This is a genomic window from Marinoscillum sp. HNIBRBA16962 (genome assembly GCF_057801515.1).
In genome coordinates this window covers 2271509-2502194 of sequence record NZ_CM173603.1, presented here as the reverse complement: position 1 = coordinate 2502194, position 230686 = coordinate 2271509, and the positions used below count along the sequence as shown (strand labels likewise).

At 43.3% G+C, this 230686-nt stretch carries 180 protein-coding genes and 3 pseudogenes (2 of these 183 cut by a window edge); 93 read left to right on the top strand and 90 right to left on the bottom strand.

All coding sequences use genetic code 11. The features are described from left to right. Nucleotides 1-659, top strand: the final stretch of a protein-coding gene (locus AC3E9V_RS10660) for a discoidin domain-containing protein (RefSeq protein WP_488753176.1). It extends 2857 nt beyond the left edge of the window; the window shows 659 of its 3516 coding nt (coding positions 2858-3516); the start codon falls outside the window, past its left edge; its stop codon occupies nt 657-659. 228 nt (nt 660-887) lie between these two features. Here AC3E9V_RS10660 and AC3E9V_RS10655 read toward each other — a convergent pair whose 3' ends face one another. After that, the gene (locus AC3E9V_RS10655; protein WP_488753175.1) at nt 888-1949 is read right to left on the bottom strand and encodes an alkaline phosphatase D family protein; all 1062 of its coding nucleotides are present in this window, start codon (nt 1947-1949) and stop codon (nt 888-890) included. Nucleotides 1950-2240: 291 nt separating this feature from the next. Beyond that, complete coding sequence (locus tag AC3E9V_RS10650) at nt 2241-2603, bottom strand: VOC family protein (protein ID WP_488753174.1); 363 nt, start codon at nt 2601-2603, stop codon at nt 2241-2243. A 505-nt stretch (nt 2604-3108) separates the two neighbouring features. Between AC3E9V_RS10650 and AC3E9V_RS10645 the strand changes: the two genes are divergently transcribed. After that, a complete protein-coding gene (locus AC3E9V_RS10645) occupies nt 3109-3480 on the top strand; it encodes a DUF6261 family protein (RefSeq protein ID WP_488753173.1) in 372 nt (123 codons plus the stop codon). 364 nt (nt 3481-3844) lie between these two features. Here AC3E9V_RS10645 and AC3E9V_RS10640 read toward each other — a convergent pair whose 3' ends face one another. The 3 genes from AC3E9V_RS10640 to AC3E9V_RS10630 all read right to left on the bottom strand — a co-directional run bounded on the left by AC3E9V_RS10640 (nt 3845) and on the right by AC3E9V_RS10630 (nt 6532). Continuing rightward, nucleotides 3845-4561 (bottom strand): DUF3800 domain-containing protein, encoded by a 717-nt coding sequence (locus tag AC3E9V_RS10640; RefSeq protein ID WP_488753172.1) that lies wholly within the window; start codon nt 4559-4561, stop codon nt 3845-3847. Between the two features lies 1 nt (nt 4562). After that, entirely contained in the window at nt 4563-5519 is a 957-nt protein-coding gene (locus tag AC3E9V_RS10635) for a pentapeptide repeat-containing protein (protein WP_488753171.1), read from the bottom strand. Nucleotides 5520-5650: 131 nt separating this feature from the next. Beyond that, nucleotides 5651-6532, bottom strand: coding sequence for a hypothetical protein (locus tag AC3E9V_RS10630; protein WP_488753170.1), 882 nt, complete (start codon nt 6530-6532; stop codon nt 5651-5653). Nucleotides 6533-7073: 541 nt separating this feature from the next. Here AC3E9V_RS10630 and AC3E9V_RS10625 point away from each other — a divergent pair. Both AC3E9V_RS10625 and AC3E9V_RS10620 read left to right on the top strand, forming a co-directional pair. After that, nucleotides 7074-7394: an MmcQ/YjbR family DNA-binding protein gene (locus AC3E9V_RS10625; RefSeq protein ID WP_488753169.1), complete on the top strand. Its 321-nt coding sequence runs from the start codon at nt 7074-7076 to the stop codon at nt 7392-7394. Nucleotides 7395-7529: 135 nt separating this feature from the next. Continuing rightward, nucleotides 7530-7718, top strand: a pseudogene (locus AC3E9V_RS10620) (DUF1801 domain-containing protein); the annotation flags it as partial. A 557-nt stretch (nt 7719-8275) separates the two neighbouring features. On the opposite strand, the gene AC3E9V_RS10615 reads toward AC3E9V_RS10620, so the two are convergent. Genes AC3E9V_RS10615 through AC3E9V_RS10605 form a run of 3 tightly spaced genes read right to left on the bottom strand, consistent with a single transcriptional unit; the run spans nt 8276 to nt 10923 of the window. Then, complete coding sequence (locus tag AC3E9V_RS10615) at nt 8276-9025, bottom strand: LytR/AlgR family response regulator transcription factor (protein WP_488753168.1); 750 nt, start codon at nt 9023-9025, stop codon at nt 8276-8278. Next, nucleotides 9022-10074, bottom strand: a complete 1053-nt coding sequence (locus AC3E9V_RS10610; protein ID WP_488753167.1) for a sensor histidine kinase — start codon at nt 10072-10074, stop codon at nt 9022-9024. Before AC3E9V_RS10610 ends, AC3E9V_RS10615 begins: the two co-directional genes overlap by 4 nt. Nucleotides 10075-10080: 6 nt before the next feature. Next, nucleotides 10081-10923: a hypothetical protein gene (locus tag AC3E9V_RS10605; protein WP_488753166.1), complete on the bottom strand. Its 843-nt coding sequence runs from the start codon at nt 10921-10923 to the stop codon at nt 10081-10083. A gap of 317 nt (nt 10924-11240) precedes the next feature. Between AC3E9V_RS10605 and AC3E9V_RS10600 the strand changes: the two genes are divergently transcribed. The 3 genes from AC3E9V_RS10600 to arfB all read left to right on the top strand — a co-directional run bounded on the left by AC3E9V_RS10600 (nt 11241) and on the right by arfB (nt 13605). Then, nucleotides 11241-11729 carry a hypothetical protein gene (locus AC3E9V_RS10600; protein ID WP_488753165.1) on the top strand — a complete coding sequence of 163 codons (489 nt, stop codon included), beginning with the start codon at nt 11241-11243 and terminating at the stop codon, nt 11727-11729. Nucleotides 11730-11907: 178 nt separating this feature from the next. Then, nucleotides 11908-13029 (top strand): PAS domain-containing sensor histidine kinase, encoded by a 1122-nt coding sequence (locus AC3E9V_RS10595; RefSeq protein ID WP_488753164.1) that lies wholly within the window; start codon nt 11908-11910, stop codon nt 13027-13029. Between the two features lie 168 nt (nt 13030-13197). Further along, entirely contained in the window at nt 13198-13605 is a 408-nt protein-coding gene (arfB, locus tag AC3E9V_RS10590) for an alternative ribosome rescue aminoacyl-tRNA hydrolase ArfB (RefSeq protein ID WP_488753163.1), read from the top strand. Nucleotides 13606-13645: 40 nt separating this feature from the next. Here arfB and AC3E9V_RS10585 read toward each other — a convergent pair whose 3' ends face one another. Then, nucleotides 13646-13831, bottom strand: coding sequence for a hypothetical protein (locus tag AC3E9V_RS10585; protein WP_488753162.1), 186 nt, complete (start codon nt 13829-13831; stop codon nt 13646-13648). A gap of 5 nt (nt 13832-13836) precedes the next feature. On the opposite strand from AC3E9V_RS10585, the gene AC3E9V_RS10580 reads away from it, so the two are divergent. Continuing rightward, nucleotides 13837-14022 (top strand): hypothetical protein, encoded by a 186-nt coding sequence (locus AC3E9V_RS10580; protein ID WP_488753161.1) that lies wholly within the window; start codon nt 13837-13839, stop codon nt 14020-14022. Between the two features lie 40 nt (nt 14023-14062). Here AC3E9V_RS10580 and AC3E9V_RS10575 read toward each other — a convergent pair whose 3' ends face one another. The 3 genes from AC3E9V_RS10575 to AC3E9V_RS10565 form a co-directional block, all read right to left on the bottom strand. Then, nucleotides 14063-14578 carry an SRPBCC family protein gene (locus AC3E9V_RS10575; RefSeq protein WP_488753160.1) on the bottom strand — a complete coding sequence of 172 codons (516 nt, stop codon included), beginning with the start codon at nt 14576-14578 and terminating at the stop codon, nt 14063-14065. Nucleotides 14579-14596: 18 nt separating this feature from the next. Next, the gene (locus AC3E9V_RS10570) at nt 14597-14911 is read right to left on the bottom strand and encodes an ArsR/SmtB family transcription factor (protein ID WP_488753159.1); all 315 of its coding nucleotides are present in this window, start codon (nt 14909-14911) and stop codon (nt 14597-14599) included. 100 nt (nt 14912-15011) lie between these two features. Continuing rightward, complete coding sequence (locus AC3E9V_RS10565; protein WP_488753158.1) at nt 15012-15488, bottom strand: CoA-binding protein; 477 nt, start codon at nt 15486-15488, stop codon at nt 15012-15014. A 539-nt stretch (nt 15489-16027) separates the two neighbouring features. On the opposite strand from AC3E9V_RS10565, the gene AC3E9V_RS10560 reads away from it, so the two are divergent. Beyond that, nucleotides 16028-16324 (top strand): DUF3817 domain-containing protein, encoded by a 297-nt coding sequence (locus AC3E9V_RS10560; RefSeq protein WP_488753157.1) that lies wholly within the window; start codon nt 16028-16030, stop codon nt 16322-16324. Nucleotides 16325-16458: 134 nt separating this feature from the next. After that, entirely contained in the window at nt 16459-18654 is a 2196-nt protein-coding gene (locus AC3E9V_RS10555) for a helix-turn-helix domain-containing protein (RefSeq protein WP_488753156.1), read from the top strand. 15 nt (nt 18655-18669) lie between these two features. On the opposite strand, the gene AC3E9V_RS10550 is transcribed toward AC3E9V_RS10555, so the two are convergent. Beyond that, nucleotides 18670-19386 (bottom strand): SDR family oxidoreductase, encoded by a 717-nt coding sequence (locus AC3E9V_RS10550; RefSeq protein ID WP_488753155.1) that lies wholly within the window; start codon nt 19384-19386, stop codon nt 18670-18672. Nucleotides 19387-19623: 237 nt separating this feature from the next. Further along, nucleotides 19624-20595 carry a GlxA family transcriptional regulator gene (locus tag AC3E9V_RS10545; protein WP_488753154.1) on the bottom strand — a complete coding sequence of 324 codons (972 nt, stop codon included), beginning with the start codon at nt 20593-20595 and terminating at the stop codon, nt 19624-19626. Between the two features lie 200 nt (nt 20596-20795). On the opposite strand from AC3E9V_RS10545, the gene AC3E9V_RS10540 reads away from it, so the two are divergent. From AC3E9V_RS10540 to AC3E9V_RS10520, 5 genes are all read left to right on the top strand, one after another. Continuing rightward, a complete protein-coding gene (locus tag AC3E9V_RS10540; RefSeq protein WP_488753153.1) occupies nt 20796-21230 on the top strand; it encodes an SRPBCC family protein in 435 nt (144 codons plus the stop codon). 115 nt (nt 21231-21345) lie between these two features. Next, on the top strand, nt 21346-21768 hold the full coding sequence (locus AC3E9V_RS10535) for a VOC family protein (RefSeq protein WP_488753152.1): 423 nt from the start codon (nt 21346-21348) through the stop codon (nt 21766-21768). Nucleotides 21769-21780: 12 nt separating this feature from the next. Then, nucleotides 21781-22680: a VOC family protein gene (locus tag AC3E9V_RS10530; protein WP_488753151.1), complete on the top strand. Its 900-nt coding sequence runs from the start codon at nt 21781-21783 to the stop codon at nt 22678-22680. Beyond that, nucleotides 22677-22898 (top strand): hypothetical protein, encoded by a 222-nt coding sequence (locus tag AC3E9V_RS10525; RefSeq protein ID WP_488753150.1) that lies wholly within the window; start codon nt 22677-22679, stop codon nt 22896-22898. The genes AC3E9V_RS10530 and AC3E9V_RS10525 overlap by 4 nt, the downstream gene beginning before the upstream one ends. 89 nt (nt 22899-22987) lie before the next feature. Continuing rightward, nucleotides 22988-24775: a M2 family metallopeptidase gene (locus AC3E9V_RS10520; protein ID WP_488753149.1), complete on the top strand. Its 1788-nt coding sequence runs from the start codon at nt 22988-22990 to the stop codon at nt 24773-24775. A 213-nt stretch (nt 24776-24988) separates the two neighbouring features. Here AC3E9V_RS10520 and AC3E9V_RS10515 read toward each other — a convergent pair whose 3' ends face one another. Then, nucleotides 24989-26533, bottom strand: a complete 1545-nt coding sequence (locus AC3E9V_RS10515) for a CHRD domain-containing protein (RefSeq protein ID WP_488753148.1) — start codon at nt 26531-26533, stop codon at nt 24989-24991. Nucleotides 26534-26693: 160 nt separating this feature from the next. On the opposite strand from AC3E9V_RS10515, the gene AC3E9V_RS10510 reads away from it, so the two are divergent. Further along, nucleotides 26694-27281 (top strand): EF-hand domain-containing protein, encoded by a 588-nt coding sequence (locus AC3E9V_RS10510; protein WP_488753147.1) that lies wholly within the window; start codon nt 26694-26696, stop codon nt 27279-27281. On the opposite strand, the gene AC3E9V_RS10505 is transcribed toward AC3E9V_RS10510, so the two are convergent. After that, complete coding sequence (locus AC3E9V_RS10505) at nt 27278-27859, bottom strand: EF-hand domain-containing protein (protein WP_488753146.1); 582 nt, start codon at nt 27857-27859, stop codon at nt 27278-27280. The genes AC3E9V_RS10510 and AC3E9V_RS10505 overlap by 4 nt on opposite strands. A 275-nt stretch (nt 27860-28134) precedes the next feature. Between AC3E9V_RS10505 and AC3E9V_RS10500 the strand changes: the two genes are divergently transcribed. The 4 genes from AC3E9V_RS10500 to AC3E9V_RS10485 all read left to right on the top strand — a co-directional run bounded on the left by AC3E9V_RS10500 (nt 28135) and on the right by AC3E9V_RS10485 (nt 30980). After that, nucleotides 28135-28440, top strand: a complete 306-nt coding sequence (locus tag AC3E9V_RS10500) for a hypothetical protein (RefSeq protein WP_488753145.1) — start codon at nt 28135-28137, stop codon at nt 28438-28440. Between the two features lie 283 nt (nt 28441-28723). After that, nucleotides 28724-29647, top strand: a complete 924-nt coding sequence (locus AC3E9V_RS10495) for an NAD(P)-dependent oxidoreductase (RefSeq protein WP_488753144.1) — start codon at nt 28724-28726, stop codon at nt 29645-29647. A gap of 2 nt (nt 29648-29649) precedes the next feature. Then, nucleotides 29650-30180 (top strand): YdeI/OmpD-associated family protein, encoded by a 531-nt coding sequence (locus tag AC3E9V_RS10490; protein ID WP_488753143.1) that lies wholly within the window; start codon nt 29650-29652, stop codon nt 30178-30180. 2 nt (nt 30181-30182) lie between these two features. Then, the gene (locus AC3E9V_RS10485) at nt 30183-30980 is read left to right on the top strand and encodes a PhzF family phenazine biosynthesis protein (protein WP_488753142.1); all 798 of its coding nucleotides are present in this window, start codon (nt 30183-30185) and stop codon (nt 30978-30980) included. Here the strand turns inward: AC3E9V_RS10485 and AC3E9V_RS10480 are convergent. Together AC3E9V_RS10480 and AC3E9V_RS10475 are read right to left on the bottom strand one after the other, a co-directional pair. After that, nucleotides 30970-31782: a DUF3108 domain-containing protein gene (locus AC3E9V_RS10480; protein ID WP_488753141.1), complete on the bottom strand. Its 813-nt coding sequence runs from the start codon at nt 31780-31782 to the stop codon at nt 30970-30972. The genes AC3E9V_RS10485 and AC3E9V_RS10480 overlap by 11 nt on opposite strands. Continuing rightward, on the bottom strand, nt 31779-32924 hold the full coding sequence (locus AC3E9V_RS10475) for a serine hydrolase domain-containing protein (RefSeq protein WP_488753140.1): 1146 nt from the start codon (nt 32922-32924) through the stop codon (nt 31779-31781). Before AC3E9V_RS10475 ends, AC3E9V_RS10480 begins: the two co-directional genes overlap by 4 nt. 312 nt (nt 32925-33236) lie before the next feature. On the opposite strand from AC3E9V_RS10475, the gene AC3E9V_RS10470 reads away from it, so the two are divergent. Together AC3E9V_RS10470 and AC3E9V_RS10465 are read left to right on the top strand one after the other, a co-directional pair. After that, nucleotides 33237-33464 carry a DUF3820 family protein gene (locus AC3E9V_RS10470; RefSeq protein WP_488753139.1) on the top strand — a complete coding sequence of 76 codons (228 nt, stop codon included), beginning with the start codon at nt 33237-33239 and terminating at the stop codon, nt 33462-33464. 131 nt (nt 33465-33595) lie between these two features. Beyond that, on the top strand, nt 33596-34135 hold the full coding sequence (locus tag AC3E9V_RS10465) for a hypothetical protein (protein ID WP_488753138.1): 540 nt from the start codon (nt 33596-33598) through the stop codon (nt 34133-34135). Between the two features lie 1528 nt (nt 34136-35663). On the opposite strand, the gene AC3E9V_RS10460 is transcribed toward AC3E9V_RS10465, so the two are convergent. The 8 genes and pseudogenes from AC3E9V_RS10460 to AC3E9V_RS10425 all read right to left on the bottom strand — a co-directional run bounded on the left by AC3E9V_RS10460 (nt 35664) and on the right by AC3E9V_RS10425 (nt 64578). After that, on the bottom strand, nt 35664-51719 hold the full coding sequence (locus AC3E9V_RS10460) for an Ig-like domain-containing protein (RefSeq protein WP_488753137.1): 16056 nt from the start codon (nt 51717-51719) through the stop codon (nt 35664-35666). A 64-nt stretch (nt 51720-51783) separates the two neighbouring features. Next, nucleotides 51784-53172 (bottom strand): hypothetical protein, encoded by a 1389-nt coding sequence (locus AC3E9V_RS10455; RefSeq protein WP_488753136.1) that lies wholly within the window; start codon nt 53170-53172, stop codon nt 51784-51786. 1 nt (nt 53173) lies between these two features. Next, nucleotides 53174-54277, bottom strand: coding sequence for a porin family protein (locus AC3E9V_RS10450; RefSeq protein WP_488753135.1), 1104 nt, complete (start codon nt 54275-54277; stop codon nt 53174-53176). 3 nt (nt 54278-54280) lie between these two features. Beyond that, nucleotides 54281-57502 carry an nSTAND1 domain-containing NTPase gene (locus tag AC3E9V_RS10445; protein ID WP_488753134.1) on the bottom strand — a complete coding sequence of 1074 codons (3222 nt, stop codon included), beginning with the start codon at nt 57500-57502 and terminating at the stop codon, nt 54281-54283. Then, nucleotides 57499-59007 (bottom strand): hypothetical protein, encoded by a 1509-nt coding sequence (locus tag AC3E9V_RS10440; protein WP_488753133.1) that lies wholly within the window; start codon nt 59005-59007, stop codon nt 57499-57501. The genes AC3E9V_RS10445 and AC3E9V_RS10440 overlap by 4 nt, the downstream gene beginning before the upstream one ends. Nucleotides 59008-59052: 45 nt before the next feature. Beyond that, nucleotides 59053-62328, bottom strand: coding sequence for a cyclic nucleotide-binding domain-containing protein (locus AC3E9V_RS10435; protein ID WP_488753132.1), 3276 nt, complete (start codon nt 62326-62328; stop codon nt 59053-59055). 286 nt (nt 62329-62614) lie between these two features. Further along, nucleotides 62615-63263: pseudogene (locus tag AC3E9V_RS10430) on the bottom strand (arginase family protein). A gap of 499 nt (nt 63264-63762) precedes the next feature. Next, nucleotides 63763-64578, bottom strand: coding sequence for a porin family protein (locus AC3E9V_RS10425; protein WP_488753131.1), 816 nt, complete (start codon nt 64576-64578; stop codon nt 63763-63765). Nucleotides 64579-64813: 235 nt separating this feature from the next. On the opposite strand from AC3E9V_RS10425, the gene AC3E9V_RS10420 reads away from it, so the two are divergent. The 5 genes from AC3E9V_RS10420 to AC3E9V_RS10400 all read left to right on the top strand — a co-directional run bounded on the left by AC3E9V_RS10420 (nt 64814) and on the right by AC3E9V_RS10400 (nt 95269). Then, complete coding sequence (locus tag AC3E9V_RS10420) at nt 64814-66769, top strand: PorP/SprF family type IX secretion system membrane protein (protein ID WP_488753130.1); 1956 nt, start codon at nt 64814-64816, stop codon at nt 66767-66769. Between the two features lie 74 nt (nt 66770-66843). Continuing rightward, nucleotides 66844-67281, top strand: a complete 438-nt coding sequence (locus AC3E9V_RS10415) for an endonuclease domain-containing protein (protein WP_488753129.1) — start codon at nt 66844-66846, stop codon at nt 67279-67281. A 115-nt stretch (nt 67282-67396) separates the two neighbouring features. Further along, nucleotides 67397-70714 carry an FG-GAP-like repeat-containing protein gene (locus AC3E9V_RS10410; protein ID WP_488753128.1) on the top strand — a complete coding sequence of 1106 codons (3318 nt, stop codon included), beginning with the start codon at nt 67397-67399 and terminating at the stop codon, nt 70712-70714. 221 nt (nt 70715-70935) lie between these two features. Next, on the top strand, nt 70936-94323 hold the full coding sequence (locus AC3E9V_RS10405) for a T9SS type B sorting domain-containing protein (protein WP_488753127.1): 23388 nt from the start codon (nt 70936-70938) through the stop codon (nt 94321-94323). 13 nt (nt 94324-94336) lie between these two features. Then, a complete protein-coding gene (locus AC3E9V_RS10400) occupies nt 94337-95269 on the top strand; it encodes a PorP/SprF family type IX secretion system membrane protein (RefSeq protein WP_488753126.1) in 933 nt (310 codons plus the stop codon). A 149-nt stretch (nt 95270-95418) separates the two neighbouring features. On the opposite strand, the gene AC3E9V_RS10395 is transcribed toward AC3E9V_RS10400, so the two are convergent. The 3 genes from AC3E9V_RS10395 to AC3E9V_RS10385 form a co-directional block, all read right to left on the bottom strand. Next, nucleotides 95419-95769, bottom strand: coding sequence for a phage holin family protein (locus tag AC3E9V_RS10395; RefSeq protein ID WP_488753125.1), 351 nt, complete (start codon nt 95767-95769; stop codon nt 95419-95421). Nucleotides 95770-95909: 140 nt separating this feature from the next. Beyond that, nucleotides 95910-96434 carry a DinB family protein gene (locus tag AC3E9V_RS10390; protein ID WP_488753124.1) on the bottom strand — a complete coding sequence of 175 codons (525 nt, stop codon included), beginning with the start codon at nt 96432-96434 and terminating at the stop codon, nt 95910-95912. Between the two features lie 1064 nt (nt 96435-97498). After that, nucleotides 97499-98014, bottom strand: a complete 516-nt coding sequence (locus AC3E9V_RS10385; protein WP_488753123.1) for a gamma carbonic anhydrase family protein — start codon at nt 98012-98014, stop codon at nt 97499-97501. 80 nt (nt 98015-98094) lie between these two features. Between AC3E9V_RS10385 and AC3E9V_RS10380 the strand changes: the two genes are divergently transcribed. The 6 genes from AC3E9V_RS10380 to secG all read left to right on the top strand — a co-directional run bounded on the left by AC3E9V_RS10380 (nt 98095) and on the right by secG (nt 104718). Continuing rightward, nucleotides 98095-98850 (top strand): YceI family protein, encoded by a 756-nt coding sequence (locus AC3E9V_RS10380; RefSeq protein WP_488753122.1) that lies wholly within the window; start codon nt 98095-98097, stop codon nt 98848-98850. Nucleotides 98851-99690: 840 nt separating this feature from the next. Continuing rightward, nucleotides 99691-101184, top strand: coding sequence for a tRNA (N6-isopentenyl adenosine(37)-C2)-methylthiotransferase MiaB (miaB, locus tag AC3E9V_RS10375; protein ID WP_488753121.1), 1494 nt, complete (start codon nt 99691-99693; stop codon nt 101182-101184). Beyond that, nucleotides 101174-102442 carry a sigma-54 interaction domain-containing protein gene (locus AC3E9V_RS10370; protein ID WP_488753120.1) on the top strand — a complete coding sequence of 423 codons (1269 nt, stop codon included), beginning with the start codon at nt 101174-101176 and terminating at the stop codon, nt 102440-102442. Before miaB ends, AC3E9V_RS10370 begins: the two co-directional genes overlap by 11 nt. Further along, nucleotides 102423-102947: an LPS assembly lipoprotein LptE gene (gene lptE, locus AC3E9V_RS10365; protein ID WP_488753119.1), complete on the top strand. Its 525-nt coding sequence runs from the start codon at nt 102423-102425 to the stop codon at nt 102945-102947. Before AC3E9V_RS10370 ends, lptE begins: the two co-directional genes overlap by 20 nt. Nucleotides 102948-102987: 40 nt before the next feature. Beyond that, entirely contained in the window at nt 102988-104307 is a 1320-nt protein-coding gene (locus AC3E9V_RS10360; RefSeq protein WP_488753118.1) for a DUF8458 domain-containing protein, read from the top strand. 3 nt (nt 104308-104310) lie between these two features. Further along, nucleotides 104311-104718 carry a preprotein translocase subunit SecG gene (gene secG / locus AC3E9V_RS10355; RefSeq protein WP_488753117.1) on the top strand — a complete coding sequence of 136 codons (408 nt, stop codon included), beginning with the start codon at nt 104311-104313 and terminating at the stop codon, nt 104716-104718. Here the strand turns inward: secG and AC3E9V_RS10350 are convergent, their stop codons facing one another. Further along, nucleotides 104719-105435, bottom strand: coding sequence for a hypothetical protein (locus tag AC3E9V_RS10350; RefSeq protein WP_488753116.1), 717 nt, complete (start codon nt 105433-105435; stop codon nt 104719-104721). A gap of 212 nt (nt 105436-105647) precedes the next feature. Here AC3E9V_RS10350 and AC3E9V_RS10345 point away from each other — a divergent pair, with 212 nt between their 5' ends. The 16 genes and pseudogenes from AC3E9V_RS10345 (at nt 105648) to AC3E9V_RS10270 (ending at nt 122991) form a co-directional block, all read left to right on the top strand. After that, nucleotides 105648-105926 (top strand): co-chaperone GroES, encoded by a 279-nt coding sequence (locus AC3E9V_RS10345; protein ID WP_488753115.1) that lies wholly within the window; start codon nt 105648-105650, stop codon nt 105924-105926. Between the two features lie 40 nt (nt 105927-105966). After that, nucleotides 105967-107607 carry a chaperonin GroEL gene (groL, locus tag AC3E9V_RS10340; protein WP_488753114.1) on the top strand — a complete coding sequence of 547 codons (1641 nt, stop codon included), beginning with the start codon at nt 105967-105969 and terminating at the stop codon, nt 107605-107607. Nucleotides 107608-107806: 199 nt separating this feature from the next. Next, nucleotides 107807-108718 (top strand): hypothetical protein, encoded by a 912-nt coding sequence (locus tag AC3E9V_RS10335; RefSeq protein ID WP_488753113.1) that lies wholly within the window; start codon nt 107807-107809, stop codon nt 108716-108718. Between the two features lie 328 nt (nt 108719-109046). Then, complete coding sequence (locus tag AC3E9V_RS10330; RefSeq protein WP_488753112.1) at nt 109047-109244, top strand: PLDc N-terminal domain-containing protein; 198 nt, start codon at nt 109047-109049, stop codon at nt 109242-109244. Nucleotides 109245-109246: 2 nt separating this feature from the next. Then, entirely contained in the window at nt 109247-109417 is a 171-nt protein-coding gene (locus tag AC3E9V_RS10325) for a hypothetical protein (protein WP_488753111.1), read from the top strand. Between the two features lie 187 nt (nt 109418-109604). Continuing rightward, a complete protein-coding gene (locus AC3E9V_RS10320; protein WP_488753110.1) occupies nt 109605-110948 on the top strand; it encodes an SPFH domain-containing protein in 1344 nt (447 codons plus the stop codon). A 204-nt stretch (nt 110949-111152) separates the two neighbouring features. Then, entirely contained in the window at nt 111153-111830 is a 678-nt protein-coding gene (locus AC3E9V_RS10315) for a DUF4956 domain-containing protein (RefSeq protein WP_488753109.1), read from the top strand. Nucleotides 111831-111835: 5 nt separating this feature from the next. Continuing rightward, on the top strand, nt 111836-112828 hold the full coding sequence (locus AC3E9V_RS10310) for an HlyD family secretion protein (protein ID WP_488753108.1): 993 nt from the start codon (nt 111836-111838) through the stop codon (nt 112826-112828). A 6-nt stretch (nt 112829-112834) separates the two neighbouring features. Then, nucleotides 112835-114046 carry a hypothetical protein gene (locus AC3E9V_RS10305; protein WP_488753107.1) on the top strand — a complete coding sequence of 404 codons (1212 nt, stop codon included), beginning with the start codon at nt 112835-112837 and terminating at the stop codon, nt 114044-114046. A 12-nt stretch (nt 114047-114058) separates the two neighbouring features. Then, nucleotides 114059-117580 carry a CotH family protein gene (locus AC3E9V_RS10300; RefSeq protein WP_488753106.1) on the top strand — a complete coding sequence of 1174 codons (3522 nt, stop codon included), beginning with the start codon at nt 114059-114061 and terminating at the stop codon, nt 117578-117580. A gap of 69 nt (nt 117581-117649) precedes the next feature. Further along, entirely contained in the window at nt 117650-118324 is a 675-nt protein-coding gene (locus AC3E9V_RS10295; protein WP_488753105.1) for a hypothetical protein, read from the top strand. Nucleotides 118325-118381: 57 nt separating this feature from the next. Next, nucleotides 118382-119872, top strand: coding sequence for a sodium:solute symporter family protein (locus AC3E9V_RS10290; RefSeq protein WP_488753104.1), 1491 nt, complete (start codon nt 118382-118384; stop codon nt 119870-119872). A 281-nt stretch (nt 119873-120153) separates the two neighbouring features. Next, a complete protein-coding gene (pckA, locus tag AC3E9V_RS10285; RefSeq protein ID WP_488753103.1) occupies nt 120154-121800 on the top strand; it encodes a phosphoenolpyruvate carboxykinase (ATP) in 1647 nt (548 codons plus the stop codon). Nucleotides 121801-121916: 116 nt separating this feature from the next. Continuing rightward, entirely contained in the window at nt 121917-122231 is a 315-nt protein-coding gene (locus AC3E9V_RS10280; RefSeq protein WP_488753102.1) for a nucleotidyltransferase domain-containing protein, read from the top strand. Continuing rightward, a pseudogene (locus tag AC3E9V_RS10275) lies at nt 122228-122622 on the top strand (HEPN domain-containing protein). Before AC3E9V_RS10280 ends, AC3E9V_RS10275 begins: the two are co-directional and overlap by 4 nt. Next, nucleotides 122623-122991, top strand: coding sequence for a methylglyoxal synthase (locus tag AC3E9V_RS10270; protein WP_488753101.1), 369 nt, complete (start codon nt 122623-122625; stop codon nt 122989-122991). 292 nt (nt 122992-123283) lie between these two features. On the opposite strand, the gene AC3E9V_RS10265 is transcribed toward AC3E9V_RS10270, so the two are convergent. From AC3E9V_RS10265 to AC3E9V_RS10250, 4 genes are all read right to left on the bottom strand, one after another. Continuing rightward, a complete protein-coding gene (locus AC3E9V_RS10265; RefSeq protein WP_488753661.1) occupies nt 123284-124573 on the bottom strand; it encodes a NupC/NupG family nucleoside CNT transporter in 1290 nt (429 codons plus the stop codon). Nucleotides 124574-124840: 267 nt separating this feature from the next. Next, entirely contained in the window at nt 124841-125437 is a 597-nt protein-coding gene (locus AC3E9V_RS10260) for a bifunctional nuclease family protein (protein WP_488753100.1), read from the bottom strand. Beyond that, a complete protein-coding gene (locus tag AC3E9V_RS10255; RefSeq protein WP_488753099.1) occupies nt 125437-126393 on the bottom strand; it encodes an electron transfer flavoprotein subunit alpha/FixB family protein in 957 nt (318 codons plus the stop codon). The genes AC3E9V_RS10260 and AC3E9V_RS10255 overlap by 1 nt, the downstream gene beginning before the upstream one ends. 1 nt (nt 126394) lies before the next feature. After that, nucleotides 126395-127132, bottom strand: coding sequence for an electron transfer flavoprotein subunit beta/FixA family protein (locus tag AC3E9V_RS10250; protein WP_488753098.1), 738 nt, complete (start codon nt 127130-127132; stop codon nt 126395-126397). 67 nt (nt 127133-127199) lie between these two features. Here AC3E9V_RS10250 and AC3E9V_RS10245 point away from each other — a divergent pair, with 67 nt between their 5' ends. Beyond that, nucleotides 127200-127520: a tetratricopeptide repeat protein gene (locus AC3E9V_RS10245; RefSeq protein WP_488753097.1), complete on the top strand. Its 321-nt coding sequence runs from the start codon at nt 127200-127202 to the stop codon at nt 127518-127520. A 108-nt stretch (nt 127521-127628) separates the two neighbouring features. Further along, a complete protein-coding gene (locus tag AC3E9V_RS10240; RefSeq protein WP_488753096.1) occupies nt 127629-129329 on the top strand; it encodes an ATP-binding protein in 1701 nt (566 codons plus the stop codon). Nucleotides 129330-129543: 214 nt separating this feature from the next. Here AC3E9V_RS10240 and AC3E9V_RS10235 read toward each other — a convergent pair whose 3' ends face one another. After that, entirely contained in the window at nt 129544-130533 is a 990-nt protein-coding gene (locus AC3E9V_RS10235) for a zinc-dependent alcohol dehydrogenase family protein (RefSeq protein WP_488753095.1), read from the bottom strand. Further along, nucleotides 130533-132068, bottom strand: coding sequence for a replicative DNA helicase (gene dnaB / locus AC3E9V_RS10230; protein ID WP_488753094.1), 1536 nt, complete (start codon nt 132066-132068; stop codon nt 130533-130535). The genes AC3E9V_RS10235 and dnaB overlap by 1 nt, the downstream gene beginning before the upstream one ends. Before the next feature lie 134 nt (nt 132069-132202). Here dnaB and AC3E9V_RS10225 point away from each other — a divergent pair, with 134 nt between their 5' ends. The 3 genes from AC3E9V_RS10225 (at nt 132203) to AC3E9V_RS10215 (ending at nt 135928) form a co-directional block, all read left to right on the top strand. Further along, complete coding sequence (locus AC3E9V_RS10225; RefSeq protein ID WP_488753093.1) at nt 132203-132823, top strand: hypothetical protein; 621 nt, start codon at nt 132203-132205, stop codon at nt 132821-132823. Next, nucleotides 132823-133623 (top strand): exonuclease domain-containing protein, encoded by an 801-nt coding sequence (locus tag AC3E9V_RS10220; protein ID WP_488753660.1) that lies wholly within the window; start codon nt 132823-132825, stop codon nt 133621-133623. The genes AC3E9V_RS10225 and AC3E9V_RS10220 overlap by 1 nt, the downstream gene beginning before the upstream one ends. A 133-nt stretch (nt 133624-133756) precedes the next feature. Continuing rightward, nucleotides 133757-135928 (top strand): bifunctional alpha,alpha-trehalose-phosphate synthase (UDP-forming)/trehalose-phosphatase, encoded by a 2172-nt coding sequence (locus AC3E9V_RS10215; protein WP_488753092.1) that lies wholly within the window; start codon nt 133757-133759, stop codon nt 135926-135928. A gap of 702 nt (nt 135929-136630) precedes the next feature. Here AC3E9V_RS10215 and AC3E9V_RS10210 read toward each other — a convergent pair. From AC3E9V_RS10210 to AC3E9V_RS10185, 6 genes are all read right to left on the bottom strand, one after another. Beyond that, nucleotides 136631-137805 (bottom strand): IS3 family transposase gene (locus AC3E9V_RS10210; RefSeq protein WP_488751913.1). Its coding sequence is split into 2 segments (ribosomal slippage): nt 136631-137550 and nt 137550-137805, totalling 1176 coding nucleotides; the frame shifts between segments, so codons are not numbered across the junction. 77 nt (nt 137806-137882) lie between these two features. Then, on the bottom strand, nt 137883-138203 hold the full coding sequence (locus tag AC3E9V_RS10205) for a DUF2442 domain-containing protein (RefSeq protein ID WP_488753091.1): 321 nt from the start codon (nt 138201-138203) through the stop codon (nt 137883-137885). Beyond that, entirely contained in the window at nt 138181-138423 is a 243-nt protein-coding gene (locus AC3E9V_RS10200) for a DUF4160 domain-containing protein (RefSeq protein WP_488753090.1), read from the bottom strand. The genes AC3E9V_RS10205 and AC3E9V_RS10200 overlap by 23 nt, the downstream gene beginning before the upstream one ends. A 73-nt stretch (nt 138424-138496) precedes the next feature. Beyond that, nucleotides 138497-138715, bottom strand: coding sequence for a hypothetical protein (locus AC3E9V_RS10195; protein WP_488753089.1), 219 nt, complete (start codon nt 138713-138715; stop codon nt 138497-138499). Nucleotides 138716-139034: 319 nt separating this feature from the next. After that, nucleotides 139035-139376: a type II toxin-antitoxin system HicB family antitoxin gene (locus AC3E9V_RS10190; RefSeq protein WP_488753088.1), complete on the bottom strand. Its 342-nt coding sequence runs from the start codon at nt 139374-139376 to the stop codon at nt 139035-139037. Beyond that, nucleotides 139373-139615, bottom strand: coding sequence for a type II toxin-antitoxin system HicA family toxin (locus tag AC3E9V_RS10185; protein WP_488753087.1), 243 nt, complete (start codon nt 139613-139615; stop codon nt 139373-139375). Before AC3E9V_RS10185 ends, AC3E9V_RS10190 begins: the two co-directional genes overlap by 4 nt. 133 nt (nt 139616-139748) lie before the next feature. On the opposite strand from AC3E9V_RS10185, the gene AC3E9V_RS10180 reads away from it, so the two are divergent. Further along, nucleotides 139749-140180 (top strand): hypothetical protein, encoded by a 432-nt coding sequence (locus AC3E9V_RS10180; protein WP_488753086.1) that lies wholly within the window; start codon nt 139749-139751, stop codon nt 140178-140180. Between the two features lie 70 nt (nt 140181-140250). After that, nucleotides 140251-140547 carry an integrase core domain-containing protein gene (locus AC3E9V_RS10175; RefSeq protein WP_488753085.1) on the top strand — a complete coding sequence of 99 codons (297 nt, stop codon included), beginning with the start codon at nt 140251-140253 and terminating at the stop codon, nt 140545-140547. 284 nt (nt 140548-140831) lie between these two features. Here the strand turns inward: AC3E9V_RS10175 and AC3E9V_RS10170 are convergent, their stop codons facing one another. From AC3E9V_RS10170 to AC3E9V_RS10160, 3 genes are all read right to left on the bottom strand, one after another. Then, on the bottom strand, nt 140832-141515 hold the full coding sequence (locus tag AC3E9V_RS10170) for a hypothetical protein (RefSeq protein ID WP_488753084.1): 684 nt from the start codon (nt 141513-141515) through the stop codon (nt 140832-140834). Nucleotides 141516-141546: 31 nt separating this feature from the next. Further along, a complete protein-coding gene (locus tag AC3E9V_RS10165) occupies nt 141547-142131 on the bottom strand; it encodes a hypothetical protein (RefSeq protein ID WP_488753083.1) in 585 nt (194 codons plus the stop codon). A 174-nt stretch (nt 142132-142305) separates the two neighbouring features. After that, entirely contained in the window at nt 142306-142713 is a 408-nt protein-coding gene (locus tag AC3E9V_RS10160; protein WP_488753082.1) for a hypothetical protein, read from the bottom strand. A 225-nt stretch (nt 142714-142938) separates the two neighbouring features. Between AC3E9V_RS10160 and AC3E9V_RS10155 the strand changes: the two genes are divergently transcribed. Then, a protein-coding gene (locus AC3E9V_RS10155; RefSeq protein ID WP_488753081.1) for an IS3 family transposase occupies nt 142939-144113 on the top strand; the annotation gives its coding sequence in 2 pieces (ribosomal slippage) (nt 142939-143194 and nt 143194-144113; 1176 coding nt in all). Between the two features lie 318 nt (nt 144114-144431). On the opposite strand, the gene AC3E9V_RS10150 is transcribed toward AC3E9V_RS10155, so the two are convergent. The 17 genes from AC3E9V_RS10150 to AC3E9V_RS10070 form a co-directional block, all read right to left on the bottom strand. Next, nucleotides 144432-145385, bottom strand: a complete 954-nt coding sequence (locus tag AC3E9V_RS10150) for a TolB family protein (RefSeq protein ID WP_488753080.1) — start codon at nt 145383-145385, stop codon at nt 144432-144434. Continuing rightward, nucleotides 145385-146326 (bottom strand): RHS repeat-associated core domain-containing protein, encoded by a 942-nt coding sequence (locus tag AC3E9V_RS10145; RefSeq protein WP_488753079.1) that lies wholly within the window; start codon nt 146324-146326, stop codon nt 145385-145387. The genes AC3E9V_RS10150 and AC3E9V_RS10145 overlap by 1 nt, the downstream gene beginning before the upstream one ends. 497 nt (nt 146327-146823) lie before the next feature. Then, a complete protein-coding gene (locus tag AC3E9V_RS10140) occupies nt 146824-147699 on the bottom strand; it encodes an RHS repeat-associated core domain-containing protein (RefSeq protein WP_488753078.1) in 876 nt (291 codons plus the stop codon). A gap of 97 nt (nt 147700-147796) precedes the next feature. Then, nucleotides 147797-148342 (bottom strand): hypothetical protein, encoded by a 546-nt coding sequence (locus tag AC3E9V_RS10135; RefSeq protein WP_488753077.1) that lies wholly within the window; start codon nt 148340-148342, stop codon nt 147797-147799. A 10-nt stretch (nt 148343-148352) separates the two neighbouring features. After that, nucleotides 148353-149624, bottom strand: coding sequence for an RHS repeat-associated core domain-containing protein (locus AC3E9V_RS10130; protein WP_488753076.1), 1272 nt, complete (start codon nt 149622-149624; stop codon nt 148353-148355). 520 nt (nt 149625-150144) lie between these two features. Beyond that, nucleotides 150145-150897: an RHS repeat domain-containing protein gene (locus AC3E9V_RS10125; RefSeq protein WP_488753075.1), complete on the bottom strand. Its 753-nt coding sequence runs from the start codon at nt 150895-150897 to the stop codon at nt 150145-150147. 19 nt (nt 150898-150916) lie between these two features. Then, on the bottom strand, nt 150917-152110 hold the full coding sequence (locus tag AC3E9V_RS10120; protein WP_488753074.1) for a hypothetical protein: 1194 nt from the start codon (nt 152108-152110) through the stop codon (nt 150917-150919). A gap of 17 nt (nt 152111-152127) precedes the next feature. Next, entirely contained in the window at nt 152128-152526 is a 399-nt protein-coding gene (locus AC3E9V_RS10115; protein ID WP_488753073.1) for a hypothetical protein, read from the bottom strand. Between the two features lie 201 nt (nt 152527-152727). Beyond that, the gene (locus AC3E9V_RS10110; RefSeq protein WP_488753072.1) at nt 152728-153540 is read right to left on the bottom strand and encodes a toxin-antitoxin system YwqK family antitoxin; all 813 of its coding nucleotides are present in this window, start codon (nt 153538-153540) and stop codon (nt 152728-152730) included. Beyond that, nucleotides 153488-154735: an RHS repeat-associated core domain-containing protein gene (locus AC3E9V_RS10105; RefSeq protein WP_488753071.1), complete on the bottom strand. Its 1248-nt coding sequence runs from the start codon at nt 154733-154735 to the stop codon at nt 153488-153490. Before AC3E9V_RS10105 ends, AC3E9V_RS10110 begins: the two co-directional genes overlap by 53 nt. A gap of 243 nt (nt 154736-154978) precedes the next feature. Next, a complete protein-coding gene (locus AC3E9V_RS10100) occupies nt 154979-155506 on the bottom strand; it encodes a hypothetical protein (protein WP_488753070.1) in 528 nt (175 codons plus the stop codon). Nucleotides 155507-155518: 12 nt separating this feature from the next. Continuing rightward, nucleotides 155519-156586, bottom strand: coding sequence for an RHS repeat domain-containing protein (locus AC3E9V_RS10095; protein WP_488753069.1), 1068 nt, complete (start codon nt 156584-156586; stop codon nt 155519-155521). 74 nt (nt 156587-156660) lie between these two features. Beyond that, nucleotides 156661-156843, bottom strand: coding sequence for a hypothetical protein (locus AC3E9V_RS10090; RefSeq protein ID WP_488753068.1), 183 nt, complete (start codon nt 156841-156843; stop codon nt 156661-156663). An 872-nt stretch (nt 156844-157715) separates the two neighbouring features. Then, nucleotides 157716-159317 (bottom strand): RHS repeat-associated core domain-containing protein, encoded by a 1602-nt coding sequence (locus tag AC3E9V_RS10085; protein ID WP_488753067.1) that lies wholly within the window; start codon nt 159315-159317, stop codon nt 157716-157718. A gap of 656 nt (nt 159318-159973) precedes the next feature. Then, complete coding sequence (locus AC3E9V_RS10080; RefSeq protein WP_488753066.1) at nt 159974-160309, bottom strand: hypothetical protein; 336 nt, start codon at nt 160307-160309, stop codon at nt 159974-159976. A 3-nt stretch (nt 160310-160312) separates the two neighbouring features. Beyond that, nucleotides 160313-161071, bottom strand: a complete 759-nt coding sequence (locus tag AC3E9V_RS10075) for an RHS repeat-associated core domain-containing protein (RefSeq protein ID WP_488753065.1) — start codon at nt 161069-161071, stop codon at nt 160313-160315. Nucleotides 161072-161090: 19 nt separating this feature from the next. Then, nucleotides 161091-161594 (bottom strand): hypothetical protein, encoded by a 504-nt coding sequence (locus AC3E9V_RS10070; protein WP_488753064.1) that lies wholly within the window; start codon nt 161592-161594, stop codon nt 161091-161093. Between the two features lie 157 nt (nt 161595-161751). On the opposite strand from AC3E9V_RS10070, the gene AC3E9V_RS10065 reads away from it, so the two are divergent. Beyond that, nucleotides 161752-162060, top strand: a complete 309-nt coding sequence (locus AC3E9V_RS10065; RefSeq protein ID WP_488753063.1) for an integrase core domain-containing protein — start codon at nt 161752-161754, stop codon at nt 162058-162060. Between the two features lie 216 nt (nt 162061-162276). On the opposite strand, the gene AC3E9V_RS10060 is transcribed toward AC3E9V_RS10065, so the two are convergent. From AC3E9V_RS10060 to AC3E9V_RS10035, 6 genes are all read right to left on the bottom strand, one after another. After that, nucleotides 162277-163476, bottom strand: coding sequence for a hypothetical protein (locus tag AC3E9V_RS10060; RefSeq protein WP_488753062.1), 1200 nt, complete (start codon nt 163474-163476; stop codon nt 162277-162279). Continuing rightward, nucleotides 163473-167075 carry a PKD domain-containing protein gene (locus AC3E9V_RS10055; RefSeq protein WP_488753061.1) on the bottom strand — a complete coding sequence of 1201 codons (3603 nt, stop codon included), beginning with the start codon at nt 167073-167075 and terminating at the stop codon, nt 163473-163475. The genes AC3E9V_RS10060 and AC3E9V_RS10055 overlap by 4 nt, the downstream gene beginning before the upstream one ends. Before the next feature lie 147 nt (nt 167076-167222). Further along, the gene (locus AC3E9V_RS10050) at nt 167223-167765 is read right to left on the bottom strand and encodes a hypothetical protein (RefSeq protein WP_488753060.1); all 543 of its coding nucleotides are present in this window, start codon (nt 167763-167765) and stop codon (nt 167223-167225) included. Continuing rightward, nucleotides 167755-172281 carry a DUF6443 domain-containing protein gene (locus AC3E9V_RS10045; protein ID WP_488753059.1) on the bottom strand — a complete coding sequence of 1509 codons (4527 nt, stop codon included), beginning with the start codon at nt 172279-172281 and terminating at the stop codon, nt 167755-167757. Before AC3E9V_RS10045 ends, AC3E9V_RS10050 begins: the two co-directional genes overlap by 11 nt. A gap of 70 nt (nt 172282-172351) precedes the next feature. Next, nucleotides 172352-175399, bottom strand: coding sequence for a beta strand repeat-containing protein (locus AC3E9V_RS10040; protein WP_488753058.1), 3048 nt, complete (start codon nt 175397-175399; stop codon nt 172352-172354). A gap of 522 nt (nt 175400-175921) precedes the next feature. Continuing rightward, on the bottom strand, nt 175922-177703 hold the full coding sequence (locus AC3E9V_RS10035; RefSeq protein WP_488753057.1) for a glycoside hydrolase family 15 protein: 1782 nt from the start codon (nt 177701-177703) through the stop codon (nt 175922-175924). A gap of 138 nt (nt 177704-177841) precedes the next feature. Here AC3E9V_RS10035 and AC3E9V_RS10030 point away from each other — a divergent pair, with 138 nt between their 5' ends. The 4 genes from AC3E9V_RS10030 (at nt 177842) to AC3E9V_RS10015 (ending at nt 181899) form a co-directional block, all read left to right on the top strand. Then, the gene (locus AC3E9V_RS10030) at nt 177842-178708 is read left to right on the top strand and encodes an ATP-binding cassette domain-containing protein (protein ID WP_488753056.1); all 867 of its coding nucleotides are present in this window, start codon (nt 177842-177844) and stop codon (nt 178706-178708) included. A gap of 80 nt (nt 178709-178788) precedes the next feature. Continuing rightward, on the top strand, nt 178789-180264 hold the full coding sequence (locus AC3E9V_RS10025) for an ABC transporter permease/substrate-binding protein (protein ID WP_488753055.1): 1476 nt from the start codon (nt 178789-178791) through the stop codon (nt 180262-180264). 72 nt (nt 180265-180336) lie between these two features. Continuing rightward, on the top strand, nt 180337-181425 hold the full coding sequence (locus AC3E9V_RS10020) for a potassium channel family protein (RefSeq protein ID WP_488753054.1): 1089 nt from the start codon (nt 180337-180339) through the stop codon (nt 181423-181425). A gap of 3 nt (nt 181426-181428) precedes the next feature. Beyond that, entirely contained in the window at nt 181429-181899 is a 471-nt protein-coding gene (locus tag AC3E9V_RS10015) for a hypothetical protein (protein WP_488753053.1), read from the top strand. Nucleotides 181900-181916: 17 nt separating this feature from the next. On the opposite strand, the gene AC3E9V_RS10010 is transcribed toward AC3E9V_RS10015, so the two are convergent. Next, a complete protein-coding gene (locus AC3E9V_RS10010; protein WP_488753052.1) occupies nt 181917-182549 on the bottom strand; it encodes a GOLPH3/VPS74 family protein in 633 nt (210 codons plus the stop codon). Between the two features lie 26 nt (nt 182550-182575). Continuing rightward, nucleotides 182576-183862: a cation:proton antiporter gene (locus AC3E9V_RS10005; RefSeq protein WP_488753051.1), complete on the bottom strand. Its 1287-nt coding sequence runs from the start codon at nt 183860-183862 to the stop codon at nt 182576-182578. Between the two features lie 155 nt (nt 183863-184017). On the opposite strand from AC3E9V_RS10005, the gene AC3E9V_RS10000 reads away from it, so the two are divergent. Continuing rightward, nucleotides 184018-185316, top strand: a complete 1299-nt coding sequence (locus tag AC3E9V_RS10000; RefSeq protein WP_488753050.1) for a D-alanyl-D-alanine carboxypeptidase/D-alanyl-D-alanine-endopeptidase — start codon at nt 184018-184020, stop codon at nt 185314-185316. Here AC3E9V_RS10000 and AC3E9V_RS09995 read toward each other — a convergent pair. The 3 genes from AC3E9V_RS09995 to AC3E9V_RS09985 are packed head-to-tail and all read right to left on the bottom strand — an operon-like array spanning nt 185313 to nt 191141. After that, on the bottom strand, nt 185313-186692 hold the full coding sequence (locus AC3E9V_RS09995; RefSeq protein WP_488753049.1) for a TolC family protein: 1380 nt from the start codon (nt 186690-186692) through the stop codon (nt 185313-185315). The two genes, AC3E9V_RS10000 and AC3E9V_RS09995, sit on opposite strands and share 4 nt — an antisense overlap. Before the next feature lie 30 nt (nt 186693-186722). Continuing rightward, the gene (locus AC3E9V_RS09990) at nt 186723-189932 is read right to left on the bottom strand and encodes an efflux RND transporter permease subunit (protein ID WP_488753048.1); all 3210 of its coding nucleotides are present in this window, start codon (nt 189930-189932) and stop codon (nt 186723-186725) included. A 12-nt stretch (nt 189933-189944) separates the two neighbouring features. Beyond that, the gene (locus AC3E9V_RS09985) at nt 189945-191141 is read right to left on the bottom strand and encodes an efflux RND transporter periplasmic adaptor subunit (protein WP_488753047.1); all 1197 of its coding nucleotides are present in this window, start codon (nt 191139-191141) and stop codon (nt 189945-189947) included. Between the two features lie 224 nt (nt 191142-191365). Here AC3E9V_RS09985 and msrB point away from each other — a divergent pair, with 224 nt between their 5' ends. From msrB to AC3E9V_RS09970, 3 genes are all read left to right on the top strand, one after another. Then, on the top strand, nt 191366-191758 hold the full coding sequence (gene msrB / locus AC3E9V_RS09980) for a peptide-methionine (R)-S-oxide reductase MsrB (protein ID WP_488753046.1): 393 nt from the start codon (nt 191366-191368) through the stop codon (nt 191756-191758). A gap of 146 nt (nt 191759-191904) precedes the next feature. Beyond that, nucleotides 191905-192504 carry a transcriptional regulator gene (locus AC3E9V_RS09975; RefSeq protein ID WP_488753045.1) on the top strand — a complete coding sequence of 200 codons (600 nt, stop codon included), beginning with the start codon at nt 191905-191907 and terminating at the stop codon, nt 192502-192504. Next, nucleotides 192501-193217 (top strand): DUF3307 domain-containing protein, encoded by a 717-nt coding sequence (locus AC3E9V_RS09970; protein ID WP_488753044.1) that lies wholly within the window; start codon nt 192501-192503, stop codon nt 193215-193217. The genes AC3E9V_RS09975 and AC3E9V_RS09970 overlap by 4 nt, the downstream gene beginning before the upstream one ends. Before the next feature lie 14 nt (nt 193218-193231). Here the strand turns inward: AC3E9V_RS09970 and AC3E9V_RS09965 are convergent, their stop codons facing one another. From AC3E9V_RS09965 to ccoS, 7 genes are read right to left on the bottom strand one after another with little or no spacing between them, the layout of a single operon-like run. Further along, the gene (locus AC3E9V_RS09965; RefSeq protein ID WP_488753043.1) at nt 193232-193915 is read right to left on the bottom strand and encodes a sulfite exporter TauE/SafE family protein; all 684 of its coding nucleotides are present in this window, start codon (nt 193913-193915) and stop codon (nt 193232-193234) included. Beyond that, nucleotides 193912-194388 carry a FixH family protein gene (locus AC3E9V_RS09960; RefSeq protein WP_488753042.1) on the bottom strand — a complete coding sequence of 159 codons (477 nt, stop codon included), beginning with the start codon at nt 194386-194388 and terminating at the stop codon, nt 193912-193914. Before AC3E9V_RS09960 ends, AC3E9V_RS09965 begins: the two co-directional genes overlap by 4 nt. A gap of 11 nt (nt 194389-194399) precedes the next feature. Continuing rightward, the gene (gene ccoG / locus AC3E9V_RS09955) at nt 194400-195830 is read right to left on the bottom strand and encodes a cytochrome c oxidase accessory protein CcoG (protein WP_488753041.1); all 1431 of its coding nucleotides are present in this window, start codon (nt 195828-195830) and stop codon (nt 194400-194402) included. Then, nucleotides 195831-196766, bottom strand: a complete 936-nt coding sequence (locus AC3E9V_RS09950) for a cbb3-type cytochrome c oxidase N-terminal domain-containing protein (RefSeq protein WP_488753040.1) — start codon at nt 196764-196766, stop codon at nt 195831-195833. It lies immediately after the preceding gene. A 1-nt stretch (nt 196767) separates the two neighbouring features. Further along, nucleotides 196768-196944: a CcoQ/FixQ family Cbb3-type cytochrome c oxidase assembly chaperone gene (locus tag AC3E9V_RS09945; RefSeq protein WP_488753039.1), complete on the bottom strand. Its 177-nt coding sequence runs from the start codon at nt 196942-196944 to the stop codon at nt 196768-196770. A gap of 5 nt (nt 196945-196949) precedes the next feature. Next, nucleotides 196950-199130 carry a cytochrome-c oxidase, cbb3-type subunit I gene (ccoN, locus tag AC3E9V_RS09940; RefSeq protein WP_488753038.1) on the bottom strand — a complete coding sequence of 727 codons (2181 nt, stop codon included), beginning with the start codon at nt 199128-199130 and terminating at the stop codon, nt 196950-196952. Then, nucleotides 199087-199284, bottom strand: a complete 198-nt coding sequence (gene ccoS / locus AC3E9V_RS09935) for a cbb3-type cytochrome oxidase assembly protein CcoS (protein WP_488753037.1) — start codon at nt 199282-199284, stop codon at nt 199087-199089. Before ccoS ends, ccoN begins: the two co-directional genes overlap by 44 nt. A 299-nt stretch (nt 199285-199583) precedes the next feature. On the opposite strand from ccoS, the gene AC3E9V_RS09930 reads away from it, so the two are divergent. The 12 genes from AC3E9V_RS09930 (at nt 199584) to AC3E9V_RS09875 (ending at nt 206892) form a co-directional block, all read left to right on the top strand. Beyond that, nucleotides 199584-199943 carry a hypothetical protein gene (locus AC3E9V_RS09930; RefSeq protein WP_488753036.1) on the top strand — a complete coding sequence of 120 codons (360 nt, stop codon included), beginning with the start codon at nt 199584-199586 and terminating at the stop codon, nt 199941-199943. A 465-nt stretch (nt 199944-200408) separates the two neighbouring features. Beyond that, the gene (locus tag AC3E9V_RS09925) at nt 200409-201794 is read left to right on the top strand and encodes a hypothetical protein (RefSeq protein WP_488753035.1); all 1386 of its coding nucleotides are present in this window, start codon (nt 200409-200411) and stop codon (nt 201792-201794) included. 291 nt (nt 201795-202085) lie between these two features. Continuing rightward, nucleotides 202086-202697 (top strand): FMN-binding negative transcriptional regulator, encoded by a 612-nt coding sequence (locus tag AC3E9V_RS09920; RefSeq protein ID WP_488753034.1) that lies wholly within the window; start codon nt 202086-202088, stop codon nt 202695-202697. Nucleotides 202698-202841: 144 nt separating this feature from the next. Beyond that, a complete protein-coding gene (locus AC3E9V_RS09915) occupies nt 202842-203333 on the top strand; it encodes a DinB family protein (RefSeq protein WP_488753033.1) in 492 nt (163 codons plus the stop codon). 65 nt (nt 203334-203398) lie between these two features. Beyond that, nucleotides 203399-203773 carry a VOC family protein gene (locus AC3E9V_RS09910; RefSeq protein ID WP_488753032.1) on the top strand — a complete coding sequence of 125 codons (375 nt, stop codon included), beginning with the start codon at nt 203399-203401 and terminating at the stop codon, nt 203771-203773. A 67-nt stretch (nt 203774-203840) separates the two neighbouring features. Beyond that, a complete protein-coding gene (locus tag AC3E9V_RS09905; RefSeq protein ID WP_488753031.1) occupies nt 203841-204221 on the top strand; it encodes a group III truncated hemoglobin in 381 nt (126 codons plus the stop codon). 90 nt (nt 204222-204311) lie between these two features. Next, the gene (locus AC3E9V_RS09900; protein ID WP_488753030.1) at nt 204312-204557 is read left to right on the top strand and encodes a hypothetical protein; all 246 of its coding nucleotides are present in this window, start codon (nt 204312-204314) and stop codon (nt 204555-204557) included. Continuing rightward, nucleotides 204554-204955 (top strand): type II toxin-antitoxin system VapC family toxin, encoded by a 402-nt coding sequence (locus AC3E9V_RS09895; protein WP_488753029.1) that lies wholly within the window; start codon nt 204554-204556, stop codon nt 204953-204955. Before AC3E9V_RS09900 ends, AC3E9V_RS09895 begins: the two co-directional genes overlap by 4 nt. 11 nt (nt 204956-204966) lie before the next feature. Next, nucleotides 204967-205287, top strand: a complete 321-nt coding sequence (locus tag AC3E9V_RS09890) for a hypothetical protein (RefSeq protein ID WP_488753028.1) — start codon at nt 204967-204969, stop codon at nt 205285-205287. 15 nt (nt 205288-205302) lie between these two features. Then, nucleotides 205303-205785, top strand: coding sequence for a GyrI-like domain-containing protein (locus tag AC3E9V_RS09885; RefSeq protein WP_488753027.1), 483 nt, complete (start codon nt 205303-205305; stop codon nt 205783-205785). Beyond that, the gene (locus AC3E9V_RS09880) at nt 205785-206249 is read left to right on the top strand and encodes a hypothetical protein (RefSeq protein ID WP_488753026.1); all 465 of its coding nucleotides are present in this window, start codon (nt 205785-205787) and stop codon (nt 206247-206249) included. Before AC3E9V_RS09885 ends, AC3E9V_RS09880 begins: the two co-directional genes overlap by 1 nt. A gap of 1 nt (nt 206250) precedes the next feature. Beyond that, nucleotides 206251-206892, top strand: coding sequence for a GNAT family N-acetyltransferase (locus AC3E9V_RS09875; protein ID WP_488753025.1), 642 nt, complete (start codon nt 206251-206253; stop codon nt 206890-206892). Here AC3E9V_RS09875 and AC3E9V_RS09870 read toward each other — a convergent pair whose 3' ends face one another. Beyond that, nucleotides 206893-208929, bottom strand: a complete 2037-nt coding sequence (locus AC3E9V_RS09870) for a helix-turn-helix domain-containing protein (protein ID WP_488753024.1) — start codon at nt 208927-208929, stop codon at nt 206893-206895. A gap of 228 nt (nt 208930-209157) precedes the next feature. Between AC3E9V_RS09870 and AC3E9V_RS09865 the strand changes: the two genes are divergently transcribed. From AC3E9V_RS09865 to AC3E9V_RS09855, 3 genes are all read left to right on the top strand, one after another. Further along, nucleotides 209158-209757, top strand: a complete 600-nt coding sequence (locus tag AC3E9V_RS09865) for an ankyrin repeat domain-containing protein (protein ID WP_488753023.1) — start codon at nt 209158-209160, stop codon at nt 209755-209757. A gap of 21 nt (nt 209758-209778) precedes the next feature. Continuing rightward, nucleotides 209779-210825 (top strand): acyltransferase family protein, encoded by a 1047-nt coding sequence (locus tag AC3E9V_RS09860; RefSeq protein ID WP_488753022.1) that lies wholly within the window; start codon nt 209779-209781, stop codon nt 210823-210825. Nucleotides 210826-211091: 266 nt separating this feature from the next. Beyond that, nucleotides 211092-212006: a hypothetical protein gene (locus AC3E9V_RS09855; RefSeq protein WP_488753021.1), complete on the top strand. Its 915-nt coding sequence runs from the start codon at nt 211092-211094 to the stop codon at nt 212004-212006. A gap of 37 nt (nt 212007-212043) precedes the next feature. Here AC3E9V_RS09855 and AC3E9V_RS09850 read toward each other — a convergent pair whose 3' ends face one another. Beyond that, on the bottom strand, nt 212044-213180 hold the full coding sequence (locus tag AC3E9V_RS09850) for a T9SS type A sorting domain-containing protein (RefSeq protein ID WP_488753020.1): 1137 nt from the start codon (nt 213178-213180) through the stop codon (nt 212044-212046). A 252-nt stretch (nt 213181-213432) separates the two neighbouring features. Here AC3E9V_RS09850 and AC3E9V_RS09845 point away from each other — a divergent pair, with 252 nt between their 5' ends. The 4 genes from AC3E9V_RS09845 to AC3E9V_RS09830 all read left to right on the top strand — a co-directional run bounded on the left by AC3E9V_RS09845 (nt 213433) and on the right by AC3E9V_RS09830 (nt 215791). Continuing rightward, the gene (locus AC3E9V_RS09845) at nt 213433-214353 is read left to right on the top strand and encodes a hypothetical protein (protein WP_488753019.1); all 921 of its coding nucleotides are present in this window, start codon (nt 213433-213435) and stop codon (nt 214351-214353) included. A gap of 137 nt (nt 214354-214490) precedes the next feature. Further along, nucleotides 214491-214829 (top strand): ArsR/SmtB family transcription factor, encoded by a 339-nt coding sequence (locus AC3E9V_RS09840; protein ID WP_488753018.1) that lies wholly within the window; start codon nt 214491-214493, stop codon nt 214827-214829. Further along, complete coding sequence (locus tag AC3E9V_RS09835) at nt 214822-215277, top strand: SRPBCC domain-containing protein (RefSeq protein WP_488753017.1); 456 nt, start codon at nt 214822-214824, stop codon at nt 215275-215277. The genes AC3E9V_RS09840 and AC3E9V_RS09835 overlap by 8 nt, the downstream gene beginning before the upstream one ends. Nucleotides 215278-215386: 109 nt before the next feature. Beyond that, nucleotides 215387-215791 (top strand): hypothetical protein, encoded by a 405-nt coding sequence (locus AC3E9V_RS09830; RefSeq protein WP_488753016.1) that lies wholly within the window; start codon nt 215387-215389, stop codon nt 215789-215791. A gap of 69 nt (nt 215792-215860) precedes the next feature. On the opposite strand, the gene AC3E9V_RS09825 is transcribed toward AC3E9V_RS09830, so the two are convergent. The 5 genes from AC3E9V_RS09825 to AC3E9V_RS09805 all read right to left on the bottom strand — a co-directional run bounded on the left by AC3E9V_RS09825 (nt 215861) and on the right by AC3E9V_RS09805 (nt 221413). Beyond that, nucleotides 215861-216952 carry an AI-2E family transporter gene (locus tag AC3E9V_RS09825; protein WP_488753015.1) on the bottom strand — a complete coding sequence of 364 codons (1092 nt, stop codon included), beginning with the start codon at nt 216950-216952 and terminating at the stop codon, nt 215861-215863. Between the two features lie 74 nt (nt 216953-217026). Then, nucleotides 217027-217656, bottom strand: coding sequence for a hypothetical protein (locus AC3E9V_RS09820; protein WP_488753014.1), 630 nt, complete (start codon nt 217654-217656; stop codon nt 217027-217029). 3 nt (nt 217657-217659) lie between these two features. After that, nucleotides 217660-218262 carry a hypothetical protein gene (locus AC3E9V_RS09815; protein WP_488753013.1) on the bottom strand — a complete coding sequence of 201 codons (603 nt, stop codon included), beginning with the start codon at nt 218260-218262 and terminating at the stop codon, nt 217660-217662. Nucleotides 218263-218522: 260 nt separating this feature from the next. Next, on the bottom strand, nt 218523-220910 hold the full coding sequence (locus AC3E9V_RS09810) for a heavy metal translocating P-type ATPase (protein ID WP_488753012.1): 2388 nt from the start codon (nt 220908-220910) through the stop codon (nt 218523-218525). After that, nucleotides 220910-221413 carry a universal stress protein gene (locus AC3E9V_RS09805; protein ID WP_488753011.1) on the bottom strand — a complete coding sequence of 168 codons (504 nt, stop codon included), beginning with the start codon at nt 221411-221413 and terminating at the stop codon, nt 220910-220912. Before AC3E9V_RS09805 ends, AC3E9V_RS09810 begins: the two co-directional genes overlap by 1 nt. Nucleotides 221414-221516: 103 nt before the next feature. Between AC3E9V_RS09805 and AC3E9V_RS09800 the strand changes: the two genes are divergently transcribed. The 4 genes from AC3E9V_RS09800 (at nt 221517) to AC3E9V_RS09785 (ending at nt 226132) form a co-directional block, all read left to right on the top strand. Next, complete coding sequence (locus AC3E9V_RS09800) at nt 221517-222824, top strand: PAS domain-containing sensor histidine kinase (protein ID WP_488753010.1); 1308 nt, start codon at nt 221517-221519, stop codon at nt 222822-222824. Nucleotides 222825-222841: 17 nt separating this feature from the next. After that, entirely contained in the window at nt 222842-223885 is a 1044-nt protein-coding gene (locus tag AC3E9V_RS09795; RefSeq protein WP_488753009.1) for a response regulator, read from the top strand. An 85-nt stretch (nt 223886-223970) separates the two neighbouring features. Continuing rightward, the gene (gene hemN, locus AC3E9V_RS09790) at nt 223971-225317 is read left to right on the top strand and encodes an oxygen-independent coproporphyrinogen III oxidase (protein WP_488753008.1); all 1347 of its coding nucleotides are present in this window, start codon (nt 223971-223973) and stop codon (nt 225315-225317) included. A gap of 212 nt (nt 225318-225529) precedes the next feature. Next, nucleotides 225530-226132: a hypothetical protein gene (locus AC3E9V_RS09785; RefSeq protein ID WP_488753007.1), complete on the top strand. Its 603-nt coding sequence runs from the start codon at nt 225530-225532 to the stop codon at nt 226130-226132. Between the two features lie 628 nt (nt 226133-226760). Here AC3E9V_RS09785 and AC3E9V_RS09780 read toward each other — a convergent pair. Together AC3E9V_RS09780 and AC3E9V_RS09775 are read right to left on the bottom strand one after the other, a co-directional pair. Continuing rightward, nucleotides 226761-228011, bottom strand: coding sequence for a hypothetical protein (locus tag AC3E9V_RS09780; RefSeq protein ID WP_488753006.1), 1251 nt, complete (start codon nt 228009-228011; stop codon nt 226761-226763). 147 nt (nt 228012-228158) lie between these two features. Then, nucleotides 228159-228695, bottom strand: coding sequence for a YceI family protein (locus tag AC3E9V_RS09775; protein ID WP_488753005.1), 537 nt, complete (start codon nt 228693-228695; stop codon nt 228159-228161). 232 nt (nt 228696-228927) lie between these two features. Between AC3E9V_RS09775 and AC3E9V_RS09770 the strand changes: the two genes are divergently transcribed. The 4 genes from AC3E9V_RS09770 to AC3E9V_RS09755 all read left to right on the top strand — a co-directional run bounded on the left by AC3E9V_RS09770 (nt 228928) and on the right by AC3E9V_RS09755 (nt 230195). Beyond that, a complete protein-coding gene (locus AC3E9V_RS09770) occupies nt 228928-229389 on the top strand; it encodes a VOC family protein (RefSeq protein ID WP_488753004.1) in 462 nt (153 codons plus the stop codon). A 209-nt stretch (nt 229390-229598) separates the two neighbouring features. Further along, nucleotides 229599-229829 (top strand): DUF433 domain-containing protein, encoded by a 231-nt coding sequence (locus AC3E9V_RS09765; protein ID WP_488753003.1) that lies wholly within the window; start codon nt 229599-229601, stop codon nt 229827-229829. After that, nucleotides 229826-229972 carry a DUF5615 family PIN-like protein gene (locus tag AC3E9V_RS09760; protein WP_488753002.1) on the top strand — a complete coding sequence of 49 codons (147 nt, stop codon included), beginning with the start codon at nt 229826-229828 and terminating at the stop codon, nt 229970-229972. Before AC3E9V_RS09765 ends, AC3E9V_RS09760 begins: the two co-directional genes overlap by 4 nt. Beyond that, nucleotides 229950-230195, top strand: coding sequence for a DUF5615 family PIN-like protein (locus AC3E9V_RS09755; RefSeq protein ID WP_488753659.1), 246 nt, complete (start codon nt 229950-229952; stop codon nt 230193-230195). Before AC3E9V_RS09760 ends, AC3E9V_RS09755 begins: the two co-directional genes overlap by 23 nt. A gap of 116 nt (nt 230196-230311) precedes the next feature. On the opposite strand, the gene AC3E9V_RS09750 is transcribed toward AC3E9V_RS09755, so the two are convergent. Beyond that, nucleotides 230312-230686, bottom strand: the end of a protein-coding gene (locus tag AC3E9V_RS09750; protein ID WP_488753001.1) for an acetyl-CoA hydrolase/transferase family protein. 900 nt of this gene lie beyond the right edge of the window; the window shows 375 of its 1275 coding nt (coding positions 901-1275); the start codon falls outside the window, past its right edge; it ends in the stop codon at nt 230312-230314.

Below are 230686 nucleotides of genomic sequence, written 5' to 3'. Positions count from 1 at the left end.
AAGAAGTGTTGCTTGAACAGCCAGCAATGGGCCGGTATGTGAAGGTAGTCGCTTTGTCTGAGGTAGACGGAATGGCCTATACCAGTGCTGCAGAGATCGATGTGCTTTACTATACCGAAGCTCCGGAAACACCGGCAGAGTTTACTGCTACGATTATTGATGAGGGTGATGTGCATCTCTGGTGGCGTGATAAAGCAGAATACGAACTGGGCTATATGATTGAGCAGTTGATAGATGGAGCGTTTGAGCAAATTGCTTCGATTGGCCCAAAGAATCCCTATTACACGCTATATGATCTTCCTCTTGACTCTACTTACCAGTTTCGTGTGAGGTCCTATAACAATGCGGGCCCTTCAGCTCCCAGTAATGTTGCCGAGGCAGATCTAAGGAGCAAAACTGTTTTGGCTGCCGAGCCGGAGCTGGGCATCAAAGTCTTTCCAAATCCAGGCTCAGCCTACATTACGGTGGAAATGCCCGACCATTTGCATGAGCCTACGCTGAGGGTCGTCAGCCTTCAGGGAAAGATACTTTTCACAAAGCATCTCCCGACGGGCAGCACTTCGATCAAAGTCTCACTCATGGACATTCCGAAAGGGATCTACCTTGTTGAGCTGTTTGATGGTCATCACCGGATCACCCAAAGGATAAGGAAAATTTGATGCAAGCTGGCTCTAGGGTTATTAATATTGAGATGAAAGGAGTCGCTTAACACGCTATTCGTAGAGTTTCTCTACGAATTTTAGCAGTTTCTCGGTTTTGTACAGCCAGGCCGAGTGACCGCTATGTAGTGGCTTGCAGCTTACGGTAAACAGCCAAAGGCTGTATGAATATAGATCACTCGGCTGGAGCCGAGCGATTGCTGAAGAAACCTGATAAATTTTACTTGCTTAATTCTCAGCAAGCTCACTCAATTTTACCTCCTCCTCTATCCTCACACTACCATCTGCAGCTATGGTCTGCATTTTAACTATGGGATCAGCTACACCCCAGTTTATATCAATAAAACCAAAATTTGGGCGGGCATAGGCCTCTCCTATACGATATGAATTCACGGCTTTTGACCATGACTCTACATAGTTTGTGATACCACTGGAAGTGAAGTCGTACAGCGGATAAGGGCCTTCATTTGTTTTGGATATCTCAGAAAAGTGGACATCACCGCTGACAAACAGGACACCACTGGCATTGGTTTTATCAATCAGGCGAAACAACCTTTTCCTTTCATGGGGGAAATTACCCCAGGACTCCATTCCTTTTTCATAGGGTACTACCTGTATACTGGATGCGATAATGCGCAGATCCGCCTCTTTTCCAAGCTGTTCCTCCAGCCATTTCCACTGGGCCTCTCCCAGAATAGTGGTTGTGGTATCATCAGTAGGTAGATACCACCCTACAATATTCTGCTGCTGCTTAATTTCGTTACTGGCTGTATTGGGTAGCTGCTCATCCTTAAAATAGCGTGTATCAAGTAATATCACCTGGACTTTCCTGCCCGTCTCACCAAATATTTGAGCGCCATAAATGCCGGGTCGGGTTCTTCTTGGATCATTTTTATCAACATTAAAAAAATCGAGAAATATAGCTTCGGATTCTTCCTTTTTAGGATAAGACGCTCCTCCGTCATTCACCCCGTAATCATGATCATCCCATATCGACAAAACCTTACAGGTGTCTATAAGCTTTTGATACCCGGGTTTAGCGGCCAGTTTAGCATACTTCTGTTTCATAACCGACATATCCTCCGTATCCGCATAAATATTATCCCCGATAAAAAGGAACAGGTCCGGCGCCTTGCTGACAACAACATCCCAAATGGGTTGGGGATTATTCTGTGAAGCACAAGACCCAAAGGCAATCCTTTGGATCACTTGCTCCTGCTCTTTGGGAGCTTTACAAGCTGACAAAATACCTGTTATGAATACGACCATGAATAAATTGACTGACTTCATACCTTTGGTTTGTGCTGAATGAATAATTTGGAGGCTACCCTAAATTAGGGATTAATACCTCGTTTCAGCTGAAAATAGGGCAAAAGATTAAGGGTTTTATAGCAGTTGCCCGGTTTTGTGCAGCCAGGCCGAGTGACCACATTATGTTGTGAGCTTGCAGCTTACGGTAAACAGTCAAAGGCTGTATGAATACAGATCACTCGGCTGGAGCCGAGCGATTGCTGAGAAAAGTCTAATTTCTCAAGTTGGTTTTTCTGAGCAAAAAGATTGTTGTTCGTCTCTTACTCATATTTATACGTCTTCAACTATAAAAATTGCATTATTATTCAAATCGTAGAATCCAAATTCATTGGTATTCCAAGGTGTGTTTAGTCTTAGTTTTTCCTTTTTAACTGTCCCTCTATCTACAAATTCATCAAGAATTGGTCTAATATTATTGACAAATATTTTAATAACTGAGCCTCCAAGAAGTGGGTCATCTTCTGTATCAGCATGCCATTGTAAATGGACGCAAAGATTCTCTCTTCTCAAAACTGCATACATATTGTCCTTATGCAAAAGTTTAAAGCCTACGTATTTTTCGTACCATTCAACATCTCTGTCGATATCTTGACTTGGTAATACAGGTGATATCTCTAATAATTCAGTTTTCATGTTTTTTAATGTGCTAGTAGAGTAGAGCCTGCCAGCTCCACTTTTTGCTATAAATATAACAAAACAGAACTGGCAGCGCCCCCTACATCAAACCGTGCATGAAGTTTTCCCTCACACGGCCGGGCAACGTTTGCTTACCGATAGAGTTCTTTGCTTGACATTCACAGAAATCTACCCTTTGTAGATCATAAGGTTATTGACGAGATATCCCTACTACAAAATCACTTCCTGCTTGATCAACCACATAGCAACATCTAGATTTAACTACTCTCTATTCAGCCGATAGGACAATGCCAGTACTGATAGTATCAAATCTATATTTGCTTCTCTAAAGTAGAGCCCCTTCCCTAGCCTGAGTTATGTTGTCTCAGATGTCATTGGTATTATGGGCTCCCCCGTTCGAGCGCGTTTGTAACGCGTTCGTATCTATCTTTTCCATGCAGAGCGCAGCACGTTTTCCGCTCACCGGAAACTCATCGATGGGGACAGTGAGCTGATAACCATTATGGACGAGCTGTATCTCACGGACTATTACATGGCCATGAAAACCTCCAACCAGGAGTTTGATGCCACATACCTGGAGCGCAACAGTGAGTATGCCAGCATGCCGGATGAGTCGCTGACGAGCCTGCGGGACAAGGCAGAGGAGTCGTTCAGAGAGCTGGTGAAGCACCTGAATGCACACCTGGTGCTGGCCGAAGATCCGGCGCCTTTCCGGGAGCTGGCCGCAGAGATAAACACCCTGCTGGAGTCTTACTATGAGGTGGTAGAGCGCCGAAAATCCGGAGGTGGAGCGCCTGCCGGGGATACCGATGAGGAAGCCCTGGATGCTGACTTTGAAGAAGCCGCCACAGAAGAAAATTTAGCCGAAAAATAATGAAAAACAGTACAGGCCGGGAAACCGGCCTTTTTTCTGCTTTGTATTAAAATGTTCACCAGTCTTATTTCTGGCACGGAAGTAACTTTCACGCCAGTTGGAGTACCACCAAAGTATTTTGACTGATAAAACCCCATTAATTCATAGGCCCATTGGATTTGTACCACTTCGTGGCACACCAACGATCAGATAAGCTCAGTGAGCATATCCTCTCAATTTGATTCTAAATTTACTATTCCCACCGAAAATTATTGACGGCTCAGTTTGCTTATTGAGCTTATCATTTGTTATAATTCTTCTTATCTTTATGATGGTCGTCAGTTGGTTTTGCTGTTGTAGGGCCTTTAAGCTGACGACTTTTTTCTCAAATCTTGATCTGCGTTATTGAAAATTTTCCCTCATCTGAAATATCTAGTAAACTAGAAGTACCTAAACTTCCGTTCAACTTTTTCAGTATCTCAGTTTTTATGGAGTTTTTAACTGAGGCTGCCTGCCCATAAATACTCCCTGTCAGTAAATCAGTTAATTGGAGAATGTCATTTTCTTTTTGTTTAATCCAATTAATGGAAGCGGAGGTTTGAAAAAAGGGCATTTCAGTTTCCTCGATGTTTCTCCGTTCGACATTCAAAATGTCTGACTTACTAACCATCAAATCATCATGGAGTTTTTGATAATTTGATTTATAGATATGGTTAAGGTATTCAAAATAGTCATCTCTTTCAGCACTAAGGTTTCCTAAGATCAATCTTGAATGGAACGATAGGGAAGGTTCGTTAAAAAAAAAATCAATTAAATCCAGTGCATAGGAAAGTTTATACTTATCACGACTTCTATACTTTAATTCACATCGATAGTCATGTTTTTGGCGTAACAAATTTATTACTGACAAACATTTGTTTTGATCTACACATTTCACAGAACCAATAACAAAAATACCGTCACCGGGTAGAGTACCGCTCTCATCGAAAAATATGTTACTAGGTTCTTCTATAACTGGATTCATTTGTCCATAACCTATGTAAGGAATACTTATGGTGATAGCTCCTAGTACCTTTGTGAATTTACGTCTTGTTAATTTCATTCTAAAACGGCAGTTTGGTTTTTGAATCTGTGATGGATTTATTTAACTGATCTTTTTCCAAGCCAATAACTGAAGTTAAATCTGCACCAGAGAGGTTGGTGCTATCCAGCGTTACATTTGTGAGGTTTACACCAACAAGATTCGCCTCTGTTAAGTTAGAATATGAAAGGTCAGCACCAGTCAAATTGGCTTCTTTCAAAAGGATGAGATGTCCATTTATATTTCTAAGGTTCGCATCCGTAAGGACTGAACCCGAAAGGTTCGCATAATTCAAGTTTGCTCCAGATAAATCTGATGAATTCATATTGCATCGCTGGCAATTCGTTCCATAAAGTTGTACCTGATTAAGTTTTGCATTGGAGAAATTTGAATGACTGAAATCAGCGTTGAAGAGCAGTGAATTCATGAAGGTTGATTTACTGAAATCCAATCCACGAAGCGTCAGTTCTTGAAGTTTGATATTTTTTAAATATTCTTCCTTCAGAAACGGGTTTTTGGCTATAGCATTTATACAGGCCTGTATTTCTTCCTTTCTGATCTCCTTACTTCCTTTTGTGTATAATCGTAAATGCGCTGAAAGTAGTTGAATTACTGCTACAGAATAAGATTCCGACTCTTGAACTATATCACTTAAAACGTATATACTTCCTAATCTTATCTGAGGGTCATCACTTCCAAGTTTTTGGATAGCGTCTGCATATGATTCACGAATGAACCTTCGTTCCGATAGAATTAGTGAGCTTTTAGTAGATGTGATTTGATTCCATGTAAACCCCAACCCTATGAGAACATATACCCCACCAATAATTTGGGCGATCGTCTTCCTATATTCATTAACGAGATTTAAAAAATCTTCAAGCTTTAGATGACTTTCATTTGCTTTTAGTACCCAGATTGGCACTTTCCAGACGGCTAAAACTGATAAAAATAAAGTTAATATGATGATCGCATATAGCATTGCAATAAATTATAACGACCAACTAAAATGAGTATGCGCCCCAGTTGCTCGAAGCACTGAGATTACATGCTTGCATTTTTCTAGCAAATAGCTCAGTTCGCATATTCATTTTTAGTGTCTGTTATATTCTTTTAGTTTTTGTTGAGTAGCTCAATTTTCTTTTCAAGTTCATCGATTCTGGCGTTCTCGTTCTCGAGCTTCTCTAGTCGTTCCAGCAGTTCAATCTGATAGAGTGTCAGTTCCTCAATCTTCTTCAAAAGCCGCATGTTCATATCTCCAAGATCGATTCCATTCTCGCCAATTTCAGCAGCCGACGGAATCTCAGGTAGATGTTTGTTTTCATTTATGTATTCTTTTGTTTCCTGAAGAGTTCGAAGTTCATAATCTGATTCAAAAACATAATCTGGCACGCTAATATCTGCTAGTACTTTTACTTCGGTCGCACGGATTTGACCATCAACAGCAAGTTTCGATTGAGGGTCAGCGGTGCCAATCCCAACATTATTGTCCACAATAAAATTTCCATTTGATTCAGACCTGTAAAGCCAATTTACCGTTGGAGTTACTTCTGTTAGTGAGGGTTCAGTAGCAGATGATATGTCAAGCCACTTTTTATGAACAAGTTCACGTGATCTAATACAAATGCTTCGCCATGATCCACTTGGAATTCTAACACCAATGATATATTTATCTGTGGAATTAGAAGCTGCACCATTATCATAAATAACCAATTCATGACCACCCACCTGACCGTTATTTTGGTAGGCATAAACTTCTAGACCGTTTCTTGAATCAATTAAATAGGTAACCTGTCCAAACGAACCATATCCTCCTCCAGAAAGTTCTAACTCTATTCTCTCAGAATTACCTAAGTAACTATTACCAGCAAGGAGTTCATCCAACTGAACCCATGTGCCGTTCTGACTTCCATAGCAAAAAGCAGCAACAGAATTGTCTTGAGCAACCAGTAAAAAATTACCAGCCAAAAGTATTATTGAAAATATTGTCTTCATGATCTAATAGGTTGAACCAATTTTAAATGAGATATTGAATATAACAATAAAAATAAGTGCCATTGCACTTATTTGCCTTATAGCTTTCCTTGAATCTAACTTACTGAAAAACAAGCAATTAATTTTACAACCTTGCTTCTAGCCGTATTTATCCCGAGTTAAGCAATAGATTTTTCATTTAAACAATATAAAAAATCATATTGCTTAATGACGAAAAAAAACCTAAATGGGATTTTTTGTCAGGATTAGGTTAATCCGTTTAATAATACGGATAGCTACTATCAGGAAAAGCCCTTTTTCCATCCCCAACCTACAAAAATTTCCTATTTATCCCGACAAAAAAGTCCTTTTTTAGTCATGGATTAGACGAAACTACTCTTGCTATCGAGTCTCTTAGCCTGTTTTCAACCAAAAGTCGAAGCAACAGCCCATTGCACTTGCCGATCTTTCTATGCAATTTTAAAGTAACGACCTGCTTTTTTCTATGAAGTTAGACAGAACCTACGATCCCTGGAAAATCAAAACCGATTAATCAAAACCTATGGTCACAAACGAAGAATTCAGAGCTTTGGCATTATCCTTTGAGGGGACAGAAGAGAACCCTCACTTTAACAGACGGGCTTTTAAGGTCATCAAAAAGCGGATATTTGCTACCATCCACGAGCCCTCCGGGTCAGCTAACCTGAAACTCCCGCTGGTTGAGCAGTCGGTATTTTCTGATTTTGGAGAGGCCGTCTACCCTGTGCCTAACAAATGGGGCCAGCAGGGCTGGACCACCTTCGAACTGAAGAACATTCCGAAAGAATTAATCACTGATGCGCTCGAAACGGCTTACAACGATGTGTTAAAACCTAAGAAATAGCCGGTGGATTGTTGGAAAAGAAAACCAGATATACATCCGGGGAGTTAAAATAAAAAGGATTACAAATGGCCGTAAAACCAAAGACCGTAGACGAATACATCAAAGCAGCCCCCGGCTGCTGCACAGGAAAAGCTACATGAGCTTCGCACTATCCTGAAAGAGGTCGTACCCAATGCCACGGAAACTTTGAAATGGGGATCACCGGTATTCGAACAAGACCGAATCCTTTTCGCCTACACGGCCTATAAGTCACACCTCAACTTTATGCCCACCGGACCGGCCATGAAGCCCTTCAAAGAGGAGCTGTCCGAATACAACCGGTAAGGATACCATCCAACTACCTTATAACAAGCCCCTCCCAAAAGCGCTCATTCGCCAGATCGCCGCTTACCGTGTTAAAGATGTGAAAGAAAACGACGCAAAATGGATGTATTAACTGCTCCCACCGAAACCGGAATGCTACTAAGCTAACGTGAGTTCGACATAAAAATCAACTAACCTGCAGACCGTTAACTCTAAGAGTATTAGAAACCTGCCTTTAGGCTTTTGAAATAGGCTCCGGCCCACTTCAAAGTTGTCACAATGCACCCTCTTATAGGCGTTTTCGCACCCTCAAAATAGTCTAAATGTGAAGCACCTTTGTATAAAACAAAAACATTAAAAAAGGAAAAGATGCCGGATGGATGCGTGAGCATATGTCTCAAAACCGACTGGCCATCCTGCCAAACCTTACCCACTATGACATCTTCCTTCACCAAAGCTGGCAAACACGGCCCGGCCTTTCCTCAACGGCGAAAACGAGCCCGGCAGCTGGGCAGATCAGACAGGGAAAAATGAAAAGTAAGGTGAAACAGCTCTTTGAAAGCTTATGAAACATATTCCTAACGATCCAGCCACTGTTTAAAATCAGGTACCTTTTCGCGGCTCACGATCAGGTCCTGATTGTCAAATTCACCGATTCTTACTCCCAGTCTGCTGGATGAATAACGGTATATGTCCCGGATGGAATCTATGCTGACCAGGAAATTGCGGTTGATCCTGAAAAAACTTTCAGGATCAACCAGCTTCTGAACCTGATCCAGGGAATAATCAAGATCGTAATGCTTCCCGTTGGTGCTCAGAAAAGTCGCCCGCTCCCGGATAAAAAAACAGTCGATATGACTGACCGGAATGGAGTGAAAGTGATTCCCGATCTTCACAAAAAAGCGGGTTTTATAGGTTTTAACCACTTTTTCAAACAACCGGGACAGCTTGACACTGTCAGTTCCCCCATGTTCAAACAGACTCCTGTACTTGTCAAGCGCCCTGGCAAGCGCATCTTTCTCTATAGGTTTAAGCAGGTAGTCAACACTGTTGACTTCAAACGCCCGGATCGCATAGCTGTCATAAGCCGTGGTGAAGATCACTGGAGTCGTGACCTTTACGGCTTCAAATACTTCAAAGCATATACCATCATCCAGCTGAATGTCCATGAAAATCAGGTCCGGTACCGGATTTTCACTCAGCCAGTTGATAGACTCCAGGACCGACTGCAACCTGCCCGTTACTTCCACATCAGGATCAATACTCAGGAGCATGTGCTCGAGTTTTTCTACAGCAAGGCGTTCATCTTCGATAATCAGGACTTTCATGAGGCTGTCTTCATTATGGGTAAATGAACACAGAATGTATCTTCTGTCCTGATGATCTCAAGCTCCTTGTGCATGACCAGCCAGACCCGCTCCTTTAGGTTTTTGAGCCCGATCTTAGATGATGATTCCATCTGCATTTTCGGCTGTAGGTTATTTTCCACCACAAGTACATCATTACCTTTCGGATAAACGAGGATTTTTAGTGGAGATTCCATTGTAGCCGCATTATGTTTCAGCGCATTTTCGATCAATAGCTGCAGTGAGATCGGTAAAACCTTATAATGTTCCTGAGCATCCACGTCAATTTGAAGGTCAATTTTCCCATTATCCCGTATCCTTTGCAGGAAGAAGTAATTTTTCACAAAGTCTAATTCTTCAACCAGGGATACCATTTCCTGATCCTTCTTCTCCAAAATATAACGATATATTGATGAAAACCTGCTGATGAATTGCTCGGAAAGCTCCGGATCTTTCGATACCAGTGACGACAGTGTGTTCAGGCTGTTAAATAAAAAATGAGGATTCACCTGATTTTTCAGCGTCTCGTATTGAAAAATAAGCTTTTCTTCATTTAGCTTCTGCTCCCTTTTTAGAGATTTCGCCCACTCAAAATAAAAAAATGCTAAAGACCCAATACCAATACCTACCGCCAGCGAAATCAGAAAATTTCTCAATTCAAAGGACACGAAATGGTCCAGAACGTCTGAAAAGCTTCCACCTCCGGTCAATATACTCACAGAAATAACTAAAAACAGAAAAGCAACAGCAATGACCAGTACCAGTAAATAAAAGCCTGCAAGCCGAAGCAGTATTTTACGCTTATATTTCTTACCCCGTTCCACTTGGGGAAACATTCTCGTGGCAATCGCCATGAAGATCTCAAGCTGTATGAAAGTCAAACCCAACATATACCAGAACTCACCAGAAAAGGGAGTGCCACGCCACATCGTATTGAAAAACATGATGATGAACACACTACCCAGCACGATCTTGACATGATAAGCCGCTCCGGCAGGCAAATAAAGATCTATTAATCCTCGGGTCCGCATAACTCCCTAGTTAACTTTTTCAAAAACGATTTTACGTGTGGCATCCACCAGGTTACTGGGCTGATCCCCTATTTTAGTGTCCATAATCACATCCTCGTACAGTTCTGCGTATTCGATCTGCTTATCCTCCAGCGATACCCAGACAGTTCCCCAGTAGTGACTCCTTCCTTTGATATTTAGCTGTTCCGTTGCTATAACCAACGGATTATCCATGGTTCGGTATTCGATCAAAGCACATAGCTCAGCGTTTACCTTTGAGATGCCGATCCACTTAAGCTGGATGTCCCTGTTTTCAAAAGTCCCCTGGCCGGCAAGCTGAACAGTCCCATTGCTCTCTTTTGCCCGGAAGAGTTGGTTGAGCTTCAGTGAATCAAAATACTGCCAGGCAAACATCTCTATGCCCAGCATGTCCCACACGAGGTTTTTTGCATGAAAGCTATTAGGTGGGAAATTAGCAAAAGAAGATGCATCCACCATCTTTTCTGAAGGTGTATAAGTGAAGTTTTCCATGTAGTCTATCATGGAAAGGGCATCGAAAGCTCCGTCACGGGTAGTTCCGTTAGCTATTTTCACATTGTTCCATTTCACAGTCCCGTCCTTAAATCCCCTTCGATACTCCCCTGTTACCCGGGTCTTATTGGCAAAGTTTCCGTAAATGTCCCCATTGAAATAGTCTGTAGTGACCAGGTATTTCTGTGGGCCGTTTTCGATCAGTTCCAGGTCAGCTGGTAATTTTTGAAGGTACTGATTTACATCCTTTTGAGCATACAAAAAGTGATTACCCAAAATTATGAGCGCAAACACGCTTGTTAAAAGCTTTGTTGATGAATTAAAAATAGTTTTTTTCATATGTTTAAAGTCTCCAAAATAAGCGGTTTGCTGCCCAACTTTGATCATACTTGGCTGGGATTCTCAATGTTTGGGTTGAGCATCATGCTCATTTCATGGCATTCAAGTGTTTTGATTTATAACTATGATCAAATTTGAATGCCGGGACTCTATTACTGAAAAAAGACTTGCAGAGTCGTAGATTTTGGGGGCTGAGTTGTAGGGAATTTGTCAACAAAATTATTTTAACTGTCAGACAGTTCTTGACTTTTTAATGATTCTTGTTTGTACTATTTTCTTTAAAAAAAGCTAACTTCATCAGACCAATAAGATTGAAAATGAAAACATTTTGCTCTACACTCCTGCTACTCGTTCTCATTTTTGCATTTCTAGTAACATCAAACTCTGTATCTGCTCAAGAAAATAAAAAACCCAGAAAATACCCCTGGGATAGCCTGGAATATTTAGCAAAAGACAACCCACTCTCCTTTTCTGCCGAAGACCTTTGGATTCTTAAACAAAAAGGTTTTTCTGTCACGGAGTACTCATGGGATAACGAAGAAATTAATTCACTCCTCTTAAAATCAAAAAAGTTATACTCTAAATTTCATATAATACCAACTGTCTTTATGATTGGAGGTGCTGGTGCATTAATAAGTGCAGTCCCCGTTCTGATTAATAATGCTGAATTAGCATATGACCTGGCAAGGGGTGGCGCAATCGCAACTGGAATAGGAACATTTATTTTATTAATGAAAATGGTCATCTACAAATCACATATAAAGAAAGCAGAAAAGCTTAGGCAAGCCATCCAGCCTCCAGGATAAAGTTCGGTCAGTGTCTTTCCAACTTACCCAAGCGTCGTTTGCCTAAAAATCCTATAGAATTGAGAAGTCACCTTTAATCCCACACTTTCAGTTTTACAGTCTATAACGAATAACGTAGAAGAAGAAATAATTCAGTAACTTACTGGTCCGCCTTGATCATAACTAAACTTCAACCGTTATGGAAGCCAATGATTACAATGCTTTCGACTGCATGCTTGAAGGCATACAGATTATTAGTCCCGATTTCCGATACGTTTATGTTAACCAGGCTGTCCTGGATCATGGTAAAACCACTCGTGAAAAACTCCTCGGTCATACCATGATGGAACAATATCCCGGTATAGAAAAAACGGAAATGTTTTCGCATTTGAAAGACTGTATGGAAAGCAAGCAGGCTCACACAATGGAAAACAAATTCACGTACCCGGATGGGGAAATCCGATACTTCGAATTGAGAATGCAGCCCATTCCCGCAGGAGTATTGATCATGTCGCTGGACATCACTGATCGTAAGAAAATGGAAATCGAACTCAAAAGAATGAACAATTTGCTCGACGAAATGGTAAACGAACGAACGAACGAGTTGCTGCATATATTGGATAAAGAAAAACGAATAAATGAGATAAGTTCAAAGTTCATTTCTCTGGTTTCTCATGAGTTCAAAACCCCGCTGGTAGCCATAAAAGTAACAGTCAATGCTCTGCAAGACCTGGATAAAAAAGCTGATCGGGAAACACTCAAAAAACATCTGGCCAACCTCAATACATCCATCAACGATATGTTTGAATTGCTGGATGAATATTTATCCATAGATAAGATCAATCCGGATAACATCTTTTTTGACCCACAGGTCTTTAGCCTGAAAGTCATGGTTGAAAAAGAGGTAGCCAATCTCCGAGAGCTATGCAAAGAAGGTCAGAAGATCAATATTGATTACATAGGAAAAGGCGAAGTAAAGCAGGACCAGAAGATCGTCAAAAGCATCCTGATCAATCTGCTTTCCAATGCCATCAAATATTCTGACGACACCATAGAGTTGATAGTGGAGTTAGACGTTGATAGAATCCAACTGGATGTCATCGATCAGGGAATAGGTATTCCGGAGGAGGACCAGGTGAAGCTGTTTCATCAATACTTCCGGGCAAGCAATACCGATAGCATTCAGGGAACCGGCATGGGGCTCAATATTGTGAAACAGTACGTAGAATCACTCAAGGGATACATAGGTTTTTACAGCACACCTGGAGAAGGCAGTCATTTTACGGTTACTCTTCCAAACTATGTATATGCCGAATCATAGGATAACTATAAGGCACATCTACTGAGTTATTACCCTTCCGCGGTTGTGTAAATAGTAATTTGTCCTGACTGCTGGCAGAAACCCTAAGAATACGTTTCAGAGACTATTTCATGAATCATTTTAAAACCTTTTGGATAATAAACTACCTTCGCAGAAAGGGACAAACCCATGAGCCACTACATCCCACTTGCACGCATAAAACCAGACATACAACTCACCACAGCCAGAAGTGGCGGTCCGGGTGGACAGCACGTAAACAAGGTGGAAACCAAAGTGGTATTACGACTCAACATAAAGGCAGCCCCCACCCTCACGGATCGAGAAAAGGAAACTTTACTGAAAAAGCTCCAAAACAAGCTTACCAAAGATGGAGAGCTGATCGTGACCGCAGACGGAAACCGCTCTCAGATCAAGAACAAGGAGCTTGCTTTCAAGAAACTAGACAGGATACTCGCAAAGGCCTTCAGAAAACCCAAGGCCCGGAAGAAAACCAAACCTACCAAAGCCTCCAAAGAGAAAAGGCTTAAGGAAAAGAAAATGAAGGGTGAAAAGAAAAAATGGAGAGGTAAGGTTTAATTACTCTCAGAACTCTTCCCCTTCCCGGTTATTGATGCTATCAGCAAAGCAAGACCTGCTCCCCGGAGCTTACCGGCCCGTTGAAGACTTTCAATGAAGGAATGGATGCCTCCGGGTATTTATTGCCATTGGTAAAAGCTATTGAGCTGGTCCGAGGGCTGGCATTTATAATAGGTCGGTTCGTACTTCTGGCCACCGCTATCATCTTCCCTATCTTGGTAAACATTGTGCTTGTGCACTCCTTTCTTGCTCCTGCTGGCCATTATCAAAAGTATTACCTCAAAACCTCCCGGTCTGGGTCTTACCATCGCGTATTCCCTGGTGGAGCAGCACCTGAGTAAAATCGATGTAAAAAACCTGGCTCACAGAGTACGATTTACGATCCTGATTCCCATGGAGAGATTGCAACATCTATAAGCCACAATCACCAGGTCTCCCCGGCAGGACCAAACATCTATCAGATCATCTTATCATACTCTTCCTCCAGCCTGCTGTGTACTTTCCAAAAACCTTTAGGGATGCGTCCATTCATTTGATCCACCAATATATCCAGATGCGTGTGCCAGCCACCAAAAACACCGAGCCTGAAATCCCGGTCCTCTTTAAGCTTCTCGTGGGTCAGGGTGAGCTTTACTTCATCCCCCACCTCCTCCAGACGAAAGGTGACTATCCCGTCCCAATCAATCATCAACAGGTGTGGTGGTTCAAAAGTTAAAACAGTTGCTGATGATTTGGAACCATTTTCATGTTCTTTGTACTTCTCCGGTACCGGATCTGGTTCAGGTGACAAGGTAGAGTGGTCAAAGATCAGCAGCATTGTTCCACCTTTGTGCATATCCATTGGTCCCGAGGCAAACCACTTGCCACGCTTTTCATCATCTATAAGGTATTCCCAAACCCGCTCTATCGGGCCTGGAAGTAAACGTTCAAATTGTAGGGTATCAGAATTGATAAGTTCTCCGTATTTTTTCATAGGGTTTATACTTTTCGGTTAGTCTTTATTTTCATTTCTAAGTAAAGATTCCAGCTTGTCGAGGCTATCATTCCAGAACATTCGGTACTGATTCACCCAGAGTGCTACCTCCGCCAGAGCGTCCAACCGAACTTCGCAATAGCGCTCCCTCCCCTCCTTGCGGATAGCTACTAAGCCACACTCACTAAGTATACGCACATGCTTCCTTACAGCCGGGCGACTGATCTCAAATTTCTCAGTGATATCATTGATGTTCAGCGCTTTGCCTGAAAGTATATGAATGATCTCTCTCCTGGTAGGATCGGCAATGGCCGTGTAAACATCTCGCTGCATAATATGAAACCTTTTGGTTTCAAATATAACACAATAATCATTATAAAACCAAAAGGTTTCATTTTTAGATAAAGAAAAGATTATGACCTGGTTTAATAAATTAAGCCGGTAATCCGCCAGTCCACCGTAGCACGGTTTTAAAGCCCCGGTGGAAAAAATCAGCATTATCCACAAACATCATTGGGCAGGCTCCATCAATGAAATTGATCTCTGGTTTATCCTTCATGTATTTGCTTGCCTCATCAGACCGACTTCCGTGCCCTATTCCCTTATGTACCCAAATATTCATAATTCCGGCTTCTACACATTCTTTTACAGCATAAGGTGTGACTTCCGGATGCGTAAACACGATAGCCGCATTCACACTTTTTGGAATATCATTTACATGTTTAAAACTTTTTTTCCCTTCTACTTTTTCATGATATGGGTTAACCGGAAAGACCATAAACCCTTTGCTTTTCAAGGTTCGGAAGTTATGGTTTGCAGGTTGGTTTGGGTCATTACTGACCCCAATGACGACAATAGCCCCGGAATTAAAAAACTGTTCCACTTTATCCTTTAATGTTGAGTAACTCATAGCTTTCTGACATTAATCATAGTAAAGTAGATCCGAAAACCATAACCTGCAATGACACCTGGGACTAACCGACCTGATATTCATCAACTTGCAGACCAAATCCCCAATCATTATTGAAACCAAAGCAGAATTTACACCAGTAGCTTTCCTTAATTTCGAGAATAAATTTATTAGCACATAATGCATTGGTATTGGTAATGCGCAAAAAATCTCCTACATTCAGGAGCAACAAACTAAACCAAATGATGAACAGAAAACTCGCACTGGCTGCAAATTCTAAAAAGAGCTTAAAACCTTAAAATCACAACAAGAATCCCGAAGGAATGAAACATTTATAACATTTTAGTCTCTTTCCTTTTAAACCCTGAAAGGGTGAAATATGTCACCCCCTCGGGATTTCACTTAGAATGAAATGAGAGGCTTTTTTTGAGATGAGTGAAACGGACTTTCAGTTAATTCACAGCAAAATGCAGGAAGCCTGATCCAAAATTGGATTATACCTGTCCCTACACCATTTTTGTCTCCAATCAAAGAGGATTATGAATTTCAAAACACCGATCGGACGGCTCAGGATCTTTGCTATAGCAGAAGGCATCAGCTTTTTACTTTTTGGCATCACCATGCCACTGAAATATGGCTATGATATCACCGAGCCTAACCTGTATGTAGGAATGACCCATGGATGGCTTTTTATTATTTATACCATCTTGTGCATTCAGTGCATTTTGCTTTATAGTTGGAAAGCTAAAACGTCTGTAATTGCTCTTATTGCCTCACTCCTTCCATTCGGTACTTTTTATGCGGATGCCAAGATCTTTAAGCATCAATCACCTTAATTAAGAATTCCAGCATCCTGCTTACTCATTTGGTATGGTATTTTGTGATCAAAGCATCACAAACAATCTGAAAATGAGTTTTACATTTTCACCGTTTTATTAGATATTAGTTAATGAGCAAGTAATTTTAACCAATGAGTCAACTACAGGATTTAGCTGAGCTGGCAGCCAAATACGTCAACACCACTGATAAGCACATTTTCCTTACCGGCAAGGCAGGCACGGGCAAAACCACCTTTTTAAAACACATCATACAAAACACCTACAAAAATGCCGTGATTGCTGCACCTACAGGTATTGCAGCCATAAACGCCGGAGGTGTTACCTTACATTCGTTGCTGCAGCTGCCTTTTGGTATCTTCATTCCTGAAAATATCCCGTTGCAGGAGGGCTTTTCACCGGTCAATACCCCTCAAACCCTTTTTCGAGAACGAAAATTCAATGCATCGAAAAGAAAGCTGATACAGGAGCTGGAACTTCTCATCATCGACGAGGTGAGCATGCTCCGGGCTGATCTGCTCGATTGTATTGACCAGATACTTCGCTTCCTTCGAAAACGCCGCCACGAACCTTTCGGCGGACTGCAGATCCTCTTTATCGGAGACCTGATGCAGCTGCCCCCGGTGGTGAAAAGAGAAGAAATGGAGCTGCTGCACAAGTATTACTCAAGCGCTTATTTTTTTGAGGCTCGCGCCCTGCAGGACGACCCGCCCGTGTTGGTGGAGCTGCAAAAAGTTTACCGACAAAGCGACCAAAATTTTATTGACCTACTCAACAGGTTTCGCTTCAATCGCCAGACCCGGGAAGACCTGGAACACCTCAATAAACACTACCAGCCTGATTTCCAGCCGGAGCATTCTTCCGGCTATATTTACCTGACCACTCACAATAAAAAGGCCGATCAAATTAATCAGTCGCGCCTGAAAAGCCTGGATGCTATTCCGTTTACATATCACCCTCACATCGAAGGAAATTTCCCCGAAAACATGTATCCAACCGGTGAATCGCTCACACTAAAGAAAGGTGCGCAGGTAATGTTCATTAAAAACGACCCGAGCGGTCAGGGACAGTTTTTTAACGGAAAGATCGGGGTGGTCTCTTCTCTCACCCCGGACGAGATCAGGGTGTGTTTTGAGGATAAGTCGGAAATAGAAGTAGGCAAATATACCTGGGAAAATAAGCGATATGCGCTGAATAAAACCACCAGTGAAATAGAAGAAAAACAGTTGGGCAGCTTCGAGCAGTATCCGTTGAAGCTAGCCTGGGCGGTCACCATTCATAAAAGCCAGGGTCTCACCTTTGAAAAAGCCATTCTGGACCTTTCCGGCACCTTTGCCCCCGGCCAGCTATATGTCGCTTTGTCCCGACTTACTTCTCTTGATGGGCTGGTACTTTCTTCTCCCCTGCCCGCTGACCCGCCAGATACGGACACCTCCCTCACGACATTTTCCGAAGGCTTTAAACCTTATGAAGTACTGAAAAGCGAACTTCAGTCACACCGCAAAGATTTCTTACGAAAGTTTGCCCGCGAGGCATTCGGATTTGAGCAGCCGGTGAGAGAACTTCGTTTTCACGAAAAATCCTTTGACAAACAAGAAGCTCGTTCCATCAAACAGCAACACCTCCCCTGGACGCAAACGCTGCTGCGTGATCTACTCTCCCTGCAAAAAACGGGACAGAAATTTATCCGTCAGGTAGAGCAAATCCTGGAACAGAAAGCTTACCTGCCTATATTATCAGAAAGAATGGAAAAAGCCCATGCCTACTTTGAAAAAGAGCTGACCGCAATAATCGAACGGTTCGGTGAGCACAAGCGTAAAGTCAAAAAAGAAAAGAAAGCAAAAACCTATGGCAAAGAGCTGGAGGAACTGGGAAAGCTCTTTGATCATCAGCTCCGACAAATAACAAAACTCAACCTGCTGATACAAAAAGCCAAAGAAAATAAAGTATTGAAAAAAAGTGATCTAAAGGCCAATCAAACTGTATCCCCTCAAAAGAGTAGAAAAAAAGACAAAACACCCACAGCACAAATTTCCTACGACATGTACCGGCAAGGAAAGAACATGGCTGAAATAGCCAAAGAACGTGGATTGGTTACCGATACCATTGCCGGGCACCTGGCAAAATATGTGGAAAAAGGATCGCTGGATATAGCCGAACTCCTGCCAGAGAACCGGCTGGAAAAAATCATAACCAAATACAGAGAAGGACACACCCAACCAGGCGCGATAAAAAGCGCCCTGGACGAGTCCTTTAGCTATGGGGAGATCAACCTGGGCCTGGCTTACGCCCGGCTACAATACGTACATCAGGATGCACCTTCCTCTTAAATAATATACCTGATCTTACCTCGCAGAAGGCGGCACACTTGGCCTTACCTCTATCTTGCTTGGTAGAGTTCTTGGATTCAGTTTTAGCAGGTTTACTACCATCTCACCGATATCCTCAATCTGGATCTTCCAGCCGTCTTCCGGAGAAGGTGTATGATCATTGAAGTAAGTAGCTACCGATCCTGGCATGATGGTACTTACCCTTATACCATACTTTCTCAGGTCCAGCATAACTGCCTGGGTAAATCCCGTCAGGCCAAACTTACTGGCATTATAAGCAGATCCTCCGGCAAAAAAGTTGGTGCCGGCAAGGCTGGAAATAGTGATAAAGTAGCCTTTGGATTTTTTAAGCTCATCCACACTGGACTTAATCGTATTGAATACGCCCGTAAGGTTTGTATCAATGGTCTGGTGCCATTCTTCCGGGGTCAGCTCCTCAATGGAGCCAAATTTCCCAACACCTGCATTGGCAATAACCACATCCAGGCCACCCCACTCTTTGATCACCTGACCGATCGCAGTTCGTTCTTCTTCCAGGTTTTTCACCTCAGACTGAAGCGCCAGCACTTCACCCCCACTTTTTGAAAGCTCATCTGCAGCTTTCTTTGCACTATCGAGTGATCGGGATGTAATGGCCACTTTCCCGCCGACTTCTAAAATGGCTTTTGCTATTCCATAACCGATCCCTTTACTTCCTCCTGTTATGTATGCTCTTGTATCTTTTAAACTCATAGATTAAAATTTAAAGGCTGTGGGTGACAACACCAACAGCGACTCAATGGATAAAAAAAGTTTGACTTCATTGATTGAACTGAGATCATTCCTTTTGGTTTACCATAATACTTCATTTGTCAGACCTTTAAAGGCTGTTGGAGACAACAGCGGCTCAAAATTCTCCCTGTCTTCTCATTTCTGAGTCTCTGTTCACTTCTGAGGTAAGAATTTATGAAGCCCCTTTTTACCAAGCTGCTATGCCACTGCTTTCTGATACTTATTTCTGTATTCCACCGGGGTGAGTCCGGTGATCCGCTTAAATACGGTTCTAAATGCTTTTGTGTCCGTATAGCCCACATCAAACATCACTTCCGTTATATTTTTACGAGTAGACTCAAAACTCCTCTTGGCAGCCTCTATTTTCACACGCTGTATGTATTCCACTACCGTATTATTGGTGGCTTGCTTAAACCTGCGCTCAAAACTCCTCCTGCTTACCGCTACCATATCAGCCAGGTCGCCTACTGCCAGCTTATCATGGTAATGCTCCTCAATGAAAATCTGGGCTTTTTTCACTTCATCATCATTGTGGTCTTTCTGGCCCTGAAACATCATAAAAGTAGCCTGGCTATCCCGGTCAATATCCACCGCAAAATACTTAGACGCCAGAATTGCGATATCCCGGTCCGTATACTTCTCCAGCAGGTACAGCAACAGGTTCCAATACGAGTTTGCTCCTCCACTGGAGTAGATCCGATCTTCCTCCGTGATGATGCTTCCGTCCATCACCTCCACATCAGGGAATGTCTCTCTGAATTCATTATAGATCACCCAGTGAGTAGAACACTTCTTGCCCGTGAGCAGACCTGTACTGGCAAGCATAAAAGCACCCACACATAAGGAAGCCACCTCCGCCCCTTTTTCATATTGACTGACGATCCAGGGCAGTAAAGCCTCATTTTTCGCCACGGCCGTTTTCATATCGCCGAAAAGGGCCGGGATGATGATCAGGTCCGTCTGCTCCACCTGGCCTGTAGTCACATTGGTCTTCACCGTGGAAAACCCGTCATGCACGCTCACCTCTGTTTTTTCGCCTACCAGCTGCACATCAAAAACAGGTTCCTTACCCGCAGACATTAAAAATTGGTTAGCCGCCATAAACAGATAGCGGGGATTAGATACGGACTCTGCCACGGCAGATTCAGGAACGAGGATTGATATTTTCATTTTGTTCTAAAGTTCAAGAGCAAGTGGTTTGATATCCTAATAGATCAGTTCGATTTTAATGTCCCGGCATCATGCTCATTTCATTTCACTAAAATACCGGAAATCATTGTCGTAATCAACCCTTTTGATCGCCGCTTTTGCACCCGTAAATTAAAATAGCTGTACCGCACCTTTGTAGTGTACATTTAAACATTACAATCATGGAACCAAATACAATTCAAATGAAAGAGATCACAGTAAAAAATACGATCAACTCCGATATCGAGCTCGTGTGGACGATCTGGACCACTCCTGATCACATTACAAAATGGAACAGCCCCAGCAATGAATGGCATACCCCCAAAGCCACCAATGACCTGACAGTCGGTGGAAGGTTTGTAAGCCGAATGGAAGCCAAAGACGGAAGCATGGGTTTTGACTTTGGCGGCCATTATACGGAGATCATTCCCCTGAAATGGATTGCTTACACTTTGGACGACGGACGCAAAGTCACTATCTCCTTTGAGGAAAAAGAGAATGGTGTAGAGGTGGTGGAAACCTTTGAGCCCGAAAATCAAAATTCATTAGAACTACAGCAACAGGGCTGGCAGGCCATCCTTGATAACTTTAAAAAATACGCGGAAGAACAAAAATAGAAATGAATAATCAAGTCAAGTCATGGCATGACTGCTTGATTTCCAGTGTTTATTAGCACCAGGCAAATGAGTCATGCCATGACTAACCCTGGTTTAAGCAAGAACTAAAACAGAAATGAATAAAATTGTTGCTTATCTGACCTTCAATGGAAACTGTCGGGAAGCTATGCACTTCTACCAGAGCTGCCTCGGTGGAGAACTGGAGATCCAGACGGTAGAGGAATCACCACAAGGTGAAAAGCTACCCGACAGCATGAAGAGATTTGTTTTACAGGCTGCTTTGAAAAAGGATCAAACAGTCCTGATGGGTACGGATATGAGCGATGGAGAGGTCTCTTCAGGCAACTCTATTTCAATTTTGATCGAATGCAGTACAAGCCAGGAGCTGGAAGAGTTCTACCGAAAGCTCTCACACAAAGGCCATCGGTCTTATCCGGTATCCAAAACCCATTGGGGATCCCTGTTTGGAGGGCTTACTGATCGTTATGGAAAGCAATGGCTTTTACTGTATCATTCAACTAAAACCATTAACCATTAATTTCTAAAACTCATGAATACTTCTCAAAAAATCACTCCATTCCTCTGGTTTGACAATCAGGCGGAGCAAGCTGTAAATTTTTATGTTTCATTGTTTGACAATGCAGAGATAATTACGTTAAAAAAATGGCCGGAAGAAAGTCAGTTTCCATCGGATACCGTTCAGATGTGTACTTTCAGGCTGGAGGACTTCACCTTCAGTGCATTTGATGCCGGGCCTCAATTTCAACTTAATCCTTCCATCTCCTTCTTTGTCAACTGCGATTCCGCAGACGAAGTAGAAAGGTTTTGGGCCGGACTCATCGATGGAGGTACAGCCCTGATGCCCCTGGACAAGTATCCATTTAGTGAAAAGTACGGTTGGGTATCTGACAAATACGGGGTCTCCTGGCAGATTATATTATCTGACGGCTCTGCTCCACAAAAGATTATGCCTTCTCTCCTCTTTGTAGAAGATCAGGTAGGCAAAGCAAAAGAAGCCATGGAGCTTTATACGTCGGTTTTCCAAAACGGAAAAATAAAGCAGATAGCAAAGTATGGCCCTGGAAACCCTCCAAACCATGAAGATCACATTGCGTTTGCAGATTTCGAGTTGGAAGGCCAGCTATTCGCCGTAATGGATAGTGGACTGAAACATAACTTTACATTCAACGAGGCGATCTCATTTTTCGTACACTGTAAAGATCAGGCTGAAGTAGATCACCTCTGGGGTAAGTTAACTGCAGACGGGGGTCAGGAAAGCATGTGTGGCTGGCTGAAGGATAAGTTTGGCGTGTCCTGGCAGATCGTCCCTGAATACTTCTCTGAAAAAATGACCGGTGGAGACCCGGAAAGAACAGGCAGGATGTTTCAGGCGCTCATGAAGATGAAAAAGGTCAATATCAAGCAACTGGAAGAAGCTTACAATCAATGAAACGAGAAACCATCGCAATAGAAGTTTTCAGAACCAATATCACTTCTGAAAGGAAAGCAGCCCTGCTAAAGGCAAGGCTGCTTGCTATTTGTCCGGATTTCGAAATAGACTTTGACCTTCAGGACTGTGATCACATCCTGAGGATCGTGGGTGATGTACAGAACGACAGGGTCATTGAGATAGCAAAGGAGCTGGAAATTTTTGTAGCTCCGTTATGAGTTTACCGGTTTTCGAAAATCCATAACAGGGTTGCGAAAAGCCAGGCAAATCCTGTAATTTCGAAAAGAACTCAAACCATAACCCACTTATGAAAAAGCTAACCTCAATGATTGCTGTATTGATGCTGATCAGCTGCAGCAAGCCTCCCAAAGAAAACACTGAAATCTTTCTGACGGACTATACCGACACGTTTCTGGAGCTCTATTACAACTCATCATTGGCATCATGGGATGCCAATACAAAAATTGTGGAAGGTGACACGATGAATGCCTACAAGGTGCAGGTAGCAGACGAAGCTTTGGCCAGGTTTACAGGAAGCGAAGAGAACATTACAAAGATCAAAGGTTTCCTTGCTCAGAAAGATGAGCTCACAGACCTGCAGGTTCGCCAGCTGGAGGCAATGCTGTACGCTGCAGCAAATAATCCTGCCACCATCCCGGATGTGGTAAGTGCGCGTATTAAAGCGGAAGCAGCTCAAAATGAAAAGCTTTTTGGTTTTGATTTCAAAATTGATGGTGAGTCTGTAAGCACCAACGAGATCGACCAGCGACTGGTGGAGCTTACTGACGTAGAGGAACGTCTCAAAGCATGGGAAGCCAGTAAAGAAGTAGGAAAAACATTAAAAAATGGTCTCTCTGAGCTTCAGGCTCTGCGAAACAAGACGGTAAAAGCTTTGGGATATAATGATTACTTCACCTATCAGGTTTCTGACTATGGAATGACGACTGACGAGATGTCTCAGGTATGTGATCAGTTAGTAAAAGATATCTGGCCCCTGTACCGCGAGCTTCATACCTATGCCCGATACACCCTGGCTGAGCGCTATGGTGAAGAAGTACCGGCCATGCTGCCTGCTCACTGGCTGCCCAACCGGTGGGGTCAGGACTGGTCAGAAATGATCGAGGTGGAAGGGATCGATCTGAGTGGCGCGCTGGAAGAAAAAGGTCCCGAATGGCTGGTAGAGCAATCCGAACGTTTTTACATTAGTCTGGGATTTGATGCCCTTCCTACAAGCTTTTATGAAAAGAGCAGCCTGTATCCCCTGCCCGATTCTGTGGACTATAAGAAAAACAATCATGCCTCTGCCTGGCACCTGGATCTTCAGGATGATATCCGTAGCCTGATGAGCGTAGTACCCAATGCCCGCTGGTATGAAACCACTCACCACGAGCTGGGTCATATCTATTATTACATGGAGTACACCAACCCTGAAGTTCCTCCTTTACTTAGAGGTGGAGCTAACCGGGCTTTCCACGAAGCTGTAGGAAGTATGATGGGACTTGCAGCTATGCAAAAGCCATTTCTGGAAGGCGTGGGACTTATTCCTGAAGGTGTGGAAACCGATGAAACGAAAACCTTACTGAAAGAAGCTTTGAACTATGTGGTTTTTATTCCGTTCTCTGCCGGGGTGATGACCAATTTTGAGCAAAGTCTGTACAAAGACGGGCTATCGAAAGATCAGTACAATGCCAAATGGTGGAGCCTGAAGGCTCAGTATCAGGGTATTGTTCCGCCATCAGAACGAGGCGAAGCGTTTTGTGATGCTGCCTCTAAAACACACATCAATAATGACGCAGCGCAGTATTATGACTATGCCTTGTCTTTTGCACTACTGTTTCAGCTTCATGACCATATCGCAACCAATATTTTGAACCAGGATCCACGGGCTACAAACTATTATGGCAATAAGGAAGTTGGTGATTTTTTGCATGAGATCCTCTCAGTAGGTGCCACCAGAGACTGGCGAGCCTTGCTTGAAGAAACGCTGGGGGAAGGTATCAGCGCTAAAGCCATGCTTAACTATTTTGACCCGTTAATGGAATACCTGAAAAAGGAAAACGAAGGCAGAGAGCATACACTCCCTGAAAGGATATAACATTTCAAAAACAGGATCCCGGATTTCTTGCATGGCCGGCAGGCAGAATCCGGGATCCTCCTCCCTTACAATTACAAATGCTAATGACCAGGATTGCTCCAGAACAGAAACTCATATTGGAGTCAGGGCCATCGTTCATTCCGATACGAAAAAAGCCGTCCCCAGCAGGAACGGCCTTTCACCTTCTTCATACCCTATACATTTAGTTTATTATCAGTCCGTGATATTGAACGTTCCCGTCATAGATGCATGAAACTCACAATTGTAAAATAACTGGTCAGGAGCATCATTTGGCACCTCAAAAGTGATCGTACCGTCATTAGCTCCATTACCCGTCACACCGTCATTGTAAGCATTATCTGTTCCATTACCCTGTACTGACTTGATCCAGAATGGATGACTGGGAGCATTTACGGTAAACGTATACGTTTGTCCTCTCTGCAGGGAAATATCCGGATCCGTAGCATTCGTCAGATCATTCCCATTGAAAGTAAAATTTTCCATATCGGCTGCAGTAACATCGTAATTAATGGCTTCATTACCGCCATTTCCTCCACCGTCACCAGCATTGGCTCCTATATCTCCCTGAGCAACCAGACCACTAAAATCAGACTTGTGTACATTGATGTACCCATCGAAGGCTATTAGTTCAGTGTAGGTAATAGCGCTACCATTGTTAAGGGTATCAATGTGCGTTTTACTGCTTCCTCCGGCTACATTTTCAAGATCAATAGCAATACCTCCACCCTCTGCCGCAGAGTTATTATGGATATGTGACGGATAGTTGCTTTCAGCCGGAGCTCCGGAAAGGCTAATTTCCACCAATGTTGCCCCACTGACCCGTTCAGAAAAAGTAGCAGTACCTGTAATGCCAGCTACATGCACTTCATTCAGTGTGTACGTTTCACTTTCACCGGTTAATGCATTCTGCCCGATATCGCCCTGAGCTACAAAAGTTCCTGGATCTTCCGGGCTGTTATGTATATTGACATACCCGTCAAAAAGTATCAGTTCATCATAAGTTATAGCTGTACCATTATCAAGAGCAGCAACATTTGTCTTGCTGGAACCAGCCACCACATTCGTAAGACTGATTGCTATACCTCCGCCCTCTGCAGCGGAATTCATATGGATGTGAGTGGGGTGATTGCTATCATTAGCATCTCCTGTCAGGGCGATTACTACCAAAGTTTCGCCACTCACTCGCTCAGAAAAAGTAGCTGTACCTGACAGACCAGAGTCGTTCAACTCACTCAAGTCATAAGATTCAGACTCACCGGTAAGTACATTAACTCCGATATCACCTTGTGCAACTAAAGTGCCAAGGTCATCAGCACTGTTGTGCACGTTGATATAGCCATCAAATGAGATCAGGTCATCATATGTAACAGCTGTGCCATCATTCAGAGCTGTAACATCGGTTACGCTCTCACCTGATGCACCATCTACATTGGTCAGATCCAAAGCTATGCCACCACCTTCAGCGGCAGAATTCATATGGATGTGAGAGGGATGATCTCCACCCGCTGAAGTACCATTTAAAGAAAGCGTTATTCGAGTCGCATCATTATCCAGGAGTTCAAAAGTGGCCGTCCCAGTGACTCCCGAACCCGAAACACTACTCAGCGTAAACTCCGTACTGGTTCCTGTAGGCTGTGGTTCATCTTCTCCATCATCGTTACATGAAACTACTAACAACAATGGAACTGATAGTAACAGCAAAGCGGTAACTTTAAATATTTGCTTTAAGTCTTTCATAAATAATTAATTGGTTTTTCAAGGCTATACCTTGAAAAGACTCCAAAAGGTTGCCAGACCTAAAAAATACCTTAGACACTGAAAAGATTTTGGAAATATTCTGATCATGAGTAAGATACTTTTTCCTAGATTACAGGGTTAAATTCCATCAATCACCGCCATGATTAATGACTTTCAAACCAAAAAGCTTACCCACCTATTCAAAATCATTGATTTTGATCACAATGGATTACTTCAGAAATCAGATTTTGAAGGAATAGCTGACAACATCTCCATATTTACCGGCATCATAGAAAACACCGAAAGAGATACCCGGCTGAGGGAGCAGGCTGATCTGATTTGGGGGTTCATTAAAGCATACTTCGGGGATGAAAACCTCCAGTTTATTGATCAGGAGCAATGGCTGGAGTTTATGAAAACTCACTTTTACCGCCCTGCTGAAGAAACGATCGACCGAAATATCAACACCGTTATAAGACGGATACAGGAAGTATTTGATAAGAACAGCGACGTTCAGATCTCACGGTTAGAGTTTATGAGCATTTTCGTTTCATTTCGTGTGGAGGTGCGTTTTGCAGATAAATGCTTTAAAGCCATTGATGCCAATAGTGACGGCTTTATCAGCGAACAGGAATTTATCAATGCCGCAATGGAATTTTTCAAAAGTACCGAGCCAGAAGACTCGGGCAACTACCTTTTTGGGGAGTTGGAGTCTGTATTTTTTGAAACCAGGAGGACACTTTATTAGTCCATAGTTTCCCATGGATTGGATTCCCAGTTTCCAAACACCCAATTAGCCCGATCCTCAGCATCATCTGAGGTAAGGAATGTTTCGATGGCATGTTTGATTTCATACCGAGATAGCTTCCCATCCAGGTTGGCATCCATATTTTTAAACCCAACCTCTGAATATTTAGCCCCCACCCCAAACGTGGAAAATAAATCCGTATACTCATCCCGTGAAATAAATCCGTCATTATTTTCATCAGTGAGACCGAATACATACCCCATAATAAGCTCTACATACTCATCAAGGACCAGATCATCATCACTGTTGATTATTTCTTTAGTGAGAAAATCAAACCACTCCTCACCAGTAATCTGCTGCTGGCTTTTCTTAGCCATATCTCTCAGAAGCTTATGATAAAACTTCACACATTTTTCCATTACTGCCTGGCATTGCCTGGAATTGGTCTCGAATCCTCGTTTTTCACAGATCCTCACTGCTATATCTGAGAAATCATCCAGCTGCAAGTAGGTATTCTTGTTGAAATCAAGAAATTTAAACAAGTAACCGAGCTTTTTACTTTGAAATTCAGTTATCATTATAACTCTTTTGACGTTAGTGTTTGAGTATGCCAAATGCTCACGAAAAAACTAATATGAATATACAAGTATATTTTAAAAGGGGCTAAAGAGGCTGTTTATTTTTATTAAAACTTAATCGAATGCCATTAGGATAAGGTTGAAATTTCACGGAATTAGTCATTCCAGCGATTCCATCCGGATGGAATCTATGTATTATAAAACGAAAATGCTCAATTTGATCAAAGACTCCATGACTGGAGTGACCTTATCTTAATGGCATTAAAACTTAATCTATGATGGGCTATAAAGAAGGTTATCTACAGGTAGATCATGATTTCATAACTTCACTAAAAGAAATGCAGGCTGGTAAAAAACATGGCAAAGTTCATTTCTTTAATTACAGAGGCCAGCTCGATGATGCTGTAGGGGATGTGCCTGGCATAAACCGAAATGATAATGGAGAATTTATTGAAGTAGATGGGAAAATGATCCGGCTGGATAAAATCATTACAATCTTAGGGAAACCCGGGCCGGCTTATGAAGAATATGATCGCTATGCAAATGCCTGTCTGACGTGTGAAGATCTGGATCAGTTTTAAAACAGATTCTTTCCGAACAAACTGCTGAGGATGACCGTTTTGATAAAAAAACTGCAGACAATATTCTCATCTGCAGTTAAGGCTTTTTAACTAATGGGGCTTTTGAATACCGAATTTTCGGTGCACCAACTTGAGTAAAAAAGTCAGCAAACTTTCATGTTTTGCTTCTTCTTCCTTTCTTTTCACCTGTCTGTTCATAAGCATAACAATTTATAGTGGTTTAATAATTATTGAACGCCCGGACAATTCTTCTTATTGTAACTCCATAAATAATTTCATCATTATGCCATACCAACTCATCACTTGCGGTCCTCTTGGGAAAGAGCTAAATGAATACATAAATGCATCCCATAGCGATTTGGCTCATAGTGAATTTGTAGAAACTCCTGAACAGGAAGACCTGGCAGGCAAAAATGCCCTTGCAGGATTTTACCAGTTTGATGACCTGGACCTGAGCCACTTCGAATGGGTCCATGCTTTTGGGGCTGGTGTGGATGCCTACCTTCGTCAGCCAACACTGCGCTCCGAAACCATTCTGACCCGTACCCTGGGGTATATGGATAAGCGAATCGGAGAGTTTTGCCTCGCCTACATTCTGGCAGACCTGAAATACCTCTTTCATACCTATGAAAATCAACAGAATAAGATATGGAAGAGGAAAAACCTCAATGTGCTTTATGATAAAAAGGTCTTGATCTTCGGTACCGGTTTTGTCGGCCAGGGCATTGCAAACGCATTGAGCGGTTTGGCTAAGACAGTAGATGGAATCAGTCAGTCAGGAGGACTTAAGCCCCCATTTAAAACCATATACCCATTGACCTCTCCTCCGGATTTCGACTCATATGATATTGTCATCAACGCCCTTCCGCTCACCAGCAAAACCAGGGATTTTTTCAACATTACTTTCTTTAAAATGCTGGAAAACGCCCTGTTTATCAATGTAGGCAGAGGTAGATCCCTTGTAGAAAATGACCTGATCAGCGCAATAGAAAAAGGTCATATACGAAAAGCCGTTCTGGATGTCTTTCAGGAAGAACCTCTGCCTGCTTCCTCTCCCCTTTGGGCACATCCTTCTGTGGTAATCACTTTCCACCAGTCGGGGCTTACTACCTTTGAAGATCTTAAAAAAAGCTTTGATGAGGTGGCTAAGGCACTTAAAGCTGGAGTCAGAAACGAACTTTTCGTAGATTTGAAGAAAGGGTATTGATCATGAACTTTACATCCACGCTTGAAAAATTCACAGACAGGAACTCCAGTGTCTACGGACTTCACTTTCCGGTCCCTAAACCAATCGCTGAGAATTTTATAAATGGAGATAATCGAAGGATAATTTGTACCGTAAATGATTCCGAGCAGTTATCTACCGGACTAATGCCTTTTGAGGAATACTGGTACATTTTAGTCAATCAAACCGTAAAGAAAAAACTGGGAATCGAGATTGGAGACAAGGTAAACCTGCACCTGGAAAAGGACACTTCTGAATATGGAATGCCCATGCCCGAAGAGCTGATGGTCTTACTTGATCAGGATGAATCCGGAAATAAATACTTTCATGACCTGACTCCCGGAAAACAGAGAAACCTGATCTATATAGTAAGTAAAGTAAAAAATACAGATAGCCGTCTGAACAAAGCGCTGGCCATAATAGACCACTTAAAAGAATACAATGGAAAGTTGGATTTCAAAGCGCTGAATAAAAAGATCAAAGAATACAATCAGCGAAACAAAATGAACTTCTAGAAATGTCTAAAGTAAGGCTTTACAAGGTTTTTTCTAACCCCGCCCTAAATTTTCAAGGCAACACCAGCACGGTGATATTACTTCAAAAACCTCTTTCTGAAGAAGCAATGCAACGGATAGCTGCTGATATGGCTCAGCCGGCCACAACCTTCCTTCACCCGCTGCAAGAAAGCGGTTCCTTCGGTGTTCGGTGGTTTGCTCCTGATGAAGAGATTGACATTTGCGGTCATGGAGCAGCGGCTGCTATTGCTTTTTTAGCTCTACACTTTCACTCCAAAGGTCCTTATATAATTCATTATAAAACAGGCTATTTGACGGGGCAGCAACTGGATGATAATCGATTGCGGCTGGACCTCCCTGCTTTCATGGTAACTGAAGAGTTGTCCATATCAGAAGCATTAAGAAATGGATTGGGTATACCAATAGCTACGCACTTTAAGACTGAAAACAAAAATATAGTGCTGGTAGACAATGAAGAGATGGTTCGAAGTTTAACTCCGAATTTCAATATCCTGAGACAGGATGGTTCGTTTGGTTATATCGTCACTGCTCCGGGTAGTAAAACAGACTTTGTAAGTCGCACTTTTGTACCCCATGTTGGTCAGCTGGAAGACCCCGCCACAGGATCTTCCCACGCTACTCTAACACCTTTTTGGGCAGAACGGCTGAGTAAAAACGAACTCACTGGGGATCAGCTCAGCAAGAGAGGCGGATCATTCCACTGCCAGCTGAACGGAGATCAGGTCATACTATCCGGTTTTTTTGAGTTGATCATGGAGGGGGAACTAGCTAGTCCCTAAATAGGCCAGTGTGGTCTTTTCCCGCAACTGAATACGATTTTAGCTCACAAACAACCTTCCCTATTTTCATGTAAGCTTCTATCTGTAATGGAATGGTCATTTGATTCCTCCTTGTTACCCATACGGTGACTGCTTTTTCTCTTGGGAAGGTCCTGCTGACAGGAAAAAGAATATAAAACTTTGATGTATTGACTTTCTTTCCTTCAAACCTGATTACATCCTCTCCTGCATACTCCATCCCAAAATCATAAAGTTTCTTTTCAAAAAAGGTTTTGGTCAAAATGGAATCACCCACACTGTAGCCTCTCCAGTCCCGACTCCTCAGGAATAAATAGGTACCTAAAATATCATAGGTATTTTCGGTAAGGTCTACTTCCCATTTCTCCCTCTTACCATCCTTAAGGTAGTCCACGGAGCGGGCATACACCTTCATATTTTCCCAGTCAAATGCATTCCACTGATCAAAGTTTTCCTTTCGCTGACGCATTTGTTTTTCGGTATATGCTGGCCTGTAAGTATCAGTACTGATAAAACCTGTAAAGGTATCTTCTATACCTGCCAGCCAGCTAAAAAGTCCTATGGTACGCGCAGTAACTTTCGTTTTATAGTACGAATTCCCATTATCATAATGCAGTGAATCATCAATTGAAACAATGGCTTCCCCAAGAGAAAACCAGCCGTAGTTAATCCTAAACCGCAAGGTTTCATCCAGTGGAAACTGCTGTTTGTCCTGGGCAGGCAATTTTTTGACTCCAAAACAGATAATCAGATTCAGAAAAAGTATTTTTTGTAAGTTTCTCATTCATCGAAAGATTCAAGTACTAGTTTTACCATAGTGCCTATTTTGGATGGTTCCAGCCACCGGGTCACAATAAGCAGCTCCCTGGATTGGTCAATGACAATAAAATTACCGCCAAAACCAGCTGCATAGAAGATATGCTCATCCTCTACCTGCTCCCATTTCCGGGGTCCCCGATTCAGCCACCACATATAACCATAGCTTTCATTAGCCTGTGACGGTTCCTGAACGGAATCAACCCATTCTTCAGCGATCAGCCGTTTTCCTTTCCATTTTCCATTATTCAAAAACAGAAGTCCAAAGCGCGCCTGGTCATATGTATTTACAAACATTCCGCCTCCGGAATGTCCCCCACCCGTAACAGATTGCATTTTAATGCCATCTACTATCGTCCAGGCATCATCATAACCTTGCCACCTCCAGGTGGTAGATGCTCCGATCGGGTCCATGATATAGGTCTTCAGCACTTGTGGTAATGGTTTTCTCCACACCTGTAGCAAAGAGTAAGCCAAAACATTCACACGTACGTCATTGTACTCAAAAACGGTTCCCGGTTTATTTAATTGTCGAAATTTCCAATCGTCGATATCTCCTTCCGAAGGAGGACGATCGGCCCAGTCGTGAAGCCCAAAGAGACTCCCCGACCAATCTGAGGATTGATTCAGCAAATGGTCCCAACCGATGGAACGGTTGTGTGCCCCGTCAAAGGTGCCATCCCAAACATAGTCAGCTACCTTATCCTCCACATGCTCAATGAGCTGGTGATCCAGCGCCAAGCCTGCGACGGTAGACAGATAGCTTTTGGTAACGCTAAAGGTCATATCCACCCGTGACAGGTCACCCCATTCAGCTACAATGTATCCGTCTTTGATAACAACTCCTGCTGCCCCTCCTCGTTCTTTAACCGGGCCCAGGATATCGTGATAGGGCTCATGACTGAAACCTTCCAGGATGGCTACTTTTAAATCCCGGGAACCTGAATATTCATTGCTGATCGCAAAATCTACAGCCGATTGCAGCTGTAGAGGATTCAAACCGAATGCTTCCGCCGATCTGCGTTCCCAGGTACTTTTTTCCGGAAAATACTGTGAGGTAGCGTAAAATGATGGGGTGAAGAGAAAAAAATAAAGGAGTACTCTTATCATGATGCTTCAGTGGTAGTTTTGGAGCACCAAAGTAGCTAAGAATACCGAATTATGTGCAGATCAGGTGTTTCAATCCAAGTAATAACCGGAACATCAATAGCTCCAGGATAAGATTTAACAGCTTCCAGCAAACAGTAAATGCAAGTAGCAAGGCGGCTATTGGAGCCAATATGAAAACCGCAATCAATTGAAGTATGTGCATAGGACTCTGGGTTTGGAATTAATCAAATATCCACCTCTTAACAGAATCAATTGGTCTTATTTCGTTGAGAAGTCTTAAACTTAAGTTAAATAGCAAAAATGCTAATGAATATGGATCGGAATATACTCATAGAACTCACCACCTATGAAATGCCATTTGGCAAGTATAAAGGAAGTAAAATATGCAACCTTCCGGAGCATTACCTGGTATGGTTTCACAGTAAGGGATTTCCTCAGGGCAAACTTGGCATGCTGCTCAATACCATGTATGAAATACGTGTAAACGGACTGGAGGAACTACTAACTCCCATAAAAAAGGATAATTTCAAGAAATTTTAAGATTTATCAAATATATTAACTTTATATTCGTTTATCCGTTATAATCCACGTTTGGAAGAAAAAACTTACTTTGATTTCTATTTTCCAAGTAAATTGGATTATAATTTGCTAATCAGCAATATGACAGAAGTATGAAAAGAATTGTATTTGTATTTGGGTTATTACTTCTGGCTACCTATGCAGGGTACGCTCAGGAAGAGGGAGAAGAGTCCCTGGGACAAAAAATAGACGACATTACTTATGATTGGGATCTGAAAGCCGATGAGATCAACAATTATGAAGGGTTAAGCAATTTTTGTTTAAATGCAGACTACCGTAACGAGATCCTTGTGTTGTTGAAAGACATCCACCACTATGATTCAGTGCTTTATCATCGCCTTTCCAAAGCCGCCCGATTCAGTAATGACCGGGAAATTAAAAAGACCATAGAGGACATTGAGGAATTTGAAAAGGAGTATGATATGCACAGCTTCATTGGCTTTCTGAAAGAAGAATGTGACCGCAGAAAAGATATTGAGCATAGTGCCGATGATTTAAAAAGTGATATTGGCGCTAACTCGTACGACGGTCAGATCTACCTTGTGGAAACTGAACTAAACAAATTTATCAAGCATATCACCAAGCGGGTGGATAATATCAGGAAGCATGTACATCACCTGCACATCAATTAGGTTTGTTGGGGGATTAGGTTATTGGGCTATTAGTTAATTGGTGATTGGTGAATGGTGAATGGTGAATGGGTGCAACTCGTAACCTTCGCAACCTGCAACAACAATAGGCATCCCGAGGCTTCGAGAAGCGGTGATCTGTGAAACGGGTGATGGGTGAGATGGTGATCGGTAGTTATCTGTCTGTAATGAATCCCCTTAGCACCTTTGTAGCTTTGCGTGAAAATAAGTCAATACCCCCCGTAACTTCGCAACTCGTAACCTTCGCAACCCGCAACAACAATAGGCAAAACACAATAGGCAAGTTAGTATAAGGCGGAGCTGACAATGACCAAATCACAAATCAACCAAATTATCACCTCTGTGCTCTCCGTGGTTATCACCAATAGGCAGTAAGCAAAAACCTGTCCGCCGAAGCAAAGCGTAGGAGGAGCAGTAAGCAAAAGTCCGAAATATCAACTCAGCAATCTGCAGCTCGAAAAAACCCTCCCTGTAGTCCCTCCGGAGGGACAGAATCTCCGATCTGCAATCTCTCCCTTGTTTACTCAGCTTTCTCCACGATTTATCATCAGTAGGCAGTAGCGTTTTGTCGAGACTTTTGTCACATTGACTCGCAACCTCACACCTCGCAACCCGTCACCACCCGTAACTTCGCAACTCGTAACCTTCACAACCCGCAACAACAATAGGCAAAACACAATAGGCAAGTTAGTATAAGATGGAGCTAGCAATGGGCTAATCACAATCTACCAATTATCACCTCTGTACTTATCCATCAATAGGCAGTAAGCAAAAACCTGTCCGCCGAAGCAAAGCGTAGGAGGAGCAGTAAGCAAAAGTCCGAAATCTCAACTCCGCAATCTGCAGTTCGAAAAAAATCCTCCCTGTAGTCCCTCCGGAGGGACAGAATCTCCGATCTGCAATCTCTCCCTTGTTTACTCAGCTTTCTCCACGATTTATCATCAGTAGGCAGTAGCGTTTTGTCGAGACTTTTGTCACATTGACTCGCAACCTCACACCTCGCAACCCGTCACCACCCGTAACTTCGCAACTCGTAACCTTCACAACCCGCAACAACAATAGGCAAAACACAATAGGCAAGTTAGTATAAGGCGGAGCTGACAATGACCAAATCACAAATCAACCAAATTATCACCTCTGTGCTCTCCGTGGTTATCACCAATAGGCAGTAAGCAATAACCTGTCCGCCGAAGCAAAGCGTAGGAGGAGCAAGTGGCAAGTTAGTATAAGACGTAACCCGGCAATGACCAATCCTACTCTGTCAAGTTGGGATTAAGCAGTAAAGGAGGATGCAAGTCTGAAATCTCAAATCTGCAAACTGCAATTGGAAAAATCCTCCCTGTAGTCCCTCCAGAGGGACATAGTGCTAATCACAACTTTTCTCCGTTCTCTATGCGGTTTACCAATGAGTAACAAGTGTATAGTAGGTCAAAGCCTAAAAATACACACACCTACCACTGATTACCCGATCACTGGCCACCGATCACAAATCCGCAATCCGCAATCCTCCTTACTCATGTATAATCACCAGCCGCTGTGGCTTCCACTCTGCATCTTTGTTGAAGACGTGGAGGAGGTAGATGCCCGATGGCAGTTCCTCCGATGAGAACTCAATGGATTTCTTCCCTGCAGGAATATAGCCTTTCACTAATTCTCTACCTACCTGGTCGTATACCATCCAGTCCATATCCGTAAGCACAGGACTTCCAAGTTCTACATTTACAGTTTCATCTGCTGGATTTGGGTAGATGGCAAAACCAGTTTTTGTCAGGTCAAAGCCAACCTGGATCTCTCCTACCGGAATAGGGTCCAGTAAAATCTCCTCTACCTGGTACACTTCCCTGGTGTTTTCATTCTGGATAAAGACCACCACACTGACGTCATCCGGGTTATACAGGTTTTCAACTTTCCAGGTAACCGATTCAGTAAAGCTTGTATTGGTAGCCACTGGTCCGGTTTTTATGATACCGCTGGCCGATGGCAGGATCTTTCTCAGCACATTGTACAATGTATCAGTCGATGCATACTCTCCATTTTCAATGCCTGTTATATACTTCTCAACCACCATAAACCGTATGGAAAGCTCGGTGTCTTCATTCTCAATTGCTGATAAAGCGGTAAATGTAGCCTCTGCGGTTAATGCTCCTTCTTCTACATATGCTGTATCTATTATAGAAAAGCCTCTGTCTCTGAGAGCAGCCTTGTCCAGGTTGATGCCTAAAACTTCTGGTTTCTGATTGAGCTTCACATCTCCCTCAATGATCACACTCGGAACCTCCGAAACACCGTAGAAACCAGACCTTGCTGCCGGATCAGAGGTATTTCTGCCATTGATCACATCTATTTCTGCCACACCTGTCAGACCGGTATAATAATTCACCCAAACGGTGCTTGCCCGGCCAATGGTATCAAATGCGATGGCAGATGCTTTACTTTCCGCCGACAATGTGCTTGAAAATGTTTCAAAAAGCACTCGCTTCTGACCATTGTAAATCCTGAAATCATCAAAAGCAAAACCTTCGTCATTCGCATCAATGTCTCCTGTATTTGAGCTCATCGCAAAGCGGAAACGGATATTACTCAAATCCACATCACTGGTAGTAGGTAACTGGTGACTGGACTGTAGCCATCCATCATTTGAAGCATTAAACTTATCCTGTCCTTCAGACCACCCAATACTATTCAGGTTAAACCCAACACTTGAAACTCCATTAACCCCAAGTGTCCCGGGCCCGGAAGGAATGTCTGAATTGGTGTACCAGTTGAGTCCTCCTGTAGCCAGATCAATTGCTTCTGCAGTATTTTCACTGATTAGGGTATTAAAAGATCCAATGGGTTTCCAGGATTGTCCATTATCATCTGAGTATTGAAGAACCACCCCATCACGGAAATCTGCAAAGTAATGCTTATGAGCAAAGCTTATGATCGGCAGATCAATGCCGGAAACATCAAAAACAGGAGAGTACACCCAGGACTCCTCATTGCCCTGATAATTACCGGTCAAATTGGTCACCCATGCGTTACTTCCTGAGGCGGCATCAGCAATTTTAATACCAGATGGTACACCTACCTCCCAGGAGTTTGGTTCATCAATATTGGATTTAACACGTGTATCTGATTTCCCATCATCCGAACGATATTCCGCAAACCAGCCGTGCGAGCCATCCTCAAAGCTCTCAAAATAATCCTCATTATCTAAAACCCAGGTCTTAAGGATAGTAACATTCCTGGTTGTATCCACGATACAGGCTTCACTGGTCTGCATAGTCAGCGTTATAGTGTAATTACCCGGATTGTCAAAGGTAAAATCATCGCCCGGCATATAACCAAAACCATGAATCTCTTCGGTTTGTGTCTTAGCAAACAAACTTGTCTCACTGTCATCAAAAATTTCATATTTAGTCAATGCAACATCAGTTTCAGGAACTTCTATATTTTCCTCATAGAAATTAAATGTAGTTACCTTACCTGCCGTAATACCTTCCCAGGTTAGTGTAGGAACAGGGGGTTCTCCTACCTCTATACGGACCTCTGTAAAGTCTTCACTTTCACAGGCTCCCTGACCTACTGCCAACACGAAAATGGAAACTGAACTGGCATTATCAGGATCTAGATCAGGAGTAGTGGCAGCTAATACTTCAGCAAAGGTTATGGAAACACCCTCTTTAATAAGCGGGCTACTTGTATTGTCATCCTCATACCAACGATACACCACATTATCAGAAGTATTGGAAACTTCAAAATCAAAATCCTGATCAACCGACCTTTCACAGAAAAGAAATGTGTAAACATCGGCAGAAACATCAACTGTCCCCTCTTGGAGTATTTCAGGGGTTTCAGGAATTTGATATACAATTGCTCTTACCGGAGTTGGCTCGCTAAAGGAACCGTCAAAACCTTCATTTGGTAAAATATTATTTACCTGTCTTACATAAAATGTAGTATCAATATTCCTTAGACCTGCATCAACCAAAGATTTAAGGTCTATACTTATCACATTTTCAGTGATTGGACTTTGAGGGTTTCTGATAGCTTGAGCATCTTCAGCCAAAATATCCGTTTCTTCTGCATACCAATTGAATGAATAGTTTCCAACGTCATTAGTTACTCCAGAATAAGTAACTGTTGTGGAACCTTCTGTCACATCCACATCACACTGCGTTCCGGGCTCAACGACAACAGGAGCATCAGGGATAGCAAAAACTGTGACCTGAATTTCCAGGTAGTCACTCTCACAACCTATAAATGAAGGCACGCCGGAACCAATATCCTGAGTCTGGGAAACTAAGAAGGTATAAACACTGTCTGCTTCAGTAATTCCCAGTGTGGCTGCAGTAGTCACAGATATACCATCAACAGGAGTTTCCACAAAAAGCTCTGCACCATCCGGAATTCCGTCCTGATCAGCATCAGAATACCACCTGAATTCAGCATCTGATTCTCCAGTAACACGAACATCATCTATTACATCTCCATCATTGTAATAAAAAGTAACCTCCGGGTTTTTATCTGCATCATCATCAGGATTTTCAGGAGCATCAGGCACATGATAAATGTTAATGGTCACAAGGGCCATATCAGCTTCCTCTGTTTCACAACCAGAGAAGTTGGATCCATTTGGCTGGATATAATTGGTTTGCGAAACTCTGAACCTCCGCACCCCTTCCTGAGCAGAAAGTATTTTCAGGTCTTCACCTGTAACAACAATTGATCCGGTATTGGTCCCCTGTGTAATAACCGGTGTAGTATTAGAAACAGAACCATCCGTACCTGCCGTATACCATCTAAAAACCGTAGAATCGGATGACACATCTCCAGTAACCGTGAAGGATGTATTGAGGTCTCCCTCACAAAAACTCACTTCCAGATTATCAGTTGCACCACTGCCATTATCAATTAATGGAGCAGCAGGATCAGGAAATACAGTAATGGCTATCTGTGATGTTTCACTAATACAACCATCGTAACCTGAAATATTATTTTCATCCCTGGTCTGGGCTACATAGAAATAATAGGTAGTATCAGTGCTGCCTGTTCTGATATTACTGAAGCCTTCATCTTCTAACTCCAATTGAGTTACAAACCGACCCGCAAACACGGTAACATCAATTTCATTAGTTGATGGTTGAGTTGGATCAGAAGGGTCTGCTGTATACCAGGTATAAGTACTACCTTCCAGTGATGGTGTCTCTATGTTCGACAAATCATCTCCTGAACACAGATAGTAGTCGGTTCGTCCACCTGAGAATGCCGTAGTATCGGGAGCATCAGGAATCTCATATACAAACACATCAACCTGAGTAAAGTCTTCGCTCTTACACCCAGCAAATTGTGCGTTGGATGATCCGGACCCGTTCACGAATGTACTATCCTTATTAACCTGTTTAAAGAAGAATGTAGTATCAGTTCCTGCTAAACCTGAATAGCTAAATGGAGCAGATGTCAGGTCCAAAATATCAGAGGTTGTAAAGCCAATAGAATCCTTATCTTCATTGTAAAGTATAAAGTAGGATAACCCATCATTTTCCAAAGTTGAAGTCTCCAGACCTTCACTCCCTTCTCTCAAGTCGATCGTCTCTAAAGTGGTGGTCTGCCCGGGTTGCTCACAATATTCAAAAACATATTCACCAACTCCTGTTTCTGCACCAGCTGTGGTAGTATTAAGATTTACATTAGGTCTCTCCGGATTAGAAATGATTTTAATAGTCACCTTTCTTACAGAGGACTCACACCCTTCAAATCCGGAACTGCTTATATCCACATCTGTGGTATTTGTAAAGTAAAATATTTTGACAATGCCCCCATTAGGCGTAGTGGTACCGAAAAGCTCTAAAGGAGTAATATATTCTCCACCAGCACTGGCCACCTCTATCTCACCTGTGTAATCAGAGTTGCTATACCATCTTATGCTATCCCCCGATCCAAATGTTGCTGTTAAGTCAGGAATTACATCCCCTGCACAAAACTGCAGGAAATAGTCATCATTGATTCCATCATTATTTAGATCATTACTATCAATTCCTCCAATCCCGGTCAAATCGTCGTTCAGTGTTGGCTTGCTAGCCTGCGGTAAAATCTCAAAATCAACAGTCTCTGTGCTATCACAACCTGCTGGTGTTAATGAATTCGTGGTGTACGCTAACTTATACTGTCCGGTACCATAAGTTGCCGCGAAAGTTGTAGGATTAAAATTTGCATTACCACTTGAAAATGCCGGAGTTAATGGATTCCCCAGGTTGTCAAGTATTTCATAGCCATTTGTAGCATTCTGAGTTATGCCATTTACTGTTACTGAAATATTGAAATCACCATCGTTATCACAGTAGTATTCGTTCACATTTTCAATTTCCACAGTAGGAAGGGAATACAACTGTATAACCTCTGAAGCATACTCATACGAAGATAAGAAAACATCATCCGTAACATTAATCACAAATTCTACTTCAACGTCATCTGTTGTTAGAACGTAAGCTTGATCCCCGAGAGGGTCAGGGTTGAAAACCCATCCTGTTGTGTTTGAAGGTGTACCCAGGATCGTACTTGGCGTTTCAACCATCACACCAGAGGTAATGTTCGCTACTCGACTTCCTCCGCTATTCAGGAGGTAAACGCTGATATTATAAAAATCCGGATTACTGGTATCGGTCCCATCAACATCAATACCATCTGGCGCATTGACGGAAAATGCATTATCAGCATTCTCATTACAAAAATCAGTTGATGAAAATAGGTTGTTAACAGCATTAACCGTAAAGGTTACCTGATAGGTAGCCAATTTTCCTGAAGTCCTGTTGGTTAATTCATAAGTTATCGTGTGAGGAGATCCATTAGATGTTGCAGCGCTTGGAATAAAATCTGTAGTACTGTTCCCCCCCTCATTGTAGGTAATCCCCTGAAGTCCATTACCGGTATATATGGCATCATATCCTGTCGGGTGGGAAATACTTAAAGTAGTACCCTCATCATCTGCCTCAGAAAAAACGGTAGTACCTTCACTGTTATTAGCTTCAACAATTGCTATATAATATTCCAATGGATCACTTTCGCATGTAGTTGTGGTGTTCGTCTGGGTAATATAAAAAGTATGAATTCCCAGGTCCGCAGTAGTCAAATCAAAATCATCAAGATTAAGGGTCTGCGTCGTGGTAAAATCAGATCCCGACACTTCTGTGGTCAACGCGGCATCCGAATAGATCTGGATATTGTTACCTGAGGTTGCTACCTCAATAACTGGCACTAAGAGAACACCACCTGCACCCGTTATTGCGCTTACTGTATACATGGCTAAATCATCACCGGCTGTATCTCCATTTGTTCCTGTGGATTGTTCAGTGACTTCCACTCCAACTGACAATGCAGATGGCAGATCGACACTGGTCACGGTACCAAACACCGGATCATCTTCGCCTTCAGCACCAAAAATCACCGCCGTACCTCCGGATCGCTCTATATTTTGAGCAGAAGCATAGGAAGTACTTCCCACAGCTACTATCCGTAAACCGGAAATTTGCAAGGCATCCTGATTAGCAAGGTCTGGTGAACCGTCTACAGTAAACTCAACCCTAAGGGTATTATCCGCCAGGAATGAGGTACCTACAGGAGTAATATCAAATAAGGTTCCCCCAAGTGATGGGGTGGAATTGGCTACATCAAACTCAAAACCTGTAGGAGTCTGCAATCTTAAGGTGACATTGGAGCCACTTCTGAAATCATTGCCTATCCCCTCAGTGATGGTAATCGTAGAAAGGAGTCGGTTAGGCCCTTCCAGGCACAACGAAGAGGTTGTCGTTCCCTGGGTAATCACCACTCCGCCTGTCTCAATAGCGACAGACTGGACAGTCCCCTGGTTCCCTATTGCATCTTCAGTAAAATAATAAACCGTATACGATGTATTTCTGCTTAATACTTCATCTACGCTGAAGTCACTGGTAATGGAAGTAACGGAAATACTTCCTGAAGCATCTACCTCCAATGTACTGCCAGCTCCATCCTGGCCATTGATTATTTGTGTTTGGTCCGGATTAGCAGTAGCCAGATCGGTCAATATCGCATAATAAATGGTACCCGTTTCATCCAAATTGTATAATAGACTGGCAGTTTGCCCCAGTACTGAAAGTGTCTCTGTATCAAAAGCCGGAGGAGTATTATCAATCACATAAAAGTTGTTATTGGTACCCGTTGAGGTCGTATTTGTCAAAGAGTTACCTCCTTCATCAGCAATATTCTGTCCTCCGTCAAAGGACAAAGTAACTGTACCATCATAACTGGCCAGGTCTCCGCCTGTAACATCTACACGCCAGGTATTCCCGCTCGAATTCACAACATTGGTAGCGTCACCAGTTGTTCCACTAGCATTGAAATCATCTGCTGTGACATTTAAAACCGTTTCAGAAAAAGCTACATCAAAGGATAAGGCATCCACATTGGTAGGTGAGTTAGTAGGTGAGTTTCGGTCAATACTTAAAATAGTGGGGGCCGTATTATCTATGGTATAAAATTCATCCGTTGTTTCGGATCCGGAAAAAGTATTTCCAGCTTCATCTGATACCACACCTGTAAAATTCAGTGAAAGAGTACCGTCCCCATCAATGTTTGTGATTGTTACGGTAAACTGACCTCCTGCACCCTCGGTGATTGACTGAATTAAAGCGGATGAACCAACAGGCTCAACAATAGCTAAATCAGCCGATGTGAAAGAGGTGGCCTGAATATCTTCATTGAAATCTGCGGAAAAATTAAGCGTATTGGCATTTGTACGATCGCCACTTGCGGCCACATCATCCACGGTGATGTTTAGTGTAGTTGGACCGATATTATCAATTCCGAATGCAGAGGAGGTCTGCACCGATCCTAGCGTGTTTCCGGCCAGATCAGCTATGGAGGCATCCAGCGAAATACTCAAATCACCATCACCAGCAATATCACTGATATTAAGGGTGTAATTCTGATCATCTCCATCGTTTACCAGGCTTACTGAGCCCCCAAAAGTCCCCGTCCCTGTGGTCAGGGAATTCACCGTTACGGTTCCGGTAACAGTCACTGTAATATCATTCTCATCGAAACCAGCATCATCCATCACCTCATCAAAGGCTATATCGAAAGAGACCATATCTGCATTGGTGGTGGTGATCGATCCCGTGCCAGGGGTATTTCGAGTAAGAGTTACCCCGGGATTCGTTTGATCAATGGTCAAACCATCGGTGATTGACTCAGTGTACTGGTTACCTGCTTCATCAGTAACCCGGATATCTACATCATAGGTACCCGTACTGAGTCCAAGAGGTGTCGTATCATAATCCCACGATCCGTCACCCGGATTAGTAGCTGTATTATATCCACCACTGTTTATTTGTATCTCCACCACGAGATTGGCGTTCGCTGTAGTATTATCACTTAAGCCATCCCCTTCTAATAAAGGTGTGGCAGATGATGTAAATACAGGTACAAAAGCATTGGCTAATGGGTTGGTCTTATCAATATTTATAACCAGGGTACTGTTAACGGTCGTATTTCCTGAAGGGTCAGTGGCTGTAAAGGAAATAGTAGCATCTCCTTCATTCATGATTGAAACATCTGCCCCGTTTGATCCGGTATGATTATCTCCACCATTGTCCGTAAGCTCAAAGGCTGAGTTAAAAGCGTTGTTCAGTACTGAAAGGTCAACTGTCACCGTTGCTCCTTCGCTCATATCTGCTTCGAAAGTGATGGTTTCCCCTGAGCGGTAGTTATTATCCCCGCCATTATCATCCACATTAAGGAAAACAGGGTCTGCCGCATCTACATATTCATTTGGTGTGTCAGTATCTGCAATCTCGGCACCTCCGGCAGAAGCATTGATATCTCCGGTAGCTGTCGCGTTGTAAGTAATGGTCAGGTTAGTAATTCCGGTACCAGTTATCGGATCAGCACTAAATGGGAATCCCATGGTGGTTACACTGGTATAAACGTATGTAGCAGCATCTATAGCATGGTCTGTGCTGCCATCATTGATAGTGAAATAGTCATCCAGTCCCGGATCGGTTAATGTCACTGCTTCTCCAAATTCAACACTTACCGAATCAATATTTCCATCCAAATCATCATCAAACCAGGAAGCTGAAAGTATCTTAGGCGCTGCTCCATCCTGAGCAGCAATAGGAGTCCCGGTGTCTGCCAGCTGATTTTGTGCAGTAGCAATATCCACAACAAAACTACCATTATTGGAATATCGAACCTCGTAAGCCCCGGTTCCCTGAGTATTAACAGGAGTCCACTTAAGGGTAATGTATTCGTCATTGTTATCAGTATCCGAGCCACCGGGAAGATTAGATGCTGAAGATGAAAAGCCGGTGATCGCATCTATTTCGGTTGTAAATCCATCAGATGAAACCTCAAACCCACCGAAAGCATCTATGAGGCTCAAGTCATCAATTGATTCGGAAAACTCAACTTCCATCCGGTTCACGGTACCATCACTATTGCTATCATAAGACCATGCATCTACAATGATCGGAGAAACACCGTCTTCTGTTCCTGAAAAATTTTGTGTTCCGGTTATGGAGTTTGAAGCTGCATCCACTATTAATCCTGATCCCAATGAAATAGCAGGGGTAATACCAGAGTCAGGTGTACCACTTTCATCAAAAGAAATGATCACCACAGCATCATCACTGGTAGTAGTTACCTCCGTTTCATTGATATAAGTACCTACGTCAAACGTTTTCGTTGATCCTGTTTCATTGATATTTTCAGAGAATGTGATCGTTACACGATCTATTTGACCATCAGCATCATTGTCACCAGTTATCGCAGAAATGATGGCTGGTGCAGCCTCATCTATTGCGGTAATAGAAGCATTAGTAGATGCAGCATTTGGTGTGCTATAATTGTCCGTTAGTGTTCCTGCTGTATACGAAACATCAATGGATCCTGTAGATGGAATGTCTACTTCAAAGGTAAAATATTCATCGTCACTGCTATTTGGATCAAGTCCATTGTTAAAAGTAGAAAGCACACTAGTCGGAGTTGTGCTTTCTACGGTAAAATCTCCGAGCGTGATCGTTGCATCATCCACCGGCTCGCTCATTTGGATGACGACCTCATCCACAGTACCATCTTCATCTGTATCAAAGTAGGTAGCATTGGTAAAAGTAGGTGCTGTGAGATCCGCTGTAATATTGAACGGATCACTGGCTGCCGCGTCGGTCAGCGCTCCGGAGGTAGTTCCCAGTGTAATGGAAGTTTCATTATTTCTAAAGAACACATCACTGGGTGTTCCTACTCCCTGGCTCCAATCAGAGGCATTAGCTACAGACGGAGCAGACGGCGTGACATCCAATGAGGTTCCTGTTGAGGTGATCTGCACCGCATCGGTTACATTATCATAATCCAGATCCCTGTTTCCGTAAGTATCGGTAGCTTCCAGTGTAACAGGTACTGCAGTGTTCGCTTCGGTATCTACCGGTTGTAGTAGAAAACGGTATTCGCTGGCATCTACACTTACAGTAACAGAGCTTGTAATATCAAATGAAGAATTATTCTCGTATGAACTTCCGGTGTAAACCCTATCCACTTTATCTCCACCACCATTCCCATCTATGTCATTAGTACTTAAAGTAAACTCCAAAGCCTTTCCGTCAATATCGACTGCTTCAGCACCCAAATCTGTCTTAAACCAGACTTTCAGGGCATACTCTTTTCCAATATAGGTACCATCACCTCCATCATCATCTCCGGGAAGATAGCCCACATTATCAGAATTGTCAGATAATGTATTGAATTGAATGTAATCGGAAGCTATGACATCCGCAGTTTCCGACACTCCGTTATCGTCAATGAGTTCTGCTCCGTCAAACACAGCGGACCAGTCTATGTCATCACCACTACCCCTTCGGAAAATAAATTCAGCTAGTCTTTCAGTAGATCCTGAGCCATTTGTCAAATGAAAATGGAAAACAGCAAATGAGGTCGTTTGTGTACTCGATATGGAAGCTGGATTGTTGTTACATTGGGAGGGTTCCAAATGGCCTTCATTGTTACCTGTACCATCTACGTTATAGACAGTATGATAATCAAAGGTACACTCAATTGGTGCTATATTGTCTGAAGTGAAATTCAGATCGGTATCATTGGCAATTCCCGCATACGAGTTACTGGATGCACTGTTATCATCAATAGCTGTAGCATCAATCCGGATCGAATAATCATCTCCAAGGGTAAAATCCGAAGTAGGGTCAATGGTAATGGTACTGGTAGGACCAGCCACCAATGACCCGATGGCAAATTGTTCAAATTGGACTACGTTAGTCAGATCATTGATCGTAATGTTCCCGGTTCCTGCTACTATGTCCTCTGAAAAAGTCAAAATAATATCATTTGCAGCAGGGAAACTAATGGAATTATCAGCAGGTGAAGAACTGGAGAGTATAGGGTCTGCACTATCTGTAATTGTCTCAGAATCATCGCCAGTGGCTATAATCGCATTTCCTGCAGCGTCTTCCCATAGACCGGCAAGGCCATCGATATCAGTGGATCCGGCCGCTGTGCTTATAGAATAATTCTCATCTGTAGAGGTGATGCTAGACACAGAAACCACATTTGATGAAGCAGCCGGATCGGAGATGGTAGCTGACGTGGCAACTACACCATCAGGAAGTGTCAATGTACCCAGATCTGCAAATACGGGTGCAACTCCATCATCTGTATCAATATTTTCACTGAATGTTACAGTAAGGCTATCAATAAAACCATCACTGGTAGTATCGAAAATTTCCAGGTCTACTACTATCGGAGCAGCACTGTCACTGGTTCCTTCATTATCATCGGGGTTACTTGTAGTATTGGTCCCGTCTGTCCATTGATTGGTGATGCCATCAATACCAAGGAGACCAACGGCCGTATTCGCTGTTAACTGTCCACTAATTCCGGTAATACTAATCACAGCGCTCGCCCCTGCCGGATCATCGAATACAGCTGAACCCAGATCAGCTGTCTCACCATCAGGTAAAGTGATCGTACCAAAATCCGCAGCTACCGGAGCAGAACTATCATCTGTGTCTACATCCTCACTCCAGGTAACATCGATACGATCAATTAACCCATCAATATCTGTATCATAGATGTCAAGGTCCGCGATTGTTGGTGCGGCACTATCACTGGTTCCTTCATTATCATCAGGATTACTCGTTGCATTCGTACCGTCTGTCCACTCGTTGGTAATCCCATCGATATCAAGTGACCCAACTGCAGTATTCGCGGTTAGCTGCCCGGCGATCCCTGTAATACTTACTAATGCACTCGCTCCGCCAGGATCACCAAATGCAGCTGAACTCAGATCAGCTGTCTGGCCATCCGGCAAAGTAATTGTACCAAAATCTGAATCTATTGGTGCACTACCATCATCTGTATCAACATTCTCACTCCATGTAATATCTATTCTATCAATTAAACCATCAAAGTCCGTGTCAAAAATATCAAGGTCTACGATTGCAGGCGCAGCTCCATCGGTAGCTGCTGTGGTTCCTATATCTGCTAATATGTTACTGTTACCATCCGCTATATCGTCCGATCCTGCCCCATCATTGGTATATTGATAACTAATTGCTCCGGTTCCAGTATCCGACACATTGGATGCTGTAAAGGTTAACGTTATATACTCATCATCGGCATCACTATCCGTTCCTCCTGATACAACAGTTGTCGTGGTACTAAACCCACTGATCAAATCACTGCTCGTAAAACCATCGTCTGATACACTCCAGTCGCCCAGTACGCCAGCATCAAAATCCGCATCGGTCACCGACTCACTAAACTGAACCTCAAGCCCATCTAAAACTCCATCTGATGTCCCATCAACCGAATATACATTCAGTACTATTGGGGCGGCTCCATCATCTGCAGCAGTAGAACTAATATCTGCCAATACATTGGAACCATCTGATATGTCATCCGAACCTCCGCCATCATTGCTATAAGCATAGTTGATAACCCCTGTCGTCTGAACATTACTTGGACTAAAGGTCAAGGTTACATATTCATCGTTAGCATCACTGTCTGTTCCTCCTGATACAACAGTTGTCGTAGTACTAAACCCACTGATCAAATCACTGCTCGTAAAACCATCGTCTGATACACTCCAGTCGCCCAGTACGCCAGCATCAAAATCCGCATCGGTTACCGACTCACTGAATTCCAACTCCAGGGATTCTGACTCGCCATCTCCTCCATCCAACGTGATCGCCTGGATAACTACAGGTGCTGCTCCGTCAGTAGCTGCTGTGGTTCCTATATCTGCTAATATGTTACTGTTACCATCCGCTATATCGTCCGATCCTGCCCCATCATTGGTATATTGATAACTAATTGCTCCGGTTCCAGTATCCGACACATTGGATGCTGTAAAGGTTAACGTTATATACTCATCATCGGCATCACTATCCGTTCCTCCTGATACAACAGTTGTTGTGGTACTAAACCCACTGATCAAATCACTGCTCGTAAAACCATCGTCTGATACACTCCAGTCGCCCAGTACGCCAGCATCAAAATCCGCATCGGTCACCGACTCACTAAACTGAACCTCAAGCCCATCTAAAACTCCATCTGATGTCCCATCAACCGAATATACATTCAGTACTATTGGGGCGGCTCCATCATCTGCAGCAGTAGAACTAATATCTGCCAATACATTGGAACCATCTGATATGTCATCCGAACCTCCGCCATCATTGCTATAAGCATAGTTGATAACCCCTGTCGTCTGAACATTACTTGGACTAAAGGTCAAGGTTACATATTCATCGTTAGCATCACTGTCTGTTCCTCCTGATACAACAGTTGTCGTAGTACTAAACCCACTGATCAAATCACTGCTCGTAAAACCATCGTCTGATACACTCCAGTCGCCCAGTACGCCAGCATCAAAATCCGCATCGGTTACCGACTCACTGAATTCCAACTCCAGGGATTCTGACTCGCCATCTCCTCCATCCAACGTGATCGCCTGGATAACTACAGGTGCTGCTCCGTCAGTAGCTGCTGTGGTTCCTATATCTGCCAATATGTTGCTGTTACCATCCGCTATATCGTCCGATCCTGCCCCATCATTGGTATATTGATAACTAATTGCTCCGGTTCCAGTATCCGACACATTGGATGCTGTAAAGGTTAACGTTATATACTCATCATCGGCATCACTATCCGTTCCTCCTGATACAACAGTTGTCGTGGTACTAAACCCACTGATCAAATCACTGCTCGTAAAACCATCGTCTGATACACTCCAGTCGCCCAGTACGCCAGCATCAAAATCCGCATCGGTCACCGACTCACTAAACTGAACCTCAAGCCCATCTAAAACTCCATCTGATGTCCCATCAACCGAATATACATTCAGTACTATTGGGGCGGCTCCATCATCTGCAGCAGTAGAACTAATATCTGCCAATACATTGGAACCATCTGATATGTCATCCGAACCTCCGCCATCATTGCTATAAGCATAGTTGATAACCCCTGTCGTCTGAACATTACTTGGACTAAAGGTCAAGGTTACATATTCATCGTTAGCATCACTGTCTGTTCCTCCTGATACAACAGTTGTCGTAGTACTAAACCCACTGATCAAATCACTGCTCGTAAAACCATCGTCTGATACACTCCAGTCGCCCAGTACGCCAGCATCAAAATCCGCATCGGTTACCGACTCACTGAATTCTAACTCCAGGGATTCTGACTCGCCATCTCCTCCATCCAAAGTGATTGCCTGAAGAACTACAGGTGCAGCTCCATCAGTCAAAGTCACAGAACCATCCGGATCACTTGTCTGGTTGGTTCCGTCTGTCCATTCTGTGGTGATACCACTGATGGCTGTTGACCCCAATGCCGTATTGGCTACCAATTGATCACTTATATTGCTAAGAGTTACTGTAGAACTACTCCCAGTTGGATCAGTCATAGTCGCTGATGATACTGTCTCTCCATCTGGTAAGGTGATCGTACCAAAATCATTCACTACAGGTGATGCTCCGTTATCAGTATCCACATTCTCACTGAATGTCACTACTATCTGATCAATAAATCCGTCAAAATCTGGGTCCTCAATACTTAGACCTGTTAGGATTGGTGCAGCACTGTCACTGGTCCCTTCATTATCATCCGGGTTACTCGTCGCATTCGTGCCGTCCGTCCACTCATTAGTAATACCATCAATACCAAGTGACCCTACTGCAGTATTTGCTGTTAACTGTCCGCTAATTCCGGTAATACTAACTACAGCACTCGCCCCTGCCGGATCATCGAATACAGCTGAACCCAGATTAGCTGTCTCACCATCAGGTAAAGTGATCGTGCCAAAATCAGCAGCTACAGGTGCACTACTATCATCTGTATCAACATTCTCACTCCAGGTTACATCGATACGATCAATCAAACCATCAAAATCTGTATCGTAAATGTCAAGGTCGGTGATAGCAGGCGCTGCTCCATCAGTCAAAGTCACAGAACCATCCGGATCACTTGTCTGGTTGGTTCCGTCTGTCCATTCTGTGGTGATACCACTGATGGCTGTTGACCCCAATGCCGTATTGGCTACCAATTGATCACTTATATTGCTAAGGGTTACTGTAGAACTGCTCCCACCCGGATCAGTAATTGTGGCTGACCCTACAGTCTCTCCATCTGGTAAGGTGATCGTCCCAAAATCACCCACTACAGGTGATGCTCCATTATCAGTATCCACATTCTCACTGAATGTCACTACTATCTGATCAATAAATCCGTCAAAATCTGGGTCCTCAATACTTAGGCCTGTTAGGATTGGTGCAGCACTGTCACTGGTCCCTTCATTATCATCCGGGTTACTCGTCGCATTCGTGCCGTCCGTCCACTCATTAGTAATACCATCAATACCAAGTGACCCTACTGCAGTATTTGCTGTTAACTGTCCGCTAATTCCGGTAATACTAACTACAGCACTCGCCCCTGCCGGATCATCGAATACAGCTGAACCCAGATTAGCTGTCTCACCATCAGGTAAAGTGATCGTGCCAAAATCAGCAGCTACAGGTGCACTACTATCATCTGTATCAACATTCTCACTCCAGGTTACATCGATACGATCAATCAAACCATCAAAATCTGTATCGTAAATATCCAGGTTGATGATCTGGGGCTCAGCACTATCTGTATACCCGGAAGCCACAGATGCATCTGTTACTTCTGAGCTTGTACCCGTTTCAACGATCTGTGCATCAGGATCAGATGTATCATAGGTTATTGTAAGACCTGAAATCCCTGTTCCCGTTATTTCATCTCCAATAAAATCCAAAGTTAAGGTAGCAGTATTGGAGGCAGAATAATCAGCATTATCTATTGTCTTATTGCCACCATCGTTAATCAGAATACACCCCAGTCCATCGGTAGTCGTAGCAGTATCTCCAACGTCTACATTGACACTGAATGTCAACACGACCCGGTCAATGTTCCCATTCCCATCACTATCAATCCACTCAGCATCTGTAATAGTCGGCTGTGCAAGCCCTGCAAACCCAAGAAGTCCAAAAAAAGCGGCAATTATAATCTTCTTCATAAAGATTGGCTGGTAAAATCCATTTAAAATTCCTTTTCTAAAACGTTTAGTGCTCATTATTACCCTACTCTTTGAGTTCGCCTTTATCGTTCATTTTCATCAAGGAGAAGAGTGAAACCCCACTCCCAAAGTCTATCGTACCTCCAATGACAATAGATCCGTCAGGAAGAGATACCACAGCAGCAGCTTCATCATCCCCGCTTTCCGTGCCAAAGTTTCGGCTAAACTGCGGTCTGGTAGTACTAAACTGATCGGAGCGGATAAACATGATCTCATTTCCCTTAGTCAAAGCATTTCCACCTTCTTCGGCCTGGTCACGCCAGTTTTCAATCGTCCCAACGACTACATGATCATTTGCAAGCGTCTTTGTAACCCCTGTACCAAAAGAATTTCCAAGGGAAAAGTTTGAGGTAAGCGTGTCTCCGTCTACAAACGAACCTCCCTCCGTCACAGTCATGATAAACGGAGAGCTGGACGGACCAAAAGAAGACGTCCCCGCTATTACCAGATTACCCGTATTTGGATTTGACCGATAAACGGCCGCCGGAACCTCATTATAATTCATGATATCACTACCCGATATATCCGTTATTGTAATTCCAAATAATGGAGCATTATTCTGAGCTGTTAGTTGCGCATTAAAGTACATTGCGCAAACATTGATCCCGCCATGACCCTCTCCGGATGCTACATTTGAAGCTGACCCTACGAGGATGATAGAACCGTCAAACTGCTCAAAAATAGCCACAGCAGTCTCATCAGAGTTGGAATAGCCCGCAGTTTTGGTCCACCGGACACCTCCATCCCGGGATGCTTTTTGTACCAGCATTTGCTTTTGCTGATTACCGGGCTTGGTGAGCTCATTAGGCGCCACTACATCCGAATAGCCAAGAACCAAAACAGAATCATTTTGAGTCAATAGAATATCGGTTCCAACAATTTCATCCTCGGGATCAGCAGTGGTATTAAGAGCAGATGCCGACAAGGTCATTTGACTTAAAACCGGGTTCCTGTCACCTGTCAAAGTATCAAGAGTCAGATCTTCTGAAATATGTGCCCAGTAAAGCTTTTTAGCTTGCGGTAGCAATGCATTATCCAGATCAGCTACATGCCCTACTATCAAATATCCGTCATCAACAACCTTTATTTTAGCTGCAATATCTTCTGTGTGATCTACATCAAGAACCAGATCCTGCAACAAGTTTCCTCCGGCATCAGTATGTGCTATATAAAAGTTTGAGCCGAATAGATCCCCATCTACTTTACGGGTACCGAAAAGTACAAACTCGCCATTATCCCGTACGGCGATATCATAGAGTCTGTGAGTACTCAGATCCCCGTAATACTTTACAAAAACGGCCTCCGGAGCAGGACTGTCATCACTGGAAGGTGCACAGGCTACCAAACTTATGAGCCCGATTATAGTCAGATATGTGAGCCAAGTAAATTTCATATTAGTCTCTGTATTCTTTAAGCTTTTGCGGGTTGTATATACTGTGTGTCCATCCCAGGGAAAAGGAAATCAGGTCAAGCCCAAGGTCATCTTCCACAAAAGAGGCATCAAAAACAGACTCCTGGATGGTCCACCGGTTTTCCGGGTTGATATACTTCAGCCTGCTATTGTCATAGCGGACCTCCACCGTTAAAAAATGCGTCTTGATACGCACTTTGGTACCTATACCGCCTATGATGGAAACATTTTGTTTGTTAACTACCCCGCTATTGAGGAGATCAAAATCCGTCACGTTATAAGTGGTACCCGGGGACCGTTCTCCATTGGAGTAGCTGGCCTGGATCAGCTGATCATAGCTGGCGCCCAAAAAACCATAAGGCAAAAACACCTGGTCCCGGTTGGTATAAAAGAAATTGTACCGAAACATCAATGGGAACCGCAGGTATGTCTGCTGGTTGGTCATGGCAGTTCGCAAAGGCGTCATGGTACGGTCATCCCGCTGAATGGACTCCATATCTATGTTGTATTCAGACAATCGCCATTGTATCCCGGCTATAGCCTCTATTCCTTCCCATAAGTGCCGCTCAATCGTCAGCTCAGCATTATAGCCTACACCCTGACCACTTTGAAACTCACCAATACCTCCTTCTTCTTTCCCATTGTAAAAGGTATTGAGAAACAAACTGTTTCGGGTAGAATAAGACTGCACCACATTAATCCGGGAGATATTTACACCCGCTTTGAAGCCAATCCGGAAGATCGGAGCAGTTCTGAACTGCTCATACAGGAAAAACAGCTCAGCCGGATCAACCTGCGGATTCAGCCGGTGTTCCGGATCAGCTCTCAACAGGTTGATCAGCGCCGTTTCAGCCTTTCCCTGCTGGTCTGTAAAAATATAAACAAGTGTCAGGAGCTTACGAGCCCTGATCTCTTCCTCTTTGGAGAAGCCTTCATCGTCGAGGCAAAGCTGAATGGTAGAAGGGATATTCAGCAAACGTCCTGCTTCATAATCATCCTCAGCCTGATTAAGCCGTTGTGTACAGGTCTGACTGTAAGCCCCGGAAACGAGGCACAAAAAGGCGGTAATAAGTAAAAGGTTCTTCATAAGTTATTCTGCTTCCTCTCCTTTAGGTAATCCTTCACAGGTATATACATATGGGATCTCACGTTCCTCAGCCACGTACTGTCTCCATTCTGTCGGGCTCATATTCTCTGTCAGTAACCCACAGATCTGATCTGCGTAGTAATCAGCCTTTGTATAAAACAATCGGATCACTCCGGACTCAGAGGCGGTCATAAACCTGTTGCCTTCCGGGTGAAAGTCAATATCCCAGATCCAGTCCTCATGGTCGTCAAAGACTGTAGGCAGGTCATAAATGTTATTCAGGTCCCACATACGGGCTGTACCATCAGCACTTGCGCCCACCAATAAGCTGTCGTCAGGACTAAACTGTACATCCGAAACCCCACTGATAAACCCTGTGAGTGTTACACCCCATTTATGCTTTTCCTCCAGGTCCCAAATAACAATATCGCCTTCTCCATCACCCATTGCCAGGCGTGTTCCGGTACTATTGAAGTCTAGTGAATGTACCTGCCCTCCCTCGCGACGATATACCCGTCTTGGTTGTGCATCCTGGTCATTCAAATCGATCAATATCACCTCTCCCCCGTCAGTACCAGCCGCTAGCGTATTTCCATCGGAAGCAATATCCATAGCCTTCACGAATGACCCTGTCCTGAAGACCTCAGTATTTGACTTGGTATTCATGGAGTGCATCAAAATACGACTATCTGCGCCAGTGGAAAGTAGCTGATTATCGTTTACAAAAACCAGGTCAAAAATAGTTCCCCCTACATGTCCGCGGAGCACTGTAGGTTCTGCTGAACGATTTTGAAGATCAACCACCATGATATGATTTTGATTCGTCCCTATAGCTATATATCGTCCGCTTGGACTAAGTTCCAGGGTTCTGATCAGAATGTCCTTATCCATAAGATCCTTAAAGCTATCTTTGGATTCTCCACTCACATCCCACTCCACAAGACGGCCGTCACTACCCACAGAATACATGGTATTGCCATCATTGCTGTAAGCTACAGCACGCACTCCCACCTGCTGCTCCTGGCCAAACTTATTGACGATCGGGAAATGTCCCCGGTACTGATTAAGTAATACGTCGCCTATAAACCGGTCATCTGATTCGAGGTAATCCTTATCTAAAAGTCCTCGCAATCCATAATACACCCCGGAATGAATATCACCGTTGTATGGTTTATGTTCATCTTTGTACTCTTCATAAAAATCATACGCCTGCCGGGCCACCACACCTTTCAGCTCCTTATCCCCCAGGATCTTGGTGGCCTTGATCGCCATGGACTGGGCAATGGACTGGAGACGAAGCTGGTCGGCTCGTTCTTTTGCAATTTTTGCCAATCGCTCTTGCTCTTGCGCATTATCACGTTCTTGTGCCGCAATTTTTTGTTGCTCCTGGGCTTCATCTTTTGCTTCTTCGGCAGCAATTCTTTGTTTTTCGGCTTCAGATCTTTGTTCCTGTGCTATTATAGTTTGCTGTTCGGCTCTGTCTCTTTGCTCCTGAGCAATTTTTTGCTCTTTCTCTGCCAATGCCTGTGCTTCTACTGCTCTTGCTGCCTCTCTTTCAGCTCGATCCTGGTTTGCTGCAGCCTCTGCTGCAGCCTCCTTAGCCAAAGCTTCCTGCTTAACTGCCTCATTGGACCGGATATTCGCCAACACCACCAGGAATAAACAGATCAGCGTGGCAAGACCAAGCACCACCGCAAAGATCCGCATGTTACGCACCTTCCGTTTCTGAAGGATCTCCTGGTTTCGCTGGTCAGTAAGGTAAGCCTTCTCAGAGGTCTCCAGAAATACCATCGTCCGCTCGAAAGCCGGATTGTAGCGCTGCCCCCAAACGAGGGTCGGGTTGTTTTCTTCTCTCCAGTTAAGCGCGAGCTGTAAGTCAGGCATTTTCCAGAGTGATGCTTTTCCTTCCTGGAAGCGCTCTGCAGCCTCTGAAAGCTTCAGATACATTTCAGAAGCCTTGGATTCTTCATCCAGCCATCGTTTCAGCCGGTCCCAGATACGCATCAGACTCTCGTGGGAGATATCTATTACGGTATCAGCCTCCAGCCTCACTCCATACGGTGGCATCAACAGGGACCTGCCGGGCTCGCGGAATTTCTCCACAACATTGATGACTTCATCATCAGAAACTCCTGCAATACTGGCAATCGTACCTAATTTGGTCGGTCGACGAATTCCCTGATTTTCACTACCCCGCTCCGTCAGTGCCTTAAACATGACCTCCGCAATCTCCTTCTCACGTTTGGACAGGTTGTCATAGGCTTCGTTTGCATGCTGAGAGAGGGCCTCTTTCAGGGTACCTATGGAGTTATAATGCCTTAGATCCATTGGTTCCCCGGTTTTACGGTTTTCCACCCAGTAAGACCAGGTCCGCATCAGCGCATGCTGAAGGATGGGAAGCTGATCAGGGTTATCCCCTACATCATTAAGCAACTGCTGAGTGAGTCGCGAAGCAATCTTACCACCTCCTACAGCCACCGGGCCTTCAATAGCCGATCGCTTCTGATCCCGGGTCATCTGAGGGATGAGGTAGTGTGAATCATTGATCACCTGGGTGAGATCAGGGAATTTGGCACACTCGCCAATAAAGTCTGACCGCATGGTCAAAGCGACGTAGATAGGTTCTTCATATTGATGAATAGCCTCCAGCAGCAAATTCACAAATGCTGACGATTCATCCATATCTGAGGTAGCAGCCTCCAGCTTTCTGAAACGGAATAGCTCCTCAAACTGGTCAATTACTACCAGCATATTCTGATCGTCATCGGTTTTTAGCTGCTTGATAACCTCAACCAATCCCAGCGAGCTACTACGCAAAACAGTACCTATGATCGTTTTCTTGATCAGCTTATCCTCTTCTGAGAGATTGGAATAGGCTTTATCTTTGATCAGCAGGGCTTCGGCCAGGTTGTCGATCGGCCCGCCTCCGGGGCGCGCTACCACGACCCGCCAGTTGGAACCAGCCTCGGTCATAAATCCGCCCACCAGACTGGGCACCAAGCCGCAGTACATGAAGGAAGACTTACCGGAACCCGATGCGCCCAGTATTCCTACAAATTTGTTTTCAGCGAGCTTTACGAGCACCTCATCACTCTGGCCTTCCCGGCCAAAAAACAGGTGACCTTCCTCAATTCCGAACGGCCTGAGACCGGGAAACGGGTTGATCAGCTCCGTAATATCTACGATATCCTGACCTTGCTCGATGTTTGTTTCTTTTTCACTCATGACTTTTCTAGTTGGGTTAGAAAAGGTTTCAGATGTTCGGGTTTAAACCCGCCATTATTGCCTAAAACCAGGGCATTGTTTTTTTCATAATGTTCTAAATCCACGCTCTTTGGGCCATCCATATAGACGGCTTTAGCCTGGAGTTTTTTCTCCCTTCCAAACCCGGGAGCCTTTAGCAAATCCTGTAGTTTCGTTTTTATCCAGGCTTCTTTGGCTTTTCCATAGTAAATAATGGAGGCGTCACAGCGACGCAGGTTTTCCTGATGGATATACCGAATATCCACCAGATCGCCATCAAAGCTTGGCTCTACCACTTTGTATCCTGTTTTTTCCAGGTAATCATGTAGTGGCTTAGATTCTTTTTTGTCTGACCTGTCGTGAATCAGGTAGATAATCTTGGAGTCGCCTTCTTCTGCGGGCTCATATCCTTTGATCTCACGCTGAGTATTGAAACGACCGCCCGTTACCAGCTCTTCCCGTATAATCGACTTGAGTTCAGGCAGGGTGATCTGCAACACTTCGGCTTCTTCAAGAGACGCAGCATCGCTCTTCAGGTCTTCAATAAATATTTTTTGACGCTCAGTCACATTTTTAAGATCGGGAGACAACCAAATAAGCCTGCTAAACAGCTTCTTTTCGCTCGCAGTTTTATTGTACTCCACCATGTCGTAAGTGTGGTTGGAGGCTATCCGGTTTTGGATATCTACGACCGAGATCTCTGAGCCTTTTGGCCTGTAGCCATAATCCTCTCCTACGATGTGTATAGAGAGCCGGCACTTAACCAGATCCTCTTTGATCATCTTCTCAAGGGGTTCTACCTCCTTAGGTAAGGTGTGCTGAGGCAGCACTTTATATCCGTGGCGGATCAGCTCCCGCTTAATAATATCTCGCTGGATAACCATATCGACTCCTGTGCTGGCCAGGTACACCGTCTTTTCCCTGGGCACCGCATCAGCCTCGGTTTTCTTCTTTGCCACCAGGGATTCGGTAGACAGGATCTGGTTGATATCATAAGCCATATCTACCAGCTTCATCCAGTAGGAGCGTTCGGCATCACTACCGAAAAACCGTCTGAATTCCTGGGCTTCGCCTGAAAGCGGGTCCACCATGAAAAAGTCGTACGAAATAAGGTTTTGAAACCGGGGAAAGTACAAATCCTCGTCAAACGGAGCCTTGTGGACTTTAAATATCCGGGGTATCCCCTCTACCATTAGCTTATCAGAAGAAATGAGAGACTTACCGTAATCATTTATCTCCTTCAGAAAATCCTTATTCCTTGCTAATGCTGGCGTACATACCAATATTACAACGGCAAATTCGGACAGATCCACCTTCTCAAGCTCACCTTCTGAAGCAAGATGTATTTCAGGAGTTTCCCTGGAGATCTGCGACAGCAAGGTGGACAGGAACTTATGGAAATTAGAGACCCAACCTTTCAGTCCACCTTCTATAGGCTGGTTATCCTCCTCCGAGAAGCATAGAAGTATCCCGTTTTTTAATTCCATTTCTTTTTAGTTAGGCAATGAGTTTTTTTTCAATTATTAACTTTTTTAAACACTTAGCAGAATGTCTGCAATTTCTTCATGCTCTTCTTTTAATTCTTCATGATTCAAAATCGCCAAATAGGATTCCATTATCTCTATATACTTAGACATCAAATCCAACAACTCTTCTTTTCTGAGTACCAGCAGCGTACATTCTACCTTTGCCAAAGCCGTGTAATCAAACTTATTGGTTGCTAACACCAGCTCATGACCAAACACCCCTTTTCGTTCTTTTTCGGTAACAAGCTCGTCCCCTTTGTAGATGCTTACTGTACCGTTTAATACGATATATAAAGGAGCGTTACCCGGCTCCCCCTCTTCTATGATGGAAGTGCCCCCCGGTACGCGTATTTCCTCCAGCGCTTCCGAAAGGTAAGTCACCATCTCTCCGGGTATCCTGGTAAACTCCGGCATGCTCTTTAATAATAAAACACGCTCAATAAGTAAAAGCTTTTGGTGATAATCTTCATCTTCTCCACGGAAAACAGGCGGCAATATGGCGCGATCAAGTTCTTTCTTCATTGATGGCTTCAGCCTGAGCGTGTGGTGATGATAAGCTTCTTTATCTATGTGATAAATCGTATATGCTGCTGTCTGAAGTAATAGCGGATCCGGGTTAAACAGGTTAGCAATCAGGTCAGCTGTAACCTCATGCCCCTCCATTCTGCTGATCTTAAAAAAGGCAAGCGCCTTTGTGTACCGGTTGATACGGTTATAATCCCGGTTAATGATCTGGAGGAGTAGATCCTGATACGATTCAAAATCTTCCGGTGGATAATAATTCTGGAGTTTAGCCAGCCGATCCTCTACTTTTAAGTCATCCATTACCGGGATCAGCTTGGGTTTTAGCTCCTCCTCCACAAAAATATCCAGCAGCTCTACTGCAAAGGTAATGCTCTCAGTAGTTCCATCCTGAATGTTCTCTTTGACAAGCACTACATTCTGAGGGTCATAGATCATTCCCAGCAACATGAAAATGTTGTCGTAATTCCGCTTGTCTTCCTCCCTGAATGCATCCCGGATCATCAGGTCGAGATCATCATCTTCAGGGACATCCTGCACTGCCTTGATGTTCCAGGCAATATCTCCTATCTCAGATTCCACCGCAATTTTTATTCGGGCAGCCTGAAAATCCCGGGCAGCAAAACCGATGTAGCTGAGTGAAAGGAGTATTTCTGATACAATCTTTTTATCCGGAAAATCTATTTTTTTCCACAGCAGATCTATGGCCCCTTTACCCCCAATACGGCCTAGCAACTGAACGATCCTGATCATGGTAGCTTTATATTGACCGGTCTTATAAAAGGAGGTATCGATGGTATGGAAGGCAGCTTCTCCTGAAATGGTCAAAGCAGCCATGGCCGCATTCGAGTAAGTAGCCAGGTGCAGGTTTTCCACCAGTATCGGCCATATTTCAGGTCTTCTGAGTTTTCCTGCTGTAGTCATAGCTGCGGTGCGCACCTGGGGATTAATATCCCTCAGGAGTTCGAGAAGGTACGGCAGATGCTTATCCTCTGTGGACTTCACCAAAAGCCTGGCTCCGCGGACACGGTCTTTAGCTTCTGTGGAGCGGATCAGCTGGCGAATGCTTTCGTCTGTTAGCTGAAAAGCCTCCGCCGCCTCCAGGTTTTTGATGCACCTTTCACCCGCCTTCAGCGCCTCCTCATCTCCCTCTGTTTTCACATCCGTTTTGATGATGTCCAATGCGTTAAAGGCAAGGTACTCATCCAGCTTTTCATAAGCATATTTTCGTACTGTAGCCTGCTTAGAATTTAAAAGGTCAAGCAAAACATACTCAAACTGTATAGGCTCCAGCTTTTCCAGTACGCGGAGCGCTACTATGGTTTTTTCAGCATCTTTTTCAGTAAGCTCATTTTTGACAAGATTTATAGTGCTGTGTTCATTACGCGTGCCTTCTCCTTTCAGCGCTTTTTTCTGCTGCTCCAGTGTAAGCTTCAGAGTCTTTTTATATTGACTAAACAGTTTTCCGGAAAGGAATACAACCATCCCGGCCAGGCCGAGAATGAAATATGAGTAATGAATGAGCTCAAAGAAGGTGAGTAATCCCAATCCTATCTGTATGGCGCCGGCAACCAGGGTGGCAAACTCGTTCACCACACCTTCTATACGAGTCTGAATATCAAAACGGATCTTGATGTCTATCGGAAGGAAGAAGAGCTTAAATGCCGGACTTTCCAGGGCATCTTTCAATGCCGCTGTAAAGGCTTTCGCACATACGGTAAACATGAAGAAGAAAATGAACACTTCGGTTTTAATTTCATATCCGTATAAGTGTCCGGATACGATACCCCCTATGGTAAAGAGGATCAAAATGAGTGGCATAGTCATAAGTGCCACCTTGAGCCCAAACCGCCCGATAATGATATCATTGACAAAGCTTTGGATCAGGAAACTCATGATCATGACGGTTCCGCTAAAGAAGGAAAGGAAGTTCGTCAACTCCACTTCATCCGGATACATGATTTCTGTGGCTGAGTAGAAGGTATAGTCCACGAAAACACTTGCTCCCATTGAGAATACCAAAAAGAATGAAAGCAGCCGAAGGTAAGGATCCTTCATAAGGTCAAAGAAGTTGACCTCCCTGGGCTTCTCTTCACCTTTATCTACTTTGGTAGCTCTGTCAATATTAAAATCTTTTACAATCCATACCGTAAAGAAAAAGACCCCGAAAGAAGCCAGCGCAGAAACGAATAATAGATCGTAAGTCTCATCAATAAACGGCAAGCGGGTAATAAACGGAATAGAAAAAAATGCAAGAATAGTAGCCGTCAATGCACCGGTGTCTATCCCCCCAATGATCCGCTTGGATGCTCTCAGATCAAACATCCGTCCAAAAATCCCCCAAAAACCCAACAATGTAATAGCTGAAATCGGTCCGATCATCACAAACATGATGAATGGAAGAATTTGAAATTCGTCCTTAGATGCAGTTGCAGAATCATAGCTTGTAAAGAAAAATGCAGCGCGCATTACTCCCATAAAAAGGAAGATCAGGAACAAATTGGAGACAATGAGGGTCGAGTAGTTTATCCGTCGCTGAAGAAACACAAAAAGGACCGTAGAGAAAATACCCAATCCACCAGCTGTGAAAAACGCAACATCAAGATAGGACTCTCCTAAAACATTAAGGAAAAGTGTCTCGGAACCGATCTGATAGGTGGCGAGAAAAATCCCCATAAAGAACCCCATGCCCAATAACAGGAGCATTGGCTTTTCTTCACCGGGCTCACCGCCAAGGAAAGCTAAAAATGACTTAATCACAGTTGCGCAACGTTTTCTAAACTAAAAGTACCGGCATAAAACCGGATTTATTCTACTCTCAATTTAATTTTTTTGAGAGTGGCTTGTCTCAGGCTGGGTCGTAAATCTAGTTTCTTTTCTTCTAATATCAACAAAGAACCGACGAAACAGTGATTTTCTTCGATGAAAATATTCCAGGTCTCGATGTTTTAAAATTGTATTTTTTTAATATAAAAATGTGTATTTCCGATAACTCGTATTGAATAATGGATCTAAATTGAAAGAAAAGTGGGTATAATACGAATGGCTAAAAAAACAAATCCTGCGCCATCCTGAAAGTATTTGTATGTGCATTGACAATATCACTCAGCCTCGCGGAGTATCCCCCTCCCATACTGGCCACCACCGGGATCTTATTTCTTTTACAATGTAAAAACCTTCGGGTCAGCCTTAAAAATACTGGCAGTCCCATTGCCCTGGTGCACATCCAGGTCCACGATTAAAATCCTGGATGCCAGATGATTTGCGAGAAAATAATTAGCGGTGATCGCCAGGTCATTTAGGAGACAAAACCATTCTCCACGATCTTTAAATGCATGATGCGTTCCACCGGCTATGTTCATAGCCACTCCATACTCTTTAGCAAATAATGCACAGCGTAATGTACCATTCATGATAATGATCTCCCTTTTCACCAACTCATGAGAGAGTGGGAAGCCCGTTTTTCGTTCCTCAGTTCTTGTGAGTTTTTGACCCTTTAATCTTTGGAGATAATCCCGGTCATGGGTCTTCAAAATAACCGCTTCATCAAGCGCCTCAGGTTCAAATAAGTTTGATGGGCCGATCGTGCCCTTATACAGAAGCTGCCCGGGGATCAGATCATATTTGATCATGGGAAAGCGGTGATTTACGGGCAGAGGGTGATTATAAACTGGCGACCAGGCTATTTTCAGCATAAACGTGTTTGAGTTGCGGGTTACACGGGTTACGAGTTGCGAAGTTACGAAGGTTGCGTGTTGCGAGTTGTTACGGTTGCGAAGTTACGCACCTATATCTATCCCCCTGGGGGATTATCAATGGTATTAAGTTAAGGTTTATTGCTCTGAAAAGATCAGTCATTCCAGTGATTCCATCCGGGATTCCATCCGGGATTCCATCTGGATAGAATCTATGAATTACTAGAACGAAAATGCTCAAAATACCAAAGACTCCATTCTGGAGTGACCTTAACTTAATACCATTGGGGGGATTGATCGACCACTGATTACTGCTTACCTATTACTCCCTGCAAATTGCCTACTGCTTACTGTCTGTGCCTACTGCCTACTAATCACTGCCTATTGTTGTTGCGGGTTGCAGGTTACATTAACCAATCACCAATTAACCAATTAACCAATCACTAATAACCAATCACCAATAACTAATAACCAATAACTAACAACCAATCACCAATAACTAATTATCCTTCTTAACTCGCCTTCTCTTCTTATTGCTCTTATTGCTGAGCTTATTGGTACTGGATCCTTTTCGCTGAAGCTGCACATCGTACTCAAGCAGGTAGGCTATGGAAATCGAAAAAATATTTTGGCGATATCGGAAATTTTCACTGTAGGAGACAAACCCATTGAAATCGGGATTATTGTTAAACCCAACATTGGAATGACCAAATGCATACCGAAAGTCAACGCTCAGTCTGGATCCACCCCGAAGATCCAGGAAATAACCTGCATTAGCTACCAGGGCATACTGAAAACGGTTTGCCGCCGGGACCGCCAGGCGGGTAGTACCATTGCTTTTGGACTGACGGAAAACAAACCGATAATCCTTGGGCTCGCCACTGGCCTCATCAAACTCATCCAGGTCTAAAAGACCGGTGCCTCCAAGGAAATAACTGATCTTAGGCCCCCCACCCACATAGAAGTGAACAGGCTGGTGGCCAAAGTTCCATCGAAGTGAAAATGGGATAGAAAGGTAATTATAGTTTGATTTGCTGTATACCGGGATGTCACTATCATCTTGTTCAGTCACTACCTTGGTCAGTCGCTCCCAAAGCAGTTCCCCTTTTACCGCATACTTATCCGTGGCCTGGTAGATCACTACTGCCCCGGCGTGAAATCCATAGTCAGCCCTTACATTAAACGAATCTTTCTTGTAATCCTCATCGTGATAGATGAAATCAGTCCTTTGCAAGCCCACTTTAGGACCTATCCAGTATTGGGCATAGGCGCTCGCAAACCCAAACAACACTATTGCAGAAATCAAAAATCGCATCAACACAATTTATCTATGGTGTAATTATAACAAAAGAGAAACAGTAATTAAGGTTGGAAAATAGATTTTTTACAGAAAAAATATCAGCTTACTAATATTTATAAACTGTTTATTGTTAGAAAAATTACCCTAAAACCGTCAATTATTTCATAATTTAGCTGGTTATGGTGCGTTTGAGTCAAATAGCTCACTTTTTACTAAATTACCAGTGCGACAAAACAGGTATCTTTCGTGTATGAATAAACTATTGGGGATAATCGTGTTATGTGTTGTATCGTTTGCCGGAGTTGCCCAGCAACTCCCAAAGGTTTACAACCAATTCTTTATGAACCCCTACATCTACAATCCCGCTTACGCCGGAGTAGAAGGACATACGGTTATGTTCTTTACCTACAAAAAACAGTGGGCAGGGATCAGTGACGCTCCAACATTGATGAATGCTAACTTTCATGTGCCGCTGAAGGGAGGCATCTCTATTGGCGGACTGGCCTACAACGAATCGGCAGGACTTTATACTCAAAGTGGCGGAAAACTCTCCGGTAGTTATCTGATCAGCCTTGACAGAGAGCATTTTTTACGATTTGGCTTATCTCTGGGAGCCGGAAACAACACACTGAATTTTGGTGAATTTGACTCCCCTACTGATCCGGCTTTCGCTGACCTGATAGACAACCAGGTTTTTTACCTGGGGGATTTTGGAATAACCTACCATTTTAATCATTTTAACGTTGGTGTGTCACTCCCATCATTATTTAGCTATGACCTGATCACAACCGAAAGCGCCACGCCCGTTCGGGTTACTCCCCAGGATAATATGCTTTTTAAAATGAATTACAGAGGTCACATAAGCGACGACCTGGCTGTGGAACCTCATGTGATCTACCGGTACCATAAATTCCTGAAAGACCAGTATGAAGCCACACTGATTTTCCACCTGTATCACATTGTATGGGTGGGAGGAACCTACCGGCAGGATGCAGGGTTTGTCGGGTTGCTTGGAGCCAAATTATTTGAAAAAATCGGTATAGGTTATGCCTATGAGTACGGAAACCCAAGTACAGCATCCCTGGCAGGGCCCAGCCATGAAATCCATATCGGGTACCATTTAGGGACCAGAAAAAAACATGCAGAGCATGTGTCTTCGTTCATAAAAAGTCATCGAAAGTCGGCTGAGGAACGGGCTCGTGAAGAGGAGCTGGAGCGTCAGCGCCGGTTGCAGGCCCTGCAGAGAAGCCGGGCGGCTGCACAGGAGACCTCAGACGACGATGAGCTCAGTATCGTACAGCAGGATGAAACAGAAGAGCCAAAACCTGAACCCAAAGCCACCAACTGGAGCTATGAAAAAGAAAATGACCCGGTTGAGCGGATCAATAAATTTGGTGAGACCGAACGGGGTATAAAGTTTGACCGGACCAATGAGCAGGGAGAAAAAGAAGTAGTATTTAGCTGGCTTCCACCCCCTCCGCCAGGCGTCAAAGTAGAAACGTATGAAATTGCCGACCCTACGGAAGAACCGCTCATCAGAATCAAACCCGATGGCACAAAAGAAGCGGGAATAAAATGGGTTCGTACGTTTGATACCGGTGAAAAAGAGACACTGATCATCTGGGATGAGATCATGTCTGAACAAGAGGCGGATGAGCTGGATCATAATGTTTCTACAGCCATGTCTATGGCCAATGCCAGGATCACAATAGAAAGTGAAGCAGAACCCGTGACTGAACCTGAAGAAGAGCCTGTCGTAGAAGAACCCATTGTAGAGAAAGAACCGGAAACAGAGGAAGCATCTGTAGTGGATCAGCAGGTCGAAGAAGAGCCCGTAGTGGAACCTGAGCCTGAAGAGGTAGAAAAAGGCGACCCGGAGCTGACAAATGATTTCAGAACTACGGAAGAGCTCGCAAATTCAGACAAGCCACTTGAGGTAACCCGTGGCACTCATCGCCTTGAATTGCCTGCAGGTAATTATGTAGTGGGAGGCGTTTTTGAAAGCTTCACCAATGCCGACAGCTATAGTGATGAACTATTCCAGAAAGGTTTCCACGAAGTGAAATTAGGATACCTCACTGCCAGGGGATACTATTATGTAGTCATCTTTGAGTCTGACAACATTGAGACAGCCCTCAAAGAAAAGAACCGAATTCGCAAAAATTCAGGTCTGACCAAGGTTTGGGTTTTAAAGGTAAATGATTGATCTCTCCCCCTCTTCCGGAGGGGGCTGGGGGGTACAGTCACTGATCTAAAATATATAGAAACAATAGAGATAAAATGAAAACAAACAGCTACAGCCATTATAATCCCATTCTAAAAGAAAGAGCTGGTGCTCTTCGGAAAAATATGACCAAGGCTGAAGCATGTCTGTGGAAATATGTACTTAGAGGAAAGTCACTGGGATATGGATTCCGAAGGCAACGACCGGTTGGAAAGTATATAGCAGATTTCATGTGTATTCCCCTGAAAATAATTATTGAGGTTGATGGAATTACACATAGTTATGAAACAGTAGCTGAAAGAGATGAAATCCGGCAGAGCGAATTGGAAAAACCTGGCTTTTTAGTTATTAGGCATGAAGATGAAGAAATCCTGAATCATATAGAAAGCGTCAGAAGTCATCTTCTTTCAGTAATTGAGAAAAGGGAACAAGACCTCCCCCTTAATCCCCCGACAGGTCGGACCGCTCCAAAGGGGGACACTGTTCAATCTTAAGCGATCAATAAGGAATGGTAGAAACAACAAATATTAACGAAATCACCCCCTCTTCCTGAGGGAGCTGGGGGGAGTTCAGTCACGGCAGTTTAGTTAACTTTCAAACAGGAAAAAAATGAGCTACTTAAAATACTTACTGGGAATAAGCATCTGGATGACCTGTATCATCACGATCGCGCAGCAGCGTCCGGTTATAAACAGCCTCAGTAAAACCTCTGGCGCAGTAGGTGAAACAATCACGATCACCGGCTCGGGGTTTCCTGCAAATACGGGCGATGTTCAGGTGAATTTTGGAGCCGGAGTAGCAACGGTTACGGCCGCTGCAGCCAACCAACTGGAAGTGACCGTCCCCGCCTCAGCAACAGTAGCTCCTGTTACCGTATTGGATCTGACGACCGGGCTGAGTGGTGGTTCGACTCAAAAATTTGCCATTAGCTATGGAGGAAGTGATTTCGTTACTTCAGGACTTGATGCCCAGCAAAATAATAACACCGAAAGTAACCAAACCTATGATATCTGCACTTGTGATTTTGATGGTGACGGTTTGGTTGATGCAGCCTTAAGTAACCTGGATGATGTGGATGTTTCCATCTTTCGAAACACAAGCACCGTTACCGCTACAAGTTTTACCCGAACAAACATCTCAAATGGTCAAAACACCGTCAACACCGATTGTGGAGATTTAAACGGAGATGGTCTCCCCGACCTGGTTTTTAGTAACAACAATGCTACAGCTACTCAAAGTGTCTTCGTTTTCCGAAACACCTCTACACCTGGGAGTATCACAATAAACACAAAAGACTTTGCTGAGAAAATTCCCACCCTCGATAATGGAAATAACCGGAATGCCAGAAAGATTTTAATTGCTGACATTGATGGTGACGGAATGAATGATCTCGTGGTAGGTAATGATAGTGATAACAGCATATTCATTTACCTGAATACAACCAGTACAACAGGAGGAGCTATTAGTTTTAATACAACCCCTTCGCAAGTTGTGGTTCCTGGCCCGTCATCCACAGGATCTCTTGCTGTAGGTGATATGAATGGAGATGGCCTGCCTGATTTGATTACCACAACTTTTGACCCTTTCGGGCAGGGTAATTCGGACCTATATATACTAAAGAACATAAGTTCTGATGGTAGTGTGAACTTTTCATCTCCCATAGGTGCAGGTGTCTCAGTAAGTGGAGTGGAGACAGTAGTTGTTGATCTCAATGGTGACAATATGCTTGACATTGTAACGACCGACCGGTTAGATAACGATGTTTTTCTTATTCCCAACACCACTTCAGGAGGAGCACTGTCATTTGGTACAAGTGTATTGCTTACTGCTACAACCCCATGGGGAATAGCGACAGCTGATTTCAATGGCGATGGACTAACGGATATAGCAACAGCATCTGTGTCAGGCCAGGTTGATGTTTTTATAAATACTTCATCGGGATCTATCTCATTTGATCCTGCTGTGCAGGTATCAACCACCGACAATGTCAGAAACATAGACGCTGTTGATTTCAATGGTGATGCAAAACCTGATTTCGGTTTTTCTCATAATAGTATTACCGATTCCCCAGGGCAATTTACTACCATCATCAACCGAAACTGTTTTAGCCCTGCCATCACTCCCACTGATCTGACCTTTTGCACAGGTAGTCCTTTTACTGTATATGCCACTAAAACTGTAGAAGCGACTTACACCTGGAACATAGTCAGTGGGGATGCATCAATAACCGGGAATGGTGATAATGCGGATGTTACTGTTAACTCCGGATCAACTGCTACTGTTGAAGTAACCATCCAGTCTAATGACGGAAGCTGCGCCGGAGCAGGAGAAAACACGTCACAGCAAGTATTTACCATAACCGGAGGAACTCCTCCGGCTACCCCTACTATCTCTAATAGCAATACGGGTACAATCTGTAGCGGAACTGATTTCACGCTCTCAGGTCCGGCGGGAGAAACAACTTATTTCTGGACCCTGCCAGACGGCACGGAGTTGGAGCAATCAACCAATTCGTTGACCATATCCGGGGCTTCTTCTGCTGATGCAGGGGAGTATAGTTTGAGAGTCCAGGGAACAGGATGTGTGAGTGATGAAGGAACAATCACCGTAGCAATTGATGAAAATCCCACGGCATCCATTGGGAATTTGGGCTCAGACAACTTTTGCGCCGGAGGAACCACTACCCTTCAGGTTCCTCTATACGACGGATTCACCTACCAGTGGGCAGATGGATCCGGGGACATCTCCGGAGAAACTTCCAATACATATACTGCAAATACAACCGGAGATTACTCCGTAACCATGACGAGTAGCGCTTCCGGGTGTGAATCCGTCACCCCTTCCTACTCAGTAACTTCCGTACCTGCTCCTGCCAGCTCCTTTACTGCTGCAAGTGAGATATGCGTCAACGTAGATCTCGCTCTGTCAGCAACCTCAACCGGAGAGTCAGGATTTGCTTTAGATTATACCTGGGATTTCGGAGATGGGAGCCCAACGGAAAACGGAACAGATGTAACGCACGCCTATGCAACAGCTGGCGATTTCATAGTTTCGCTCACTACAGACTACACCGATGTAGATGCGTGCTCCGATACAGAGACCTTTACGGTAACCGTTTCTGACCTGCCCGCTGCTGCAGACCTGGAAGCGCTCATTACACCTGATGCCGGTTCAAGAGAAAAATGCCCTAACGATACCATCACTTTGCGCCTGCCTTCAGGCTATCAATCTTACCAATGGATGACAAATGGAGAGATAATCAGTGATCAGGATACGGCTAATGCCACAACAGCAAGAGGTGAAAGCACTGTAACACTCACTGCGGACGTAGTAACTGACATTGGTTGCACGGTATCCGGGATCACCGCGCAGGTCTCCAACTACGCCAACTCACAAATAACAATTAGTTCCTCTGGTGCCGAGATCATAAACGATACCATCACCCTGGCAGACGGCACGGCTTCAGTGACGCTAATGGCACAAAATGGATCCGATTACACATGGACTCCGGCAGAAATTCTAGACAACACTACCACAGAAACCGTTACAGCCATTCCTCGTGCTGAGTACACAACTATAACTGTAACAGGAACCGATGCAATAAACGGATGCGAGACTACCGCTACAATAGTGATCAGAACTCCGGGAGTTATCCCCAGAAAATCCTTTTCACCAAACGGCGATGGACTGGGGTTTGACTGCTGGGAGATCCTGAACACCCGGGCGCTTGAAGGCTGTACTGTTTACATCATGGATGAAAGAGGCCGGTATGTTTTCAAAGGAGACTCCCCTTTTGAGAACAATTGTGTCTGGAATGGCAACCTGGATAATGGCAGTTCGCCGGCTCCTGAAGGAATTTATTACTTTATTTTAAAGTGTGAAAATAGTGACAACAATCAAACCGGTTCCATTTTACTGGCAAGATAGTATCCCTATTTTATTATAATTCAAATAGTCTATTTAACTATACCAAGATTACAAACTTCAAATAATACAATTTTTTATAAACATAATCATAGTTTTAATCTTTTACTATCTTTGCTTCGTCGAGTATTTCTTTCGGTTTAAAGTGCGTTTTCGTACATTGCCCGATGGGTTACTTGTACCAGTATTTCCGTATGTATGGGTATATTATCACCTCAACAGTTATGAAAAGTTATTGGAATAAAGTTCTACTATCCGTTTTTTGTCTTCTGTCATTCCAGCTCGTTCAGGCCCAGGAGAACTGTACGAATGGGGTCGATGATGATGGAGACGGATTCATAGATTGCTATGATAATGAATGTTCGGGCGGAGCCAGCTGTTCGGACTTTTATTTTGGCAATAGTGTACTATGTCAGGACACAGCCTCTGTCACCAGCTTCACCATTCGCACCGAATGGGTTTCGGCAGACGAAACAGCCAACAGCCACGCCACCCCTACCGTTGGTGATATCGACCAGGATGGCACACCGGAAATTGTTGTAACAAACCGACAGGCGCAAACAGTAACTGTTCTTGATGGTGTGACGGGAAATACGGAATTTCAGATCAACCTGAGTTTCGAACCGGAAAACGGGTTGGTTTTAGCAGACCTTGCAGGTGATGGGTGTGCTGAGATCATAGTGGTTGAGAATTTAGGTAATGATATAGCCGTTTTTGACTGCCAGGGAAACCCGGTGTGGTCCGGAACATCCACCCGGAATAATATAGGTCTGCCTGGTGTGGCTGACTTTGATGGTGACGGCAGTGCGGAATTATACTATAAAAACGAGATTAGAGATGCTCTGACAGGCACCATTCTGGTGACAGGCAGTGGCAACTGGTGGCGAGACTATGTGCATGGTCCTATTGCCATCGATATAGTAGGTGACTCTGACCTGGAACTCATCACTGGGGATAACATCTGGTCAGTAGATCTGGGAGCTGGTACGCTGACCAGCGTAAGGGATATGGATACGGATCTGGCTTCCAGTGGTTATTCAGGATCTTACCACCCAAAATACTACTCCTCCTGGAATGACCAGTGGAGCGCTATTTCCGTTGCAGACTTTAACCTGGACGGAAATGTGGATGTCCTGACATCCGGCGCACTCGGAAGCGGATACTGGGGACAGACCTCAGTTTTCTTCTGGGATGTTACTAACGGAAACGTAGAGGTTTACCAGGATGCTAATTTTGCACGGGGAACCGGAAGGATAAACATAGCCGACGTTGATGGCGATGGTTTTCCGAATGCCACCTTCATCATGGATCAGATCCTGTACTCCCTGGAGTTGGATCAGGTCAGTGGGGACCTGGTAGAAACATGGACAATAGGAGTAAAAGAAGGTTCATCAGGGTTCACAGGATGTTCCCTGTTTGACTTTGACGGGGATGGCGCTTTTGAAACCGTATATCGAAGTGAAAAATCACTTCTGATCATTGATGGTAAAACGGAAGCCATCAGAAGCGAACTTACCTGTATTTCCAGAACCCAGGAAGAATATCCTGTTGTAGCAGATGTGGACGGTGACGGAGCTTCAGAGATCTGCGTTACCTGTTATACCAGTGACGCTACTCCCTTTGACCCGTACAGCAATACCCAGTATGCCCATGTAAGGGTCTTTGGCGCTGACGGGGGTGATGTATGGCAGCCATCCAGGTCCGTATGGAATCAGCACGGCTATTTCAATGTAAACGTCAATGACGACCTTACCATTCCTGTATCACAGCAAAATCATACACAGGTATTCTCAACTGATGTTTGTACCACAGGAGACAACAGGGTACTAAACACGTTCCTTAACCAATCTCCCCTGGTTGATGATGAAGGATGTCCGTCTTATGTCTCTCCTGACATTGACCTGGCCGGAGATAGCCAGATCACGCCAACCAATTCCCTATGTCCGAATACGGAATTTGAAGTAAGTTTTCAAATCACCAATTCCGGGGACGCAGATATATCCGGACTTTTGCCTATCTCTTTTTATGCTGGTGACCCAACTACAACAAACTCCACATATTTAAACACAGAAAATCATGTGCTGAATAATTTTCAGATTGGCGAAACCGAAACCATCACAATGACCGTAGAGGGTGTTGGCGGAGAGTTTGAGCTTTTCATTGTTGTGAATAATAACGGCCAACAGCCCCCTATCACCCTGAACTCATCCGGAATCCCTGAATGTGATTTTCAGAATAACATTGATTCAGCACCGGTCACTTATGATGTTTTCCCGCTGACTGTCAACAAGTTAAGCGATAACTTAAAATGCGTAGATAGTTTAGCTAATAATGGTTCTGCTGAAGCCTATTTTGAAGGGGAAGCCGGAGGCGAATTTGAAAATATCTGGTTTGAAGACTTTGATAACCTGGCCGACGGAACACAAAATGACAACTCCGACGACTCGCAATGGAGCTCCTCTCCTACCAGCACACCAAGCTTTTACGGGGTGGACGAACGGTCCGGAAATAAAGGCTTCAGGGTATGGAATACCGGAGGACAGTATGAAGCCAACCCATTAACCTGGTCATCTGAAATGATCGATATATCAGGACATACCGATGTATCCATTAGCGCAGACATGTTTGCTGATGGTCCTTTAGAAGCTTCCGGAAGGTGGAGGGATGTCATGCGGGTTTACTACAGCCTGGATGGCGGAGCTAATGTCTTAATGAGTGAAGGCTATGGAGATTTTGGATTCCAAAGCGCTTCGGCATCAGGCCTAAACGGATCCACTTTGCAGATTATTGCAACGATGCACTCCACAGCAGACAATGAAAAGTTTACACTGGATAATGTTGAAATCTCAGGGACAACAGCTTTGGTTAATAAGCAATGGACAGAAGCAGATGGGTTTGAGTTTGACTGGTACAACCAGGGTGATTTTTCTACTGTATTGCATACAGGTAGTGTTTATTCCACAATGGCAGAAGGAACTTATTCTGTAATAGGTACGGCTCCTACTGTCAACCCCTGTCTCTCAGATACCGTAGAAATCACCATCATCCGGGAGCAGATCACCTATGATGTAGAAGTATTCGAGATATCCCCGTTGACAGATTGTGCAACACCAAATGGTATATTGTCTGCTTTTGCTTACACGCAAACCGATGGAAGTGGAAATCCGATAGACACACTAACTGAGGCGGATGGTTTTGATTTTACCTGGTTCATTACCTCTGAAGGTGTAACTCCGGTTGGTACCGGGGATACGCTCACTAATTTGGAAGCAATTGGGTACTCCGTTCAGGTAGTAAACAACAATAATGGCTGTACCGGAGCCAGTTCTTCGCAGGTTGTTACCTCCAGCTTAACCATCCCTGACCCTGCGGATATCGATGTAGACTTCACCCATGTCACTACCTGTAACGGCACCGGTGAGCTGGCAGCCAGTGTAGATGGCGACACGGACGGGTACAGCTTTGAATGGTTTGAAGGTTCAGGAGGAGGTACCTCGGCCGATTACTTTACGGCCACCATCACCGGTATCTATCCCGGGTTTTACTCGGTAAGAGTAACCGACCAGTCTTCTTCCTGTACCAGTGATGTAAAGATCGTAGAATTACTGGATAACAGTACAGCTCCTCAGCCAGCGCTTACCATCAACTCGCATAACACCTCGTGCGATACAACTGCATACACCGGATCAGTATCTGCAGACGGGGATGGGGCAGGAACCGTTTCAGGATATTCATTTAAGTGGTATTCAGGAACAACCACCGCACAAGCTAATTTACTTCCCGGGGACGAAGTGCCTTCAGCAACAGTATCAGGTAGTGAAGGAGAAACACTCAACGGGTTGCCGGACGGGATCTACACCGTAGCTGTTAAAAAAAGCGGATGTGAGGTAACCAGAACCGTAGAGATCCTCGATCAGTCTGATGCTCCTTCGTTCAATGGCATTACCCAGGTAAATGCCGGATCCGCCATCAATTTCAGTAACAAATCCTGGATTGAGGTCCCTCAAGCCATAGACGGCTGGACAGAAATTACCATCTCATATTGGGCCTACCTAACCCCGTCACACTATGGGAATGATAATGTGATCTTCACTTCCGGAAATGAGGACATAGCTCTTTGGACAAGTGATGCTCTTGGGATAGCCTTTGCTATAAGAACACAAGGCGCTGGTACTTCTGGTTCGATACAGACGGGCTACAAGCCTACTGGTTGGACTCAGCTTACCGGTGTCTGGAGTCTTAATGATCTTGATGGGGATGGGATCGCCGGAGACATGTTCCTGTATGCAGATGGTGTACTTATCGGCACAGACAATTACACAGGAAATGGAAATGGCCTGGCAAATGGTGGGTCTATCATGTCCATTGCTTATGATTCAAACCGGGGAACAAACAAATTTGAGGGACGAATTGATGAGTTCCGGGTGTATAACCGGGCATTCTTACCAGATGATGTCCAAAATGCCGTATGTGAAGATACGGATGGAACTGAGGATGGACTGGTTCTTTACTATGATTTTAATGGACTATCCGATACAAGTGACGGAGCAAACATTCCAAATGTTGGAACATCGGTAAATACTGAATCCACTGTTGCCAACGGCCAGTCCGGGGCCTATTTTGATGGAACAGTGCAACTACAAGCACAGGGATCTATAGCCTATGCTACCTCTAACATCAATTGTCCGCTGGGGATATCTACCCCAAACACCACTTGTGATGTATCCACTCCAAATGGAGGAATTGACCTGACAGGCCGTGTAGACCCTACAGGAGCAAACTATAATTACATTCTCTATGATGGCTACACAACTGATGATACGCTTGCACAACAAACCAGCCCGGTATTCACAGGACTGGCTTCCGGGTTTTATGCCGTAGAAGTAGTGGATACGGATACCGATTGTAGTACCGGTACTTTGACATTTGCTATTGTAAATGTGCCGGACTTACCTGCCATCAACCTGACTATCACAGACGATGTGGGATGTAACACCACCGGTCTTGGTGAGATCTTTGCTCAATCATATTCTGATAGCAGTGAACCATCCTCCTATACTTATGAACTTTTTGATGGAGCAGCATTTACCACTCCTATCGGGTCTCCGGTAACCGTTGCTGATGGATCTGCCGGACATACCTTCACCGGTCTGACTGACGGTACCTACCGGATCCGGGTGACCAATGATGACACTCAATGTGATTTTTACGAGGATGCGTTCATAGACGATGTTCCTGTCACACCTACCTTCCAGTCCATTTCAAAATTTGATAATACTGCCTGTGTAGGTGGAAACGGACTGATCTCTGCTCAAATGACGGGAGGCAACGGTGACTTTACCTTTACCTGGTATGAAGGATCTACCACTTCAGACCCTGTACTTACGGACTCTACGTCTAATGAAATCACAGCATTAAACGCATCAGGCGCATCATCAGGTACTTACACGGTAGTGGCTACCAGCACCATTACAGGATGTTCTACAGCTCCTCAAACCCGCACCATCATCAATAATCCTACTTATCCGGATGTGACGGTATATGAAGTGCAGCCACAATCAGGTTGTGGATCAAGTGCCGGTGCTTTAAATGGTATTGCCGCTGCATTCGTAACGGACGGGACCCTGGATTCGCTTACGGAGGAAAATAGTACCTACGTATTTGAGTGGTTTGATGATAGCATGGTCTCAATTGATGATTCATCTACAACTACAACCGGATTACAAGCTGGTATTGTATATACTGTGAGGGTAACCCACCCTGCCACAGGTTGTTTTACTGAAGAGACGATCACTATCAGTCAGGATCCGATTGCACCTGTACTCTCCGAAACATCTACCTCGCCAAACACAGGATGTAATACTACCTCTTACGATGGTGAGATCCTTGTAGGTGTCTCTTTCGATGGCTCAACAGTTACATCTCCAAGCAGCAATGGATACACCTTTGAATGGTTCTTCTCTGATGGAACCCAGGTGACCGATGGAGGAACAATAACCGGAAGCAGTACTGAAAACCCTACCGGATTATATGGAGATACCTACAAAGTAGTCACTCAGGCGCCGAATGGATGTGATGCTGATACCTTAACGGTGATCCTCGGAGATTCACCAGCCATCCCCGCTGCCACAGCCAGTGAAGAAGAGCCCAATACCAGCTGTCTTGTCGGCAATGGACAGGCAATTGCCGATGGTGATGGATCAGGTGGAGTAGCAGGATACACCTTTGAGTGGTTCCTTGGCAATAGCACGGACCCTGCTGATTCACTCCCCGGAACGGCAAACCCTAACGCTTTTTTGGTGGACGATGCTCCATACCATTTAGGAGGCCTCGACCCTGGCACTTATACGGTACAGGTTACCAATAATACGAATGGATGTTCTACAACCACCACAACCCAGGTTACAGATGCCAAAGAAGATCCGCTGGTCGTAGATGAAGATTCCATAGTGGTCACCAACCAGACTTCCTGTGATACTACCGCCTATGGTGGCTCGATAGACATCTCTAATATTGTGGATAATACCACCTCAGCAGAAGTGGGAAATGAAAACGGAAGTTTTGAGGATCCAAGCATTATCAACAATCCGAATACAGGTGATTTTAACCCGGACTCCGGTTCTAACAACTGGTATGGATTCCCTACCGATATCAATAATCCCGGAGCAGGATACTATTCAGAGGACATTATCCCTGGCTGGGTAACAGACGACCCATGGAATGTACTCGAGATCTGGCGATCCGGAAACACAAGCAACGGCTATACTGCTTATGAAGGCGACCAATGGGCCGAACTGAATTCTGAAACAAATAGCGCATTATATTTTGATGTCAATACGGTTCCGGGGACAACTATGATCTGGCGTTTTGCCCATCGCGGACGAAATACTACAGATTGTATGGATTTAAATATCGGTTCTTCACTGACCCCGGGAAGTCTCGTCAACCAGGGTAATTTCTGTACAGGTACGGCCGATTGGGAGGTTTACGAAGGTACGTACACCGTCCCTGACGGCCAATATTCTACTCGTTTTGAATATCGATCAACAAGCGGCACTCCTCAGGTAGGAAACTTTATCGATGGAGTCGAATTCTTTATCGATCCGTTTACCTTCGAAGGTGAGTTGGCTGACGGTTCAGGTACCCCTATCTCAGACCCGGAAAACGATGGGTTGTTTGAAAATCTACCGGCAGGTAACTATCAGTTTACTGTAAAAGATAACTATACAGGTTGTGAATCTGACATCATCTATGTCACTGTAGAGGATGACACAGAAAGACCTCTGTTTGAATTTGATGCTACCAACTCTCAAGACAACACTGTATGTGACTCAACCATAGCAGGTGGCTACAACGGACAAGTGGCTGTAGCCAGACAAGATGGCAACCCGGATATAAGCGACTATACATTTACATGGTATGACGGAGCGAACACCTCCTCTCCTACCATATATGATGACAGTACACCTGGCCTCCTGCAGAATATCCCGGGAGGTACTTATACAGTGACTATTGAAAATCTGACCTCTGATTGTGATACAACATTTCAGGTTAGTATTGTGGATGATGAAACGGATCCTACTTTTAATGATCCTGTAATAGATGTAACAGCCGTAAACATGACCGACTGTGATGGTGGACTTAATTACCCTAATGGTGGGCTGACCATCGACCTTTCGGCAATCACAGGTTCAGGTAACTATACCGTAAACTACTACTATGGTGGTTCGGTGCTCCTTGCAAACCAGCTCACTGTGGATGGATCTACAGATATCTTTACTGAAAAAGGTACTGCCGGTACGGCGAACATCAACATCTCGGAAACTACCGATAACTCCACCTCGGCTTCCATCACAGGAGTTGATCCGGGGGATTATACCATCGAAGTAATTGATAATGGGACAGGATGTATTGCCGCGCCGGTTACTGTGACAGTAGGCACAAACCCTGCCGTAATCTCTGTCAATGGCACTATTGACCAGCACCTCACCGTCTGTGTGCCGAGCACAGTAGATCCTAACGGTCAGATTACTGTTACTCCTACTACTGCCGGTGGTGAACCGGCCGGAGGATACGATATCCAGTGGTACTTTGGTTCCGGTACTTCCAATACACTAGATCCTTCTGATCTGACTGATGGGGATGCACTGGGTACTTCAGCATCAGCTACGGGAGTCACCACCCTGACCACTACCGGACTGGAAGATGGCACTTACACTGTAGAAATAATCAATGTTGATACCAGGTGTTCCGAAACCGAAGAGTTTACGATCAATGACAATTCTACTGATCCGACATTCGCGGCTCCATTAACAGATGTAACAGCCGTAAACATGACCGACTGTGATGGTGGACTTAATTACCCTAATGGTGGGCTGACCATCGACCTTTCGGCAATCACAGGTTCAGGTAACTATACCGTAAACTACTACTATGGTGGTTCGGTGCTCCTTGCAAACCAGCTCACTGTGGATGGATCTACAGATATCTTTACTGAAAAAGGTACTGCCGGTACGGCTAACATCAACATCTCGGAAACTACTGATAATACTACATCGGCTTCCATCACAGGAGTTGATCCGGGGGATTATACCATCGAAGTAATTGATAATGGGACAGGATGTATTACCGCGCCGGTTACTGTGACAGTAGGCACAAACCCTGCCGTAATCTCTGTCAATGGCACTATTGACCAGCACCTCACCGTCTGTGTGCCGAGCACAGTAGATCCTAACGGTCAGATTACTGTTACTCCTACTACTGCCGGTGGTGAACCGGCCGGAGGATACGATATCCAGTGGTACTTTGGTTCCGGTACTTCCAATACACTAGATCCTTCTGATCTGACTGATGGGGATGCACTGGGTACTTCAGCATCAGCTACGGGAGTCACCACCCTGACTACTACCGGACTGGAAGACGGTACTTATACCGTAGAAATAATCAATGTTGATACCAGGTGTTCCGAAACCGAAGAGTTTACGATCAATGACAATTCTACTGATCCGACATTCGCGGCTCCATTAACAGATGTAACAGCCGTAAACATGACCGACTGTGATGGTGGACTTAATTACCCTAATGGTGGGCTGACCATCGACCTTTCGGCAATCACAGGTTCAGGTAACTATACCGTAAACTACTACTATGGTGGTTCGGTGCTCGTTGCAAACCAGCTGACCGTAGATGGAACAACCGATATCTTTACTGAAAAAGGTACTGCCGGTACGGCGAACATCAACATCTCGGAAACTACCGATAACTCCACCTCGGCTTCCATCACAGGAGTTGATCCGGGGGATTATACCATCGAAGTAATTGATAATGGGACAGGATGTATTACCGCGCCGGTTACTGTGACAGTAGGCACAAACCCTGCCGTAATCTCTGTCAATGGCACTATTGACCAGCACCTCACCGTCTGTGTGCCGAGCACAGTAGACCCTAACGGACAGATCACGGTCACTCCTACTACCTCAACAGGTGAACCTGCGGGTGGATACGATATCCAGTGGTACTTCGGCTCGGGTACTACCAATACCCTCGATGCTTCTGATCTGACTGATGGGGATGCACTGGGTACTTCAGCATCAGCTACGGGAGTCACCACCCTGACCACTACCGGACTGGAAGATGGCACTTACACTGTAGAAATAATCAATGTTGATACCAGGTGTTCCGAAACCGAAGAGTTTACGATCAATGACAATTCTACTGATCCGACATTCGCGGCTCCATTAACAGATGTAACAGCCGTAAACATGACCGACTGTGATGGTGGACTTAATTACCCTAATGGTGGGCTGACCATCGACCTTTCGGCAATCACAGGTTCAGGTAACTATACCGTAAACTACTACTATGGTGGTTCGGTGCTCCTTGCAAACCAGCTCACTGTGGATGGATCTACAGATATCTTTACTGAAAAAGGTACTGCCGGTACGGCCAACATCAACATCTCGGAAACTACCGATAACTCCACCTCGGCTTCCATCACAGGAGTTGATCCGGGGGATTATACCATCGAAGTAATTGATAATGGGACAGGATGTATTACCGCGCCGGTTACTGTGACAGTAGGCACAAACCCTGCCGTAATCTCTGTCAATGGCACTATTGACCAGCATCTCACCGTCTGTGTGCCGAGCACAGTAGACCCTAACGGACAGATCACGGTCACTCCTACTACCTCAACAGGTGAACCTGCGGGTGGATACGATATCCAGTGGTACTTCGGCTCGGGTACTACCAATACCCTCGATGCTTCTGATCTGACTGATGGGGATGCACTGGGTACTTCAGCATCAGCTACGGGAGTCACCACCCTGACCACTACCGGACTGGAAGATGGCACTTACACTGTAGAAATAATCAATGTTGATACCAGGTGTTCCGAAACCGAAGAGTTTACGATCAATGACAATTCTACTGATCCGACATTCGCGGCTCCATTAACAGATGTAACAGCCGTAAACATGACCGACTGTGATGGTGGACTTAATTACCCTAATGGTGGGCTGACCATCGACCTTTCGGCAATCACAGGTTCAGGTAACTATACCGTAAACTACTACTATGGTGGTTCGGTGCTCCTTGCAAACCAGCTCACTGTGGATGGATCTACAGATATCTTTACTGAAAAAGGTACTGCCGGTACGGCCAACATCAACATCTCGGAAACTACCGATAACTCCACCTCGGCTTCCATCACAGGAGTTGATCCGGGGGATTATACCATCGAAGTAATTGATAATGGGACAGGATGTATTACCGCGCCGGTTACTGTGACAGTAGGCACAAACCCTGCCGTAATCTCTGTCAATGGCACTATTGACCAGCATCTCACCGTCTGTGTGCCGAGCACAGTAGATCCTAACGGTCAGATCACGGTCACTCCTACTACCTCAACAGGTGAACCTGCGGGTGGATACGATATCCAGTGGTACTTCGGCTCGGGTACTACCAATACCCTCGATGCTTCTGATCTGACTGATGGGGATGCCCTGGGAACTTCGGCTTCCGCTACGGGAGTCACCACCCTGACTACTACCGGACTGGAAGACGGTACTTATACCGTAGAGATAATCAATGTTGATACGCAGTGTCCGATAACTGAAGAATTTACGATCAATGACAACTCGATTGACCCGACATTCAATGATCCTAACGTGGATGTGACGGCTGTAAATATGACTGAATGTGCCGGAGGTGACGAATATCCTAATGGAGGATTGAGTATAGATCTGTCTGCAATCACCGGGTCTGGTAACTATACCGTAAACTACTACTATGGCGGTTCGGTGCTCGTTGCAAACCAGCTCACTGTGGATGGATCTACAGATATCTTTACTGAAAAAGGTACAGCAGGTACGGCTAACATCAACATCTCGGAAACCACTAACAATACCACCTCGGCTTCCATTACAGGAATTGATCCCGGGGATTATACCATCGAAGTAATTGATAATGGGACAGGATGTATTACCAATCCCGTTACTGTTACAGTTGGATCCAACCCGACGCTACCTGCATTCCAGGTTGACCCGGGAAATACAAATGATAATTCAGTTTGTAACGTATCGTTAACCAGCAGTGGTGATTACAATGGTCAGATCACTGTGGAAACAACAGATGCAACTGCTGAAAATCTCTACGCTTATGAATGGTTCATTGGCGCTTCAACTGACGCCTCGGATGACCTGATGACCAATGTGCCAACAGCCAGTATTTCCGGAACAGGTGATGTTGCTTCTGAGCTCCCTGGAGGTACTTATACGGTTAGGATCACGGATATGAATCCGGGTGGAAACACTTCCAATAATTGTTCTACCACCATCACCCATACGATTGATGATGTACCGGCCACATTTACCGTAGGTGGAACCCCTAGTAACGTAGACGTTTGTACCGGTGCGCCGAGCTATCCAAATGGTGGAGTTACCGTAACTCCAGCAGGAGGATCAGGAAATTACACCTATGAGTGGTATTATGGAGGAGGCGTGAATTCTTCAAGACTTCTGGATGACCTGTCTGATATTTTCGATCAAAAAAGTATTGCAGGAACAGCATCCGTAGATGTTTCGGGATCAGCTGCTGCTACGGTTTCAGGTTTGAACCCAGGCCAATACACGGTTAGGGTTTTGGATACGGATGTTGGATGTTATTCAACTGCTACTTTTACGGTTGGAGAAGACCCACATGGATTATCATTAGGTGCTTTTACCGGTATTGTGGATCAATATTCATGTGATTCTTCCACTCCTACCGGTGCTGCAACTGCCAATGGAGCTGGGGCTACTGGTACTGAAACTTACGAATGGTACGCAGGAACCAGCGCTTCAGGGCCAGTAGTAGCAGCCACACAAACTGCCACAGGCCTGGATGCCGGGACTTATACCGTGAAATACATTGATGATGCTACCAATTGTTTCGTTACTGCGCAGGTAACAATAGATGAGTTCGAGGTTATTCTTACTCCTGCAACCAGTACCAATACACAGACAAACTGTTCTCCAAATGGAGAAGCACATGTGGATAATACCGTAGTAAGTTTTAACCCTGCCGGTCCTCCTTCAAACTATCCAGGAGCCACACTAACATATCAGTGGTACTATGGCCCTGGAACTACGATGCCTATGACCAATGGTGTAGACCCTGGCAATGGTTCCATACCTGCCGGTGTTACAACAGCTGATCTAACAGGGCTTGTAGCGGGAACCTATACAGTAGTGGTTACAGATACCGAATCAACCTGTACAAGTACTACTGAAACAGTAACAGTTTCGGATGGCGTTTCCGCTAATGCGCCTGATCTTGAATTTAATCCAATCATCATTCCAAACAGTTGTACTGGCATTGGGTCTTTCGAATTTAGAATGGGGACTAATCCTTCCGGAAATTTATTTGCATTTGAAATCTACGAAGGAGCTCAGGACTTTGCCTCTTTAGTTAGTTATCAAGATACTGACAGTCTGACCACAGGCGAAGAACTGGCCTCTAACCCTGGTCAGGCAATTACAGTGACTACTGTGACTGAAAGTACATTTGGTGGCTCTTATAACAACTCCATTGAAGATGTTGTTGCCGGTCTTTATACGGTAGTGGTTACTGATCAGACTACGGGATGTAGATACCAGGAATATTATGAATTACCTTACCTGAATCAGCAAACCACCACCACCATCACGGTAGAAAATGTGGATGAGTGTCCGGATAATGGAGTAGCGAGAGTTGGATTACAAGATGACCCTGGTACTCCGGGATACAATGCAGATGACGTTGATGACATTGATGAGTATATACTTTATCTATATGCCGGAACCGGGGTCCCTGCAGACCGTACAAGCCCATACACCTATGATGGCATACGGTTCCCGTTAAAATACGATGCGGCAGCAGGAACCATTGTGGATGGCGATGATGCTCCCTATGCAAATGGTAATCCACCAGTAAATCCACCCCCGCTGACTGCTGGTGACGAGGCGGAGTTCCACGGATTACCAGCCGGGCCATACATTGCCGTGGCAAGAGAAATACAAAATCCATCCTTTAACCCGATATCAACCGATGAATGCTGGTCTCAGGCTTCATTTGATCAGGAGATCATCGACCTGGCCTATGAACCATTGATTGATGACTTTGACATGGCCCCCAACTCCATTTGCGATGTGGCCACATTTGGAGGAAACGGACAATTATCTGCAACTGCGGTTGAGGACCCTGCTGAAAACATGAATGACCCTGAGTTCCAGCAGCCTGCCGGTTACCGGTTCACCTGGGTGCGGGATGCTGACCTGTTCACTGTGCATACTGAAGATATCTTCACCGAGTCTGCAACATCAACAACCAACGCAGACCTGGAACCTGGAGACTATACTGTAACCATTCAAAGAGCATTTGAATTGACGGATATTACCTACACAGCTGGTACGGGTACATTCAATGAAGGAGAAACGGTAGACTTCATAGGTAGTGGTGCTGTGGGGGTAATTATTACGGATGATCCGGGTGTGGAAATGAACATTTATGTTACTTCAGGCACACCGTTAGCAGGTGATAATATTAGCGGACGGGCATCCGGAGCTACAGCTACAGTGGACCCGGGTGGCGTAACAACCGGCTCAGTTTATTTAAATGGCTGTGAGGTATCGGATACATATACGGTAGATGATGTTCCTGAGACTCATAACATTGTAAATGCTACTGTAGTTGCCTATGATAACTGTGATGCAGACCCTGCCAGCACAATTACCATAAATAATGGTGATATTGAAATTGATGGTGCAGGTCAGCCAGTGGCAGATTACACCTTCCAGTGGTTCAAAGGATCTCTCTCAAATGAGATTACAAGTGAAGTTGGTGTTGGAACAGACGAAGTGATTGACATGTCCGCAGCTGTCACTGCAAATAGTGCTCTAGCACCAATAGCTGATACGTACTTTGTTGTGGCAACCAGCACAGTAGATGGTTGTGTAACTCCTGCGTTTGAAGTTTCAATAGCTGATAACACATCTGAGCCAACTATTTCAATTACAGGTACAACTGATGATGGCAGTTGTGATAGTGATCCGAATGAGGGTGACGGAAGTATTACGTTCCAGGTGGATGCACCTGACTTAGGTACTGATTATGATTTCCAATGGTACGATGACACACCTGCTGCCCTTGTTGATAATGGCACTATTTCCGGCTCTAGCGGCACACTGAATGGAGGAGCTGCAGGAGACTATGTGGCAACACTTAGTGGAATATCTGAAGGTACCTATACACTGGAAGTAATAGATGGAACGGATCCAAACCACACATGTGCCGTAACAACCACGGTGACAGTAAATGAAGTGTCGATTGATCCTACCATTGAGCTCACACCAACATATGTACTCATCGAAGACAATGATAATTGTACTCCGTCTAATGGTTCAATAGAAATTATAGCGGTGAAAGAAGGTGGAACTGATGTAGCTGTTACAGCCGGCAATTACACTTTCCAATGGTTCGAAGACCCACAGGGAGCTAATAATGACATCACTGGATCAGCTGTAAATGGATTAACTGTTGTAGGTAACGGCAATAGGATTCAGGATCTAGCTGGTAATACCTATGGAGTAATTGTTACCAGCACCTCCACCGAATGTTCAAGTGTAGCGACAATAGAAATTGAAGTTGATGCTTTACAGGTAGATCCGGTGGTAAGTTTGTCTTCCAGATCAGCCGATACATACTGCGACGGTACCAACAACACGGGTGATGGTGATATTACCATCAGCATTACTGAAGATGGTGGTTCAGCAATTACACTGGCTGACTACTCCGTGGAGTGGTACAGAGGTTCTTATACAGTAGCTCCGGGTACCGGGGATGCTGACTTCATAGCCGATGATGGGGACGCTGATGATACTAACTCCGGTAATGCCAATGCAGGCTCTGCCCTCGTCAATGGTGACATCCTTTCCCTTGACGGATTGGAAAACGGTACTTACACTGTATTTGTCACAAAAGACAATGGTGACGCCAGTGGAAATGGTAATGAAGGCTGTGATGCCTTCGCTACATTCACCATTGGAACAGACCAGCCGACACTTACGGTAAACCTGACTACAGGGATGACTGTCGTGGATAACGACAACTGTACCCCTGCTGATGGATCCATCACCATCGATGAGATTACTATAGACGGAACACCTACCGCTCTCAATAATACCAGTCCTTACACCATCACATGGACAGCTATCGGGGGTGGTGTAGTTGGGACTTCAGGCGCTGGAGCTATCACTGATGATCAACTCACTGGTGTTGATGCTGGAACTTACTCTTTCTTTATCACTCACAATACTACACAATGTGCTACCGGTACAATCAACGTAGTAGTTGATGACCTGCAAGTTGATCCCGTGATCAGCCTGTCCTCCAGAACAGCCGATACGTACTGCGACGGTACCAACAATACTGGTGATGGTGATATTGCCATCAGCATCACTGAAGATGGTGGTTCGGCGATCACACTAGCTGACTACTCCATCGAATGGTACAGAGGGTCTTATACCGATATCTCTTATCCGGGTACCGGTGATGCTAACTTCCTGCATGATGATGCCGGTACAGCCAGCGGTGCTAATGTTGGCTCTGCTACTGTAGGTGGAGACATCAGAACCCTTAATGGCCTGGAATCAGGGACTTACACCGTGTTCGTCACTAAAGACAATGGCGATACTCCGGGTACCGGTAATGAAGGTTGTGATAACTATGCTACGTTCACCATTGGAACAGATCAGCCAACGCTTACTGTAAACCTTACTACTGGTCTAACCGTAGTGGATAATGATAACTGTACTCCGGCCGATGGATCTATCAGAATCGATGAGATCACTATAGACGGAACACCTACCGCACTCAATAATGCCAGTCCTTACACTATCACATGGACAGCTATTGGGGGTGGTGTAGTTGGTACTTCAGGCGTTGGAGCTATCACTGATGATCAACTCACTGGTGTGAGTGCTGGAACTTACTCTTTCTTTATCACTCATAATACTACACAATGTGCTACGGGCACCATCGATGTAGTAGTTGATGACCTGCAAGTTGATCCGGTGATCAACCTGTCCTCTAAAGCAGCTGATACGTACTGCGATGGCACCAACAACACTGGTGATGGGGATATTACCATCAGCATCACTGAAGATGGTGGTTCAGCGATCACACTGGGCGACTACTCCATCGAATGGTACAGAGGTTCTTACACAGATATCTCTTATCCTGGTACTGGCGATGCTAACTTCCTGCATGATGATGCTGGTTCTGCCAGTGGCCTTAATGTCGGTTCCGCTACGGTAGGTGGAGACATCAGAACACTCGATGGCCTGGAAGCAGGCACTTACACTGTCTTTGTTACTAAAGACAATGGAGATACCCCAGGTACCGGTAATGAAGGTTGTGATAACTATGCTACGTTCACCATTGGAACAGATCAACCAACGCTTACTGTCAGTATGACTACAGGTGTGGCTGTAGTGGACAATGACAACTGTACTCCGGCTGACGGATCTATCACCATCGATGAGATTATTATAGACGGTACGCCTACTGCACTCAACAACGCCAGTCCGTATACCATCAACTGGACTTCTATAGGCGGCGGAGCTATTGGAACTTCAAACCCTGGTGTTTCTATTGCCAATGACCAGCTTACTGGTCTGGAGACAGGTACCTACTCTTTCAACATCTCACATAACACTACACAATGTGCCACAGGCACCATCGATGTAGTAGTTGATGACCTGCAAGTTGATCCGGTGATCAACCTGTCCTCTAAAGCAGCTGATACGTACTGCGATGGCACAAACAACACTGGTGATGGGGATATTACCATCAGCATCACTGAAGATGGCGGTTCAGCGATCACACTGGGCGACTACTCCATCGAATGGTACAGAGGGTCTTATACCGATATCTCTTATCCTGGTACTGGCGATGCTAACTTCCTGCATGATGATGCTGGTTCTGCCAGTGGCCTTAATGTCGGTTCCGCTACGATAGGTGGAGACATCAGAACACTCAATGGCCTTGAAACAGGCACTTATACCGTCTTCGTCACAAAAGACAATGGTGATACTCCGGGTACCGGGAATGAAGGTTGTGATAACTATGCTACGTTCACCATTGGAACAGATCAGCCAACGCTTACTGTCAGTATGACTACAGGTGTGGCTGTAGTGGACAATGACAACTGTACTCCGGCTGACGGATCTATCACCATCGATGAGATTATTATAGACGGTACTCCTACCGCGCTCAACAACGCCAGTCCGTATACCATCAACTGGACTTCTATAGGCGGCGGAGCTATTGGCACTTCAAACCCTGGGGTTTCTATTACAAATGACCAGCTTACTGGCCTGGAGGCAGGTACCTACTCTTTCAACATCTCACATAACATTACACAATGTGCTACAGGCACCATCGATGTAGTAGTTGATGACCTGCAAGTTGATCCGGTGATCAACCTGTCTTCTAAAGCTGCCGATGCCTACTGCGACGGTACCAACAACACAGGTGATGGAGATATTGCCATCAGCATCACTGAAGATGGTGGTTCGGCGATCACACTGGCCGATTACTCCATCGAATGGTACAGAGGTTCTTATACCGATATCTCTTATCCGGGAACCGGTGATGCTAACTTCCTGCATGATGATGCCGGTACTGCAAGCGGTGCCAATGTCGGATCTGCTACTGTAGGTGGAGACATCAGAACCCTTAATGGCCTGGAAGCAGGTACTTACACCGTATTTGTCACAAAAGACAATGGTGACCTCAGCGGTAACGGTAATGAAGGTTGTGATAACTATGCTACGTTCACCATTGGAACAGATCAGCCATCACTTACGGTTAGTATGACCACTGGCGTTGCTGTGGTAGATAACGACAACTGTACTCCGGCTGACGGGTCTATCACCATCGATGAGATTATTATAGACGGTACGCCTACTGCGCTCAACAACGCCAGTCCGTATACCATCAACTGGACTTCTATAGGTGGCGGAGCTATTGGAACTTCAAACCCTGGTGTTTCTATTGCCAATGACCAGCTTACTGGTCTGGAGGCAGGTACCTACTCTTTCAATATCTCACATAACACTACACAATGTGCCACAGGCACCATCGATGTAGTAGTTGATGACCTGCAGGTTGATCCGGTGATCAACCTGTCCTCTAAAGCAGCTGATACATACTGCGATGGCACCAACAACACTGGTGATGGGGACATTACCATCAGCATCACCGAAGATGGTGGTTCGGCGATCACACTGGCTGACTACTCCATCGAATGGTACAGAGGGTCTTATACCGATATCTCTTATCCGGGTCCCGGCGATGCTAACTTCCTGCATGATGATGCTGGTTCTGCCAGTGGTCTTAATGTCGGTTCCGCTACGGTAGGTGGAGACATCAGAACACTCAATGGCCTTGAAACAGGTACTTATACCGTCTTCGTCACAAAAGACAATGGTGATACTCCGGGTACCGGGAATGAAGGTTGTGATAACTATGCTACGTTCACAATCAACAACAACCCTCCTACCATAACCATCCAGGATGCTGACTACACTACGACCCACAATACAAACTGTAGTGGCAGCTACAATGGTGAAATAGTGATCAATCAGATCAGGGAAGATGCGACCATCAATGCAACACTTACTGATTACTCATTTGACTGGACTGGACCTAATGGTTTTACTGGTAATACCAGCACCATCTCTAACCTGGAGCCGGGCACATATACTTTGAATATCGAAAACCTGACTACCGGATGTCCTCCAAGTGATAATAATTATGAATTCACTATTGAGGATCAAAGTGTACAGCCGAATCTTCAGAGGACTGCCAGAACTGCTGACACTTTCTGTGACAATGGAGCTGGTGGTAACGAGGGTGATGGTTCGCTGACAATCAGAATTGTAGAAGACGGAGCCACCGCTACTCTGGGTGAGTACAGTGTAGAATGGTACAGAGGTGCAACTGCCGGCGTACCTGCTGACCCTGAGTTCCTTGCGGATGAAACTACTGCTACAGGTACAAATTCAGGAAATGCGGATGCCGGAACATCAGCTGTTGGGGCAAATATCCTGACCATGAATGGCCTAAGTGCCGGACAGTATACCGTGGTGGTTCAAAAAACCAGTGGAACGGATAACCTCTCATGTACAAGGACAACCACCTTCGAGGTACTCTCCGATCCGACTAACATGACCATCAATCAAGCTTCGGATATCTCATTTGACGATAATTACAACTGTAACAATCCAAATGGCTTTATAGAAATACTTTCGGTAAGAGAAGACAATGCCATTGTCTATACTATTGATAATTATTCTTTCTCATGGTTGAAAGACGGGGTAGCATTTGCCGGAACAATAACTTCCACTAATGGCAGTACAGACAACAGGATCGAAGATCTTGAGGGAGGTACCTACACGGTTACAGCCACTAACGATGTAACCGGATGTACCAACAGCACGGCGATCAACATCACCATCGATGATGTATCTGTGGATCCGCTGATCCAGCTTGCAGGTAAAACCCCTTCTACCCTATGTAACAATGCAGCCAATGACGGAAGCGGTTCACTGGAGGTCTCATTACTGGAAGACGGTGCGGCAGCAGTTATTGCTGACTACACACTCACATGGTATAGGGGAACCTCTATCTCAGCAGCGAATGAGATCTACCCAGTAGATGCGGGATCGAGAGGAACTGCAAATGATGCGAGTGGAGACCTGACTACTCTTGATGGGTTGAGTGAGGGATTTTATACGCTCCACGCTCAAAAAACCGGTGGCTCGCCTAACGATGGTTGTGAAACGATCAGGACATTTGAGATCCTTCTTAATGAGGATATTCCGGTAATCAACATCCCGGATGCACAGATCACGCACAATACCGACTGTAACAATCCTGGTAACGGAGCAATCCAACTGGACGCAGATGACATAGTTGTGGATGGTGTAACTCAAACTGACCTGTCCAACTTCACATGGAGCATTAGTTCTGCAGGTGGTTCAACCATAGATGGTAATGCATCTCCTTATACCCCTGCTTTGGCCGGAGCTTCAACCACCTTCAGTGATCTGAGTGAGGATACCTACACCATTACAGCTACTTCTCTGAATGGCTGTGCCACAACCATCAATGTGAATATCCTGGATCATAGCGTCAAACCGATCATCGACTCCCTCAATATGGTGCCAAACACCAACTGTGTGGATGGAACAAATGCTGTAGGCTCTATAGAGATCCTTTCTATTAATGGAAATGCAGCCAACAATGGAGACTACACCTTCTCCTGGGTAGACGGTGGAGGAACTCCGGTAGCAGGAAATCAACTGCTGGCTGATGTTCCGGAGGATACCTACACAGTGACCGTCACTGACATTACTAACAACTGTACCTATACACAGGAAGTGGATGTAATTAACGAACCTGATCGTCCTGTCTTAATAGACTACTCCACAAAAAGTAACTACTTATGTACTACTCAGGGAAGTGGTGGCTTTAAGATCCTTAGAGTACGTTATCAGGGGGTTAACCTGAGTGTCAATAACTCGGCAGACTCACTGAACCTGGTGAACAACTTTACTGCAACGTTCTATGAGTCTGATGGCACCACTGTGATGGTAGATCCTGTTCCGGGTACACCATTGCGCATGGATAGCCTTTTAGCGGGTACTTACTTCGCTTCTATCAGACTAAATGATTCCAATTGCGAATCGCAACTGGTGCAATTTGACGTGGTAGATGACCTACTGACACCGGCGGTGAGCATTGCACAGGTACAGGCAGACAGTACCTGCTCAGCTACAGCAGCGCCGAATGGCATCTTACTGGCTACCGCCGATAACATAGTGGTGGATTCGCTTTACACCTTTGAGTGGTATGCAGTAGACGGTTCCGGTAACAGAACCGGTGGGGTATTAAGCACGGATGACTCATTGACCAGTCAGGCTCCGGGCAGGTATGAAGTAGAAGTGACCAGCCTCATCTCAAGCTGTAGTGCTACAGGGCAGTTCACACTGCAGAATGTACCTCAAGAGCCGCGCATTGTGGCAATAGATTCTGCCGGGATGACCAGCTGTAATCCATCTGATGCCTTCTACGAGGTTACTCAAATGAGTGCAGGTACTTTGGCGGACTATACTTATGCGTTTTATGATGCTGACCCTACGCTGGGAAATGCTCCTGTACAGGATAGTGCAAACCCGATCCTCTCTTTTGCAGCCTCAGGTTACGATGTAACACCTGGTGATTATTACGTGATCGCCACAAGCATTGCTACCGGTTGTCAATCTGACCCTTACCAGATCACCATTGAGGATAATACCACACCTCCGGTGATCACCATGGTAGATTTCTTACCAAATGAAAACTGTGATCCAAACAATCCGAACGGTTTTATCGAGGTAGCAGCAAATGGTTCTCAGGACGGCAGCTTGTATGACTTTGAGTGGAGAGATTCAGTCGGAAACGTAATCGAGCCTGATAGTATAGCTGCAGTAAACCTGGCTGAAGGTACTTATACTGTAACGGTTACAGACCTGGCTACAGGATGTACCAATAGCAGGGACTTTATATTGGGTGCGGATCCTCTAAGCCCTATCCCACTTGTTACCTCCGTGTCAGGAAATACAAGCTGTATCAACCCGAACGGGAAAGCAGCGGTCTCCATCAACGTTGCATCCGAGGAGCTGCTGCGTAGAGGAAAAGCAAGATCAGATTTCAACTTCTACTGGTTTGATGGGCGGCAAGTTTACGATGATTATCAAAACAATGGAACCGTACCAACAATTGGATCAGCTGACTTTACAGGTACATTGTATGAAGGCCTTGCCGGAGGGGAAGAAGTATATTACACTGTATATGTAACTGACAATACCGATGCATTCTGTACGGGAATAGAGCTTGTTCATATGCCGGATAACTCTAAATTCCCTGTATTCCGGGTAGATATTGTCAATAACGTTACCATTTGCTATCCGGGAATGGAAGATGGCCGGGCAACCATAGGTTATTCAGATAAACCATTGTCTCAATATCGATTTGACTGGTATTTAGGAACTGGAGCATCCATGTCCCTCCTTCCAGGTGGCGATAGTGATGATGTGACTAATATTACCTCAATGGATTCATTAGCGATCGGCGTTTACACCGTAGTGGCTACTGACATTTCTACAGGCTGTACGTCCGAGGCAGAGTTCAACATGATGGATGGAACCAAACCACCTGCTATCCCATCCATTACCGTGGTATCTAACCGAACAAACTGTCAGGTGCCGAATGGTAATGCAATTGCAAGAGTAGATGGCCAGGCAACGGGATATGAATTTGAATGGTACAGAGAAGATGATCCTAACACGTTAGTAGATACTGGTAGTGAGGTCTTCGCACTGGATACCACCACATATCTCGTAAGGGCAACCAACATTCGTACCGGTTGCGAATCAGACCTGGGACGTGTGACCATTACCAATGCCATCATAAATCCTGACTTCATTATAGATGTGACCAATTCGTCGTGTATCAGGGATGAATCAGGAGGTATCGTTCAGCACAATGGAAGAGCATCTGTGCTTCTGGACAGACCTGAAAACTGGCCGGCAAGTGAAGAGTTGGGCATCAGCTCAATAAGCTGGTATGATCCTAACGGAAATCTGAGACTTGAATCTACCAGCGGTGATAAAAATCTGATTGATGCCGAGCCGGGCAGGTGGTTTGTAGAGTTTACAGTGACCAACGGGTGTACCTATTCAGGGGAGTTTGAAATACCTACGGCTATCAAAATCTACAACGGATTGTCTGCCAATAACGACGGAAGAAATGACTACTTCTTTATCGACTGTATCGAATATTTCCCTGATAACAGAGTATCCATTTACAACAGAGATGGATCGATGGTATGGGAAAATAAAGGATACAATAACATCGATGTTCGGTTTGAAGGGCTTAGCAACGTGGGAAGACAAGGATTGAAGCTGCCTGTCGGCACATACTTCTATTTCGTCGATAAAGGCGATGGATCTGATGTAGTTCAGGGTTATTTAGAGTTAGTTCGTTAAATTAGGAACTCAAATGGGTGTAAAGAGATATTTATTTGCAGGAATTCTGGTTATCTCGGGGTTTGTTGCCTCTGCACAACTCCGGGCTTTAACCTCCACGTATCCATTCAATGGACTGCTGTTGAATCCGGCTTATGCAGGGAGCTTAAATGTGCTTTCCGTTATAGCCGTTCACAGAGAGCAATGGATCAACATAGACGGTGCACCTGTCTTTCAGGCATTTACAGCACACACTTCGCTAATGTCTAACCGGATCGGAGTAGGGCTTCAGGCTACCAGAGATGAGATTGGTGTTCATGAAAACTACTCGGTTTACGGTAGCTATGCATACAAGATCAAAACCGGTGTGGGTATTCTTGCAATGGGGCTTCAGGGTGGGTTTGACAGCAGAACTTCAAATTTCAATAACCTCGACCTGTTTGACCAGCAAGACCCTACATTAACCGGAGTACAGAATCGATTTACACCAAACTTTGGTACCGGACTGTATTTTGCCAACCCTAATATGTATTTGGGCATTTCCGTACCTTATATATTGGAAAACAAAGCCTATGTGTATGACGAAGCAGGTTCTGATATATCGGATGCCAGGGAAAGCCGGTATTACTACGCTACAGGAGGGATCATCTTCCCTATTGCCAGCAATGTAAAACTCAGCCCTTCGGTACTGATAAGAGCGCAGGAGCAAAACAGACTCGCTTATGACCTTACTGCGATAGCGATCTTTGATGACATTGCTTATGCGGGGATCAGTGTCAGAAACTCGGCTGAGATTACGTTTATTGGCCAGCTCATCCTGAATGAAAACCTACGGGTAGGCTATGCTTATGATGCTAACACCAGTGAAATCACAACTGAAACTACGGGCTCCCATGAGATCCTGCTCAATTACCGCATCAAGCTGAGAAATTACAAGAAAGACCCCGAGTGTCCCGTATACTTCTGACGCTGGCTATTGGCTTCTGGGTGTTGCGGGGTTGTCATCCTACATCTATCCCCTTGGGGGGATTATAGGGGGATTGATCACTGACTCACCAATCCCTAATCACCAATCCCTAATCACCAATCCACTAATCACCAATCACTATCCACCGCTCACCGTTCCTTATTCGTACCACTGATATCACTAATAAGTGCATTTGTCAATGAAAGCAACAGGCTAAACAAAAGCGCCCACCAAAAACCCTCTACAACAAATCCCGGAACAATAGCATTCGCTAAAAGGATCATTAAAGCATTGATTACGAGTAAGAATAACCCCAAGGTCACAACCGTAAGTGGGATAGTGAAAATAATTAGTATCGGCTTTAAAGTAACATTGAGCAGAGAAAGCAACAGAGCCAAAACCACTGCCGTGAGAAAACTTTCAATGTACACTCCTGGCAGGATATAAGAAACAATGATAACCGCCAGGGACGAAAGTAGAAGTCTTACAAGAAAATTCATAGGTTGTTAATTTAAGAATTAATACCATTAAGATAAGGTTGAAATTTCACTGAATCAGTCATTCCAGCAATGGAATCTATGTATTATAAAACGAAAATGCTCAATTTGATCAAGGACTCCATGACTGGAGTGACCTTATCTTAATGGTATTGATTTAAGTATTTTTCTTTCAGAATAAACCAGTGATGCTCCAAATGCCCCGCCAAAATGTAGATCAGAGCACGCACGGAAAAAACCACCTTATTTGCTTCTCCGGTATTGGAAGTTTTCTCAACCGGAAGCGAACTAATGAGCGCTATATTACTTAACCGCAAATGATGAAATTCATTCACAAGGGAAGATAATTCACGCATTTTAAAATCACCCCTTGCGACATATTCATTTTGGTCAAACCCGGGCATCGAGGTTTTATCTTCTCTCGAAAAACGTAGAATTCGGCTTGCCATAATTCGTTCCGTATCTATGATATGACCAATAACTTCCTTAACAGTCCACTTGTCATGGTCATAAGCATAATCCAGCTTACCTTGAGGAATTTCCTGAATAAACCTGCTAAACTGAAGCTCCTGATCCTTCAAGATCTCTATAATGTCCCCTTCCGGAACAGCGTCTATATACCCTTTGTAGAAATTAGAGTACTCATTTGCCTGCGGCCTTTCTATCATTTTTTAATCCATTTAAACCAAAAACTAAACTGACCATTTGACCATTGACCACTAACTCAATCAACCAATCACCAATCACCAATCACCAATAAACCAATCACCTAATCACCAATCCACCAATCACCAATCACCAACCCACTAATCACTAATCAACCAATCACCAATAAACTGCCTACTGCCACTGCCTACTGATCACCGACTTTTGACCTTTGACTATTGACTTTGGCCCCACCACTGCTACTCATCACTGATCACTGATCACCGACCACCGACACACCAATAAACCAATCACCAATTTACTGCCTACCAATCACTGATCACACACTGATTACTGCCGACTGCAACTGCCACTGCCTACCGATTACTAATTACTAATTACTAATTACTAATCACTAATCACCAATCCACTAATCACCAATCCACTAATCACCAATCCACTAATCACCAATCCACTAATCACCAATCCACTAATCACCAATCCACTAATCACCAATCCACTAATCACCAATCCACTAATCACCAATCCACTAATCACCAATCCACTAATCACCAATCCACTAATCACCAATCCACTAATCACCAATCCACTAATCACCAATCCACTAATCCACTAATCACCAATCCACTAATCACCAATCCACTAATCACCAATCCACTAATCACCAATCCACTAATCACCAACCCACCAATCACCAACCCACCAATCACCAACCCACCAATCACCAACCCACCAATCACCAACCCACCAATCACCAATCACCAATCACCAACCCACCAATCACCAACCCACCAATCACCAACCCACTAATCACTAATCAACCAATCACCAATTAAACTGCCTACTGATCACCGACTTTTGACCTTTGACTATTGACTTTGGCCCCACCACTGCTACTCATTACTGATCACTGATCACCGACCACCGACACACCAATAAACCAATCACCAACCCACTAATCACCAATAAACCAATCACCAATTAACTCCTACTGCTTACTGCCACTGCCTACTAATTACCGACCACCGATTACCTACACACCGATTACCAATCACCAATCACCAATTCACCGATCACCAAACCACCCGGCATACTTCACATAATTATTGGCAATTCTAAGAAGCATCTCCCGGTTTTTTCCCTCCACCTTCTTCACTTTCCTGGCCGGCACTCCTGCATAGATCGTATGCTCCTCCACGACAGTACCTTCCAGCACTACGGCACCTGCAGCAATGATCGCACCTGTCTTTACCACCGCGCCATCCATGACCATGGCACCCATACCGATCAAAACCTGGTCCTCCAACGTACAGCCATGAACTATGGCGTTGTGTCCTATGGAAACATCATTCCCAATGTTTGTAGGAGCTTTTTCGTAAGTACCATGAATAGTCGCGTTATCCTGAATATTGGTCCTATCCCCTATTTTTATGTAATTAACATCGCCTCTCACTACCGCATTGAACCACACGGTGCATTGTTCGCCCATCGTCACCTCTCCTACTATAGTAGCATTAGGCGCCAACCAACAATTTTTACCAAAAATGGGATCAAAACCTCTAACCGGAACTACCAGTGCCATAAATATATCATTTTTAATAAAACAGAACTGACTAATTGATCGTTAAGGTAATGTTTTTAAGACCATAAAACCAACTGATCATGAGAACCAACTTCCTGAACGTATTGATAACGCTTATAATAATTTTTGGAGCGATCGCATGTGGGCAAAAGAAAAAAGGACAGGATGCTGAAGTGGGTGACGCGATAGAGGCTTCTGACATTTCAGAAGCTGCATTAACGTACGAGGTGGACACTAAACAATCTGTGATCACCTGGATCGGAAGCAAGCCAACAGGCCAGCATAATGGCATCATAAACCTATCAGAAGGGTTCATAGCGGTAAATGATGGGAAGATCACCGGCGGAAGCATTACCATAGACATTAAATCCCTGGAAGACAAGGACCTGGAGAAAGGAAGTGACAATTACAAAAAGCTAACCGGTCACCTGATGTCAGATGATTTTTTTGCCGCTGAGCAATACCCAGATGCCACTTTCGAAATAGTGGAAGTGATACCATTTGATTCTACGATCAATATTCAGGATAAAGAGCAATTTGAGTCTGATTATACTCCGGCTACTATGAGTGAGTTTATGATAAATAACCCTACCCACTACATAACCGGAAATCTGACAATGCGGGGTACCACAAAAAGCGTAAAATTCCCGGCAAAGGTCAGCATGGGTGGAGATCAACTCAAAGCAGAGGCCAAGTTCAATATCGATCGCACAGATTGGGGGCTTATGTATGGAGATGAGGCTTCTGTCATGGATAAAGCCAAAGATAAGTTCATATACAATACTGTAAACGTAGGATTTAGCCTCTCCGCTTCCAAAGAAGATAACCCAACGTAAATTGGCGAGTTGCGGGTTGCGAAGGTTGACGAGTTACGGGTTTGCACCTTGAGCATTACATCTAGTCCCCTGGGGTGATTATGAATGCTCTTAAGTTAAGGTTGTAAATTCACAGATCAGTCATTCCAGTATGGAATCTATGGATTATTAATGCGGGAATGCTCTTTTTACCAAAGACTCCATTCTGGAGTGACCTTAACTTAAGAGCATTGGGGGATTATAGGGGGGATTGATCACCCACCACTACTGACCACCGACTCACCAATTACCGACCACTGACCTTTGACTATTGACTTTGGACCAATCACCAATTAACTGCCTACTGCCTACTGCCACTGCCTACCGATTACTAATCACCAATCCACCACCTAATCACCAATCACCAATCCACTAATCAACCAATCACCAATTAACTGCCTACTGCCACTGCTTACTGCCGACTACCCACACTGCCTACTGTCTGATTACCGATCACCGACACACCGATCACCGTTTACCGAATACCGACCACCGACATACCGATCACCGTTTACCGACCACCGGTTACTGCTTACCGATAAACCAATTCACTAATCAACCAATTCACTAATCAACCAATTCACTAATCAACCAATTCACCAATCACTAATCAACCAATTCACCAATCACTAATCAACCAATTCACCAATCACTAATCAACCAATTCACCAATCACTAATCAACCAATTCACCAATCACTAATCAACCAATTCACCAATCACTAATTAACCAATAACCAAAACTGCCCACCAAATTACTGACAAAATGTCACTCACTTCCGATTGATCCTTTATCTTTGCACTCCGAATTAAAAAAATGAGTATGACACAGGTGATTGCGGATATCGATATCCTGGATAAAAAAGAGGAGAACAAGAATGATGAGAGCTGTGGAGTAAAGATCTCAGAGGAAAGTCATAATCAAAAAGCCCGGAAGCTTTACATAGAAAGTTACGGGTGTCAAATGAACTTCTCGGACAGTGAAATCGTAACCTCGATCCTTAAAAAGGAAGGTTTCGACACCACTGCATCATTTGAAAGTGCGGATGTGATCCTGCTCAATACCTGTTCTATCCGCGAAAAAGCCGAGCTTACCGTCAGGAAACGACTTAATCAGTTTAATAAAATAAAAGAAGAGCGTCCTGAGATCACCATCGGAGTACTCGGGTGTATGGCGGAGCGATTAAAATCCAGGCTGCTCGATGAAGAAAAAATCGTTGACCTGGTAGTAGGTCCGGACGCATACAGAGACCTGCCTAAACTGGTAAAAAAAGCGGAAGACGGAGAAAAAGGAGTAAACACTTTCCTCTCCAGGGAAGAAACCTACGCAGATATATCCCCCGTCCGGCTTAACTCCAACGGAGTGACAGCTTTCATTTCCATCATGCGGGGATGTGACAACATGTGTTCATTTTGTGTGGTGCCATTTACCCGCGGACGTGAGCGGTCCCGTGATCCGCATTCGATCGTGGCTGAAGCACAAGACCTTTTCGATAAAGGATACAGAGAAGTTACTCTTTTAGGCCAGAATGTAGATTCATACAAATGGTCTGCAGAAGAAAACAACAAGGCAAAGCTTGAAAAGCAAGAGGTAAGCGAAGTGATCAACTTTGCCAATCTTTTGGAAATGGTGGCCAGGGTTCACCCTGATCTCAGGGTCCGGTTCTCCACTTCTCACCCTAAAGACATCACTGATGAGGTGCTTCATACAATGAAAAAGTATGAAAACATCTGTAAATACATCCACCTGCCCGCGCAAAGTGGCAACTCTCGAGTCCTTGAACTAATGAACCGCACCTACGACCGGGAATGGTACATCAACCGGGTAGATGCGATCAGAGAAATCCTGGGGGATGGTTGCGGCATCAGCTCTGACATGATTGCCGGTTTTTGTACTGAAACCGAAGATGAGCACAAAGACACGCTCACACTTATGGACTATGTCAAATATGACTTTTCCTACATGTTCTTTTATTCGGAAAGGCCTGGTACGCTGGCAGCAAAAAAATATAAAGATGACATTCCCCCGGATGTAAAAAAACGTCGCCTGCAGGAGATCATTTCCAGGCAGCAGAAACTATCCCTGGAGCGAAACAAACGTGATATTGGTAAGACTTTCAAAGTATTGGTAGAGGGTACAAGCAAGAGGTCAGAGAATGATCTCCAAGGAAGAAATTCGGCCAATAAAGTGGTCATATTTAAAAATGACGGTACCAACAAAGGTCAGTATGTACACGTTAAAATTTATGACTGCACCGCTGCCACACTATTTGGTAAAGTAGTTTCTGCGCAAGCAACCTTACAACATGGATTATAGAGTAGATTCGGAAATACAGTCTGTAAAGCAGCGCTTTGAGATCATAGGAAACTCCCCCAAACTCAACAATGCCATTCGCATTGCCATGCAGGTAGCCCCTACTGACATGAGTGTGCTTATCAGTGGAGAAAGCGGAGCAGGGAAAGAGTCATTTTCCAAGATCATACATAGCCTCTCCCATCGCAAGCATGGTCAGTTTATAGCCATAAACTGTGGAGCAATACCGGAAGGCACCATAGATTCCGAGCTTTTTGGACATGAAAAAGGCTCTTTTACCGGAGCCCATGAATCCAGAAAGGGTTATTTTGAAGTGACCAATGGCGGCACCATTTTTCTGGATGAGATCGGTGAAATGCCTGTGAGCACCCAGGCCCGTCTTCTTCGTGTTCTTGAAAACGGTGAGTTTATCAAAGTGGGGTCATCCAAGGTTCTGAAAACAGATGTGAGGATCATAGCAGCCAGCAATGTAGACCTCTCGGAGGCCATTCGGGAAAATAAATTTCGTGAAGACCTCTATTACAGACTTAATACGGTACCCATTGTAGTGCCGCCTCTACGGGACCGGGGCAATGATGTCCTGTTGCTCTTCAGGAAATTTGCAACAGACTTTTCGGAAACATACAAAACCAAACCCATTTTTCTGGATGAAGCGGCCCAGGATATGCTGATGAAGTTCAGATTTCCTGGAAATATACGGCAATTGAAAAATCTCGTGGAACAAATGAGTGTCCTGGAGATGGACCGGGAGATAGACAGCGACACCCTGCTGAAATATTTACCAAAGACCACCTCCTACCTTCCGGCACTGGTTGATAAAAAGGATAATACCGAAAACTTCTCGGAGCGGGACCTTCTCTACAAAGTCCTCTTTGACATGAAAAAGGATATGGCCGAGATGAAATCATTGATTCATGATATTCTAAGCGGAAACGTATCACGAAGCGAAATTTTATCTCAGCATGAACGTTTACTAGGGGATGTAGACTCTCCGGTGTCTTCAGAGGAACCTTCAGCTGATAACAGCTACAAACCACTATTGATTGACTCAAATGGTGAGGAAAGAGATCTGGGAATAGAAGACATTACCCACGAAGCTGAGGATGAAGACTCCCTTTCGTTAGAGAAAAAGGAAAAGGAGATGATCATTATGGCTCTCAAAAAAAACAACAATAAAAGGAAGTATGCGGCCAGGGACCTTGGAATTTCTGAGCGTACACTTTACAGAAAGATAAAGCAATATGAGATTGATAATAACTAGTCTTCTGATTACAGGGTTGCTGGGACTTCATGGATGTGGGGTTTATAGTTTTACGGGCGCTTCCATTTCTCCCGACGTAAAAACAATCTCCATTCAGCCCTTTTATAACAACGCCCCGCTGGGCCCGGCTACTATGAGCGCTACTTTTACTGAAAAGATTAAGGACTACTATCAGCAGAATACCAGCCTGACAGTGGTAGAGGAAAATGGAGACTTGCAAATAGATGGTTATATTGAAGATTATACAGTGACTCCAGTATCAGCTACAGCTTCAGGAAATAACACCCGTGGTGATGTATCTGCACTATCCCGGGTAACTATCACCGTTTTCGCCAGTTACATAAATACTAAGGATGATGAGTTCGACTTTGAGAAAAGATTCTCATTTTTTGTAGATTATGACCAAAATACCACAGACCTTTCTTCAAATGAACAGGAGTTTGTTGAAGAGATATTTGACCAGATAGTATTGGATATCTTCAATGCTTCTGTGGCAAATTGGTAATTTTTCTTAATTTAGATTTAATCAAAGACCAATTTTTCACGTGAATAAGCAAAGATTCATTGAATATCTGAGAAAACCCGCAGATCTGAACGATCAGGCGCTAGAAGACCTGGAAGATATCATTACGGATTTTCCATATTTTCAGAGTGCCCGTACGCTTTTAGCCAAGGCTGGTAAAATAAAAAAAACCAGGCAGTCAGGTAAATATATCAGTTCGGCTGCCATATATGCCACGGATCGGGCTCTCCTCAAAAGATACCTCAATGACGAGCTTATTTTTCTGAGCCCTATAAGCGTGCACGAATCGCACGAGGCAGACCATGAACGTGATCGCTCAGCAGAGATAAAAGAAAAGAAATCAGCTTCGATCCAAAGTAAGATCAAAAGCAACCCCAGAAGTGACCTCACCCCTCCTACCCGGAGCACTGTTTCAAATGTAGAGGTAAAAGGGGGCGATGTTGATAAACCTTCAAAACCTAAACCTTCAAAACCTAAACCGGAAACGAGGACCAAACCGGAAAGAGAGGTCCCTGCCGGGAAAAAGAAAGAAACTCCCAAATCCACTTCTGAACCAAAAACAAGACCTGTCTCTCCACAAGATCAGGATTCAGAGAAGTTAACCGACGGACCTTCGGCAGCCGATCAAAGCAATAGCCTGGATCAACTGATTGACGAGCTTTACCGGGATATGGAAGAGCTGAAAGTAAGCAGGGAGAAGTTTATGGAGTATGAGCGGCAGTTCGAAGAAGAAGAGGCAGTAGATGAAGCGCTGAAGAAAGCTGAGAAGAAAGGCCAGTCACCAGTAAAAAAGGAGAAGCAGGAAGAAAAAGATAAAGAAGATGAGCCCCTCAGGAAGGCTGCTGAATCACGCTCTGCCAGAGGCAACCGACAAAAAGAATCACCTGCTAAAAGTAGTAGTTCCACTGCGCCTACCAAAAAAACCAGTACGACAAAGAGCACAGCCAAAAAGAAGCCCTCCGCTACAAAAAAAACAACCTCTACTACCAGCAAAGGGGCAGGAAAGAAGACAGGTTCTAAAAAAACGGATAGTAAAAGCACAAAGAAAGACGATAAGAAAGACGACAAAGGCGATCCCCGAAAGACTGATCAGAACGCCATTATATCCAATTTTATAAAAAATAACCCTTCCATTTCCCCGGCGGGCGGCAAGACAAAAAATGAAGAAGACTTATCAGGAGAAAGCACTGCCTTCCATCCTGAAATTGCCTCTGAATACCTGGCAGAGATCTATTTGCAACAAGGAAAAAAAGAGCGGGCTTCTGAAATTTACAAAGCATTAATGTTGAAATTCCCGGAAAAAAAATCTTACTTTGCGGGTCTCATTGAGAAATTAAAGTAGAAGATGTACGGACTGATAGTTATTTTAATCATTTTAGTGGCCCTGTTGTTGGTTTTAGTAGTACTTGCACAAAACCCCAAAGGTGGTGGGTTGAGTAGCCAATTTGGCGGCGCAGGCTCTACACAGATCATGGGTGTAAAGAAAACCGGTGATCTTCTGGAAAAACTGACCTGGGGATTTGCTATCGCCCTGCTGGTTCTCACCATGTCTACAAACTTCGTGGCTTCCAAACAAGAGAACAATATTCAAACCTCTCCTAACCTGGAGAATGCACAGGAATCTATCCTGCCACAGTCTATCCAGCCAACTGACGGATCTACCAGAGACCAGTCACTGGAAGACCTCAATATGGAGAATACTGAAGGAGCAGGCGAAGACCTCAACCTGGAGCCGGCAGATTCTGCTAACTAATTAACTAACCCCCGTAACAGTACGAACCAGAAGACGCTTCGCTACAGGCAGCAGCGTCTGAGGCATAGGGAATTTCATCTTGCTTACTATGAGGTAAGTGGCTGGATTGGGTAATTCTGTAAATCGCTTAATGAGATCCAGCTTGATTTGTTCGCATGACCTTGAAATGTCCCTGAAGTCATCGCTAATATATGTAGTGCTAATTCCCCTGTACGTCTCATTGGAATTTTCAAAAACCGATACCTGGTACCTGAATACATTCACCTCCCGCCCGGCATCCTGATTGATCAGAAAATAACCTTCCTTTAAGTAGATTGGTACCAGGCCCACAGGAGATATTTCCAGATTTTCCTCCACAAACTCATAGAGCTCTTTTCCTTCATTTATAGTATTCTCAAGCTGAGGTATGGCAAATGCTATGATATCCTCTATTTCTTTCATCAACTCATCGTCTTTAATCATTCGGTTATAGCTGAATTTAAGCTTCCTGAAGTCCGCCTTACTGATACTTTTCGGAAAGCTCTCATAAATGACCTCTTTGTTTTCCTTTATTTTCTGAAGATTACGGTAATGAAACACAAGGTCTGAAAGAAAAGGGTAAAGTTCAGTCAGATTAAATCGCTTCTTAATATCCTGTATATATGCAAGCAGTACATATTTTTTGTACTCATAATCAATCATTCCATCAGTCAACCAGTCATGTTTTAATTGCTCCATACTCGCATGTTTTGATATAAAATTTACAGTACAAATCTCTAAATGACAATACTGACAGGCAGTCTGACACATTTTTTTCGACGAAACTGATATTTTGTCAGGTTTTTACCCTGAAAAACTGACACGGAGACGTTCAGCCAGTTTGGCATATTTAATGCTACCATAGCATTTGTCAAACATTAAAAATTAACTAACCATAAAAATTAATAACAATGTCAAAAGTTAATTTCAAACCACTTGCCGATAGAGTTCTGGTAGAACCAGCGGCAGCAGAAGAAAAAACTGCTTCAGGTATCATCATCCCTGATACCGCTAAAGAAAAGCCTCAAAGAGGTGAGATTGTCGCAATTGGTACTGGTAAGAAAGACGAGCCCATCAATGTAAAAGTAGGCGACCATGTACTTTATGGAAAATACTCCGGCACTGAGATCACCATCGATGGCAAAGAGTATTTGATCATGAAAGAAAATGACATCTACGGAATAGTATAAACATCAAACCTTATTTCTAAAACTTAAAATATAAAAAACAATGGCTAAAGATATATTCTTTGATTCCAAAGCAAGAGACAGCATCAAAAAAGGTGTTGACATCCTTGCTGATGCGGTAAAAGTAACCCTGGGACCAAAAGGAAGAAACGTAATTCTTGATAAGAAATTTGGTGCACCCACTGTAACAAAAGACGGTGTATCAGTAGCTAAAGAGATCGAGCTGAAGGAGCCAATCGAAAACATGGGTGCCCAGTTGGTGAAGGAAGTAGCTTCTAAAACGGCTGACGATGCAGGAGATGGTACTACCACAGCGACTGTGCTTACACAATCTATCTTCGGTCATGGTATCAAAAACGTAGCTGCCGGCGCTAACCCGATGGACCTTAAAAGAGGTATCGACAAGGCAGTAATAGAGGTAGTCAAAAACCTACGTTCCCAGTCAAAAGACATCAGCACTTCTGAAGAGATCTCTCAGGTGGCTTCCGTATCAGCTAACAACGATGCTGAGATCGGAAAAATGATTGCCGATGCAATGGACAAAGTAGGAAAAGACGGTGTGATCACTGTAGAGGAAGCAAAAGGTACTGAAACTGAAGTGAAAACTGTAGAAGGTATGCAGTTTGACCGGGGTTACCTTTCTCCATACTTTGTGACCAACACTGAGAAAATGGAAGCTGAGTTAGAAAACCCCTACATCCTGATCTACGATAAAAAGGTTTCTAACATGAAAGAATTGCTTCCTATTCTTGAAGCTACAGCTCAGACAGGCAAGCCCTTGCTGATCATTGCTGAAGATGTGGAAGGTGAAGCTCTGGCTACCCTGGTAGTCAACAAGATCAGAGGCTCACTCAAAATAGCTGCAGTGAAAGCCCCTGGCTTTGGTGACCGAAGAAAAGCAATGCTGGAAGACATAGCCGTGCTGACAGGCGGTACAGTGATCTCTGAAGAGAGAGGTTACAAACTGGAAAACGCTACCCTCGACTACCTGGGTACTGCTGAGAAGATCAATATCGATAAAGACAACACTACCATCGTAAATGGCGCTGGTAAAAAAGAGGATATTGAAGCCAGAGTCAACCAGATCAAATCACAGATCGAAAACACTACTTCAGATTACGACAAAGAAAAACTGCAGGAAAGACTTGCCAAGCTTTCAGGTGGTGTAGCGATCCTTTACATAGGTGCTGCTACTGAGGTAGAGATGAAAGAGAAGAAAGACCGGGTAGACGATGCCCTGCACGCTACCAGAGCTGCTGTACAGGAAGGTATCGTGGCTGGAGGTGGCGTAGCGTTTATTCGTGCGCTTAAATCCATAGAAAGCCTGGAGCTTGATAACCTCGACCAGACAACCGGTGTGAAAATCGTTTACAATGCGATCCAGTCTCCTCTGAGAACCATCGTTGAAAACGCTGGTGGAGAAGCTTCTGTAGTGGTAAATGCCGTGATCAGTGGAAAAGATGACTATGGATTCAACGCTGCCACCGGAGAATATGTAAACATGTTCAAGGCTGGTATCATCGATCCTACTAAAGTAACTCGACTTGCACTGGAGAACGCAGCTTCTATTGCTTCACTCCTATTGACTACCGAGTGTGTAGTAGCAGATCATCCGGAAGAAGAATCAGCTCCTGCCGGAATGCCAGGTGGTGGAATGCCAGGCGGCATGGGCGGAATGATGTAAATTCAATTCCAACATAATATAGATCATGAAAACCCTCCACTTCGGAGGGTTTTCGCTTTTTGAGGCAATTGCTCCACAATTGATCGTGCCATTTATCGGTTTTCCATCTTCATTCCTTCCTTAGAACAATTATATGCAAAATTTATTATCGAGGTAATTGAGTTAAATTAGAATATTAACCAAATAACCTTTTTAAACGATGAAAAAACATGTCCTATTACTTTTCTTAACTCTCCTGACTCTTTCGCTATATGCTCAGAAATACAAAGTGAAAAAAGGAGAAATCCAAAAAGACAAAAAGCTGGTAGCAACCTATGAAGGAAAGCTCAGCCTGATAAAAACAGCGGACCTGGCAGTAAACAACAAAGCTGGCGAAACCATCCTTACCGTGAAGGAGGACTATTATTCTACTGACTACCCGAAAACAGATCAAATAGGATGGTTTACCTTATACTTTCCTCAGCTTGATAAAGAGATGATCATAGAAAAGGAACATTCTTACATAAACGAAAAGCAGTTTTTTAAATATGTGTTTGAAAAAAGAGGTATTCATTTCTATCCTGAGGGGTTTGATGAAGATGAACTCATGATGTTTAAAGACTACAGTCAGCAGCTCAATGAGGATACACTTGCTATAGAGGAGAAGATCAAATTCTATCAAACAAAGCTGACCAGCGGAGATATAGAAAGGGATCGCGCCGGGGAAATCACTTTTGGATACTTTAAAAACTCTGACTACAAAGCAATTTTCCAAAAAGAGGTAGAAGAACCTAAAACAGCTTATGAGCGAGAATTTGGTAGTAATGAGGAAGAAGAGAAAAAATCAACGCTTATCGGAAGATATCTACGGGACAAAGTAGAAGGCATAAGCTCAGTGGACCCTGCTAAAAAGGATGACCTTTACATCTACAAACTATTACCTGAACCGGTTGTCATTGAGGGTGAAGAAACCCGGTATGTACTGGCAGGGTATGTAAATCTTGAAGAGCTGATGCCAGATCTGTTCCTATTCCAAACCGGGAAAAATGCTGATTATCGATTTCAAAGCAGAGAATACAATGATATAGTTAAAGAAGCCTGCACTTTTATGGTTCAGCAGGGCTTTCTTTAGCAACCATCTCTGAAACAGAAATGAAACTGAGGCTGCGTTCCTATATAGAAGACAGCCTCTTTTTTCCAGACCATTAATCGCCTGAAGGGAGGATGCACAACAATTTTGCAAAAAAGACCCCGGCGCTATAAGAGGTTTTTACACAAAAACACCAATACTCCCCTTTAGAAAAAGAGGTGTAGGGGAATGTTTATAAGCAAGTTCGTTTTTGTGTGAAAATTGTTTGGAACATTCAGGAATGCAAAACTGTCGTGCATCCCTGAAGGGGGACGTCTCCGAATAAACTAAAAATTTCTTAACTTCATCTCGATCTAATCATCATTAAACAATGGGTAGTTTTTTCTTTATAATAACCATAGGCCTCTTTGTGATATGGCTCATTTTACTAGTTGAAGTCATAAAAAGTGAATTCCAAAACCCCAATGATAAGGTACTGTGGGTTTTGTTGATTGTCCTGGTACCGTTCATTGGCTGTATATTATATCTTGTTATTGGAAGAAGCAGACGTATAAACTCACCATATTAGCCATGCCCAGGATCTCTTATTCTCAACTTGCCATAGAGTTTCTGTCAGTCGTTTTTGCGGTATTGCTGGCACTGGGTCTAAACGCCTTCAAACAATCATTAGATGCTGAGGCAAAAGCTGAGACCATCAAAAATGCTACTCTCAAAGAGTGCATAAAAAACCAAAATGGATAAAGTATCCCCTTAATAACACCGCATTGTCATTTTATTACAGCATGAGTGTGATGAATAGCTCAGCCAATGACCTTCTGGGAAAATATGAGGCTTTTCTTGAAAAATATGATAGCAAATCATTGGATTAACCTGTAATCTGTTATTTTAGAACCGCTAATCTATTTCGCTTAACTAATATTATTTTATCATGATTGCATTAGGAATTATAGCCCTCCTGTTCGGGCTTTTTATGTTTTATCTACGTCCTAACCTGGCCGAAAAGGACGAGTTTGAAGGAGAATTAAGAGTAAGACGAAAAGCTCCTCCTTTTCTGCTGATGTTTAGTAAAAGAGTTTCTCTGGCTATCAGTTCGGTAGGGTTACTATTTATTTTACTCCCTTATCTATTCTTTTGGGCAGAACCCGGATATCAGTATTTTCTGGTTTACCCTACCGGCAGCACAGATGTGGTAATGACACAAGGCATTAAGTTTCGTGGATTTGCAAAAGTCATCCCATGGCAAAAGTACATTGATGTAAAAGTCCTTGAAAGTGAAGAAAGCAATCGGGAGATCGAAGGAGTCATGAAACCTATCCCGATTCGTTTCATAGACCAGGTAACTGCAGAAGTAAAACTTTCCGGACGATTTCAATTACCAACAGACCCTGAAGACTTTATTGCTCTTGCCATCAAATACCGAAGTATGGAAAACCTGGTACAGAACACTTTGATACCTACTGTACGAGAACAAACCAACAATACCGGATATATGTTCGCTGCGCAAGACTACATCTCAGGGGAAGCGCAGAGTTTTCGACAGACCCTGGACGAGCAGCTAAAGGATGGAGCCTATGCTGTGATCAAGATTGAAAACAAGGATACGGTATTCAATGACATACAGAAATCGGATGACCTCCGTACCATTAAAGAAGTACGAACGAAATATACTGTGGAGAAAGTAATAGAAAACGGTGTCCCTAAACGGATTCCTCATGAACTCACAGAAAACAACATCATAGTTTCTCAGGTAATCGTAGATGATGTAGTCCTGGAGCCGACCTTTAAAAAACGGTTAGAGGCTCAAAGAGATGAATCTGCTAAACGTCAGATTGAGCAACAAAAAGTAGAAACTGCAAAAGCCGCCCAGTCCAGGATCATCGCTGAAGGTGAACGAGATAAAGCAGCTGAACGAGTCACTCAGGAAAAAGAACAGGTAAAGCAGCTGATCGCCATCGAGACGAAGCTTAAACAAGAACGGACAAACAAAGAACTAGCTGCCATCGCACTGGAAACCGAAAGATTGAAAGCTCAACAGCGAAAGGTGACCGCTGATGCCAAAGCGTATGAAAACGCAAAACTGGTATCGGCCGGGCTTACACCTCAGGAGCGTGCCGAGTGGGAGTACAAAACTTCTGTAGGCGTAGCAGCAGAGCTGGCCAAGCTAAACTTCCCGCAGACCATGATCACCACCGGAGGTAAAGAAGGCGGCACTCCATTGGAATCCCTGATCGGAGCGGCAATGGCCAAACAACTAACCACCGGCGGAAACTAATCTGGTGGATTAAAAGATCAAAAAGAGCTGTTCCTAAGCGCCTGCTTTGGAACAGCTTTTTCATGCCAGCCTTATTACACCGATCCTTATAGCTCCTATTCGGATTTCGATTTACATAATTGCGGTTAAAACAAATTTTCTTCTACTTTCCTGCGCTTTTTATATAATATTACGAGTGATTAAAAGGAATTTAACAATCTGGTAATGTTTGAATCTCTGACCAAAGAAACTTTACATGAGTATCCTTCATTCAAAGTTGCCCTGTTTTCCATTTTACTGGCTTTTGTTTTAAGCAGTGTTATAGCAGTTACCTATCACCTGACTAACAAAGGCCTCCCCTTTTCTCGTAACTTCTTTCAGGCCATGGTACTCAGTTCGGTGGTGAGCTGCATGGTCATTATGGCCGTGGGAAATAACCTGGCCGCTGGTTTCGGGATTATTGGCGCCATTGCGATTATCCGTTTCCGGGTAAACATCCAAAACCCAAGAAATATCATCTTCATATTCGCCACGCTATCTGTAGGTATCGCTGCAGGTGTATATGGTTATTCGATTGCTCTCTCGGGAACTATTGTCTTCTGTCTGATTGCCATTTTCCTGTATTATTCACAGTATGGAGGAGATATTTTAGGGAGGGAATTTACCTTTCTGGTTACTGTGGCACGTGAAGTAGACGACGACCATGTATTCGGTTTTTTAAAAGATAACTGCCAGCATTTCCGTTTAACAAGTATAAACAGTACTCGAACCGGAAGCAGGCAGCGCTATTTTGTTATTCTGAAGAAAGAAGTTAGTAAAGAGGATTTTTTTCAGCTGAGCACCCAGGTAGAGGGCCTATCAAACATCAGACTGGAGCGAAATGATAACCTGGATAAAATCTAACCAAAATGAGTAAATACCTGGTATTCATTTTTTGGGGGATTGTAACTCTTTTTCTTTTGGTTGTATCCGTGACTTCAGAGTCCAGCTCAGCCATACTGGCTGAAGTGGAGCCACAACGTTATGCAGTTAGTTTTCCAAAAACAGTCCGGATCAAAGACTTTTACGTTGTGCCTGGTCAGCAGGTAAAAAAAGGAGATCCGTTGATCAGGGTGGAGCGTCCGGACCTGCTGTTGGATAAGGAAAATAAGCGCAAAAAAATAGATCTTCTCAAGTCAAACCTTGAAAAGAAGGAGCTACAAAAAGACAACAAACTCTATCTCAATGATCTGAAATTTGATCTTCAGAAGCGTGAGATACAAAATGAAATTCAGCAGCTGGAGCTTTCCATTGTGCAGCAAGACCTACTAGCGGACGAGCTTAAAAAACTCAATTTTTCAGCGGCTCAAAGTAGAGATTCGGTAAATCGAAAAAGACTGGAGCTACTGGAAATAGAACTCGGAAATTTACGGGAGGAACAACTGATAAGCAGAAAGGAGATCATAGCCCTGTTTGAACTTGAAGAATCCGGAATAGAAGCTGAAATAGAGCAATTGGAAAAGGAAGAAGCGCTACTTATACAGGAAGAAGCAGAACTGATCCAATACGCTCGTGTGGATGGCGCCATCGGAAATATCTACGTCGAACTGGGTGAACTGGTCCCCTCATATACAAACCTTATTTCCGTCTACGAAAACAACCCCACTATAATCAGGGCTTTTACCAATGAACATGATCAACTTGAAATAGAAAGTGGCGCTGAGGTAGTTGTAGAGTCCACAAACAGACAATACCGGATAAAAGGAACCATAATTGAGGTAGGCTCCAGGATCATCGAGTACCCACAGCGCCTGCGTACCTTCGACCAAAAGCCATCCTGGGGCAGAGAACTGTTTATTAAGATCCCGGAAGAAAGTACGTTTCTGAATGGAGAGAAGGTATTCGTTATTCTTGAGAATTAAAATCACTTGAAGCTAGCACTCTACATATCATTTTGCTTATGGCTACTGAAAAGTAATCCCCAGTCCATGATCAGCGATTACCTGAAAACAGCGACTGAGGATCAGCGGCTCGAACGTTTTCAGGCAGAGCTCAATTTCCTCGAGAGCAACTCAATGAGACCTTCTCTGATCCGTGAAACAGAGATCAGGATTGGCACGGAAGGTCTGAATACCACCGTGGAAGATTACCGGTTGAGGGTATCCCCAACAAACCCGTGGGAAATCAAAGCCAACAGCAAATACCACCAGCAGCTCCTGGAGAATACACGAACAGGGTACCGGATCTCTTTGAGTAAGGCGCTCAAATCACGGTATGAATTGCTTGTGGAGCACTACTACCTGACCAAAATGATCAACCTCTCCCGGGATGAGATCGACATCAGAAAAAAGCTGGCAGATAAGATGATCCAGTTGACAAACACCGATCTGGAAGATCTCATCAGTATAGAGTCGGGCTTAAGTAATGAAGAGTTGAAGCTGGCCGAATGGAAAGCAGATATACACGAGGTGAATGAGCTCATTGCCCTGGACATCAGTAGCGACATAAACTGGGATGACTTTAAAATCATATCACCCCAAAAGATCATAGAATACCTCAACCGGACCGATAGTCTGGAAGAATGGAACCTATACAAATTAAAAGCTGATCAAGAACTCGCTCTGGAAGAAAAGACATACCAGGTAAACAAGACTGAAGCTTTCAGTAATATTGGGTTTCTCCAGGCCAATTATGAAACTGATCAGGGAGATTCGTTCCGGGAACACCTGGGTGTACAGGTAGGGATCACTCTCCCTTTAGCTAATCGGGACAAAGCCGACCTTGCCCGGGATCGATTTGAATTGATAGAGGCAAAAAAAGATAAAGAGGTAACCAACCAAATGATCGATCAGCAGATCCGGCTTCTCACCTCCAAATTGGCGAACTTTTATGAAATGTATTCTCTGATCGATGAAAAGCTGGATCGGCTTGAGATATTAAAACCAGAACTGACAGAAGAGATTGATCTTCAGGCTTTTGTTAAATTTACCACCTACCACGCCTCACTTTTAAAAAAACAGCAGGAATTGCATAAAGATATATTAGAGAATTTCATTGACTTAATGGACATCCAGGGTCATCTGGTCAGGTCTCCATTAATAAATTATTTATCAGGTGACTTACTCCAAATGGAAGAGTGAAAAAATTAAACCATGAAGAAACCCAAAAAAAGACCCGTAAACCTGCCTTTAACATTAGCAACCCTCATTTTACTGTCCGTCGCCTATCCTGGTATGGCGCAGGACCTGGTGATCAATGAGGTGATGTCATCTAATGTGCAGACCATCAAAGATGAAGATGGAGATACTCCCGATTGGATAGAACTTTACAATGCGGGTGATACGGATATAGATCTGGATGGATTTTCATTGTCAGATTCTTCCGGAGCTGATCAGCCGTGGATCTTTCCGGCCATGAACATGGCCGCCGGGGAACACCTGCTACTTTTTGCTTCTGATAAAGACAGAAATGACCCGCCATTAAGGTGGGAAACTGTCATCGACTGGGGTGATGACTGGAATTACCTGGTTCCGGACCAGTCAGTATCTGAATGGAATATGCCTTCATTTGATGATAGCTCGTGGAGCTCAGGTCCCAGCGGGTTTGGGTATGGTGACAATGATGACAGCACTGAGCTCAGCAATGTTTTATCCGTCTTTATTCGAAAAGAATTCACTGTAGAAACGCCTGAGGATATTGAGGAGATCCTGTTTCACATCGATTATGATGATGCGTTTGTTGCTTATCTGAATGGAACAGAAATAGCACGTGCCAACATCACTTCAGACGGCCCCCCTCCTTTTGATCAGCCTGCTGATAATTATAATCATGAAGCTCAGATGTACCAGGAAAATCAACCGGACCTGTTCGTTATTTCCGATGTAGAAGGGCTGCTGACCGGGGGGACAAATCTGCTGGCTATACAAATACACAACCACAGTACAGGCTCATCCGATCTCACAGCCATACCGTTTCTGACATTGGGCAGGAGTAGTTCGGGTAGTGGGCTATCAGAACACCTTACATCTGGCACTAAAAACCTTCATACCAATTTCAAAATAGCTTCCGAAGGAGAATTTCTGCTTTTGAAAGATGCAACTGGTAACCTGCAGGACTCAGTATTTTCCCAGGACCTCCCGGCTGATATATCCATTGGCAGAAGCCCTGACGGGACCGGTGAGTGGATGTATTTCAGTGAACCCACACCCGGAGAAGCCAATACAACCTCCGGATATGTATCCTTTGCCGGCGAAATTTCTTTCTCTGCCGATGGAGGCCTTTACAACACATCCGTCCAGATAGAGCTAAGCGCTTCCAATGCTGAAGATGCGATTTACTATACATTAGACGGCTCTTTACCTGCTACTGGCACGTTATATTCAGGTCCCATCAATGTAAGCGAAACCACGGTAATCCGTGCCCGGGTAATCAACCCGAATAGCCTTCCGGGACCCATTGGGACCCAGACCTACCTTGTCCAAACCGACCATGACCTGCCTGTCATCTCACTTTCTACTCACCCGGATAACCTTTGGGATTTCAATGAAGGCATTTATGTAATGGGACCTGGCGCAGAAACAAATATTCCACATTTTGGAGCAAACTTCTGGCAGGACTGGGAAAAACCAGTTCATATAGAGATGTATGAACCAGATGGCGATCAGGCCATTTCCCAGGATGCCGGTACTAAAATATTTGGAGGGTGGTCCAGAGCACATGCTCAGAAATCCCTTGCCATTTTTGCCAGAAATTCCTACGGGGATGACGATTTTGACTATGAGCTGTTTGGAAGTCAGGGGCTGGATAAATTCTCAAATTTTGTATTGCGTAACTCAGGCAACGACTGGAATAACACCATGTTCAGGGATGCGTTATTGACTTCTTTATTTCATGAGTCAGTTGATAAGCAAGACTACCGTGCTGCTGTCATTTACATCAATGGTGAATACTGGGGAATTCAGAATATCCGGGAAAAAGTAAATGAGGATTACCTGGGTAACCATTACGATCTTGAGCCTGATAGCATTACCATTCTTGAAGGTAATGCACAACCGGTGGAAGGTGATGAACAGGAGTATGTGGACCTGATCAGCTTCATCAACTCCAACAGTCTCACCAATGACGAAAATTATCAATATGTGGAAGACCGAATTGATGTATTCAATTATATCCAGTACCTGATCGGAAACATTTACATAGACAATAAAGATTGGCCAGGCAACAATATCAAATACTGGAAGTCTAACCAGCCAGGCGCTAAGTGGAGATGGATCATTTACGACACTGATTTTGGATTTGACGTCTATAACGAGGGCAATGTCACTTTCAACACGCTGGATTTTGCGTTGGATCCGGCCGGACCGGACTGGCCAAACCCTCCCTGGTCTACCCTCCTTTTCAGAAAACTATCTCAAAATCAGGAATTTAGAGAGCTATTCATCAACGCATTTATGGACCGGTTAAATACAGCGCTCTTACCGGAGAATGTACTTGAAAAAATAGACGAATTAACTGAAGGAATATCTTCAGAAATTGTTCAGCATCTAAACAGATGGGATGGTGATTATGGCTATTGGGAAGAAAACATCAATAGGATGCGTGACTTTGCACAAGACAGACCGGCCATTGTAAAACAGCACCTTAGGAACAAATTCAGTCTCTCAGCTGCACAAGACATCATGCTGGAAGTAAATGATGGAGCCCAAGGAGAGATCCGAATAAATACCATGACCCCTGAAACCTATCCATGGACCGGTGAGTATTTTCCGGAAGTGCCCGTTGTCCTGGAAGCCATTCCAAAGCCGGGCTTTAGCTTTCTCAGATGGGAAGGCGATATCACACAAACTTCTAAAACCGTAGAAGTCAACCTGGAAGAAAATATGACCGTAAGAGCTGTATTCGAAGAAAGTAATAGTGAACTGAATTCTGTTGTGATCAATGAGATCAATTACAATGCTTCTGATAACTTCGATACAGAGGACTGGGTGGAATTATACAATAAAGGAACAGAAACCATTGATCTTTCCGGCTGGATATTAAAAGACAATGATGACAGCCATGAGTTTGTGTTTGAGGACGGGACACTTCTTGGCAGTGATGAATACCTGATAGTATGCAGAGATCAGGATGCCTTCAATTCACTGGTCTCAGGAGTCACTACGCTTGGTAATATGGACTTTGGTTTGTCTAGTGACGGAGATTGTGTAAGGCTGTATACCTCAGATGCTGTATTGACTGATGAAGTTTGCTTCCTTGCCGAAAACCCCTGGCCATCACTACCCGATGGAAATGGAGGAACTCTTGCCCTGAAGGATCCTTCGCTGGATAATGCCGACCCGGGAAGTTGGTACGGGCTTGGAAACCATGGTAGCCCGGGAGAAAGTAACAAAGTTAAACTAGGCGTCCTGGGTGTAGAAAACGATCCGGGTGTACTGCTTTACCCAAACCCTGCAAAGGAAGCGGTCACTCTGACCTACACATCTCCTAAAAGCGATAACATCAGGATACAACTGCTGGATATGAGTGGTAAAGTTTTGAAAGACTTATTTGAAAGCAAAGTCAAAGCCGGACCAGCAGAGTATCAGCTCAATTTACAGGGAGTCCCTCCGGGTGTCTATATAGTGAAACTACAGAGCTTTTCAGTGAATACGCGGATCAGGTTAATCCTTGAATAACCAACTATTGAAATCCTCACACCATAACAGACCCAGGCCATTTGGTTAACTTAGTCAGAAAATTTTGATATGCGAAAAAGCATTTTAATACTTTTCTTCATCATTAGCGCTACTATCTCATTTGCCCAGGGAGTCTCATTTTCCTATCTCATCCCGCAAAATGGCTACCTGTCTGCTCCTGTAAGCCCTCTCTCAGTAAGAGGATTTGGCTTTGGCAGCTATGTAGGCGCCGAAACAGGATTTACCGTTTACAATGTTCCGGGGTTAGCCATGGAGTCACTACCGTTTGAATATGACAAACCCTTGACCGGACCGCATTTTGCTTTATTGATTCCTGTGGAAGCATTTCTGAGAGCCCCGCTAGGTCCGGTCACCATTAAGGTTATGGGTGGTGGTTTTGGCTGGTGGAACATCAACACCCGCATCAATGAAGGCAACATGGATCGTGCTTTCCGGGCGTATGAAGGCTGGGATGTACTCAATACAGATTTTAAACTGGATGATAAGATCGGTTTCGGCTGGATGGCCGGAATGGAGATCGAGTTTCCGGTCAATGATAAATTTTCAGTCATTGTTGAATCACAGTACCTGAGCGGCGCTGCAAAATCGAACCTTTCCGGTTCTTACAGTGGAGGAAATGTAGGAGAAAATATTCAAATGCGATCAATAGAAGTTGACGATGCAAAGATTGGAATTCGTGGCTTGGAAATATCCCTTGGAGTTCAGCTTAAACAAGGAAGATAATGTAACCATAGTTTAACTGAAATTATTATCTTGGCGCATTAATCAAACCTAACTTTGATGTTCATAGCAGTAACCCTGACCTACATTCTGATACTTGCAGGTATCATCATTTACAAGAGCCGATTTGTTAAAAACGAAGAGGATTTTATAGTTGCCGGAAGAAATGTACCCGTTTACTTACTGATAGGAACCCTGATCACCACCTGGATTGGTTCCGGAAGCCTCTTCGGGACTGCGGGGCTTACCTTCAGGACCGGATTTTCTGAGCTCTGGTTTTCCATGGGCGCCTGGATCGGGATCATTGTGGTGTATTTTATCGCTGCCCGGGTCAGGAAAATTGCTCAATACACACTTACAGATATCCTTGAAAAACGATATGCCCCTATAGCGAGATTGTTGGGGACCATTACCATTATCCTGGCTTACCTGATCATAGCCGGATATCAGTTTAAAGGCGGCGGCCGCTTCCTTACGATCCTTACGGAAGGGAGTATCTCACCGGAGGCAGGCACCCTTATTTCGTTCGTGGTAATAGTCATATTCACAGCCCTGGCTGGAATGGTGTCCATTGTTTCGATCGATGTTTTCAACGGGGCAATCATGATTATCGCCATCATCATTACCCTGCCGGTCCTGCTGAGCCAGCAGGGAGGTTGGGGAGAGGTCTCCGCCACCATCAACCAGGTAAGTCCGGATCACCTGTCAATGACCGAAGGTCACAGCTTTTACTGGTATTTAGGTATACTACTCCCTACTTTGCTTTTGTTACTGAGTGAAAGCAGTATCTACCAGAAATTCTCTTCAGCAAAAGATGCCAGCTCCGCTAAAAAAGCCGTTTTCGGAATGTTTGTTGGCGTTGTTCTGATCGAATTTTTGATGTGCGCCATTGCCGTAGTGGGCTTTGCAATCTATTCGGATGACCCGCGATTCTTCCTGGAGTCAGGAGAAATCAACGGAGCTATGTCTGAAGAAATTATCCTGAGGATCGGATTTGAGCAGCTTCCCCCAATGTTAGGTTCACTCCTATTCGCTGCAGGAGTTGCTATTATTCTTTCCACGGGAAATACTTTCCTGATGGTCACCTCCACAAACGTTTCACGAGATCTGATAGAGAAGTACTTTATTAAAAACCTGGACCCGAAGAAGAAGATTTTACTTCAACGGATCTCTATCGTTGTTTTGGGCTTTATAGCTTATCTGGCAGTCACACAGTTTGAAACCATTTTAGAGATGGCATTGATTTCCTACACCATGATCGGAGCTTCCCTGGCACCCGCATTGCTTGCAGCCTTTTTCTGGAGGAGGGTTACCAGAGAAGGAGGTATTGCCTCCATCGCAGGTGGAATGGGAACCGTCCTGCTCATCACCTTTCTTAATTGGGTATATGAAGGTTCATCTCTCGACCTGGGAATAATGAGCTTCCCTTTTGATATGGACTATATAGCCCTTCCTGCGTTGTTCGTGTCTCTTTTTCTATTGATCGTTGTCAGCTTATTAACCAAGCCAACTCCTAAGGAAGTTGTGGCTCCCTTTTTTGAAAAAGATTAAAGAAGCGGGGATAACCCACTAAAGCTTTAGCGACAGTCTGGTGCCCCTCACCTCTTTTTCAAAGGGATTACAGGAATTTTTGCTGTTCAAAATTCTTAAATACGTTTACCCGGGGATAATCCATTAAAAAAGCTTTTTTCTTAAGATGGGCGTATTACCTTTGCTTGCAAACGATTTCAATATTTAAAAATCACCCTCAGTCCTGACCCAAATCAGAAAATCAACATAAATAAACAACGAGATTTGAATTGTAACCAATTGAAATCCAAACACCCAAAATCATGCAAGAATACGGATTAAAATCACAAAAAGCCGGTTTGGAGACCGCCGGAATTAAGGTAAAAGAGGCCTATTGGAACCTCACTCCAGCTGAACTCACAGAAACAGCTATTCATGAAGATGAAGGACACCTGACAGATACCGGAGCACTGATGTGCGATACAGGTAAATTTACCGGAAGATCTCCTAAGGATCGCTTTATTGTAAAAGATGACCTGACCAAAGATAAAGTGTGGTGGGGAGACATCAACATTCCCATTTCCCCGGAGAAATTTGACCGGATCTACACAAAAATGATTGGCTACCTGGAGGACAAAAAGGTCTATGTAAGGGATGCCTATGCCGGTGCAGACAAAACCCACCGTTTGAAACTCCGTGTTATAAACACAGTAGCATGGCACAACCTGTTTTGTTACAATATGTTCATAGCTCCTCCTGATTACAAACTGGAAGATTTTGAACCCAATTTCACGGTCATTTGCTGCCCTGATTTTGAAGCGGACCCTAAAACAGATGGCACCAGGCAGTCAAACTTTGCTGTTGTCAACTTTACCAGGCGTATGATCCTCATTGGTGGTACCGCTTATTCCGGCGAGATAAAAAAAGGGATTTTCTCTGTGCTTAACTTTCTGCTCCCTACCAATGACGGGGTATTACCGATGCACTGCTCTGCCAACATGGGTATGGAAAAGAGAGACACTGCGATCTTTTTTGGTCTTTCCGGCACAGGTAAAACCACACTATCTGCAGACCCTGACCGCTTGCTGATAGGAGATGACGAACACGGATGGACCGATAGCAACATTTTTAACTTCGAGGGAGGATGCTATGCCAAGGTCATAGACCTTACTGAAGAAAATGAGCCTGATATCTTCAAAGCAATTAAGTATGGGGCCATTCTCGAAAACACAAGGTTTATCCCGAACACCCGAACAGTAGATTATAGCAACACGGAGGTAACCGAAAACACCAGGGTATCCTACCCCATCGATCACATAAGAAATACCGTAAAACCCTCTATCGGTGGCTTACCCAAAAACATCTTCTTCCTTACCTGTGATGCTTTTGGGGTGATGCCTCCCATTCTACGACTATCCAAGGGGCAGGCGATGTTTCACTTCATTTCCGGATATACCTCTAAAGTAGCAGGAACTGAGGCAGGAATTACGGAGCCAGTTCCAGTCTTTTCTGCATGCTTTGGCGCACCGTTTATGCCTCTGCACCCAACAAAATATGCGGAGATGCTGGGTAAAAAGATGGAAGAAAATGAAGTGAAGGTTTGGCTGGTGAATACGGGATGGACAGGAGGACCTTACGGAGTAGGTTCCAGGATCAAGCTTAAATATACCAGGGAGATGATCTCCGCAGCGCTTTCAGGAGTTTTAGATAATGTAGGGTATAGAAAACACTCTATATTCGGAGCAGAAATGCCGCTCACATGCCCCGGAGTACCAAATGAGATCTTAAGTCCACGTGAAACCTGGAAAAACGATACGGGATTCTATGAAAAAGCCAATGAATTGGCTCGTAAATTCCAGAAAAACTTTGATAAGTTCAGAGAATATGCCAGCGAAGAGATCCTTGCAGGTGAACCCAAAGAGAACCTTAGGTACGTTCGCAGAACAAGCATAGGTGAAGAACAGAGTTAGGTTTAGTCAGTAACCCGAAAGAATACGGCAGCCCACATGGGCTGCCGTTTTTATTTTGAATTAATCGATGCTCAAAAGCGTTCTAATTTAGGTAGCTAATACCGTATCTTTATTGTATGAGGGATAATCCTATCATAGGGCGAATCAAAAAAGCGGTAAAAAAGGTAGATCCCAATGCAGAAGTGATAGTGTACGGATCGTATGCCCGTGGTGATCAACATAAAAATTCAGATATCGATTTATTGATATTAGTGGATAAGCACCCAATAACCATCCAGGATCAAAAAGAAATAGAATACCCCATTTATGAAATAGAGTTCGAAACTGGAATTCTAATTCAGCCGATCGTAGTATCCAGAAAAGAATGGCATTCCAGACACAGAATCACCCCTTTTTATGAAAATGTAACAAAAGAGGGGCTTCTTTTATGACTGAGGAAGAAAGGGATGAGGTGCTTAAATACCGAATTCGAAAAGCCGAGGACACGATAAAAGAAATTGAGCCTCTTATACAACAGGGATTTTATAATACTGCGGTAAACAGACTATATTACAGTTGTTTTTATGCTGTAACTGCTTTTTAGTCAACCACAAAATGGAGACGAAGACTCATTCAGGCGTTCGAAATAAATTTGGACATTATTTCATAAAGGAAGGAGTTATTTCTCAAAAAGTGGGTAAAGCATATTCTAAACTTTTCAACATGAGGCTTACGAGTGATTATGGTGACTTCTTTGATTATACGGAAGAGGATGTCGTTGATATGCTACCAGATGCTCGGGAGCTTATAATGGAAGTTAAAAGTCTAATTATATCAAGTTAAGTGAAAATCGCAATCATAGCTCATGATGGTAAGAAAGCAGAAATGGTGGCTTTCTTGCTCAAGTACAAAGAATGGCTCGAAAAAGTAGAGCTTGTTTCCACCGGTACCACAGGCTCTCATGTAGAAAAAGCCGGGCTCAAGGTTCATAGATATTTATCCGGCCCACTTGGAGGCGACGCGCAAATTGCCGCCGAAGCTGCAGAGAAAAAATTAGATCTGGTGATATTTTTCCGTGACCCGCTGGACAAGCACCCTCATGAGCCCGATGTACAAATGCTTATGCGCATATGCGATGTTCATGACATTCCTTTAGCTACCAATCCTGCAGCAGCCCGGTTGATGATGGACGCTTCTTTGAAAAGGATTTAGGCCACCTGGCGGGAGCAGCATGCACTGCAAAAATTATAAATCTTCTGAAAATGGATAGAGTTGGATAGAGTGGATAAAAATTAATAACGCTAACCAACTCCCCCTTCGCAGGGACTAGTCTATGCGCATATTTTTAAAAATAGGGCTTATAGGCCCCGTAGGGGTCAATTATTTTTTCGCCCATGTTGGTGTTTTCACCAACATGCATAATGCATCTTGAAAATGGGATTGTTGGTCACAAGACCAACAACGGCGAGACCAACAACGGCGAAATGTCTGTGGGTAATCGAAGCTAAACCATCAATGCCCCGGCTATGGCAGCAGTCATCATGGTAGCCATTGTGGCCGCTAGTAAAGCTCGTAACCCCAGTTTGGAAATGTTTCCCTGCTGGGTTGGGGCCATCCCGCCTATTCCACCTATCTGAATAGCAATAGAACTGAAATTAGCGAACCCACAAAGTGCATATGTAGCTATTACAGTAGATTTTTCATTGAGTGCGCCATCGGCTACAAATTCAGATAATCCCAGGTACGCTACAAATTCATTAACGACTACCTTCTGCCCCAGTAAACTTCCCACCTGAAGGGCTTCGCTCCATTCTACACCAATTAAAAAAGCAAAAACCCTGAATACCTGGCCCAAAATATACTCCAGTGAAAATCCATCAAAGCTGCCATTGGTAGAGTTGACGATCATTGCATTTAGTCCGGTGAAATCCCCTACTGCCATGAGGATATAATTAATAGCGGCAATAAGGGCTATGAAAGCCAGGAGCATAGCGCCGATATTCAAAGCTAACTTTAGCCCCTCAGACGCTCCTCTCGCCAATGCGTCGATAAGATTGACGCCCATAGTATCGGAGGAGACTTTGAGATCGGTATTTATTTTCTCCTTATAAAGCTCCGGCAACATGATCTTGGACATCACAATAGCTGCCGGTGCATTCATGATGGAGGCGCTAAGTAAGTAAGAAGCAAAACGCTCCTCCTCTGCCGGATTACCACCTCCCAAAAAAGCTACGTAACCGGCCAGTACACCTCCGGCTATGGTGGCCATACCGCCGGTCATCAGGCACATCAGCTCAGATTTGGTCATCTTGGGCACGAAAGGTCTGACAAGCAGTGGCGCTTCGGTTTGGCCCAGAAAGATATTACCAGCTGCAGAAAGTGATTCTGCACCGGAGAGTTTCATCGTTCTGGCCATCACCCAGGCAATACCTTTTACGATGTATTGTAAGACACCCAGGTAATACAGTCCTGAAGTCAGGGTAGAAAAGAATATAACAGTGGGTAGCACCCTAAGGGCAAACACGAACCCTACGCTTTCCGTATCCATAAGGTAGTCACCAAACAGAAAGGACGTACCGGCCTCAGAAAACCCCAAAAGCACAACAAATTGCTTGCTTATCCAGTTGAACGCAGCTTTTACGACACCCACCTGGGTGATAAGTAATCCAAAAAATACCTGGAGAAGAACACCTACAATTACCAGCCGCCAATCAATAGATCTACTATTGCTTGAAAAAGCAAATGCTATACTTATCAGGAAAAGAAGGCCAATTGCAGCCCGGAAAATGTCCATTTCGCTAAAATAAGAATTAACCTCAAAAAGAGCAGCTATTTCATAAAAATGGACAGGCATATGCAATACCTGTCCATTTTGATTAGCCCTGCTTTTGTCAAGTTGCGATTAAGCAGTAAGGGAGTATGGGTTTGATGAATTTTTCTATATCCCCCATCGGGTCCCTTCAATGCCATCTTTACAGAAAAGGGGAAATATTTGTATCAAATCCATACTCCACTATGATCATTCAACATAACTTGACAAGTAGGAATAGCATCGAGTAGGTTAATTTCTCTTGTTGATCTCATCCCGGATTTTAGCAGCCCGCTCATAATCCTCTTTCGCTAACGCCTCATCCAGCATCTTCTTGAGCTGATCAGAAGGCAGGTCTTCCATCTTTTTAGCGACTGGTTCGGGACGACCGGATTTAGAGGCTTTCTTCTTTACATCCGTTATTTCTTCCTCTTCATCAGTAAGCACGATGCCCGCCTCAGTGAGAATGGATTCGTTTGTGAATATTTCAACATCAAATCGCAGCCCGATGGCTATTGCATCTGATGGCCTTGCATCTACCTCGATGGTTTTCCCATCCTGGGTACAAATGATCTTGGCAAAAAATACCCCTTCCTTCAGGTCAGATATGACGATCTCTTTGATATCATATCCGAAGTTGAACGCAAAGGATTTAAATAGATCATGGGTCATAGGCCTGTTTGGTGTGATCTTTTCGATCTCGATGGCTATTGCCTGTGCCTCGAACATACCTATGATGATGGGTAGCCTTCTATTTCCGCCCACTTCTCCTAATACCAGGGCAAAAGAACCTGATTGTGACTGACTTGATGAAAGTCCCAGTATTTCCAGTTTGATTTTATCCGCCATTAACCTTGCTGTGCCTTTATTGCTTCAGTAAGTTTCGGTAAGACCTCAAAAGCATCTCCTACTACCCCATAATCTGCGGCTTTGAAGAATGGTGCTTCAGGGTCTTTGTTTATTACCAATATATACTTTGAGGAGTTCACTCCAGCCAAATGCTGAATAGCTCCTGAAATTCCTACTGCAATGTATAAAGAAGGACTCACTTTTACACCTGTTTGGCCCACGTGTTCATGATGAGGCCTCCATTCCATATCTGAAACCGGTTTACTACAGCCGGTAGCTGCCCCGATCGTCTTAGCCAGCTCCTCAAGCATTCCCCAGTTTTCAGGACCCTTCATTCCTCTGCCCCCGGATACTACCAGATCTGCTTCAGGTAACAACACTTCTCCTGTAGCTTTCTCCCTATTAATTACCTTCACTTTAAAGTCGTTATCATGGATTGTCGGTGAAAACTCTTCCACGGAAGGTGAACCTCCGTCTTCCTTGACAGCTATTGCATTTTTCTTCAACACCAAAATTTTCTTGTCACCCGTAAGCTTTGTCACTGCGAAAGCTTTGCCGGTATAAATGCTGCTCTTCACCTTGAATCCATCAGAAGTATCCGGCAGATCAGCAACATTTGCTGCCAGTGAAGCGCCCGTCTTTATAGCTACCCTCGCTGAAACCGGATCACCAAGTGAAGACTTGGCCAGGACCAGAAGACTACTTCCTTCTTTATCCATAGCTTCAGCAATGGCCGAAGCGTAAGCCATTATGTTTGGAGAAGCTAGTTTATCACCGGACACATGCAGCACCTTTTTAGCTCCTGCAGCACCGATTTTGTCAGCTTCACCATCCTTCATCTCTCCAAAGACAATTGCTGTTACTTCATTCCCCAGTTCAGCTCCATAGCTGACTGCCTCCAGAGAGGATTTTTTTACAACTCCTTCGTCTAATTCTACAAATGCTAATGCCGACATCTTATAGTACTTTTGCTTCGTTCTTCAATAATTTCACTAGTTCATCCAGATTATCAGGATCAATGAGTTTTACCTCTCCTTTTGGAGGAGGAAGCTCAAACACCTCTACCTCTGCATTGGCCTGATCACCGGTAGGCTCTACCACATTGAGGGGTTTGGAGCGGGCTGACATAATGCCCCGCATGTTGGGGATCTTCCATTCTGCTATGGGTTCCTGACATCCGGCTATAAATGGCATCTCCAGCTCCATTGATTCCTTTCCTCCCTCGATCTCACGTTGGATTTTGGCAGTGTTACCTTCTACATCCAGTTGCATAACCGGAGAAACGGAAGGAATGCCCATAAGCTCGCCAACCATGCTGTGTACCTGACCTCCGTTAAAATCGATGGATTCCCTTCCCATCAGGATCAGATCATATTCACCTTCCTGAGCCACTTTAGCTATTTGCTTAGCGACAAAAAAAGCATCGGTGGGGAACGCATTGATGCGGATAGCATCATCTGCTCCGATAGCAAGCGCCTTGCGAATAGTGGGTTCGGTTTCTGCCTCTCCTACATTGAGGGCCGTGATAGTACCGCCATGGGCTTCTTTAAGCTCCACGGCTCTGGCTAACGCATAATCATCGTAAGGCCCGATGATAAACTGAACACCAGTCTTATCAAATTTGGTGTTATTGTCTGTGAAAGAAATCTTAGAGGTTGTATCGGGAACATGCGTAATACAAACGAGTATTTTCATTCTGTTTATCTTAAAAATTAAGGGTTAATATTGAGGTTTCGAAGTTAGTAAATAATATCAACAAAGGATGAACACGGATCGCATCAAAAAGCTTGAAAAATTCATCAAAGAGGACCCTTCTGATCCCTTTCCAAAATATGCACTGGCACTGGAACATCTTCAGATAAATAAGAAAAAAAGCCGCGAATTGTTTGAGGATCTACTGAAAAATCATTCGGACTACATCGGCACGTACTATCATGCTGCTGAGCTATATGCTGAACTTGGCATGCGGGAAGAGGCAGATAAAACGTACCAGGCAGGTATCGAAAAAGCAAAAATGCTTAATGAAGGCCATGCGCTGAAGGAACTTCAAACCGCTTATATGAATTTTCAGTTTGATGAATAACAGAAAACCCTATAGGTATTAGGTGAATTGCCTAATTGTCAAAATCGGATTTTTACCGTTGTGATGCTAAGCCGTTTGAAAGATCTTACAATAAGATTTTCCCAGGCCATGACAAAAAAAGTACTAACCATTGCAGCCATTGTAGCTATACCAGCTATAGCTACCGCATATTACTCCTACAGCAATTTCGAAAATCTTGCTCTCCAATACCTGTGGCAGGCTCAGAAAACCATCCCTCAGCTCTGGATTATTGATACCATGCCTGTTTGCTGTCTTCTCTTGTTATTTGCATTTAAGAATTACCAGAACACCAAGCTAAATGCGTCAGCTGAAACATCCAGATCACTCTTCATATACCCTTTAACAGGTTTTTTACTTGGCATCATTCTTTTTACCACATGTTCCAGCGCCATAATTTATGATGATACTGGTCAAATATCTGCCGCGTTATTTATCAAATACACCAAAAATGATCCGATGACCTTAAGTCTCCTGCTTGCTATCCCTTTTTTCACCTTTCTGGGTTATTTCGTTGAAAAAATGAATAAAGCTGAGATTCAGAATCAACTAAAAAACCGTGAGATCAAGCAGCAAAATGAACAACTGCAGGAAGAAATAAAACGCAGAGAAGAAAGGGAAAATGAACTTATCGAAGCAAGAAAGGAGGCGCTGGCAGGTGTAAAAACCAAAGACCAGTTTCTTTCCAACATGAGTCATGAGATCCGTACTCCTATGAATGGTGTGATCGGGCTTACCAACTTACTCCTGGATACCAAGCTCACGGAAGAGCAACGAAAATATGCCACGGCAATTGACTACTCGGCAAAAAACCTTTTAGTGCTCATAAACCAGATACTGGATCTCTCTAAGATCAATTCTGAGAAGTTGACCCTGGAGCACATAGACTTTGACATCAGAGAAACAATTCTTGCTGTTGAAAACACGCTGGCATCTATTGCCTCGGAAAAAAGCATCATTCTGCGAACCATTGTTGATCCGGGAGTGCCTGAAAGTGCTTGCGGGGATCCCGTCAGGATTAACCAAATATTGCTAAACCTCGTAGGAAATGCTATAAAATTTACCGAGGAAGGCGGAGTAGATCTGATAGTGAAATCCAGCCAGACCGATGACGGTCCCCGACTGTCCATCCAGGTAAACGATACCGGCATAGGAATACCTAAAGATAAGCTCGCTACCATCTTTGAAACCTTCAGCCAGGCAGGCAGCGAAACCACAAGAATGTATGGAGGTTCAGGTTTGGGTCTAGCCATTTCAAAAGAATTAGTAACCCTTTTCGGGGGCACATTAAAAGTGGACAGCCGGATTGGGAAAGGAAGTAGTTTTTATTTTGACCTGCAGCTAAAGCCTGCTGTGGTCACTAAAAAAACACGCGAAAAACAACCCAAAACACTGAGTTCTAAAATCAACCCTGAAAACATAAAAATCCTTGTAGCGGAGGACAACCGTGTCAACCAGATGGTAGCCAAATCTACACTTACCAAGGCGGGCTTTCAGGTGGATATAGTGCCCAATGGCCAGGAAGTGATCGAGCAAATTTATCAAAAGGAATATGATGTAATCCTGATGGATGTGCAAATGCCGATCATGGGAGGATTGGATGCCACGCGGTTTATCCGCAATGCTACAGAGCCCCCGCTTTCAGAAATCAAGATCATTGCGCTGACGGCCTCTGCAATGAAGGAGGACATTGAAAAATGCTATTCCGTAGGAATGGATGACCATTTACCCAAGCCATTCAAATCCGCTGAGCTTATGGAAAAGCTTAATAAACACCTGGTGAACGAATAGCTTACGTTGATCTGCTCAATGCGGTGATATATGGGAATGACGCTAAGTGCTATTAGTGATAGAAAAGGAAGAAAATAATTTTTTTTCTGAACAACCTCCTCACCTCCTTTATTAAGGAGGAATCGGGGTATTTTCTTTCTTTTCTATAGGTTTTTTTGTCCCTGAGTTACCAGGATCATCCATTCATATCCTTAGATACTCGGGTTAAACCAGGTCAAGCGGTAAATCGAATTACCGTCTTACCAAAGTGGGTGGAGTTCGCCAGCGAGTTAACCGCTTTTTCGCTTTCTTCCCAACTCCGAATGTTATCGATCACGGGCTTTATTTTGTGTTGCTTGACGAATTCAATCATTTCACTAAACTCATCATCATTGCCCATCGTGGAGCCAATGATAGCTGCCTGAGACCAAAACAATCGAAAAACATCCAGACTCTCTGTTTTACCTGTTGTGCTACCGTATACCACTATTTTGCCGCCAGGTTTAATGATTCTGAGATAATCATTTAGTGCATTGCCCCCGGCGCTATCAATAATGCCATCAAACGTACCCGTACGCAACGCCTGCTTCCACCACTCGGGCTCCTTATAATTAAAGCCTCCCCTGGCTCCCAGTTCCAACGCCTTTTGCAGCTTTTGGTCACTGCCACTACTTACATACACTTCAGCTCCTGCCGCCACAGCAAAAGATGCCGCAAACTGAGAAACGCCACCCCCTACGCCGGTCACTAATACCCGATCTCCACTTTTCACTTTTGCTTTGGTGAATAAGGCCCGATAAGCAGTAAGACCTGCCAGCGGAACTGCAGCAGCCTCTTCATTCGTCAGGTGCTTTGGTTTTTCAACCAGGCGATCCGTATTCACGCTTATGTACTCGGCAAACGTGCCATCGGAAGGCAACCCGAGAATTTGATACTGTTCGCCCTGATGATCCGGATGATCTCCCCAGTGGATATTGGGATTAATCAAAACTTCTTTTCCAACCCATTCAGAGGGGCCTTCCACTACCGTTCCGCATCCGTCAGACCCCAGCGTTACCCCGTCTTTGATCCCGGGGTATTTCCCTTTACTGATCCAGTAGTCCCGCCGGTTAATGGCGGCAGCATGCATTTTAATAAGGCATTGCCCCCTGCCCACCTTCGGCCTGGGTTTATCGGTTAGTTTTAAGGTTATATCCTGGTTTACTGAAATGGTTAATGCTTTCATCAGAAAGGCATTTCTTCATCATCATCTTTCTTATTGGCTTTGCTCGGCAGGGTGATCGTAAAGTCAGCGTTTCCTCCTCCTCCGGAAGGTAATTTACTTCCGTATGTAGCGCTGGAGTCCATAGTGCTGTCCAGATCCTCAAACTTGGTAAACTTACCGATGAACTTAAGCCGTACATCCTCGAGCTTACCATGCCTGTTTTTAGCGATGATCACCTCCCCAATACCATTGAGCGGCATACCGTTCTCATCCTGTGTCATACCATAATACTCCGGACGGTACAGGAACATCACCATATCGGCATCCTGCTCAATAGAACCAGACTCCCTAAGGTCGGAAAGCTGTGGTCGCTTATCGCCACCCCTTGTTTCCACGGCCCTACTCAACTGTGAAAGAGCGATCACCGGCACATTCAACTCCTTGGCTATCCCTTTCAGCGCCCGGGAAATGGAGGCAATCTCCTGCTCACGGTTTCCCCCGCCTTTGGAGGTATCGCCGGTCATCAGCTGCAGGTAGTCAATTACGATCAGCGAAACACCATGCTGAGCAACCAATCTCCTGCTTTTGGCACGAAGCTCCAGGATACTCAGAGCCGGCGTATCATCTATAAATATGGGAGCCTCAGAAAGCTTACCTGTTTTACTGATCAGCTGCTGCCATTCGTAGCCCTCCAGGTTTCCTCTTCTGAGCTTGTCGCTTTCCAGCTCCGCCTCAGCGGAAACCATCCTGTGCACCAGCTGCACAGAAGACATCTCCAGTGAAAAGATTGCTACCGGAGTTTTGAAATCGATGGCTGCATTTCTGAGGGCAGATACTACAAATGCAGTTTTTCCCATCCCGGGCCTGGCCGCAATAATGACCAGGTCAGAACGCTGCCAGCCGGAGGTTACCCGATCGAGCGCAGTAAACCCACTGGCAATACCGGTAAGTCCGTCTTTTTGGTTTTTGCGCTCCTCTATCTCCTGGATAGCCTGATGCATCAGGGTGTTCATCTTATCAAAGTTCTTACGGATGTGGGACTCTGATACATCAAAAAGAGACTGCTGGGCTTTGTCCAGTAAATTGAATACATCGGTGGTATCCTCATAAGCATCCTGCTGGATCTCTGAGGAAATGTGGATCAGCTCCCGCTTAATGGATTGCTCGGCAATGATCCGCGCATGCGTCTCAATATTTGCTGCCGAGTTTACCTTGGTAGTAAGCTCCGATACATAATGAGCGCCGCCTATAATTTCCAGCTGCCCGTTTTTACGCAGCTGGTGCACCACCGTTTTTATATCTACCGGCTCGCTGTTGTTAAAGAGCTGGACGATGGCTTCAAAGATCATCCGGTTTTGATCCTTGTAGAAACTCTCCGGCTTCAGGATCTCGATCACATTGGTCAAAGCATCACGCTCCAGCATTAGTGCACCCAGAACTGCTTCTTCGATCTCTACAGCCTGGGGAGGGATCTTCCCCAACTCCCGGGAAAGGTCTGATACCCCTAGTCTTCTGGTTTTTGATTGTGCTCTTAGTGCGGATGATTTTTCCTCCATTGGGTGATCTTTGAATTTCAGGAACAAACTTACGACGGGTCACGGAATAACCCGGAACTATTACACACATCTTACTAACAAAATATCCTTACATGAAAAATATCCTGTGGATAATTTATAACGATGGCTAATTCATGAAAATATTTGTCACGGGAGCAAATTCCTTTATTTTTGAAACCCGTGGAGCCAACAACCCTAAAATGCAAGTAAATACAGAACTAATCAAAAATAAACAACGTATCCTCATCAGCGGAAACCGGGATACGGATAAAATTTTTCAGATCGTTAAAGCGGTTTTAAATCGCATCAAAAAGCCCGCGGATTTTTTGGACCTGAACGGAGAAGCTGAGCTGACCGACGCGCCTGTTGTGATCATAAGGGGCGGAGACGAGCTGGTCAATGGAAAAGCTTACTTTCGTGAGTTAGATATCCACATTCTACTGCTTCATAAAGTCGTAGATGACCTGCCGGAAGGGTACAATTCATTCAATGAATATGTAAGCCAGTATGAGCAGCTCGCCGATGAGCTCCCCAAGGCGGGTTCCTACATATACAATGAGAAAAATGATGTGGCTCTGATGATGGGCAAAAAGGAAAGAGAAGACGTAAAGAACATTGAATACTCCCTGCTAAAACCAAAAGAAGCCGGTAAAGATGATAAGGAATTTCTGGCACACGCAGCTGCGGCCAAAGCTTTATTGAAAAGGATCGGCGTAAGCGATGAGCAGTTTCAGGCAGGACTGAAAGCACTATGATAAAACTAAACCTAAGGAACCCCCTGGTCATTTTTGACCTGGAAACTACAGGAACCAACATTTCAAATGATCGTATCGTGGAGATGGCTATGATCAAGGTGATGCCGGATGGCAGTGTGGAGGAGAAATGCCGAAAGATCAACCCCACCATTCCTATTCCGGAAGAAACCAGCATGATCCATGGCATCTATGATGAGGATGTCAAAGATGAGCCCACTTTTAAGCAACTGGCAAAGTCTTTGGCCAACTGGCTGGAAGGATGCGACCTGGGTGGGTACAACATCCTGAAATTTGACGTGCCCATGCTTGTAGAGGAGTTTCTCAGGGCCAATGTCGATTTTGAGATTGATAACCGGAAGCTGGTTGATGCTCAGAAGATTTTCCACATGATGGAAAAACGAAATCTCACGGCGGCATATAAGTTTTACTGCAACAAGTCCCTGGAAGATGCTCATAGCGCAGCGGCTGACACCCAGGCCACCTACGAAGTGCTCCTGGGACAGATAGAGCGTTATGAAGGGGAAACGGTGACTGATCTGCTGGGCAAGGAAATTGGGAAGATTGAGAATGATGTGGAAACGCTTCATAAGCTCACCAATAAAAAAATGGTTGATCTGGCGGGCCGGATCGTTTTCAATGACAATGGTGAAGAGGTATTTAACTTTGGGAAGCATCGCGGGAAACTGGTAACGGAAGTACTCAAAAATGAACCGAGCTTTTATGACTGGATGATGAAAGGAGACTTCCCTTTAGACACAAAAAGGCGATTGACAAAGATCCGTCTCAGAAACTTCGGGTAAACACCCCTGCCCGTTTCCCGGTTGAATTACCGGATACGTCCGAATGTCATCCGGGGATTTTTGACCTTAATCAACCGTGCTGTTCACCGGGATTCCGGTGAACCATTGATATATTTATAAAAAACCGCAAATCATGGCCAAGACGATTATCGTATCAAATCGATTACCCGTAAAGATCACTCAGGAAAATGGAGCTTTTCAATACAAACCCAGTGAAGGGGGACTGGCAACCGGGCTGGGCTCTATCTATAAGGAAGGAGATAATATCTGGATCGGCTGGCCGGGTATGCCTGTATCAAAAACCGAAGACCGGGAGGAGATCACCGAGAACCTCAAAAAGGAAAGCATGCGACCTGTTTTCCTTACGACAGCTGAGATTGAAGATTTTTATGAGGGATTTAGCAATGAGACGCTTTGGCCAAACTTCCATTACTTTAATCAATATACCGTATACAACGAGGACCTCTGGAAAGCCTATCAAAAGGTAAACAAGAAATTTGCAAAGGAAATAGCAGCCGTTTTAGAGCCTGAGGATACCATTTGGGTGCATGACTACCAGCTGCTGTTGCTCCCGGAGCTGCTGCGCGAGAACGCACCCAAAGCAAGCATCGGCTTTTTTCTTCATATTCCTTTTCCCTCTTATGAGTCATTTCGTCTGCTGCCCTGGAGGCGCCAGTTACTCCACGGCATGCTGGGAGCAGATTTCCTCGGTTTTCATACCTATGATGACATGAGGCACTTTCTGTCATCGGTAAACCGGCTGGCAGGATTAGGAAATAGCAATGGCCAGATCAATGTAGACAACCGCAAGGTCATGGTAGATGCTTTACCAATGGGTATAGACTATGACAAGTATGCGGAGTCTGCCGCCTCACCTGATACCCTTGCCCGGGAGGTGCGTTATCGCACTTCCATCGGTGACCAGAAGCTGATCCTGTCCATCGACCGGCTGGACTACTCCAAAGGGATCCCGCAGCGGCTCAAAGCTTTTGACCTGTTTCTCAGCAGATATCCCGAGTACCGGGAAAAGGTCTCTTTGCTGATGGTAGTGGTCCCTTCCCGGGATTCGGTTGGCAAGTACAAGGAATTAAAAGAAGAGGTGGATCTCCTGGTCGGACGGATCAACGGTCACTACGGTCGGATAGACTGGACCCCTATCCATTATTTCTACCGATCATTCCCACTACACGCCCTCTCTGCTTTTTACCGTATGGCCCAGGTAGGACTTGTCACGCCCATGCGGGATGGTATGAACCTGGTTTGTAAAGAGTTTATCGCCAGTAAGCTGGATAAAAAGGGAGTGCTGATACTCAGTGAAATGGCCGGTGCATCCAAAGAGCTTTCAGACGCTATTATCATCAATCCAAACGATATTGAGCAGCTTGTGGAGGCACTGAAACGAGCGCTGTCCATGCCGGAAAAAAGCCAGATAGCCCATATGGAAGTGATGCAAAAATCACTGAAACGGTACAACATTCATCACTGGGTAACCCTTTTCATGAAGCGACTAGACTACATCAAGGAAGAGCAAAAAGCATTGGAAACACAGCTGCTGGACGACCAGATAACCAAACAAATACAGGCCACCTACAAAAAGAGCAAGAAACGGTTGATCTTCCTGGATTATGACGGCACACTGGTGGGATTTCACAGCGATCCGCTGGACTCAAAACCCAATAAAGAGTTGCTGGTCTTGCTGAGAGGGCTCGCCGCGGACAGGAAAAACCGGATAGTTATAATCAGTGGCCGGGGGCGTGAAACGCTGGAAGAGTGGCTGGGACACCTGGACATTGACATCATTGCCGAGCATGGTGTCTGGATCAAGGAAAATAAAAGAAAGTGGAGAACGCTGACCAAGATGAGTGACTCGTGGAAAGATCCGATCCAGCAGGTACTGGATGGCTATGTGGACCGAACTCCGGGTAGCTTTGTGGAGAAAAAGGATTACTCACTGGTGTGGCATTACCGTAAAGTAGAAACCGGTCTTGGAGAGGCCCGGACCCGTGAGCTGACCAGTCACCTGAAGTACATCACTGTGGACAAAAACCTCAAAGTCCTGGAAGGCAACAAAGTGGTAGAGATCAAAAACTCGGAGATAGACAAAGGACGAGCCGCTACAGTATGGCTCAATAATTACCCGTCTGACTTTGTGATGGCCTGTGGCGATGACTGGACGGATGAAGACACCTTTAAGGCCATGCCTCCGGAGGCATTTACCATCAAAGTGGGCAGCACTTCATCAGCAGCGAAGTATAGAGTGACTGACTATCCGGAGATCCGGGCACTGCTGAAGTCACTGCTGTAGGGATTTAGACCAGACTATAGACGGAAGATATAAGACTAAAGAATATGATCAGCCTTTAATGCTTCGTTGTGGTCATACCTATGTTTATCTGTCTCTACTGAGGGAGTCTATGGGGTAAGACAAAAATTATGATTGATCATTCATTAGCGATTTTTATTGATCCTTAACCCTGGATGAGAGCCCCTATTTTATAGCCCATCGTCCACTCAGAATCACCTTAAAAAGCCTGAGGGTAGCAAAGGACTCTGGGGCTTCAAACCGATGTTGGATAATCAACCTTTAGAATTCAATCTCAGAGTCCTTTTTCTTCCCCTCCTTCCCTTCTCTAAAAGTGACTCTGTGAGGAATGAAGAACTAATCCTTTGTCAAATTGCAGTAAGGGAGTATGGGTTTGACAAATTTTTCTATAACCCCCAATGGCCCCCTTTGAAAAAAAGGGGGAGTATTTGTATCAAACCCATACTCCACTATGATCATTCAACATACTTGACAAGTAGGACTAAATAAATAGCACTCACTTAAGTAATGGACGAATTTATATGCAAAACTCGAGCAACATTTTTAACTTCCGTAGGGTTCTTATATTTGTTTCTGTGCATAACCTACAAAACACGGAGTAACTTCCGGCGCTTGTTGAGGTTTTAAGCCGGGTGACCGTGGCCTCCTTAAGCCTGGACTTGCAATAAAAAACTGGACAAATAGTTAAGCGCATTTTGAATAATTGATTTTCCAATATTGTTCCGGAGTTTTATACCCCAGATATGCATGTTTTCTTTTGCGATTGTACCAAATTTCGATGAACTCGAACAACTCTGTTTTTGCTTGCAGAATGCTGTTGAAGTTCGTGTGTTTGACCAATTCAGACTTTAGGGTTTTAAAGAAGTTTTCCGCCACTGCATTATCCCAACAATTGCCCTTCCGGCTCATGCTTTGTATCACTTGATAATGCTTAAGCTTACCTGTGAATGCAGATGAGGCATATTGGATTCCACGATCCGAATGAAAAACTAATTGATGAGGGACAAAAGATCTATTCAGAACTGCCATTTTCCAGGCAGCCAATACCGAATCCTTGGCGGTCATAGTAGTACTTAATGCCCATCCGATTATTTTCCGATCATATAAATCCATAATAATGGTTAAATACATCCATCCTTGACGAGTTGGGATGTAGGTGATATCCGAAACCCATTTCCGGCCAGGTGCTTCTGCTACAAAATCCCGGTCAAGTAAGTTTTCGGCCACTGGCAAGTTGTGCCTGGAATCGGTGGTAAGTATTTTAAACTTCTTGTTGACAATGCTTTTAAGCCCTTCTGAGCGCATGATCCTGGCTACCCTGGGGCGAGAGACTTTCCATCCTCTATCCCTAAGCTCGTCAGTTATTTTGGGGCTGCCGTAACGACCTTTGCTCTGTTGGTAAACCATCTGTACTTCTTCAGTGATCTGTTGATTTTCAAGCTGTCTGCTGGAAGGCTTTCTATTCAACCAATCATAATAACCACTTCTGCTTACATTGAAGACTTTACACATCTTCTCGACACCAAACCTGTGGCGGTGATCCTTCATGAACCGGAATATTTGTTGTCGTTCCTGGAGAAGATGCCTACTGCCTTTTTTAAGATATCCCTTTCCAGTTGGGCCTCTTTCAATTCTTTCTTGAGCTTGGCTATTTCCTTCTGTTCAGCTGTCATGTTTGCATTTCCATGGCCTGAAAAGCTACCACTCTGGTACTGTTCATGTTCACGCTTCCACCGTCTGACAAGCTCCGGTCTGACTCCAAGTTCTTCAGCAACCTCCTTTGTGGATTTATCCCCATAACACAGGTTCACTGCCATTAATTTAAACTCCTTATCGAAGTTTCTTCTTTCTCTTTTCATTATCAGTAAATTTAGCTACCCGAGCTTAACTTACTGTCCGGTCAAATGTAGCAGGTTCAGCCTCCGGGGAGCGGCAGTTATGCTACTACTTTGCTTACTGATTCCAAGCTTGACAGCATGATGGACTTCAAGAACCCTCTGAGGCTCAAGTCTTCATCCAATTCCGGCCAATGAACTCCCGTCCTGCTGATTTCGTATTGTTCCAATTGAGATTGGGTAGCGTCTTGTAAAAGTTTATACTTGCTAATCGGTTCTCTCAAGACCATTTTGTTGCTTAAAACGATCAACATCAAGTCCATTTCCCGATCAAAAAATAACTTCCGTATTCTCAATCCTCCTTCAAAAATCATTTGATCAATCGGATCAAATCGCTTTCTATTTTCCTTTGAAGTATTCATTCCATTTCTCAATTAGGTAATTCTGATTTTCTGCCACAATCTTCCTTATCTCTCTTTTTTCCTGAGCTTTAAAATCTTCTAAATATTCTTCTTGTAACACAGGTTCTAACCATATCTTTCCATCTCCTTCCCCCTTCTGCACATGGATATGGCAAGGCTCATCGCCTTCTGATGAATAAAAAAAGAACCTGTACCCCTTAACTTCTAATACTTTTGGCATTCGATTGTCTAATTTAACACTTTAATCCTTGTTTCAATTCATCCCACCGGATGATATTTCTTGATGGCCTGTCTCAATGCTCAATGCTTCCGGTTTTATATCGCTTAATGCTCGTATTTATCATTTGCATTGCCGGTGATGCGCTTACAATGCCTGAAGTCAGTGCAACCGGATCAAAGCCATCAGTTAAATTGGATTTAGCATACACATCCAGCACAATTTTGTCACCTGAGTTCATAAATGTATTTGTAGTGGTCCGGGTTTTTAAAGTACGTAGTCTTAACTCTTTCATACACAAGTGAAAAACACTTGCGTGATGAGGGGGTCTATGTATGGATAAGACAAAAATTATGATTGATCACTCATTGCGATTTTTATTGATCCTTAGCCCTGGATGAGAGCCCCCTATTTTATAGCCAGGAATGAAGAACTAATCCTTTGTCAAATTGCAGTAAGGGAGTATGGGTTTGACAAATTTTTCTATAACCCCCAATGGCCCCCTTTGAAAAAAAGGGGGAGTATTTGTATCAAACCCATACTCCACTATGATCATTCAACATACTTGACAAGTAGGACTAAATAAATAGCACTCACTTAAGTAATGGACGAATTTATGGCAAATCTTTGCTTACTCTGGATCTGATCGCCTCTGCTACAAAATTGTTCAGTGAGGTTTTTGTCTCCATTGCCAAAAGCGCTGCCTTTTGGTGTAATGATGCTGGTATCCTTACGTTAAAACTGCCTTTAAATGGCTTCTCAGGTGTTTTCCCTGCTTCCTTACAATCAGCCAGATAAACATTAACAGCCTCTCTAAAATCATCTTCTAGCAGCTTCCCTGTCTCTCCTTCATAAGAGATCAGTCCCCTAATTCCGAGTACTTTCCCATAGAGTAAATTATCCTCCGGACTGTACTCTATACTGCCGGTGTAACCTCTGTATTCCAGATATTTCATAATCCTAAAATTTCTTTTACTTGTCGTATTTGGTATTTCTTCATGATTCCACTTGGATGTGGTTTATGTAGCATGATTGGAACTCCCTCTGCATTTTCGAACTTCACCCTCGATCCGGATGTCTTTCCTTTTTTCACTTCTTCAAAACCAAAGTGTCCAAGTAGTTTAACCATCTCATCGTAATGAAAATCTGATGGCATACTTAAAAACCTAGCAATAAGTTTTTCTTTCTTAGACATAACCCAAAGTAACTATATTTAGTTGCATTTAACAAACTCTTTTCTTTTAACCCCGGCGGATGGTATTGCTGCACTTCTCCTTGAGTTCTCCATTTTGTTGCATTTCCCTTTAAAACTCCTCTGACCTAAAGGGATGGAACCGGTCTATGTCCTGCTGCAGGCTCTCGGTTTATATCATTTTTTTGAAATGGGCATCATACCGGTAGAAGAAAATATACCATTTTATCAGAACGGGGAGAAAGTGACTATATGCCGCAGTGGACTTTCTCTCTCGCCGTGGGCCTCAACACTCCCTGGGAAGGACTTGTCATCAGCCGGAAAGAGGTTGTACTGTACGGGATTGAGGTTGCAGGCTGCCGCACTCAACTTGCAGGCCTGCAAATTGGCCCCCGGGCCTAACAAGTACACTGCGACGACCAACAAGTTCGTTCCGGCAGACAACAAGTTAAGTGCGGGGAGTAACAAGTTTGTTCCGGCTGATAATAAGTTGAGGCCCGGGCACTACAAGTTGATTGCAGCAAGTTCCGGATGCAAATCCGGAACAAAGGACTCATCTGTTTTCTGAACGATTTTTCATAGTCCATTCCTCTTATCATTGCATTTTCAAGATCAAACCAATTCATTTTTTATTTTCAATGCGGTCCTACCACACCCTGCTCAAGGAAGCTATCCGGCTAGATAAATGTCCTCAAACAATCATTCAGCAGTTCAGAAAACGAATTGAAAACTTCTCAAATCTCCAAAAAGAGGTGGATAGTTTCTTTGATGAGTACAATACCGAAAGACCTCACTATGCCCTGCATGGGTTCACACCAGATGAAATTTACGAAGGTCAGCCATTGGTCAACAACCCTCACCAACAGCAGATCAGGGAGGCTATGCAGAAAAGAATAGCCAGTAACCAACAAAACTATTGCCAGCTATGTGAATAACAGAAATACATTCGGTCAATGACCTGCTTGATGGGATGATATCAGAAAACCAGGTGATGTGACCAATAAACAATCACTAATAATATCTGATCAGAATAACTAACTGACATTCATCTTATTCCCAATATTGGGAAGGAATTGGATATGAAAGACGAGGGTGTTGCTCGGTAGATCACCAAATTTTATTCTGTGACCTCCGAAAATCGGGTTTTTACCGAATTTTCATAAGTATAATTTACGTTTAAGCTCAGGCTCTTATTAACCTAGTTGGAATTTGAATAACTTTAATCATCTCCCTTATTATTCAAATAATATTGGAAACCAATTCGAAACGTATTCAAACTTGCATTGAGTCCATACTTATTGGTGACGTTCTTTGGATCCTCTGAAAGGCCAATATCTGTTGTCAGCTTTTCTTGCTTATGATGGTAAAAGATCTGTCCGATGCTGCCCTGTAGCGCCCATTTATTGGAAAGAAAATATACCAGCCCAGGCGTTGCATTAATCCGGATTTCAAAAATATTGCTTTCTACCTCACCATTCTCCCCATATTTCACCTTACCACCTCCGACCAGCAGATTAACTGATGTCGTGAAATAAAACTTATCTGTCAACTTGATGAATTTGGTTAAATATGGATTAGCTAAAAAGACATTGTTTTTTTCAAAATATGGGAGGCCTGGATCTCCATTTATAATATTGTGTTGCTCATGATAGTAATATTCATAGTTCAGTCCTATACCCAATAGCAAGGATTCGGTAACGAAAAAACCAGCCTGAGGCTGAACCGCTAAAATGTCTTTTTTATACTCATTAACTAAAAATGAACCTATCGCTACAAACTCATTGGTTGTATTTTCGTGATTGTAACCTACATTTCCACCCAATAAGATTGTCCCTTTCTGCATCTGAGCATTTGCACTAGATACAAAGAGAGTAATAAATAGAGATGCTAAGACTTGTTTCATTCAATATAATTATGATTTTGCTTCGATTAAATTATTCCTGATTTTTCATTCGAGTGAGGCATTTGTCATAAATGTTGATTATCAGCTCGGTATCTTTTCCCCTGAATTGCCCATTTAAAATTCCTTGCTCTAAAAGTTCACAATCACTAAAAACTTCAGCCCTCTTTTTTCTCCCATACGGAACATAAATTACTTCGTCATCAGAATCAAACTCTTCAATGTAGTATGAGTAAGCCGTAGAGTTGGTCATAACAGAACCTCCAAAACCTGTACTCATACTATTTGTAACGGTATATTCCACTTTATAAACCCAAAAATTTTTATACCTTATCCTATTTTGCTCTTGCATCAACCGATAACCATCTTCCCCTATCAGGTCTTTCCTTACAAAAGTTTTATAATCATGTTTCATTTTCCTTATGTCATCCGGATTTACCCTTATTTTGGTTCCAGTGGACTCAGACTTTACGATGTAAACATAGCCTCCATATGTGTTTTTTTCCTTTATATAACCTTCTATTGTATCGTTCTTTAATGTTATGATGTACTCACTTTGAGCGTTGACATTTAAGGAAGCTATGATTAATAATGAAGAAATGACGAGTGCTGATTTCATAAAGTATTCGAAAATTTATTGGTTTATCAATTGATTCTTCTTCAAGTGCCCCACCTGTTTTAATAATCTCTAACTCATTTTTCGAAGTAGTATCTTAGCTCCACTCTAATCAGAAGCCTTAACCTGACAGCTATGGTTGCAAACGAGCGCTGAGCATGGAGAACTGAGCGAATCCTAGAGGAGCTTAGTTTTCAGTTGATATTTCAAATCCTTAAAATTATTCAAAGCTCTATTCATCACTATTTTTTTTCCGCTAGATTTTTGAATCAAGAAAACCGTAGAAGGAGTTGTTTCGCTATATTCAAGATCTTCAAAAGAATAAGTTTTTTCTACGTTGTTAATAAATTTCAAGGTTATGGCATCTCCATTAATTATTACCCTCACTATAATACTGTCCGGTTCAAAAAAGATCTTATAAAGTTTAAAAACTGGTATTACAATAAAAATGAACAAAGGATAAAAACTTGATCCAGTCCACATAAATATACCTACTACAACCGATATAATTAATAACATTATAAATATCACAATGGTCTTGTAATGCTCAATTTGCCATACACTATATGTTTTACTTCTTTTCATTGGGATTACTTTGGGCTGATAGACCTATGAAAACATGCTTGGTTTACTCTCAAATAGGAGCTGATACCTGTGGTCAGCGCGGTTAAATCACACAAAGTATGTCAAATACTAAAATTGCTATTGCATAAATAACATAAGGGATTTTATTATTATCATTCCAGAGAAATGAACCTGCTACATTTGACCGGACAGTAAGTTAAGCTCGGGTAGCTAAATTTACTGATAATGAAAAGAGAAAGAAGAAGCTTCGATAAGGAGTTTAAATTAATGGCAGTGAACCTGTGTTATGGGGATAAATCCACAAAGGAGGTTGCTGAAGAACTTGGAATCAGACCGGAGCTTGTCAGACGGTGGAAGCGTGAACATGAACAGTACCAGAGTGGTAGCTTTTCAGGCCATGGAAATGCAAACATGACAGCTGAACAGAAGGAAATAGCCAAGCTCAAGAAAGAATTGAAAGAGGCCCAACTGGAAAGGGATATCTTAAAAAAGGCAGTAGGCATCTTCTCCAGGAACGACAACAAATATTCCGGTTCATGAAGGATCACCGCCACAGGTTTGGTGTCGAGAAGATGTGTAAAGTCTTCAATGTAAGCAGAAGTGGTTATTATGATTGGTTGAATAGAAAGCCTTCCAGCAGACAGCTTGAAAATCAACAGATCACTGAAGAAGTACAGATGGTTTACCAACAGAGCAAAGGTCGTTACGGCAGCCCCAAAATAACTGACGAGCTTAGGGATAGAGGATGGAAAGTCTCTCGCCCCAGGGTAGCCAGGATCATGCGCTCAGAAGGGCTTAAAAGCATTGTCAACAAGAAGTTTAAAATACTTACCACCGATTCCAGGCACAACTTGCCAGTGGCCGAAAACTTACTTGACCGGGATTTTGTAGCAGAAGCACCTGGCCGGAAATGGGTTTCGGATATCACCTACATCCCAACTCGTCAAGGATGGATGTATTTAACCATTATTATGGATTTATATGATCGGAAAATAATCGGATGGGCATTAAGTACTACTATGACCGCCAAGGATTCGGTATTGGCTGCCTGGAAAATGGCAGTTCTGAATAGATCTTTTGTCCCTCATCAATTAGTTTTTCATTCGGATCGTGGAATCCAATATGCCTCATCTGCATTCACAGGTAAGCTTAAGCATTATCAAGTGATACAAAGCATGAGCCGGAAGGGCAATTGTTGGGATAATGCAGTGGCGGAAAACTTCTTTAAAACCCTAAAGTCTGAATTGGTCAAACACACGAACTTCAACAGCATTCTGCAAGCAAAAACAGAGTTGTTCGAGTTCATCGAAATTTGGTACAATCGCAAAAGAAAACATGCATATCTGGGGTATAAAACTCCGGAACAATATTGGAAAATCAATTATTCAAAATGCGCTTAACTATTTGTCCAGTTTTTTATTGCAAGTCCAAAACTGAAAAGTTGTACGGAAATATAGAGTATGTCTTAGTATGGCAATCAAGAAGCTTCCAACTAATAAGATTACAACTATTTGGTTCCCAACAGAAGTTAGTTTTACGCTAAAGATCAGCTTTCTTAAAAGAAAGTATATCCAAAAAAATATCAGAAAATTATAGACTGCTTTAATATAGATTTTCACCTCGAAATATGATAGTTATACATTTGCTCATATCCACTCAAATTATTTGAATAAGCTCACATGTGAAAAACACTTGCGTGATAAGGTTCAACTAAACAACTATTTCCAAGATTTATCTATTAGTCCACATGAGGTATCTTCTATTGTGTTTTGATTCATTCTATTTAACCAAAAGCATGTTGGAAATGAAAAAATACTTATTTGTATTTTATTAGCGCCTGCTAAAAGGAGAAAATCACCTGATGGATGCCAAGAAATTAAAGAAAAATCATAAAACAATCCTGATTTTAAAATCCTTTTATTTCTTGAATCTCCATTCACACATAGCCATAAATCTCCATCATTCAAATATGCAATTTCATCATATTTAGGATTCCAGGAAGCCTGAATTCCACTCTCTGATACTCTAAATAATTTACCGCTAGTAATATCTAAAACGTAGATACCTGAATCATTGGTCGACAACACAACCTTTGTACCATTAGGGTTCCATGGAAACCTAGTAATAGAAAAACTTAAAGTATCACTTAAGCTATACTTGCTGATCTCAATGAAATCATTCTCAGTAAGTTTAAAGACTCTAATGTTCTGATTATAATACACTGATTGATTGACCTCTTTACAAAGTATGCTTTTAGTAAGGACAACAAGTAGAGAATCGCTAAATAAGGAATAACCGATTACTCGATCCATGGAATCTAATTCTATTAAATCTCTTTTTCCAAGGCTATCTATAACCGAAAATTTATGTCGGTTCTGCAAACACCTATCCTTATAAGCCTGACCTGATTTAGTGATTTTTCGTACACTATGTACTAAAAAACCATTGCCAGATTTAAACCAAATCACATCTTTAGCTTCAAATCTATCCAAATGATGGTAAAAGCATCTTCTATTTGTATCTGAAATTACACAAATAGAATCACCAAATACAGATACCACCTCAAAGTCAAAGAGCCTATATCCCTCATTAATATCAGAATGGTTTGAGTGGCACGAATACAGGATAACTAATAGCGTAATTATGGCCAAAAAGTTTATTATTCTTGACATTAGCGTTTTGGGTTTGAAATTGTCCTCGTAAAATCAAAATAGAAAACATCTGGGAGAGGAGAATACCCTCCAGCTTCCCACACATCTAAACCGTTTACATTAAACCCTCCAGCTTTTAATGCCGCCATACAGAAATGCTTGCAATTATTATCTGAGGCAATGTAATCATAAGGTTGATCTCGCCTTTCATTTAAAAATTGCATCAATCCAACTTTATCTGGCACCCAAACTGTTGCGACTTTTAAATCTCCCCGTTCCTTTCCTAATGGCCTCAGGTAGGTCCAAAATTCACTTGTCTCCTCTAAATTATCAAATCTGTATATTTGACTTTTTGGTCCTGTTCCATTAGCCCAGTTCTCGTATCCACTTTCTATACCATTGGCTCCACTAGGATTATGAGCCTCCCATACCTCACCAGTTGATGCAATTTGAATGAGGGCATGACCTGGATATCCATTATCTTCATAAATGTAGTTTACAAATGCTCCAGCTGATATTTGTTCATCAGAAAGCGTAATATTGGTATTGAATAGACCAAAAAAATCTTGGTGCCACCGTTCGACGCTTCGTCCTATTTCCTCTCCATTAGAATTTCGGTAAATTACATCCTCTCCATCTGGATCAACACCATTCATAGGATTATTCCCCATACCCACATAACTTGAAGCAAACTGCTTCTCCGGATCCACCTGTAGCCACCTCCCAATCACCGGATCATACATCCTCAGCTCAAAACCGTTCCACCCAGTAGTAGAATCAGCTTCCGCATATTGTCCCTGATACCCATGCCTGTACTTCTCCTGCTGTGTCTGGTCAGGATTGTTCCACTGTTTCGCTAATGCGCCAAAAGGATAGTAATCGGTTTTTCTTATCGCTCTGGTACCTAACACCTGAACGGTAAAGTCGTCAAAGAATACATCTAAATTACTCTCATTAACCACGTAAGCATAAAGGTAGCTATCTTTTATATCCTAAAACAAAATGCTGCAACTCAGAACTAGAGAGAGGAAATGTAATCCTTTGTATTATTTACTATTCTGTATAAATATTCTATTTTGTTAGAAGCTAGAATAAGTGTAAAAAGAATAACCATAAGTGTAAGTAACAAAATCAAGGACCATTCAAACCATCCTAATTCCTTATAAATACCTAAAAGGTAAGGCAATGCTACGGCTATAAAAAAAGGAATAGAGATTTTCAAATAGTTAGGTTTAACCTTCCCAGTTATAATATTATATCCACCCTCTTTGCGGAATGAACCTTTACATTGTAGAAAGGAAAGATTGCCACTCCAGAAAAATAAGCTGAACTCAGATTCTGAAATAGTCAAATTATACAATTTTAATTTATGCAACTTCAACTGTGCAACCAATGAAGACCTAAAGTGATCTATGCTTGTTATTTCAAAATAAAAGGATTTCTCTAGTTTCAACATCATTTAATAAATTATTGGAATACCACCAGGTAAAAAACCATGTAATTGATACTGATAGATAACCGGCTGTACACTTACGCCAACATTGTTCGAAATTCCAATACCAAGTTGTGTTTGATTTCCATCCCAAGATTTTTCTCCTGATACGATCATTCCGGAAGAAAGTGAAGCTCCTGAGGATGGTAGGTTAGAATCTCCAACTTGAAGCCCAGTTTGAATATCAATTGTAAGTGGTATAGCTGTTGGAGTCACTGCATATCCAACATCCATTCCTCCACCAATGAATATACGGCCATCATCCATTATAGTAACTTGTCCAAAACCTGCACCAGATAAATCATTGGTACCCCCCTTGCCAAAAGCTACAGTCACATAACCATCGGCATTTGCTATTTCCAATTTATCTAGAGCATTTGCGTAGCTGATCGCTCTTTCCGCTTCATCCATTTCTGCATAAGCTTGAGATTCCGCTTGAGGAAAGTTAAACCCTAGTACATTCATTATTAACGAAAGAAACCCTTCTGTTTCACATGGAGGGTTATCACAACCTCCATCTGGATCAGTACGTGTTAATGGATTATTACCCATAGATAAATATGGACTAGCATGCTGCCTCTCCGGATCCACCTGCAGCCACCTACCAATAATCGGATCGTACATCCTCAGTTCAAAACTGTTCCAACCCGTTGTAGTATCCATCTCTGCAAACTGTCCCTGATACCCATGCCTGTACTTCTCCTGCTGTGTCTGGTCAGGATTGTTCCACTGTTTCGCTAATGCGCCAAAAGGATAGTAATCGGTTTTTCTTATCGCTCTTGTACCTAACACCTGAACGGTAAAGTCGTCAAAGAATACATCTAAATTACTCTCATTAACCACGTAAGCATAAAGATAACCATCCTGTATACCCTAAAACAAAAGGTTCAAGCGTCCGTTTGAACCAGTTTTTGTGTATATGCTTGTTGGGGAAGCATTCTCATTTGGTAACTATGAAAGAATCAAAATCTTTCTCCAAGCTTTTGAGCAAACTCAATACGGAGTATCTGGCTTTAAGTAATTCTACTATTAAAAGTATCAACACTACAATTGAAAGAAAAATTGACCCAATAAAAAATTGATTACTATTTACGCTAATATTTTGAAGTAAAAACAAAATGAAAATCACACTTAAAATTAACGGTATACTAAATAAAATTACTCGTAATTTAGAAATTCCTTTAACAGACAATTTAAGGCTTACACTGTCATTAAAAGTCGATAAAGATCCTCTAACAAAACTTCTATTCAAAGGTACGAACCAAAAATAATTATTAAGTCCGATAACAAAGCTTGATGAAGAAAAATCAACTCTGCCCACGTATTTTTTTGAAGAACTTTTTAAAAAAAATCTTTCAATAAAAAGAAGTATTTTTGGAGTTTCGACGTTTTGACTCAAAATTTCTAAAAAGCTCTCAATACTAATATTAAGAGCGAACTCCTTTTGTTTCAATAACCCAACTTGAATTAAAATTTTTTTCATCATTCTATATGACTCACTTTCTCAATTCAATAGTTTCTTGCATCTCAGGTGGTATAATTCCTTTAGGGATATTTAGCCAAACATTCCCTTCAATTCCAAATATTTCAGCGACTCCCCAATCTTGACCTATTCCTATAGACCCATCATTTCTATGAACTAAAAAAGTGAGCCCATGTTCATCTTTTTGATCACCAACATAAGTACTCAAATATGACATTAAACCATCCATTGTGACCGGCTGTTGTAAAGACTCAAGTAAGTTTTTTCCATCCCACTGGTTTTTATTTCTAACAATTCCTAAATCAAACTTCAATTCTGCATTTGCATGTAATTGTTTATTCATTAAATCTGTTATAATACCATTACCCGCAATATTGTATAATATCTCATTATTATCTACATCATAATAAAAATTAACTCCAATCGATCCAATCATTATTGATCCGGCATCCACCTCAAAACCTAACAAACCAACATCCAAACCAACTTGCGCGCCAACATCAAAATGACCTCTAATCTCAAGGTTAACCATTGTTTCTCTCATTACATCAGTAACCGTGTAAACGTGCCTAAATGTGGGGCATGTTTCACACCCTCCAGTCGGATCAACCCTATTCATAGGATTGTTTCCAGTTCTGTATGGTGAGCTAAACTCTCTTTCTGGATCCACCTGCAGCCACCGACCAATGATCGGATCATACATCCTAAGCTCAAAAGCGTTCCAGCCTGTAGTGGAGTCAGCTTCCGAGTAATCACCTTGGTAACCATGCCTATACTTCTCTTGCTGCGCCTGATCAGGATTGTTCCACTGTTTAGCTACCGCACCGAAAGGATAATAGTCGGTTTTACGAATAGCTCTGGTTCCCAATATCTGAACAGTGAAGTCATCAAAAAAGACGTTGATATTGCTTTCATTTACCACGTAAGCATAAAGATAACCATCCTGTACCACATCATCCTCAAGCACCAGGTGCTGCCAGCCATCCCCGGAACTGATGGGCCTTGCGTCCGAGCTGACATACCCAAACGACGCATCCAGCAGCACATACTGCAAATAGGCCTTTGGTGAGTTGGTGTTACTCGTCACGGCCATAAGGCCATTGTCAAAAATGTCAATGATCCCATTGGTCAGACCACTTCCTTCTATGCCCACCACCACATCATTTACATTGCCAGTGATAGCACTTACAATGCCTGAGGTTAATGCGGCCGGATCAAAATCATCAGTCAAATTGGATTTAGCATATACATCCAGCACAATTTTGTCACCTGTACTTACCTTCATGGTAGTGGTCGGACCTAAAGGCTGAGATGGGTTCGTCAGGGAAGCATAACGACCGGTTTTGGCTTCTACATTTCCTCAAATACCACGCTTCTCTTACATGTCTTCCTCCTTGAGGAGCCTTTCAATTATTTTTTTCGGATCTATTCGATTGCCTTGCAAGGTTCTCCTGCACAAAATATATACCTTCCTTTTCTTATTTCGAACTTTATAAACTATGTTAAGACTTACTTGATTCTGTTCAATCAAGTCTTCTTTAATGTCTAAAACTTGACTTTTGTGAACCTTGTCGTTTAAAAATAAACCCCTGAAATGAAAAAAATTCTCCGAAATTCTACAACTCACAAGTCTCAGTGAATAGTATGTTGCCAGAGCTAAAAAAACTAGCAGAAGAGAAATTCCTAATACTTTAAGCAAAGTAAGATAATTCCCTGATAAGATCAGGTGCCCAATTGACAGACCCGGTATCCAAAAAAAGAGTGCTCCAAAAAATGATAATGCTCGGGTCTTCTTAAATATTTTGTTAATATCCTCCATGAAACACATGTTGCCAACTAGTTAAATCAATGGTTCCTCCATATGGTGCAGCAAATTGAACATTGAGCTTGCCTGCTGGTTCGCTATTACTATGGGCTGATAGACCTATGGCAAACATGCTTGGTTTACTCTCAATAGGAGCTTCAATTAGCATTCCAACTGGCCCTAATTGAGCACCTCCCTTAAGATCAAATCCAGCATAATCCAAAAAATCTAATTCCCCACCAGAACGATTCCAACCTGAAGCTATTGACCCCTCAAATTCCCACTGATCAGGATCTAACAATGTTGCTTCGAACGACGGCATATAGTGCACTTTTTTTGTCTCAAAATCAAGAATTATTACAATAGCTCCTCTTGTCCTGGAAAGCTGACCTAGACCATTCAATCCAAACTCGACCTTAATAAAATCTGGAACTGGATCAGCAATGTCAGGCATAGGCATATCATCAGTTAACTGTTGAGGAACCTTTCCCGGTGTATATCCTAATACCCCATTCACAAGATCGGCAACCCATTGATACGGATCAAAACTTGGCAAATCCTGGGGAGGATCACTTGGGGAAGAACAAGGTGGATCATCGCAACCACCATCCGGATCAACTTTTTTCACTGGGTTATTACCCATGGACAAATAAGGACTAGCATACTGCCTCATCGGATCCACTTGCAACCACCTCCCAATAATCGGATCGTACATCCTCAACTCAAAAGCATTCCACCCAGTAGTCGTATCCATCTCTGCAAACTGCCTCTGCCTACGTACACTTCGGCAGACAAGCCTGATATCCGTGACGATACTTTTCCTGCTGCGTCTGATCCGGATTGTTCCACTGTTTCGCTAAGGCGCCAAAAGGATAGTAATCGGTTTTTCTTATCGCTCTGGTGCCTAGCACCTGCACGGTAAAATCATCAAAGAATACATCTAAATTACTCTCGCCTGCCTTGCCGGTAGGCAGGTTAACTACGTAAGCATAAAGATAACCATCAAATTTTACTTCATCTGATCTTAACAGGTACTTCCAGCCATTCTCATCTATCCCCTTGTCTACAGGAATATATCCGTCTCCCTTTACGGTTAACGAATCGTCAAATAAAATATACTGTAGGTAGGCTTTTGGTTTACCCTTAGAGGGTGTAGCTGCTGCAAGCAAATCAGCAATATTGGTACTAACAGCGCCGGTAAGAGCTCCCCCTTCCACTCCCACTACCGCGTCATTTACACTATTGGTCAATGCTTCCGCAAGACTGCCATCTACCACCTGAGGGGTCTCCGTATCATCATATTTAGCATATACTTCCAGGTTGATCTCATCTCCTGCTTTTACACGGAGTGTAATGGTTGGTCCTGCCGGGTTTCCGGGGTGGGTATAGGCGCTGTGCTTTCCACTATAACTATTGGCCGCATCCAGCTTTCGGCTTGCTTCCAAATTATCAAAATACTGCCGTTCGTATTCATCATTTTTCGGTTCCATACTGGCCGTGGCTTGCAAGCCCAGCTTCGTTACCAAAGCCCGTACGCTGCCTAAATGATCAGTCAGCTCGTAGATGTATTTGTAGTGGTCCGGGTTTTTAAAGGCCATGCCCAGCTTACTAGCTCCATAGATGGGTAGCTCAGTTTGTGAGATAGCGGTCCCGGCATCAGTATCCCGGTGGTAGATGGCCATCACCTGGCCACCGGCATCACGGATGTACCACTCCTCTATGTTGTCTACCTTTTTCATCATACGGAAACCCCGGTCGTCATAGGCAAACTCGATGACCGGATCTCCGGTTTCCAGGTCAGATACCCGGGTCACTTTGCCGGTCACATCGTACTCGATGCGCATGTCCGGCCTTTTGGGGTTGTCCGCATAGTCTATGACCGTCACCTGCCCTCTTTCATTGTACAGGATTTCGTCTATGTAGCCGGAAACACTTCTCAGCCGGTGGATATCTTCAACAAGATGCAATTTTCAATGACAAACCCCTAATTATCTTGAAAGTCAAAATTAGGTTTTTTGGTGGGTTTGGGTCTTTCTAATTCAGGTAGAGGCTTTAGGTTACCCCCTGAAATAGAAATCAATGAATCCCTGTTTCTTCTGAAATATCTTTTTTGTCCTGAATTCAATATATTATAGTCATTTAAATATTTGTAATAACCTTTAACAAATACAGTATCAACGCCATTGATTTTTTGTTGAGTATAAAAATAAATGACTGTATCGCATTTCGATAGCCTGAAATTCAAATATGTATTGCCCGCTACTTCAGTATAATATCCATGAAATAGTGAATCCTGACCAATTGACAAATTCAGGTGAGCATTTATATCCCCTAGACTTTCAAGCTCAACTAACATCCCCCCACCCCTAGCTACCTTCCACATGAAGGATTCATTGTTAATGTAATTGAGGTCAGGACATTGTTGAAAGACTTTATTTAATAACTGTTTAATCTCATTACTGCTAGAGTTTTGTGCGCATGACATATTCCCAATGGTCAATATGTAAGCTATTATTAAAACTCTAAAGTCCAATCGCATTCTTATAATAGTGAAAATCCATAAGATCCAGCTATTGGGATATCATTATTTAATTGTAAGTGGATACTCAAAAACTACATTTCCATAAATCTTATTATTGCGATCCAATTCAAGAATTGTCAGGTTAAGCTTATTTGTTGGTGACAAGTCAGTCACTTCAAACTTAACCTCCATTTTTTCAGTCTCCTTAACATCTAAGGTATCGGAAGAATGATCTGTTAGGATATACACAAAAAAAGGATCTTCAATTGCAGTATAATTTAATTTAAACTTCAAAGTAAGCGTGTCTCTTTTTGAATACACTCCACCTTTAGCTATTTCACCACTTGATATCCCTGTAAAAAAACTATTCTCAATTTGGCCTGAGGAGGATATCCTTTTCCAGTACCAAACAGTATCATTCCTATAATACCCATAGTATTTTATATCTCCATTTTGAAAGTAAGATTTAACCACCCCATTCTTAAGACCATCTTTATAATTCAAAGTATCACTAACTGTTCCGTCAGGAAAATAAACTACCACATTCCCCTCAACTAATCCCGAATCTAGACTTCCTTTTATTCTCTTTCCTCCACTTTTATATGAAATTAAGAAATTCCCGTGCGGAATTCCATTTACAAATTCAACCTCCAAAGTATCATTCTCCAATAAACCTCTTTGTATTGAAAGATTACTTAATTTGGGAATTTCGAAATGATACCCAGAACCTCCATCCTTTATAAATTGATCTTCAGCTTCTTCCTGTTCATTTGAACTTGATGAAACACAAGAAAAATTTAAAATTAAAAGTAAGGTTGAAAATCTAATCAAGTACATTTTTAACGTCATCAACTCCTGCTGGTCGTCTTTTTCCATTAATATTCCAATGATGTCTTAAATCTCCTCCCTGAGAAGTACCACGAAGGATACTGTCTCCATTTGGGTTCAGCATTATTTCATATCCATTCATAATACCTCGTTCATCATAAAATTTATTGATTCTTGGAAACGGAGCAAACATTCTGGAAGAAGCTCCAATATCCCATGCTTCTAAAGCCTTAGCTAAAAACTTAGCCTTATCAAATACATTACTAAAATCCATACTCGTCTTCAAGTCCACAACAGTAGATACATGTTTCAAACTTGAAGGATTATCCCATTCCTCAAATGGACGACTAAACATATCTGTAGAGAGCACTATCACACCTTCTCTTTGAACAAAAAGCTGATCCATCCAACTACCAAAACTTTCACCAACTCGATTTGCATAACCCAAAAGAAAAGGGCTATCGCTAAATTTTTCTTGCATGGCACCACCAAATCCATACGGAATGTACTTAAAAGCTCCAAGTCTCTCAAAATTTTGACCATCAATTTGAACATTTTCAGCGGTAACACCCTTGAAAAAATATGACTCTCCATCTTCTCCTCTATACCAATCATAATCTGTTCCCCCATCAGGATCAGTACGGGTTAATGGATTATTACCCATAGATAAATATGGACTAGCATACTGCCTTTCCGGATCCACCTGCAGCCACCTCCCGATAATCGGATCATACATCCTCAGCTCAAAACTGTTCCACCCAGTAGTAGAATCAGCTTCCGCATATTGTCCCTGGTATCCGTGACGATACTTCTCCTGCTGCGTCTGATCCGGATTGTTCCACTGTTTCGCTAATGCGCCAAAAGGATAGTAATCGGTTTTTCTTATCGCTCTGGTGCCTAGCACCTGCACGGTAAAGTCGTCAAAGAACACATCTAAATTACTCTCACCTGCCTTGCCGGCAGGCAGGTTTACCACGTAAGCATAAAGATAACCATCAAATTTTACTTCATCTGACCTTAACAGGTACTTCCAGCCGTTCTCATCTATCCCTTTATCTACAGGAATATATCCGTCTCCCTTTACGGTTAACGAATCGTCAAATAAAATATACTGCAGATAGGCTTTTGGTTTACCCTTAGAGGGTGTAGCTGCTGCAAGCAAATCAGCAATATTGGTACTAACAGCGCCGGTAAGAGCTCCCCCTTCCACTCCCACTACCGCGTCATTTACACTATTGGTCAATGCTTCCGCAAGACCACCATCTACTACCTGCGGAGTTTCATCATCATTATATTTAGCATAAGCTTCCAGATTTATTATATCTCCTGCTCTTACACGAAGTGTAATGGTTGGTCCTGCCGGGTTTCCGGGGTGGGTATAGGCACTGTTTTCCCACTATAACTATTGGCCGCTTTCGGCTTGCTTCAGAGGCACCGGCGACACGGTGGCTCTAGCATGGAGAATCATTGATATGACTATTAACATTTACCCGTTCCATACTGGAAAGTAATTTTCAATCTGCCATTTATCCTCTTCATTGTTTAAAAAGATTATATAACCTTTACTGCAGTTATTTCCACAGTAAACCCCAATGTAAAAGCAGGCTAGTGTATTATGTTCATTTAAAACGGTTTTTGTCAAACTTATTGTTCCGAAGAAATTAGGTTTATCCTTGTAAATACTTATAGAATCTGATGGCAGAATAGAAAATGTTCCACCCTTTATTGACCTCAGGCTAATTTGTTGAGTAGCAACTTCTTCCAGTTTTTCTATTAAACCAAAATAGTCAGAGCTTTTTGTGTTTGATGCGAGTATTTTTTTTATAACATAATATTTCATGCTGTCTTGCTGATTTTCGTAGTGAATAAGAACTTTATTAGCCATGTCATAGTCCGAGTAGAGTGAGTCCACTACTTCGTAAATAAAATCATCAACAAAAAAATCATTTTGAACATCTCTCGTGGGAGTACAAGCAAACAAAAAAAGTAGGATAAGGTATATTAATCTTTTCATTTGATGATTTTATTATTTCCCATCTCTTGATGGCAACTGCATATTGTCAAAAAAAACAGTGTCAGGGTATTTCAAATAACTAGGTATGTAGAATGTATCAGGATCAAAAACATTGGGCTGCCTTTCTTTCATCTGAATGAACATTAACTTGGTATCCCCTCCATGATATTTTTCAAAAATCTCTTTCATTATCTCAGCAATCTTTGCAACGTTTTCTGCACTCAAATTAATATCTTTAAGCCTATCACTTGTATTTCTTTGTATTTTTCTTCTCCCAGAAGATTCCACCCGACCTCTGGAGGAGGGATCACTCTTTGAAAGCATTCCCATTATGCTCGTGAGAAAATTCCAATCTTCATAAGATATGGTAACTATTTCCATTCCAGGAGAGGCAGGACTTCCTAAAAAATCATCCGCACCACGTCCCATAATCATAAAGCCCAAATTTCCGCTAAGCATATCTGATAAATCATCCCAAACAGCACCAATACCTGGCGTAACAATAAAATTCTCATCATGATTATATGCAGCAGCATGATACTCCGATAAACCTGCCTCATAAGCTGCTTGCCAGCAAGGATAATCATCATCAGCACATCCTCCATCAGGATCAACTACAGCAGTAGGACGATTACCCATTGCCATGTATGGACTATAGTATTGATGATACGGATCAGGAGCCAGCCACCGACCAATGATCGGATCATACATCCTAAGCTCAAAAGCGTTCCAGCCTGTAGTGGAATCAGCTTCCGCATATTGTCCCTGATATCCATGCCTATACTTCTCTTGCTGTGTCTGATCCGGATTCTGCCACATCTTTGCTACAGCGCCAAAAGGATAGTAATCGGTTTTTCTTATCGCTCTGGTTCCCAACACCTGCACGGTAAAATCATCAAAGAACACATCTAAATTACTCTCACCTGCCTTGCCGGCAGGCAGGTTTACCACGTAAGCATAAAGATAACCATCAAATTTTACTTCATCTGACCTTAACAGGTACTTCCAGCCATTCTCATCTATCCCTTTATCTACAGGAATATATCCATCCCCTTTTATAGTAAACGACTCGTCAAACAAAATATACTGTAGATAGGCTTTTGGTTTACCCTCGGAGGGTGTAGCTGCAGCTATTAATCTCGCAATATTAGTGCTTACAGCACCTGTAAGAGCTCCCCTTCCACTCCCACTACCGCGTCATTTACACTATTGGTCAATGCTTCTGCAAGGCCACCATCTACTACCTGCGGAGGTCGGTCAGCTCGTAGATGTACTTGTAGTGACCGGGTTCCTATAGATGGGTAGCTCGGTCTAGAGTAACGGTGCACTCGTTGCAAACGAGCGCTAGCTTGGGGAGATTATCATCACAAAAAGTATTAAAAACCGGTTCATTTTTTTATAGTTCTTATATTATATTAAGGTTAGATCAAGAGGTGGAACTTAAATAAAGAAAAAGCCAACCCAATGCAAACAGAAGGATATAAGTGGGGCCTTCAAGTTTCCAAAATTTAATTCTAAACTTATTCAGACTCCTGTATTTATCAACCTGTTCCAGATAGCAAGGATTAATAAGAAACTTATTGTGAACAATATTTCGGCCGCTAAGCTGTTTCATGGTAGGGCTAAACTTTTTAAGTGTTATGGATTGCATTTCTTCCGTTGTTTTAGCATGTTTCAATTGATTATTTAGATAATGCAATCTTTGGAGGCATCTCGCCATTGGCCAAGTATAATAAAAAGAATATCTAAAAATAAAACTACCCAAAGACAACACCATAATGAAAGATGATATTGATTTGATATCCAACATTTTTATTTGGTAATTTGATTGGAAATTGCAATTCCCCAAAAGGTTTCAATCTCGTACCCTGCCAAAGGACCGGCTGAATTAGATCTGTCTGCAGCCGCGCCGACTACAAACAGAAAATTAGTACTATTGAAATCAAATAGAGAATTGAAGTTAGATTCAGAGTTAGTTCATTCTTACCCTTTTTACCTTTTAAAATAAAAGCAGGCATTAAAAGCTTTAAAAACAAAGCTGTCATCTCTATGGCATTTTCCGGTTGTCTCGCATATTCACTTATTTGAAAATGAATTAGTGTTGGATACTGTCTTAAATTTTTGTCATTTAGCTGCAAAATTTTCCAGTGAAAATGAATTTTAACAATCAAAATCACAATCAAAAAGAAAAATAGAGAATACAAATCCATTATTGAGTAATAATTTTTACACCTAGAAAATAACTACCTTTTACTCCTAAAATTTGCCCGAACCCAACATCCTCCTGTGAACCAACACTCAAAACGGATCCGTTTTGCTCAGTCTTCATTTCGAAAAATGGTGCTCCAACGCCAACTTGCATATCATGATACTGCAAGTGTTGATTGTTCATTTGACCTTGAGCCTTAAATTTCAAATCGACAATTGGTCCTCCTTCGCCTAACGGAAACTCTGCTGTTGCTCCAGTTTTTACTTTCCAGTAATCTCTATCTCTAAAATCTGATTGAATTTTCCCATGATTTAGAGCTCCCGAAAATAAGCCATATGACCCTTCATATCCGTATTCTGCTAACTCAACACTCAATATATCAATTTTACCCCCAGTAAAACCAAAATCGTTATAAAGAAGGGCTCCTGCATTTAACGTTCCCCGAACTTTCCCGCTAACCTGAATATCAAAACCTGGATTGAAAGACCTTTGATAACCAATCCCTCCTTCAACGGAAAACTTTTTACCAACAAACCATTGCTGACGATCTTCAGCCCACTCAACATCCCCACCACTAAAAAAAGCGTGTATTTGAGCCATCCATTTCATAGCATATGCCCCATCCGGGTCAATCGAAATTGTCGGCCTGTTCCCCATCCCTAAATAAGGGCTGGCATACTGTCGCAAGGGATCATCTGAAAGCCACCTACCAATAATCGGATCGTACATCCTCAGTTCAAAACTGTTCCAACCCGTTGTAGTATCCATCTCTGCAAACTGTCCTTGATATCCGTGACGATACTTTTCCTGCTGCGTCTGATCAGGGTTGTTCCACTGTTTCGCTAATGCGCCAAAAGGATAGTAATCGGTTTTTCTTATCGCTCTGGTGCCTAGCACCTGCACGGTAAAGTCGTCAAAGAACACATCTAAATTACTCTCACCTGCCTTGCCGGCAGGCAGGTTTACCACGTAAGCATAAAGATAACCATCAAATTTTACTTCATCAGATCTTAACAGGTACTTCCAGCCATTCTCATCTATCCCTTTATCTACAGGAATATACCCGTCTCCCTTTACGGTAAACGACGACTCATCAAACAAAATATATTGCAGGTAGGCTTTTGGTTTACCCTTAGAGGGTGTAGCTGCTGCAAGCAAATCAGCAATATTGGTACTAACAGCGCCAGTAAGAGCTCCTCCTTCCACTCCCACTACCGCGTCATTGACACTATTGGTCAATGCTTCCGCAAGACTGCCATCTACCACCTGAGGGGTCTCCGTATCATCATATTTAGCATATACTTCCAGGTTGATTTCATCTCCTGCTTTTACACGGAGTGTAATGGTTGGTCCTGCCGGGTTTCCGGGGTGGGTATAGGCCATACGGATACCGCTATGGCTATTGGACATATCTTTGTGTCTGCTGGCCTCCAGGTTATCAAAATACTGGGCCTCATACTCATCAATGCCATTCGGGTCATCATCCTTTTCCATACTGGCGGTAGCCTGTAAGCCCAGCTTCGTTACCAAAGCCCTTACGCTGCCTAAATGATCAGTCAACTCATAGATGTATTTGTAGTGGTCGGGGTTTTTAAAGGCCATGCCCAGCTTGTACAAAGGTATGCCTACGGCGCTGGCTCCATAGATGAGTAGCTCGGTCTAGAGTAGCGGTGCTCTCGTGCAAACGAGCACTAGCTGGGTGCCCTGGCACCATGTTTAATAGAAAATCAGTACTTTTGCTAAAAGGCAATAAATGATATTAAATTATTCAAGTGACCTTTTCTTTGAAAAGATGAAAAGTCTTACAAAGCCAATCAACCCAAACATTTATTCTAGTCCTTTAATGTTTTTATTCATAGAAAGTGATTACTATAAACCATTTGTCGGAATTATAAAGTCATCAAATTTCATGATAACCAAAAACACTAAATTCTTTCCTTTTTTATATAGTAGCTTTAAAAGGTCAAATAACAAGAGAAGGAAGTAGTACAAAGATAGAGCTAAAACAAAAAATTCTATTATTTCCCGCTCTTCTTTATTCCTTTATAACGCTATTACTATTAATATTAGCCATCTTGGCTTAGATTAACACAAGAGAGCTTGAATTCATCCTCATCTTTTTTATTCCCAGTTCACTTGTATTATTAATAGCTACCTTAGTATTTAAAACCCAAAGTTTTAAACTAAAAAAACTTTTCCTTGAGAAGGTTTCGAAGTTAACTTAATCTGCAAGTTTTTTTTGAAAAATAATTCAAATTCTAAGGACATCCATCCCGACTCATATCAAACTTCATAGTATTATTTGATTTATTTTTCACCATAACAATGAGGCTACCGGATTCCTTAAAAATTGAATCACCTATTTCGACGTATTCCCAAATGGAGCTTTTACTTCCTGGCATCAGGAAAATATTATCAAGCGAGGAAGCAGAATTATCGAATAAGATTGCTTTTTCATTCTTATTCCATTCATGCTTTCTTTTCTCAGTTACTATCCCTTTGATCTCACTATTCTTGAGATTATTAAAGTAATCACAATAGTCACATGAAGTAAATAAAAGTATTACAGTTAAAGTTTTTATTATGTTTTTCATTTTTTATCTAAAGATTTCAGATAAATTAATAGTATAGCCTATTGCAGCATGTCCAGCAGTAGCACCCATCCCAATACCATACTGGGTAGCTCGAGCCGAATTATATGGAATATAAGGAGCTGCTGGATTAGGCGCAATTGAATATGCTTGTGTGCCTGAAACCATCCCTGTTCCTAACCCGAAGTGAACATTCAATCCGGTAATGTGATCAGAGGTCAGAGGTCCATTAACTACAGGTCTATAAGTTATAGCATGGCCTTCAAGACTTATATCCAAACCAACTCCATAACTGCCTGTAAGGTATAAGTCATTATTACCATCAGCTGTTTGAATCCTATCAAATGAAAATGAGACCCCACCAAAAGGAGTAAACCCATTTAATCCAACACCACTCCCATTGGACCTTGAGAGGTTTCTTTCATAATATCCATCCCACCGGATCATCTGACCTCTTGTGTTGAGGAAGGGGTCATTAACAAAAGCGCGTTCAAGTGGACTAATAGATGACATAAATCTAAGGTCTTCCCAGGATCCTTTTTTAATTGGTGATGCCGTTATTGTGACAGCCTCTAAATCGTGACCCTGATAACAAGGATCACCATCAGTACATCCTCCATCCGGATCAACCATATAGGTAGGTGCATTTCCCATTCCCACGTAACTCGAAGCATACTGCCTCATCGGATCCACCTGCAGCCACCTACCAATAATCGGATCATACATCCTCAGTTCAAAAGAATTCCATCCGGTAGTCGTATCCATCTCAGCAAACTGCCTCTGCCTACGTACACTTCGGCAGACAAGCCTGATATCCGTGACGATACTTTTCCTGCTGCGTCTGATCCGGATTGTTCCACTGTTTCGCTAAGGCGCCAAAAGGATAGTAATCGGTTTTTCTTATCGCTCTGGTGCCTAGCACCTGCACGGTAAAATCATCAAAGAATACATCTAAATTACTCTCGCCTGCCTTGCCGGTAGGCAGGTTAACTACGTAAGCATAAAGATAACCATCAAATTTTACTTCATCTGATCTTAACAGGTACTTCCAGCCCTTATCATCTATCCCCTTGTCTACAGGAATATATCCGTCTCCCTTTACGGTTAACGAATCGTCAAATAAAATATACTGCAGATAGGCTTTTGGTTTACCCTCGGAGGGTGTAGCTGCAGCTATTAATCTCGCAATATTAGTGCTTACAGCACCTGTAAGAGCTCCCCCTTCCACTCCCACTACTGCGTCATTTACACTATTGGTCAATGCTTCCGCAAGACTGCCATCTACCACCTGAGGGGTCTCCGTATCATCATATTTAGCATATACTTCCAGGTTGATTACAAATCCGGAACAAAGGACTCATCTGTTTTCTGAACGATTAGTTTCATGGTCCATTCTTCTTATCATTGCACTTTCAAGATCAAACCAATTCATTTTTTATTTTTCAATGCGGTCTTACCACACCCTGCTCAAGGAAGCTATCCGGCTAGATAAATGTCCTCAAACTATCATTCAGCACTTCAGAAAACGAATTGAAAACTTCTCAAATCTCCAAAAAGAGGTGGATAGTTTCTTTGATGAGTACAATACCGAAAGACCTCACTATGCCTTGCATGGGTTCACACCAGATGAAATTTACGAAGGTCAGCCATTGGTCAACAACCCTCACCAACAGCAGATCAGGGAGGCTATGCAGAAAAGAATAGCCAGTAACCAACAAAACTATTGCCAGCTGTGCAGTGATCCGGTTGCGTAACTTAGTCATGCCATGACTTCTCCTAACCACTCTAAAATCACCGGTCCTTTTCGCGGAGTTTTGGCCATTCATGCATCAAAGAAAAACTTCCGCTAGTCATGGCATGACTTTGATATGAAAGTACCTGACATTCAGCTGATTCCCAATATTGGGAAAGAATTGGATATGAAAGACGAGGGTGTTGCCAGGCTGGAACCAGTTCTTTTATAAATCTCTTTACTTTCCAAACGGAAACCCTGTCACCCGATACCCTATTCGCATAATGAACGGTCTTGGATGTAGGTCATTATTCCTGTGATTGAAATCATACAGGAATGTGGCTGTTAGATCCAGGAATTTGAAAACTTTAAAAGAGCGACCTAAACCAAGCAAATACTCATGCTGCCAATCTGCTGATTTATTTGATTCAGTTACCAATGGAGCATTTTTCACAGTGGAATACTCTCCATAAACATAAAATCCTTTGAAAAAATCATAAGAAACAAACCCATTATAACCATGAGCATTTTCAGTTACACCCAAAACTGAGTCTTTTACAAAAAATGATTCTCTCCATCGAATTCCAGCACCTACCGTTAGCTTCTTATTTAATTTAAAACCTAACTGAATATCGGCATCCATAATCAAAGGGTCTGTTGATTGGATGGCTACATTCCCTCCCAGGTGGATCCTGTCTATGAGCGGTTTTCCCTTCAGCGAATTCCGCTTTATACCCTCTTCCGGCTTACTTAGATCAGGAATAGACACATATTTTTCCTTAAGCTTTGTAAGTTTTTTCTGAGCCTTTAGTAATTGATCTTCTTTTATATTACCCGCTAATTTCTCTACTGCATCCCTGGGATCCTGCTTCATCAAAGTGGGATCAACCGGAAGTCGATCTGCCGGGTTCGTAGTTGGATCAATGGGAACTTCATCCAGGTGGGCCTGCTTTATGCTATTAAAATCTCCACCCTCCAATCCCAGATCCTCCGGAAGATAGTCCCTGGCTATGATGTTATCTACCATAGGCTCCAGGTCCATGCTATCGAGTTTAGGGATCATAGAAGAATCCATTTTGGAAACCCTTTCATAAACCTGGGCGATTTCCTCATTTTTATTGTAGGTAGCCAGGGTATTCAGCGCCCACTCCAGTGAGTCTGCCCTACCGGAGGAATCCGGTAAATGACTGGTGATCAATGTAGAGTCATAAGGAACCTGATCAAGTGCTACATTTTCAAGACTGTCCCGGATATGTTTAGCCTGCCTGGCGCTATCTTTTTTCAAAAGCTTTTTATAGCGCTTGAGTTTCGTCTTTACGTCTTTGGCTTTAGCTACTTTTTGTTGGTGCTTAGGTGATAAGGAAGCCTTAAAAGTCACCTGGCCATTTACTGAAAAAGCCGCCAGGATCACAACCGCTATAGCCGCCAACCGCATCATTTCTCGCAATCAGGATGCCTATAAACAGTAAGCCCTACCAGCGGGGAGTAATAGGTATTTCCACAAGTATCCTTTACCGATAGCCTTATTTCATGATCTCCGAAAAAATTCAAGATTTCAGATGGTATTTGCACCATGGGATCATCTGTCCCAAAATCCTTCCAGATTGTAGAATTAGCACGTCTATGTTCCCATATAAATTCACTAATAGAGCCACAAATTGCTCCATCCGTTGATAAAACTCCCACATACCCTTTCTGAACAGGGCCAGTACAGCCCTCTCCTGAAAACTCTTCTGTGCATTGATCATATATAGTTCCATTCACACAAATTTCAGGAGAAAACGTTTCTGCATGGATTCCCAACCCACCACTCTTAATTAGCTCCTTACTTTCATACTCAGGGTTAATAAGGTTCACCTTAACCTGGTAGGTACCTGTCTGGTTATAGGTATGCTGAATTTTCTCATTAGTAGTCTCTTTTACCGTTCCGTCATCAAAATCCCATACGAATCGTGTTACTCCATAAAAGGGATGGTCATGCTTCACTTCAAAATTAAGTGACTCCCCCACGAGGTTAAGGCCGGTAACAGAAATCTGGCCGGAAAGGGTTTCATCCTGTCCACTGTAATGGTAACGATACCGTTCTATAATATTTCCATTATGGTCCCGGGCAAGCTTCAGCCGGTTATAAGGATCATATTCATAAGTAGTCTCTCGACCATTGGGGTCAGTGACTTTACTCACTCCAACCAACGGGATATGCTCATAAGTGGTAGTGAGTCCTTCAGTGGTTTCAGAGGTAACCAGGGAGTTATTGTAGCCGTAGGTATAGGTGGTAGTAATATCGTCCCGACCAGTAAATGCCCCAATGTTGCCGCTCAGGGTAGGCGTAAAACTCCCTGTCGGTTCATAATCACTATCCATCGTAAAGGTGTATGAAGGTGACGCTCCAACATTTACAGCAGTATGACTGGAAGCAGGGTTGCTAAGTGATAGTGTATAATTTTTGTATGGTGCAAGAAAATGTGTAAAGCTCTGAAAAGTTCTTAGTGTCCCACCTACTATTTTAAATGTACCTTCTTCGGATGGTTTGTAGTAGGTTAGCTCTTCAATTGGTGTAGACCAAATATGATTCTCACGCATATCCAGGTAGGCATATGACTCTACTCCTACCACATCTTCCTCGATAGGCGTGGTGATGTCGAATACGTAGCGATATGATGACTTAGTTTGAATGTTGCTTTGAAGGTTTTCAGTGATAGCATCAGATACAAAAGTAGGGCGGGATTCGTGGTATGTGTAATCAGTTCTGGTCACTAATGTTTCTCCTCCTTCGAAAGAAGTTTCTTCAACATAGTCCAGGAAAACAGGGGTATCAGAAATCTTAGAGCGAGCTATAATGAAAATATTGTCATCAATATTATAGAAAGCTCTCTCTGTAATAAAATTTGGTTCTTCACTAATGCTGTACCTATAATCTTTTATACTAATGATTTGTCCGTAAGAATCTTCAACTCCAGTATGCCTAATCATCGAATAAGATGGATTTACATAAGGATAAGAAATATACGGGCCCGAAATCTTCATTAATCCCTCACGAATATAAAACCAGCTCCAAAGCTCAACAGAGGTATCAAAGTCATCTAGATTCCAATTATCCAATGGTCTGACTTCTTTATCTAATGAACCATGACTTACAGGATTAAAAGTTACATAAGTAGCGTTTCCTGTTAAATTATTCTTTGTGGTAGCTACTCTGAAACCGTTGAAATTGTTGTAGTCAAAAATTGAATTGGGATCTGACAATACATATGTACTTTCACCTCCAGCTATATAATATACCGTGGACCGTTTTTGTGGTCCACCAAAGGAATAACTTGTTGAGGATACCAAATTTGATGATTCATCATATGTATTTACAGAATTGATAACTACTCCCGTAACACCCGAATGAGAATAGGTAAGCTTCTTCTTCCCACCAGTTGGATATTTTATTGTAGACAGCAAGTTAGCCTTAGCATAACCATTTGTTGATCGGTTGGACCCCGGAATGTTAACGTATGCATATTTTTCAATCCAGGCTGCTTCATCTGTTGAGCCACCAACCCAATCATCGTCAACAGATAAAATAACTGGTAAATCTTCATCATAAAGGTACCTTACTTTGGCAAATTTGGACTCTACGTCCTTGTTATAAAAACCTAAAAAATCTACCCGTTCAGATTTTTTTGATGGCAATTCCAAATGAGGAGATTCTTCATTTGTGTAAGTAAAGTCTCTAAAAAAAGCTCCATTTTTATCAATTGACTCAAGTTTTAACCTTTTGCATTCCTCCCAATTGGTACATGGCCCGTCAATGGGATTAGCATCAAAATACACATAGTGAAGGTCATACACCCAGACATCTTCAGCGTCAGTATTTCTAATAACAATCTTGTCCACCTTAGTAATTCCGGAAACATCTATTCTGCTACTATTGTCAAAGGTAGCCGTTCCCATTTTTGTGGATATTTCATCTAAATACGACGTATTTATGCTAACATCCGTATACACTTTCTTTTCTCCATAGCTTTGATCTAAAACCGGTTCTTTTAACGGATATGCCCTTTCCTCATGATCAGATGGGTAATGTAACGTGTACACAAAACCATCCTCAGCGAATAACCTTTTATTATAGTAAGGTTGTATCGGATCGTAATAGATAGTCGATGGATTCCTATTTATACTCTTCCTGAAGCATTGTGTACATTCTGCATCAAAATGTAAAGCATTATATCTATAAATATGATTATCAACAGTTTGGTCATATTTTTTAGTGGACGTATAAGTGCTACTAACCAGATCTTGAGCATTCTTTTTGTAAGTAAGTGTTACCTTGTCTGATGCCGGGAAATTCGGATAAATTATTTCCTCCAGGTACCACGTAGAAATATAACTCCAATTCTGATTGGCTTTTGGGGACTCGCCTTCATCATATGTTTGGACATTTGTGGTCTCTCTTGCAGTGCTTTTCTTTCCAAAAATGTACTTAACACCGTTAGTACTCGTCAGCTCCCAATAAGAATCGTTTACACTGGTGTAATAAAACCGAATCCTCCAGTCTGTATAGGGTAGACCATTAAAGTCAGAATTAACCGCGCTGGTCATAGTATTTGCACCATTTATAAAGCGACCACTTCCGCCCGAACAGCTATAGTAAAATATATCTTTCTGGAAATCATAGCCCGTTTGTCCATCTATTTCCTTATCCTCAAGTATATCCGGATTAACAGTGTTTTGAAAAGTAGATTGCTCGTCAGGCTCATCTCGCATCACCCTGGTGATGGCGCCTCCGGCTACCATATTCCAGCCAAGCCCCACAGGCCCAGCTTCTTCATCGACTCTAATGGCCTTAGTTTGATATACCAACTGAATCGGAACAGTATGACCACCCCCTGCTGGTAAATTGAATATTGGTACTACTTCAGTTATAGCACCTTTATATAGATCCTCCTGGGTTCCGGCGATGGTCCCCATAGCAGCGGGAGAAGGCGTGACCTGGCCATACAGGCCATTTATTAAAAGTAAAAAAAGGTGTATGAGTAAATATTTTTTCATGATCGGTGATTTGTAAAAGAACCTATTCATAAGATTTTTAATCTTAAAAAAATAGAAGGCCCTATGATGAAGGATATTTAGATTTAAAATTCATGTTTTATCATTCTCGTATTTTTCGCAGGAGCTTCTTCGCTGTTGTGACAAGAATCATTTAACAAATTGATCAATTAGCTCAGGTCTCATTCTTTGAAGATATTTTCGCGCAATTTCCACAGGTAAGTAGTATTCCTCCTCAATAGCATCTAAAGAGTCTTTGTTATCAAAATAAAAATCAAGATCACTAGGGCTATAAAACCCCTCGCTATACAAAAAAGTATAATATCCCTTGAGAAAATATATACTATCCGAATTTATACTATGAACATAATAAAAAGCAGTATCCCAATCATTCAACCTTATATGATGCAAGACAGAATCATTGATGAATTTAACATTGAAGTTGTATAGGCGATAGTCAGTTTTTTCCAAAAAATATCTGGCAGAAAAGATAGTGTCATCATTTTTCTTTTCAATAAAATTTTCAGCTCCAAACTGATCAGTTATAGATTTCTTTAAAACCCATCCATTCGGGTTGAAGTAGCTATACTTAGCTGATAGCTTGTCCAAATCTTGCTCAAAAGAACTTTTTTCTTTACATGAGACCATGGAAGCAACTACTATAAGTAAACAAAATAAAAATTTAGTTTCCATACACAAACCTATAAGCCTTTAACAAACTTTCTTTACTTCCAAATTGCAATGTAATTCTACTAGTTCTACTATTACCGGTTACCACATTTAAAGACCAAAATGAATTTCCTTTATAAGTTGCGGTTCTATATTCTACATCATCATACCACTCATTAAAGCCTCTAACTGAAGGCCTTACAATCCATGAAACTCTTTCATCAAATAGAACTCCTGCACCCTGCCAACTTCCATTATTAAACCCACCTATTAAGTCGCTTCTATTACCATTCCAATTATATCCACCTTGCGCTCCGTAAAGAACATCTCTAGCTTTCAATGCTTCGGACCCATTCCGAACTTCATACATTACTTGAAGAAGATTTCTTAGAATATAATCTTGGTCACTACTGTTCAAGTTAACATGATTATACTGCTTCTTACCATTAACTTCTGGATCAACGAATACATCATTCAACCCATCACAACACTCCCCATTCTGTCCTCCCAATGCCAACAAAGCCTGATCAACATCATCAGGAGTCCATACCGCATCTCCTGTACTGAGTGTACCACCAAATACGGAATTTGGATTTGGAATACCCGGCAAATGCATAGATCCTGCTAAGGAATAATAAGCTTCTTCATTTGCATTAAAATAAGAATACCCACCCGTATATATGCTATACTCCTGATTGATCGGTTGGCCATTTATATTAATAGCACCCGGGTAATTGTATAAATACGAGTTGCCAGCTGTAAAACCTCTGCTATTGAATGACTGTTTGAAATCACCTCCATTAAGAGCATCCACCCCACTCTGTGCAGCATTTTTACCTACGTTGATGCCAAAGTCTATTATCAGTCCAGCCAGCCAATTCCCTATTGGTCCAAATATTGCTCCATCAGGATCAATTCCATAATGCGGCATGTTCCCCATACCTGTATAAGGCGATGCAAACTGACCCGCCGGGTCGGCTGAAGTAAAACGTCCTAGATAGGGATCATAGGATCGTTTCAGGAAATCATACTGCTGGATCAGGCTGTCATAATGTGCAAAGGAGGATTGGTATCTAAGGCCTGGATCTAAATACCCATCTTCTTTCCAGCTGGTAGCCATGGCAGCTCCGAAGGGGTAGTAGTCATTTACCTGGGTGACTCTGTAGGAAGTCTCAGGTGACTCATGTATAATTTCTATATCATCAAAGAATACACTGTATCCGTTATCCTGCTCATTAGCCAGATAAACATATAGGGTTCCTTCCTGGTCAAAATGCTGTACTTCCGGGCTTTTCAGGAGGATGTACTGTCCCTCTGCATCCGACGAAACTCCCAAAAATCCGGATAAGGACTCCACCCACTCATGATCAGCATTAAAAAACAGGTAGTTCAGGTATGCGGAAGGCCCATTGGAGTTGCTGCTGTTTCCTGTGGTCAGTATCCCCGAAGTGCCTCTAATGGTGGAAGTTATACCTGCCTGTGTTGTTTCTCCTATTACACCTGTAGCAGCAGCAGAAAAAGCATCCAAAACCAAAGTTCCCAGGCTATTATCGGTCCAGGTAGGATCTACGGCCCAATACTCAGCCCAAACCTCAAAGCTTAAATCATCTCCCGGCTGTATGGGAATTACCTTTGCCGCTCCTATCACTTTGCCCCTTCCCCCGGTCAAATTATTGGACTTTGTACCACCATTTGTGTGATTGGTTTCGTCATAAGTGACGACCGTACCTTCCGGAACCGTAAAATCCGGCTCATCCACCCCCTCTTCAAAATCGCAGCGATATACCTTCCGCTCTGGAAGAATACCAAAGGCCACCCGATTATTTCCCTGGTGGTCCGTGATCATGTATTCATAATGAAAAGCGTCGTTCTGATAATAAGCCCGTCCATCGTCGGTGTAAATCTCATGAAGTTCATCATCCTCGTAGGTTACAGCTCCCACGTAATCTACTTTGCCCAGGATCTTCCCATCTTCATCTTGTAAAGTCTTACTCAGGCGGTTCCCCACTGCATCATAAGCATAGGTAAGAGTCTTTCCACCATAAAATGTCACTGATTCTATAAGCTGGAGATGGTTATAGGTTATGTCAATAATTTCTTTGTTTCCATCGGCAGCAAGATTCCCTTGTGTAGTATAGCTATATTCTCCATCTCCTAAAGGGAGGTCTTTAAAGCCGGAGTTACCATCCCCGGAATCAGCCACATTAGTAATGCGGTTTGTATTCGGCTCATAAGTAAATGCCAGGTCATCAAGTGGTGTGGCATTGCCTTTCGTTTTTCTGGTGATGGATTCAATGTTCCCGTTATCATCTGCATAGGAGATATCGACATTGTAGTGCTCATAATCATTATAAAAGCCAACTTCCGTACCTCCACCACCATACGTAGCATACCTGGCTTCCCTTAAGAAATTTAAATCGTTGTACCGGTACCCATAAATAGCTCGCTTAAAGCTACTCACCCCGCTATTGCTATTTTGCCACTCCATGCCTGCCATGGCCCCGTCATATCTCCCCGGGGTCAAAAACCCACCGATATTTAAATCATCAGTGTAGTGATATTTGGCTCCAAATAAGTCAGGTTTTGTCTCATTAGCTGTTCCATCATCTGATAAATCGGATTCATTGATGGTTTCCAGCCAGCCCCTGATATTGTACCTGTAATCCAGCGATTGTAAGAAAGTACTACCATTGTCGGTTGAGTGTAGATTTTTTTCAATCAGCTCTCCCAGCTCATTGTAGTTATAACTGGCGGCCAAAATCTGGGGTTGTTCGTTGATCTGGTTCCAAACCTCTTTCAGCCTGCTTCGGTCATCGTAGACAAATTCCTGCTCATAAGTGAGGTCACTTTCTTCAGTCCCGGAGTGGGTTAGTTTGGACTTTAGGGCATCTCCTGTGAAATTGTAAGCTGTAGATATACGATCATATCCTCCCAAGTGATTTTCGGAAACAATCTGAATGTCTCGTAAATACTCATCATAGTACACCACTGTACTCAACCACTTATTTGTACCAAGTACTTTTACTTTGCTTCCAGTGATTTGCCCAAGCACATCATCAGTTTTACTGATATTCAATCCATCAGCAGCGAATGTAAAGTCTATTCCTTCTAAGTCCCAGTTAGAGTACCCAGTAAAAGCATAATCATCATAGTAAGTAACTGTATAAACTTCATTGATACTTGTTGGCAACGTTTTGTTGGTAGTATATCCGTAGCTACTACTGGAATTACTGCGTACTTCATACCGGGTAGAGAATGTTTTATGGTTATCCCACCATTCTTCAGGAGTTGTATTTTTAGTTTTCTTTCCAGTCATAATCAGCCGGTTTAGCTTATCATATTTGTAAAAGGTCCAATCGTTGGATTCTCTTTGAGAAGCATCCTGGGTCATCACCAGCCGGTCCCACTTGTCATAGCAATGGTACACCCAGCCGGATCCGGGAGCTTTTTCTTTGATCAATCTTCCTCGCTTATCATAGATATAGGCAAAGGCCAGCTCTTCTATTTGCGTTACGGTTGGTTCTGCAACATCAGCCAGCACCGGAGTAAGGATAAACCTTTGCCTGCCAAAATCATCATAGATGTAATAAGTTGTAACCCAGCTTCCACCTTTCTTGGTTCGTTTAGCTACAGTCAAACCCCTGCTGTCAGTTATCGTTTGAGATACTGTCTGAGTTAATTGATCCTTATAAACTGTTGCCTGAGTAATTTGTAACTCACCCGTTCCATAGTATCGTACTCCTCGTCCCGCTTCTTTTTTTCTGGGTCTTTCAAGTTCTTTATCAGCATTTGTCACTATTTCCCATTCCGGCACCCTATTACCAACATCCAGCTCATCATATACCAGGTATTCGTATGTAACCCCCTTATCCTCGCTTTCATCCTGCCAGGCATCTCCTGCCCCTACCTTTTTTTTCACCCTCCTGCGTGGAGAATCTTCATAGACCGTTTTTGAATAGGGATTCGGGTCATTAACCCGGTCTGTGGCTCCATCCGTATAGAAAGCCAGCTGATCAGGGTCTACATCAGCTACAGCATCAGGCTGGTATCGTCCCGGCTCATCACCACTATCAAAAGTATATGCCATGTAGCTGGTATCCTGAAGGCCGGTAGTTTTATTGTATTTGTACGGCTGAATGATATCTCGATATGTCGGTGAAGATTTCATCTGAACAGCCTGTAGAGGTCGCCCCAAACCATCATAATAACTGAATGAGGTTACCTTATTTGAAAATTCAGAACTTGCAAAAGTATTCTCATCTGTAATAGGGCTTCTTGCCACCTCCTTGCGTACATAGTTCTTATCCAACGTGGGTGGAATATTATCATCACCGTGAGTGAGCATAACAGCTGTCCATTTACCGTCATTGGATGATATATGTTGAGCAGAGCCATCTGACTTACGTTTGACGGTCAATGAGTTTACTACCCGATAGCTCCTGTCAACCGTATAGTCTATGGTTTTGGTGGTAATTACTTCCTCTTTTGAGTAATCTATGTCATTTAATGGGGGTTTTTGTGCCCACATAAAACCTGACATAAAAAATAGTAAACAGCCTGATAAAAAAGTCTTAAAGCAATTCATCAACATTTAAAAGTTTAATTGTTGCTTACTTTGAGTTCAAGGACTCAATTTTCTTTTCCAATTCCTTAATCTTCTTCTGCTGCTCAATCATATGCAGCGTCAGCTCCTCGATCTTTTTGAGTAGAATAGCATTCATCTCGGCCACCTGAATTCCTTCTTTTTCCACTTCCCTGGCTGAAGGCACTTCTGGGAGATGTTTATTTTTGGTAATAAACTTTTCTATTTGTTCCAGGGGCAGGAGCACATACTCTTTTTCAAACACATAGTCAGGCCAATCCCAATCGCTCGGATTCTGGATGGTGATCTCATTGGAAATAACATTTCCGGCAACAGCCAATGCATAATTAGAAGGAGTTTGATCAACTCCGATGGACATAGTTTGATTGGTTATTGCAATATTGGTCTCCGACCCACCTAAAGATTGGAATGATTCCAGACTCCTGGAATAAACATTGCCACTGGCATCAACCACCAGGAAGGATTCTTTATCTTCTCCTGCGGTCAGGTTGGAGATGGCCAGGCTCTGGCTGGTCAGATCTCCGGTATTCAGTGATGCTGAAGACAAATCTCCCGTAATGCTAGCATTTCCGGAAACATTCAGGTTCTGACTGACAGTAGCATTGTTGAGGGTCACATCGGAAATACTCAGGTCTCCTGCCTTAACCTGCCCGGTGATATGAAGGTCACCGTCTATATCCAGGGCTACAGCAGGAACTTTCCCAATGCCCACATTCCCATTGACCAAAAGCTGATTACTCACAGTCGCATTGTTCTGAATGGTGGTATTACCCGTTACGGACAGGTCACCGCCTAAAGTGGAAGCCCCACCTACACTTAAGGTATTGGTTACCTCCAGATTATCCGAAGAAAATTCATCAGAATTGATCGTACCGGCAGTCAGCGTCTGGCTCACCTTGGCATTACCCGCTACTTCCAGCTTTTCTACTGGTGATGCTACTCCCAAGCCCAGGTTTCCATTCATCGTAGAGGTACCTGCCACGGAAAGACTTCCGCTTAATGTTGTTGCGCCACCCACACTCAGGGTATTGGTTACTTGCAGGTTTTCTGAGGAGAATTCATCTGCATTAATGGTGTTGGCCGTAAGCGTCTGGCTCACTTTGGCATTACCCGCTACTTCCAGCTTTTCTACTGGTGAGGCTACTCCCAAACCAAGATTGCCGCTCATCGTAGAAGTACCTGCCACAGAAAGATTTCCGCTTAATGTTGTTGCGCCACCCACACTTAAGGTATTGGTTACCTCCAGATTGTCCGAAGAGAACTCATCTGCGTTGATCGTACTGGCCGTCAGCGTCTGGCTCACCTTGGCATTACCCGCTACTTCCAGCTTTTCTACTGGTGATGCAACACCCAGTCCCAGGTTGCCGCTCATTGTAGAGGTGCCCGCTACGGAAAGATTTCCGCTTAATGTTGTTGCGCCACCCACACTCAGGGTATTGGTTACTTGCAGGTTTTCTGAGGAGAATTCATCTGCATTAATGGTGTTGGCCGTAAGCGTCTGGCTCACTTTGGCATTACCCGCTACTTCCAGCTTTTCTACTGGTGAGGCTACTCCCAAACCAAGATTGCCGTTCATGGTAGAATTACCTGCCACGGAAAGACTTCCGCTTAATGTTGTTGCGCCACCCACACTCAAAGCATTCGTTACGTCTATGTTCTCAGATGAAAATGATTGGGTGCTGATGGAATTAGCCGTCAATGTCTGGCTGATGTTGGCATTCCCCATTACATCCAGTTTTTCACCTGGAGTAGTCGTACCTATACCAAGGTTTCCATCGATCAAAGCATTCCCGCCTACAGAGGCTGTTCCTCCTAGATTGAGGTTATTGTTTAGTGTAGTTAAGCCATCTACGGTCAAGGTGTTTGAAACTTCCAGGTCACTTGTTGAAAAAGTCTCTGAGGAAATGGAATTGGCCGAGAAAGCTCCTGAAACCTGTCCATCGCCAGCTACATCCAGTTTCTTTGCCGGAGTTGCTACACCCACACCCAGGCTCCCGTCAATAGTCGTTGTTCCGGATACAGATAGCTGATCATTCAAGGTGGTAGCTCCTCCTACAGTTAAGGTATTATTTACTTCCTGATCGTCAGCCGTTGCTTGTTGGGAGGTTATAGCATTCGCTGTTAGTGTCTGACTAACCTTTGCATTACCGGTTACATCCAGCTTTTCTGATGGTGCGGTGTTGCCTATGCCTACATTGCCGCTGATGAGCGTATTGCCGCCGATATTCACTTCCGTATTGAAGCTGGAAACGCCGGTCACATCCAGAGTGCCTCCAAGGGTTTGGTTGCCGCTGACATCCAGGTTGTTATTTAAGGTAGTAACTCCCTCCACATCCAGGGTGCTGCTGATTGATGCCGTTTCACTGCTCAGCTCTGAAGTGGTTACGGATTGGGATAGTAGCGCCTGCGTTGCTTTGATGTTACCACTTACTTCCAGCTTTTCCGTAGGGCTGGCTACACCTATTCCTACAAGTCCATCAATGATCGCATCTGAAGAGAAAGACGCAGCTCCACCTACAGTAAGCGCTCCACCTATATCCCAGGTATCTGCCACTGACCCCAGCGTTGTTTCTACGGAGTTGGAAAGGAGCTTGTCACTGGCTTTGATATTGCCACTGACATCCAGGGATTCAGTAGGTGTCCCGCTAATGCCTATACCTACCCTTTCAAAGTAACCGTAACGGCCTACAGATAAGTCCCTGCCTACCGTGAGGTCCTCTCCAAACTCGGCTGAGAACTGAACGTTCAGGTTTTCAGCAAACACAGTACCCCGGGTTTTCAGGTTGCCGAAAATATCGAGCATCTCGGTAGGTGAAGTGGTTGAACCTATGGATACGCTATTATTAAAAAACGACAACCCTTCTACTCTCAGCTGTCCGCTCAGCTCGGTGTTCTGCAGAACGTACAAATTTTTATTTACTCTTAAGTTTCTGTGCTGAACGAACGTGTCATTTCCTCCTCCGTTGTTTCCGTTGTTCCCATTGTTGTTATTGCCCTGGGCGCAGAGAACTTCAGCTGCTGACAGCAGGATGATCAAGACGGCAATTCTTTTCATAGTAGTATATAGTTATACAGGTGTAACATCAAAATAAATATGGTAGCTAAGTATGTATAGTAAGGCAGCTAACGTGGGAATTCCCGTTCGTTTGAAAAGCCTGCACTATTTTTTGGGGTGAAGTTGTGAGTAAATGCTGTCAGAGATAGCAGCATTAAAACCGGCGGTAATAGAATGTAATTCATTATGGCTAGTTAGATGATAGAAATATTATTGCAAGAAAAAGCCCAGAAAATGCCCTCGCAAATCATTCGTCGAAGGATAAGGGGGTTTCGTCGAATAAAAACAACAATTTCATCATTTCAGCACCGATCTGACAAACGGTCGATAAAGAAATCCACCGGAATAATAATACAACGAACGGTGAAAAGGTGAGCGGTGAGCGATGATAGCAAGAAGTAGCAGTAGGCAGTAAGGAGTGAAAAGTGAGGAGTAGCGGTTGGGTAGTGAGGAGTGAGACTCGCAACCCGCAACTCACACCCCGATCAACACGCAACCTTCGCAACCCGCAACCCTCCACACCTACAAAAAATCCGGCTTATCGATCTTACGAGCGATGCGGCTCGCAGCGTTAAGTAATCCTACGTGGCTGTACGCCTGCGGGAAGTTGCCCCACATGCTGCCATCCTTTTCATTGACATCTTCGCTGAGCAATCCTACGTGATTGGAATAAGACAGGATCTTTTCAAAGTGCTTTGCCGCCTCATCCACTCTGCCCACACATGCCAGGGCCTCTACATACCAGAAAGCACAAATGAGGAAGGTCGTTTCCGGCTCACCAAAATCATCCTGATGCTTGTACCGATAAAAAAGCCCGTCTTTGGCGTGAAGCTCTTTTTCCAAACCGATCAGGTGATCTTTGGCCGCCTGGGTATTTCCGTCCAGGTAATTCATCATGATCAGTTGCAGCGTGCTGGCATCCATTCGGTCTACCCCTACGGCCTGGGCATAAGCCTTTTTAGAGGGCACATAGCATTTCTCGATCATTTTGGCAGAGCGTTCTTTTAGTTTCGCTGCCTTCTCTCCCATCTTCTTGTCGCCTATAACTTTGGCTATTTTCACTGCGGCACTGCTCCCAGCCCAGTGAAACAGGTAAGTATAGCAGTGATGCTGACTCAGGTTTCTAAACTCCCAAAGCCCTGCATCTGTCTCATCAAAGGTTTTCTCAATCATATCCAGGGTCTTCGTTACCAGCTCGGAGGATTCAAACCGCTCGGTAAAAATGATCCGCTTGTCTTCATAAAGTGGCAACAATGAGATCAGCACCTGCCCGTAAACATCATTCTGGATGTGTGTATAGGCCTGATTTCCTATCCTCACCGGCTGATTTCCATGATATCCCTCCAGAGGTATCTCTTTTTCGTCGAGCAGCTTCTTCCCGGTAATTCCATACAGTGGCTGGTACCTGTCAGATTCTTCAATGGTGGTGTTCAGGATGTAGTGAAAATACTTTTCTGACTCCTCAAAGTGACCGATGTTGTTAAACGCATTGAGGGTATAGTACGTATCGCGCATCCAGCAGTAGCGATAGTCCCAGTTTCGGGTGCTGCCGGGAGATTCGGGCAGGCTGGTCGTGGCAGCGGCAATGATCGCCCCGGTATCTTCATACTGGTGGATCTTTAAAATGAGGGCCGACCGGATAGCTGCCCGCTGGTAAAAGTTGACGATGGCGGCCGTCTTGATCCAGTTCCTCCAGTAATTTTTGGTTTTGGAAAGGAAGATCTCCACCGTCTCACCCAGTGAAGCCTCCAAAGGAGGTCCGTAGGTCAGCACCATATATTTGTCTTCGTTTAGAACAAAACTGTCCTCATTGATCACATAGTTGAGTGAAATGTTGGTAGTCAACCGCACATGCGCTTCCAGCCCAAGGAAACGAATGTGATTACTACCCATGGATGATTCCGGCGTAATATTTCCATAATCTCCCTTTGGCCTGCACTTTACAATTACCCGGGGATTGCCCTGTACGCGCTCAATCTTTCGGATCAGCATCAGCGGCCTGTAGTACCGGTCCGTCTGGAAGAACCTGGGCGCAAAATCGGTAATTCTGTACCTGCCTGTTTCAGACTCTACTTCCGTACAGAGAATGTTTGTGTTCTCTACATAGTATTGGTTGGTCTTAAAGTCCTTATCCAGAGGTTTTATAGAGAACTCCCCTCCTTTTTCATTATCAATCATCTTTCCGAAGATGAAACTGCTGTCAAACCGGGGCCAGCACATCCAGGAGATATTTGTATCTTTATTGATGTGTGCTGTAAAGGCACAATTTCCTATAACACCGTAATCGTAGGTATGTCTTGGCATGAATGAACTTTTACTTTATCTTAAAAAAGGGTAATTTTTTGTTAATTTATAAATTAAATGGATAATTAATTATAAAAGAAATAAAATTAAAGTGATTTTATTGCTACGGCGACTATTTAATCAATTTCTTTCTATCAGATGGAATTAATTCGCTTTGAAAATGTTTCAAAGTATTTCGATAAAAGCCCGGCTATACGAAATATTACACTCACGATAAACTCAGGAGATACGGTAGTTCTGCTGGGACCCAGTGGTTGTGGCAAGACCACTTTACTGAAACTGATAAACAGGCTACTCCTCCCCAATGAGGGCAAAATATACTTTCAGGGTAAAGACATCAGCCAACTCAACCCATTAAGCCTGCGCCGTAAAATGGGATACGTCATCCAGGATGTCGGGTTATTTCCTCATTTAACCATTGAAGAAAACATCTCCATCCCCATAAAGATCAGTGACCAGAAGCCACGAGAAGGCCGTGTTACCGAGTTGCTAAACCTGGTTGGCCTGGACGAGGAATTTGCACGGAGGTACCCGCGGGAATTGAGCGGCGGCCAGCAGCAGCGAGTGGGCATAGCACGCGCTCTGGCCAATGAACCGCAGCTGATCCTCATGGATGAGCCTTTCAGTGCACTCGACAATATTACCCGCGCCCAGCTCCAGGACGACTTTCTGGGACTTGAAAACCTACTAAAAAAGACCACGATCCTGGTTACCCATGATATATATGAGGCCTTCAAACTGGCCGACCAAATTGTTCTCCTCAACCAGGGAGTCATTCAACAGACAGGTCCCCCTCTTGCTCTTCTTCACAATCCGTCCAATGATTTTGTTGGCGAATTTCTTAAAAAGGACAAGCTGCTCCTGGAAATGCAATACCAGGAATATGAATGGCAGAAAAATAAATCATCGACGTTTATGGAAGCAATTGAAAATGATGCGATTTCGGCAGATGGTAAGGCTGCCATTTTATGGAAACTGCTGGAAGACATGAATAAGTACGAGTGAGCTTCCGGAACTATATATTTTCCCACAAGGGCGAAATTGTAGACCAGACCCTTGAGCACTTGCAATTGACTATCCTCTCAATGGTTATTGCTTCCCTGGTGGGGATTGCATTGGGTATTTTCATCTCCAGGTATACCAGGATCTCAAAACCCGTACTGGGCGCAGTGGGGATTATTCAAACCATCCCAAGCCTTGCTTTGCTGGGATTTTTACTTCCGCTTTTTGGGATAGGTAAAGTGCCTGCCATCATTGCGCTTTTTCTTTATGCATTGCTCCCTATCGTCCGAAACACCTATGTGGGGATTATGGAAGTGGAAACCTCCATCAAACAAGCAGCTGAAGGCATGGGGATGAGTCGGTTTCAGCTACTGCGATTTGTGGAGATACCGTTGGCATTTCCTGTGATCCTGGCTGGCATAAAAACCTCCACAGTGATCAATGTGGGGGTAGCCACACTCTGCGCATATATTGGCGCCGGTGGATTGGGAGAGTTTATATTTAGAGGGATCTCCCTGAATAACACCAATATGATCCTTGCCGGGGCTATACCTGCTTCTCTCCTGGCCATCCTGCTGGACTTCCTACTGGGAATTGTACAGCACAAACACCAAAACCGATGGCTGATCTCCGGGGTTTTCACATGCCTGCTATTGCTGATGCTTGTCAAGCCATTGCTTGGTTTTATGGATGACAAAAATTATAAACTTACTGCTGGTTTCAATTCCGAATTTATAGAACGTGAGGATGGTTTTAAGGGACTGGACAGTTTGTATAATCTGCCCCTGGAGATCCGGGAAATGGAAATAGGGCTAATGTACAAATCACTCTATGAAGGCGAAGTGGATGTGATAGACGGATTCAGTACAGACGGAAGGATAAAGGCCTACAACCTGAAACTCCTCGAGGATGATAAGGGATATTTTCCTCCTTATCGTGCTGCACCGATCGTACATAATAACACACTGAATAAATACCCGGAGCTGCTTAAAGTTTTTAACCAATTCGAAAACCTGATCTCTGACGAGCAAATGGCCGAACTAAACTATCAGGTGGATCAGGAAAAAAGAGCGATAAGCGAGGTAGTCTACCGGTTTCTGAAGGATAAAAAGATTCCCGCCAGGCAAAATGCCGGAATCAGCAATGCCCCTGACCTGATCATAGGTTCCAAGGCTTTTACTGAAAACTACCTTCTGGCCCACTTATTTGCACAGGCTATAGAAGGAAGTACCCGACTGAAAACACAACTAAAACTTGGGTTTGGGGGAACAAAGCTTGTTTTTGATGCCCTTCGAACGGAGGAAATAGACATATACCCTGAATATACAGGCACCGGACTCCTTGTGATACTTAGCATACAGGAAAGCGCCAGAAAAAAATTAAAAACGCCCATAGCAGTATACCATTATGTTGACAGCTTGTTTTTAAAAAAGTACAATATAAACTGGATGCCACAGCTTGGCTTCAGCAACACCGCTGCGCTCATGATGCGCAAGGATCAGGCTGACTCACTCGGACTCACGACAATCTCTGATCTGTCCCGATACCTGAATCAGTAATTAATCAGTAATTTCACTTATGACGAAAGCAAAAGCTTTTACTTATATTTGGAGTGATAGTATCATCATCGCATGTTCAACGAATTCATTAAAAACAAGTCTGCTCGCGTAACGATTGAGATTTTCACAGGGGTTCTGATCTATTTTATATTGATTTCAGCCCTGGTTTACGTAGAGAAGGATAGCGCTCAGTCTTCCATCCGCGATTACCCCAATGCCATCTGGTATTCCATTGTCACGTTAACTACAGTGGGGTATGGCGACTTATTCCCGGCAACCATCTATGGCCGGGGTATCGGGTACATCTTTATCATGGGAAGCTTAATTTTTTACGGTATATTAATTGGTCAATTCACTACGCTTATGGCGACAATAAAAGAGAATAAAAAACTAGGCTACAATGGAACCTCCTTTGAGGATCATGCAGTAATTATCGGATGGAATGATTATGGCAAGCTCGTTTTGGATCAGCTAATGGGAGTTGGTAAAAAAATAGCAATTGTCACTAACAATAAGTCGGATATTGATTTCATCAAAGACCAGAATGGCAGTAAAGATATCTTCACCCTCTATGCGGACCTAACCAGTTATGACCTGCTCAGGAAAGTTAATATTGAAAAATCATCTATCGTCTTCGTAAACCTGACAGACGATACGGAAAAACTGGTTTATATCCTGAACATGAAGAAATACTACCCGGATCTGGACTATGTGGTAACATTGGATAACGGTGATCTGAAAAACACATTTATCAGCGCCGGGGTAACAAACACCATTTCAAAACACGAAATCTCTTCAAAGCTCCTCGCTTCATACATGTTTGAGCCCGATGTGGCGTCTTACAGTGAAGCTATTATGTCCTTTGCCCGGGCTGACTCGGACCATGATATTAAACAGTTCATAATCACACCTAATAACCCCTATGTAGGTAAATCCTATCAGGATGCTTTTTTTGATATGAAGCGGAGGTATAATACGGTGCTTATCGGCATCACCAAAAGAGATAAGTATGGGAACAAACGTCTAATTAAAAACCCTTTGGGCGACCTGAAAATAGCGCCGGGAGATTATATCATCATCATTGTAAATGGTAAGGCATTTAAGCTGCTCCGTAAAGTTTTTGGTGTAGATGAGGGGATTATCAAAGAAAAAAACAGCTAACCAATGAGATCCATTAAGAATTACTTATTCCTGAGCTTACTTGCTTTAAGTATTTATGGCTGTCAGAATCATGATATCAATGAAGGCGAACAATTTCGTCCAAGAGAGATCCATGACAACTATGCCAACTCACATTTTACCAAAATAAAAGTAGATGGCATAGAGTACCTGATGATGGAACGGGACAACAACAACCCTCACGAAGGATTTGGCTTTATGGCCTTCCGGGCAAACGATCTTATGGCTAAAACGGACACCTCTCTGGCCTACCTCAAATCAATTAATGAAATGCAAGCGCTTATTTATGCCAGGCTTTACAACGTTTCTGTTGAAGAAGCCCGAGCCATAAACAAGGAAATATTTGACCGCCATATCAAAGATGCGGAGGCTGAATTAAACCAGCTAAAAAGCGAGACCTTCATGGTTATTGATATTACTCAGAGCCCGAACCTGGAGAAAGACGAAGAAGAATAGCCTCTAAGCTTGTGGGTTTAGTTTCCAAAGTATTTTTTCAAAGTTACCAGGACTCCTGAAATCTCAGGGCTAACAACCGGCGACTTTACAATATCCTTGGCTACTTTCACCGCGTCGATGAGCTCGTCCTTATCTTTGAAGACCTCATCCAGTATATCACAGTCATAGATCAGCGACATGAGAATAACAAACGAGACACTTGGTTTTGCATTTTTAAATACAATAGCCCACAGTGAATTCCGTATTTCCTGTTCGAATGCATAGTTAGCGTTATCCATCCGCTCAGAAAGCGGTATCCACATCAGCTTGGTGGCTTCTTTCCTCAATATACCTCGCTGTACCAGAAGCTCATTCAGATCTTCCTGGATATCCTTAAAATGATGAGCCAGGTTATCAACGGTTTCTACAAAATCGGATCCGGATTTGAGTTTTTTAAGTACATTATCCAAGATACCATTGCCTGTTCCTGTAGAATCCTCAATGGTAATTTTTCCCTCTGAATCAATGTTAAGTTTCTTAAGTAAGTGCAACTCCAGGATCATGGCACTCACCAATCCCGGTACGATCTTCTTTTCTGCCGCTGCCAGCAGCCTTCCCTCCTCATCATCTAACGCTATCAAATAAAGTCCTTCTGCAATGCTGATTTTCATAAAAAAAATAATTAACCTGTTTAATTCTATTTCTTAAGTAAACGTCCAATAGTCAATCCCTGTACAAGGATTGAGAAAACCACACAACAGTACGTTGTAAACAAAATAGTTTCCTTTACGCTGTCTTGTACCCAGGAAAGCTCTGTCAAAGAAAGGGCAAGTGCAATAGAAATTCCACCCCTTAAGCCTCCCCATGTTAAAATAATTATGGTTTTCGGTTCAAATTTCCGGAAAATTGACATGATTTTGATCGGAACAGAAACGCCTATAAACCTTGCTGTCAGTACAATGGCTATTCCACTCAGGCCCAGCCATAGATTGGTAACGGAAAAAGTCCTGGCAATAACCAACATTTCCAAACCTACAAGGATAAAAAGAATGGCATTCAGCGCCTCATCCAGCAAGTGCCAAAACTTAAAAACATACTCTCCGGTAGCGCTGGCAAGTTTTTCATCACGGCCTTCATTACCAATGAAAAGTCCCATAACGACCATCGCAAGTGGTGCAGACACATGCAACAGCTCGGCAATACGACCGCCGACCATCACCAGGGTTAACGTCACCAGCACTTCCAGCTCTACATGATCATTGTCAATATAATTAAGCGCTTTAAAGCCCAGGAAACCAAAAACAGCCCCCATCAACAACCCTCCAACAACTTCCTGGCCAAATAACAACCCTACCGAGGTAGCTGTAACTTCTCCGCCATGAGCACTGTGGGCTGCAGCTTCGCCTCCAAAAAAGCTCTGTGCAATATTCAGGATTGTAAGGAATACAACAACTCCTACCCCATCGTTAAACAGGGATTCACCGGCTATCTTGATCTCAAGATTCTTGGAGAGGCCAACCTTCTTTACAAGTGCCAGTACCGCAATAGGGTCGGTAGGTGAAATCAGTGCGCCAAATAACAGGCAATAAATAATGTGAAGCTCGATACCAATGTACGGAAAAAGGTAATACACCAGAAAACCCACAACGAAGGTGGAAATAAGTGTGCCGCAGGTAGCCAAAATGATAACCGGCCACTTCTCTTCCATGAGCTTTTTAAGGTTTACTGACAACGCTCCTGCAAAAAGCAGGAAATTGAGCATGACATTCAGCAATACATCCTTAAAGTCAAATTCAGCAATGATGTGCTCAGCCCCGCTCACTACCCCCGGGAAAACAAAGCCCAGACCCAAAATGACCACAGACATCATCAAGGCAATAGCCATCAGCCCAATAGTACTTGGGAGCTTTAAAACCGTGATGTTGATCAGCGTAAATACAGCTGCAAGAAAGATTAAGAGGGTGATAAGATCGAGGATGCTCATTCGGCGATTGTTAATGGGTTATGTAAACTCCATATTGGCTGTGGCAAAATAAAAATAAAAGTATTACAAAAAAAATTCCATCCAGGTTATTCATTGCCTAAAAAATCCTGAAACTTTTAATTAATTAAAAATAAAGCCGATTTTTGCGGACTAATATGACATTTGAAATAAAAGGAGTAATTGGAATATTTTATGTTTGCATACTACTCTTTTCTGGGTGCAAATCAGTAAAAAACTTTCAGGCCAAAGCTAGGGTCAAAAAAACACTCAGGTCGGAGGTATTTACCAACCAGTTTACGGGACTGGTCTTATTTGACCCTGAAACCAATGAATATCTGTACGATCAGAACGGGGATCTCTTTTTTACACCCGCATCAAACACCAAAATATTAACTACTCTGGCCTGCCTGGAGGCGTTCAATGACTCTATTCCAAGCTTATCCTACTATGAGATCGGGGATACTATTTACATAGAGCCTTTGGGTGATCCGACCATCCTGCACCCGGACTTTCCCGCGCAACCGGTGATCGGGCGGCTTAAACATAAAACGGTTAAAGTGCACTTCACAGACGAGCCATTATCCCACTTCGGACCAGGCTGGGCCTGGGACGATTACCAGTTTAGCTTCCAGCCTCAGATAACCTGGTTTCCGCTCTATGCCAATGAGGTTCGCATTATCGGGGGCATAGATAGCCTGAAAGTGATTCCGGACTTTTTTGAAGATTACATCAATGTGTTTGTGGGTGAAAAACCCGGAAATTTTATCTACCGGGAGCTCAAATACAACCTGTTTAACATCTGGATGGAGTACGACACCTCCGCGTTTGAACGAAAGATCCCTTTCGACTATAGTGAAGAGTTAGCCCTGCAGCTTCTTTCAGACACGCTAAATAAGGAAGCGATCCCGATAGAAACTTTGAACGTGGGGCTTTACGGCACCTTATACAACCAGGCCACGATCCCTACCGTGGCTCTCATGATGCTCAGGAGCGATAACTTCCTGGCAGAACAACTGCTTATCACCGCAGCACGTGAATCGGGCTATAAAAACCGGCAGGCCTACCGCAATTACCTCATTTCAAAATGGGGTCTGCCATCAGGAGTCCAGTGGGTAGATGGGTCCGGCCTCTCCAGGTACAACCTGTTCACCCCAAAAACGCTGGTGAAAGTACTATATAAAATCTACCAGCAGCAGGATTGGCAAACGCTTAGGTTTATCTTCCCCACAGGGGGGTATTCGGGAACCATAAAAGACTGGTACGGTCATGTCCAGCCGTATGTGTTTGCTAAAACCGGCACGCTGAGCAACAACCATTCGCTGAGTGGGTTTATAAAAACCCGATCCGGAAAAACCCTTATTTTTTCCCTGATGAATAACCATTATACCCGTCCTGTAAAGGAAGTAAAAATGGAGATGCAACGGTTGCTGGAAACGATACGGGATCGCTATTAATCGTGGTTTTTAACCAGTCCTCCCGTTAGTCTCATCAGCTCAACTTTAGACTCCTTCAGGTCATAAAGGGCCTGGAGTTTTTGAATAGATGCTGATAAATAATTATTCTGGACCACTCTGAAATCAAAAGAGTTGATGCTTCCGTTCTTGAATTTTTCCTGAGAGATCTCCAGATTCTTAGCTGCCGATTGCTCTCGTCTCACATTGATCCCATACAGCTGCCTACGTATCTGATATCTTTCGTAAGCTTCCATGAGGTCCTGGCGAAGAGAAAGCTCAAGCTCATCTATTTGCAGATTACCGATATCTTCCTGCACTACACTGTTGCGTATAGCGCGATTTACACGCCCACCATCAAAGAGGTTAAAGGACAAAGTGAAATTGGCAAAAACAGTCCCTGTCTTTGAAACCAGAGGTTCAGGTGGATTTTGATAATCCGGGTTCGGGCCAATATACTCGGCATTGGTTAAATCGGCAACATTCCGGTTCCATTGATAGCCCCCGTTAAACGTTAGCGTAGGAAGCAGGTCTGCACGGTTTTGCTTTACCTGGGTTTCCAGGATAGACTGAGAGATATAGATCTTTTTCAAATCCACATTATCAGAAAGCATCTCCTCCTCCATATCTTCATATTTGTAGTTTACTTCTTCAAATTTCATGGTATCAAGAAGCTGATAATCTTCATTCAGGTTATCATTTACCAGCAGAGTATTCAAGTTTCTGATGGCGTTGTGATAAGTCAACTGTTGATTGATATAATTGGTAGAATCGGTGAGATAGTTGTTCTCTTCAAGTAAAAGATCAGAACTCACTGCTCCTCCTATATCATACTTCGTTTTTACATACTTATAGCGATCTCTACTGAGCGCCATCTGTTTTGCAAACTCATCCAGTCGCTCCTTCTCTAAAACGGCCATGTAGTATGCTAAAATGATCGATTGCAAAGTATTGGCAACCACCACATCCGCATTTTGCATGGATTCTGCTTCCAGTTGTTCCAGTCTGCGCTTACTGATAATGGCTTTGTTTCCCTGAAACAAGGTCCAGTTTACCTGAGCCGCAGGTGTGATCCCATAGGACCGCTGATCGTTTAGCTCATAACCCGGAAACAGCTGCCCTCCGAAAAACTGGTTATCAGACTGCTGGTTTCGAATGCTGTTCTGACTTTGCAGATCTAAAGATACGGTGGGCAGAATCCCTGCCTGTCCCCAGGAATTATTATTCTGAGCCACGATCACATTTTTCTGCTCAATACGGATATCATAGTTTTTCTCCAGGCCCCTTTCAATGGCATCACTTAGTGAAAGCGGCTCCTGTGCAAACCCCAAAAAGCCTGCTGATATGAAAATGATGACGAATAAAGTCTTTTCCCTCATTCCTTTTTGCTCTAAAAAATTTTCAAATAATTAAGCTGATTCTTTGTATTCCTCCAGGCGTCTTTCATCGAGTATGACCCGCTCCACCTCTTCTCGTGTAGGTTTCTGGCCTGTCCAAAGCCATTTGAGCGCCCTTCTGATGTCATTGAATATCAGGATCAACACCGGAAAGAATGTCAAAATGATGAATGTACCGATCAATACTCCATAGGCTACAGAAATGGCCATTGGGATCAGGAACTGTGCCTGAAAGCTAGTTTCCTTGATCAATGGATACAGCCCCAAAACAGTCGTTAGGGAGGTCAGCATGATCGGCCTGAAACGTGATATTCCGGCTTCATAAGCTGCCTGGTAAACGGTCATTCCATCCTCTTTCACCATCTGATTGAATTTGGCCAGAAAGACCACAGCATCATTGATGATCACACCTGACAAGGCTACCATACCCCAGACACTGAGCAGCGAAACCGGTAGCTCTCTACCACTGATCCAGGACTCTACACCATGCCCCAACATGGCTCCAAACCACCCTAAAGGAATCATAAGGATGATCAAAATGGCCTGGTAAAAAGACCTGAAAGTGATCATAAGGATAAAAAAGATCATCAAAAAGGCCCCGCCAAAATACATTCCGATTTCCTGACCAGCTCTGGCGCTCTCTTTAGACTGACCTCCATAATCAATGCTGACAGAGGGAAATTTTGCCTGAAGCTGAGGGATGATATTGTTCTGAATATTATTGAGAATGGGAGGCACCTCCGCAAACGGGTCCACAACATCAGCCTCTACAGTAATCGCACGCGAAGTATTGTAATGGCGTATGCCCGAAACACCACGCTCTATTCGATAATCAGCTACCTGAGTCAGAGGGAACTCCTGTCCTGACCCTGCCTTTACCTTCATATCTTCCAGCTGACCAATGCTCTCCCGGCCACTGTTTGGATAACGAACCCACACCCTGAGTTCATCATTGCCCTTCATAAACCGCTGGACCTCTTCACCAAAGAAGCCCTGACGCATCTGCGTAGTAATGTCATTATGAGTCAGACCAAGGAAATAAGCCTCGGGCTTCAGGTCAAACAACATTTCACGACGACCGATCGGTACGTTATCCTGAATTTCTTTCAGATCCGGAATGTTAGCCAGCTCAGCCTTGAGGTATTCCCTGGCATCCCTAAGCTCCTCGTAATTTTTTCCCATCAACATAACAGAGACGGGTTTGCCCCACCGGTTTCCTCCTCCTACACTGAACTTTTCGGCATCCGGTACAGGACCGATCTCTTTCCTGATTTTGTCAATCAGGTCAAACTGGTTGATCCCATAATCATCCAGCTCTTCATACATCACGTTTACAGACCCTGCATGCGATCCGCTCTCCCCATCTCCTGAAAAGCCAACGTTGGTAAAAGTATACCTGATGATATCATCTTCCGTACTTAGCTCTTCCTTCAGGTCTTCGTTTACCTTCCAGATGGCATCATTGAAGTCTTTCAGGTGAGCCTCGACCTTCTGTTCCCGTTCACCGGGTTTAAAAGATAAGTTTACATTAAAGCTGTTGAAAGGGATCTGCGGGAAGAAGGTCGCTTTGATCTGTCCACCCTGCAGCAGTCCCACTATTACAAGAAGAAAACCGAATAATGCTGCCATAGAAACGGTCCTGTACCGCATCGTGTACTTAAGCAGGTTGCCATACATCTTGTATTTCATGAAGTCGATAAAGCCATTGATCTTCTTCCGGATCTTATAGCTACGTGTATCCTCTTTTTTAACGGAAAGTACCTTTTTACTGGCCAGGTGGGCAGGAAGCACAAAGAATGCTTCAAGGAGTGAAAATCCAAGGCTAAAGATCACCACATAAGCCATGTCTTTAAGAAACTCAAATCCACCGGTTAGTAATAACAGTGGTGTAAATGCCACAATGGTGGTAGTGACCGAGGTAAAGACAGCTGGTAATACCTCCATCGTTCCTCTCACAGCTGCTTTGATCGGATTGCCGGATTTTTCAAAGTGAGCGTAGATGTTTTCCGCGATCACAATACCATCATCCACCAGAATTCCGATCACCAGGATCATTCCAAATAAGGATATCATGTTGATGGTCAGCCCTACAAAGGTTCCCAGGATAAACATCCCCAGGAAAGATGAGGGAATACCCCATGCCACCCAGAATGACAACCTTAAGCTGAGAAACAGTCCCAACGAAATCAACACCAGCAATAACCCCGTCAATCCATTGGAGGTCAAGAGATCCAATCGCTGGCTAAGCATATCATTAAAGTCCCAGGTATTGGTCAGCTTTACGGCATCATGAGTTTCGTTGAAGTTTTTCACATAGTTTGATACCGTCGTTGATATCTCTTCAAGGTCTTCTGTTTCCAGCTTTCTGACTTCCAGAAATACTGCTTCCTTACCATTAAGCAACCCTTTGTTCGGTTGATCAGCAAACTGTTCTTTGATAGTAGCAATGTCTCTCAGCAATAGCTTGCTGCCCTCCGGATTACTCCTTACTACAATATCCGCGATCTGATCAGCGTCTGTTTCCTTAGCCCTTGAGCGAATAAGTATTTCCTCATTGGGAGATTTGATGGATCCTGCAGAAACATCCCGGTTGTTTAACCGAACAGCATTGGCCACCTGATCGAAAGTAAGGTTGTACCTTCTCAGGTCCTGCTCTGTTACCTCAATAGAAATTTCCAGGGGTGGAAATCCGGATACATTGATCTGACTGATTGACCCTGTAGCCATCAGCTCATCCTCGATGTTTTCGGCATATTCTTTAAGGGTCTTCAGACTTACATCACCTGTCAGTCCCAGCCATTGGGCTGTAGACCGCTGGCGTTGTTTGAAGATGATGGGTTTTTCCGCTCCTGCAGGAAATGATGAAATACCATCCACTGAATTCTTTACCTCCGTGTAGATCTCATCAATGTCATAGTTGTCCAGTGTCACTATGGTTATGTTACTGGAATTTTCAGATGAGGTGGAAATAATCTCATCAATCCCGGCAATGGCCGTAAGGGACTCCTCGATTTTTGTAGTCACTCCTTCTTCCATCTCTTCCGGAGAAGCCCCGGGGTATGCTACGGTAATATTGATATTCCGATCTGCCCGTGTGGGAAAGAAAGACTTCTTGGTGTTCAGCAAACTTGCCACCCCGCCTACCAATGTGAGGGCGATCAGGATATTTGCCAGGATCGGATACTTAACGAAGTATTCTACCAGTCCTTTAATAAAACTCATGAGATAAGGGGGTTAGTTTGATGCTACATTTCCAGATGCCGAGGTGCTCTCTTCTTCAGCAACACCTGTTTCCAGATCAATATCCTTCTTCTCCTGCTTATAAACTACCAGGTTGTTATGTGCATTGACCAATGGCTCAATCACAAGATCACTTCCACTTTCCAGGCCACTGATGATGGCCTTTTCTTCCATTAACCTGTGAACGCTTACCTGCTTTACTTTAAGCAAAGTATCTTCCACTACGAAGACCTCACCTCCATTGTAAAGGACATTTCGTGGTATAAGCATACCATCTTTTATGATCCTGGCAGGAATAGCTGCCTGAATGAATTGCCCGTCATAAATCTTTTGCTTACCAGGCTCAATGGCAATAAAAACATCCACGGACTGTGTATTTTGATTTACATAGTCACTGATACGGATCACTTCGCCTTTCCAGCTTTGCTGGGTCTCCTCAGAATACACTTCTACAGGCGCACCCATCTGTATCCATGGAATGTCCCTGGTCTCCACAGAGACTCTTAGCTCATGCAAGCCGGATCGCAAAATGGTCCCGATCTTTGTGCCGGGATTGATGAATGCTCCGGACTCCATGGTTACTTCTGAAATGCTTCCATCAAATGGTGCGTAATACCTGTGCTTTTTCAATCGCACCTCTGCACTCTTTATGGTGTAAAATGTAGAGTAAATGCCTTGAGTTGCCAGAAAGGTCTTTTCCTTTTCTGATTTTATCCTGGGCAGCTCCGGAAGATCCTCACCTATCTCGATAGATGAAAAATACTTTTCCCAGGCAGGGAAATTATCCGCATAATCCACTTTCAGATCAGGTAAGATACTGGCTATATCCCTGAGAAAATTACTCTTCTGAGAGCGGAGATTAAGCTTTGCTTCTGTGTCATCCACATAAAACAGCAGGGTCCCTTTGCGGAATCGTTCTCCCTCTTTCAGGCTCACCTGACCGGCGTACATTCGGCCCGAAACCTCAGATAGCAGGTCGAGCGAGTGAGCTGTTTGCACTCTGCCGTAAGCCACTACATGTGTTTTCACATCTTCATACGCTACAGGAACAGTAGAGACGTATTTCTTAACTACCGGAGGTTTCTTGATTTCAGGTTCTTCTTTTTGACTTGCAAAAAATGATTGCAATCCCACTGCTACCACCAGGACACCCAGTGTGGTGCCCAAAATAATCCACTGCCTTTTTTTCATTGTTTAGTTAGTCGTTTGGTTCCAAAACTCAAGCTTTGATCACTTGCAGCCTTAGACCGGCACTGCCGGTTTTTAACAGGTTTATTTAGCTAAAAAATCAGATCCAGGGAACTTTAAAGGATTTGACGAGATTTTGTTTCGTTATACGATGTATACTTGATGGACGGAGCAAAAAACTGTTTGAAACGTATATGAGTTCACTAAAAGGTAAAAATCTGATTTCAATGGGCAAAATTAATAAAACGGAAGAAGAATGGAAGCAGGAGCTTACTCCTGAACAATATCATATCCTGCGCGAAAAAGGAACCGAAAGAGCCTTTACCGGCGCATTGTTAAACAATAAGGAAACGGGTATTTATGAGTGTGCAGCTTGTGGCAACGCTCTATTTAAGTCCGATACGAAGTATGATTCAGGCTCCGGCTGGCCCAGCTTCTGGGAGCCTTTCCGGAAAAATGCCGTAAAGCTTACCATGGACAAGTCATTTGGCATGATCCGTACCGAGGTGCAATGTGCCAACTGTGGCGGTCATCTGGGGCATGTTTTTCATGATGGCCCCCAGCCTACCGGCGAGCGGTACTGTATGAATTCTGCCGCACTTAAGTTTGATAAAGAGTGAGGCTTTTCTTCATAATTTCCTCTTCTTAAATATCGGTCCTAGAGCCGATAATCAGAAATATCGGTCCTAGAGCCGATAATCAGAAATATCGGTCCTAGAGCCGATAATATTGGATATGGTATTTTAATCCGATATATTTGAACAACATGGTTGCGGTAATTACAGGAGATATTATCAATTCCCGGCAAGGTCACATCAATGATTGGCTCCCAACTTTAAAAAAAGTACTCAACCAATATGGAAAGGAGCCAAAGCAATGGGAAATTTACAGAGGCGATAGTTTTCAGCTAATCACTTCTCCGAAACAGGCTTTATTAACGGCAATTCACATCAAAGCCGCAATAAAGCTCACCAAACATTATGATGTGAGAATTTCAATCGGAATAGGTGAAGAAACCCATAGGGCCGGGAAAATAACCGAATCAAATGGCCCTGCTTTTGTTCTTTCCGGAGAAGGTTTTGAATCGCTTAAAAAACACACACTGGTTTTAAAAACACAAAGTGATCAAATCAATGAAGTTGTAAATGTAATGATCAGACTTGCATCACTGACCATTAATTCCTGGAGCACTACTGTGGCCAGGACGGTAAAGATTACACTTGAAAACCCTCATAAAAATCAAAAAGAGATAGCCGGAATCATCAATAAATCGCAAAGTAGTGTGAGTGAAACTTTGAAAAGAGGTGGATTTGATGAAATTATGTCAATGAATGACTATTACCAAAAAGTAATCGAAGCTGAATGATCACTCTAACGCTTAAACTATTAATCGCCCACATTCTTGGTGATTTTGTATTTCAACCAGATAAATGGGTAGCACATAAAAGGAAAAATAAATACCGTTCAATTTACCTCTATCTGCATGTAATCATCCATGCAGTGCTAATATTGCTGCTCACAAAACTAAACGAAGACGATTGGTGGACAGTGGCCATAATTGCTTCCAGTCATTACATTATAGATCTGATCAAGCTCCGGTTTGAGGGGAGAACCAATGAAATCACCTTATTTGCCTTAGATCAGGTAGCACATTTAGTCGTAATTGCCATAGTGGTCTTTACAAGATATTCCTTTACAATAGAATTAGATTTCCTGGATAATCCTAAAGCATTGCTTTTAACTCTATCTTTAATTGGGGTTACTTACGTCTCTGCAGTTCTTATTAAGCACATCATGAATACATGGAATCTGGAGGAGGACAGAGACGAGGATTCATTACCAAATGGAGGAAAGTACATCGGGATTCTTGAACGATTGTTTGTCTTTGGATTTATTATTCTCAATCAATGGCAAGCAATTGGGTTACTCATTGCAGCTAAATCCGTTTTCAGATTTAGTGACCTCTCAAGATCAAAAGACCGAAAACTGACTGAGTATATTTTGATAGGAACGCTACTGAGTTTTGGAATAGCCATTTTTATAGGCATCCTATACACCTATTTAATTGAAATAATTTAGAGCCGACAAACCTCCTACAACCCACAAACAGACATCAGCTTCCCGATCTGTACCTGCATGAGTTGGTTCAGGTCGGGATTTTCAATTAAAACACCCCGGATAATCAGCAATAATCCTGAGATCATTGCCAGTGGTGTCGTCAGGTTGGAAAGGTTTTTGGAGATCCTGGGCATATGATTGGCCGCCAGGGTAAGCCCAAGCAACATTGGGATGGTTCCAAGTCCAAACAGCAACATAAACTGAATGGATTTCAGAACCCCACCAGCCAAAACAGCGCCGGCAGCCGCCAGGTAGATCATGCCACATGGCAACAGGCCGTTGAGCATACCAGCTGCTAACCACCTCGCTCTTCCTTTATAAAAACCGGTCAAGCTTTCTTTCATGTGGTTGTAAAACCAGGAATGGTAATACCACCCTTCTACCCGGTTGCGTAATTTCGGAAATCCGTACACCAGAATGATTAATACCCCAAGAATAATCGCCCCAAACTTTTGGAACTGGAAAAAGAACATAGACATGCTCAGCACACCAAAGAGTAACCCAATGACACTGTAGACCACCAATCTGCCTGTATGGTAGATCATAAATGACAAGACAGAGTTTTTCTGTCCGGACCGGGTAAACGTAAGCATCAAAGGCCCACACATACCCAGACAGTGTATACTTCCAAACAGTCCGATGAGAAACGCAGCTATCACCTTAAGAAAATATCCGTTTCCTGGAAATACGGGGTTTTATCCACCTCCCAGTTGATCTTTATTTTGTAGTTACCTTTAATCAGGTCTTCCTTGGAAACAACCTGACTATTCTGACTGTCCAGCGTTATGGCATAGCGCTTATCAAAGAGCTCCCTGGAGGGATGATAAAAGTGGACCTCTCCTTTAGCTGAACGAAATGTGTCAGGAAAATTAAGGATCACCTCATTTTTAGTTTGCCTGACCTCCACGTTCAATCCACTATTTGCCAGGTTAGATTTTTCTTCTATCCGGTCCTGATAGGCCAGTTCATCTAAATAATACGTTTCCGATACCAGGTCTACATCTTGCTGAAAGGCGCGGATCACCACATAGATCACAAAAGAGCAAAACAGGATAAAGGAGATTACAATCCCTGTTCCCCAGTTAAACTGAAAGCCTTTTTTAGAAAATTTTTGATTGTTTAGTTGTGTCATTTCATAAATGATTAAATCGCTGGTCCAAGGAATTTTGTGGAGACAGTTTCTATAAGCTCTCCATTGGAGTACACGCCGACTTCCACTTCACTGCTCATTTTAGTGAGGTTCTCGGGAGGAATGATCACAAAGAACGCCCCTTCTCCTATCCCTTGTTTCTCGAGACTAATACCCGCTCCTACCATTTTTATCTCACCAGCTTCAGGCTCAAGTAATTTTAATGAAACGGGCAGGTCTTTATTCGTCTTATTGACGATCTTCACCTGGTAGAGATTGCTGATGCGACCATCCTCCATTTCCTGGTACATCATACCTGGAGTACGCAATATCGTTGTTTCAAAATCTGACCGAATAATAAGAAGAGAGATCATCACTCCTACCAGAACCACTAAAACTGTTGAATAAGCTTTCATTCTTCCGGTAAACCGGAAAGCCTTTTTCTCAGAGATATTTTGCTCTGATGCATACCTTACTAACCCTCTGGGCAGTCCCACCTTATCCATGATGGAATCACAAGCATCAATACAAGCTGTACAGTTCACACATTCCAGCTGCGTACCATTACGAATGTCGATCCCGGTGGGGCAGACGTACACACACTGCTTACAGTCAATACAATCACCTTTGCCTGCATCATCCCGGTCCTCTCCTTTCCTGAATTTTCCCCGTTGCTCTCCCCGCTCATGGTCGTACGCTACCACTATACTCTGCCTGTCCAGCAAAACGCCCTGAAGTCTTCCGTATGGACAAATAGTAGTACAAACCTGCTCCCGCAACCGACTAAAGACCCCATAAAACAGCCCCGTGAGTACCATCATAGCTGTAAAACCTACGGGTGACTCAATGGGGCCTGCCTTGATCATGCGCCACGTTTCCTCAACGCCAATGATATATGCCACAAACGTGTGCATGATCAGCAGGCTTATGAAAAGGAATATGAGTTGCTTACTTGTTTTTTTAATGATCTTTTCGCGATTCCATGGCTGCTTGTCCAGTTTTTTCTGAGCCATATAATCCCCTTCTATCCAGTACTCCACCCTCCTGAAGACCCACTCCATAAATATGGTCTGGGGACAGATCCACCCGCAAAATATCCGGCCAAACACTACCGTAAAAAGAATAATAAAGACCACCAGTGTGATCATCCCGATTACCGCCAGGAAAAAATCCTGCGGCCAGAAAACCTGACCGAAGATGATAAATTTTCTTTCGAAGAAGTTGAAAAGCAGTAAAGGCTCTCCTCCAATTTTTATAAACGGTCCTGCAAAAAGGATCGCCAGTAACAATAAGCTGACTAAAAGCCGGTAATTAGTAAACTGTCCCTTAGGTTTTTTAGGATATACCCACACACGCTTACCGCTTTCATCCACTGTGGATAAATGATCGCGGTAAGATTCCTCCTCCTCTTTATCTCCATAAAGTTCGCTTATTTTTGGCTCCATTTATATTCCTGCCTCTATTTCTTCCTGACCATCTTCTGCAGACACTTCCTGCCCTGAAGATGCCGGGTTCTCCCGCTCATACAGCTCACCCTGCGGTTCTTTGGGATTTGGCGGATTAGTCCCTTCCATAGTGTAGATATAGCTGGAAACCTGTTGCATCTCTTTTGGAGAAAGCTGTGATTGCCAGGCGATCATCCCTTTTTGCGGAACTCCGTACTTCACTGTTTTGAAAATATCCTGTATGCTCCCACCATGTATCCAGTACCGATCGGCGAAGTTGGGCCCTACACCTCCCTGACCCTCCTGACCATGACAGGCCGCACATTGTGAGATGAAAATCTCCCGACCAGCAACCAGATCCACTTCTTCTGTAGTTAGAGTCACACTGGATTCATCAATCAGGTTTTCCTGAGAGGCCAGGTATGATTCTACCTGTGCTTTGGCTTCAGCCATCTCCCGTTCGTACTCATCCTGCTGGAGACTACCGGTTTTAAACACATGATAGTGTAGCAAATAGGCCACACCAAAGATTATGGTCGCATAAAAGCCATACAACCACCAGGGAGGGAGCCGGTTATCAAGCTCCCGTATACCATCATAGGAGTGATCTGTCATTACTGTGGACTCCTGCGCTACCGGCACAGAATCATTGAGGCGATTCCAAAGCTTTCTCCAGAAACCAACACCCTCTTCTCCGTAACGAGCGGTTATCAGCTCCTGCTCAGCCTGGGGCTGGCTAAGTTTCAATACAGCTCTTAAAGCAAAAAGTACAGTGACCAATGCTACCAAAGCCAATACACAAACCAGTACCGCTACTCCCAGCACAATCTCTAGTTGATACTGACTGTAAAAGCTCTCACCTTCGGCCTGAGCATAAGAAATACCAGGCAAAGCAGCTAACCCTAAAAAGGAAAATATATATTTCAGATTTTTCATCTTAATCGTCGTTTTCATCCAATGGAAGTTGGGAAATCTCTTTGATCTGCTTTTTATCTGCCCTTAATACGTAGATGAAGAGCCCTACGAAAAAAGCAAAGAATATAATCAGGGAGATCAGCGGGAATATTTCGATTCCCGCGATCGTTTCCATATGGTGTTTTATAAATTTCAGCATCTTGTTTATTCTGTTTTGTCAGCTACACCTTCGATTTTACTAATGTCCGTCCCAATGCGCTGGAGATAAGCAATGAGCGCTACGATCTCTTTATCAGGCATCACTTTTACCCCCTGTGTTTCCAGCTCTGCAGCAATTGCAGCGGCCTGTTGCTCTGCGTCCGCAAGCGCCTGGTCTTCATAGCCTTCTTCATAAGGAACCCCAAGTGTTTGCATGGCCCTGATCTTAGCCGGAATGTCCGCTTTGTTCCATTCCTGATCAAATAACCAGGGGTATGGCGGCATGATCGATCCCGGCGACATGCTGGTAGGGTCCAGCATATGGTAGAAGTGCCAGCTGTGAGGGTATTTCCCGCCTACTCGCAATAAGTCCGGTCCGGTCCTTTTTGACCCCCACTGGAACGGGTGATCATAGACAAACTCACCTGCTTTGGCATATTCACCATATCGCTCAGTCTCAGATCGGAACGGACGGATCATCTGTGAGTGGCAGGTATAGCAACCTTCCCGCACATAAATATCCCGACCATTCAGCTCCAGTGGTGTATATGGCTTCACACTGGAAATGGTAGGCACGTTTGATTTGACGAGGAAGGTAGGCACGATCTCAACAACACCCCCGATACCTACGGCAATCAAACTCCAGACCAGCAGATTGACCGGTCGCCATTCAAAAATTCTTCGGTGCCAGTGTTCTGACCGGGGAGGCTTGTATCCCTTGATCAGTGGAGCCGCTTCCGCTTTGGTCTCTCTCAGGAAGCTGCCGCTCCTGGCTGTTTTTACCAGATTGTAAACCATGATAAATACTCCTGACAGGTAAAGGGCGCCTCCCAATGCTCGAAGCATGTACATCGGCAGGATCTGGGTGACCGTTTCCAGGAAGTTACTGTAGACGAGGGTTCCTTCAGGAGAAAACTGCTTCCACATCAAACTTTGAGTAAATCCGGCCCAGTACAGTGGCAACGCATAGAAAATAATGCCTAAAGTACCAATCCAGAAGTGCGTATTGGCCAACTTTTTAGAAAAAAGCTCAGTCCCATACAGCCTCGGGATCAGATAGTACAACATAGCGAAAGTGAGAAAGCCATTCCACCCCAATCCACCTACGTGCACATGTGCTACGATCCAGTCAGTAAAGTGAGCGATCGCATTAAAACTTTTCAATGAAAGCATAGGACCTTCGAAGGTGGCCATACCATAACAGGTTACTGCCACCACCATAAACTTCAGGGTAGGATCTTCACGAACCCGGTCCCAGGCGCCACGGAGCGTAAGCAGACCGTTTAGCATGCCTCCCCATGAGGGAGCGATCAGCATCACCGAAAACACCACACCCAGCGACTGAGCCCAGTCAGGCAAAGAATTGTACAGCAGGTGATGAGGACCTGCCCAGATGTAGATAAAGATCAGCGCCCAGAAGTGCACAATCGAAAGCCGGTATGAATAGATGGGCCGGTTGGCTGCTTTCGGTATGAAATAATACATTAAACCCAGGTATGGGGTGGTTAGGAAAAACGCAACTGCATTGTGGCCGTACCACCACTGAACTAATGCATCCTGCACACCCGCATACCATGAGTAACTTTTAAACAGACCTATTGGCAACTCAAAGGAGTTAACAATATGAAGCATCGCCACTGTGACGAATGTTGCGATGTAAAACCAGATGGCTACATACAAATGTCTTTCTCTTCTTTTGAGGATGGTACCAAACATATTGATCCCAAAGACCACCCAGATCACGGCAATGGCAATATCGATTGGCCATTCCAGCTCAGCATACTCTTTACCGGTGGTGAGTCCCAGGGGTAAAGTAATAGCAGCCGATAAAATGATCGCTTGCCAACCCCAGAAGTGGATCTTGCTCAGCAGGTCACTATACATGCGGGCCTTACACAACCGCTGAAGTGAATAATATACACCGGCAAAGATCCCATTACCTACAAAGGCAAAGATCACGGCATTGGTGTGGAGTGGACGAATACGACCAAACGTGGTGTATTGCAGTCCGAAATTGAGTTCAGGCCAGAAAAACTGACAGGCAGCCAGTAATCCTACAGACATGCCTATAATACCAAAGACCGTAGTGGCGATCAGGAACAAGCGAACGATCGCATTATCGTAGTAAAAGGTTTCCAGCCCACTACTTTTTTTCTGTTCCGTCTTTTCGTCGAGGGTTGCTTCCATTGATTGATTGTTTTGGTTCATCATCAAAAAGTATTCTTACAGATGGCGTATAGTCGTCCTCATACTGGCCACTGCGAGATGCCCAGATGAAGGCTCCGAGGAATCCGCTGGCGACCAGCAGACTAAAACCGATAAGGATGAATATGACGCTCATGATAGTTTTAGCAAAAAAACAGGGATAATGAGGGGTATCTTATGAGCGAGTTCAAGGAAAAACCTGATTTTTATCAGGAGAAAGATATCCGAAATGAGAATAAGGCTTTCCTGACATGGATACACAGAAATCCATGTCAATAAGTAGTCGGATTAAAATGTTTAGTTTTAGGGAGTCTTGTAGCAAAGGAGGACTGGATAGGTCCTCTTATGATATCATTAGCTGTAAAAACTCAATATGATAGAGTTCGATTATTAATAGAAATGGCATTATAAAGATGTGTAAAGGCAGCAACTAAAATGGCCAAAACACCAGTAACATTCGGAATTTATCTCCTTGGAGCAACCACAATTTGGGCAATTAGAGGATTTAAAGGCAAGGTTTCTGATTATTTACCTGGCCCCTATGAACAATCAAAAAGGAGAACAAATGCTTTAATTATTGGATCAATAATGACACTATTAGTCGTAATTATTGGAGTTAAAATTCACAAATTTTATCAAAGTACACAACCATATGTGATTCCTGGATTAACGCCAGAGGAAACACAACAAGTACTTGAGTACACAAATGGAACAGGGGAAATTGTCATTGAACCTGAGGAATTGGAGAGATTATTGAAGAAACCGGATTCAGTAAAAAAGGACTCAATTAATTAAAAAGTCAAAACATAGCAATCCGCATTTGCAATGCGGACCAATAAAAAATGGAAATTACGTTATCATGAGAGATTACTTCGAAGAATTTTCATTCAAAGATGTACTATCAGCACTCCTTTCAGCCTTAATGCTACTATCGCTCTTCTTCTTTTGTCGTCAATTGAATCTATTAGATTCCTATTATGTGCTGGCATCATTTCTTTTATTCCTACCAATGATTGTCGGTCATCGAGTATACTACATTGAGCATAAGCGAAGAAATAGGTTTCTTGGACGAATTGTACATGACTTAGTTGTGTCAGTCTTTACTATCCTAATCGCTATTTTAATACTTAAAATATCAGGCACATTTTATATGATTGGGTATTACTCCAACTTAATAACTTCGGTTCTGATCATAATCTTCATGGTGGAATTCATCCTCTCACTGATAAATTGGGTCATTCTAAAATTTGGATTGACATTATGGTGAAGTTTAAACTAGGCGGAATTATCCTTTCTATTATTTTATTATTAATTAGCTACATAGACTTCAATAATCATGGTGGGAATCCTGAGAGATACATCGATTGGCATCCTGATTCGGCCATGGTAATAGAGGATTTTAAGCAAAAAGAGAAGTTCTTTGGGAGAGATTTCGATGCTTCAATCGCCACGAATTTAACATTGAGAAAATTTAAAAATGGCACAATTAAGGCATTCACAACCATGGACAGGTTTAATTCATGGTTTAACGAAAATGTTCGAAGCAAAGAACGGCTATTGAAGCACGAGAAATATCACGCCAACATTACTTATATAGGCACACAATGGCTTAACAATTCCATCAAATCCAAAACTTTAAGTTATCATGATGCAAGTAACCTTCGTGATAGTATTCAAAACATAATAATTCAGATTCAAAAAGAGTATGATGCCCAGACAAACCACAGCATGAGAGAACCTTACCAAAATTATTGGGAATATAAGATAGATTCCATTCTAAACTCTCAAATTGAGATAGCAAATACTGACATTTTCAGTGGCGCTTCCGCGTTTTTCCCTGTTCAGCCAGAAAACTTGATACAAAAAGATACTTTTATTTTGAGAGAAGTATTTGTACTGGACAAATACCAAATGCGGTTTAGGTTTTTTACTGATTATGATTCATATATTGATACAACCTCTATTGAAGAATCTTACATTGATTTCCTGAAAACGGTATCGTTCACAGAAGTGGATTCAAAAATTAAGAAATGGAATGGACTATTTACACTAGAAACAAACTGTATTGACACAGCAAACAATAGACATTTTTACGATAGAATCATAGTAAACGGCCAAACATCGTATCATTTAACTTATTTTCATCCGATCACCACAAGAAATGAGGATGGATCAATATATATAGAACTGAGAGACAGATTCTTTAATTCTTTCGAATTAGTTGACAAAACAAACTTCTGGATAAAATACTACAATAAGGTTGGAATAAAAGAAACTAAAGATGTTACCTTCCACAAAAGTAGTGAATCGGATGATTATAATATATTAACTTCTCTCTCGCATAGCGATAACTCACTTAAATACCACTATCCAATTATTCACAATAATAAAGTAATTATCGCATTTCAAGCCGTTAGACATAGCCCCAAAGAAATAGACGAACTCCTAATTAAAATAAATGACAGTAAACTCCTTTCTCAAAAACCTGACTCATCATACCAACTAATGACTCTTGATTTATCTGAGTTTAATAGGACTAAAAATCGTATTCAATTTGGTTATACAATCAAGAGTGATTCAATAAAAGAAGCTTATCATTTTTACAGCACAGTAATCAATAATTTCAACACATCTGATGGACCATAAAAAACTAATCGCTGAATATATGATGAAGAAAAACGGTAAAAGCTGGTAATTAAGTAGATCAAATTAACTAACGGCCAGAGGCCTCGGCCATATTAGTCACTTGGCTGGAGCCGAGCGACTGATGGAGTTATTTAATCGATCTTTTCCCCTTTTGATTTTAAAGATATAGAAGGTGTAATACCTTTGATCCAGGGGTTTAAAATTGCCGAGTACTTAAAACTCAACTTATCAATAGGATAGTAAAGTACTGATCAGAATCAACCACTTACTTACTGTTAAGAAGATACTAAAATGTATATTCCCAAAACCAATATTTTAGCTGATAAAAACGAGGCAATCGACTTCATCAAGCGGTTCAGCTTCGGAACCATTATAACTTCAAAAAACAATGTCCCAACAGCAACTCATCTGCCTTTTCTTGTGGATTTGAGGAATGACAAAATTGTGCTAACATCCCATTTCGCAAAAGCTAATGATCAATGGAAGGACATAGAGGAAAACAAAATATTAGTCATTTTTAGCGAACCCCACGCCTATATTTCACCAACTAACTACGAGAAAGAACTAAATGTACCCACCTGGAATTACATTTCGATTCATTCTTATGGCGAAGGAAGACTTATTACCGATTCTGATAAAGTCATTGAATTACTGGAAAAAACCATAGACTATTATGAAGAGTCCTATAAAAAGCAATGGCATTCTTTGCCGGATGAGTATAAAACAAATATGTCCAAAGGAATTGTAGCATTCGAAGTAGAAGTATTCGAATTACAAGGGAAGAAAAAATTAAGTCAAAATAAAACAGCGACGGAACAAAAAAACATAATCAACTCTTTATCAAAAAGCGATAACTCAAATGAAAAACTAATCGCTGAATATATGATGAGAGAACAACGGTAAAAGCTGGTAATTAAGTAGATCAAATTAACTAACGGCCAAAGGCCTCGGTCATATTAGTCACTCGGATGGAGCCGAGCGACTGATGGGGGTGGTTAATCTTGAATAAGCAAAGGAACTCTCATAAAAACTGTCCGGTTAAAAAGTATGCAATACACACCCAAAGACGGCTTCCCCTATTATTTTAATCTGGTAGAAAAAGCCGATTGCAAGTCCCTTTTTTCATCACCAACGACATTTGAATATCTGGAGTCAATCAATGAAGACAAAGCAAAATACCGATACGCTCCAGGTAAATGGAACGTCAAGCAAATCGTTGGACACATCACTGATCACGAACGGATAAAGACATTTCGGGCTTTTTTACTAAGCAGAAATGAACCCGTACAATTGTGGGGATATGACCAAAACGCCCTGGTTGAGAATAGTCGATTTGAGGAACTGGCATTTCAGGAAATCGTAGATGACTTCAAAGCCCTCAGAAGGTCAACGGTTAGTTTTATTGAGTCCTTGTCCGAAGATCAAATGAAAATAAAAGGTCAGGCGAACCAATATGAAATCACCCTTGAACACTTCCTTAAATCAATTATCGGACATGAATTACATCATATAAACATTATCAGGGAAAGGTATGTTTGATGGGAATTGATCCCTTCAATGCCATAAGTCGAAAATTGAGAAAACAGACACTTGAAATAATCAAAATGACCAACGAGTTATCCATTAGAAGAATTGTTCCCAACATTTATTCAGATGACGTAGAAAAGAGCAAGCAATTTTATATCGGATTTTTAGAAATGGAATTAGCGATGGACATGGAATGGATATTAACCTTTGTCTCCAGGGAAAACCAGACCGCTCAAATATCGATTTTTAGAAATGAAAAGAATAAGCCTCTGGATAACACAGCAATATTTCTATCCATTGAAGTTTCGGATGTTGACCATTTGTATGAACGGGCAAAAGCACAAAATATCGAAATAGTATATCCAATTACTGATGAGCCCTGGGGTGTGAGACGATTTTTTGTAAAGGACCCGAACGGAGTAACCATCAATCTATTAACACATTTAAATTAATTCGAAGTATTCTCCCCTGGTCTTAACATCCCACTGAAACCTTATTTATTCATACTTTTGCCCCGCCATGAAAGACCTCAAAAACCGGCAGGATATCGAACGGCTGATCGATACGTTTTACAAGCGGGTCATCAAAGACGATGTGATCGGTCACTTCTTTACCCGGGTGGTGAAGCTGGACTGGGAAAAGCATATTCCTACCATGTATGACTTCTGGGAAACTACCTTACTGGGTAACGTGAAATACAAAGGAAATCCAATGCTAAAGCACATTGAGCTGAATCGAATAGAGCCTCTGAAGGCTGAGCATTTTGATCGATGGCTGGCCCTGTGGGAGCAAACGATTCAGGAAAATTTTGAGGGTCCGAAAGCGAAGGAAGCCATCACGCGTGCCCGACACATTGGCGAGCTGATGAAGTTCAAGATCAGGCAGGATGATAGCAAATAGGTTGTATTCCTACAGTGTGGAGTTCTAGCTTCTTCCCTGTGAGGGAACTCGTGAAAAAATTAAATCCATAAAATCCAGTAACTTTATACCATGGCAACTTTGAAAATTAACGATAGGTCACTTGCTAAGTATTTTGGATTTCTTAAAAATCTGGACACCCAAACAAAAAAACGGTTGATTATCCAACTAACAGATTCGATTGAAGCAAAAAAAGAAGATAAGAAAGGAATCGATCATTTATATGGAGCTTGGGAAGATACCAGAACTGCTGAGGAGATAATTGATGAAATTAAAAATTCCCGGACTCAAAACCGTGAAATTGAAGGGTTTGAATGAGTTATTTGCTGGACACTAATATCTGTATCTACTTCTTTAGAGGTCGGTACAACATTAAAGAAAAAATCAATTCTGTTGGGATCGAAAATTGCGCCATTTCTGAAATAACTCTTGCAGAACTAGTCTACGGAGCTGAGTACAGTTCCAACCCTGGAAAAAATTACAAACTCATCTCAGAATTAACAGATCAGATAGCGACAATCTCAATCTTTGACTCTATCCCGGAATATGGAAAACAAAAGGCACGGCTTAGATCTGAAGGTACTTTGATCAGCGACTTTGATCTTCTTATCGGATGTACAGCTATTGCTAACGATCTAACAATGGTCACCCAGAACATTAGAGAATTTAATCGTCTCAATGGGATTAAAGTAAAGAACTGGATAGATAAGAAATAATACAATTCACAATGGAACGCATCGTCATTGTCGCCTATAAGCCTCATCCCGGTAAAGAAGCAAAGCTAAAAGAGCTTATGAAAACTCACTGGGAGCTATTGAATCAACAGGGACTGGTTTCTGACCGAAAGTCCATCATGATGGAAGCTGAAGATAGTACCATCATCGAAGTATTTGGATGGAAATCCAAAGAAGCTATGGAATCTGCACACTCCAATCCCACAGTATTGAAAATGTGGGGTGAGTACGCAAAAGTGTGTGATTACGTACCCATTGGCCAGGTACCCGAAAGTCAAAACCTCTTCTCTGAGTTTAAACCATTTTCTGAGTAACTCCTAACCGACAGTATGAATCACTGGATTAAAAAATTCCCAAACAAGCAGTTAATAGGCAAACGACTGATCATGTCCTTCGCTGACAATAAAACCGGTCAACTTTGGGCCAGCTTTATACCACACTGCAAGACGATCAGGCATACTGTAGGAACTAACCTCTATTCCCTGCAAACGTATAGTCCGGGCTTTTTTAAAAATTTCAATCCTGCAACCCCTTTTGAGAAATGGGCTGCGGTGGAAGTCTCTGCAACGGATGAAATACCGAAAGGAATGGAGGTCTTTAACCTGACGGGGGGACTCTACGCAGTTTTTCCCTATATAGGCCACCCGGCAGAATCCGCACCATTTTTCCAGGAAATTTTTAAGTCATGGCTACCAAAGTCTGAGTATGATTTAGATGACCGCCCTCACTTTGAGGTTCTGGGAGAAAAGTATAAAAACAATGACCCCAGCTCAGAAGAAGAAATCTGGATCCCAGTAAAACCGAAGAATTAATGGAAATCACTGAGTTAAGAGAACGTAGCGAAGTTGCCGCTAATAAGAAGCTTTCCGGAAGATTCTATCTTTTGAAAAAACTACTGGAAGAGCTCCGAAAGAAGGACATTCCGAGCGATTTTATAAAATCTTTCAATACGACCATAGATGAGGTCAATCAGTTTTCCGGAACGGACAAAGAGCTGCTCAAGAAACTGAAAAGCGCAAAGAAAAAGATCCTCAACCCTGTGATCAAGCAACTTAAGCTGACCCCAAAGGGCTACTACATGAGTATTTATATGGCCGTGGGAATGAGTGCTGTAGGAGTACCTATCGGGGTTGCTTTTGGTGTTGCCCTGGATAATATGGGCTTTATGGGTATTGGTTTGCCAATGGGAATGTCTGTGGGCCTGGCTATAGGAATCGCGATGGACAAGAAAGCCGAAAACGAAGGTAAGCAGCTCGATTTATCCCTCGATAAGTGATATGGAAGAACTCCCTTACAAAAACATCTTTATGATGTGCGAATCCCTCAATCGAAAGGCACTAACTCCCCTACCTCATGGCTATCATGTACGAAGTTGCAGACGAGATGAGTTTAGTACCTGGAAAGCCATGCCTTTTGATGATGCAACTGAAGCAAAAACATTTGACAGCTTTATGGAAGACTTTTTTCAGGCCACTTATGGTGGAAAGGAAGATCAGTTCTTCGAGAACACCCTGTTTGTCTGCGATGAGCAGGACCAGCCGGTTGCAACCTGCCTGCTTTGGAAAGCTTACGATGCGTTCAACACCATACACTGGCTTAAGGTACTAAAGCCGTATGAGGGCAAAGGGATTGGGAAAGCTATTCTTTCGATCATTATGAAAGATCTGTCACACGATGACTATCCGATTTACCTACACACCCAACCTGAAAGTTTTAGGGCTATTGGACTGTATGCAGATTTTGGTTTCAAACTCCTTTCGGGTAAAAAGATCGGAATACGTGTGAACCATTTAGAGGAGTGCTTGCCTTATCTTAAACAACACATGGCAGAACATTTCAATAAACTGGAAATCATAGAGCCACCAGCCTCCTTTCTCAAAGCTTTGGAAAACGAGAATGAATCCAGCATTCAGTTCTAGTTAAAGCAACCGTTTCTCCTCCAGAGTGGCTCTGATTTCATTATGTTTCTCCCAAAATTTTTCCTCGATTTTATCCAGCAGTTTTTCAAATTTCGGATCACCGGCAAGATTATCAAAAGCCGGGTCTTTGTCCAGGAAAAGGATGAGCCAATACTGGTAGTTATCTTCCTCTGTAAATAATTCGATGTGGTGAAGAGCCTCCTGCTCATTCCCACTGTAAGCTTCATAAGCAGCTATGATCAGATGCTGGTAAATGGACTGGTTTTCATAAGCGAAAGCACGGTACTTTTCAATATACTCCTTCCCTTTTTTCGCATCTCCCATTTCCGAAAGCACTATTCCTATTTTCAGATCCTCGTGTGTGTAAATCTCCAACTGACGATCATCTCTCAACCGATTGAACTTCTTATAATAATGATACGCGGTTTCATAATCCCTCATATAAAAACTCACTTTGGCTACCTCCTGGATGATATCAATGCGAGTGGTATCTTTCTCAAGCTCCTCAATCAACAGCTCCCGTGTTTTCTTCATATCACCATCCCTTGCCAAAAGAATGAAGGCTTTAACATAACCGGAAAATGGATTATCCGGGAAATAGTCCATGGAGATGTTGATATTCTTAATAGCTTCATCCACAAAGCCTGTCTGGACCAATGCATTAGCGAGGTGCAGGTACAGATAGCTGGTCGTTGTAGAATCCTCTGCAGCTACCTTCAGCTTCATTCCTCTTAAGGCATATTCGAGATACTTAGACGTATTAGGGATATAGGTTGTATATAGGTCAGAGAGCGTATTGATCACCCACGCAGAATTTGGGTTGTACTCCAGGGCTTTTTCCAAATAAGGAACAGCCTCCTCGTACTCCTCTATCTGCATAAAATAAAAGGCCTTGGACATCAGGGTCTGCGGCGCCTGGGGTTCGTAAAGCAGGGCCTTATCCGAATGATTATTCAGCTCATCTATATACTGCTTCTCAGCCTGAAAAAGATCCAGGTAATAATAGGCAATGGCCAGGTAGGCATGGGCTAATCCAAACTCAGGGTCTATCTCAATGGCTTCTTTTAGATATGGAACAGACCGCTGAAGGTTATCCCCCTCCTCTCCTCGATTTACCAGGTCCTGCCCTTTCAAAAAAACGTCGTAAGCCTGGAGGTTTTCCGTAGGTATTTTTTCTATACGTTCTTTCTCCTCAGGAGTAACGATCACTTCCACCTCCTCTACAATGTTCTGAGCTATTTCCTGCTGCAGTTTGAAAATATCACTGGCTTCCCTGCTATACTGCCGGGCCCAAAGGTGCCGGTCATCAGCGCCTATGAGCTGAATGTTGAGCAGGATCTGATTACCGATCTTTTGGCCGCTTCCTTCCACAAAATAGCTTACACCCAGTTCTTTTGATATCTCCGGGATGGATTTATTCGCATAACGGTACTTTTCTACAGTTGTGCGACTGATCACTCGGAGGTCTTTGATCTTTTGGAGGTTATTGAGCGTAGACTCCATCAGGCCGTTGATCAGGTAAATGTTTGTAGAATCGTTACTATCGTTTTTGAAAGGAAGGACGGCTATGGATTTTTCCAACTGCTCTTCCTTTTCTGATGGTTTTAAAAACACATATCCCAGTATTATCATAGCAATGATTCCAGCCACCATTCCAATAATCAGATTTCTGCCTTTTCCAGCTTGCTGCGGCATATGGTCCTCTGCTAAAGGTGGCTTGCGCTTCCCGACCTCACCGGGAGAATAGCCATAATACTCCCGGAAGCATTTGATAAAATAGGAAGTGCTGCCAAACCCTACTTTGTAAGAAACCTCAGAGACATTAAGGGAGGTTTGCCGGAGCATATCCATCGCCTTTTTTAGTCGGACCTGGCGAATAAACTGGCTTGCTGAAAGTTTAGTGAGCTTTTTAACTTTTCGCAGCAAATTGGACCGGCTCATGTTTACAGCCTCAGCCAGCTCAGAAACACCAAAGCTTTCCTCAGCAATGTGCTCTTCGATGACCTTTTCCAGATTTTTAAGAAATTCTTCCTGCATCAGGATTGTGAAAGTGTAATGTCTGTCAGTACAAAAGAGCCGAATATTCCTTTAAGGAACAACTCGTCTTGTTTGCCCGTTTGCGTCATAATTTATATTAAATCCGCATAATTTCTATGCCTTCCGCAAACTTGATGTTTTTGGATGCAAACCTGATACATGCCGCATAGCTTCTATCCCGAGCTTTACACCAACAAAATAAAATCGAAATTTTAAATCATTCAAACCATGACAACTCCAATCATTTATTCCATTAATGCAGTAACAAAATTCGCATTAAGCCTGATCCTGATCACAACAATGGCGTGCTCTAATCAGGCACAGGAACAAGACAAACCAGCTACAAATACAGAATCAGCAGATAAGGTAAAGCCTCCAAAGACTGACCTGCACACTGCAGTGATAACCGGGAACCTGGATGCTGTAAAACAACACATTGCTGCAGGTTCTAACATAGACGAAAAAGATCCTTTTGGCGGATCAAGTCCCCTTATCACGGCAGCACTCTTTGGCAGAAAAGAGGTAGCCAGGGCGCTCATAGAGGGTGGTGCAGATATCGATTTCAAAAATAACGAAGGATCTACTGCCCTACACACAGCCGCATTCTTCTGCCGGGAAGGTGTTGTGCAACTCCTGCTGGAAAATGATGCTGATAAATCCATTACCAATAAGTATGGCTCCACAGCATTGGCATCTGTATCCGGACCTTATAGTGAAGTAAAGGGCATTTATGAGATGATGGGAGCGCAACTCGCACCCATGGGACTAACGCTGGATCATGCGAGGATCGAGAAAATGCGGCCTGAAATTGCCAGGCAATTAAAATAATCAACTGGAAAAAGCTTAGAAATGACTCCTTTAGAAAGAAGATATGATATTGATTGGCTCAGAGTGATCGCCATAGGACTGCTTTTGATCTATCACATTGCGATCGGTTTCCAGCCCTGGGGTACCATGATCGGGTTTATTACCACCGATCAGCCCCTGGAGGGTCTGTGGACCCCAATGACTGTGCTCAATGTCTGGCGTATCCCCTTCCTGTTCTTTGTGTCAGGAATGGGGGTGTCCTTTGCTATCCGAAAAAGGAACTGGAAACAACTCCTCCTGGAACGATCCAGGAGGATCTTCATCCCTTTCGCTTTCGGATTTCTTACTATTGTCCCCCTACACTTACTCATCTGGCAAAAACATTACGGAATAAGTCCATATTATTATCCTAATGTAGGACACCTCTGGTTTTTAGGAAACATCTTTGTCTATGTCATTGCCCTCTCACCGCTTTTCTTCTACCTGAAAAATCATAAAGATAGCCTGGTGAACCAATGGATGAACAAGCTCTTTAGTAGTCCGCTAAGTTTACTGGTAGTCACTGCTTTCTTTGTACTGGAAGTACTGATCCTCAAACCTCAGATCTTCGAACTCTATGCCATGACCTGGCATGGGTTTTTCCTGGGGTTGGTGGCTTTTTTCTTTGGTTTTTGTTGTGTCCACAGTGGTGTGGGCTTCTGGGAAATGCTGCTGAAATGGCGATGGGTACTCTTAGCCATTGCGGTGGCCCTGTACGGTATCCGGCTGGCCATTTTTCAGCTAAAACCACCGGGATACCTGATAGCAATTGAATCGAGTTTCTGGATCTTTGCGGTATTGGCTTTTGGACATAAATACCTCAACCGGCCCAGCAAAACATTAAGCTATCTGAGCCAGGGCGCTTATCCCATTTACATCATTCATATGATTTTTTTGTACCTCGGGTCCATGTTTATCTTTAGATTAGAAATTGCCGGCATCTACCAGTTGCTCTTGCTCATTGCCTTTACATTTCTGGGATGCTTCACGATGTATGATCTTTTGATCAGGCGGGTAAAGGTGTTAAGGCCTTTGTTTGGGTTGAAATGATAAAGACCTCAAATCTTTCAAAAGGCTTTTCAAGAAAATCCATCTTCTCCCGGAATTGAGAGAAGATGGATTTTTAATTGATATCTGCTCAGCATGAATGCGCATAAGCCAAAGGGTGTAGCTAATTCTACACGAACTGTTTTATCAACATAGAATTTCGTGAGGACACGAAATTGGGCGTTTATTATTAAATGGTAAGACTAAGGTAAATATTGCAATTACCCCATAACCTCTGTATATTAACTTGTAAACCACCTAACCTCACAATGAAAAAGCTGCTTACACCCCTTTTACTTACTGTGCTTCTCGCTTGTGGAACCAACAAAACTGAAACGCAAGAGCCCATCGGACCTGAAACGTTCGAGGCAGAAAACTGGGAGCTTATCCTCCCAGATACCAAATCAAAAGGAGTGCTCATCCTGGTAGGTGGTGGAGCGGACAGAATAAAGCAGGAGTTTGATATTGAGGGGATAGCTGAGGAAAATGGAATTGCCCTTCTGCTACTAAAATTTAATGAACTGATCCTGGAACTGGATGAGAAAGAAAACATCACCAACAACATCCTGGCAGCACTTGACTCAGCAGACCTGAAAACCGATAATGTGTTTTTTGGTGGGTTTTCGATCGGTGGTAACATGGCTTTGCTGGTCAGTGACTATATGATCCGAAACAATATTTCTGTGCAACCGAAAGGCATTTTTGTGGTAGATGCTCCGGTAGACCTGTACGGTGTTTACCAATATGCGCTCTACACCAGCGAGCAGGATGTAGATGAGGCTTCATTAGACGAGGCAAACTTCCTTATTAATCTATTTGAAGATACTTTTGGTAAAGGAGACTCCAGTATGATCAACTTTGAAAACAATTCTCCCTACATCACCCAAACCAACACCACCAAAAACCTGCAAAGCCTCAAAAACACAAAACTTCGCTTCTATACCGAACCTGATACTACCTGGTGGCAGGAAAACTTAAACACCCCTTTCGAATACACCAATGCCTACCGGATCAAATTACTTTCTGATCAGCTGGTCAAGGAGTTTGGCTCGGAGAAAGTCCAATACATCGCCACCAACAATCGTGGATATCGTGCTAATGGCGATAGACATCCTCACTCCTGGTCTATAGTAGATAAGGGAGAGTTGGTGAAGTGGATTTTGGAAGGAAATTCGAGTGAATAGGCAATAAACCGGAACAGACAACAAAGAAAAGAAAAAACTACTCCACGACCATTTTCATGCCAGCAACATACTCTCCTGCACGCATAGTATAAACGTAGAGGCCTTTAGGCAGGTCGTTGAAATCATGGGATACCGTATAAGAACCGGGTACAAACTGCTCATCTACCATCACTGAAACTTCACTCCCCAGCATATCATATACCTTGATAGAAACATGTGAATTGACTGGAATGCTGAATGAAATGGATGCATTTCCGGTAACCGGGTTAGGATAATTCTGAGAGAGAAAATAGCCATTTACCTCATTGGGATCACCCACACTCAGCGGTGCGTCAGCATCATACTCTAACAACGAGAGCATTTTTTCTCCATAACGCTTACCCAGCTCCCTGTAACCGGCAGCATTAAAATGCACCTTATCCTCTTTTGCCGTACATTCACTCGACGAAATAATGTGCGAATTGGGGAGCGCCTCAGGCAGTGCACCTATGATGGCATTCATGCTGGCGATAGTGCCACCCTGATCTTCATGTACCAACTCACCAGCCAACAGAGGCACTTCTGCAGGGTTCAGCTCCAGGTCTGTCATCAGGTCATCATAGATCTTTTTAACCTTCGCAGGCCACTGACTATCTCCGGCATTCGATTCCCCCTGATGCAGCAGGATCCCTTTTATAACACCATCTTTTTGAGCCGACTTAGCTAAATCCACCAGGTAAGCATACGGGTTGCCTTCGTATGTGCTGATAATGTCCTGGAACCAATCTTCCGTATAAGTGTCCGTGTAATCCTGATAAATATCCTTATCGAAAAGCTCAATTCTGCATCCACCTACGGAAACATTGATCACTCCGACCTTAACGTGGGAAGGAAGGTTTTCCACCAGTGTCCGTCCAAAATAATCCGCCGGAGAAAGACCATTCCAGCACCGACAAAGCGGCGGAATGGCTGGATACCAACTCCCCTTAGCTCTATCGATATTGGAGCACTCCACGGCCTGCATTACCTGAAAACGGCTATCCACAGTCTTATCCTGGTTCTCGATCGCTCCCTGCCCCTCCATATTGGACTGGCCAAAGCACAGGAAAATAAAAAAATTGGGATCTTGTGCACTACCAGTTAGCGAACAAAAGGACAGCCCCATAAACAAAGTGATTTTAAGCAGTATTTTCATAAATTTTAAATCGCTACAAACGATGGTTCATTAAAAATAGCAGAGCGTGATGTCAGCAGCCAAACAGGAAGACCCCTATTTGTGTATATATAACATTCAATACCTCAGGAATGTACATTTTAAGCATAAGGAGACTAATCGTACCCCTTTACTTAGTTCATTTTAAGTAGGAATGACTAAAGTCATACAGTTGAACATGGTTTTCCCGGTTTTAAGTATGAAATTCATATAAACATTCCTTCTCCTGATGTCATGGACGAAAAGCTCATAGAATGGCTGCTTCAGGGTGATGTTTCTATCCAATACCAGGTTTATCGGGACTTACTTGGAGAAGATCATTCGGACCTTCATAAGAGCATTGCCTTAGAAGGTTGGGGGGCCATGTTTTTAGCAAAACGAAACCCTAATGGACACTGGGGGCAAAAGTTCTACCAACCAAAATGGACCTCTACTCATTATACGCTACTCGATTTAAGAAATTTATGCATCCAACCTGATCATCCTTTGATCCGAGAAACCATAATTATGCTCCTGGAGCAGGAAAAAGGAGAAGATGGAGGTATGAATCCTTCTGAAAACATCAAAGCCAGTGATGTATGCATCAATGGTATGTTTTTAAACTACGGCTCTTATTTTCAATCATCAGAACATGAGCTAAAATCGATTGTAGATTTTACCCTTTCACAGCATATGAAAGACGGAGGCTTTAATTGCCGGTCTAACAGATCAGGAGCCATTCATAGTTCGCTACACACCACACTATCAGTTCTGGAAGGGATCACCGAATACCAACGAAACGGTTACACATATAAACTGGACGAGTTGGAAAAAGCGCAGAAAAGAAGCATTGAATTCATTTTACAACACCAGTTATTCCTTTCTGACAGAACAGGAGAAATTATCAATAAAGACTTTCTTAAGCTGGTGTATCCTCCTCGCTGGAAATATGATATTCTCCGGGCCATGGACTATTTCCAATATGCAGGGATATCATGGGACGAACGGATGCGTCCGGCCCTCGAAGTATTGATGAAAAAGAGAAATAAGAAAGGCACCTGGAATGTACAGGCAAAACACCCAGGTCAGATTCATTTTGAAATGGAAAAAGCAGGAAAGCCTAGCAGGTGGAATACGCTAAGAGCCCTACGTGTGACCAGACATTTTGCAGTTTAACACGGAAAATCAACAATTACCTAAACATAGTCAGACTTGAAATTCAATAAAACTACTTCATCTTACTCGCTTTCTAATTAAAAATTTGTGTAACCGAATAGTTACATATATATTTGTAACCAATCAGTTACATAATTATGAGACGAAATGTATTTCAGGCCATAGCAGACCCGGTAAGAAGAGACATAATCGAACTGTTGTCAAGTGAACCCCTGACTGTGAACACTGTGGCTGAAAAGTTTGACGTAAGTCGTCCAGCCATTTCCAAACATCTAAAAATCCTGCTGGAATGCGGACTGGTAGAAACCAGCCAACGTGGCAGAGAACGATTTTACCGCATTCAACCAAAAAGCTTGATTCCTGCATTTCTGTGGATAGATAAATACCGCGACCTGTGGGAAGACAAACTGGACAGTTTTGAGAATTATCTAAACGAACTGCAATCAAAAACTAAAAACACAAATAAAGATGAGTGATCTGAAAAACCGAACCCTAACCCTTGAAAGAACCTTCAATGCCCCGATCAAGCTGGTCTGGGAGGCCTGGACACAACCAGAGCATATCGCTCAGTGGTGGGGGCCAAAAGGAATAGAAACCAAAGTGCTGGAACATGACTTTCGTGAAGGCGGCAACTGGAAATATGTTATGGCCATGCCGGATGGCAGTGAATTTATTGCTGACGGAGTGTACTCAGAAATCGTAGCCTTTGAAAAGATCATCTCTTCAGCAAACTTCAAACCCATGACTGAAGGTGTTGAGATCCAGGCCCACTTCCAGGCAGAGGGCGACAAAACCCATTTTACTTTTAATGTAGTCCACCCTACCGAAGAATACTGCAGACAGCAGGAAGAAATGGGATTCTACAATGGATGGGGATCGGTATTTGAGCGGCTGAATGAATTTCTTCAAGAGGAGAAAGGTTAAGCGGAAAAACTTCCCTGGTTGATCCTTTCGTTTTTATGTATGAAACTTGTTATTGATACTCTAAAATAACCACACCCTGCCTATCTTCGTTGTTTGAAAAAGCAATGCTATGGAAGTCAGGATCAAGCGAGAAAAAGAATGGTACAACAAGAACTTTGAATACGAGATCCTCTTTGGAGAAGACGAAAGGATCGAGCTATCCACCGGGCAGGAAAAGGTAGTTACGCTCGATGTACCGATCACCATTCAGGCAAAACTGTGGTGGTGTGGATCTCGGAAAATTGAAATCACTGAAAAGGATCCGGTCAAAGAAATTTCAGTGCAGGCCAACCGTAGCATTCATGCGCTGCCCATATTTATTTTACCAGCTTTATTTTTGATTTGCATGGTGGTAAACTCTATGTATCCCGGGTTAACAGAATACGTTATCGGCTCACTGATCATAGCAATGGTACTATGCCTGGGGTTGCTCACTGTCTGGAGAAAAAAGTGGTTGACCGTCAGGTTATCCTGATTTGATGGACACTGAAACAGCCTGGAAACCCATAACAAATAGAGAGTCTTCCAGGTGATTGATTCTCGACTATTTTTTAGCCTTTCTGAAAAGTTTTTTAAGAAGACCTCCTTTTTCCTTGTGACCCGCATCAGCAAGCAGAAGTGCCACAGGTTTTAATTCATCATAGCTCTCAAAGACCACCTTTAGAATGGCCGCTGTTGGTAAGGCAAGGATCATCCCCGGGAGCCCCCATAGCAGCCCTCCCGCAATCAAAGCCACAATAGCAGCCAATGCATTGAGGTTAAGGTTACCCCCTACAATTTTTGGACTGAGGAAGTTGCCTTCCACAGTCTGTATAAACCAAAAGGTCAACACCACAGCCACCGCATACCAATAGCTGTCCATCGTCATCAAGGCATATAATGCAGGTATAAATCCACCCAGTGTCGTACCCACATAAGGAATAATGGCCAGGATAGCCGCCAAAAAACCAAAGAAAATAGCATAATCCAACCCAATGATCGCTAAGCCAATGCTGTTAAGAATTGCCAGGATCAGAATAAGCAATGCCATACCCGTAAGATACTGTTGTCCTACCTGCTGTACGGACTTCAGCATAGTGAAAAACTCTTTCCGCTTTTCTCCGGGTACAAACTGTGTAGCCGCATTTGTCAGGTTTTTATGATACAGAAGGATCAAAAAAGTATACAGGATGGTGAGTAAAAGATATGAGAGGGTGGTGCCAGTAGTACTGATAGTATCAGAAACGATAAATAAGCCACTATCCGTGAAAAACCGGGCGATACTCTCTTGCAAAGATTCCGCAGAAACTCCGGAGATAAAGGGCACCTTCTCATTCATAAATACAATCACCTTCTCCAAAAGGACACTGAGTTTGGTCTGAAAGCTCTCGTATTCCTCCACAATGCTCACCAGCTTAGCTGAAACGAAAAAGATAACCGCTGAGATGACAACGGTGATCCCAATCATCGTAAAGAGAATGGACCATACCAGTCCTGTCCCCTTTTGAGTAAGCCATTTGACCAGGGGGTACAATACCAGGGAAAAAAGTAAGCCGAAAGCAAGTGGAATAAGAAGCCCTTTAGCCACCCAGCAGATAAATACAATAATAGCCGCTAAAGCAAATGCAAAAAACTGTCGTTGGAAGGAAATGGTCATCGTTCGTAATTTTCAATGAAGCTAATGGAAACACAAAAAGCGAACAACGAACTGCCTCTATTTTTTCACTAAGTTTACATAGAAAACGAAACTTCCAGGGTCCGGATCTCCTTCATCACCTTTTTAAGGGCCTCTTCACAATGTTCTGTTGTAGTGACCCTGCCCTTGACGATACTGTTCATCAGCGAATAGATCTCCACCTCATAGTCCTTTTTTGTACCTTCAGACAGGATAAGTGCTTTCTTCACTATGTACATTGCCCTCCTTAGAGGATGCCTCACCCCGCCTTCGCCATCATCAGGCTGCTCCAGATTCTCGTAAGCATGTTCTACCTGCAGAAAAGACAAAGCCAACAACGTTTTCACATAAACTTCATTGATCTCGTCGGAGGTCACCTTTCCTTTTTCCATGGCTAGCCGGGTACTTTCCAGCTGTGGCAGTATAAATAATAACAACTCCTTACCCTGTTGGCTGTCCGTTTTCCCCATGAGCCACCGCACATGGACTATTGCTGATTCCAGCTCAGCTATGCTTCGCCCGGGCTCCTCTGTTTGCCAGTAAAGCTTTGAGTTGAACAGGTAGATCACAGGGGTCATAGCCCGGTCTGTAAGTTCCACCGGCATGACCTTTCGCTCCAGCCACCTGATGGCGAAAAAGAGATTAATGATTAAGAGAACAATGGTCAGGTATGTAAGCTCGCGCACAGGTTATTGACCTTCACCTCCTTTATCTGTGAGGGGTTTATAAGGCTCCACCTGATCCAGCGGGATAAGATGAACATGATCATCAATGGCGAGGAGTCGCTTGTCGATGTGCTTTAAAAACTTTCTGAGACCCGTTTCCAAAACCAATATCTGACCATCATAGGAGTACATGCCTGATTCATTCACAAGATCCTTCTTATTTCGTTCCAGGTCACGCCAGGTACCACAGCTCTCCTTCAGAAAGGAAATGAATTGTTTGATACTATACTCATCCTCAAACTTTTGAATATCCTTCACAGTGTGTTTATACTCCCGGTGACTCACATCCATTTCCAGCGTAGGATCCAACAGGATATCCAGAATAAGGGAATCATAATGGTGGACTAATTCCAAAATACCAGTGGTAGTATTTCTAAATTCCGGACTGGTACAAAAGTGCTCCAGCCCCTGATAAGCTTTCAGTTCTCCGGAGACCTTGAGCCATTCGCTGGTAAGAAAATCAAACTCTTCTTCAATGTTGTAATGGGCGTATTCCTGGCCCATTATGGGTTGCGCAGAGAAAAAGAAAGCGGTGATCCAGATGATTGGTCTCAGGGATTTTTTCATTGTTAATATAGTGTTTTACAACATCAAAGTTACCCCGTGATATTGCCTGCAGTTCTCATGAAAATCCGGTAAAAATCAATCGATAAAAAGCTATAGATCGGCCATCCGTATAAATGCTTAGGGATAGTCGGCGCGGCGGTAGTCAGTGGGCAGTGGCAGTAAGCAGTAATCGATGTGGACACACAAAGTAGTCGGTGGCCAGTGAGTGATGAATCACACTGCTCAACTTCGCAACTCGCAACCCGCAACCCGCAAGGCTGCTACTTCTTTAGCCATATATTCCCCATGATATTGACTGTAAGTGTAATAAACCCAACGACCGTAACGGAGCTGACCGGCATGAGAACTGCCGATATAACCGGGGTGAGATTACCGCTCACAGCAAACGACAGGCCTATCACATTATAAGCAAACGACAGCATAAAAGCCACGATCACTACACGGATCACTCCTTTTGCAAATCGAAAGATTCTGGGAATCCGAATCAATGCTTCCGCCTCAATCATCGCATCGCAGGCTGGTGAAAACTGGTGGATATCCTCACATACCGCAAAACCAACATCTGCAGATTTTAAAGCACCGGCATCATTGAGCCCATCACCGATCATAAGTGACCTTCCCTTTATCCTCCTTACATATTCCAGCTTTTGAGCCGGGCGTTGCTGAAAGGAGAGCCTGTCAAAATAAGGACTGAGACGGGTAGCCTCAGACTCATTGTCTCCGGAAAGCAAATGCAAAGAATGCGTCTGTCTAAGCTCTTGCAACATCTCAAAAATACCCTCGCGGTAATCGGAGCTGACTGCAAAGTATCCTCTATAATCATCATCCACCATCACATGAACCTGAGATTCATGCAGCTGGGATTTTGCGTTGATCCCCAAAAAGTTAGCTGATCCTACCTTCAAAACTGATCCAGCCACATTGGCCTGGATGCCCCGGCCGATCACCTCATCAAAATCAGTAACCGGAAGTTTTTCTACTTTATCACCGAGATAAGTCGCCACCAGCTTACTAAGGGGATGTGCAGAATTACCTGCCACCGTTCTTACCTTAGACTTTTCCTCTTTGGTCAATGACACACCATGATACCTGATTTTCATAGGATCATTCCTGGTTAGCGTACCGGTCTTATCGAAGATGATCTCTTTGATCTTTGCTATGGACTCTATGATATTGGCATTCTTCAAATAAACACCCCGGCTACCCAGTACACGCATCGAGTGTCCAAAGGCAAACGGAAGAGTAAGGGCCAGAGCACATGGGCAAGCGATGATTAGCACCGCAGTGACGGAATTCCAAACCTTCGCAGCGTCAGCTATCCCCCAATAGACTGCCGTACCCAGAGCCAGTAAAATAATCGTTATCGTAAAGTACTTACTGACACGGTCAATCAGGGCATCGTATTTATTGTTATCCTTGGCAAAGAACTGACTATTCCACAGTTGAGTAAGCTCACTGTTGTTTACTCCTTTGCTTAGCCTGATCATTAGCTCTCCTCCTATTTGGCGTCCACCGGCAAATACCTGCTCACCTGCTTTCCGGATCACGGGGTCAGCCTCCCCCGTTACAAAGCTGTAATCTATGCTACCGGCACCCTCCACAATGATCCCATCTGCAGGAATCAGCTCCTGATTATGGATCAGTATTTCATCACCCTTTTTCAACTCCTTGAGCAAAACGGATTGCTCAGTACCGTCCACCAGACGAGAGACCGAAATGGGAAAATACGAGGTGTAATCACGATCAAAAGACAAAGCCTGATAGGTCTTTCCCTGGTACCACTTACCTACCAGCAGAAAAAAGATCAGTCCCGTCAGCGAATCCACATATCCAGGTCCGGTTTGTGTAAGTATTTCAGCCACACTCCTGGTAAAGAGTGTGAGAATACCCAGTGAAATAGGTACATCAATGTTCAGGTACCGATGGGAGATTCCCTTCCAGGAACTTATAAAGTAATCTCTGGCTGCATAAAAAACCACCGGCAGAGCCAGAGCAAGGTTAATCCACCCAAAAAGGGATCTGAAAGGACCTTCAAGTTGATATCCCACGTCCAGGTATTCCGGCAAGCTGATCAGCATGCTGTTACCAAAACAAAAGCCCGTCACAGCTATTTTAATTCCTATGGAGTTATTCGACAAGCCCTTCCCGGACTTATCCATACTATCGAGATTGATCGTAGGCGGATAACCCAGCTTAGAGAGCAATACCGCAAGCTCTTTAAGGGAAACCTCACGGTGATCATAAGTGATCGTTACCTCCTTACGGATAAAATTCACCTCGGCTTTCAGAATACGCTCATCAATCTTTGGTAAATGCTCCAATAAATAAATACATGAGCTGCAGTGGATACCCGAGATGTAAAATCGCACCAGCGACTTAGCTTCGTCCTGGTACCGGATCAGCACCTTACTGACTTCATCCAGCTCCAAAAAGCTAAACTTCCGCTCAGCAGCCAGCTGATCTTCTATTTTGCCAGCCTTAAGGTCCTGATTTTCATAGTATTGGTGGAGATCACTTGACTCGATGAGCTCATAGACTGCCTTACAGCCATAGCAACAGAATGTCTTGTCATCGAAGTGGATTTCTTCATCCACACAGTCATCCCCGCAGTGGCAGCAGCTAACCTGCTCTTTCAGGAGTACTTCCATTAAGCAGGGACGTTTTGAGTTTCGATCTTATTAGGAACGATCAGTACCGGTGCAGACGCTTTTTCAATGATACTTGCTACGTGGCTGCCCGGATGGTTATCCAGTCCATTGCTATTCACCCCCATCACGATCAAATCAAAACCTTTCTCTGCAAGGAAGCCCAATATTTCGGATTCTACTGGTCCGGCGAGAATTACAGAAACCACTTTTGCTTTGGTCTTTTTCTCAAGATCTGCACAAAATTCCTCCATTTGTTTCTTTATGGACTCTATAGCCATTAGGTCCCTGTCATTCAAATCCCCTTTTTTATGGTCAAATTTTGCTGAATAAGGAAAGACATGGAGCAGAGTAATGTTTGACCGGTCATCCTGGGCCAGGTCCATGCCAATCTGTACAGCCCGCCAGGCAGCTCCTGAAAAATCGGTCGGGATCAATATGTTTTGAAATAGCGACATGTTTAGCATAGTATTCAAAGCAAAAGTATAAAGGTACCTACCAGCCATATCTGACAACAGTCAAGTTTAAAAATGAAATAAATCAGTCTGTCATTCTATGTTATCAATTCCCTTTATTAGGTTTAAACCCATAAAGTAGACTATAAGCAACATGACCATCTCTAATGATTACCTGACCTCCACGGAAGGTCTGGAGCTATTGAACAAAATTTTCCTGAGTGCCGGTGAAGGGATCATTATTGTAGACGGACACGGTAAAATCAAACTTGTCAATAAGCGTGCGGAAGAGATCTTTAACTACGAGCAGAACGAACTGACAGGGAAAGTCATTGAAGACCTCGTACCCCGGAAGTATCGTGGAAAACATGTGGAACACCGGCAGAAATATGTCAAAAAACCGGTTTCCAGACCTATGGGGATTGGCAGGCACCTTACAGGACTCAAAAAGGACGGCAGTGAATTTCCGGCGGAAGTCAGTCTGAGTTATGTGTCCCACAAAAAAGAGAATCTTGTAGTCGCTTTTATCACCGATATCACTAAGCGAAAGGAGCAGGAGGATGCCCTGACAGAAAGCCGGAAAAAACTTGAAGAATATGCCAGTGAGCTGGAATCAAAAGTAAAGGAGAGAACCCGGGAGCTGGAACACCTCAACCTGGGGCTTAAAAGCCAGATCCGTGAGCGAAAACTTGCAGAAGAGGCCCTGAAAGAAAGCCTTGAAGACCTGAAAAAAGCAGAACGCGAGATCAAGCATGCCCTGGAAAAAGAAAAAGAAGTCAATGAGATGAAATCAAGGTTCATTTCGATGGCCAGTCATGAGTTTCGTACCCCGCTCACCACCATCCTCTCCTCCGCAAACCTGATCAGCAAATATGATCAAACAGAACAGCAGCCAAACCGGGAAAAACACATTCACAGAATCAAAACTGCGGTACAAAACCTGACGAATATTCTCAATGACTTCCTTTCACTGGAGAAACTGGAAAGTGGTGCTATCCAACTGAAAATTGATCGTTTTGATCTGTGTGAATTGCTGGATGAAATCCGGGATGAATTTGATTCTACACTGAAGAAAGATCAGGTGTTGAGAATAGATATACCAAAAGATCTACCTTCCATTACATCAGACATTCACATTCTAAAAAACATAATCATCAACCTTACTTCAAACGCCATAAAATACTCCGATGAAGGCCAAACAATAGCTTTAATTGTAACCACAAAAGATCATATGATCTCCGTGGCCATAAAAGATGAAGGTATCGGTATCCCCAGAGAAGAACAAAAAAACCTTTTCCAACGTTTTTACCGGGCTGATAATGTGACAAACATCCAGGGAACGGGCCTTGGGCTCAACATTGTAAAAAGATACCTTGATCTCATTGACGGAAGTATTACTTTTACGAGTGTTGAAGGGAAGGGAAGTACATTTACAATATCGGTGCCTGTACATCACTCTTAAATTTCTTGAAATAACCTATGAAGAAGAAAATACTCGTAATAGAAGACCAGCAAGAAGTTCGTGAAAACATAGAAGAGCTTCTGGACCTGTCAAACTATCAGGTCATAACTGCAACTGACGGAAAAGAGGGAGTAAAAAAAGCTTTGGATGAAAAGCCAGACCTGATCCTGTGTGATATTATGATGCCGGAAATGGACGGTTATGAGGTGCTGTATCTGATCAGCAAAAATCCTGAAATCGCTTCTACGCCATTTATCTTCCTTACAGCTAAAGCTGAGAAAATGGATTTCAGAAAAGGCATGAATATGGGTGCGGATGATTACATCACCAAGCCATTTGAAGAAATGGAGCTACTGGGAGCTATAGAGCGAAGATTGATGAAGTATGATCGCTTATCTTCCCACGAATCGCTGCAGGAGTTTGTAGAGCGGGCTAAAAACTACAACGAGCTAAAGGACCTGGAAACCACTGGTAAAACCCGTAAATTCAAGAAAAAAGACATCATCTATCGGCAGGGTGATTTTGCTTCTTATGCCTATAAAATAAAATCCGGCAAAGTAAAAACTTTCCAGATAAACCCGGACGGCAAAGAGTTTATACATGACATACTTAAAGACGGGGATTTTCTAGGTGAAAATGCCCTGATCCAGGACACCGATCGCACGGAGTTTGCCCAGGCCCTGGAGGAAACGGAGCTTATACTGATCCCCCGGAAGGACTTCCAGGACCTTATATTCCAAAATCGTGAAGTCTCCGGTCAGTTTATCAAGTTACTCTCCAAGCACCTGATCGAGAAAGAAAACAACCTCATGGAGATGGCTTACGATACTGTAAGGAAACGTACAGCAGACTCCCTGATGAAGCTTTACAATACTTATAAAAATGAATCAGGCTCACCGCAATTTGAAGTAACAAGGGCAGACCTGGCCAGCATGGTAGGCACAGCTACCGAATCAGTAATTCGTATTTTATCCGAATTCAAAAAGGACGGCTATATCAAAATTGAGGGCAGCACGATACACATTGTAGCGCCTGATAAGCTTACTTCCATCAGGTTTTAAAGGAATCGAATTACCTGAGATAATGCAGTTTTCACTTTGACTTATCTCATAAGCCCTAAACTCCATATATGGCTTCTTTGCCTTTATGGATAGACTGATCAGAAAGTACAGCACGGCAGGGCCGAGGTATACTTCCTACCCTACTGTCCCCCACTGGGATAACTGTAATCACAATGAAGGTACCTGGAAAAAAACCCTCATCAATGGATTTTGGCAAAGCGGCAAAGAATTAAGTCTCTACATTCATCTCCCCTTTTGTGAGCGCCTGTGTACATACTGTGGCTGTACCACGCGAATAACTAAAAACCACGCGGTGGAAGAAAAATACATCCGGTACATTCTGAAAGAATGGAATATGTACCTGGATACATTACCCGCTAAGCCGATCATTAAGGAAATCCACCTTGGCGGAGGCACTCCTACATTTTTCTCTCCCGCAAACCTGGACCACCTGATTAAAGGAATTACCACAGGAGCTACTGTCGCTGATGACCATGAGTTTGGTTTTGAAGGCCATCCCGGCAATACAATGGAAGAACACCTGAAAACCTTGTCAAACCTTGGCTTTACACGGATAAGCCTGGGCATCCAGGACTTTGACCCGGAGGTACAGAAAGCCATCAACAGGGAGCAGACGGCAGACGATGTGAAAAGAGTGACAGCTCTCGCTGAAAAATATGGATTCACAAGCATAAACTTTGACCTGATCTACGGGCTGCCAAAACAGACAAGTGCATCCGTTTGGGATACCATTATAAAAACGATCAGTATCAGGCCAACCAGGATTGCCTTTTATGGTTATGCGCATGTACCCTGGATGAAGAAGGCACAAAAGGCTTTCGAAAACTTTCTGCCAACAACTGAGCAACGGCTGAAAATATATACCCTGGGGAAAAAACTGCTTACCTCAAACGGTTACTATGACATAGGTATGGATCATTTTTCGCTACCGGATGACCCGCTCTATGAGGCTTACCAAAATGGTACCCTTCACCGAAACTTTATGGGCTACACCACCCAGAAAAGCAACCTCTTGATCGGGCTTGGTATGAGCTCCATCAGCGACAGCTGGGCTGCCTTCAGTCAAAACGAAAAGCTGCTCACCAAATACTATGAGCGACTGGACAATGATGAGCTGCCTATCCTGCGTGGACATCAGCTCACCCCAGAGGACCTGATTATCAGAAGACACATCCTCAACCTTATGTGTCAATATGAAACCTCCTGGAGTGATGAGGAATTTCTTACCACAGGTGCAGGATTTAATATAGACCTTCTCGAAGAGCTGACCTCAGACAACCTAATCACCTGGACCGGAGACGGACTCAAGGTTACCGACCTGGGAAAACCCTTTATCAGAAATATATGTATGGCGCTTGACAGTCGGCTTTGGAAAGCTAAATCAAAGTCCCGGTTTAGTCAAACGCTTTAACACCCTGATGACAGATTGTTATTTCCTTGAACCCGAAAGTCATGCCATGACTATTTGATTTTGAATTGGTTACGAAGATTGGGAATATGAGTCATGGCATGACTATCTCGATGATTTCAGACAGTAAGAAGGATCATCTGCGGATTTTAGGTATTTCTTCTCCCCTTTACTCCAATATACCTATCTTTTGGTCCAAATTTTGAAGGTGGTAAATGGTGAAACAGCTTCTATCAATACTTCTGCTACTATCAGGTTTTCTGGCAAACAGTCAAAACAATCGGCACCAGGTGGAGATCGTTTCCAGCCGGTTTAATATCGATGGAAAAACCAATGTCAGCTCCTTCGAGTGTGGGTTGTTTCAAAAGGTGTCTGAAGGAATGCTGGAGGTATCCAGCGACTGGAACAACTTCCGGTTGAGTTTTGAAGGCCTGAAACTCCGGTACACAGCAGACCGGTTTGACTGTGGCTTAGAGCCTATGAACAAGGATCTGAGGGAGCTTCTTAAAACCGACTCATATCCCTACTTGTATCTGGAGATTCACAGTATCGCCATTGCCCCGGGCAACAACAGGATCGAGCGACTCAATGTGGCTGCAGAAGTATCCATCACCCTATCCGATGTGACCCGGATGTATCACATTACAGATGGTATCGTTATCAACCGGTCTGAAGAAGACCTGACCTTTTTGGGAAAGAAAACCCTCAAACTCACAGACTTTAACATAGAACCTCCCACTAAATTTTTCGGGCTGGTACAGGTAACCAATGAGCTAAAAGTGGACTTTGAGATCAATATGCATGTGGAGACATATTGACACGGACCTGTGACTTTAACCTCTGACAATAACGATAAACTCTGACTCTAACCTGCCATTTGAATTTGGCAAAGGGCTGGTTTAACCCGGCGATACCAGAACTCCCCCCAACCTGCGACCCAAGGCGGAATATCACATGTCTGGGAGCCACAGACCTTGGGCCAGGCCTGTGGAAATCATGATTTTTCACCTAAAAAAATTTTGCAATGTGCCGGTTTACGCCACAGAAATGAAAGTAAAAAAGCTCTGCGCGAAGCTCCAAAGTTTTTGGGAAGGACGCAGAAGTTCTGCATGGCGCTCCAAGAGTTTTGGGGAGTGCGCGGAAGTTCGGCGGAGAGCCCCAAAGGTTTTGGGAAGGGTGCAGAAGTTCTGCACGAGCTCCAAAGGTTTTGGAAGGGACGCGGAAGTTCTGCACTGAGCTCCAAAGTTTTTGGGGAGGACGCGGAAGTTCTGTATGGGCTCCAAGGGTTTTGGGGAGTGCGCGGAAGTTCGCTGTGATTCCGACTTTATGGTATGTAAAAAGATTCCTGGATGAGGCCAACAAAAAAAGCTCCGGAACCCCGAAGCTTTATAAAGAGAAGCCACCCCTCGAGGGGCAGCCTCTCAACACTAACTAAACAGGCACCCTCTAAAATCCAATGGTTGCCTCGATTACTATTCCGTCAAACTCTGCTCCCTGGAAACCTGATCCATCCCAGCCATCAGTATATGATTGCTTCACATATTCCAGTTTAGTGAGAACATTCTTGGTAAGGAACCATCCTCCGCCCACATTTACACGGTTGATCTTTTGAGTATCAACACCATCAACTGGTTCTCCACTTACGGTATTGTATCTTCCACCAATGAATATGTTTTCCGCTGCACCGAATCGATAAAGGGCTTCTGCTCCCACTTGAGTAAACGCACCCCCTACTTCATCGTCACCATTGCTGGATACTTCATATACACCAAAGAACTCAAGGCCTTTAAATTTCACAAAAGGGTTTACCTGAAATGCTGTATGGTATGCAAAACCAGGGCTGAATCGGCCTGTTCTGAAGTTACTGCTATTATCAGTAAGCACATGGTAGTATCTTGCACCAGCCCGGTCTCCTGCGTACAGGTTATCTCTGGTGTTTTTATCATTACTGAGGTACCATGATCCAGTCAAACGCACTCTTAAATCATCACTCAACTGGTTATCGTATCCAAGTTTTCCAAAGAAGACAAACCCATCGTCAGTGTTTTCCAAAACCTTCTGGTTCAGCCGGCCATTGGTTAAACCAACCACACCAAGGAATCCGGAAGACTGAACGGTAACTTCAGCAAATGGCTCTGTAGAGAATGCATCCATGATGTAGTTTCCTACAAACGGATTATAAATAGCTCTGGCGTTATCTGACCGACGGAAATGAGCATCACCGTAATTAAACTCATCCATACCAACTCTGATAGTAGCCACGTTCATAAAGCCGCTCAGAAACCCAGGCTGAATAAAGTCCAGCTTATCTATTTGGATGTAACCTCCCTTCACATAAGCTTCAGTGTGGTGTCTGGAAGAAAGATACGTTCTCAGGTGCATTCTCAAACCATCAGCTAACTGAACATCAAGGTTAAGGTTTGCTGTTGGTAAGTTGAAGTTATTATCCAGTTTCAAAGAATCAACGCCACCATCATTTGTTTGGCTTAGCCCTTGAAATTGCAGAGCAAAGTCTCCTCCTATTCGGACCTTTACTCCGGTAAATTCCACATCATTTTCTTTGCTGGTTTCGAATACGTTCAGTCCGTCCTGATCATTGGATCTGAAGTATTGTAACTCTGGTTGCTGGGCGTATATAGCCATTGCTGCAAACAGCGCAACAAATGCAAACAGGGGTTTTAAAATTCTGGTTTTCATGATTTAAAAGTTTATTTAGTGTTGGAAAATTTTATTAGAAATTAATTATTGCTAGTGTTAAGTTGCAGAATTAAACTACATTAAAACGTGTCGCAAATAGTTGATTGTCAGTTCGTTGTTTCTATTGATTATTTGTGCCATTAGGCACTAGTTGGATAAAAGGATGCTGTATTTTACAGTCACCTGGTCTCCGGTAGAAATTGAGCCAAACATGGCCGTAGGGGGATCTATTCCATATTCTGTCATTTTCAAGATGACTTCCCCTTCTATTTTAATGCTACCGGGTTTTCTTTCTACTACTTTGGCATCCACAGGAAGCGTCTTGGTTTCACCAGCCAGTGAAAGGTTGCCCTGCCCCTGAACCTTTTGGTCGTCAATAGTCAGTTCATCAGCGCTGAAGGTGATCAATGGGTGCTCTCCGGATTCGAGTGCATCATAGGTTTTACTATCCATGATGGATTTTCCACTCTTAATTGACTCTGCCTCTACTTTCACTTTCAGGTTTCTGATGATGTTGTCATCTACAAGTATTCCATTGATGGAAAAGTCTTTCACATCAGACTCCCAGTCATGTAGCGAAGAAGTACCAAAGATCTGCATTGAGCTTTGATCTGGTCGTAAGCTGATCTCTGTTTGCCCTGCAAATAGAAATGTGCTTAAGAGGATTAAAATTGTCGTTTTCATAATTTGCTTAGTCAGTTGTTTTGAGTGCTATACTAGCTGTTTCAAGCGCTAAATTAGAGGGATGTGGCACGGTGAAATATGACATTTAGCAGCATACGGATGTGAACTAAATCAAGGGGTTTTCTGATAAATGTTGGTCTGAATGCTGATAAAAGAGGAGTCAAATGTCATTAATGCCATTTAAACCGGATTTGGGAGGTATATTAAGGGTAATTCCAAACATATTAAAGTCATGAATAAAAACCTGAACCTCATCTTTTGGATAATCTTTCTCCCGGTAATAGGGTTATCCCAGGAAAATTATCAGCCAAAAACCAAAGTGGATCACGTGGCTATCGTGGTAAGTGACCTTGAAAAGAGTGCTGCTTTTTATAGCCAGATCTTAGGTCTTAAAGAGATCATCAACCAAACACAAAATCCGGACATCCGATGGTTTGCTTTCGCAGGAGGAACAGAGCTCCACCTCATCAAAAGAAGCAAGGAAGGTATACAGGTAAAAAAAGACCTGCACCTGGCACTGGCCATAGATGACCTGAACGCATTTATGAAACTGCTGGATGAAAAGGATGTATACTATGAAAACTGGCCTGGTGACGCTGGCACCTCAAGCGCCCGACCCGATGGAGTAAACCAGATATACCTGCAGGATCCGGATGGTTACTGGATCGAGGTAAATGATGCGGATAGGTTCTGATCACTTTAACCCTGGATCTTGCTGCCTGTTTTTTGACCAAATCCTTAAGATCATGCTCGGTTCCCAGCCCGACTTTTCTTTGGTTTTTGAAAGATCACCAATAAGTAGATCCACCTTTGCACAAGCTAGTAACAATGTCTTTCTACCGGGATTTTAATGCCTTCATTAGCTTTGCATACATTTTTTTATTTCTGATAATTGATGAGGAAATGAAAGCATTTAAACGCATTACGCTAAACCCGGAGGTGATGGGTGGTAAGCCCTGCATCAGAGGCTTGAGAGTCATTGTAGGAACTGTGGTAGGCTTATTGGCTTCCGGCTATTCCTCCAGTGAGATTTTAAAGATGTATCCCTACCTCCAGGCTGAGGATCTGCAAGAAGCACTGGCATACGCAGCATGGCGGTCTGAGGAGATCGATGTGCCTCTGCCGCCTGTATGAAAATCCTGATCGATATGAATCTGTCCCCGGATTGGGTCAGGGAATTCCAACAAGGGGATATAGAAGCCACACATTGGTCCACAATTGGTCCCTCCGATGCTCCGGATTCTGATTTGATGAATTGGGCAAAGAAAGCAACATGAGCATATTGTATTCACTCATGACCTGGATTTTGGCACAATACTGGCACTTACTGGAGCAGAAAAACCGAGTGTGGTACAAGTCCGTACGCAGGATGTCTCCGTAAAAAACCTGAGCAAAACGGTATTAGCTACTATAAAAAAGTATAAGGATTATCTTGAGCAAGGGGCACTTATCGTACTAGACGAAAGCAAAGGGAGACTTAGGATACTCCCTTTGAGTTAACATATACTTGAGGAAGTTAAGCAACAACCTGTATATACAAAAAGGAGAATCAGAAGTTATCATATAGACTTCTCATCCCTGCGCTCCTCTGCTTTCTCAGCAGTTAAAATAAAAGCTTAAAACCGCTTAAACCGTTCGAAGGCCTCACGCTCTAAAGTCTCCCTGTGGTCAGGGTGCGCAATAGCAATCAGCGATTTTGCCCGTTCTCGCAGGTTTCTGCCATACAATTCGGCTATTCCATACTCCGTCACTATGTAGTGAACGTGAGCACGAGTAGTTACTACTCCTGCACCCGGTTTCAGAAAGGAGGTGATTTTAGATTCTCCATTTTTAGTGGCTGAGGGTAAAGCGATGATAGGCTTACCCCCTGGCGAAAGCGAAGCTCCTCTAATAAAATCCATCTGACCCCCTACTCCTGAATAAATGCGGGTCCCTATAGAATCTGCACTGACCTGACCGGTGAGGTCCACTTCGATGGCACTATTGATGCT

Bases quoted from the DNA above. Each gene is read 5' to 3' on its own strand.
- AC3E9V_RS10115 (WP_488753073.1), bottom strand. From the start codon at position 152,526: ATGTGGAAGGTAGCTAGGGGTGGGGGGATGTTAGTTGAGCTTGAAAGT.
- AC3E9V_RS10600 (WP_488753165.1), top strand. From the start codon at position 11,241: ATGAAAACATTTTGCTCTACACTCCTGCTACTCGTTCTCATTTTTGCA.
- AC3E9V_RS10245 (WP_488753097.1), top strand. From the start codon at position 127,200: ATGAACACGGATCGCATCAAAAAGCTTGAAAAATTCATCAAAGAGGAC.
- AC3E9V_RS09805 (WP_488753011.1), bottom strand. From the start codon at position 221,413: ATGGCTGGTAGGTACCTTTATACTTTTGCTTTGAATACTATGCTAAAC.
- AC3E9V_RS10570 (WP_488753159.1), bottom strand. From the start codon at position 14,911: ATGCAGCGAGATGTTTACACGGCCATTGCCGATCCTACCAGGAGAGAG.
- AC3E9V_RS10035 (WP_488753057.1), bottom strand. From the start codon at position 177,703: ATGCCAAGACATACCTACGATTACGGTGTTATAGGAAATTGTGCCTTT.
- AC3E9V_RS10565 (WP_488753158.1), bottom strand. From the start codon at position 15,488: ATGAGTTACTCAACATTAAAGGATAAAGTGGAACAGTTTTTTAATTCC.
- AC3E9V_RS10525 (WP_488753150.1), top strand. From the start codon at position 22,677: ATGAAACGAGAAACCATCGCAATAGAAGTTTTCAGAACCAATATCACT.
- AC3E9V_RS10225 (WP_488753093.1), top strand. From the start codon at position 132,203: ATGAAAATATTTGTCACGGGAGCAAATTCCTTTATTTTTGAAACCCGT.
- AC3E9V_RS10595 (WP_488753164.1), top strand. From the start codon at position 11,908: ATGGAAGCCAATGATTACAATGCTTTCGACTGCATGCTTGAAGGCATA.
- AC3E9V_RS09880 (WP_488753026.1), top strand. From the start codon at position 205,785: ATGGAAATCACTGAGTTAAGAGAACGTAGCGAAGTTGCCGCTAATAAG.
- AC3E9V_RS09780 (WP_488753006.1), bottom strand. From the start codon at position 228,011: ATGAAAACCAGAATTTTAAAACCCCTGTTTGCATTTGTTGCGCTGTTT.
- secG (WP_488753117.1), top strand. From the start codon at position 104,311: ATGTACGGACTGATAGTTATTTTAATCATTTTAGTGGCCCTGTTGTTG.
- AC3E9V_RS09765 (WP_488753003.1), top strand. From the start codon at position 229,599: ATGAAAGCATTTAAACGCATTACGCTAAACCCGGAGGTGATGGGTGGT.
- AC3E9V_RS10470 (WP_488753139.1), top strand. From the start codon at position 33,237: ATGGATCGGAATATACTCATAGAACTCACCACCTATGAAATGCCATTT.
- AC3E9V_RS10520 (WP_488753149.1), top strand. From the start codon at position 22,988: ATGAAAAAGCTAACCTCAATGATTGCTGTATTGATGCTGATCAGCTGC.
- AC3E9V_RS10650 (WP_488753174.1), bottom strand. From the start codon at position 2,603: ATGAAAACTGAATTATTAGAGATATCACCTGTATTACCAAGTCAAGAT.
- AC3E9V_RS10505 (WP_488753146.1), bottom strand. From the start codon at position 27,859: ATGATAACTGAATTTCAAAGTAAAAAGCTCGGTTACTTGTTTAAATTT.
- AC3E9V_RS09970 (WP_488753044.1), top strand. From the start codon at position 192,501: ATGATCACTCTAACGCTTAAACTATTAATCGCCCACATTCTTGGTGAT.
- AC3E9V_RS09860 (WP_488753022.1), top strand. From the start codon at position 209,779: ATGACTCCTTTAGAAAGAAGATATGATATTGATTGGCTCAGAGTGATC.
- AC3E9V_RS10080 (WP_488753066.1), bottom strand. From the start codon at position 160,309: ATGAAAAACATAATAAAAACTTTAACTGTAATACTTTTATTTACTTCA.
- AC3E9V_RS09905 (WP_488753031.1), top strand. From the start codon at position 203,841: ATGAAAGACCTCAAAAACCGGCAGGATATCGAACGGCTGATCGATACG.
- AC3E9V_RS10415 (WP_488753129.1), top strand. From the start codon at position 66,844: ATGAAAACAAACAGCTACAGCCATTATAATCCCATTCTAAAAGAAAGA.
- AC3E9V_RS10065 (WP_488753063.1), top strand. From the start codon at position 161,752: ATGCGGTCTTACCACACCCTGCTCAAGGAAGCTATCCGGCTAGATAAA.
- AC3E9V_RS09830 (WP_488753016.1), top strand. From the start codon at position 215,387: ATGGAAGTCAGGATCAAGCGAGAAAAAGAATGGTACAACAAGAACTTT.
- AC3E9V_RS10575 (WP_488753160.1), bottom strand. From the start codon at position 14,578: ATGAAAAAATACGGAGAACTTATCAATTCTGATACCCTACAATTTGAA.
- lptE (WP_488753119.1), top strand. From the start codon at position 102,423: ATGAGATTGATAATAACTAGTCTTCTGATTACAGGGTTGCTGGGACTT.
- AC3E9V_RS09855 (WP_488753021.1), top strand. From the start codon at position 211,092: ATGAAAAAGCTGCTTACACCCCTTTTACTTACTGTGCTTCTCGCTTGT.
- AC3E9V_RS10045 (WP_488753059.1), bottom strand. From the start codon at position 172,281: ATGTCAGGTTTTATGTGGGCACAAAAACCCCCATTAAATGACATAGAT.
- pckA (WP_488753103.1), top strand. From the start codon at position 120,154: ATGCAAGAATACGGATTAAAATCACAAAAAGCCGGTTTGGAGACCGCC.
- arfB (WP_488753163.1), top strand. From the start codon at position 13,198: ATGAGCCACTACATCCCACTTGCACGCATAAAACCAGACATACAACTC.
- AC3E9V_RS09760 (WP_488753002.1), top strand. From the start codon at position 229,826: ATGAAAATCCTGATCGATATGAATCTGTCCCCGGATTGGGTCAGGGAA.
- AC3E9V_RS10075 (WP_488753065.1), bottom strand. From the start codon at position 161,071: ATGGATACGACTACCGGATGGAATTCTTTTGAACTGAGGATGTATGAT.
- AC3E9V_RS10125 (WP_488753075.1), bottom strand. From the start codon at position 150,897: ATGGATACGACTACTGGGTGGAATGCTTTTGAGTTGAGGATGTACGAT.
- AC3E9V_RS10390 (WP_488753124.1), bottom strand. From the start codon at position 96,434: ATGATAGAAAGGCCGCAGGCAAATGAGTACTCTAATTTCTACAAAGGG.
- hemN (WP_488753008.1), top strand. From the start codon at position 223,971: ATGGATAGACTGATCAGAAAGTACAGCACGGCAGGGCCGAGGTATACT.
- AC3E9V_RS09840 (WP_488753018.1), top strand. From the start codon at position 214,491: ATGAGACGAAATGTATTTCAGGCCATAGCAGACCCGGTAAGAAGAGAC.
- AC3E9V_RS10005 (WP_488753051.1), bottom strand. From the start codon at position 183,862: ATGAGCATCCTCGATCTTATCACCCTCTTAATCTTTCTTGCAGCTGTA.
- AC3E9V_RS10130 (WP_488753076.1), bottom strand. From the start codon at position 149,624: ATGAAGGTAAGTACAGGTGACAAAATTGTGCTGGATGTATATGCTAAA.
- ccoN (WP_488753038.1), bottom strand. From the start codon at position 199,130: ATGGAAGCAACCCTCGACGAAAAGACGGAACAGAAAAAAAGTAGTGGG.
- AC3E9V_RS10605 (WP_488753166.1), bottom strand. From the start codon at position 10,923: ATGAAAAAAACTATTTTTAATTCATCAACAAAGCTTTTAACAAGCGTG.
- AC3E9V_RS10420 (WP_488753130.1), top strand. From the start codon at position 64,814: ATGAATAAACTATTGGGGATAATCGTGTTATGTGTTGTATCGTTTGCC.
- AC3E9V_RS10425 (WP_488753131.1), bottom strand. From the start codon at position 64,578: ATGCGATTTTTGATTTCTGCAATAGTGTTGTTTGGGTTTGCGAGCGCC.
- AC3E9V_RS10110 (WP_488753072.1), bottom strand. From the start codon at position 153,540: ATGGAAAAAGACGACCAGCAGGAGTTGATGACGTTAAAAATGTACTTG.
- AC3E9V_RS10000 (WP_488753050.1), top strand. From the start codon at position 184,018: ATGACATTTGAAATAAAAGGAGTAATTGGAATATTTTATGTTTGCATA.
- AC3E9V_RS09920 (WP_488753034.1), top strand. From the start codon at position 202,086: ATGTATATTCCCAAAACCAATATTTTAGCTGATAAAAACGAGGCAATC.
- AC3E9V_RS10345 (WP_488753115.1), top strand. From the start codon at position 105,648: ATGTCAAAAGTTAATTTCAAACCACTTGCCGATAGAGTTCTGGTAGAA.
- AC3E9V_RS10335 (WP_488753113.1), top strand. From the start codon at position 107,807: ATGAAAAAACATGTCCTATTACTTTTCTTAACTCTCCTGACTCTTTCG.
- AC3E9V_RS10410 (WP_488753128.1), top strand. From the start codon at position 67,397: ATGAGCTACTTAAAATACTTACTGGGAATAAGCATCTGGATGACCTGT.
- AC3E9V_RS10450 (WP_488753135.1), bottom strand. From the start codon at position 54,277: ATGAAGAACCTTTTACTTATTACCGCCTTTTTGTGCCTCGTTTCCGGG.
- AC3E9V_RS10530 (WP_488753151.1), top strand. From the start codon at position 21,781: ATGAATACTTCTCAAAAAATCACTCCATTCCTCTGGTTTGACAATCAG.
- AC3E9V_RS10250 (WP_488753098.1), bottom strand. From the start codon at position 127,132: ATGAAAATACTCGTTTGTATTACGCATGTTCCCGATACAACCTCTAAG.
- AC3E9V_RS09910 (WP_488753032.1), top strand. From the start codon at position 203,399: ATGACCAACGAGTTATCCATTAGAAGAATTGTTCCCAACATTTATTCA.
- AC3E9V_RS09875 (WP_488753025.1), top strand. From the start codon at position 206,251: ATGGAAGAACTCCCTTACAAAAACATCTTTATGATGTGCGAATCCCTC.
- AC3E9V_RS10490 (WP_488753143.1), top strand. From the start codon at position 29,650: ATGAACTTTACATCCACGCTTGAAAAATTCACAGACAGGAACTCCAGT.
- AC3E9V_RS09915 (WP_488753033.1), top strand. From the start codon at position 202,842: ATGCAATACACACCCAAAGACGGCTTCCCCTATTATTTTAATCTGGTA.
- AC3E9V_RS10185 (WP_488753087.1), bottom strand. From the start codon at position 139,615: ATGTCTAAGAAAGAAAAACTTATTGCTAGGTTTTTAAGTATGCCATCA.
- AC3E9V_RS09850 (WP_488753020.1), bottom strand. From the start codon at position 213,180: ATGAAAATACTGCTTAAAATCACTTTGTTTATGGGGCTGTCCTTTTGT.
- AC3E9V_RS09900 (WP_488753030.1), top strand. From the start codon at position 204,312: ATGGCAACTTTGAAAATTAACGATAGGTCACTTGCTAAGTATTTTGGA.
- AC3E9V_RS10265 (WP_488753661.1), bottom strand. From the start codon at position 124,573: ATGGACATTTTCCGGGCTGCAATTGGCCTTCTTTTCCTGATAAGTATA.
- AC3E9V_RS10205 (WP_488753091.1), bottom strand. From the start codon at position 138,203: ATGAATACTTCAAAGGAAAATAGAAAGCGATTTGATCCGATTGATCAA.
- AC3E9V_RS09825 (WP_488753015.1), bottom strand. From the start codon at position 216,952: ATGACCATTTCCTTCCAACGACAGTTTTTTGCATTTGCTTTAGCGGCT.
- AC3E9V_RS10195 (WP_488753089.1), bottom strand. From the start codon at position 138,715: ATGAAAGAGTTAAGACTACGTACTTTAAAAACCCGGACCACTACAAAT.
- AC3E9V_RS10380 (WP_488753122.1), top strand. From the start codon at position 98,095: ATGAGAACCAACTTCCTGAACGTATTGATAACGCTTATAATAATTTTT.
- AC3E9V_RS10370 (WP_488753120.1), top strand. From the start codon at position 101,174: ATGGATTATAGAGTAGATTCGGAAATACAGTCTGTAAAGCAGCGCTTT.
- AC3E9V_RS09890 (WP_488753028.1), top strand. From the start codon at position 204,967: ATGGAACGCATCGTCATTGTCGCCTATAAGCCTCATCCCGGTAAAGAA.
- AC3E9V_RS10465 (WP_488753138.1), top strand. From the start codon at position 33,596: ATGAAAAGAATTGTATTTGTATTTGGGTTATTACTTCTGGCTACCTAT.
- AC3E9V_RS10645 (WP_488753173.1), top strand. From the start codon at position 3,109: ATGGACGAGCTGTATCTCACGGACTATTACATGGCCATGAAAACCTCC.
- AC3E9V_RS10655 (WP_488753175.1), bottom strand. From the start codon at position 1,949: ATGAAGTCAGTCAATTTATTCATGGTCGTATTCATAACAGGTATTTTG.
- AC3E9V_RS10300 (WP_488753106.1), top strand. From the start codon at position 114,059: ATGAAGAAACCCAAAAAAAGACCCGTAAACCTGCCTTTAACATTAGCA.
- AC3E9V_RS10560 (WP_488753157.1), top strand. From the start codon at position 16,028: ATGAATTTCAAAACACCGATCGGACGGCTCAGGATCTTTGCTATAGCA.
- AC3E9V_RS10445 (WP_488753134.1), bottom strand. From the start codon at position 57,502: ATGAGTGAAAAAGAAACAAACATCGAGCAAGGTCAGGATATCGTAGAT.
- AC3E9V_RS09945 (WP_488753039.1), bottom strand. From the start codon at position 196,944: ATGCTGAAATTTATAAAACACCATATGGAAACGATCGCGGGAATCGAA.
- AC3E9V_RS10255 (WP_488753099.1), bottom strand. From the start codon at position 126,393: ATGTCGGCATTAGCATTTGTAGAATTAGACGAAGGAGTTGTAAAAAAA.
- AC3E9V_RS09975 (WP_488753045.1), top strand. From the start codon at position 191,905: ATGGTTGCGGTAATTACAGGAGATATTATCAATTCCCGGCAAGGTCAC.
- AC3E9V_RS10535 (WP_488753152.1), top strand. From the start codon at position 21,346: ATGAATAAAATTGTTGCTTATCTGACCTTCAATGGAAACTGTCGGGAA.
- AC3E9V_RS10625 (WP_488753169.1), top strand. From the start codon at position 7,074: ATGGTCACAAACGAAGAATTCAGAGCTTTGGCATTATCCTTTGAGGGG.
- AC3E9V_RS09775 (WP_488753005.1), bottom strand. From the start codon at position 228,695: ATGAAAACGACAATTTTAATCCTCTTAAGCACATTTCTATTTGCAGGG.
- AC3E9V_RS10315 (WP_488753109.1), top strand. From the start codon at position 111,153: ATGTTTGAATCTCTGACCAAAGAAACTTTACATGAGTATCCTTCATTC.
- AC3E9V_RS10060 (WP_488753062.1), bottom strand. From the start codon at position 163,476: ATGATGCGGTTGGCGGCTATAGCGGTTGTGATCCTGGCGGCTTTTTCA.
- AC3E9V_RS10055 (WP_488753061.1), bottom strand. From the start codon at position 167,075: ATGAAAAAATATTTACTCATACACCTTTTTTTACTTTTAATAAATGGC.
- AC3E9V_RS10440 (WP_488753133.1), bottom strand. From the start codon at position 59,007: ATGGAATTAAAAAACGGGATACTTCTATGCTTCTCGGAGGAGGATAAC.
- AC3E9V_RS10190 (WP_488753088.1), bottom strand. From the start codon at position 139,376: ATGAAATATCTGGAATACAGAGGTTACACCGGCAGTATAGAGTACAGT.
- AC3E9V_RS10170 (WP_488753084.1), bottom strand. From the start codon at position 141,515: ATGAAACAAGTCTTAGCATCTCTATTTATTACTCTCTTTGTATCTAGT.
- AC3E9V_RS10025 (WP_488753055.1), top strand. From the start codon at position 178,789: ATGGTTATTGCTTCCCTGGTGGGGATTGCATTGGGTATTTTCATCTCC.
- groL (WP_488753114.1), top strand. From the start codon at position 105,967: ATGGCTAAAGATATATTCTTTGATTCCAAAGCAAGAGACAGCATCAAA.
- AC3E9V_RS10320 (WP_488753110.1), top strand. From the start codon at position 109,605: ATGATTGCATTAGGAATTATAGCCCTCCTGTTCGGGCTTTTTATGTTT.
- AC3E9V_RS10395 (WP_488753125.1), bottom strand. From the start codon at position 95,769: ATGAATTTTCTTGTAAGACTTCTACTTTCGTCCCTGGCGGTTATCATT.
- AC3E9V_RS10240 (WP_488753096.1), top strand. From the start codon at position 127,629: ATGACAAAAAAAGTACTAACCATTGCAGCCATTGTAGCTATACCAGCT.
- AC3E9V_RS09950 (WP_488753040.1), bottom strand. From the start codon at position 196,766: ATGAAAAATCTGAAATATATATTTTCCTTTTTAGGGTTAGCTGCTTTG.
- AC3E9V_RS10510 (WP_488753147.1), top strand. From the start codon at position 26,694: ATGATTAATGACTTTCAAACCAAAAAGCTTACCCACCTATTCAAAATC.
- AC3E9V_RS10165 (WP_488753083.1), bottom strand. From the start codon at position 142,131: ATGAAATCAGCACTCGTCATTTCTTCATTATTAATCATAGCTTCCTTA.
- AC3E9V_RS10500 (WP_488753145.1), top strand. From the start codon at position 28,135: ATGATGGGCTATAAAGAAGGTTATCTACAGGTAGATCATGATTTCATA.
- AC3E9V_RS09835 (WP_488753017.1), top strand. From the start codon at position 214,822: ATGAGTGATCTGAAAAACCGAACCCTAACCCTTGAAAGAACCTTCAAT.
- AC3E9V_RS09870 (WP_488753024.1), bottom strand. From the start codon at position 208,929: ATGCAGGAAGAATTTCTTAAAAATCTGGAAAAGGTCATCGAAGAGCAC.
- AC3E9V_RS10405 (WP_488753127.1), top strand. From the start codon at position 70,936: ATGAAAAGTTATTGGAATAAAGTTCTACTATCCGTTTTTTGTCTTCTG.
- AC3E9V_RS09865 (WP_488753023.1), top strand. From the start codon at position 209,158: ATGACAACTCCAATCATTTATTCCATTAATGCAGTAACAAAATTCGCA.
- AC3E9V_RS10545 (WP_488753154.1), bottom strand. From the start codon at position 20,595: ATGAAAATATCAATCCTCGTTCCTGAATCTGCCGTGGCAGAGTCCGTA.
- AC3E9V_RS10290 (WP_488753104.1), top strand. From the start codon at position 118,382: ATGTTCATAGCAGTAACCCTGACCTACATTCTGATACTTGCAGGTATC.
- AC3E9V_RS10085 (WP_488753067.1), bottom strand. From the start codon at position 159,317: ATGGCCTTTAAAAACCCCGACCACTACAAATACATCTATGAGTTGACT.
- AC3E9V_RS09990 (WP_488753048.1), bottom strand. From the start codon at position 189,932: ATGAGTTTTATTAAAGGACTGGTAGAATACTTCGTTAAGTATCCGATC.
- AC3E9V_RS10310 (WP_488753108.1), top strand. From the start codon at position 111,836: ATGAGTAAATACCTGGTATTCATTTTTTGGGGGATTGTAACTCTTTTT.
- AC3E9V_RS10175 (WP_488753085.1), top strand. From the start codon at position 140,251: ATGCGGTCCTACCACACCCTGCTCAAGGAAGCTATCCGGCTAGATAAA.
- AC3E9V_RS09925 (WP_488753035.1), top strand. From the start codon at position 200,409: ATGGTGAAGTTTAAACTAGGCGGAATTATCCTTTCTATTATTTTATTA.
- AC3E9V_RS10015 (WP_488753053.1), top strand. From the start codon at position 181,429: ATGAGATCCATTAAGAATTACTTATTCCTGAGCTTACTTGCTTTAAGT.
- AC3E9V_RS10485 (WP_488753142.1), top strand. From the start codon at position 30,183: ATGTCTAAAGTAAGGCTTTACAAGGTTTTTTCTAACCCCGCCCTAAAT.
- AC3E9V_RS10480 (WP_488753141.1), bottom strand. From the start codon at position 31,782: ATGAGAAACTTACAAAAAATACTTTTTCTGAATCTGATTATCTGTTTT.
- AC3E9V_RS10215 (WP_488753092.1), top strand. From the start codon at position 133,757: ATGGCCAAGACGATTATCGTATCAAATCGATTACCCGTAAAGATCACT.
- AC3E9V_RS10295 (WP_488753105.1), top strand. From the start codon at position 117,650: ATGCGAAAAAGCATTTTAATACTTTTCTTCATCATTAGCGCTACTATC.
- AC3E9V_RS10235 (WP_488753095.1), bottom strand. From the start codon at position 130,533: ATGAAAGCATTAACCATTTCAGTAAACCAGGATATAACCTTAAAACTA.
- AC3E9V_RS10585 (WP_488753162.1), bottom strand. From the start codon at position 13,831: ATGTTTACCAAGATAGGGAAGATGATAGCGGTGGCCAGAAGTACGAAC.
- ccoG (WP_488753041.1), bottom strand. From the start codon at position 195,830: ATGGAGCCAAAAATAAGCGAACTTTATGGAGATAAAGAGGAGGAGGAA.
- AC3E9V_RS10515 (WP_488753148.1), bottom strand. From the start codon at position 26,533: ATGAAAGACTTAAAGCAAATATTTAAAGTTACCGCTTTGCTGTTACTA.
- AC3E9V_RS10200 (WP_488753090.1), bottom strand. From the start codon at position 138,423: ATGCCAAAAGTATTAGAAGTTAAGGGGTACAGGTTCTTTTTTTATTCA.
- AC3E9V_RS10475 (WP_488753140.1), bottom strand. From the start codon at position 32,924: ATGATAAGAGTACTCCTTTATTTTTTTCTCTTCACCCCATCATTTTAC.
- AC3E9V_RS09785 (WP_488753007.1), top strand. From the start codon at position 225,530: ATGGTGAAACAGCTTCTATCAATACTTCTGCTACTATCAGGTTTTCTG.
- AC3E9V_RS10630 (WP_488753170.1), bottom strand. From the start codon at position 6,532: ATGAAGACAATATTTTCAATAATACTTTTGGCTGGTAATTTTTTACTG.
- AC3E9V_RS09800 (WP_488753010.1), top strand. From the start codon at position 221,517: ATGACCATCTCTAATGATTACCTGACCTCCACGGAAGGTCTGGAGCTA.
- AC3E9V_RS10350 (WP_488753116.1), bottom strand. From the start codon at position 105,435: ATGGAGCAATTAAAACATGACTGGTTGACTGATGGAATGATTGATTAT.
- AC3E9V_RS10455 (WP_488753136.1), bottom strand. From the start codon at position 53,172: ATGAAATTTACTTGGCTCACATATCTGACTATAATCGGGCTCATAAGT.
- AC3E9V_RS10550 (WP_488753155.1), bottom strand. From the start codon at position 19,386: ATGAGTTTAAAAGATACAAGAGCATACATAACAGGAGGAAGTAAAGGG.
- AC3E9V_RS10385 (WP_488753123.1), bottom strand. From the start codon at position 98,014: ATGGCACTGGTAGTTCCGGTTAGAGGTTTTGATCCCATTTTTGGTAAA.
- AC3E9V_RS10400 (WP_488753126.1), top strand. From the start codon at position 94,337: ATGGGTGTAAAGAGATATTTATTTGCAGGAATTCTGGTTATCTCGGGG.
- AC3E9V_RS10610 (WP_488753167.1), bottom strand. From the start codon at position 10,074: ATGCGGACCCGAGGATTAATAGATCTTTATTTGCCTGCCGGAGCGGCT.
- ccoS (WP_488753037.1), bottom strand. From the start codon at position 199,284: ATGAGCGTCATATTCATCCTTATCGGTTTTAGTCTGCTGGTCGCCAGC.
- AC3E9V_RS09930 (WP_488753036.1), top strand. From the start codon at position 199,584: ATGGCCAAAACACCAGTAACATTCGGAATTTATCTCCTTGGAGCAACC.
- AC3E9V_RS10330 (WP_488753112.1), top strand. From the start codon at position 109,047: ATGGGTAGTTTTTTCTTTATAATAACCATAGGCCTCTTTGTGATATGG.
- AC3E9V_RS10150 (WP_488753080.1), bottom strand. From the start codon at position 145,385: ATGTCAAGAATAATAAACTTTTTGGCCATAATTACGCTATTAGTTATC.
- AC3E9V_RS10635 (WP_488753171.1), bottom strand. From the start codon at position 5,519: ATGCTATATGCGATCATCATATTAACTTTATTTTTATCAGTTTTAGCC.
- AC3E9V_RS09960 (WP_488753042.1), bottom strand. From the start codon at position 194,388: ATGACACAACTAAACAATCAAAAATTTTCTAAAAAAGGCTTTCAGTTT.
- AC3E9V_RS09795 (WP_488753009.1), top strand. From the start codon at position 222,842: ATGAAGAAGAAAATACTCGTAATAGAAGACCAGCAAGAAGTTCGTGAA.
- AC3E9V_RS10030 (WP_488753056.1), top strand. From the start codon at position 177,842: ATGGAATTAATTCGCTTTGAAAATGTTTCAAAGTATTTCGATAAAAGC.
- AC3E9V_RS10460 (WP_488753137.1), bottom strand. From the start codon at position 51,719: ATGAAGAAGATTATAATTGCCGCTTTTTTTGGACTTCTTGGGTTTGCA.
- AC3E9V_RS09985 (WP_488753047.1), bottom strand. From the start codon at position 191,141: ATGAAAAAAAGGCAGTGGATTATTTTGGGCACCACACTGGGTGTCCTG.
- AC3E9V_RS10160 (WP_488753082.1), bottom strand. From the start codon at position 142,713: ATGAAAAGAAGTAAAACATATAGTGTATGGCAAATTGAGCATTACAAG.
- dnaB (WP_488753094.1), bottom strand. From the start codon at position 132,068: ATGGAGGAAAAATCATCCGCACTAAGAGCACAATCAAAAACCAGAAGA.
- miaB (WP_488753121.1), top strand. From the start codon at position 99,691: ATGACACAGGTGATTGCGGATATCGATATCCTGGATAAAAAAGAGGAG.
- AC3E9V_RS10135 (WP_488753077.1), bottom strand. From the start codon at position 148,342: ATGATGAAAAAAATTTTAATTCAAGTTGGGTTATTGAAACAAAAGGAG.
- AC3E9V_RS09885 (WP_488753027.1), top strand. From the start codon at position 205,303: ATGAATCACTGGATTAAAAAATTCCCAAACAAGCAGTTAATAGGCAAA.
- AC3E9V_RS10495 (WP_488753144.1), top strand. From the start codon at position 28,724: ATGCCATACCAACTCATCACTTGCGGTCCTCTTGGGAAAGAGCTAAAT.
- AC3E9V_RS10280 (WP_488753102.1), top strand. From the start codon at position 121,917: ATGAGGGATAATCCTATCATAGGGCGAATCAAAAAAGCGGTAAAAAAG.
- AC3E9V_RS09770 (WP_488753004.1), top strand. From the start codon at position 228,928: ATGAATAAAAACCTGAACCTCATCTTTTGGATAATCTTTCTCCCGGTA.
- AC3E9V_RS10260 (WP_488753100.1), bottom strand. From the start codon at position 125,437: ATGGCGGATAAAATCAAACTGGAAATACTGGGACTTTCATCAAGTCAG.
- AC3E9V_RS10180 (WP_488753086.1), top strand. From the start codon at position 139,749: ATGGAACCGGTCTATGTCCTGCTGCAGGCTCTCGGTTTATATCATTTT.
- AC3E9V_RS10050 (WP_488753060.1), bottom strand. From the start codon at position 167,765: ATGGAAACTAAATTTTTATTTTGTTTACTTATAGTAGTTGCTTCCATG.
- AC3E9V_RS10040 (WP_488753058.1), bottom strand. From the start codon at position 175,399: ATGAAAAGAATTGCCGTCTTGATCATCCTGCTGTCAGCAGCTGAAGTT.
- AC3E9V_RS10540 (WP_488753153.1), top strand. From the start codon at position 20,796: ATGGAACCAAATACAATTCAAATGAAAGAGATCACAGTAAAAAATACG.
- msrB (WP_488753046.1), top strand. From the start codon at position 191,366: ATGGGCAAAATTAATAAAACGGAAGAAGAATGGAAGCAGGAGCTTACT.
- AC3E9V_RS10640 (WP_488753172.1), bottom strand. From the start codon at position 4,561: ATGAAATTAACAAGACGTAAATTCACAAAGGTACTAGGAGCTATCACC.
- AC3E9V_RS09815 (WP_488753013.1), bottom strand. From the start codon at position 218,262: ATGAAAAAATCCCTGAGACCAATCATCTGGATCACCGCTTTCTTTTTC.
- AC3E9V_RS10555 (WP_488753156.1), top strand. From the start codon at position 16,459: ATGAGTCAACTACAGGATTTAGCTGAGCTGGCAGCCAAATACGTCAAC.
- AC3E9V_RS10020 (WP_488753054.1), top strand. From the start codon at position 180,337: ATGTTCAACGAATTCATTAAAAACAAGTCTGCTCGCGTAACGATTGAG.
- AC3E9V_RS09995 (WP_488753049.1), bottom strand. From the start codon at position 186,692: ATGAGGGAAAAGACTTTATTCGTCATCATTTTCATATCAGCAGGCTTT.
- AC3E9V_RS10100 (WP_488753070.1), bottom strand. From the start codon at position 155,506: ATGAAAAGATTAATATACCTTATCCTACTTTTTTTGTTTGCTTGTACT.
- AC3E9V_RS10010 (WP_488753052.1), bottom strand. From the start codon at position 182,549: ATGAAAATCAGCATTGCAGAAGGACTTTATTTGATAGCGTTAGATGAT.
- AC3E9V_RS10325 (WP_488753111.1), top strand. From the start codon at position 109,247: ATGCCCAGGATCTCTTATTCTCAACTTGCCATAGAGTTTCTGTCAGTC.
- AC3E9V_RS10615 (WP_488753168.1), bottom strand. From the start codon at position 9,025: ATGAAAGTCCTGATTATCGAAGATGAACGCCTTGCTGTAGAAAAACTC.
- AC3E9V_RS09845 (WP_488753019.1), top strand. From the start codon at position 213,433: ATGGACGAAAAGCTCATAGAATGGCTGCTTCAGGGTGATGTTTCTATC.
- AC3E9V_RS09895 (WP_488753029.1), top strand. From the start codon at position 204,554: ATGAGTTATTTGCTGGACACTAATATCTGTATCTACTTCTTTAGAGGT.
- AC3E9V_RS09810 (WP_488753012.1), bottom strand. From the start codon at position 220,910: ATGGAAGTACTCCTGAAAGAGCAGGTTAGCTGCTGCCACTGCGGGGAT.